The sequence below is a fragment of the Xanthomonas sp. WHRI 7945 genome (assembly GCF_035026585.1).
This window is the reverse complement of record NZ_JAYIQP010000008.1, coordinates 1-190,805: the sequence shown is the minus strand read 5'-3', so window position 1 is coordinate 190,805 and position 190,805 is coordinate 1. Positions and strand designations below refer to the sequence as shown.

Genomic DNA, 190,805 nt, shown 5'->3' with positions numbered 1-190,805 from the left:
AGGGGCTAAGCGGCTGTTCCCTTCTCCCACCGGGAGAAGGTGCCCCGCAGGGGCGGATGAGGGTACGGGCGTAGCCTTGTGCACCCAAACACCACGAGCCGCTTCGCGCCGGACCCTCACCCCAACCCCTCTCCCGGCGGGAGAGGGGCTAAGCGGCTGTTCCCTTCTCCCACCGGGAGAAGGTGCCCCGCAGGGGCGGATGAGGGTACGGGCGTAGCCTCGTGCACCCAAACACCACGAGCCGCTTCGCGCCGTACCCTCACCCCAACCCCCTCCCGACGGGAGAGGGGCTAAGCGGCTGTTCCCTTCTCCCGCCGGGAGAAGGTGGCCCGCAGGGGCGGATGAGGGTACGGGCGTAGCCCCGTGCACCCAAACACCACGAGCCGCTTCGCGCCGTACCCTCACCCCAACCCCTCTCCCGACGGGAGAGGGGCTAGGCTGTGCTCCATTCGTGGTGCGGTTGTTGGTCAAACCCTTGTATCTATAGCCGGTCTTGTGCGGGGCGTTTTGTTTTGGGGAGGGCCCGGATGGGGCGCTTGCCGGCGTGGCGTATCGCGCGTTCTGCGGGTAGGGTGCCGGATGTCGCCATTGCCGTTGGACGGATGCCGTGGAGCTTTCTCCCAGTCTTGAATTGAAGGTGTTCGTGCCGGCGCGGGACTTTGCGCTGTCCATGGAGTTCTATCGCGAGGTGGGATTCGTGGCCGAGCCGCTTGGCGACGGGCTCGTCTGTTTCCGTCACGGCGAGCGCTGTGCGTTCCTGCTGCAGGATTTCTACGAGCAGGCGCTGGCGCACAACCTGATGCTGCACCTGTGGGTGGAGGATGCCGATGCCTGGTGGCGGCGGCTGGATGCCGCCGATCTGGCCGGCCGCTACGGCGCGCGCGTCGGCGTGCCGGAGGATCGGCCCTGGGGCATGCGCGATTTCACCCTGCACGATCCGGGCGGGGTGCTGTGGCGGATCGGTCACGATCTGCCGGGCTGATCGCGCTGCGCATCGCCTTCGCTGCGCCGTCCATGCCAGGCCGTCGGGGCTGCCCCGCCGTTGCGGCGGTTCGCATGGTGTCGGGGCTCACATGGCCGCATGCGGTCGGGTTCGCCGTTGAGTCGTGCCTGTACCGTGCCCGGCGGGTTCGGGTCGAAACGTAAGAATCATTGCGCTGACGCGCGGATCGCCGACGATGTGAGCCGGTTCATTGCGTTGGCACCGCCGAAGACGGCAAGCTTGCGTCATGTCCGAACCGCTCAGATCCATTCATGTCGTCGCCGGGGTGATCACCGATGCCCGTGGCCGTATCCTGCTGGCCCGGCGTACCGAGGGGCGCGATCTTGCCGGGCTGTGGGAATTCCCTGGTGGCAAGCGCGAGCCGGGCGAGACCTCCGAGCAGGCGCTGGTGCGCGAGCTGCAGGAGGAGCTGGGCATCGAGGCGACGGTCGGCGCGCCGCTGATGGAAGTGCCGCAGCGCTACCCGGACAAGCGGCTGCGCCTGGAGATGCGCCAGGTGCTGTCGTGGAAGGGCAGCGCGCGCGGCCGCGAGGGTCAGGCGCTGACCTGGGTGACGCCCGACAAGCTGTGCCGCTACGCGATGCCGCCGGCCGATCAGCCGGTGGTGGCGATGCTGCGCCAGCCCGATCGCTATCTGGTGACGCCGGAGCCGGTCGAGCCCGAGCGCTGGCTGGCGGCGCTGGAGCGCGCGCTGGACGGCGGCGTGCAACGTGTGCAACTGCGCGCGCGCAGCCTGCCGGCGGAGCGCTGGCAGCCGCTGGCGCGGGCCGCAGCGGCGCTGTGCGCGGCGCGCGGCGTGCAGGTGCTGGTCAATCGCGATCTGCTCCTGGCGCAGGAGCTGGGCGTCGGGGTGCATCTGGGGTCGGAACAACTGTCGCAGTTCGATGCCCGTCCGCTGCCGCCGGGGCACTGCGTCGCCGCGTCCTGCCATACCGTGGAAGCGTTGCAGGCGGCGCAGCGGCTCGGCTGCGATTTCGCGGTGGTCGGCCCGCTGGCGGCCACCGCCAGTCATCCCGGCGCCGCGGCACTGGGCTGGGACGCCTTCGAACGGCTGCGCGAGGAAGTGGCGCTGCCGCTGTATCCGATCGGCGGCCTGCTGCCGACCCAGATTGCCGAAGCGCGCCGCCATGGCGGCCAAGGCATCGCCGCGATCCGCGGGCTGTGGCCGGTGGACGTGGACGTGGACGCCGCTTGATCGGGTGGCGCTGGCGCCGCAGCGCGCGCGATGCGAGGTGAGGCGGTCGCGGCTTGTTGCGTGGTGCAAGGTTGGGCGACGCAGTGCGCGCCGATCGCGGCCGTTGCTTGTGCGTGCGCGGCGTGTAGCGCCCCGGTCAAGCTACTGCCGCCACTTGTGGAGCGGCTGCAGTCGCGACGGGGCCTTCTCGGTAACGCCCGTCGCGACTGAAGTCGCTCCCACATCAGGGCGTGGATTGCGGAACCCAAGTCGGGAATGCGCTAGAAGCTGATCCAGAAGCAGTTGTACTGCCGGCGCAGGCTGAGCACCGTCGAGGTCGGCGTCGCGCTGCCGCCGAGGGTCTGCTCCAGGCGCAACGCGGTCGCGCGTGCGCGCGGCGGCGTGGCGGCAGCGTCAGGCACAGCATCGGTGGCGGTGGGCGCTGCTGCAGGTGTGGCGCCGGCTGCGGGTTGCGGTTCGGCGCCGGGCGCGGTGTCGGCCGTTGCCGGGATGGTGGACAGCGGCGCCTGCGCTGACGGCAGCACCGGCACGATCGCGACCAGCGGGCGCTGGACGATCGCGTCGAGGCGATCGAGGATGCGTCGCGCCGCCTCGTCCGAGACGCCGTTCCACCAATACAGCGTGGACAGGCGATTGATGTCGCGTGCGTCCACCGCAGTGCGGATCTGCTGCGCCAGTTCGCTGAGTCGGCGCACGCACTGCGGCCGGTACAGGCCGCTGGCGCCTTCGCTGGCGGCACTGGGCGCGGCCCGCGGCGGCAGCCGGTCGATCGCGCCGAGGTCCTCGCAGCGGCGATCGCTGAACACCGTGGCGCCGTCGGCGCCGGTGCAGCGATTGACCTGCTGCGCGGCGGCAGGCGCGGTGCACAGGCAGAGCAACAGGAGGATCGACGAGGGCGCGCGCATCGCGTCAGCCTAGCCGTACGCCTGGTGTCTGGGAAGCTGCCGCAGGGGGGCGCAAGCGCGGCAACGTGGGGCGAGGCACGGTGCTGTGGGATGTGCATCGTCCCGACCTTTCGCGAGGCGGGGGTCTGGCCGTTTCTCTCGTCGCGACTGAAGTCGCTCCCACAGTGCGTTCGGCACGGCGGAGCAACACGGCTGTTGTAGGAGGGGCTTCAGCGCCGACCGGTTGCGAAGTCGGCCAGGTTTCCGACTCCGTTTGTCGCGGCTGAAGCCGCTCCTACACGGAATTCGGCGAGGTGAAGCAGCACGGCTGTTGTAGGAGGGGCTTCAGCCCCGACCGGTTCCGAAGCCGGCCAGGTTTCCGACTCCGTTTGTCGCGGCTGAAGCCGCTCCTACAGGTAACTCGGTGAGGTGAAGCAGCATGGCTTTGTAGGAGGGGCTTCAGCGCCGACCGGTTGCGAAGTCGGCCAGGTTGCCGACTTTGTTTGTCGCGGCTGAAGCCGCTCCTACAGGGAAGCGGCCAGGTGCCGCAGCGAGGCGTCTTGTGGGAAGGACTTCAGTCCCGACGCTGTCCGCCATCGGGATGCCTGCCGCCTCGCCGATGGCCATGAACGTCGCAGCGCAGATGCGCGTGCCAGCGGCGGACGGCGCTTACGCCAATCGCGACAGCACGCCGACGGTGGGCTTGGCCAGGTTGAGCGTGTAGAAGTGCAGCGACGGCGCGCCGCCAGCGAGCAGGCGTTCGCATAGCGAGGCGACCAGGTCGGCGCCGAACTCGCGGATCGCGTCGGCATCGTCGCCGTAGGCCTGCATGCGCTTGCCGATCCAGCGCGGGATCTCGGCGCCGCACTGCTCGGAGAAACGCCGCAGCTGGCTGAAGTTGGAGATCGGCATGATTCCCGGCACGATCGGGATCTGCACGCCGAGCTTGCGCACCGCATCCACGAAAGCGAAATAGGCGTCGGCGTTGTAGAAATACTGGGTGATCGCGGCATCGGCGCCGGCATCGACCTTGGCCTTGAAGTGGCGCAGGTCGCTCAACGCGTCGCTGGCCTGCGGATGCGTCTCCGGATAGGCGCCGACCTCCAGGTGGAAGGCATCGCCGTGCTCGGCGCGGATGAAGGCGATCAGGTCGGCGGCGTAGCGCAGGTCGCCGGGATGGCCCATGCCCGAGGGCAGGTCGCCGCGCAGCGCGACCAGGCGCCGGCAGCCGATCGCGCGGTACAGCTTGAGCAGTTCGCGGATCTCTTCGCGGCTGCCGCCCACGCACGACAGGTGCGGCGCCGCCTCGAAGCCATGATGCTGCTTCAGGTGGCGCACCGTTTCGGAGGTGTAGCTCAGCGTCGAGCCGCCGGCGCCGAAGGTGCACGACACGTACTCCGGCGCGTAGGCCTTCAGGCGCGCGGCGGTGCGGTCCAGCTGCGCGCGCTGTTCGTCGGTCTTGGGCGGGTAGAACTCGAAACTGATGGCGGTCATGGGCGCGGCGCGTCAGGTGATGCGTGGAGTATATCTCTTCATCCGGATGGATGTTCACGGGCGTGGCCTGTGTGCCTCGGCGACGCGTCGGGGCCTGCACGGCTGGAGCGATCCGGCGGCCGCGCAATCGGCGTGCCGGTCGATTGGCTGCCGCGTCCGCGGGCGGCGCTTGCTTGCAGGACCCAGCGACCCAGCCGCGCAGGCGCGCCATCCGGTCGCGCCTGCGCCGCTTCCACGTTCCGGGCGTTTGCCGTCCAATGACGGATCGATCGTCGGCTCGCCCACCGCCGTCACGCGCCCGCCGACGTCAACGCTTCCACATCCGTGCCTGCCGCGGCGGCAGGCTGAAGGTGTAGCTGCTGCTGGAAATGCGCACCACGTTGCCCGAGCCGAGCGCGTCGCTGTAGTCCACGTTCCAGCGCAGCACGCTGCCGTTCATCGCCACGGCGGTAGTGACGGTGGTGCCGCACTTGTTGATGCCGACGATGCCCAGGTCGCCGCGGCGGAACAGCAGATGGCAGGCGTCGTGCGACAGCACCTGCATGTCGCTGCCCTGGGCGGCGTTGTGGAAGCCGATCATGCGCTTGAGGTCGTCGCGCTGGTAGGCGTTCACCCAGCGGTTGTCGCCGCTCTCGTTGTTGTCCGAGTACACCATCGGCACGCCGCCGTCGCGGCCGAGCAGATACGCGTAGGCCAGGGTTTCGTCGACCGGATCGAGGATCGCGTAGCGGAAGCCGGCGTTGTTGGGAATGTCGTGGGTGACCGCGAAAGTCACCGCGCGGCTGCCGGGCAGCGCCTGGCCGTAGGCGCCGGGATCGACCAGGCCATCCATGCTGCCGCCGAACGCAAAGGCGTTGCGGATCGAATTGAACAGCGGGAAATCGTAGGCCGCGTGCGGCGTCGCCTGCAGGTAGGGCGCGAGAAATTGGTCGTAGTCGGCCGTGCCGGCGCCGCCGGTGGTGATGACCTCGCCGAACACGTGCACGCCGGAGCGGATGCCGGCGTCGAGTACCGCGTTGAGATGGTCGAAGGGCATGTGCTTGGCCGCGTCGATGCGGAAACCGGTCACGCCCAGCGTCTTCAACGCCTGCAGATAGCTGCGCTGCTGCTGTACCACCCAGGCGTTGCCGACCAGGTCGGGCAGGCCCGGATCGCTGCCGCCGCCGCAGATGCGGTAGGTGCGGACCTGGTAGGCATTGCCGTAGTCGGCGATGCACTGCGCCGGGCCGAAATCGCCGGCGCCGAGGACGTTCGCCGACAGGTCGCCGAACAGCCGCAGCGATGCGTAGTGCGATGGGTTCGCCGCGTACTGCGACAGCACCGCGCTGCCCGGGTAATTCAGGTCCGGGCGCGTCGCCGCTTCGTTGGCCATGTGGTTGAGCACCACGTCGGCATAGGTTTCCACGCCGACGTCGGCCAGCGCTTGCACCATGCTGGCGAAGTCCTCGGTGTCGCCGAGCGGGTTGTCGATCACGCGCATGTCCTGCGGCTGGTAGCGCGCCCACCACTCGCTGCCCTGCGAGCGATAGGCCGGCGCCACCATCACCTTGTGGTAGCCGGCGGCAGCGATCTGCGCCGCGCGCGCTTCCACGGTGGCGTAGGGCCAGTTGAAGGCGTGCAGGATGGCGTCGGCCTGGGCGCTGGCGGTGGCCAGGGTCAACAACAGGCCGACAAGCAACATGCGCCAGCGTGGCGGGCGCGGCGGGACGATCGGAGCGGCGGGCAGGTCGCGCATCACACGGGTCTCCTTGGTGGAAGTGCGCAGGCGACGTGCCTGCGCGTCGGCCCTGCTTCCCATCGCGGCGGCAGCGGCGCTGGGAATGCAGCGGTGAGCGATGCTAAGCGCGCATCGCGGCGCAACATGGATGCGCTACATACGTATTCATTGCAGTGCCGGTCGAAAGCGGGATCGGTATCCGGTTCTGTCGGTTCGGCTGCGCGTCATGGCGCGGTGTTCCTGCGCGGGCCCATGGGCAGGCGGATACGTTTGCGTGCTGTCCGGCGAGTGCGTTGCGCTGTTCCCCGATGGGCCGCGCTGCATATTGCGGCAAGGTTGGAGATGCGATTGGCTGCATGCATTCGGTCGCACGCGTGGTCTTGGCCGTCGCGCGACATGTTGCGGTCGATACGGCGCCGGCGGCCACGGCACCTCAACGCAGACATGCGTTGTCTCGCGCGCCGATCCACCTTGCGCTGCGCAAGACGGCCAGGTTTTTCCGATGCTAAAGTCACTCGCATCACCTGCACACGTGGACCGCACCATGACATTCGATGCCTTCTATCCCATCGGTACGCCTGGCACGCCGTGGGGGCCGGCGGAAAAAGCGGCCTGGCTTTCGCGGCAGCGCCGGCAACGCAGCTACCAGGCGGACGTCGTGGCGGCGATCGAGCGCCTGCGCGAGCTTTGGGATGTCGTCGAATACGGCGTGCTGGCGTATGCCGAAGAGCGTCATCCGCTGCTGGCGCTGCGCAGCCGCGGATGGGACGACGCGCTGCCGTGCATGCTTGTGACCGGTGGCGTGCACGGCTACGAGACCAGCGGCGTGCACGGCGCGCTGCAGTTCGCGCAACGCCACGCGGACGATTACGCCGGCCGCGCCAACCTGCTGGTGGCGCCGTGCGTGAGCCCGTGGGCCTACGAGCGGATCCACCGCTGGAACGCGGACGCGATCGATCCGAACCGGTCGTTCCGCGAAGACAGCCCGGCGCAGGAGTCGGCCGCGCTGCTGCGGTTGGTCGCGCCGCTGCGTGGGCGGATCGCGATGCACATCGACCTGCACGAGACCACCGACAGCGACGAGTCCGAATTCCGGCCGGCGCTGGCCGCGCGCGATGGTGTCGCCTACGAGCCCGATGGCATTCCCGACGGTTTCTACCTGGTCGACGACAGCGAGAATCCACAACCGGCGTTCCAGCAGGCGGTGATCGCGGCAGTGGAGCAGGTGACGCATATCGCGCCGGCCGATGCCGAGGGCAAGATCATCGGCTCGCCGGTGGTGGCGCATGGCGTCATCCGCTACCCGATGAAGAAGCTGGGGTTGTGTGCGGGCATCAGCGACGCGCGCTACACCACGACCACCGAGGTCTATCCCGACAGTCCGAGCGCCACGCCCGAGCAGTGCAATGCCGCACAGGTGGCGGCGGTTCGTGCGGCGATCGACTATGCGTTGGCGCATCCAGCGGAGTCGCGTCGCGACTGAAGTCGCTCCCACAAGGGGGCTGCAATAGACGAGGCATGTGGCGGATGAGTACGTTGCTTGCCTGCGCGATGGCGGACGTCGCAGCGCCACGCCGGCTTTTGGGTGGAACGGATTCAAGCGCAATGCCTTGCCGGCAGCGCGTCGGAATTGGCATTCCTCCTGCAGAAACAGCGTGAACGGTCGGCGTTGCGCAATGCCATGCTCTTCGGCTGCACAGCCGAAGTCGTCCGCAGTGTCCATCGCCTGCCGGGCGCGCTACGCTTGCCCGCTCCTCGCGTCCGTCACCGCCATGTCCATCGTCCTCACGCCCTTCGCCCGCACCCGTCTGTTCCCGCGCGATCGCCGCCGCAACGCGATCCAGGATTGCGCGCCCGAGCAGTTCGAGCGTCACCTCAACGACAGCGCGCCGCTGCAGGTGCTGGACGGCTACGCGCCGTTCTGCAAGTTGCACGTGCATCCCAACTGGACGTCCACCCGCTGCCTGACCGTGCCGATCACCGAGGCCAATCGCCACCTGCTGCGTTCCGGCTACGAAGCGCGCAGCAGGGAGGAGTTGCCGGTGTTGGTGCGCTGGTTCGAAGGCGTCGAGCCGCCGGTCGCCACGTACCTGCTGCCGATCCTCTACAGCCGCGAGCAATTGGCGCGCGAAGGCGCACCGATCGAGGCCGAGTGGGGCGTGGTCGGCTGCCTCTATACGGCCGAGCCGCAGGAGATCCCGATGGCGCCGATCACCATGCTGCGCAACGCGCTGGGCGTGGAGGAGGGCGGCTCGGGCGTGGCGCTGGACCGCGAGGCCTATCGGCGCAGCGTGGCGTTCTGGGAGCGCAACGCGAACTGGCGGCCGTAGCCACGCGCCGGCGTCGCAGTAGCGAGCGGGTGTGTGATTGCCAGCGGCCCGCCGTCGACAGGCGCAAGCTCGCCGCATGCGCGCTCAGCGCAGCACGGGATTCGCCCAGACCACCAGCGGCGGCAACTCGCCGGCCGGCACTGCGTCGGCAGCGGCGACCAACTCGAGCACGCTGACGTTGCCGAGCGGCAGTTCGACGGCGACTGCCGCATCGCCACTGCGCATCGGCGCGCTTTCGTACAGGAGCCTGGCGTCGCCGTAGATGCGGAACACGGTGGTACCGGTACCGCGCGCGGCGCTGTCCTGCAGCCCGAGCGAGGTGTTGAACTTGGAGAACTCGCCCCGGGTGAGGATTTCCAGCCGCGAATCGGCATGGGCGCCGATGCCATACGCGTATGCGCTGCCGCCGATCTTCAGCGGCTGGCCATACGGCGTGACGTCGGCGCGCGGCGTGCCGGAGGCGGCGTTCAGCACGGTGGCGTAGCTCGGCAGACCGTCGGCGGCGACATGGATGCGCGCGGTCATTTCGCTCAGCAGGGTCGCGTCCGCTTCGACCGGCGTGCCCTTGACCTTGAGCATCACCGCGGCATGCGGCGCCAGCGAATAGCGCAGCGGGCCCTGGTGTGACGGCAAGTCGCGGCGGCGCCACAGATCGCGTACCGCCAGAGGCGTGCTGGCGGCCAGCTTCATCTGCCGCGCATCGACCTGCGCCACGGCCGCGGTGTCGCCGCGATTGAACAGCAGCACCGCGCGTTCGCCGCGTGCGGTCAACGGCTTGACCAGCACCTGCACCGGCGCAGCGTCGACCACCAGCGTGGCCTGGTTGCCGGCCGCATCCTGGTTGACCGCGATCACCTCGGGATTGCGCAGCAGCTCGATCAGCGGATCCGGCGCTCGGGTCAGGTCGAACCCCAGCAGCAGCGGCGCGGACAGCATCGCCCACAGCGAGAAATGGGTGCGCGCTTCGGTGAGGTGCGCGGCGTCGAACGCGCCCAGGCCGACCGCCAGCATGTCCGGATCGTTCCAGCGGCCCGGGCCGGCGTACAGCTCGCGCCGCGAGGCCGAATCGAAGTTGTGCAGCATGCTATCCCACGTCGGCTCGATGTCCGGACTGGTGCGCCACAGGTGGCCGTGGCTGCCGCCCCAGTCGCGCACGCCGGCCTCGCCCCATGGGCAGATCGACAGCACGTAGTCGTTGTCGGGATTCAACGCGGCCAGCAGCCGGCCGATGCGCGCGTAGTGCGTCTCCACCGCATCGCGGTCGCTGCGCACGGCGTCGCCGCGCACGATCAGCGGGCGCAACGCGCGCTGGCCGGAATCGCGCACCGGCACGCTGTCGGCAGCGAAGTCGGCCAGGCCGCAGGCGTCCACCTTCAGGTAGTCGAAGCCCCAGTCCTGGAACATGGTCTTCAGGTCGGAGGATTCGAAGCCCTGCAGGCCGATCTCGCGTTCGGCCACGCTGCCCACCGGCAGGTTGGGACTGGTGCGGTCGAACGCCTGCGAGCAGGCGTTGCGTCCGGCGTCGGTGTACAGGCCGGCCTTGAAGCCGCGGGCATGCAATCCATCGGTCCAGGCGCGGAAGCTGGTGCCGCCGTCGCCGGTCCTGGCGATGGGGAACATCGAGGTGCGGATCGCGATCTCGCCGCTGGCGCGCCGCTGCAACCACCAGCCGTCGTCGATGTTGATGTAGCGGTAGCCGGCCTGCTGCAGGCCGCGGCGCTGGATGGCGTCGACCACCGACAGGATCCGCGCCTGGTCGACGTCGGTGCGAAAGGCATTCCACGGATTCCAGCCCATCGGCGGGGTGACGGCCGCGCCGTGGCCGTACACGCTGAAACGGCCGCTGGGTTGCAGGGCGTCGGGGCGCTGCGCCGCGCCCGCGGCGGCGGCGAGGGTGCAGAGCAGGGCGGCCAGCAGCGGGCGTTTCATCGGCGTGTCCTTGGCGGACGCGGTCGGCGTCCGCAGCGGTGCTTCAGCGGGATGGAATGGCGGCCAGTTGCCGCGCGTAGAGCGCGGCCCCGTAGTGCGGTGCGTGCAAGGGCGCGCGCAGTTCGAAGCCGCGAGCGGCCGCGCCCAGCGCCAGCCGGAACGGGCGCATCAACAGATCGCCGGCGCTGAACGCGCCGCCGGAATACGACACCGGCACCGGCTCGCCTGCGTCGAATCCGAGCGCGCCGTGCAACGCCACCGCGATCGCCGCCAGCTCGCGGCCGGCGCGTTCGAAGATCGCCGCGGCCACCGCGTCGCCCGCCTGCGCGGCGCGCGAGACCAGCGGCGACAGCCTGGCCAGGTCGCCGCGGGTGCCGACGCCTTCGCCATAGACGTGCGCGCAGATGTCCAGGTCGTGCCCGCCCAGTTGGAAATGCTCGCGCAGCAGCGCATGCAGCGGACCGCGCGGCAGACGCCCGTCGCTCATGCGCGAGAACGCGTTCAGGCCCTGGATCGCGATCCAGTAGGCCGAGCCTTCGTCGGAGAATGCCTCGCCCCAGCCGCCGCAGCGCGCGGCGGCGGCGCCGCGCCGGCCGTAGCCCATCGAGCCGGTGCCGGCGATGATGTTGATGCCGTCGGCGCAGGCCAGCGAGCCGGCCCAGCCGCAGACCATGTCGTTGTCGCAGGCGTAGCGGTCGTGGCCCAGCACCTGCGCCGGGATGCCCTGCAGCGCGGCGGTGGCGCGGCTGTCCTCGCCGTAGGCGGGCAGCCCGAAGAAGGCCTGCGCGATATCGGCCGGGCTGCGCTGCAATTGGCCGAGCACCTGGCCGATGCCGTCGGCCAGGGTGGCGCGGACGCCGTCCAGGCCCACCTGCGGGTGATAGGTGGTGCCCAGCTGCGCCTCGGCCAGCAAGACGCCGTTGGCGTTGATCGCGGCGAAGCGGGTCTTGCTGCCGCCGCCGTCGACGCCGAGGTAGAGCGCTGCGCTCATGCGTCCAACGCGTACAGACGCACGCCCTGCACGACGCGGTTGACCACCCCGGATGGATTCGGGTTGTCCGGGGTCACGCCCATCGCGCGCGAGGTCAGGAACGCGAACAGCTGCGCGGCGGCGATGTACGGCCACAGCAGGTCCGCGTCCGCGGCTGCGTGCATGCCGGCAACTGCGAGCGTGTCCGCGTCCAGGCCCGGGCGCGGCTGCGCGGTGATCTCCACGACGCGGGCGGCGCAGCCGTCGCGGCGCAGTTCGTCGAGCAGGTCGTGATCGTAGCGGCGCGTGTAGGGGTCGTTGGACACGAATACCACCACCAGCGTGCGCGCGTTGACGAAGGTCTTCGGACCATGGCGAAACCCCAGCGGCGAGTCGTAGCAGGTAGCGACCGCGCCGTTGGTGAGCTCGCCGAGCTTGAGCGTGGCCTCGCGCGCCAGGCCCTGCAGCAGGCCGCTGCCCAGGTACACCACGCGCTCGAAGCCGCCGCGCGAGAGCGTTTCCAGCAACGGCCGCGCATGCAACAGCACCGCGTCGACGGCGCGGCCGATCGGGCCGATGCGGGCATCGAGCGCGCCGGCCGGCAGCAGCGCCGCCAGGGTGGCGTACATCATGCAGCTGAAGCTGGAGGTCATCGCGAAGCTGACGTCATGGGTTTCCTGCGGCAGCAACAGGGTCATGGCCTTGGCCACCGGCGCGCGCGCCAGCGCGCCGTCGCGGTTGCAGGTCACCACCAGGTGGCGCACGTCGGCGACCAGCGCTTCGGCCAGGTCCACCGCGGCCAGGCTCTCGGGGCTGTTGCCGGAGCGGCCGAAGGAGATCAGCAGCAGCGGCTGCGCCGGATCCAGGTACAGCTGCGGTGCGCAGACGATGTCGGTGGTGGGCACCGCGTCCACGCGCGCGGCCAGCACGCGGTCCAGCAGCGGGGCCAAGCACTGGCCGATGTAGGCGGAGGTGCCGGCGCCGGTGAGGATCACCCGTGCGCGCGGGTCGTCGGCGATCGGTGCGGCGAAGGCCTGCAGCTGCGCGTGCAGTTCGGCGACCAGCGCGTGGGTGCGTTCGAGCATGCGCGGCTGCTGCGCGATCTCGCGCGCGGTCCACAGGGCGCCGCTGGCGTCCAGTTCGGATTCGGCAATGCCGAGGGCATCAGGAGGGGTCATGGGCATGGCATGCATGGTGATAGTCGTCGAGAACGGCACTGACGTGGGCCATGACCAGGGACTGCGGATCGCGCGTCGCGGTCCCGGTACGGATGGCGTGCAATGCGTGGGGGAGATACTGGCCGAGGAGCGGCAGTGGCGGCGGATCGGCGCGCAGGTTGTCGAACAGGCGCACGCGCGCCTGCTCGATCTCCGCATCCGGCCAGTAGTAGCGGATGCGGTCGCTGAGGCTGTACTGCAGGTCGATGGCCAGGCCGCGGCCCTGCCCGTGGTAGTAGCGCTGCCAGTAGCCGGGTGCGGCCTGCATGCGGCGCACGGTCACCTCGCGCAGGTTGGCGCGCTGGCTGGCGTCGATCCATTCGCGTTCGATCGCGTCCAGCGCCCACAACGCTTCGCGCAAGGCGAAGGTCAGCCCGGGGCCGACCTTGAGGATGGCGAAGTGGTCGCGCACCAGCGCGTCCAGCGCCGCGCGCGTCTGGTAGTCGGTGGAGTGCGCCTCGAACACCATGCCCGGCACGGCGGTCACCGCCTGGCTCAGGTCGCGCGCCTTGCCGCTGTCGTAGTCGATGACCGCGTGATGGTCGAATTCCACGCCCGGTTGCACCACCGAGGCGATGACGCGGGTCCAGGCGTCGTCCAGCCCGGCCTGCGCGAACGCGCTGCGGTGCGCTTCGATGGTGGCCAGCGCCGCGTCCGGCGTGGTCAGTGCCAGGCCGTCGATCGCTTCGGTGGCGCCGCCGGGCACCGGCACCTCGGTGCCGATCACGTACACCGGTGCTTCGCCGCCCGCCTGCGCCCACGCGTCTTCGGCGGCGCGGCACAGGCGCACCGCGCGGCGCACGATCTCCGCTTCGGGCAGCGGCTCGGGGTCGCCGCTGCAGGCCATCGAGCAGTCCAGGTGGATCTTGCGGAAGCCGGCGGCGACGTACGCGGCGACCATGACCTCGGCCTTGTCCATCGCCGCGGCCGCGTCCAGCGCCGTCCACGGGTTGGGGCCGAGATGGTCGCCGCCCAGCGCGATGCGGCCGCGTTCGAAGCCGACCCGGTCGGCGATGGCGTACACGAACGCGACGAAGTCGGCCGGGCGCATGCCGGTGTAGCCGCCGTCCTGGTTGACCTGGTTGCAGGTCGCCTCGAACAGCACCAGCGCCTGACCGCTGCGCTGCGCGTGGCGCAGTCCGGCTTCGACGACGAGGGGATGGGCCGAGCAGATCGAGGTCACGCCGATGGCGTGGCCTTGCCGATGCCGCGCGATCAGGTCGAGCAGAGCGTGCATGGAAAATCCAGTCAGGGGGGAGAGGGCGGTTGCGGCGTGCGCTCGGGTTCGAGCACCAGCAGCAGCGAGGCGACCAGCGCCAGCACCAGGCCGACCGCCTTCAGCGGACCGGGCACGACGCCGGCGAACAGCAGCGCCAGCGTCGCGGTGACCAGCGGTGCGCCGGCATTGCTCAGCGGCGCCACGACGATGGCCTTGCCGTAGCGGAAGGCGTAGACCAGGGTCACCGCGCCCACCGCGTTGAGCAGCTGGATGGCGGCGGTCATCCACGGCCCGTCCAGCCCGGTGTTGATCGGCTGCCGCCAGTCGGTCATCGCCAGCGCCACCGGCGCCAGCAGCAGGGCGCCGAGCGTCATGTAGGCGAAGATGCTGTCCGCGCGCACGCTGTCGTTGGCCAGCTTCATGAAGAAGGCCTGCACGCCCCACGCCAGCATGATCAGCAGCGACTGCAGGAACCAGCCCAGCCCGGCGCCGCTGCCGCGGCCGAACGACAGGTCCAGCAGCGGCAGGGCGAGCAGCGCCAGCACGATGCCCAGCGTGCCCTGCCAGCCGGTGCGCTCGCGCAGCAGCAGGAACGACAGCGCGATGGTCACCACCGGCGACAGCGAGATGATCGGGAACACGAAGTACGCCGGGCCGATGGTCAGCGTGTGGAACAGCAGCATCTGCCCGCCGGCGCCGAGCAGGCCGATGGTCAGGCCGTAGCCGATCGCCCTGGGCGAGCGCTCCAGCTGCCAGCCGTTGCGCCACAGCAGGTACAGCGCCGGCGGCAGCATGGTCAGCGCCCACACGCAGTACACCAGCGTGTCGGGGAAGCCGTGCGCCGCCGACAGCGGCGACAGCGCGCCCCAAAACCCCCACAGCACCACCGTGGTCAGGGCGAAGACCAGCCAGGGGCGGCGCCGCGCGGTCGGCGTCGGTTCCGCGCTCATGCCGGATCCCTGGCCGGCGTGGCCTGCAGCAACAGGAAACGCTCGAAGCGAGCGGGCAGGAACGCATGCGCGGCATCGACCACGCCGAGGTCGCGTTCGTTGAACAGATCGCGTACCTGCCAGCGGCCCGGCGCCAGGCCGCGCAACTCGACCTTGCCGTCCCACTGTGGCGCATAGAACGTGTAGTACTGCGCGCCGTCCTTGCGGATCGCATGCGCTTCGGGCTTGTCGAAGCCGATGTCGTACAGCGTGCCCAGATACTCGCCCTTGGGCAGCATGTGGGTCTTGTACAGCTCCACCCACTTGCGCCACAGCGCTTCGCGCTCGGGCGTCAGCACGAAACCGCCCGGCGGCAGCGGCACCGACGGATGCTCGGTGTCCTTGGGCCAGGTGAACTTGCTGGAGATCACCGCGCCGATGCCGACGCTGGAGGCGAAATCGTCGCGGTTGTCCGACAGTTCCACATGATCGCCGGCGTAGCTGCTGCGCGCGCCGATCAGCGCCTTGATCGACTTGCCCTTGCTGCGCACCTGCCACGACGACAGCGGGTCCGAGGACGGGTACTGGTCGGTGGCCGGCAGGTTGTGGAACGCGAAGGCGGTGCCGCACGGGCACAGTTCCACCACCGCCTGCGGATTGGCCTGGTGCGCGGCGCGATAGATCGCATCCCAGAACTTGGCCAGGCCTTCGACCGAGTCATTCGGGCTGGCGTGGTGGTGCGCGGGGTTGTAGCAGGGCGCGACCGCGTTGAGATGCTGGCCGTCGAGCTTGATGCCTTCGAAGCCCCAGTCGCCGATGGCCTTCTTCACCAGCGCCACGTAGAAGTCGATGGTCGGCTGGTAGGCCGGGCACTGGGTCAACGCGTTCCACCAGGTCACGGTCTGGAAGGCGCCTTCCTTGTCCAGCAGCAGCATGTCCACGTGGTCGTGCAGCACATCGCTGCCGGGATCGGCGGCCAGCGGCGCCAGCCACAGGCGCGGGCGCATGCCGTGCTTGCGCACTTCGGCGGTGAACGCGCGCATGTCGGCATCGCCGCGCGGGAACTTGCGCCGGTCGATCTTCCAGTCGCCTTCGTTGGTCTGCCAGCCGTCGTCCAGCACCGCCCATTCGAAGCCGAGTTCGCGCGCCTTGGGCAGGGTGGCGAAGATCTGCTGCACATTGAAGTCGCGCTCGTAGCCCCAGGCGCACCAGATCGGCGCGAACGCCGAATCCGGCGGGCGCGGGCCCTCGATGCCCTCGGCGCGCATGAACGCCTGGTACTGCTGCAGCGGGGCAAAGAAATCGCCGCTGTGCACCGCCAGCAGGGTGCGCTCGGTGACCAGTTCCTGGCCGGGCGCCAGCGTCGTCGCCTGCGCCGATTCGATGGCGATCGCCGCGCCCGCGGCGGTACGGCGCACCGGCATGTCCAGCGGCCGCGGCACCAGCTCGACGTGGCCCACGGCGATGCCGACGTCGCGGCGCCAGAGATTGGCCACAGGCGTGCCGCCGCCGTAGTCGGAGGACTCCATCGCCAGCGTGTTGCGTTGCGCGAAGCCGTCGCCGAGCGGTTGCACCCAATCGCGGCGGTCGGTGTGGGTGGCGCCGGAGAAACTCCAGAAGCCGCCGGCGACGGCCGGCAGTTCGTGCGCGCCGTTGCGCCAGCCGGCCACCTGCAACGCGGTGGTGCCCAGGTTGCGATAGCGCACCTGCAGCAGCGCCAGGCCGGGCAGCGCGTCGAACAGGCTCACCGCCACCTGCTTCTCCACGCCGGCCTTGGCCGCGCGGCCGGTGAACACGGTCTGCCGGCCGCGGCCATGGCGCGGATCGTCCAGCGCATGCGTTTGCTGGCCGGTCAGCGCGAAGTCGGTGAGTTCGCTGCCATCGGCCAGCAGCAGCGCTTCGCTGGGCTGGTAGGCGGTCAGCGGCTTGCCGCGCGAGGACAGCCGCGTGTGCATGCGCCGATCGAAGGCGAGGGACAGCACCGCATCGGCGATCGCCGGCTTGCCGTCGGCGGCGGTCGCGCCAATCGGCTCGGCCGAGCGCGCCCAGGGCGCCACACTCCATGCGGCAGCGCCGGCCACGCTGCCGACGACGTACTTCAAGACACTGCGGCGTCCAATCGGGGACATGGGCAACGGGTCCGGTGGCGTTGCCGGCATTCTGCGCGCGCCCTGACGATTGATGCAAGCGTTTTGTTTCGTTATGTTGCTACTTGTTTCGATAACACGAGGTGGAGTGATGAAGACCGTCCTGATCCTGTTCGGCGTTCCGCTGGCCATCGCCCTGCTGGGCGGCGTGCCGGCGGCGCATGCGCAATCCGACGCGAAGCGCGCCAACGCGGCCGACGTGCCCTATGCGATGGAAGATTTCGCCAAGGTCCGCAAGTACGACGCGCATGTCCATGCCAACCGCGCCGACCACGCCTTCCTCGAGCAGGCGCGCGCCGATAACTTCGAACTGCTCTCGATCAACGTCGACTATCCGGATTTCCCCAGCATCGAGCGGCAGCACCGCGATGCGCTGATCCTGGCCAAGGCCGATCCGGCGCGCTTCCACTGGGCGACGACGTTCTCGATGCGCGGTTACGCCACGCCCGGATGGCGCGAACGCGTCGATGCCGGCATCGACCAGGCGGTGCGCGAAGGCGCGCGCGCGGTGAAGGTGTGGAAGAACATCGGGATGGTGGAGAAGGATGCGCAGGGCAAGCTGATCATGCTCGACGATCCCGGCCTGGCGCCGGTCGCCGAGCACATCCGCGCACTGGGCGTGCCGCTGATCGCGCACCAGGGCGAGCCCTACAACTGCTGGCTGCCGCTGGAGCAGATGACCACCAACAACGACCGCGAGTATTTCGCCAAGCATCCGCAGTACCACATGTACCTGCATCCGGAGATGCCCTCGCATGCCGCGCTGATGGCCGCGCGCGACCGCTTCGTCGGCGCGCATCCGCAGCTGCGGGTGGTCGGTGCGCACATGGCCAGCCTCGAATACGACGTCGACCGGCTGGCGGACTTCCTGGACCGCTTTCCCAACGCCACGGTCGACCTGGCCGCGCGCATGAGCCAGGTGCAGTACCAGTCCAGCCGCGACCGGGCAAAGGTGCGCGACTTCTTTATCCGCTACCAGGACCGCCTGCTGTACGGCACCGACCTGACCTACGCGCCGGACGCGGACCCGGCGCAGTTCCGCGCCGAAGCGCACGGCGTGTGGCAATCGGACTGGCGCTATCTGGCTACCGACGAGAGCCAGCGCATCGCCGTGCTGGAGGCCGACGTGCCTGGCCTGGCGCTGCCGCGCACGGTGATCGACAAGATCTACTACCGCAATGCGCTGCGCGAATTTGCCGCGGCCAAGACCGCTGCGCAGTAGGCCGGAATCAGGCGCGCACCAGGTCCACGCCCAGCGCCTGGCAGGCCTGGGCAACGTCCTCCGGCGCGCCGGTATCGGTGATCAGCGCGTCCAGCTCGGAGACCGGGATGATCCGGTGCAGGCAGATCTTGCCGAACTTGGAGCTGTCGGTGATGGCGATGACCGCGCGCGCCGCTTCCACCATCTTGCGGTTGAGCATCGCCTCGGGCTCGTAGTGGGTGGTGATGCCGCGCTCCAGGTCGAAACCGTCCACGCCCAGGAACAGCAGGTCCACGTGCAGTGCGTCCAGCGCTTCCACCGTCAGCCCGCCATAGAAGGCCATGTTCTTGCGCCGCAGTTCGCCGCCCAGCATCACCAGGTTGATGTGCGTCTTGGGGCTGAGCGCGGTCAGTACGCCGAAGTCGTTGGTGACCACGGTCACGTCGATGTCCGGCAACGCTTCGGCCAGCTGGATCGCGGTGGTGCCCGAATCGATCGCGATGGTGTTGCCCGGCTGCACCATCGCCGCCGCGCGCCGGCCGATGCGGCGCTTTTCCTCCAGGTGCACGGTGCGCTTGGCGTCGTAATGCGGTTCGGCCGGCACGGCGTTGACCGCGCTGCTGTCGATGCCGCCGCCGTAGGCGCGCGCCATGACCCCGCGTTCGGCCAGGTAGCGCAGATCCTTGCGCACGGTCTGCAGGCTCACCCCGAATTGCTGCGCCAGGGCGGAGACCTGCACGCTGCCGTGCTGGCGGACCAATTCGCTGATCTGGAGACGGCGCTGGCTGGTGTCGCGGGTGACGGACATGGGGGCTCCTTGCAAACGGTCCAGAGTATGCGACAGTTCGTTACATTTCGCTATTGATACAAAACGAAACCTGCTATAGGCTCGGTTTCGTTGCTTTTCATCTGGCCCCCGCACCGCCGTCCTACGCTCGCCAGCCCCAGGAGACCGCCCGTGAACGCCGTTCGTCCGCATCGCCACAGCCTGTTCCATGCCATCGCCCTTGCCCTGCTGATGCCGGCCACGGCCTGGTCCCAGGACGCCGCTCCGTCGTCGTCGCAACTGCAGCCGGCACCGGGCAGCGCCACCAGCAACGCCGAGACCAGCCAGAATCCGGTCGACCTGGAGACGATCCAGGTCACCGGCGTGCGCGCCGCCCTGGCGCGTTCCACCGAACTCAAGCGCGACGCGGCGACGGTGCAGGATTCGATCAGCGCGCTGGAGCTGGGCCGCTTCCCCGACGACAACGTGGCCGATTCGCTCAGCCACATCACCGGCGTGTCGATCAGCCGCACCGCCGGCGGCGAAGGGCAGAAGGTCAGCGTGCGCGGGCTCGGCCCGGAGTACACGCTCACCACCTTCAACGGCCGCATCCTGGCCACCGACGGCGCCGGGCGCGATTTCGCCTACGACGTGCTGCCGGCCGACGTGATCAGCGGCGCCGACGTGGTCAAGGGCGCGCAATCGGTGCTGACCGAAGGCGCGATCGGCGGCTTGATCAACCTGCGCTCGGCCAGCCCGTTCGACCAGAAGGGCCAGCATGCGATCGTCCGCGCCGAAGGCGACCGCAACCAGATGTCCGAACTCAACGGTCGCAAGCTTTCGGCGGCCTACAGCAACACCTTCCTCGACGACACGTTCGGTGTGCTGCTGGGCGTGGTCTACGCCGAGCGCAAGGACCGCACCGACATCGCCGGCAACGACGGCGGCTGGACCCGCAACCCCGACCCGAGCGACCCGACCTGGGGCGGCAACGCCTGGGGCGGCAATATCGATCCCAACGGCAACGGCGAGCTGGATCCGGACGAATACGGGCTGATCGCACCTGGCCAGTTCCGCGTCGGCTCGATCCTGGAGGACAAGAAGCGCCGCGCCTTCTCCGGCAAGTTCGAGTGGCGGCCGAACGACGACGTACGCATCGTCGTCGACGGGCTCAAGACCCGCCTCGATTCGCCGCAGGTGTCCTACCAGCAGTCGTACTACCCGTTGTTCGCGCCGGGTCGCTGGTCGGACATCACCGTGCAGAACGGCATCGTCACCGGCCTCACCCTGGACAACCCGGATCCGGAGCTGCGCATGAATCCGGAGATCCTCAACCAGACCGAACACCGGGTGGTCGACACCGACCTGTACGGCATCAACGGGCAATGGAAGGCCAGCGACAGCCTGACCCTGACCGGCGACCTGTACCGCTCCACCTCCAAGCGCTATTCCGGCGGCCAGGACACCTACGTGGTGCTGCGCATGAACCAGCCCAACACCACCCGCATCACCCTGGGCCGCAACGCCGTGCCGAATGTCACCGCCAGCTTCGACGACGGCCGCGACCTCGCCACCGGCCTGGCCAACGGCCAGTTCACCGACACCGACTTCAACACGCACTACATGGAGCTGCGCGGCGACAACATCGCCGACGAGATCACCGGCGGCACCCTCGGCGGCAAGCTGTACGTCGGCCAGTGGGGCGTGGACAACCTGCACTTCGGGATGACCCGCACCGAACGCAGCAAGCGCCGCGACCTGATCAACAACACCCTCAACGGCGGCGCCGACTACTATTCCGGCGACAACGCGATCAATGTCGGCGCGCTGGGCGGCAACGTGCTCGATCACACCTTCGCCCTGCCGCATTTCATGGACAAGGTGGGCTCCACGTTCCCGCGCACGTTCCTGGCCTTCGACGTGCCCAACTACCTGGCCCAGTTGCAGGCCTACGACGGCAACCCGCGCCAGGACGGCAGCACCTACGACTACGCGCTGGCCGCGCCGCAGTGGAACCCGCTGGAAAGCTACCGGGTCGAGGAGAAGACCAACGCCTTCTATGTGCAGGCCGACCTGTCCGGCGAGCGCTGGAACGCCGATGTCGGCGTGCGCCTGGTCAAGACCCGCACCCGCGCCCAGGCCTGGGACGCGAAGATCCTCAGCATCACCGAGAACGGTGCGTTCAACTACACCGCCGAATACGCCGAGCCGACCCCGATCGTGCAGGACGGCGACTACACCTTCGTGCTGCCGTCAGGCAACTTCACCTGGCGCTTCAGCGACGACCTGCTGCTGCGCGCGGGCGCGGCCAAGACCATGGCGCGCCCCTCGGTGGACAAGCTGGCGCCGACCAACACCACCGCCAGCGTGTCCTGGGGCGAGTTCACCCAGATCTACGGCGGCAACGTCAACCTCAAGCCCTACAGCGCCAAGCAGGGCGACCTGTCGCTGGAGTGGTATTTCGCCGAACAGTCGATCGCCAACGTGGCGGTGTTCTACAAGCGCATCGAAAACCAGATCACCACCAGTTGGGAGCCGAACCAGGACATCGGCGTGCCGGGCCACCTGTTCAACGTGATGCGGCCGATCAACGGCGACTACGCCAAGGTCCGCGGCATCGAAGCCGGCCTGCAGCACTTCTGGGACAACGGCCTGGGCTTCCGCGCGCAGTACACCCGCAACTGGTCGCGCAGCTGGGTCAACGGCGAGGAGCGCCCGCTGGAAGGCATCGCGCCGGCGGTGTATTCGCTCGGGCTGATGTACGAGAAGGGGCCGTGGTCGATCGGCGCCACCGCCGATCACACCGACGGCTTCGTCACCGCGGTCAACGTCCTGGGCGCCGGCTACAACGAACAAGCCGACAAGATCACCTGGCTGACCGCGCACGTGTCCTACGAAGTCAACGACATGCTGAGCCTCAGCCTGGAGGGCCAGAACCTGCTGGACGACGAGCAGACCTACAGCATCAACGGCAACCCGCTGCTGTCGCAGGGCTACAACCGCTACGGCCGCGCCTTCACCCTGGGCCTGAGCCTGCGGTTCTGATCCGCCTGCGGTTTACGAGCATCCGCAGAGAGGACCATGCCTTAGCCCCTCTCCCACCGGGAGAGGGGTTGGGGTGAGGGTCCGGCCCCAAGCGCATTGCTGATCTGGCTCAGGGAGTCACCTCGCCGCACCCGAAGCAAGGGCACCTCGGAGACCATCGGCGCTTCAATGCTGCACGTGATAAGCCCGCACCACCTTGCCATCGGCGTACTCCACATACAGCGAATCGAAATCGATCCTGAGTCCGCTGCACATGCCAAGCTCGTAATCCGCAATCTCGCCGCGCATGCCCTGAGGAGCGCCGAGCACAGCCTCCACGGCAGACCTCGGCCGACCCGGGCGCGCGACCTCGTCAATAATGTCGTTCGCCATGCGGCCACGCACGCATTCGCCTTCCTCCGACGCCTGCAGGCCGGCACGCCAACGCGAAGCGTCGAACGCTTCAGCGGAGAACGGGTGCGTGTGCATCAACCAGATCACCAGTGGCTTGTGGCCTGCGATGACAGCGATCGTCATGGCGGCGATACAGCCCAGGCCAACGAGTAGCCGGCGAGGCTTCAACATGAGTCCTTTCCGCTCGGTGTTAGGTGGACAGAGTTGCCAACCCAGTTATGGTGGCGTCAATTCGACGGCGCATCCACCAGTTTCCAGAAATCTCTTTCCGAGACAGGAGCGGGTGCACCCGCGGAGCAGGTCATGCCGTGTGACGAGCGTATCGTCAACGTGCAGCCTGTGCTCTTGCCATCAAGAGGTCCCGTCGGCGATCCAGCCGCGACCTGTCGCTAAGGTAGAGACCCGGCGACCAGAGAATCGCAACGACCGTGGCCGCTTCGGGCTCGGACAGCGCACTCAACGGTTTCGCGTACAGCCGCTGCGACAGCTGGCTGAGGCCATAGCCAGAGCCGTTGTAGGACAAGGTGGTATACAGCGCCATGATCTCGTCCTGCGACAGGTGCAGCCAGACCAGTCGATCCCAGAGCACCGTGCGCGCATGCCAGGCGAGCATGCCTCCATCGCGCGATACATCCAGGCGCGCCAGCAGCATGCGGGCGACTGCCGCGGTAGGCGGATAATCGGCTTGGTGCGACGCAAGGATGTAGCGGCGAATCAATGCCGGCGGGTCACGATCCTGCGCTGGAGCGCGCTGCAGCAGCGCCTGAATCTCCGCTCGGCGCGGCTGGAACGCCACCATGTCGTAGCAGGCGAATGCGGCGATCGCCACCAGCAAGAGCGCCGCGACCGCAGTCAATGCCGATGCTGCGATGCGTTTCATGGGATGTCACTCATCGGACCCGTACCGGGTTGAGGGCGCCTGGCTTGCATGGGGCGGTTTGGGCCGCAGAGCAGGGTGCCACGCTGTCTGCTCAATCCGCGCAGAGCATGCGCACCCGTCCATCTTCGATGTATTTGTAGCAGCTGAAGTTTGCTACCCATTCCGAGCAACTGCCGATCGCTTTGGCACCCAATGGCAGGTCTTTCGCGACCAGGCAGCTTCCCTGGCATTGCAGGCTGTCGGTGCATATCTTGAATGCATCGGTCGTCTTCACCGCGCAGGATTTCGGACCACCGGGCAAGCCCTGTTGCGACCAGAACTGACCGGCTGCCTTGCACGCGGACTCGGTGGACGGAATGGCGGGTTTCTCGGCCAATGGAATATCCGTCAGTTGCCTATGCTGCAGGTTCCGGGCGCAACCTAGGGAAAGCAGAGGCATGATGACGCATGGCAATGACCAGGCCACAACCGACGACTGTCGATTGCTATTGGGGAAGCGCAGGATTAGTGGCGGCTTGAGTAGGCCTTTAAGCCATCGCGATGTCCTGCCTACATCGCTTCCGCGTCTGATCATGAGGTCCGATCCATGGATGCATGCGGTGCGACGCTATCACTCGCCTCCGTGATGCACAAGCGACCACTAGTCGATTAAGTCCGGTCGTCTGCGTCATGGCCAGATGTGTCTCTAGGGTGCCTTGGCCACAAACAAAAAACGGGCGCCTTTCGGCGCCCGTTCTACCTGCTCTTCGCGTCCGGCGGCAAACCCGCCGACCACTCAGTACCGGTAATGCTCCGGCTTGTACGGACCGTCGACCGACACGCCCAGGTAGGCGGCCTGGTCGTCGCTGAGCTTGGTCAGCTTCACGCCGATCTTTTCCAGGTGCAGGCGCGCCACTTCCTCGTCCAGCTTCTTCGGCAGGCGGTAGACCTGCTTCTCGTAGCTGTCCTTGTTCTGCCACAGGTCGATCTGCGCCAGGGTCTGGTTGGCGAAGCTGTTGGACATCACGAAGCTCGGGTGGCCGGTGGCGCAGCCCAAGTTGACCAGGCGGCCTTCGGCCAGCAGGAAGATCGCGTTGCCGTTCGGGAACACGAACTTGTCCACCTGCGGCTTGATGTTGATCTTCTGCACGCCGGGGTACTTGTACAGCGCCTCGACCTGGATCTCGTTGTCGAAATGGCCGATGTTGCAGACGATGGCCTGGTCCTTCATCTGCGTCAGGTGTTCGATGCGGATGATGTCCTTGTTGCCGGTGGTGGTGACGTAGATGTCGGCCTGGCCCAGGCTGTCTTCGACGGTGTTGACTTCGAAGCCTTCCATCGCCGCCTGCAACGCGCAGATCGGGTCGATCTCGGTGACGATGACGCGGGCGCCGTAGGCGCGCAGGCTGTGCGCCGAGCCCTTGCCGACGTCGCCGTAGCCGCAGACCACGGCGACCTTGCCGGCCAGCATCACGTCCATCGCGCGCTTGAGGCCGTCGGCCAGCGACTCGCGGCAGCCGTACAGGTTGTCGAACTTGCTCTTGGTCACCGAGTCGTTGACGTTGATCGACGGCACCAGCAGGGTGCCGGCCTCGGCCAGCTGGTACAGGCGGTGCACGCCGGTGGTGGTTTCCTCGGACACGCCCTTCCAGTCCTTGACCACGCGGGTCCAGTAGCCGGGGCGCTCGACGGCCACGCGCTTGAGCAGATCCTTGATCACCTGCTCCTCGTGCGAGGAAGCCGGTTCGTCCACCCACTTGGAGCCGTTCTCCAGCTCGTAGCCCTTGTGGATCAGCAGGGTGACGTCGCCGCCGTCGTCCACCACCAGCTCCGGACCGGTCTGGGTGCCGTCGGCCAGGGTGAAGGTCAGCGCGTCGAGGGTGCAGTCCCAGTATTCCTCAAGGCTCTCGCCCTTCCAGGCGAACACGGGGGTGCCGGTGACCGCGATCGCGGCGGCGGCGTGGTCCTGGGTGGAGAAGATGTTGCACGAGGCCCAGCGCACGTCGGCGCCGATGTCCTTCAGCGTCTCGATCAGCACCGCGGTCTGGATGGTCATGTGCAGCGAGCCGGTCACGCGCACGCCGGCCAGCGGCTTGGCGGTGGCGTACTGGCGGCGGATCGACATCAGGCCCGGCATCTCGTGCTCGGCGATGTCCAGCTCCTTGCGGCCCCAATCGGCCAGGGAGATGTCGGCGACCTTGTAGTCGCCCTCGGTGGAAAAGCTCTTGCGTACAGCGTTCATCGGTAGTGCTCCGGTCAATGGCGAGAAAACTCGCGAAGGTCCGGGCGCCGTTGTCGCTCAAGCCTGCCGCCGAGCCTGGCCGGGTCTGGAGGCGGGAAGCCCCGCATCGACACGGTCGCAGCGCCCCTCGGCGGAGGGACAGCCGATTATAGCGGCTGCGGCGTGCGCTGCTTGAATGGGCGGCGCTCGTCCTGGGATGCAGCGCGCGTTGGCGCCGCTCCCGCGGCGGCGCTGCGACCGGGCCTGCCGGGGGCCACTCGTCCCGGACCGGTGGCTCCCCGGCGGCGTCGCCGAGTGCGGCCGGCTCTTGTGCCGAGCGGCTTTGGTCGCGACGCGTCAGGCGTGGCGTCGTCGCGACTGAAGTCGCTCCCACAGGAGTGCCCGTGTCGCGGCACCGGCGATGGTTCGCTTTGAAACCGTTATCAGGACCGGGCGGGGGACTAATACTTTTGGGTTAGTCTTGCGGCGCCCCCACAGCCGAGCCATGCGTTTCCGATGAACGAGTACCGCAGCAGCATCGTGTTTGCCACGCCCGATATCCCCTTGCGCGACGACGTACGCCGATTGGGGGCGCTGGTCGGCGACCTGCTCGCCGAGCAGGTGTCTGCGGAGTTCCTGGACGAGATCGAGACCATCCGTACCACCGCGATCGCGCGCCGCGAGAGCGATGCGCCGCCGTCCTCGCTGAGCGAGCAGCTTTCCGGCCGCGCGCCGCGCGATGCCGAGGCGCTGGTGCGCGCCTTCAGCACCTACTTCCAGGTGGTCAACATCGCCGAGCGCGTGCACCGCATCCGCCGCCGCCGCGACTACCAGCGCAACAGCGCCGACACGCCGCAGCCGGACGGCCTGCACGATGCGCTGCAGCGGCTCAAGGCGCAGGGCGTGAGCGCGCAGGAGCTGGGCGAATGGCTGCCGCGGATCGACGTGGAGCCGGTGTTCACCGCGCACCCGACCGAGGCGGTGCGCCGCGCGCTGCTGGAAAAAGAACAACTGATGGTGGCCAGCCTGGTCGACAACCTCGACGGCATGCGCACGCCCGGCGAGCGCGCCACCGACGCGGCGCGCTTCCGCATGGCGCTGACCGCCTCGTGGCAGACCGCCGATTCCTCGCCGGTGCGGCCGACCGTGGAAGACGAGCGCGAGCATGTCGGCTTCTACCTGACCCAGGTGCTGTACCGGGTGATCCCGGTGATGTACGAAACCCTGGAGCATGCGATCGAGGAAACCTACGGCGTGCCGGTGCCGTTGCCGCGGCTGCTGCGCTTCGGCACCTGGGTCGGCGGCGACATGGACGGCAATCCGAACGTGGATGCCGGCACCATCACCGCCACGCTCGACGCGCAGCGCCGCGCGGTGCTGGACCGCTACCTGAAGGAACTGTGGCAGCTGGCCAGCCTGCTCAGCCAGTCGACCACGCTGGTGGCGGTCAGCGCGCCGCTGCTGGCGCAACTGGAACGCTATCGGCAGCTGCTGCCCGAGGCCGCGGCGCACTCGCGCCCGCGCCACGGCGACATGCCCTACCGGCTGTTCAACGACCTGATGCGCGCGCGCCTGCAGGCGACGCTGGACGACGCGCCCGGCGGCGCCTACACCACGCCGACCGAGCTGGAGCAGGACCTGCAACTGATCCTGGACAGCCTGCAGGCCAACAAGGGCCTGCACGCCGGCTGGTTCGCGGTGCGGCGCCTGCTGTGGCGGGTGCGCAGCTTCGGTTTCCACCTGGCGCGGCTGGACGTGCGCCAGGAGTCCAGCGTGCATGCGCGCGCGGTCGCCACGGCGCTGGGCGACGACGGCTGGGATGCGCGGTCGGCGCAGGAGCGCGCGGCCGTGCTCGGCGTCTACGCCGGCGGCGAGCGGGCCTTGCCGGCGGCGCCCGACGATGCCGGCAACGCACGCCTGGACGCGGTGTTCGCCGCGCTCGCCGATGCGCGCGCGCGCCACGGCGCCGATGCGCTGGGCAGCTACATCATCAGCATGGCGCACAACCGCGCCGACGTGCTGACCGTGCTTGCCCTGGCGCGGCGCGGCGGCCTGGTCGACGCGGGCGGCGCGGTACCGCTGGACATCGTGCCGCTGTTCGAGACCGTGGACGACCTGCGCGGCGGCACCGACACCTTGCGCGACCTGCTCGCCGATCCGGTCTACCGTCGCCACCTGGCCGCGCGCGACGACGTGCAGATGGTGATGCTCGGCTATTCGGACAGCGGCAAGGACGGCGGCATCGCCGCCTCGCGCTGGGGTCTGCAGCGTGCGCAGGTGGAACTGCTCGACGCCGCTGCCGAGCTCGGCATCCGGCTGACCTTCTTCCATGGCCGCGGCGGTTCGATCGTGCGCGGCGGCGGCAAGACCACGCGAGCGCTGGAAGCGGCGCCGCGCGGCAGCGTCGACGGCCGGCTGCGGGTGACCGAGCAGGGCGAGGTGATCCATCGCAAGTACGGTATCCGTGCGTTGGCGCTGCGTTCGCTGGAGCAGATGACCGGCGCGGTGCTGCTGTCGAGCCTGCGCCCGCGCGCCCCTGACGCGCGCGAGGAAGCATGGCGGCCGGTGATGGACATCGTCGCCGAGCACAGCACCCGCGCCTACCGCGATTTCGTCGGCGACGCCGAGTTCATGCGCTATTTCCGCCTGGCCACGCCGATCGACGTGATCGAGCGGATGACCCTGGGCTCGCGGCCATCGCGGCGGCTGGGCCAGGACGCGGCGCTGGACAACCTGCGCGCGATCCCCTGGGTGTTCGCATGGAGCCAGGCGCGCGCGGTGATCCCGGGCTGGTACGGCGTCGGCAGCGGCCTGCGCGCGGCCATCGACGCCGGCCACGAAGACACGCTGCGCGAGATGGCCGCCGACTGGCCGTTCTTCCGCACCTTCCTCGACGACATCGCGATGGTGCTGTCCAAGGGCGACCTCAACATCGCCGAGATGTTCTCGCGCCTGGCCGGGCCGCTGCACGAGCGCTTCTTCCCGCGCATCCGCGACGAGCTGGCGCTGACCAAGGGCTGGGTGAAGGCGCTGACCGGGCAAGCATCGCTGCTGCAGCACGACCCGCGGCTGGCGTTGTCGATCCGCCTGCGCAATCCCTACATCGACCCGATCAGCGTGCTGCAGGTGGACCTGCTGCAGCGCTGGCGGGCGACCGATGGCGAGGACGAAGAGCTGCTGCGCGCGCTGGTGGCCTGCGTCAACGGCGTCTCGCAGGGCGTGCAGAACACCGGCTGACGGCGGCGTAGCGTCCGGCAGCCGTGCTGCCGGACGGGCTCCGAACCCGGCCGCAGCGGCGGCACTATCGCAAGCGGACAGAATTGTCCGATAATCCCCGCCATGGACCTCCGCGCCGATGCCGCCCACCGCCGCCGCCTGCTGCTCGACGCGGCCGACGAAGTGTTCTGCGAGCACGGGGTGCTGGCGCCGCTGGAGTTGGTGGTCGAGCGCTCCGGCGTCGGCCGGGCCACGCTGTACCGCAATTTCGCCGATCGCACCGACCTGATGATCGCGCTCCTGCAGCGCGCCCTGGATGGCTTGGAACACTGCGCGCGCGACATCGGCGAGCGTCCCGATGGCCTGTTCCTGCTGCTGCGCGATGTCGCCGAGCACATCGCGATGTCCGCGCCGCTGGCCGACTATTGGCGCTCGATGCCGCGCGACCATCCGCAGATCGAAGTGGCGCATGCGCGGCTGATGGCGATCCTGCTGCCGTTCCTGCAGCGCGCCACCGATGCCGGCCTGTGCCGCCCAGGTCTGGATGAAGACGACCTCGCTTTGTTGATGGACATGCTCGGCGCCTGCCAGCGCGGCGGCGACGAAGCCGAACGCAAGGCCTTGGCGCTGCGCGGTTGTCGGCTGCTGAGCCATGCGCTGGCCACGCCGGCGGCGGTGGCAACGCTATGAGCACGCGGCGCGGGCGAGGGCAGGGCGGCAGCGGCACTGGCGTAGCCGCGCGCGACCGCGCGCCGCGGCGCTGGCCGGCACGCCTGGCGCGCGCCGCGGCGGCGCTGGCGATCGTGCTGGCCGGCGTCTGCGGCGCGCTGTTCCTGGCCTACCTGCCGCATACCGGGGCGCTGGTGCGCTACGCCTCGGCGCTGCTATGGGCGGCCATGGGCGGCGCCGCGCTGTGGGGTCTGCGCCACCCCCGCGACTACCGCGTGCTGCCGCTGATCTTCGCCATCGGCTGCGCCGGCATGGTGTTCGGCTGGTCGCAGCTGCGGCCAGAGCAGGACCGCGACTGGGCCGACGACGTGGCGCAACCGCTGCAGCCGCAGGTCGACGGCCACATCGTCACCCTGCACAACGTGCGCAACTTCGCCTGGCGCAGCGACAGCGACTACACGCCGCGCTGGGAGACCCGCCAGTACGACCTGGACCGGCTGGTCTCGGCGGACCTGGCGCTGTCCTACTGGATGGGGCCGGCGATCGCCCACACCCTGGTCTCGTTCGGTTTCGACGATGGCCGCCGGGTGGTGTTCTCGCTGGAGATCCGCCGGGAGCGCGGCGAGTCGTTTTCGGCGCTGGCCGGGTTCTTCCGCAATTTCGAGCAGGTGATGATCGCCGCCGACGAGCGCGACATCCTCGCGGTGCGCAGCAACGTGCGCGGCGAGGACGTCTACCTGTACCGGCTGAACATCCCGCGCGCGCAGCTGCGCCAGCTGTTCCTGGGCTACGTGGCGAACGCGCAGCAGCTGCTGCATCGGCCGAAGTTCTACAACACCGCCACCAGCAACTGCACCACCATCGTGTTCGAACTGGTGCGCAAGCTCGATCCGCAGCTGCCGCTGGACTACCGGCTGCTGCTGTCCGGCTACCTGCCGTCCTACGTGTACGCGCAACACGGTTTCATGCCCGGCTATGCGCTGGCCACGCTGCAGGCGCGCGGCCGCATCGGCGAACGCGCGCGCCAGGCCGGCAGCGGCGCCGATTTCTCGCAGCGCATCCGCGAAGGCATTCCCGGCGAAGCGCTTCCCGGAGCGCTGCGCTGATGCGCGCCGCGCAGGCCGCGCGGCAGCTGGCGGCGCGTGCGCTGCTGGCGGTGGGCCTGCTCGCCGGTTCCGGCTGCGCGATGGTCACCGTGCAGTCGCGCGCGGCCGGCGACTACATCGCGACCAAGCGCGGCGACGTGCTCAGCACCGGCGAACTCAGCGACGCCAGCCAGGAAACGCTGCGCGTGGTGGCGATCGAGCGCAAGCCCTGCGAAGCCGACATCCCCGCCTGCGCCGCGCAGCTGCGCACGGTGCAGGGACTGGACGAGGAACGGCGCCTGGCGACGCTGTCGGAGCTGTGGTTGCGCGCGGCCACGACGCGGACGCCCAAGGCGACCATCGCGCTCGACGATGCGGCCTTGCAGGCATGGCTGGAAACGGCGCGCTACGCCTATGCCTACCTGTTCTATACCGAGCGCCCGGCCAGTGCACGCGCCTTCGAGGACCGGCAGACCCAGGTGCGCGACTACTACAACTACGCGGTGCAGCACGTGGTCGGCGCCATGTTCGAGCGTTGGCGCGCGCGCAGCCCCAGCGGCGAATTGCGCGACGACGACACGCAGGCCGCTGCCGGCTGGCAGGTGCGCGCGGAGTTGGACAGTTTCCGCCTGCCGGGCGGAGTGGCGCGGCCGAATGCGATGGTGCCTGCCGCTTCGCTGCGCTTCGATGGCCTGCGCAGCACCTATCGCCGCGACGGGTTCGGCGCCGAGCTGGTGGCGGAAGTGTCGCCGGCGCAGGTCGGCGATCCGACCGCGATCGTGGCTGGTGCGAAGCCAGGGCAAGCAGCCACCGACACCGCCGGCTACAGCGAACTGTCGTACGCGCCGACCACGGTGCTGCTGCGCTTCGACGGCGACAGCCTGGCGCAGGTGCTGGAAACGCGCAGCGTGGTGATCGCGCCCTACGATCCGTATCGCGACAACGAGGTCGTCGTGCACGGCCAGCGGCTGCCGCTGGCGGCCAATTTCACCGCCGCCTACGGCCTGTGGCTGGCGCGTTCGGGTTTCGCCGAGCAGTCGTTGCGCTCGATGCTCGGGCGCGAACACGGCATCGAGCAACCGCACCTGTACCTGATGCAGCCCTACGACCCGAACCGGCGCATCGTGCTGATGCTGCACGGCCTGGCCAGCAGTCCCGAAGCCTGGGTCAACGTCGCCAACGAGATCATGGGCGACGAGCAACTGCGCCGCCGCTACCAGATCTGGCAGGTCTACTACCCGACCAACATGCCGATCGCCTGGAACCGCGCGCAGATCGAGACCCTGCTGCAGCGGACCCTGCACGATTTCGATCCGCAGGGGCAGGCGCCGGCATCGCGGCACATGGTGCTGGTCGGGCACAGCATGGGCGGAGTGATCGCGCGGCTGCTGGTCAGCAGCTCCGGCGATCGGATCTGGAACGACTTGCTCGCCGGCCGCGACTTGAGCGGCGAGCGCGGCGTGCGGATACGCGAGCGCCTGCAGCCGTTGTTGCGCTTCGCGCCGCTGCCGCAGGTGGACCGCGCCATCTTCATCGCCGCGCCGCACCGTGGGACCGCGTTCGCCGAGGGCCGCATCGGCCGCCTGGTCGGTGGGCTGATCCGCTTGCCGGTGACCTTGCTCGCGCGTTTCACCGAGGTGATGCGCGATATCGGCGACGACGACCGCGTGCCGCAACGCCTGCCCAACGGCATCGACAACCTGCGCGACACCGATCCGTTCGTGCGTGCGGCCGCCGAGCTGCCGATTTCGCCAGCCGTGCGCTACAACTCGATCATCGCCCGGCGCAATGCGGCGGTGCCGTTGGCCGACGCCGACGACGGGCTGGTGCCGTACCGCAGCGCGCACCTGGAGGGCGCCGAATCCGAGCTGGTGGTCACCTCCGGACACAGCGTGCAGGAGACGCCGCAGGCGATCCTGGAGATCCGCCGCATCCTGCACGCGGAGATCGCGGCGGAGTGAGGCGCGGTCCGGCGACGGGCCGACTGGGTGCACTGTAGGAGGGGCTTCAGCCCCGACCGGATCCGAAGCCGGTAGCTCCGCCGCTTCGCTCGTCGCGACTGAAGTCGCTCCCACAGGGACTTGTGGCGAGCCGGCTGGTGCACTTGTAGGAGGGGCTTCAGCCCCGACCGAATCCGAAGCCGGTAGCTCCGCCGCTTCGCTGGTCGCGACTGAAGTCGCTCCCACAGGGACTTGTGGCAAGCCGGCTGGATGCACTTGTAGGAGGGGCTTCAGCCCCGACCGTATCCGAAGCCGGTAGCTCCGCCGCTTCGCTCGTCGCGACTGAAGTCGCTACCACAGGGACTTGTGGCAAGCCGGCTGGGTGCACTTGTAGGAGGGGCTTCAGCCCCGACCGGATCCGAAGCCGCTAGATCCACCGCTTCGCTCGTCGCGACTGGAGTCTCCCACAGGACCGTGCGGCACGTCGGCTGGGTGCACTGTGGGAGGGGCTTCAGCCCCGACGCGACCCCGCTGGTTTTACCGTTCCGCTCGTCTGCGGTCGCGATGCCACCACGCACGCATCGCCAAGCAGTGCGCGTGTGTTCATCTATAAACTCCGTCACGCACCTGCAAACATCGGCGCACACAATGCGCCGCAGTTGTTAACGGCCCGTCAGTCGCACGGTCCGGCTCCGACACGGAACCTCCCCCAGATATTCGCCCAGTTGCCGGCTCGAATCCGGCGATACGGGCGCTGCTTTGCCTTCCCCGGCCGCAATGCCGTTGCACGCCGGGTCACACCCCCACGTCCTGATGGAATTCCCATGAACCACGCATCGCACCGCGCCAGGCCGCACCGGCTTGCCGGTTCCATCGCCCTGGCGCTGAGCCTGGCCGTCGCCGCCACCGCCCACGCCGAAGATGCCGCGCAGGCACAGGCGCAGGCGCAGTCCAGCGACGACACCGCGCCGGCCGCGGCCAGGAACGCCACGACGCTGTCGGCGGTGACCGTCGCGGCCAACCGCTACAACGCCGCCGACATGCAGATGGCGGCCAGCAACACCGCCAATGTGCTGTCGGCCGACGATCTGAAGTACACCGCCGTGCACAACATCGCCGAGGCGCTGGGCCTGCTGCCGGGCGTCAACGTGGTCAACACCGGGCAGTCGTATTTCGGCGGCGTCGACGGCGCCGCGCGCGGCGAGGGCATGTTCGCTTCGGTGCGCGGACTCAATGCCGAATACAACGTCAACCTGATCAACGGCGTCAACGTCGCCCAGGGCATGCCGTACAGCCGCAGCGTGCAGCTGAGCCTGCTGCCGCCCTCGGGCCTGCAGACCATCGTGTTGAACAAGACCTCCACCGCGGCGATGGACGGCGACGCGATCGGCGGCACCATCGACTACCGCACGCCCAGCGGCTTCGACTACAGCGACGCGATCGGCGGCAGCGTCACCGCCAGCGGGCGCATGGAAAGCCGCGCCCGCGACTACGACGAGAGCGGCCTGGGCAAGGGCGCGGCCGGCGAATTCCACGCCAAGTTCGGCAGCGAACGCCAGTTCGGCATCTACGCCAGCGCCTACTACGACGAGCGCCACTACGTGAACAGCGAAGTGGCCAGCGCCTCCGCCGCGCGCAACGACGGTTCGTGGGAGTTCTCCCGCACCACCGCCGCCGGCAAGCTGGCCGCCGGTGTCGACCCGGAAGACGCACTGCAGTCCACCGGCACCAACATCGGCTATTCCGGCGGCGACACCAAGCGCTACGGCGGCAACGTCTCCTTCGATTGGCATGTGGATCCGAGCCTGCAGTTGTACGCGCGGATGACCTACGCCTACGCCAAGACCGAGCAGAACACCGGCTATACGCAGTTCGTGCCGGCCAGCGTCAGCTACACGCAGATCGGCAGCAGCGGCGTGTACCAGCCGCAGATCGACCGCGTCGCGCTGCGCTACTGGTACGAGACCAACCCGGAAGTGGCCGACATCGCCACGTTCCAGTTCGGCGCCGACAAGCAGCTCGGCAACTGGACGCTGTCGCCGAACCTGTTCTACGGCTATGGCGACAACGATCGCCCGGACCACATCGAAGTCTCCGCGCGCGTGGACCAGTACACCTCCACCCAGTTCCCGTACGGCGCCAACAGCTTCATCGGCTACGACAGCGAAGGTTTCCCGGTGCCGCAGCTGACCGCGGCGATGCAGAACCAGGCCAACGACATCGGCAGCCTGTACGCGCGCCGCCATGGCCAGTTGACCAAGTCCTACAGCGGGCAGAAGAAGGGCGGCGCCAAGTTCGACGCGCGCTACGACTTCGACGACGGTGCGCTGAGCAGCCTGCAGTTCGGCGTGAAGTACGTGGACAGCTCGCGCGAGTTCACCTCGCGCGACTGGACCACCGCCAAGTTCACCGACGGCACCCTGCTGGCCGACACCGGCCTGGTCAACGGCGCATACGATGCGGTGTATCCGGGCAAGTACGACTACCCGACGGTCAAGCTGAGCAATGCGGCGTTGAAGGCTTCGATCGCCCAGTACATGACCCCGGAGGCCTTCGACACCTGCGGCAGCCTGGCGATCAACAACCAGAACTGCGCGACGATGCGCGGCACCGAGGCGGTGGCCGCGGCGTATGCGATGGCGACGTTCAAGACCGGCGACCTGGAGATCATCCCCGGTCTGCGCTTCGAGCAGACCCGCATCCGCAACACGTTCTGGACGATGCCCAAGGACAGCGGCGGCAACGAGCTGGCCGGCTACTTCCAGAACAACCACACCACCTACGACGAACCGCTGCCCAGCGTGTTCCTGAACTACCGCCCCGGCGACGGCCGTGCCGTGTACCGCGCCTCGGTCTGGACCAGCTACACGCGTCCGGCGTTCGTGCAGCTCGGCGGCGGCTCCAACTACGACGTGTCCAGCGACGGCGTCACCACCATCACCGAAGGCAACCCCGACCTGAAGCCGATCAAAGCGCTCAACGTCGACCTGTCCGGCGAATGGGACAACGGCGCCGGCGGCCACGCGATGCTGGCCGGCTACTACAAGCGCCTGTCCGACTACATCTACGAGAACGGATCGGACGCGGCCAATGCCGGCGCGAGCGGCAGCGGCAACGTGCGCTACGTGCGCCCGCAGAACGGCGGCGACGGCAAGGTGCTGGGCGTGGAAGCGGCGGTGCGGCAGACCCTGCAGGGCATGCCGGCGCCGCTGGACGGCTTCGGCATCGGCGCCAACGTCACCCGCCAGTCCACCCGCGTCGACCTGGGCATGGCCGGCTTCCGCGACGAGCGCATCCAGAACGCGCCGGACCTGATGGCCAATGCCGAGCTGTTCTACGAGAAGGGGCCGCTGTCGGTGAACCTGAGCTACCACTACTCGGGCGAATACGTGTCGGTCTACGACTACTTGGAGCAGGGCGCCAGCTGGGACGACCTGTGGGTGAAGCCGATCACCCGCGTCGACCTGCACGTGGGCTATGCGGTGAGCGACCACCTGCGCGCCGACCTGTCGGTGGCCAACCTGACCAACCGCCTGAGCTACTGGGCGCACGTCGGCCGCAACAGCACCGCGATCTCGGACATCGTCGATGCCGGGCGCACCAGCCTGCTGACCGTGAAGTACACGTTCTGAACCGGCGGCCTTCGCACGGGCCCGCTTCCCTCGCGCGTCGCGGCATGCTGCCGCGGCGCGTGCGGCGGCTCGCATGGATCGGCGCGCTGCTGGCGATGCCGGCCATGCACGGCGGTGCCCAGGAACGTCCGGCGCCGCTCGAATCGCTGCGGCTCGACCAGTTGCAACTGCTCGGTTCGCACAACAGTTACCGCCCCTATCCAACGCCGCAGGTGCAGCGCCGGCTGCAGGCGCATGCGCCATCCGAATGGCCCGCGCTGGCCTACGGCCATCCGCCGCTGCAGGCGCAACTGGCGCTGGGTCTGCTGCAGTTCGAACTCGATGTCGCCGCCGATCCGCACGGCGGCCTGTACGCGGCGCCGTATGCGCGTGGCCGCGCCGCGGCGGCGACGCTGGCGAAGATGCGCATGCCGGGCGCCAAGGTGCTGCACCAGCCGGGCCTGGACTACGCCAGTCATTGCCTGCGGTTCCGCGACTGCCTGGCGATCTTCGCGCGCTGGTCGCAGGCGCATCCGCGGCATGCGCCGCTGGTGGTGCTGGTCAATGCGGTGGACTTCGACCCGTCGCCGGGCGTGTGGCCGCACCGCGCCGCGTTCGATGCGGCCGGCCTGGACGCGCTCGACCGCGACATCGCCGAGGTCCTCGGCCGCGCGCGGCTGATCGTGCCCGACGACGTGCGCGGCACTGCGCCGAGTCTGCGCGCGGCGGTGCTGGACAGGCGCTGGCCGACCCTGGCGCAGGCGCGCGGGCGGCTGCTGTTCGTGCTCGACGGCAATCCGCGGCACGAGGCGCTGTACCGGCAGGGTCATCCCTCGCTGGCCGGACGCATGATGTTCGGCTGGTATGCGGCCGACGCCGCGGAGGCCGCGGTGCTGTCGATCGAGGATCCGCAGGCCGATGCGGCGCTGATCCGCACGCGGGTCGCGCAGGGCTACATCGTGCGCACCCGCGCCGACGCGGACGGCGTGCAGGCGCGCGCCCGCGATCGGCGGCGCGCGCAGGCGGCGCTGGACGCCGGCGCGCAATGGATCAGCACCGACTACTACGCCGGCGCGCCCGACCCGCTGCGGCTGGGCTATCAGTTGGGCATCGCCGCGGGCCTGCGCTGCGACCGGGTCAGCGCGCGCTGCGATGGCGGCGGACCGTGAGCGGTTTCCTTTTCTCTTTTCCTGGAACGACGATGAGCAAGCGCATGCGCTGGATGCTGTGGGCGGTACTGGCGACGACGACGGGCGCACAGGCGCGGCAACCGCAGCAGGCGGCAACGGCGCCGCAACTGCAAGTCGAGCAGGTGCTGATGCTGTTCCGCCACGGCGTGCGCGCGCCGCTGCAAGGCGAGGCCGCGGCCGCGGCGCTGGCCGATCGGCCCTGGCCGGTGTGGAACACGCCGGCGAGCCTGCTCACCGAGCACGGCCGCGCCGCCGTGCAACTGAGCGGCGACTACACGCGGCAATGGCTGGTTCGCGACGGCGTGCTGCCGGCCAGCGGTTGTCCCGCTGCCGGCGCGGTCAGCGTCTACGCCAATACCGACCAGCGCACCATCGCCAGTGCGCAGGTCCTGGCCGAGACGCTAGCGCCCGGTTGCGGGCTGCAGGCCGGGCATCGCGCGCAAGGCAGCGACGATCCGCTGTTCCGTCCGGTCGAGGCCGGCGCGGTGGACTTCGATGCCGCCGCCGCGGTGGCTTCGATTCAGCGCCAGACCGGCGGTCCCGGCGCGGTGCTGGCGCCCTATGCGAAGGAGCTGCGCACGATGCGCAAGATCCTCGGCTGCAGCGCCAGGGACTGCGATTTCGCGCGCATGCCGTCGTCGCTGAGCGCTGGCGCCGACGGCCGTGGCATCGCCCTGCATGGTCCGCTGGACCTGACCTCCGGCACCGCCGAGGTGTTCATTCTGCAATACGCCGAAGGTCTGCCGCTGGACCAGGTCGGCTGGGGCCGCGCCACCCGCGCGCGCATCGGCGCGGTGTCGCGGCTGCATGCGCTGCTGTTCGAGATCTACGCGCGACCGCAGTACATGGCCGCGCGCGCCGGCGCGCCGCTGGCGCAGCGGGTGCTGGACACGCTGGGCGTGGCGGACGCGCCGCGACTGACGGTGCTGGTCGCCAGCGACACCCATATCGCCGCGCTCAGCGGATTGCTCGACCTGCACTTCCATCTGCCCGGCTTCGGCCTGGACGATTCGCCGCCGGGCGGCGCGCTGGTGCTGGAACAGGTGCGCGACGTGCGCAGCGGCCAGCGCTACGTGCGCCTGCGCTACCAGGCGCAATCGCTGGACCAGCTGCGCGAACTGACCCCGCTGAGCCTGCACACGCAGCCGCTGCTGCAGACCTTGCGCGTGCCCGGCTGCAGCGATGCCAAGACCGGATTGTGCACGCTGCAGCAGTTCCAGCAGGTGTTGCAGGAGTCGTTGCAGCGGCGCGGCTGAGTCGGTTGGTGGGGCAACCCGAGGCCTATGCCTGCGTTCCGCGCAGGGGACATTGTGGGAGCGACTTCAGTCGCGACGGGACTTACCGATAAAGCCCGTCGCGACTGAAGTCGCTCCCACAGTGGGAATCCGCATACAGTCGCGATAGTGCCTTCCGGCCGCGACGCATGCGTCATCGCCGCCGGGACGAACCAAAAAAAACGGGCCGCGATGCGGCCCGTTTTCGTGCAAGCGCGGGCGAGCCGGGCTTACTTCAGCTTCGCGTCCGCGCGCAGCGCATCGGCGCGGTCGGTCTTTTCCCACGAGAACGCGGTGGCGTTGTGCTGCGCGCCGGTGCCGTCGGTGTAGGTGAACGCTTTCGGGGTGCGGCCGAAGTGGCCGTACGAGGCGGTCTGCTGGTACATCGGGTGGATCAGGTCGAGCATCTGGATGATGCCGAACGGACGCAGGTCGAAATGCTTGCGGATCAGCTTCTCGATCTTGTCGTCGGCGATCTTGCCGGTGCCGAAGGTGGTGACCGAGATCGAGGTCGGCTCGGCCACGCCGATGGCGTAGGAGACCTGCACTTCGCAACGGTCGGCCAGGCCCGCGGCGACCACGTTCTTGGCCACGTAGCGCGCCGCGTAGGCGGCGGAACGGTCGACCTTGGACGGATCCTTGCCGGAGAACGCGCCGCCGCCGTGGCGCGCCCAGCCGCCGTAGGTGTCGACGATGATCTTGCGCCCGGTCAGGCCGCAGTCGCCCACCGGCCCGCCGATCACGAACTTGCCGGTCGGGTTGATGTGGAACTTGGTGCCCTTGTGCAGCCACTTGGCCGGCAGCACCGGCTTGAGGATTTCCTCGCGCACGGCCTCGATCAGGTGCTTCTGCTTGATGTCCGGGTCGTGCTGGGTGGACAGCACCACCGCGTCGATCGCGGTCGCCACGCCGTCTTCGTAGCGCAGGGTGACCTGGCTCTTGGCGTCCGGGCGCAGCCACGCCAGCGGCGAGTTCTTCTTCTTGCGGATCTTGGCCTGCTGCTCGACCAGACGGTGCGACAGGTGGATCGCCGCCGGCATGAAGCTGTCGGTCTCGCGGGTGGCGTAGCCGAACATCAGGCCCTGGTCGCCGGCGCCCTGTTCCTCGGGCTTCTTGCGGTCCACGCCCTGGTTGATGTCCGGCGACTGCTTGCCGATCAGGTTGAGCACGCCGCAGGTCTCGCCGTCGAAGCCGACGTCGGAGCTGTTGTAGCCGATGTCCAGGATCACCTTGCGGGTCACCGCTTCCAGGTCGATCCAGGCACTGGTGGTGATCTCGCCGGCGACGATCGCCACGCCGGTCTTGACCAGCGTCTCGCAGGCCACGCGCGCGCGCTTGTCCTGGGTCAGGATGGCGTCGAGCACCGCGTCGGAGATCTGATCGGCGATCTTGTCCGGGTGGCCTTCGGAGACCGACTCGGAGGTGAAGAGATAGCTGGACATCGCGGCTATATCCTTGTATTCGGATGAAAAGATGGACGCGCATGATACACGGGCGCGCGGTGCTGTGCATTGTGCCCCTGGCGGCGTTGGGCGAGGTTAACCGGTCAGCCGGCAGAGCCGCCGCCGTCACCTTGCCGTAGTCATATTGCAAGATCGGTGTCGCCGCGGGGGCCGAAGCTGTGCGCAGTCAGCAAGGGGGCTTGCCGTGCTCGCACTCGAACGTCGTCTGCAGGATCGCTACCCGCACTGGTTCGCCGGCCGCCGCTCGCGGCTGGTGCGGCCGCTGCTGCGCGGCCTGCAGAAGTGGTCGGGCCTGGACGCGCTGGACGCGTTCCTGGACGCCAGCCATGAACTGCGCGGCTTCGCCCTGGTCCAGGCCGGGATGGATTTCCTGCAGGCGCGCTACGTGGTCGCGCCGACTCCCGCCGAGTGCATTCCGGCGCGTGGGCGCCTGCTGATCGTCGCCAACCATCCGTCCGGCGCGCTGGATGCGCTGGCGCTGCTGGATTGCGTGGGCCAGGTGCGGCGCGACGTGAAGATCGTCGCGAACGATTTCCTGTGGGCGCTGGAAGGCCTGCGCGAGCTGCTGCTGCCGGTGCGCATCCTCGGCGGCGCGCCGTCGCCGGCCAGCGTGCGCGCGATCGAGCAGGCGTTGGAGCAGGAGCAGTGCGTGATCGTGTTCCCGGCCGGCGAAGTGTCGCGGCTGGGCTGGGGCGGGGTAGCCGACGGGCGCTGGCGCCGCGGCTTCACCCGCTTCGCGCTGCGCACCGCCACGCCGGTGCTGCCGGTGCGCATCCATGCGCGCAACTCGGCGCTGTTCTACGGCGCCTCCGCGCTGTTCAAGCCGGCCGGCACCGCATTGCTGGCGCGGGAGATGTTCGCCCGCCGCGAGCGCCGCATCGCCCTGAGCCTGGGCCATGCGCGCACGCTGCCGCCGGATCAGTCCGACGCCGACCTGATGCGCGGCCTGCGCCGCGAGCTGTATGCGCTGGGCCGTGCCGGCGCCAGCGCGCCCGCGCCGAGCGAGGAGCCGCTGGTCGAGGCCGAGGACCCGGCCGCGGTGGCGGCGGAACTGGCCACGCTGCGCAGCCTGGGCCAGACCGTGGACGGCAAGCAGATCCGGGTCGGCCGGCTGCGCGCCGGCTCGGCCTTGCTGCGCGAGATCGGGCGCCTGCGCGAGCTGACCTTCCGTGCGGTCGGCGAGGGCACCGGCCGGCGCCTGGACCTGGACGACTACGACACCTGGTACGAGCACATCGTGCTGTGGGACGGCGCCGCCGCGCGCGTGGTCGGCGCCTACCGCGTCGCCCGCGGCGCGCCGGTGCTGGCCGAGCGCGGCCTGGCCGGTTTCTATACCGCCGGGCTGTTCCGCTACGGCGAAGCGCTGCTGCCGCGCATCGCCGCGGGCATGGAGCTGGGCCGCAGCTTCGTGGTGCCCGATTACTGGGGCAGCCGCAGCATCGACTATCTGTGGCAGGGCATCGGCGCCTACCTGCGCGACTACCCGCAGGTGCGCTACCTGTACGGCGCGGTCTCGATCAGCGCGGCGCTGCCGCGGCAGGCGCGCGAGCAGATCGTGGCCTACTACGCGCACTACTACGGCGATGCGCTGGGCGAAGCGGCCTCGGCGCGGCCGTTCGACTATTCGCAGGCGCCGCCGGCGTTCGACGCGCTGGACGCGGACACCGCGTTCAAGGTGCTCAAGGGCAACCTGGACGCGCTCGGCGCGGCGGTGCCGATGCTCTACAAGCAATACACCGAACTGTGCGAGCCAGGCGGCGCGCGCTTCCTCGCCTTCGGCGTGGACCCGGCGTTCAACGACGCGGTCGACGGCCTGATCGAACTGGATCTGCAGCGCATCCGCAGCAAGAAGCGCATGCGCTACCTGGAACGGCCCCGCAGCGAAGCAGAGGTGATGGCATGAACAAGGTGAGCAGCTTGTCCCCGCCGCGCCGCGCGGTGTTCGTGTCCGACGTGCACCTGGGCGCGCCGCACTGCCATGCGCGCGAACTGGCCGATTTCCTCGGCGGCCTGCACTGCAAGCAGCTGTACCTGGTCGGCGACATCGTCGACTTCTGGTGGATGGCGCAACGCCGCGCGGTCTGGGGCGCGGCGCACCAGCGCGTGATCGATGCGCTGCATGCGCTGGCGCGCGGCGGCACCGAACTGATCTACGTGCCCGGCAACCACGACCGCCCGATCCGCCGCTTCTGCGGCCTGGCGCTGCCGGCGATGCAGGTGCGCCGGCGCGCGGTGCACGTGACCGCCGATGGGCGCCGGCTGCTGGTGGTGCACGGCGACGACTACGACGCGGTCACCCAGTTCGGCGGCCTGCAGGAGAAGTTCGGCGACTGGCTGTACTACCGCATCCTCACCGGCAACCAACTGACCAACCGCGTGCGCCGCCGCTTCGGCATGCGCTACTGGTCGCTGGCCGACTACCTGAAGCGGCAGAGCAGCGCCGCCGAGCGCTACATCGAACGCTTCGTCGACGCCGGCCTGGACGACGCACGCCGCCGCGGCCTGGACGGCGTGGTCTGCGGCCACGTGCACCGCGCCGGCCTGTTCGAGCGCGACGGCCTGGTCTACGCCAACGACGGCGACTGGGTCGAGAGCCTGACCGCGCTGAGCGAAGACCATCAGGGACGGCTGCAGCTGCTGTCGCATACCGGACAGGTTCTCGAGACCTTGGCGCCACGCGTATTGCGCCTGCCGCAGGCGGCGTGATCGCGCGCGAATTGCGACGGCGACGTTCTCACCCGCTCGCGCCAGGCTTCACCTGCAGGAGCGGCTTCAGCCGCGAAGAACGAAGCGGCAATGCTTGCCAGCCTGCATGCAGTCGGGACTGAAGTCCCTCCCACAGTGCACCCAGTCGTCTCGCAATCCCTGTAGGAGCGGCTTCAGCCGCGACGAACGAAGCGGCAATGCATGCCAGCCTGCATGCAGCCGGCACTGAAGTCCCTGCCACAGTGCAGCCAGCCGTCTTCGCAAGCCCTGCAGGAGCGGCTTCAGCCGCGACGAACGAAGCGGCAATGCATGCCAGCATGCATGCAGTCGGGACTGAAGTTCCTCCCACAGTGCACCCAGCCGTCTTCGCAATCCCTGCAGGAGCGGCTTCAGCCGCGACGAACGAAGCGGCAATGCTTGCCAGCCTGCATGCAGTCGGGACTGAAGTCCCTCCCACAATGCACCCAGCCGTCTTCGCAATCCCTGTAGGAGCGGCTTCAGCCGCGACGAACGAAGCGGCAATGCTTGCCAGCCTGGATGCAGTCGGGACTGAAGTCCCTCCCACAGTGCACCCAGCCGTCTTCGCAATCCCTGCAGGAGCGACTTCAGCCGCGACGAACGGAGCGGTAGGCCTTGCGGTGTCGTATGCCGTTCGGGCCGAAGCCTCTTCCACAGTGCAGCGGTCCCGCCGCAAGCCCTGTTAGGAGCGTTTTCAACCGCGACAAGCGAAGCCAGCAAGCAGGCTCGTCCTGGAAGCGCTCCGGGCCGATGGCCCGAGGCCAAGCGGAGTGCACCACACTGATCGGCCGCTGTCCTTTGGCAGCGGTGGTCTCGCGGTTGCTTCAGATCGCGGATGCCCCATCGCCTGCTAGCATCGCCCGATGGACTCCCTCTCCCAGATCGTGCTCGGCGCCGCCGTCGCCGCCGTCATCACTCCCGCGGCGCATCGCCGCGCCGCGCTGCTCGCCGGCGCCGCGCTCGGTACCATGCCGGACCTGGATTCGCTGCTCCTGCTGCCGCTGACCCGCGATCCGGTCACGCTGATGACGGTGCACCGCAGCTTCAGCCATTCGCTGTTCGTGCTGCCGTTGCTCGGCTGGCTGATCTGGTGGCTGTACCGGCGCTTCGGCCATGGCCGCGTGGCCGCAGCGCCGCAACGCTGGTTCTGGGCGATCCAGTTGGCGCTGATCACCCATCCGCTGCTCGATGCGTTCACCGTCTACGGCACCCAGCTGTGGTGGCCGCTGCGGCCGCCGCCGGCGATGTGGTCCAGCGTCTTCATCATCGATCCGGGCTACACGCTGTGGCTGATCCTGGCCTGCGCCATCGCCTGGTGGGGGCACACGCGGCGCGTCGCGCAGCAGGCGCTGTTGGCCGGGCTGATCCTGAGCAGCGCCTACCTGGGCTGGTCGTTGCTGGCCAAGCACCTGGTCGATCGCCAGGCCGACCGCGCGCTGGCGGCGATGGGCCTGCAGCACGCGCCGCGCTTCTCGGTGCCGATGCCGTTCAACACGCTGCTGTGGCGGGTGGTGGCGATGACCCCGGGCGGCTACGTGATCGGCGAACGCTCGCTGGTCGCCGACAACGGACCGATGCGTTTCCAGGGCTTTCCGTCCAACACCCAGGCGCTGGGCGAAGTGCGCGCGCTGCCGGCGGTGCAGCGGCTGAGCTGGTTCAACCGCGGCTTCATGCGCGCCCAGGTCAAGGACGGCGAGCTGGTCCTCAGCGACCTGCGCATGGGCCTGGAGCCGGACTACAACTTCAACTTCGCGGTGGCCCGGCAGCAGGGCGGCGGCTGGCAGGCGATCGAACCGCGCCAGCTGCAGGCCGCGTACCGCGCGCCGGTGGCGCGCGGGCAGATCCGCGCCGCGCTGGCGAAGATGTGGCGGCGGATCTGGACCGAACCGGCAGCGGCCACGCCGGTCGGCGCGGCGGCGCCTGCCGCGCACTGAGCGCGCCGGGCGTGCACCTGGTCCCGCGGGCGCACCGCGGCGGCGGTCAGTAGACCGTCGCGCGCGCCTGCACGAACGAATAGAAGAACACCGCGTCCGGATCGCTCTGCACCTGCGCCATCTCCCGGCGCATGCCGGCCACGGTGTCCTCGCCGACCGCGCCGGCCTGCAGCAGCCGCTCGGCGGCGGACAGCAGCACTTCTTCCCAGAAGGCGATCATGGTCTTGCGCCGGGCCGGCTCGCGGTTGTCCAGGTGCAGCGTCTTGATCTCGGTGCTGACGTCGCGGTAACCGCCGGCCAACAGCAGGTTGCCCAGCTTGGCGCCGACGAACGGATCGCCGCCGTGGTCGTACTGGAAGTCGTTGAACGCCATCCAGTAGCGCCACACGTTTGGCGAATACGGATGCAGCAGGAACGAGGCGTTCATCACCTCGGTCACGTATACCGGCGACCCCGGCGCCAGCACGCGCCGCACTTCGCTCAGTACCCGCGCCGGCGACGGCACGTGTTCCAGTACCCAGCACAGGAATCCGGCATCGAAGCTGCGCGGCTCGAACGGCAGGTCGCCGGCATCGGCCTGCTGCAGGGTGTAGCGTTCGCGACACCACGGCATGCGCTGCAGGTTGTCGCGCGCGGCCTGCAGTTGCACCTCGCTGAGGTCCACGCCGGTCACGTGCAGGTCGGGAAAGCGGCGCAGCAGGACCTCGGTCTGCGCGCCGACGCCGCTGCCCACTTCCAGCAGGCGCCGCGCGCCGGTGTAGTCGATCTGGTTGAACAGCGTGGCTTCGAGCAGGCGCGCCTGTTTCAGCAGCCGCGCCTGCTCGGTGCCGGAAAAGCCATGCAGATAGGTGGGCGGCGTGGGCGTACTCATGGCGTGCTCCTGGCGGCGGCGCTCAGGCCGCCGCGGGCAAGGCGGGCGGCACGCCGGCGATCAGCGCGTCGAAATAGTCGGCGGTCAGCGCCAGCTGCGCCTGCGCGGTCTCGGCGCGGTTGACCACGGCGCGGAACGCCGCGTTTTCGGGGCGGTCCTTGGCGTACCAGCCCAGGTGCTTGCGCGCGATGCGCACGCCCTGAGCTTCGCCGTAGAAATCGTGCAGCGCCTGCAGGTGGCCGAGCAGGGTGTCGCGCACGAACTGCAGCGGCGGCGCCGGCAGCAGCTCGCCGCTCGCCAGGTAGTGCGCGATCTCGCCGAAGATCCACGGCCGGCCTTGCGCGGCGCGGCCGACCATCACCGCGTCGGCGCCGGTCGCGGCCAGCACTTGCGCGGCCTTGTGCGGCGAGTCGATGTCGCCGTTGGCGATCACCGGGATGCGCAGCGCGGCCTTGATCTGCGCGATCGTGGCGTATTCGGCCTGGCCGCTGTAGTGCTGGTCGCGGGTGCGGCCGTGCACGGCCAGCGCGGCGATGCCGCAATCCTCGGCGATGCGGGCGATGGCCGGGCCGTTGCGGTGGTCGCAATCCCAGCCGGTGCGGATCTTCAGCGTCACCGGCACCGGCGAGGCGTTCACCACCGCGCTGAGGATGCGCGCCACCAGCGCCTCGTCGCGCATCAGCGCCGAGCCGGCCCAGGCGTTGCACACCTTCTTCGCCGGACACCCCATGTTGATGTCGATCAGCTGCGCGCCGTGGTCGGCGTTGTAGCGCGCCGCCTCGGCCAGTCGCTGCGGCTCGGTGCCGGCGATCTGCACGCTGACCGGGTCCGGTTCGCCGGCGTGGTCCATGCGCTGCAGCGATTTGCGGGTCTGCCACAAGCGCGGATCGGAGATGGTCATTTCCGACACCGCCAGGCCGGCGCCCAGGCGCTTGCACAGCAGCCGGAACGGCTTGTCGGTGACCCCGGCCATCGGCGCCAGGATCACCTTCGGTTCGATCGTGTAGGGGCCGATGCGCATGCGGCCATTGTCGCCGCCGCCGCGGCCGCTGCCAACTGCGCGGCCGGCGCCGGCGCAATCGCTCAGCGGATCAGCTGGTACAGCTCGAAGCCGTCGGCGTTGCCGTCCAGGATCAGCAGCAGTTCGTCCGGCCCGAGCGCGACCAGGCGCCCGACGCTGTTGCCATGGGTGCCGTCGGAGACGTTGCCGGGCGCATAGCGACCTTGCGGCTCGTCGTTGACGGTGCTGGCGCCCAGGAACGCGAATGCGGGGCTGCCGCTGGCCAGCGGATACAGCGTGCCGCTCCTGCGCTGCGAGCCGCTGGTCTTGCTCAGGCGGTAGCCGCACGGATCGGCGCCGATCTCGGCCTTGAAGTACGGATAGGCATAGGCGAAACCGCGATCGACCTGGATCGAGCGCACCTTCCAGCGGCCTTCCAGCTTGCCCGGCGCCTGCGGTGACTGCGCGCGCTGCAGCAGGCCGCGTGCCAGTGCCGCCCCGGCCTCCAGATCGGCTTCCTCGTAGCGCGGCGCGATCGCCTGCTGCAGGGTGCGTACCGACGCGGTGACGGTGGCGCGGTCGGCGTCGGCGGCGATGCTGTTCCAGTCGCAGCGTGGCGCGGCGGCCGCGGACAGCGGTGCCAACAAGGCGCATAGCGCGACGAGCGAACTGACGGGAAAACGTGGCATCGGGAACTCCTTGTCGGATGCATGCCCGCCGCGGCGACGTGCACTTTGGCGGAGCTTGTGTGGATAGTGCCGGCGTGATCAGCCGACGTCGGGCACCAGCGCGGGCATCGACGCCGCAGCGCCTTCGGCCTCGGTCGAACGCGCCGCGTAATGGTTGGCGAAGCGCACGTGGGTGGCGAAGCTGGCGTTCGGCGACTGCGCCAGCGAGGCCACCAGCGCGCCGTTGAAGGCATCGCCGGCGCCGGTGGTGTCCACGGTCTGCGCGGACTCGGCGCCGATGCGGTAGTACGGCTGGGTGTCGCCGCGCATGCGCTCGTCGGGATGCGAGATGAACGCGCCCACCGCGCCCAGCGTCACCACCACGGTGCCGCCCGGCAGCAGCTTGCGGCACAGCGCGTGCAGGCTGCCGCCGTCGACCGCGGCGACGTCGTCGGCCTCCACGCGCTCGCCGACGTGGCGCGCCAGCAGCGCGGCGAACTCGGTCTCGTTCGGGGTCAGCACGTCGGCCAGCTTGAGCAGGCCGATGCTGGTCTGCGCATTGGCCGGCGCCGCGTTGAGCACCGTGGTCAGGCCGGTCTCGCGCGCCAGCGCCAAGGTGCCCTCGATGGTCTCGATCGGCGATTCCAGCTGCGCCAGCAACACCCGCGCCGAGCCCAGCAGCGCGCGTTGCGCCTGCACGAAGTCCAGGCTCAGCGCGGCGTTGGCGCCGGCGCCGATGACGATGGTGTTGCGGCCGTGGCCGTCGACGTAGATGCCGCCGGTGCCGGTCGGCTCGGTGCTGGCCTCGGCGGCCAGGTCGATCCCGTCCTGCGCCGCGAGCGCGCGCGCCATTGCGCCGCCGGCGTCGTCGCCGAGCGCGCAGACGAAGGTGGTGCGGGCGCCGGCACGCGCCGCCGCGACCGCCTGGTTGAAGCCCTTGCCGCCGGGGCCGGTGCTGTAGCGGCCGGCGATGGTGGCGCCGGCGGCGGGCAGGGTTTCGCAGCGCCAGACGTGGTCGACATTGAACGAACCGACGACGATGACCGAACTCATAGGCATGTGCTGCTTCTCAACGGGAACTGGGGAAAGAGGGACTGCATCAGCCGAAGTGCGACAGCACGCCGGCGATGGTGGCGGTCATGAAGGTGGCGATCGAACCGCCCAGCACCGCGCGCAGGCCGAACCGCGCCAGGTCCTGGCGGCGCTCCGGGGCCAGGCCGCCGATGCCGCCGATCTGGATCGCGATCGAACTGAAGTTGGCGAAGCCGCACAGCGCGTAGGTGGCGATCAGCCGGCCTTCGCTGCTCAGCTGCATGCCGGGGATCTCGCCCTTGACGATCTTCGACAGCTCGCTGTACGCCACGAATTCGTTGATCACCACCTTCTGCCCGATCAGCGAGCCGACCGTGGTCGCATCCGCCCACGGCGTGCCGATCACCCACGCGATCGGCGCCAGCAGATAGCCGAAGATGGTGGACAGGTTGGTCGGGCGGCCGATCGCCGCGGCCAGGCCGGTGGCGTCGCCGAGCCAGGTCAGCGGCGCGTTGACCAGCGCGATCAGCGCGATGAAGGCCAGCAGCATCGCGCCGATGTTCAACGCCAGGCGCAGGCCGTCGCCGGCGCCGGCGGCGGCCGCGTCGATGATGTTGCTGGTGGTCTTTTCCACTTCCATCTTGACCGTGCCGCGGGTCAGCGGGGTGCCGGTCTCCGGGATCAGCAGCTTGGCCACCACCAGCGTCGCCGGCGCTGCCATGATGCTCGCGGCCAGCAGGTGCTTGGCGTAGAACGCCTGCTGCGCCGGATCGCTGCCGCCGAGCATGCCCACGTAGGCGGCCAGCACGCCGCCGGCGATATGCGCCATGCCGCCGATCATCATCGTCAGCAGTTCGGACTCGGTCATCTTCGGGATGTAGGGCCGCACCGTCAGCGGCGCCTCGGTCTGGCCGATGAACACGCTGGCGCAGACGCTGGTGGTCTCCGCGCCGGACACGCGCATCACCTTGGTGATCGCCCAGGCCATCACCCGCACCACCGCCTGCATCACCCCGAGGTGATACAGCACGCCCATCAGCGCCGAGAAGAAGATGATCGTCGGCAGCACCTGGAAGGCGAAGATGAAGCCGTTGCTGGTGGTGTCCATCAGGCTGCCGAAGATGAAGTTGGAGCCTTCGTTGACGAAGCTCAGCACCTTCACGAACAGCTGTCCCAGCCAGTCGAACACCTCGCGTCCGCCCGGCACCAGCAGCACCAGCGAAGCGAAGGCGATCTGCAGGATCAGGCCGGTCGCGACCAGCTTCCAATCGACCGCGCGCTTGTTGTTCGAGAACAACCAGGTGATCCCGATCAACACCGCCAACCCGAACAGGCCGAAGCCGATCCTCCCCAAACCCTCGACCATCTGCTTCCCCTGGATCGCCGGACCAAAGAGAGGAAGCCTAGTGCAGGGGGTGACGGGCGGCAAGGTAAACCCCGTTCAGCGCCGGAAAACCTGGCGCTGGAGCATGTCGGCCATTCCAGATGCGGGTCGCGCCGGGCATCCGGGCGGGTGCCGTGGCCGTTCGGGCGAACCGACCGCGGGCGCGTTCTTGGGCCAGCGTTCCAGTTTGGGAGCGGTTTCCGCGCACCCGGCCCGGCCGCAGCGTGCCGCCACATGTCGGCCCCCTCGCTACACTGTGCGACCGTCCGCCGGCCACCTTCGCCGGCCCGTATCAGGAGGAGTCCGCATGCATTACCGTCGCCTCGGTGCCACCGGATTGCAGCTGTCGGCGCTGTCGTTCGGCGCCTGGATCAACTTCGGCGGGCAGATCGGCCGCGATGAAGCGCGCAACCTGATCGCCGCCGCCTGGGACCATGGCGTCAACTTCTTCGACAACGCCGAGGTCTACGCGCAGGGCCGCGCCGAGCAGGTGATGGGCGACGTGATCGCCGACCTGCGGTTGCCGCGCGATGGCTATTGCGTGTCCAGCAAGGTGTACTTCGGCGCGGTCGACGCGCCGCGCCCGACCCAGCGCGGGTTGTCGCGCAAGCACGTCACCGACGCCTGCCACGCCGCGTTGAAGCGGCTGCGGGTGGACTACCTGGACCTGTACTACTGCCACCGCCCCGATGCCGACACCCCGGTCGAGGAAACCGTGCGCGCGATGGACGCGCTGGTCCGGCAGGGCAAGGTGCTGTACTGGGGCACCTCCGAATGGCCGGCCGCGCGCATCCGCGAGGCCGCGCAGCTGGCGCAGGCGCTGGGCCTGCAGGGGCCGTCGATGGAGCAGCCGCAGTACAACCTGCTGCACCGCCAGCGCGTGGAGCAGGAATACGCGCCGCTGTACGCCGAATTGGGCCTGGGCACCACGATCTGGTCGCCGCTGGCCTCGGGCCTGCTGACCGGCAAGTACAACGACGGCATCGATCCAGCCTCGCGGCTGGGCCAGGCCGGCAACGCCTGGCTGCACGACGAGGTGATCGGCCCGCCGGAGCAGCGCCGCGTGGAGCGCGCGCGCGCCTTCACCGCGCTGGCGGCCGCGGAAGGCGTGGCGCCGGCGGCCTTGGCGATCGCGTGGTGCCTGCGCAATCCGCACGTGTCCACGGTGATCCTCGGCGCCAGCCGCGTCCCGCAGTTGCTGGAGAACTTCGACGCGCTGCCGCTGGCCGCGCGCGAGGACCCGGCGTGGTGGGCGCGAGTCGAGGCGGCGGTGGCCTGAGTCGGGAACCGGATCGAATGCCGGCGCGGCCTTCGGACACGCGCTGGCAGGCATTCTCAAGAGCTTTCAATATCCAAATTTCGATTCGCAGCTTGAATCTCCACAAACGAGAACGGCTCTTGCTTAATTATTGAGAATCATTATCATCCGTATCGACCCCTGTGTACGGAGCCCGACCATGACCGCTCAACCCGTCCTGTTGCGTCACCCCGAAACCCTGAGCCTGCGCGAGCGCTCGCTGCCGCGCGCGGTTCCGGCCGAAGAGACGATCAGCAGCGAGGCGCTGCTGAAAGGGCGCCGCGAGGTGCTGATCCAGCACGGCGACCGCGTCTATCGCCTGCGCCACACCAGCAACGACAAGCTGATCCTGACCAAGTGATCCCCGCCCGGTCGCGCGATGCGCGGCCGGGCCACCGCTCGACACTGCCGCCACCTGGCCGGACCCATGGTCCCGCCGCGGCCGCCCCGCAGTCGCGATCGTTTTCTCCCCCTCGGCCCGCGCGCCGGCCCCTGGGCCGGCTTGGCCGAGGTCTTTTCGCGACCCACCCGATGACTCCTATGCTCCGTACCGCTCCGCTCACCGGTGCGCTGTGGCTGGCCCTGGCCGCCTGCGCACATGCCGCCCCCGCCGCTTCAGCCGCTTCAGCCGATGCCGCCACCCCGCGCGATTTCGATCGCCTGCAGGTCACCGCCACCCGCACCCAGCGCGCGATCGTGGACGTGCCCAGCAGCGTCGACGTGATCGACCGCGAGCAGATGGACCAGGAACTGGTCTACGACCTGAAGGACCTGCTGCGCTACACGCCGGGCGTGTCGGTCACCGGCAACAGCGGCCGCTTCAGCGGCGTCGGCGGCATCCGCATCCGCGGCCTGGACGGCAACCGCGTGCTGATCCAGACCGACGGCATCCCGGTCTCGGACACCTTCAGCTTCGGCAGCTACCTCAACGCCAACCGCAACTTCGTCGACATGGAGACGCTCAAGCGGGTCGAGATCGTGCGCGGCCCGGCCAGCTCGCTGTACGGCTCGGACGCGCTTGGCGGCGTGGTCGCCTACGTCACCAAGGATCCGGCCGACTACCTGGCGCCGGGCAAGCACAGCTACGTGGGGCTGAAGTTCGGCTACGAGAGCGAGTGGGACGGCCTGTTCGGCGGCGCGCTGGTCGCCTTCGGCGGCGAGCGCTGGAGTGGCATGGCCGCGGTCAGCCACCGCCAGGGCCAGGAAAGCGAGACCCAGGGCGACAACCGCAGCACCGGCGCGGCGCGCACGACGCCCAATCCGCTCAGCAGCGACGGCCGCAGCCTGCTCAGCAAGCTGGTCTACGCGCCGAGCGCGAACCAGCGCTTCAAGCTCACCGTGGAAGGCAACGAGGACTACGGCCGCATCGACGCGCTGAGCAGCGTCACCTCCAGCATCCTGTCGCAGCGCGGCCGCGACCACCAGACCCGCGCCCGCGTGTCGCTGACCCACGAGGTGGACCAGCTCGACACGCTGCTCGCCGACGACCTGCAGTGGCAGCTGTACCGGCAGGACAGCGAGAGCCTGCAGCGCACCAACGAGCGCCGCAGCAACAACACCCTGCGCCACACCGAGCACAACTTCGACCAGCGCCTGTACGGGCTGCAGGCCAACCTGCACAAGCACGTCGACCAGGGCAGCGTGGTCCACGACATCAGCTACGGCATCGACCTGTCGTGGAACGATACCCACGAGAAGCGCGACGGCTACACGCAGAACCTGGGCAGCGGCGCGATCAGCAAGACGGTGGGTCTGGAGACGTTCCCGGTGCGCGACTTCCCGGTCACCGAGACCACCAAGGCCGGCGCCTACCTGCAGGACGAGATGCGCATGGCCGACGGCCGCTTCAGCCTGATCCCGGGCCTGCGCGTGGACTACTACCGGCTGTCGCCGCAGGTCGATGCGATCTTCGCCAACGACAACCCCGGCGTGGCGGCGAAGAAGGTCACCGACAGCAACGTCTCGCCCAAGCTCGGCGCGATCTGGCGCATCGACGATGCGTGGTCGCTGTACGCCAACTACGCGCACGGGTTCCGCGCGCCGCCGTACAACGACGTCAATATCGGCTTCACCAACCTGGTGGTCGGCTACACCGCGATCGCCAATCCCGACCTGAAGCCGGAAACCAGCAAGGGCGGCGAACTGGGCCTGCGCTACGCCAGCGCCGCCGGCTATTTCGGCCTGAGCGGCTACTACAACGACTACCGCGATTTCATCGAGTCCTACAGCTTCGTCGGCTTCAACGCCGACGGCCTGATGCTGTACCAGTCGCGCAACGTCGACCACGTGGTGATCAAGGGCGTGGAGGCCAAGGCCGGCGTCGATTTCGGCGCGCTGTCCGCGCGCTGGGCCGGCTGGTCGCTGCACTCCAGCGCCGCGTATGCGCGCGGCGACAACAAGACCGACGACGCGCCGCTGAACGCGATCGACCCGCTGCGCGGCGTGCTCGGCCTGGCCTACGACCGCGACACCTGGGGCGCGCAACTGGTCGGCACCGTCGTGGCGAAGAAGAAGCGCCCGGCGCTGGCCACGTACTACACGCCGTCCGGCTACGCGACGCTGGACCTGCTGGCGCACTGGAACTTCACCCCCGGCGCCAAGCTCAACGTCGGCGTGTTCAACCTGGCCGATCGCCGCTACATCGACTGGAACGCGCTGCCCGGCGCGACGCTGGCCAGCAGCACGGTGCTCGACCGCTATACCGGCGCCGGGCGCAACGTCTCGGTCAGCCTGGCGCTGGACTGGTAGCGGCGCATGGGCAAGGCGGCGCCAGCGACCACCGACGCGACCCGGATCGCCGCATCCGCGCCGCTGCCGCGCCCGGCGCAGCTGGCCGCACTGGGTACCGTGCTGTGCCTGTACCGCGCGCAGCTGGGCACGGAACTGATGGGCTGGAACCATGCGCTGCGCGTCGGCGCGCAGCTCGGCGTGGACAGCGACGGATTGCTCGAAAGCCTGTGCTTCTACGATCGCCAGGAACGCTGCTGCTGGCGCCTGTACCTGCTGCCGGACAGCGATTTCGTCGCCTGGGACGCATTGCTGTCGGCGCTGCCCGCGGTCCACAGCGGCGGCGCCGATGGCGGCGTTGCCGAACGCCTGTGGCGGCGCGTGGCCGGCCGCCTGAGCGGCGACAGCTGGCGTGCGCGGGCGCTGCGCCTGCATGCGAGCGACGGCGAACTGGCGGCCAGCGTCGCCAGCGTGTCGCCGCTGGGCGCCAGCATCGCCCGGCGCATCGCGCGGCTGGAAGCGGCCGAGGGCGAAGTGCTGGTCGACGACTGCTGCTGCGCCCGCGCCGGCCTGCCGACTACGCGTCACGATCCACAACGGCCTTGGCCAGTGCTGCGCCTGTAGGGCGCGTTTCCTCCTCTCTTTCTCAGCTACCGCGACCGACCACGACGATGAAATCACCGCTTCTGCTGCTCCTGCTCGCCGCTACCGGCCTGGCCCAAGCCCAGGACGCCGATCCGCAACGCGACCGCGTCAGCATCCTGGCGATGCAGGGCGAGTACCTGGTGGATTTCGCCTTCGACGAGACCGTGCTGCTCAAGCCCGGCTACGAGCGTGCGCCGGCGATGCGCAGCGGCGCCAACGAAGTGGTGATCGTGGTCGAGGACAGCCCGCGCAAGGTGGTGCTGCAGCATCTGCTGGTCGATACCAAGAGCGGCCACGTGACCAAGCACTGGCGCCAGGACTGGAGCTACGAAGCGCCGCAGCGTTTCGAGTTCAGCGCCGACCAGACCTGGCAGGTGCGCCCGCTCGCCGCCGCGGCCACCCGCGGCGCGTGGACCCAGTGCGTGTACGAGGTCAGCGACGCGCCGCGCTACTGCGGCACCGGCCGCTGGGACTACGCCGACGGCCATCCGACCTGGACCAGCGACCTGAGCTGGCGTCCGCTGCCGCGGCGCGAATACACCAAGCGCAGCGACTACAACGCGCTGGCGGTGATCAACCGGCATACGCTGACCCCGGCCGGCTGGACCCACGAGCAGTTCAATACCAAGGTGCTGCGCAAGCCCGACGGCAGCCAGCAGCCGATCGCACGCGAATTCGGCTTCAACGACTACGCCAAGACCGGCGAGGTCGACTTCAAGCCGGCCTACGATTACTGGAAGGCGACGCAGGGCTACTGGGCCAAGGTGCGCGCGCACTGGGACGCGTTCCTCGGCAAGCCGCCTGGCGTGCACCTGAAGACCAAGCTCGACGGCATGGCGATGATCATGCCGCTGTTCGAGCAGGCCGAGGCGGTGCAGCAGGGCAAGCCGGTGGCCGATGCCAAGATCGCCGCGGTGTTCGCGCAGTGGGTGGAGCCGGCGCCCGCCGAACGCTGAGCGCGCGCACCGATGAAGCCAGGGTGGGAAGGCGGCCGGCATTGGCGCCTTCCCTTTTCGCTGCCTGGCATAGGCAACCCGGCGCGGCTGTGCGCGGCGGCGACGGCTACAGGTCGGTCATCAAGTGATAGCCCAGGCCCTTGCGCTCGGGCAAGGTGACGATGAGCGGGAAGCCGATCGACATGCCGCTCAGGTCCAGCCATTGCGGATTGAACGAGTCGATCAGGCGGCGCTGCCGGCAATGGCTGAGCCGGGAGATCTCCGCGGCGCGCAGCAAGGCGGCGGCTTCGTTCTCGCATTCCTCGTACCACACCGCCAGAGTCGCGACCGGGGCTGCCATGTGTCCGCGCACGCCGTTGCGTTCGCGCAGGCGCCTGGCCGCTCCATCGAGCGCCTGCGGCGTCGGCGCGGTCGCGATGTAGTACGGCCGCTGCGGGTCTCGGCCAGGATGCAGCCAGGTACGGCACGCCGTTGCGCAGTGGGGTAGCGCTCATCGGCCAAGCGTGTCGTGCACGGGAGCGCCGCGTGTGCCGGCAAGTCGCCGGCGTTGCAGTGGCCGGCATGCCGTGGCGGGCCACGCGCGTCCTGGCGCGCGGCCCGCGGACACGGCGCGCTCAGTTCTCGCGCAGCGCCAGCGCCGGCGGCGTGCGCAGGATGCGGCGCGTGCCCGACCAACCGGCGAGCAGGCTCAGCAGCACGCCGCCGATCCCGCCCAGCAGCAGCGCCGGCCACGGTGGCGACAGCGTCAGTTCGAACGCCTGCCTGGCCACCACCACGCCGATGCCCGCCGCCGCGCCGACCGCCAGGATCGCCGCGAGCAGGCCGAGCGCGCCGAACTCCACCAGCACCGCGCCGCGCAACTGGCCGCGGCGCGCGCCCAGCGTGCGCAGCACCGCGCTGTCGTAGCGGCGCTCGCCGGCGGTGGCCTGCAGTGCCGCCAGCAACACCAGCGCGCCAGCCAGCAGGCTGAAGCCCATCACCAGCTGCACCGCCTGCGCCACGCGGTCGATTACTTCGCGCACCCGTCCCAGGATCGCGTCGATGTCCAGCAACGACACATTCGGGTAGGTGCGGCTGAGCCCGCTCAGCTGCGCGGCGGAACCGCGCGGCAGGTGGAACGCGGAGATCAGGTTGTACGGCGCGTCCTGCACCGCACCGGCGTTGAGCAACAGGAAGAAGTTGACCCGGAACGAATCCCAGTCGGCCTTGCGCATGCTGGTCACGGTGAAGCTGCGCTGCTGTTCGCCGAGCAGCAGGGTGATGCGGTCGCCGAGCTTCAGACCGTAGCGTTGCGCCCAGGCTTCCTCCACCGAGGCTTCCGCCGCGGTACTGTCGGCGGCCCAGAAACGCCCGGACAGCAAGCGGTTGGCGGCGGGGAATTCGTGCCGCCAGGAGAAGTTGATCGGCCGGTCGACGCCGTCGCCATCGCCGGCGTCGTCCGGTCCCTGGTCCTGGCGTTGCGGCGGCTTGCCGTTGATCGCCACCAGCTTGCCGGTGCTGAACGGCTCCACCGCCGCGTCGGCGACGCCCAGCCCGCGCAGCGTGGCGAGCACGTGCTCGGCCTGGTCGGGCTGGATGTTCATCAGGAAGTAGTTCGGCGTGTCCGCCGGCAGCCGGTCGCGCCACTGGCCAAGCAGACCCGGCCCGATCACCGCCAGCAGCAGCAACGCGCACAGCGACAGCGACAGCCCGACCAACTGCACCACGCTCAGCGCGCGGCGCCGGGTCAGCGCCGCCAGGCCCAGCTTCCACGGCCCGCGCAGGCGCGATTGCAGCCGCCGCAGCAGGGCCAGCAGCAGGCCGCCGACCGCCGCGGCGAGCGCGGCCAGCAGGGTCAGCCCGCCCAGCACCCAGGCCGCGAGCAGGCCATCGCCGGTGGCGTACACCGCCAGCACCACGGTGGCGACCAGCGCCGCGGCGTAGACCAGCAGCGAGGTCGGCGGCAGCGCGGCGAAGCTGCGGTTGAGCACGCGCATCGGCGGCACGTTGCGCAGCCGCAGCAGCGGCGGCAGGCCGAAGCCGAGCAGCAGCAACAGGCCGATGCCGGCGCCGGCCAGCGCCGGGGTCGCCTGCGGCAGCGGCAGCCGGTTCGGGATCAGGCTGCCCAGCGCCTCGACCAGGCCGATCTGCGCCAGCATGCCCAGGCCCACGCCGAGCGCGCAGGCCGGGATCGCCAGCAGCAGCAACTGCAGCGCCAGCGCGCCGAGGATGTCGCGCTGGCGCGCGCCCAGGCAGCGCAGCACGGCGACGTTGTCGATGCGGCGCAGCGCGAAGCGGTTGGCCGCCAGCGCGGTGGCGACGCCGGCCAGCAGCACCGCCAGCAATGCGGCCAGGGCCAGGAAGCGCCCGGCGCGGTCGAAGGCGCCGCGCACGCCGCGCTGGGTGTCCTCGATGCCGACCAGGCGGAACGCCTTGGCGCGCGGCGCCAGCCATTCGCGCAGCGCGGCGATCTCGCCCGGCGCGCCGGCGAACATCAACCGGTACGAGGCGCGGCTGCCGGGGCCGAGCAGGCCGGCGGCGTCGACGTCGGCGCGGTTGACCAACAGCGGCGGCGACAGTTGCATCAACTCGCCCGATGCGTCCGGCTCGGCGCGCAATACCCGGGTCACGCGCAAGCTGCCGGCGCCGAATTCCAGGTCGTCGCCGAGCTTCAGCCCCAGCGCCTCGAGCAGGCGCGGGTCGGCATAGGCCTGGCCGCGCGGCGGCGGGCCGGCGCGTTCGCTGCCGGCGCCGGCGGCGTCGCGCGCGACCAGCAGTTCGCCGCGCAACGGGTAGCCGGCCGCGACCGCCTTGATGTTGGCCATCTGGCTGGCGTCGCCATGGAACAGCACGCTGGGAAAGCTGACCAGGCGCGTATGGCGCACGCCGCGGCGCTGCGCTTCGGCGGCGAACGCGTCGGGGATGTCCTGGCGCCCGGTGACGCCGAGATCGCCGCCGATCACCTCGGCGGCGCTGCCGGTCAGCGCCAGGGTGACGCGATCGACCAGGGTGCCGACCGCGGTCATCACCGCCACGCCCAGCACCAGCGCGGCGAACACGGTCAGCAGGTCGCCGGCGAACAGTTCGCGGCGCAGCGCGCGCGCGGCGTGGCGCAGTACGTTCATGCCTCGGCCACCGCTTCGGCCACGCCCAGGCGCCCGCGGTCGAGCCGGTAGCGGTGCTCGCAGCGTTGCGCCAGGCGCAGGTCGTGGGTGACCAGCACCAGGGTGGTGTCGCTGCCGGCGTTGAGTGCGAACAGCAGGTCGCTGATCTGCTGGCCGGTGGCCTGGTCCAGGCTGCCGGTGGGTTCGTCGGCGAACAGGATCCGCGGCCGCGCCACGAACGCGCGCGCCAGCGCCACGCGCTGCTGCTCGCCGCCGGACAGCTGCCGTGGGTAGTGCCGCGCCCGCGCGGTCAGCCCGACCGCTTCCAGCACCTCGCGCACCCGCGCCGGATCCTCGCGCCCGGCCAGTTCCAGCGGTAGCGCGATGTTTTCCGCCGCGGTCAGCGACGGCAGCAGGTGGAAACTCTGGAACACGAAGCCGACTTCGCGCGCGCGCAAGGCCGCGCGCGCTTCCTCGTCCAGCGCGTTGAGCGACTGCCCGGCCAGGACGATCTCGCCCCGGGTCGGCAGGTCCAGCCCGGCGAGCAGGCCGAGCAGGGTGGTCTTGCCGGAACCGGAGGCGCCGACGATGGCGACGCTGTCGCCTTCACCGACGGTCAATCCGACCTTGTCGAGAATGTGGACCGTGCCCTCCGGTCCGCTGACGGATTTGCCGACATCGCGTACGTCGATCGCGATGCCGGTGCGGGGAGTGGGGGCCAGACTGTCGATGAGGAAATCTCCGGATGCGTGGCAACGATACGAAAGGAACGCCGGCCTGGGCGCGCAGCGCCTGGGTCCTGGCCTGCTTGGCATGGTGTCTGCTGTTGCCCGCCATCGCCTGTGCCAAAGGTGCGACGGGCCCGATCCTGGTGGTCGGCGACAGCCTCAGCGCTGCGCACAACATCCCGGTCCAGTCCGGCTGGGTGGCGCTGCTGGAGCGCCGCCTGCAACAACAGATGCAGGCGCCACCGGCCGTAGTCAATGCCAGCATCAGCGGCGAGACCTCTTCGGGCGCGCTGACCCGGCTGCCGGGGCTGCTGCAGAAGCACCGGCCGGCGGTGGTGGTGATCGAACTCGGCGGCAACGACGCGCTGCGCGGGCTGACCCCGGCCGAGCTGCGCGGCAACCTGGAAAAGATGATCGTGCTCAGCCGCGACGCCGGTGCCAAGGTGCTGCTGCTGGGCATCGACGTGCCGCCGAATTACGGGCCGGCCTACCGGCAGCGGCTGCGCGCGATCTACGCGGACCTGGCCAAGCAGTACCAGACCGGGCTGTTGCCGTTCCTGCTGGAAGGCGTGGCGCTGAACCCGGCGCTGATGCAGGACGACGGCCTGCATCCCACCGCCGCCGGCCAGCCGAAGGTGCTGGACAACGTGTGGCCCAAGCTCAAACCCTTGATCGGCGGGTGATTTTCGCGCCGGTCAGGCAGATGAAGCGCTCTTCACGCCATCACCACTTCGCTTCCGGCATGTTTCACAAAGCTGAAGACTGAGGAAGCTCTATGCGTCAGACCAAGGAAACCTCCGGACTCGTTCTGGTCGTCGAGGACAACCGCAATATCTCCGAGATGATCGGCGAGTACCTGGAAGGCCGCGGATTCGAAGTGGATTACGCCTGCGACGGCCTGGACGGGTATCGCCTGGCCGCGGAGAACAGCTACGACGTGGTGGTGCTGGACCTGATGCTGCCGCGTCTGGACGGCATCGAAGTGTGCCGCCGTCTGCGCAACGACGCGCGCAAGTCCACGCCGGTGCTGATGCTGACCGCGCGCGACACGCTCGACGACAAGCTCACCGGCCTGGGCTTCGGCGCCGACGACTACCTGACCAAGCCGTTCGCGATCCAGGAACTGGAAGCGCGCCTGCGTGCGCTGATCCGCCGCGAGCGCCGCCAGGTCGGTTCGGAAGTGCTGAAGGTGGCCGACCTGGTGCTGGATCCGGTGAGCATGCGTGCCACCCGCGCCGGCACCGAGCTGCAGCTGTCGCCGATCGGCCTGCGCCTGCTGACCATCCTGATGCGCGAATCGCCGCGCGTGGTCACCCGCCAGGAGATCGAGCGCGAGATCTGGGGCAACGGCCTGCCCGACTCGGACACGCTGCGCAGCCATCTGTACAACCTGCGCAAGATCATCGACAAGCCGTTCGACCGGCCGCTGCTGCACACCGTGCAGAGCGCCGGTTACCGCATCGCCGACATCGCCCAACCGATGAGTTGAGCGGTCCCTGGTTTGCCACGCGACAGGCCCCAGGAACGGGGCCTGCTTGCACGGCGGATTCACGATCCGCCCGCCTATAATCGCGGCGAAAGAACACGGAAGCTGTAATGCCGCACGGTTTGCCGCGCAAAATCCGCCTTGCCCTGATCGCCCGCATCCTGTTCGCCGGATGCATCGTCGCCTTGGGCAGCTATCTGGTGGTGGCGGTGGTGCAGCATTCGCTGGTGGGCTCGGTGATGCGCCAGGAAGCCGCGCACTACTGGCGCCTGCACGCGCAAACGCCGTCGCAGCCGCCGCCCAATAGCCATACCTTGCGCGGTTATCTGCTGTCGCCCGGGCAATCGGATGCCGCACTGCCGGCCAGCCTGCGCGGCCTCGCCCCGGGCATGCACGAGAACCGCCCCGGCGGCGAGATGGTGCTGGTCGAGGAGACCGAGCAGGGGCGTCTGTACCTGGTGTTCCTGCGGGCGCAGGCGCAGCGGCTGGCCTTCTGGTTCGGCATCGTGCCGGCGCTGCTGACCCTGATCGCGGTGGTGGTGGTCGGCTGGCTGACCCACCGCGCCTCGCGGCGCCTGCTGTCGCCGGTGAACTGGCTGGCGCGGCGCGTGTCGCAATGGGATCCGCGGCATCCGTCCACCGCCGACCTGGCGCCGGAAAACCTGCCGGCCGACGTGCAGGGCGAATCGCGGCAGTTGGCCGCCGCGCTGCATGCGCTGGCCCTGCGCGTCACCGACCACGTTTCGCGCGAGCGCAACTTCACCCGCGACGCCAGCCACGAACTGCGCACGCCGCTGACCGTGATCCGCGTCGCCAGCGACATCGCGATGACCGATCCGGACCTGCCGCCGCGGCTGGGCCGCAGCCTGCAGCGCATCCAGCGCGCCGGCCGCGACATGGAGGCGGTGATCGACGCGTTCCTGATCCTGGCGCGCGAAGCGGACGTGGTGCCGCAGAGCGAGACCTTCGAGGTCGCCGACGTGGTCGAGTACGAAGCCGAGAACGCACGCGAGCTGCTGACCGGCAAGCCGGTGACCTTGACCGTCAAGGTGCTCACCATTGCCCGCCTGCATGCGCCGCCGCGGGTGCTGCACGTGGTGGTCAGCAACCTGCTGCGCAACGCCTGCAGCTATACCGACGCCGGCAGCATCGAGGTCGAGATCGGCACCGACCGTATCAGCATCCGCGACACCGGCATCGGCATGTCCGCCGAAGCGCTGCAGCGCGCGTTCGAACCGTTCTTCCGCGCCGAACCGGACCGCCCGCAGGGCACCGGGCTGGGCCTGTCGATCGTGCGCCGGCTGTGCGAGCGCTTCGGCTGGCGGATCGGGCTGGAGAGCGCCGAGGGCGGCGGCACCACCGCCACGGTCAGGTTCGATCCGGTCAAGTGAGCGGCCGGATCGCCTGAATCGTCGGCGTCAGCGCGGCGCGCTCAGCGCTTGAGGTACGGCCGCACGATGTCGCGCCACAGCGCATAGCCGGCCGCGTTCATGTGCAACTGGTCCGGGCCGAACAGTTCGGCGCGCGGCTGCCCATCCTTGCCGAGCATCGGCGTGTACACGTCGATGAACTCCACCTGCTTCAGCCCTTTGGCCGCTTTGCGGATCAGCGCGTTGGCCTCGGTGACTTTCGGCAGCAGCGCGGCGCGCGCCGGGCTGGGCTTGATCGCGAGGTAGGCGATGCGCACGCCCGGCAGATCGCGGCGCACCCGCGTCACGAAGGCGAGGAAGTCCTCGTGCAGCTGCTGCGGGCTGCGTCCGCTGTTGAGGTCGTTGTCGCCGGCATAGAACACGATCAGACGCGGCTTGTACGGCACCACGACGCGGTCGGCATACCAGGTGCTGTCGCGGATCTCCGAGCCGCCGAAGCCGCGGTTGAGCGTGTCCACGCCGGGGAAATCGCTGGCCAGCGACTGCCAGAAGCGGATCGAGGAACTGCCGACGAACAGCACCCCGCCGGGCTTGGGCGGATGCGCGGCGTCGGCCTGGGCGAAGCGCTGCATGTCCTCTTCCCAGGCCGGGTTGGAGACCTGTTCGGGAATCTTCGGCGTGGCGGCCGGCGTGAGCGCCAGGGCCGAATGCAGGCCCAGCAGGAACAGGCAGGTGGCGAGCAGCGCAGCGCGCAGCGGCGAACGGGGCATGAGGGCGCCTCCAATTGCGACGGGAGCGGCGATGGTGCCGCAGGCGCCGCGCCGCAGGCAAATCCGGCGCCTGCCGCGGCCGCTCGCAGCGGCGGACGGGGGCTTGTGGCAAAATTGGCGCCTAGCCCGCTTCGCCATCGCCCATGACCGTTCCCTTCCGGCCGTCGCCGTCGCGTCTTCGTTCCCCAGGCCGGGCCTGACGCATGGCCGACCAATTCGGGCACCTGCCGCGCGGACCGCGCCGGATGCTGATGGCGCTGCGCTGGTCCTACCAGGGTCTGCGCGCGGCCTGGCTGCACGAGTCTTCGTTCCGGCTGGAGGTGTGCCTGTCCGTGTTGCTGGCGCCGCTGGCGCTGTGGCTGGGGCAGGGGCCGGTGCAGCAGGCGCTGATGATCGGTTCGCTGTTGCTGGTGCTGGCGGTGGAACTGCTCAATTCCGCGATCGAGGCGGTGATCGAGCGCTACGGGCCGGAGCACCACGAACTGGCCGGTCGCGCCAAGGACATGGGCTCGGCCGCGGTGCTGTTGATGCTGGCCAATGTCGTGCTGTGCTGGGGGTTGATCCTGCTGCCGCGCGTGCTGTGACCACCGCTTTCTTTTGACCGATTAAGGATTCGACTCCATGGCCCTTGAGTTTCTCGCCGATCCCAACACCTGGCTGACGCTGCTGACGCTGAGCGCGTTGGAAATCGTGCTGGGCATCGACAACCTGGTGTTCATCTCCATCGCGGTGGGCAAGCTGCCGGAAGCGCAACGCCCGGCGGCGCGCAAGTTCGGTATCGCGGTGGCGTGCCTGACCCGCATCGCGCTGCTGGTGTCGCTGGCGTTCCTGGCGCGGATGCAGGGCGAGCTGTTCAGCGTGGCCGGCATGGGCTTCTCGGTGCGCGACCTGGTGCTGATCGTCGGCGGCCTGTTCCTGCTGGTGAAGGGCGGGATGGAAATCCGCGAGATGATCACTGGCGGCGAAGACGCCGATCCCACCACCAGCAAGGCCTCGGGCGTGTTCTGGATGGTGATCGCGCAGATCGCGGTGATCGACATCGTGTTCTCGCTGGACTCGGTGATCACCGCTGTCGGTATGGCCCAGCACATCCCGGTGATGGTCGCGGCGGTGCTGCTGGCGGTGGCGGTGATGCTGCTGGCGGCGAACCCGCTGGGCCGCTTCATCGACGCCAACCCGACGGTGAAGATGCTGGCGCTGGCGTTCATCCTGATGATCGGCGTGGTGCTGATCCTGGACGGCTTCGAGGTGCACGTGCCCAAGCCCTACATCTATGCGGCGATGGGCTTCTCGGTGCTGGTGGAGTGGCTGAACCTGCTGATGCGCCGCCGCGCGGCGGCCCATCACGTGCCCGGCGCCGGCAAGTGGTGAGCGGCTGACGCGTCCGCAGACGCTGCGTTTTCACGGAGGGCGTGGCAAGCTGCGCCCTGTCTTTACGCCGGAGAGCGCCATGCGCCTGTTGTCCCGCTCGTTGTTCCTCGTCGCCGTGGCGGCACTGTTGTCCGGTTGCGGCTACAACGCGATCCAGCAGAAGGACGAGGCGGTCAAGGCCGGCTGGTCCGAGGTGCTGAACCAGTACAAGCGCCGCGCCGACCTGATCCCGAACCTGGTCAACACGGTCAAGGGCTACGCCGACCAGGAGCGCCAGGTGCTGACCGACGTGACCAATGCGCGTTCGCGGGTCGGCCAGGTCCAGGTCAATGCCGACGACGCGGCCTCGCTGCAGCAGTTCCAGCAGGCGCAGGGCGAGCTGTCCAGCGCGCTGTCGCGGCTGCTGGTGGTGACCGAGAACTATCCCAACCTCAAGTCCGACCAGTCGTTCCGCGATCTGCAGGCGCAGCTGGAAGGCACCGAGAACCGCATCACCGTGGCTCGCGGCCGCTACATCCAGGCGGTCCAGGACTACAACACCTTCATCCGCTCGTTCCCGCAGGTGATCACCTCGAAGATCTTCGGCTACAAGGAAAAGCCGAACTTCTCCGTGGCCAACGAGGCGCAGATCTCCGAGGCGCCGGCGGTGAATTTCGGTGGCCAGCCGGCGCCACCGCAGCAGCCGCAGCAGGCGCCGCAGCCGGCGCCGGCGCAGTAAGCGCAGCGCGCAGCGGCGCCGACCAGGCAGCGCTGCACGCCGGCCCGGGTCGCGGCCTGCGGCCAAGTGCTGCAGCGGGGCCGGCCGCACGCAGCGGCCGCCGGCTTTCCTGGTCGCGCCGCCGCTGCGGTTCCCTCCCTTCGATGCCGCCGCGCGATCGCGCCGGCAGGAGTCTGCAATGAGCGATGCGACGATCCGCCAGCGCCATGCGCGCCGCGGCCGGCCTGCCTGGATCGGGGTGCTGCTGTTGGCGCTGCTGCTGCCGCTGCTGGCCTGGGCGCAGGCGGCCGGCGAGGCGCCGATCCCGCCCCTGGACACGCCGGTGGTCGACACCACCGGTACCTTGCAGCCGACCCAGCGCCTGCAGCTGGAACAGCAGGCGGTGCAGCTGCAGCAGCGCAAGGGCAGCCAGCTGCAGGTGCTGGTGATCGCCAGCACCGCGCCGGAGACGATCGAGCAATACACCCAGCGCGTGTTTGACACGTGGAAGATCGGCCGCAAGGGCGTGGACGACGGCGTGCTGCTGGTGGTGGCCAAGGACGACCGGCGCGTGCGCATCCAGCCCGGCTATGGCCTGGAAGGCGCCATTCCCGATGCCACCGCCAACCGCATCATCCAGGAGTACCTGGCGCCGCGGTTCCGCGCCGGCGACTATGCCGGCGGCATCGCCGAAGCCACTGCGATGCTGGTCAAGCTGATCGATGGCGAACAGCTGCCGGCACCGGTGAGCACCCACGCGTCCGAATCGCGCTCCGGCGGCAGGCTGCCGCTGGGCTTCTTCGCCGGCCTGTTCGCCGCCATCGTCGCGCAGCTGCTGTTCGCGCGCGCGCCGCGGCCGCTGCGCGGCGTGCTGGCGGCGGTCGCCGGCGGTGGCGTGGGCCTGTTGCTGAGCCTGTCGCTGTTCGTCGGCGCGCTGACCGGCGCGATCGGGCTGGTGCTGGGGCTGTTGTCGGGCATCTCTCCCGGCCGCTCCGCCGGTGGCGGTGGCTGGGGTGGAGGCGGTTTCGGCGGCGGCTTCGGTGGTTTCGGTGGAGGCGGTTTCGGTGGTGGTGGTGGCTTCGGCGGTGGTGGCGGCGGCTGGGGCGGTGGCGGCGGCAGTTCGGGAGGCGGTGGCGCCTCGGGGAGTTGGTGATGCGATTGCTCCGTCATCTGTTCGCGCCGGCGGCGCGCAGCCTGTTCCCGGACGCCAGCCTGGAGCGCATCGGCGCGGCGATCGCCGATGGCGAGCGGCTGCACCGCGGGCAGGTGATGTTCGCGGTCGAATCGGCGCTGGCGCCGGCGGCGCTGCTGCGCGGCATGGCGCCGCGCACGCGCGCCGAGCAGGTCTTCGCGCAGTTGCGGACCTGGGACACCGAGGCCAACAACGGCGTGCTGATCTACCTGCTGCTGGCCGACCACCGCATCGAGATCGTGGCCGACCGCGGCCTGCACGCGCGCGTGGACGAGGCGCAATGGCGCGAGGTCTGCGCACTGATCGAACGCGACATGCGCGCCGGCCAGCCCGAGCAGGCGGTGATCGCCGGGGTGGCGGCGGTGTCGGCGCTGCTGGCCACGCATTTTCCGGCGCAGCCCGGCCAGGCCGGGCACGACGAACTGCCGAACCGGCCGCAGCGGCTGGATTGAGCGCCGGCGGGCACGATGTGCCGCGGTGCAGGGTGCGCCTGTCTGCAGATGAAGCGTGGCGCAGTCCAAGTCGACCCAGACCACGGTAGTGACCGGCGCCGATGGCAGACGCCTGCGCCCGCCGGCAGATGAAGCCTGGCGCAGTCCAAGTCGGCCCAGACCACGGTAGTGGCCGGCGCCGGTGGCAGACGCTTGCGCCTGCCGGCAGATGAAGCCTGGCGCAGTCCAAGTCGACCCAGACCACGGTAGTGACCGGCGCCGATGGCAGACGCGTGCGCCTGCCGGCAGATGAAGGGGAGCGCCGTCCAAGTCGACCTGGACCACAGTAGTAGCCGGCGCCGATGGCAGAATAGGCGACCTTCGCCCTCCGGCCGACGCCCCCCGCAATGACCTATCTCCACCAGATCGACCCCATCGCCTTCTCGCTCGGCCCGGTGAAGGTGCATTGGTATGGGCTGATGTACCTGGCCGCCTTTGCGTCGGCCTGGTGGCTGGGCCGCCGCCGCATCCGCGCCGGCCGCCTGCCCGGCGTGGACATGGACGGGTTCTCCGACCTGCTGTTCTACGCGATGCTCGGCGTGGTGCTCGGCGGCCGTATCGGCTACATGCTGTTCTACGCGCTGGGCGATTTCCTGGCCAACCCGCTGCTGATCTTCAAGGTCTGGGACGGCGGCATGAGCTTCCATGGCGGCCTGATCGGCGTGCTGGTGGCTGCGGCCTGGTGGTCGCGCAAGTCGCGCCTGCACTTCTTCGACACGATGGATTTCGTCGCGCCGCTGGTGCCGCTGGGCCTGGGCTTCGGCCGCGTCGGCAATTTCGTCGGCGGCGAGCTGTGGGGCAAGTTCACCGGCGCCGGCTGGGGCGTGATCTTTCCGCACACGCCGGAACTGCAGGACGTGCCGTTGGCGCAGATCCAGGCGCTGCACGCCAGCGGCGCGCTGGACAAGTTCGCGCGGCATCCGTCGCAGCTGTACGAGGCGGTGCTGGAAGGCCTGGTGCTGTTCGTGGTGCTGTGGGCGTTCTCGCTGAAGCCGCGCGCGCGCTATGCCGTGTCCGGCATGTTCGCGCTGCTGTACGGCGTGTTCCGCTTCGCGGTGGAGTTCGTGCGTGTGCCGGATGCGCCGATCGGCTACCTGGCGTTCCAGTGGCTGACCATGGGCCAGATCCTGAGCACGCCGCTGATCCTGCTCGGCCTGTTCCTGCTGTGGCGCTCGCGCCGTGCGCCGGTGCTGCAGCCGGTGCCGGTGGTGGCGGGCGCGACGCCATGAAGGCCTATCTGGACCTGTTGCGTCACGTCCTCGAGCACGGCGCGGAGAAATCCGACCGCACCGGCACCGGCACGCGCAGCGTGTTCGGCTGGCAGATGCGCTTCGACCTCAACGCCGGCTTCCCGCTGGTGACCACCAAGAAACTGCACCTGCGCTCGATCGTGCACGAGCTGCTGTGGTTCCTGAAGGGCGAGACCAACATCGCCTACCTCAAGGACAACAAGGTCAGCATCTGGGACGAGTGGGCCGACCCGCAGGGCGAGCTCGGCCCGGTGTACGGCAAGCAGTGGCGGCGCTGGACCGGCGCCGACGGCCGCGAGATCGACCAGATGCAATGGCTGGTGGACGAGATCAAGCGCAACCCCGATTCGCGGCGGCTGGTGATCAGCGCCTGGAACGTGGCGGAATTGCCGCAGATGGCGCTGATGCCGTGCCACAGCCTGTTCCAGTTCTACGTGGTCGACGGCAAGCTCAGCTGCCAGCTGTACCAGCGCAGCGGCGACATCTTCCTCGGCGTGCCGTTCAACATCGCCAGCTACGCGCTGCTGACCCACATGGTGGCGCAGGCCACCGGCCTGGGCGTGGGCGATTTCGTGCACACGCTGGGCGACGCGCACCTGTATTCGAACCACTACGACCAGGCGCGCGAACAGCTGTCGCGCACGCCACGGCCGTTGCCGACGCTGCGCCTGAATCCCGCGGTCACCGACCTGTTCGGCTTCACCTACGACGACATCGCGATCGAGGGCTACGATCCGCATCCGGCGATCAAGGCGCCGGTGGCGGTATGAATTGCCGGGATTCGGGACTCGGGACTGGGGACTCGGAAAAAGCCGTGGTATCGGCGGGGACGGATGTGGACGAGTCCCGGCTCAGAAGTCCCGAGCTCCGGCTCACTCTGGTCGCCGCGCTCGACCGCGCCAACGCCATCGGCCGCGATAACGACCTGCCGTGGCGCTTGCCGGACGATCTGAAGCGCTTCAAGGCGCTGACCCTGGGCAAGCCGGTGCTGATGGGGCGCAAGACCGCGCAGTCGCTGGGCCGCGCGCTGCCCGGGCGCTTGAACCTGGTGATGACGCGCTCGGGGCAGGTGCCGTTCGAGGGCATGCAGGCGGTCGATTCGCTGCAGGCGGCGATCGAGGTAGCCCGGGCGAGCGGGGCGGAAGAACTTTCGGTGATCGGCGGCGGCGACATCTTCGCGTTGGCCTTGCCGTACGCCGAGATGCTGTACCTGACCCATGTGGACACGCTGGTCGAGCGCGCCGATGCGCATTTCCCGGCGTTCGATCCTGCGCAGTGGGAGGTCGTGGCGCGGCAGGCGCACGCGACCGATGCCAAGCATGCGCTGGCGTTCGAGTTCGTGGATTATCGGCGCAGGCGTCGCGCGGCGTAGCGGATTGGGTTGGCGGCTGGACGATGCGTCGAGGCAGTGGATTGCCCGAGGCTTCAGGATCCTTCCCCACGGCAAGCGTTCAGCAGTGAAGTCTCGCTTAGAGCACTGGACTGGAAATTTGCAGACAGCGGAATGTTGTGGGAGCGACTTCAGTCGCGACGGGTTTTGCCGGTAATGCCCGTCGCGACTGAAGTCGCTCCCACAAAGAGCATCCGGCGCGACCGAATGCTCCAGGCAGTTCTCTGTCAGTCCTGAGCGGGCTGCGGCGGCGGTGTTGTAGTGGCGCCACCACCCGCACCGCGCCCACCACCGGACCTGCGCCGCGGCGGCCGTGCACGCGGCACCGGCGACGGTCCTTCGATCGGGCGGCCCGGTACCTGCACCACCTGCAGGTCCTCGCTGTCCAGGCGCAGCGCGGTCAGCTTGCCGCCCCACACCGCGCCGGTGTCGATCGCGTGCACGCCCTGGGTGATGGTCAGGCCCAGCGTCGACCAGTGGCCGCAGACGATTTTCAGGTCGCGCTCGGCGCGGCCCGGCACTTCGAACCATGGATACAGGCCTTGCGCCTGGGTGCCGGGCGTGCCTTTCTCCTCGATCGCGATGCGCCCGCGCGGGGTGCAATAGCGGGCGCGGGTGAACAGATTGATGATCGCGCGCGAGCGGTCGTAGCCGGTCAGTCCAGGCGACCACGCCGGGCGGTCGCCGTACATGTTGCGGAACAGCTTGCGGTAGCCGCTGCCGTGCAACTGCTGCTCGACCTCGCGCGCGTGCTTCTCGGCCAGGGTGGTGGTCCACTTCGGCGCCAGGCCGGCATGGATCATCATCCAGCCCAGTTCGCGGTCGGCGTGCAGCAGCTTCTGCATGCGCAGCCAGGTCAGCAACTCGTCGCGGTCCTCGGCCAGCACGATGCGCTGCAGGTCCGCGTTGACCTTGCGTTGTTCGTCCGGGCTGCGCTCGCCGATCGCCAGCAGCGACAGGTCGTGGTTGCCCAGCACCACCTCGCTGTGCGCGCGCAGCGAGTGCACCAGACGCAGGGTTTCCAGCGACTGCCCGCCACGGTTGACCAGGTCGCCGCAGAACCACAGCCGGTCCACCGCCGGATCGAAGCGGATCTTTTCCAGCAGCCGCTGGGTGATGTCGTAGCAACCCTGCAGGTCGCCGATGGCCCACACGCTCATGCCGACGCCATCAGTGCAGGGTCCGCGGCACGGTCAGCACGAACGGGGCGACCGGTGCGACGAAATGGGTGCCGTCGTCGGCTTCCATGTCGTAGTGGCCGCGCATCGTGCCGTGCTCGGTTTCCAGCATCAGCCCGGAGGTGTAGCGGAAGTCCTCGCCGGGGCGCAGCCGCGGCTGTTCGCCGACCACGCCGTCGCCGTCCACGCGTTCCACGCGGCCGTTGCCGTCGGTGATTTCCCAATGCCGGGCGATCAGCCGCGCGGCGACGCGGCCGCGGTTGTGGATGCGGATGGTGTAGGCGAACGCGTAGCGTCCGTCCTCCGGCGCCGATTGGTCGTCGAGGAATCGGGGCGACACTTCGACCTCGATCCGGTAGGGGGCGTCATCGTTCATGCCCACAGTGTAAGCAAAGCCGGTGCAGGAATGGTCCAGAAACCTTCGCGATCGCCGCATCGGGACGCGGCGCAGGTGCGGCGGCATGCATTGCATGCGATGGCAGGACGCTCGCGCCGCCATCGGTGCAATGCGCGCGCAGGACCCGGCCGCGACCACGACCCCTGTCCTGAGGCTGTGCGACAGGGAAATTGCCCGGACCTTGTCGCGAAAGCTGCGGCCGCAGACCATCCGGTGCATGGCTACGAGAGTGCGGTCTTGCCGGCGCCGTTTGCCGCTGGCGATCAGATCACCCCGAGCGCAGGCGACGTTGCGGGCGCGTCACGCCGTGACCCGGCCGAGGCCGGCACATCGGACGGCCCGCTGCCGTTGCCGCCGGCGTCCGCTCAGGCGCTTGCCGGCACGTTGGCCAGGCGCACGAAATCGGCAACCTCCAGCTGCTCGGCGCGCGCGTCCGGGCGCACCCCGGCGGCCTCGAACTGGGCGGCGTCGCAGACCCCGCCGAGCGCGTTGCGCAAGGTCTTGCGGCGCTGCCCGAAAGCCGCGCGGACCACGTCGGCGAAACGCCGCCGATCGGCGATGCCGATGTCCTGCGGCGCGTGCGGCACCAGCCGCACCACCGCCGAATCCACCTTCGGTGGCGGCCGGAACGCGCCCGGCGGCACCACGAACAGCGAGGTCACCTCGCAGTACGCCTGCAGCATCACGCTGAGCCGGCCGTAGACCTTGCTGCCCGGCGCGGCCGCCATGCGGTCGACCACTTCCTTCTGCAGCATGAAGTGCATGTCGGCGATCGCCGCGGCGTGGTCCAGCGCATGGAACAGGATCGGCGAGGAGATGTTGTAGGGCAGGTTGCCGACCAGGCGGATCTGCCCGGCGCTGCCAGCCAGTTCGGTGAAGTCCACCGACAGCACGTCGCGGTTGAGGATGGTCAGCTCGCCTACTCCTTCCGCCGCCGCGGTCAGCGGCGCGATCAGGTCGCGGTCGAACTCGATCACGGTCAGGCGGCCGTGGCGGCGCAGCAGCGGGAAGGTGATCGCGCCCTGGCCGGGGCCGATCTCGACCAGCAGATCGGCCGGTTTGGGATTCACCGCGCGGACGATGCTGTCGATGTAGTCGCGGTCGCTGAGGAAATGCTGGCCAAGCGATTTCTTGGCCGGGGCGCTGAAGCCGGAATAGGAAGTCATGCGGACATCTTATCGGGATGGGGCCGGGATGGCGCGCGCAGTCCCTGTAGGAGCGGCTCTGGGTGGCCTCGGGCCATCAGCCGCGACTGAGTGTTCGGTAAGTGCCTGTCGCGGCTGATGGCCCGAGGCCACCCAGAGCCGCTCCTACAGGAGCGGCTTGCGCGCGGCCAGTTGCGCGCACAGCGCGACCGCGGCGAACAGGCTGGACGGGTCGGCGACGCCGCGCCCGGCCAGTTCCAGCGCGGTGCCGTGGTCGACCGCCACGCGCGGGTAGGGCAGGCCCAGGGTCAGGTTCACCGCCTGCTCGAAGCCGCTGTACTTGAGCACCGGCAGGCCCTGGTCGTGGTACATCGCCAGCACCGTGTCAACGCCGGTCAGTTTCTGCGGCAGGAACGCGGTATCGGCCGGCAGCGGGCCGAGCAGGCGCATGCCTTCGCCGCGCAAGGCGGCGAGCACCGGCGCCATCACCTCGATCTCCTCGCGGCCCAGGTGGCCGTCTTCGCCGGCGTGCGGATTGAGCCCGAGCACTGCGATGACCGGCTCGGCGATGCCGAATTCGCTGCGCAGCGCGGCGTGGACGATGCGCAGGCAACGCTCCAGCAACGGGGGCGTCAGTGCATCGGCGACCGCGCGCAACGGCAGATGGGTGGTGGCCAGGGCCACGCGCACGATGTCGTTGGCGAGCATCATCACCACCTCGCGCCCGGCATGGCGGGCGAGCAGCTCGGTGGTGCCGGTGTAGGCGATGCCGCCGTCGTTGATCGCCGCCTTGTGCACCGGGCCGGTGACCAGGCCGGCCAGTTCGCCGCGCAGGCAGGCGTCGGCGGCCTGGGTCAGCGCGCCGATCACCGCGCCGGCATTGGCCGGCTCGGTTTGGCCGAACCGGCTGGGCACGGCGTTGACGACCGCGCGCAGGCGCAGGTCGCCGGGGGCGAGGGCAGGGACGGATTCGGGCAGCAGCTGCAGCGGCAGCGACAGCGCCGCAGCGGCGGCGCGCAAGGTGTCGGGATCGGCGAAGGCCAGCAGCTGGCAGTCGCGTCGCGGCTGTTGGGCCAGCCGCACGCACAGTTCCGGGCCGATCCCGGCCGGCTCGCCCGGCACCAGCGCGAGCGAGGGCAGCACGGCTTACGGCTTGGTGGCGGCCGGTGCCGGGGTCGCCGCCGGCGCGGTGGCGTCGGCAGCAGGCGCGGCGGAGGTTTCGGCGCCGCCGACGCGCAGGTTCACGTAGGCTTCGCCGCGCATTTCCTGCAGGAAGCGGTTGTACTCTTCTTCCAGCTTGCGGCGGCCGATGGTCTCGCGGACCTGGGCGCGCTGGGTGTCGCTGGTGACGTCGGTCTGGCGCGTGGCGACGCGCTGCACGATGTGCCAGCCGGCCTCGGTGCGGAACGGCGGCGAGATCTGGTCGTCGCTCAGGCCTTCGATCTGGCGACCGAAGTCCGGGCCGAACGCGTCGGCCGGGAACCAGCCCAGATCGCCGCCCTGGCCGCGGCTGTTGGCGTCGTCGGAGGACTCCTTGGCCACGGCCTGGAAGTCGGCGCCGCCGGCGATGCGCGCGCGCAGGGTGTCGATCTTGGCCTTGGCGGCCGCTTCCGGCTGCGCCTCGTTGATCCGGATCAGGATGTGCCGGGCGTGGTACTCGGTGACCGTCTTCTTTTCCGGGTTGGCCGAGGCATCGCGGATCTCGACCAGCTTCAGCAGCTGGAAGCCGCTGGGACCGCGCAACGGGCCGGCGACCTGGCCCGGCTTGAGGTCGCGGATCAGCTGCGCGAAGGCATTGGGGATCTCGTCCAGGCTGCGCCAGCCGAGGTCGCCGCCTTCCAGTGCGTTGGGGCTGTCGGAATAGCGCACCGCGGCCGCGCTGAAGTCGATCTCGCCCTTGTCGATCAGGCTCTTGACCCCGTCGATCTTGCTCTGGCCGGTCTTGATCTGCTCGGCGGTGGCGCCTTCCGGCAGGCCGACCAGGATGTGCGCCAGGTGGTACTGGGCGCCGGTGGTGGCCTGCTGCGCCAGCGCCGCGTCCACTTCGCTCTCGCTGACGTTGATGCGGCTCTGCGCGAAGCTCTGGCGCAGGCGCTGCACGGTGATCTCGTCGCGGACCGAGTTGCGGAAGTCGTCGAACGCCATGCCGTCGGCGGCGAGCTTCTTGCGCAGGCCGTCCACGTCGGTGCCGTTCTGCTGGGCGATGCTGCCGATGGCGCGGTTCAGTTCGTCGTCGCCGACGCGGATGCCGGTGCTGTTGGCACGGGCGACCTGCAACTTGACCAGCACCAGGCGCTCGAGCACCTGGCGTTGCAGCACGTTGTCCGGCGGCAGCTGCGCTTCGCGGCCGGAATACTGCGCCTTCACGTTGCGAACGGCACGATCCAGTTCACTCTGCAGTACGACATCCTCGTCGACGACCGCAGCGATGCGGTCCAGCGGTTGGGTTTGTTGCGCGGCAGCCGGAGCGGACACGCCGGCGATCGCCAGCAAGGTGGCGAGGAAAGCAGAGAGGGTATTGGTCATGGAATCAGGTTCGGATCGTAATCGTCCGGATCGGTCGTGGTGTTGCTGGGCGGGACCAAGTACAGGTCGTCGCGGTTATAGCCGAGAATAGCACGGCGCAGAACGCGGTCCGTGTCCTGGCCAAGCGAGGAGAGTCCCTTCAGTACGAACTCGACCTGCAGTGCGGTGTCCAGGTCGCCTTCGCGGTTGCGCACGTAGCGCCGCGCCAGCGCGCGCACGGCCAGGCAGCAACTGTCCCACTGCACGCCGGCGATGATTTCCAGCGGCTTCTTGTCTTCCAGCGAATAGTAATGGCGGCCGACCACGCTCCAGGTGGGGTTGATCGGGTACAGGAACGACACGTCGGTCTGTTCCAGCAGGTCGCGGCGGAAGCGGTAGCCCACGTTGATGATGCCGTCGCCCGGCAGCAGGTAGCGGGTGCGGAAGCTGGCCAGGTCCTTGCGCCGGTACTTGGGATCCCACTGGTAGGTGGCGCCCATCGTCCAGCGGTCGTTGATCATGTAGTTGGCGTCGGCGATCCACGCCGACTTGCCCTGCTCGATGGTGGTGTTGCTGCCCGGCAGGCTCACCCTGGAATCGTTGAAGTACAGGATCTGGCCGAAGCTGACCGACAGCTTCTCCTTGCCATCGCCCTGGCGCAGCAGGCGCGAGCTCAGCGCCATGGTCAGCTGGTTGGCGTCGTTCTGGCGGTCGGCGCCGGTGTAGCGCGAGTCGCGGAACAGCTGGCCCCAGCTGAAGGTGAATTCGCGCGTGTCGAAGATCGGCAGGTTGTCCTGGTTGCGGTACGGCGTGTACAGATAGAACAGCCGCGGCTCCAGGGTCTGCAAATAGCTGGTGCCGCCGAACTTGGCGTCGCGATCGAAGTACAGACCGGCGTCGACGGTGGTGATCGGCAGGCTGCGGGTGGGCGAAGTGTCGCCGCCCAGCGTCGCCGCCAGGTCCTTGTCCAACTGGTAGGCGGTGTAGCGCCAGGCCACGGTCGGTTTCAGGAACCACGCCGCGCCGGCCAGCGGCATCGAGATGTAAGGCTTGAGGTCCAGACGGGTGCCGCCGGGCATTTCGGTGGTCACGCCGGTCCGTTCGTACTCCGCGTCCTTGGTATGGATGTCGTCGTGCACGAAGCGCACCGCTTCGGAATAGACGCCGGCCTCGAACCAGTCGCCGAACGACTGGTCCCAGTTGAAGAAGGCGCGCGGCTGGCGGTTGTACGGCAGCGCGGCCTCGGTCAGGGTGTAGTCGGTCAGCTGCCAGCGATCGGCCATCAGCCCGGCGGTCCAGGTCTCGCCGGTGCCGTAGACGCCGACCGTGCTCTGCAGGTTGGAGATCGCGTTGCCGAGCAGGCGGTTGGAGAAGTCCTCGGTGTAGCGCTCGTCGCTGACCCAGGCGACGGACGCGCGCGCCTGCCAGTGCGAATCGATGTTGTGGTAGCCCTGGTATTCGAACTTGCCGCGGTCCTTGTCGCGCAGCTTGTCCGACGGCAGGTAGGCGGCCTCGAGCTCGCCCTTGCCGCCTTCGTACAGATAGCGGAACTCGCTGCCGAGCATGAAGCCGCGGTCGCTCATGTAGCGCGGATACAGGGTGGCGTCGTAGTTCGGCGCCAGGTTCAGGTAGTACGGCTGCATGTAGTCGAAGCCGTTGCGCCCGGAGAAGCCGACGGCCGGGAACAGGAAGCCGCTGCTGCGGCGATCGTCGATCGGAAACTTGAACCACGGCGCGTACAGCACCGGCACGTTGTAGATCTTCAGGATCGCGTTGCGCGCGGTGCCGAAGCCTTCGTCGTTGTCGACGTCGATCTCCGGCGCATGCAGTTCCCACACCTGCTGCGAGGGATCGCAGGTGGTGTAGGTGGAGCGGTGCATCTGCCCGAGCGCGCCCTGCAGGTCGACCGAGTCGGCCTTGCCGTTGCCGCGGCGTTCGATCAGCTGGTAGCGGATGTTGCTGATCTTGTGGGTGTCGGTGTCCTGGTTGCCTTCGGCGCGGTCGGCGACCATGCGGATCGACGAATCCTGATAGCGCACGTGGCCCTCGGCGATGTAGTTGCCGGTCTCGGTATCCACGCGCAGGCTGTCGGTGCCCATGAACTGGTCGCCGCGCTTGAGCGCCACGTTGCCGGTGTAGTTCGGCACGGTGGTGGTGCCCGAGAGCTGGTCGCCTTCGATATTGGTCGGCTGCTGGTTGCGGATCGCCGCCAGTTTCGGGTCGACCTTGGGCGCGTCATCGAACTTGGGCAGCACGTCCGGGGTCGGACACAGGCCCCAATTGGGTGGCTTCTCGGCCGCCATCGCCGGCAGGCAGAGGGCGATACTAAACGGAAGGGGTAGCAGGCGGAGGGCTCGGCGCACGCGCGTCAGGTATCGGGCTAAAACGACCGCTAGCTTGCCCCATCCCATGCATGGGGGCAATGAAGGCGTCCCCGGGGCGGGGGACGGGGTTCATCCGCCCGGAGGCGGTCAGCGCAGCGCGTCGACGTGGGCGACGCTGCATTCGCGCAGCGCCTGCAGGTCGTAGCCGCCTTCCAGCAGCGACACCACGCGGCCGCGCGCATGCCGTTCGGCCACCGCGCGCAGCTCGGCGGTGAGCCAGCCGAAGTCCTCGGTTTCCAGCATCAGGTCGGCCAGCGGGTCGCGCATGTGCGCGTCGAAGCCGGCCGAGATCAGCAGCAGCTGCGGCTTGAACGCGTCCAGCAGCGGCAGCATCTGGTCGGCCCAGGTGTTGCGGAAGCGGAAACCGCCGCTGCCCGGCGGCAGCAGCGCGTTGTGCAGGTTGCCGACGCCGCGGTCGTGGACCCCGCCGGAGTTGGGGAACAGCCCGGACTGGTGGGTGCTGAGGTACTGCACGTGCGGGTCGCGCTCGAAGATCGCCTGGGTGCCGTTGCCGTGATGCACATCGAAATCGACGATGGCGATGCGTTCCAGTCCGTGCGTGTCGCGGGCATGGGCGGCGGCCACGGCGACGTTGTTGAACAGGCAGAAGCCCATCGCGGTGGCGGCGGTGGCGTGGTGGCCGGGCGGACGCACGGCGCAGAACGCGGTGTCGGTCTCGCCGCGCATCACCGCGTCCACCGCGGCCAGCCCGGCGCCGGCGGCGCGCAGGGCCGCGGCGCGCGAGCCGGGCGAGATCACCGTGTCCACGTCGAGCATGCGCCTGCCGTCGATGTCGGCGAGCACCGTGTCGATCAGTTCGCGTTCGTGGACCCGCGCCAGGTCGCCGAGCTTGGCCAGCGGCGCCTCGCGCCATTCCAGGTCGGGAAAGGCCTCGCGCAGCGCCTCGGTGATGGACTGCAGGCGCTCCGGCCGTTCCGGATGCTCCGGGCCCGGCACATGGCCCAGGCAGGCGGGATGGGTGTAGATCAGCATGCTTGCCCCCCGCTGCGCGCGCCGGCGTTGCCGTTCAGGCCTGGCGGCGGTCGTGGCGCCACAGCACTTCGCCCTGGCCGTCGGCCCGGGCCAGCACCCGCGCCAGCACGAACAGCAGGTCGGACAGGCGGTTGAGGTAGCGCACCGCCTCCGGCCGCACCGCGTCCTGGCGCGACAGCGCCACCGTCTCGCGCTCGGCGCGGCGCACGATGGTGCGCGCCAGGTGGCAGCGCGCCGCGGCTTCGCCGCCGGCCGGCAGGATGAAGTCCTTCAGTGCCGGCAGGGTGTCGTTGTAGCGGTCCAGGTGCCGCTCGAGCGCGTCGATGTCGGCATCGTGGATCGCGGCGTGGCCGGGAATGCACAGCTCGCCGCCGAGGTCGAACAGCTGGTGCTGGATCGCGGTCAGCAGGGAGCGCACGTCCTCGGCCAGCGAACAGGCCAGGACCACGCCGATCGCCGAGTTGGCCTCGTCGACGGTGCCGTAGGCGGCCACCCGCGCCGAATCCTTGCCGACCCGGTTGCCGTCGCCCAGGCCGGTGCTGCCGTCGTCGCCGGTGCGGGTGTAGATCTTGGAAAGGCGGTTGCCCATCGCCGCGCGCTGCCTGCCCGGCTCAGGGATTGACGGACTGGCCGCGCCCGCCCAGCCGCGCCAACTGCTCGGCGCCGACCTGGATCGCCGCCGCCAGCCCGACGTACAGCGCCGCGCTGCCCATGTACGGCAGCAGCCAGTCGCCGTAGTTCTGCCACCAGCCGGCCACGGTCGGGTTCGCCACGCTGCGGCTGATCCAGTAGAAGCTGCCCTGCGCGATCAGGTGGCACAGCGCCACCGCGACGATGAAATTGGCCGCGGTGGTGCGCAGTGCGCGCCAGTCGGCGCCGCGGTAGCCCAGTGCCGCCAGGCTGCCGCCGGTCCACATCGCCAGGTAAGCCGGGATCAGGCACCAGTAGGCCGGCGACACGCAGTAGTGCTGCCAGAAGCTCAGGCCCTGGCTGCGGATCACCAGGTAGTCGATCAGCACCGCCAGCGCCATCAGCAGCGGGAACGCCCAGCGGGTCCAGCCGCGCAGGTAGAAGCCGCCGATGAAGAACACCGCCCAGGATGCGTCCGGAACCGCGCCGAAATGGTTGATGCGGGTCGCGGCCAGCAGCGACACCAGCAGGAGCAGGACGGGGAGGCGGTGGGTGGAAGGCGTCATGGCAGGCGGGCACCGGTACGAAGGACGTCGATTCTACTGGAAGCGGCGCGGCTGGGCGCGGTCCGGCCGCGTCGCCGGTCCCGGCGCTGCGGTCGGTGCGGAGCCGGGGCGTGCGCCCCGACCCTGGCGCGCTCCCGATCACCGCCGATTCTGGCGCCGGTCGTATCATGGCCGGATGAGCAAACGACATGACGTAGTGATCGTCGGCGGCGGCCTGGTCGGCGCCAGCCTGGCCATCGCGCTGGACCGGCTGGGCGTGGACGTGGGCCTGGTCGAGGCCGCGCCGCCGGGCGCGCTGCCGCCGGTGTTCGACCAGCGCAACCTGAGTTTCGCCGCGGCCACGGTCAACGCGCTGGGCGCGCTCGGGGTGATGCAGCGGCTGCGCACGCCGACCGGGCCGATCCGGCGCATCCACGTCAGCCGCGAAGGCGATTTCGGCCGGGTGCGGCTGGACGCGGCCGACTACGGGCGCGAGGCGTTCGGGCAGGTGGTGGTGGCGCGCGACTTCGGCGAAGCGCTGGAGGCGCGGCTGGCCGAGGCGTCCCACGTCAGCCGCTACCGGCCGGCGCGGTTCCTGGCGCTGGAGGCCGGCGAGGATGCGTCGCTGCGCGGCGTGCGCATTGTCCAGGACGGCGCCGAACAGGTGCTGCAGGCGCGCCTGCTGGTCGGCGCCGACGGCAGCGCCAGCGCGGTGCGCGGCGCGCTCGGCATCGACACCGCGCGCCACGACTTCCGCCAGACCCTGTTCGTGGCGCGGGTGCGCGGCAGCCTCCAGCCCGACGGCACCGCCTACGAGCGCTTCCGCGACGACGGCCCGACCGCGCTGCTGCCGCGCGGCGACCGCCACTACGGCGCGGTCCATGCGGTCGCCGCCGAGGACGCGGAAGCGGTGGCCGCGCTCGACGAGGCCGCCTGGCTGCAGCGCCTGCAGGATGCGCTGGGCTGGCGCGTCGGACGCCTGCTGGGCAGCGGCGAGCGCAGCGCCTATCCGATCGTGCAGGGGTTGGCCGAGCGGCTGACCGATGCGCGCGCGGTGCTGCTCGGCAACGCCGCGCAGACCCTGCACCCGCTCGGCGCGCAAGGCTTCAACCTGGGCCTGCGCGATGCGCTGACCCTGGCCGAACTGATCGAGCGCGACCGCGCCGACCCGGGCGCGCCGGCCTTGCTGCAGCAGTACGCGCAGCGCCGCGAGCAGGACCGGCAGCGCACCGTGACCTTCTCCGGCGGACTGGCGCGGTTGACCGCCAATCCCGCGCCGCTGCTGCGCCCGCTGCGCAGCCTGGGCCTGCTGGCGGCCGCGCAGGCCGCGCCGCTGCAGTCGTTCCTGGTCGGCGGCGCGATGGGCTTCCGCGGCGACGTGCCGCAGCTGTGCCGGGAGACGACGCCATGAGCCGGCGCGGGGTGCTGGACGTGGTGGTGGTCGGCGGCGGCGCGGTCGGCGCCGCCTGCGCGCTGGCGCTGGCCGCCGAGGGCCTGGCGGTGGCGCTGGTGGAAGGCCGCGAGCCGCCGCGCTGGTCGCCGGCCGAACCGGACCTGCGGGTCTACGCCTTCGCCCCGGACAACGCCGCGCTGCTGCAGGCGCTCGGGGTGTGGCCGCAGGTGCTGGCGCGCCGCGCCAGCGCGTACCGGCGCATGCGGGTGTGGGATGCCGGCGGCGGTGGCGAACTGGCGTTCGACGCCGATGCGCTGGGCCGCGACCAATTGGGCTGGATCGTCGAGCACGCCTTGCTGGTCGAGCAGCTGTGGGCGGCGCTGCCGGCGGCCGGGGTGCAACTGCACTGCCCGGCGCGGGTGGAGGCGGTGGAGACGTCGGACGAGCGCGTGCGCCTGCGCCTGGACGACGGCAGCCGGCTCGACGCGCGCCTGGCGATCGCCGCCGATGGCGCCGATTCCACGCTGCGCGGCCTGGCCGGGCTGGACGCGCCGGCGCACGACTACGGCCAGCGCGGCGTGGTCGCCTTCGTGCACACCGAGCTGCCGCACCAGGACACCGCCTGGCAGCGCTTCCTGCCCGGCGGGCCGCTGGCGTTCCTGCCGTTCGCCGACGGCCGCAGTTCCATCGTCTGGACGCTGCCGGAGGCCGAGGCGGTGCGGGTGCTGGCGCTGGACGATGCCGCGTTCGGCGCCGAGCTGACCCAGGCCTTCGGCGCGCGGCTGGGCGCGGTGCGCGCGCTGTCGCCGCGGGTCGGCTTCCCGTTGCGCCGGCAACTGGTGGAGGACTACCACCGCGGCCGCCTGCTGGTGCTGGGCGATGCCGCGCACGTGGTGCATCCGCTGGCCGGGCAGGGCGTCAACCTCGGCCTGCGCGACGTCGCCGCGCTGGCCGCGCAGGTGCGCCAGGCGCAGGCGCGGCGGGTCGACTGGTCGGCGCCGCACCGGTTGGCGCGCTGGGCGCGCGGCCGCCGCAGTGACAACACGGTGGCGGCCTACGGCTTCGACGCGATCAATCGGCTGTTCTCCAACGACGAGATGCACCTGACCTTGTTGCGCGGCCCGCTGCTGGGCCTGGCCGGCAAGCTGCCGGTGCTGATGCATGGGTTCTGGAAGCGTGCGTCGGGGACGTAACCTGGTCACGGTCGGACGGCACGAGGACGCAGGCATGCGCAACAACTGAGATGGACGTCTTCGATCTGCTCGCCTGCAAGCTCGAGAACGTCCTCGACATCCGGTCATGCCCGAGGGAGTCCGGCCCCCTGTTCTACAAGGAGGACGAGCCGTCGCTGTTTTGCGTGGCCGCGCGCAAGCGCGATGGGTCGGCCGTTCTGGCGAGCCGCTGGCACGACCTGTTCTCGATCGCGGCGTTCGAGAAGGCCATGGCGAAGACGGGGTTCACCGAGGCGGATTGCCATGCGCTGCTGCTGGTGCTGTCCCGCTTCGGCTACCTGCTCGAGATCGACAACCGCCGGCGCACCGACGACGGGCATGTCGTCTTCTTCTACCTGATCCAGTTGATCGGCTTGAAGAACGGCACGCTGGACACGCAGGCACGGCTGAGGAGCGCGTTGCTCAGGGCCCTGCTGTTCGAACTGAGCATCGACGACGAGACCTATCGCCGGTTCGGCATCGAGGGCGACCGGATGGTGATGGCCACCGATGCGCTGGGGGTAGTGCCGTTCCTGGAGGTGGTCGACCTGGCCTATGCGGCGATCCAGGCCGATGACCGGAAGGAGCAGGCCCTGTTCCGCACCCTGCAGGACTATCAGTCGGGCCTGATCAGGTTGCTGGCGGAGCCCGATGCCACAGTCCATCGCTTCGGGGTGGGCGAGGGTTCGGGCGAGCTCATGTATCCGGACGTGTTCCTGCGCGCGTACGCCCACCACGACCGGAGGCGGATCTTCGCCGCGCTGGTCGACGCGCTGCGTCCTTCGCAGTCGGCCGAGGCCCTGTTTGTTTCGGACATGCTCCTCATGAACTACTGCTTCCACGTGCTGCAGGACCGATCGGAGGAGATCGCGGAACTCCAGCGGCATGTCGATGACGCGGCCTTGTTCGTCAGGTTGCAGGATGCGCTGAGCGAACGCCGAATGGCGATCGGGAAGGCGCTGTTCGAAAGCGTTCCTGCAGGCCACGGCGTTCCGGCGAGCGAAGAAGGCCGGAGCCGGTTGGACACCCTCCTGTACGGACGCTAGCCGCATGCAAGATCGGCAGCTGGCCGCCGAAGCGAGGTGGCCGGGCTGATGGTGCGGCTGCGCGCGCTGTCGACCACGAAGGCGCCCGCCGGACACTGCGAAGGCCAGAACGGAAATGAGGTCGCCGATGAAGCGTCGCGTGCAAACGGTGGATCTGTTGCTCTCCCACAGCCAGATCCAGTTCCGCGCACGCGCGTTCGACGCCGCCGCGTGCCGCTGGTGCTTGCTCAATCGCAGGGCGCGATCTTCCACCACGATTGCGTCGTGTTCGACCGATGGCCGAAGACGCGTTCGGCGCGTAGGTGTATCTGAAGCTGGAAGACGGCTTCAGCCGCGATCCGCGCTCGCAGCGTCCTCAGAAAGGAGATATGGATCCACATGACGCAGGGCTCCTACGAAAGACCTCGTAACCGATGCCGAAGGCCATGCGCGTGCATCGCAGGTGCCATGGAGTACGGCCGTTAGGAATCCCCGACCCGCGATCCCAACCCTTCCCGCTACCGCTCCAGCCAACCGGCCAGCTGCTCGCGGCTCAGGCGCCCGCGGCGTTGCGGGTCCAGCGCGTCGAATTCGTCGGCCAGCGCCGGATTGGCCTGTGCCTCGGCGCGGCTGAGGTAGCCGTCGTGGTCGCTGTCCAGCGCGTCGAAGTCGATGCGGTAGTTGCCGACGACGCGGTCGGGCTGGATCGTGCGCACGGTGACCGGCGCTTCGCCCTGGGCGACGTCCAACCGCACCTGGTGGGTCACCTCGCCGCTGCTCAGCGGCTGCGACAGCACGCTCGCCGGGACCTCGCGCAGCGGCTCGGTGACCACGCTGGAGGTGGCTTTCAGGTTCTGCGCGGCGGCCGGGCCGATGGCGGCGGCGAGCAGGCCGGCGGCGAGGAGGGACAAACGGCAATGCATGGACACAACGGACTCCGATGGTTCGAATGATGGACGGTGCTGCAGGTTCAGCCGGGGATGAACGGGAACGCCAGTTTCAGCAATCCCTTCAGCCCGCCCTCGGCGGTGCTGGCGATGGCCTTGGCGCCGAGGCTGTTGAGCGCGCGGCGCACATCCTCCCAGCGTAGCTTGCCCACGTCCTTCTTCAACAGGTCGGCCACTTCCTCGGCGGTCGGGGTCAGCTTCTCCAGCTCGCGCACCACCTTCTCCGGCTCCGGCTGCAGGTAGCCCCAGCGCTCGGCGATCTTCAGCAAGGTGTCGAAGCGCACCGCGACCACGTCGCGGTTGCGCTCGTACACCGGCATCGCGCCGACGTCGACGATCGCCTGCTCGAAGCGCTGCTGGTCGTCCGGATGCTCGATGCGGATCGCCAGGAAGCCTTCCTTCTTGCTGCGTTCGCTGACGTGCTTGGCCCCCGCGCGCAGGTTGTCCTCGGTGAGCACGGTGGCCACGATGCGCTCCAGCGCCGCGTCGCCGTCTTCGGGCACCAGCGCGCGCCAGCGCGCGTAGCCGTCGCGGCGCAGCCCCTTCACCTTGGCCGGGGTCACCCGCAGGCGCAGCGCCACCGCGTTGTTGGAATCGCTGCGCGAGATCGCGCCGTCGCGTTCCAGCAATACGAAGATCAGCAACTCCAGGTCGCGCTTGGTCAGCGACTGGAAGCCTTGCAGCAGGGTCAGGCGCAGGAATTCGTCGGCAAAGCCGGCCGGGTCTTTCAGTTCGATCGGCTGCATGTGTGCGGCCCTCCAGTCAGTGCAGGCAGGATGCCCGACGGCGATTGCGCGGACTGAGACGGCGATGCGATGCGCATCCCATCGGCATTCTAGGGCCTTCGGGTTGCCGTGTCCGGCCCCTCCAGCGGCCCGTGCGAGCCGGCAACGACGCAGTGCCGGTGGCGGCGAAGACGGCCGCTTGGGTGGGGTGGCGCGAGCTGGTGCGACGCGGGCCGGTCGGGGGTGCCAGACGCGCCGGCGGCAACGAGATAGCGCTCACATCGCCGCGCGGTGGATGCGTTAAGGTTTCGGCACTTCGTATCCGGCCATCAAGGGAGATCCGCATGTCGCTGTCGTCGCCGAGTCGTCGCCGTCTCCTGCTCGCCGGGTTGTCCGGGGCGGGCGCAGGGCTGTTGGGATCGCCGCTGTGGGCGGCCACGCGCGGCAAGCGCAACAAGCCGCTGGGGGTGGCGCTGGTCGGCCTGGGCGACTACGCCAGCAACCGCCTGGCGCCCGGCCTGGCATTGACCCGGCACTGCCGGCTGGCCGGCATCGTCACCGGCTCGCCGCACAAGATTCCGCAGTGGCAGGCGCGGCATCGCATCCCCGATCGCAACGTCTACAGCTACGACGATCTGGAGCGCATCGCCGACAACCCGGACATCGACGTGGTCTACGTGGTCACGCCGACCCATCTGCACGCGCCGCTGACCCTGCGCGCGGCCGCCGCCGGCAAGCACGTGTGGTGCGAGAAGCCGATGGCGATGCACGCCGACGAGGCGCAATCGATGATCGCCGCCTGCGCGCGCAACAAGGTGCGGCTGAGCATCGGCTACCGCATGCAGCACGAGCCGAACACGCGGCGAATCATCGCGCTGGCCGGCGAGCGCCCGTTCGGCGCGATGCGTACGGTGCGCGCCGAGGCCGGCTACGACGGCTACCACGACACCGATCAGGCGCAGCGGCCGTGGCGGCTGCGCGCGCAATTCGGCGGCGGGGCGATGTACGACATGGGCGTGTACTCGCTCAACGCGGCGCGCTACACGGTCGGCGCCGAGCCGCTGGCGGTCAGCGCCACGCGCAGCACCGAGCGGCCGGCGCTGTTCGACGAAGTCGACGAGCACATGCAGTTCAAGCTGGAATTCCCGCACGAGGTGCTCGCCGACTGCGCCACCAGCTTCGGCCGCACCATGAACCGACTGCGCGCCGAGTGCGAGCGCGGCTGGTACGAGCTGGCGCCGTTCCAGAGCTACGACGGCATCCGCGGCAGCGCCAGCGACGGCCGCGTGTTCGACGCCAAGGTGCGCCACCAGCAGGCGCTGCAGATGGACGAGGACGCGCTGGCGATCCTCGAGGGCACGCCCATGCGCGCGCCGGGCGAGGAAGGCCTGCGCGACATGCGGGTGATCGATGCGATCCACCGCTCGGCACGCGAGGGCGGCAAGCGGATCGTGCTGTAGCTGGGGCGACGGCGGGCTCGCAGCCGGGCCGCCGCGTCCGCTTGCGGCATGCACGGAGGGTTTTTGTGGGAGCGGCTTCAGCCGCGACGGGCTTTACCGGTGAAGCCCGTCGCGACTGAAGTCGCTCCCACAACACCGCGCCAGCTGGAAGCATCCGAGCTGCGATGTTCATAGAAGCCTCGGTGGGCGCCTCGTATCGAGCTACCGCGCGACCTGCGCAGTGCCTCAGAGCGACATCGCCAGCACGGTGATCTCTTCGCGGTCGTGGTACAGCTGCTTGGCGCGGATCTGCAGCGGCCGATCGGCGCGCTCGGCGAACAGGTCCAGGCACAGCTGGGTCTCGTCCCAGCGCTTCTTCATCGGCAGCTTGAGGTTGAAGATCGCGTGCCGGCACCAGCCTTCGCGGAACCAGGTGCCCATGCGCTCGGCGACGCGGCGCGGCTGCTCGACCATGTCGCAGACCATCCAGTCCAGCGCCTGCGGCGGCTTCCAGTGGAAACCGTCGGCGCGCAGGTGATCGACCAGGCCGCTGTCGAGCACGTGCTGGCGCAGCGGGCCGTTGTCGACGCTGGTCACGTGCAGGTGCTGGCGGGTCAGCACCCAGGTCCAGCCGCCGGGTGCGGCGCCCAGGTCGGCCGCGCGCATGCCCGGCTTGAGCAGCGCCTCGCGCTCTTCCGGCGCCAGCAGCGCCAGCAGCGCTTCTTCCAGCTTCAGCGCCGAGCGCGACGGCGCCTCCGACAGCAGTTTCAGCCGCGGGATGCCCAGCGGCCACGGCGCGCTGTCGTCGCTGTCGGCGATGGCCAGCAAGGCGTGGGTGCCGGCGAGGAAGCACACGTGCAGGCGCGGCAGTTTCGGCTGCGGCTTGTCGCTGAGCAGGCCGGCCTTGCGCAGCGCCGGGCGCAAGGCGTTGCCGAAGCTGCGCGCCAGGCCCGACAGCTGCTTGCCTTCGTCCGAATCCGGATGCTCGACCCACAGGTCGCCGAAGCGGCCCTGTCCGGCCAGCGCCTGCAGCATCGGCGCGATCCGGTCGCTGGGATCCAGCTCGCGCAGTTCGGCCAGCAGGCGCAGTTTCTGCCGCGCGAAGATCAGCCCGCGCCACGGCAGCGCGCGCGGCGGCAGGGCCGTCTCGCAGACCAGCAGGGCGTAACCGCTGTTGCGTTCGGTGCGCGCGTAGGCCGGCAGGTCGGCACGCGCGGCGCGGTCGTTGAGTTCGGCCGCCAGTTCGGGCTCGAAGCCTTGCCGGCAGTAGCACAGCAGGCCGTTCAGGGAGGACATGGATGAAGCCTTCGCCGGGCGGCGTCAGTAGCGGGGGCTGTCGAGTTCGCCATAGCGGCGCAGCACGGCGCAGGCGGCATCGCGATGCAGGCCGCGCACCACGTCGATGCCGCGGCGTTCGAGTTCGCCGATCCAGTCCGCCGGCAGCGGGCCTTCGTCGAACGGGGTCAATGCCATCACGTCTTCGGCGCTGGCGCCGATCAGCAGCCGGTCGATGCCGGCCCAGATGGTCGCGCCATAGCACTGGCAGCACGGCTGCGCCGAGGTCGCCAGGGTCACCGGCGCCAGCGCCGCGTTCAGGCGCGGCGTCTGCAGGCGCTGCTGGGCGAGCATGTAGGCCATGTTCTCGGCATGCGCCAGCGAGGTGTTCTGCGGCACCACCCGGTTCACCCCGACCGAGATGATGCGATGGTCCGGGCCGAACACGGCGGCGCCGAACGGACCGCCGCTGCCGGCGTCCACGTTCAATCGCGACAGTTCCACCGCCAGCGCCACCTTGTCGGCATCGCCGGGATAGACAGCCTGCGGATCGACCGCGTCGTGGATCCAGGCGGGCAGGGTGAGGTGGACTTGCGCGTAGAGCATCAGCGGACGGGTTCGGCAGGCTGGGGGGCGCGCAGTGTATCGGCTTGCGCGCCCTGGGCGCTGCATTGCCCGGCCACGCACTGGCAGCCGGCGATCGCGCGCGAGCCGCACACGCTCATGCGGCCGCTGGCCTGGCACTGCGCCATCACGCCCTGCGGATCGGTCGGGCTGTCGCGGTTGACGCAGGCCGGCATCGCGCCGCAGCAGTTGCCGACGTTCTTGACCGTGCAGTCGGCGTCGCTGCGGCACGTGGTGTCGACCTTCACCGGCAGGCCGGGCGCGGCGGACTTGGCGCCTTCGCTGCGGGCGCATCCGCTGAACACGAGGGTGCCGGCGAACAGGCACAGGCAGCACAGCAACAGCGCGAGACGACTGGACATGGCGACCTTCCGTGCGAGAGACCGCGGTCATGGTAGCGCGCATGGCCGTGGCGCCGGCAACTCAGCGGCGGCCGACCGCAATCGTATCGGCGCTTTCCTGGGTGACCTGGAGCGCGCTGCCGTCGATCGCCTGGTGGATCGCCCGGCGGATGCTGATCCGGCCCTTCACCGCATTGACCTGCAGCGGCGACAGCGATGGATCGTCGTAGACGATGCCGCAGCCGGTGGCGTGGGCCAGTTGCTGCGCGGTTTCGTCGAAGCGCGCGGCGGGCAGGTCGTAGCCGTGGTCGGGCATTGCGTCGCACTTGCCGGGCGTCGCTGCCGGCGCAGGCGCGGCAGCGGCGGGATGCGAGGGGGCCGAAGGCGGCGCCATGTCGCAGCCGGCGAGCAGGACGATCAGGGCGAGGCCGCTGCAGGAAGCGCGGAAGGCGACGGACATGCGGAACATCCTGGTGCTGGGAAGCGAGCTCCGCAAGTCTAGGCGGCGCGCCTTAACCCAGTGTTGCATCGGCCTTGCGCACCTGCGGCGGCGCGTGCAGCCAGGCGCACCACAGCACGCCGGCCAGCAGGCAGGCGATCGCCAAGGCTTCCAGCGGCGTAGGCCAGCGCGCTTCCCACAGGAAACCGTAGAGCAGCGCGAACACGGTTTCGAACACGATCATCTGCCCGACCAGGGTCAGCGGCAGCAGCCGGCTGGCGCGATTCCAGCAGGCGTTGCCGATGACCGAGGCGAACACGCCCAGCACGATCGCCACGCCCCAGAACCGCACCCAGTCCGCCGTCGCGTGTCCGCGGTCGAACGCGAACGCGGGGATCGCCAGGGCCAGTGCCAATGCGCTGGTGACCACGCCGGTGAGCAGCGACCAGTCGCGCCCGGAGATGTCGGGGCGGCGCGAAAGCCAGCGCGCATTCTTGACCGAGTACGCCGCCCAGCACGCCAGCGCGCCCACCGCGCAGGCCAGTCCGGCCGCACGCGTGCCGATGCTGGTCTGCGCGGTGTGGGTGTCGCCCAGCGTCTGCGCCGCCACCAGCGCCACCCCGAGCACGCACAGCGCGCACGGCGCCGCCAGCCGGCGCAGCCGCATCGCTCCCGCCGCGCGCGAACCGAGCACCGTGACCACCGCCGGCAGCAGGCCGATGATCAACGCAGTGGCCGCGCCGCCGGCCCACTGCACCGCGCAGCCCAGCAGCACGTAGTAGATGATGTTGCCGAGCAGGCTCAGCCGCAGCAGCGCCCACCATTCCGCGGCGCCGAGCGCGCCTGTGGCGGCGCGCCAGCGCGGCGCGAGCACCAGCACGGCCACCGCGCCGTAGGCCAGGTAGCGCGACACCGACAGCTGCAGCGGCGAGAACCCGGCGAGCAGCTGCGGCGCCAGGAACACCAGTCCCCACAACGCGCCCGCGGCGATGCCGCTGCCCACTCCCGCCCACAAACGCTCGCGCATGCCCTGTCCCGTTCCGATTGGTGTTCAGCGCAGCACGCGCCGGTTCCGCCCGCTGGGGGCGGTTCATCGCCGCGATACTGCGAGGCGTTCGCTGCAATCCTGCCGCCGGTGCGGTGCCCGCTCGCCGCTCAATACCAGCCCAGGTAGAGGGTGGCCACGCCCCAGCTGTCGATCAGCCCGTGCGCCAGCATCATCGCCCACAGATGCCGGCCCGAGCGCAGGTAGGCGTAGCCGAACAGGCTGCCGACCACGCCGGTCAGGAGCATGCCGGACATGCCCTGGCTGGCGTGCATCCACCCGAACGCGACGCCGCCGAGCAGCGCGGCGACCGTGCGCGCGCCGCGGAACCCGCGGATCAGCGCGCTCAGCTGATGCATCAGGAAGCCGCGGAACACCAGTTCCTCGCCGATGGCCGCGCTGAGCCAGGCCAACGCGATCAGCTTCGCCGCCGCCGGCAGGTTGCCGTGCAGCGCGCCATAGCCGCTGTAGTCGGCCGCGGTGCCGGTGAGCCGGTCGATCAGCGGTTGCAGCCACGGATCGACTACGCCCACCACCAGCGCGAACAGCAGCAGCGTCCAGCCCAGCCACGCCCGCGGCGCGCGCCGCTGCAGACCGCATGCCTGCAGCGAGCGCGTCTCCAGCCAGACCAGGCCCAGGCCGAGCAGGCCGACCGCGGGCATCCGCCATGGAAACGGCAGCCAGCGGTAATGCGCCAGGGCCAGGACCGCGGCGATCAGAACCAGGCGCACGAGCGGATGGCGCAGCACCGAGAGCGGTGCCGCCGTCTGTGGCGCGGTTGCGCTCACCCCGCGCTTTGGCCGCCGGTCCAGGTGTCGCGCAGGGTCACGCTGCGGTTGAACACCGGCGCGGCGGCGCTGTGGTCGTAGCGGTCGGCGACGAAGTAGCCGCTGCGCTCGAACTGGAACGCCTGCTCCGGCGCGGCCTGCGCGGCGGCCGGCTCGACGTAGCCGCGCACGCTGCGCTTGGACTGCGGGTTGAGGTAGTCGCGGTAGGTCTTGCCTTCCGATTCGTCGTCGGGCTTCTCCACCGAGAACAGGCGGTCGTACAGGCGGATTTCCGCCTCCACCGCGTGCGCCGCGCTGACCCAGTGGATGGTGCCCTTGACCTTGCGGTTGGCGCCTTCCATGCCCGGACGCGATTCCGGATCCAGCCAGCCGCGCAGCTCGACGATCTCGCCGGCGTCGTTCTTGATCACCTCGTCGACGCGGGCGATGCCGGCGCCGCGCAGGCGCACTTCGCCGCCCGGCACCAGCCGCTTCCAGCCCTTGGGCGGCACTTCGGCGAAATCCTCGCGCTCGATCCACAGTTCGCGCGAGAACGGCACGTCGCGCTGGCCCAGGGACTCGTCCTTGGGATGGTTGGAGAAGGTCAGTGTTTCGCTGTGGCCGTCGGGCAGGTTGCTCAGCACCAGCTTGAGCGGGTCGATCACCGCCATGCGCCGCGGCGCGGCCGCGTCCAGGTCTTCGCGCAGGCAGCCTTCCAGCACCGAGAAGTCGATCACCGAGTTCTGCTTGCTGATGCCGACCCGGTCCACCAGCAGGCGCAGCGCCGCCGGCGTATAGCCGCGGCGGCGCAGGCCCTGCAGCGTGTACATGCGCGGGTCGTCCCAGCCGTCGACCAGCTGTTCGGCCACCAGCTGGGTCAGCTTGCGCTTGCTCATCACCGTGTAGTTGATGTTCAGGCGCGAGAACTCGATCTGCCGCGGCTTGGCCGCTTCGCGCGGCAGGCCCCTGTCCAGCAGTGGCTGCAGCAGCTGCGGGTGCGCGGCCAGGTCGACCTTGTCCACGCACCAGTCGTACAGCGGGCGGTGGTCCTCGAATTCCAGCGTGCACAGCGAATGGGTGATGCCCTCGATCGCGTCGCCCAGCGAGTGCGCGAAGTCGTACATCGGGTAGATCGGCCAGGCGTTGCCGGTGTTCTGGTGCTCGACGTGCTTGATCCGGTACAGCGCCGGGTCGCGCAGGTTGATGTTGCCGCTGGCCATGTCGATCTTGGCGCGCAGGGTGCGCGCGCCGTCCGGGAACTCGCCGGCGCGCATGCGCCGGAACAGGTCCAGGTTCTCTTCGACGCTGCGCTCGCGGTACGGCGAATTGCGGCCCGGCTCGGTCAGCGTGCCGCGGTATTCGCGCACCTGCTCGGCGCTCAGGTCGCAGACGAAGGCGTGGCCGTCGGCGATCAGCTTCTCGGCGGCCAGGTAGTACACCTCGAAATAGTCCGAGGCGTGGCGCAGTTCGGCCCAGTCGAAGCCGAGCCAGCGCACGTCGTCCTGGATCGCGGCGACGAACTCGGGGTCTTCCTTGGCCGGGTTGGTGTCGTCGAAGCGCAGGTTGCAGCGCCCGGCGAACTCGGCGGCGAGGCCGAAGTCCAGGCAGATCGCCTTGGCGTGGCCGATGTGCAGGTAGCCGTTGGGCTCGGGCGGGAAGCGGGTACGGATGGCCGCGTGCTTGCCGCTGGCCAGGTCCTCGCGGACGATCTGGCGGATGAAGTCTTTCTTCTCGGCCGGGGCGGTGGCGTCGGTGGCGGGGGTGTCGGACATGCGCGCTTCAGCAAATAAGTAGACAGCCAGTTTAGCCGAGCTGGCCGCTGGCCGCCCCGCCGCGTACGCTGCGGGTCCTTCCATGCGCGAGATCCCGTCATGCCGCTTCCCCGTCTGGTCATCGGCGACAAGAACCTGTCCTCGTGGTCGTTGCGGCCATGGCTGCTGCTGCGGCACTTCGCGGTGCCGTTCGAGGAAGTGCCGCTGCCGCTGGATACGCCCGAGTTCGCCGAGCGCATCGGCACCTATTCGCCGACCGGGCGGGTGCCGGCGCTGTGGGACGGCGAACTGCAGATCTGGGATTCGCTGGCGATCTGCGAATACGCCAACGAGCGCTGGCTGGGCGGCCGCGGCTGGCCGGCCGACCTGGCGGTGCGGGCGCAGGCGCGCGCGGCGGCGTGCGAGATGCACTCCGGCTTCCTGGCGCTGCGCCGGCAGCTGCCGATGCAGGCCTGCCGCCGGCCCGACGGTTGCCGCTGGGACGCCGAGGCGCAGGAGGACATCGAGCGCATCGTGCAGCTGTGGGACACGCTGCGCAGCGCGCATGGCGCCGGCGGCCCGTTCCTGTGCGGCGCGTTCGGCATCGTCGATGCGATGTTCGCGCCGGTGGCGGTGCGCTTCGCCGGCTACGGCGTGGAGGTGCCGGCGCAGGCCGCGGAGTACCTGGCCGCGCTGGAGGCCTTGCCGGCGCTGCGCGAATGGCGCGTCGGCGCGGCCGCCGAAGTCGCGCTGGCCGACGCCGCGGCGCGCGGCTGAGGGCGGCCCATGCAGATCGCCTATCGCGCCCAGCACCTGATCGATGCGCACCTGGCCAAGCATGCGCTGGAGGATGCCGGCATCACCGCGTTCGTATTCGGCGAGGCGCTGCTCGGCGGCGCTGGCGAACTGCCGTTCGGCGTGGTGCAGGTATGCGTGGCCGACGAACTGCTGGAGAAGGCGCAGGCCGTGCTGATGACGCTCGGTCTGGGCGGGCAGGTGACGCGGGCGATGTAGCGGTGGGGCCGGGAGTCGGGACTGGGGACTCGGGACTCGTAACGAACGGCGAGTGCGAGGCAGCGACGGTCTGCGGAAAGAGAGGGTGGATGGCGCTAGCCTTGCCATGAGCGAGGTCGCAGGTCAGCCTTTTCCGAGTCCCGAGTCCCGAGTCCCGAATCAGACGCCTCTCCAACCCGGCGGCGCCGCTTCTGGCGCGGCCAGCGCGCGCAGGCGCTTGAACAGCACCGTGGTCTCGGCCACGTTCCAGACCCGCAGCGCCACTTCGAAGGTGTCCAGCGGCTTGGTCAGGAAATCCTTGGCGCCCAGGCCGAGCGCGCGGTGGCGCGCGCTGCGGCTGGGGTCGGCGGTGAGCACGATCACCGGCAGGAAGCTGGACGGCCCGGCCAGCCGCGCCAACTGCTCCAGGATCGCGTAGCCGTCCAGCTCCGGCATCATCAGGTCGAGCAGGATCAGGTCCGGCGCGAACGCCGAGACCAGGCCGAGCACGCGCTGCGGGTCGGTGGTCGCCACCACCTGCTGGAAGCCTTCGCGCTGCAGCAGGTCCTCGAGCAGGCGGACGTTGGCCGGTTCGTCGTCGACGATCAGGATGCGCGAGGCCAGGACATCGTTGCGGGTCATGCGAGTTGCCGGTCGAGGATGATGAAGAATTCGGCCACGTCCAGCGGCTTGGTCAGGTAGGCGCGCACGTTCTCGCCCTGTACCCGCGCCAGTGTGGCTTCGGTCGCGTCGGCGCTGACCACCACCACCGGGATCGCCGCGGTGTGCGGCTGCTCGCGCAGTTGCCGCAGCAGCTCCTCGCCGTTGCCGTCGCTCAGGTGCAGGTCGAGCAGGATCAGGTCGGGGCGGGCCTGTTGCAACTGCGCGCGCGCCTGCGCCAGCGTCGCCGCCTCGTGCAGGCGCCAGTGCGGGCGGCGCTCGACCAGGGTGCGGATCAGCGCCTGGTTGGACGGGTTGTCCTCGATGCTCAGCACGCTGCGCTCGCCAACGCCGGCCTGCGTCGCGGCGATGGCCGCCAGCGGCGCCGGCGCCTCGGCCGGGCGGTCCAGCGGCAGCGCGACCCAGAACCGCGAGCCTTCGGGGCTGCTCTCCACCACGATGCGTCCGCCCATCGCCTCGGTCAGGCGCTTGCTCAGCGCCAGGCCCAGGCCGGTGCCTTCGATCGCCGAGCGTTCCGCGCCGAGCCGCTCGAACGGGGTGAACAGGCGCTGCACCTGCTCGGCCGACAGGCCATGGCCCTGGTCGTGCACCGCCACGCCCAGGAACTCGCCCTGCGCTTCGGCGGTCACCCGCACCTCGCCGCCGGGGCGGTTGAACTTGATCGCGTTGGACAGCAGGTTGATCAGCACCTGGCGCAGGCGCTGCGCGTCGGCGCGCACGGTCCACGCCGGCGGGATCTGCAGCGGCAGCAGGACGATGCCATGCGCCTTGGCATCGGGCGCGACCAGCCCCAGCGCCTCCTCGACCGCCGCGCGCACCGGCACCGGCCGCGGGCTCAGGTCGAGCTGGTCGGCCTCGATGCGGGCGATGTCCAGCAGCTCGGTGATCAGCCCGAGCAGGTGCCGCCCCGCGCCCAGGATGTGCTGCAGCTGGCCGCGCTGCGCCGGGTCGGGCAGGTCCATCTCCAGCACCTGCGCATAGCCGAGGATGGCGTTGAGCGGGGTGCGCAACTCGTGGCTGCTGCGCGACAGGAACTCGGTCTTGGCGCGGTTGGCGGTCTCGGCCTCGCGCCGCGCCGACTGCGCCTCGGCGGCGCGCGCGGCGAGCAGGGTGCTGGCCTCGTCCAGGCGCTGCGCGACCTGGCCCAGTTCGTCGCCGGTGCGCAGCTGCGGCGCCAGCGGCAGGCCTTCGCCCAGGCGGTCGGCGTTGGCCGACAGCACCCGCAGCCGCCGCGACAGCGACGAGGCGAACCAGGCCACGGCGAACACCGCGCCGAGCCCGCCCAGCATCGCTGCGCACAGCGTGATCATCAGGTTGCGCTGGCGCAGCGCCTGCGCCTTGGCGGTGCGGACCTGCAGCTGCGCGGTCTCGTAGTTGCGCAGTTCGCGCAACTCGGCGCGCAGGATGTCGAGCTTGACCTTGCCCTCGCTGAGCTGGCGGATCTCCTCCTCGCGGCTCAGGTCCGGCGCCAGCAGCCGCCGCCAGCCTTGCATCTTCTCCGCGAACAGCGGCCGGATGCGGGCGAAGCGCTGCGCCTGCAGCGGATCGGTGATGCGCTGCGCCAGGCGCTGCACCACCGTCTGCAGGCGCGGCTCGGCATCGCGGTACGGGGTCAGGAACGCGTCCTGCCGCACCAGCCGGTAGCCGCGCACGCCGGCGGCGGTCTCGGCCAGCAGCGCGTGCGCCTCGTACAGGTCGCTGAGCACTTCCAGGGTCTGGCGCACGTCGTTCTCGGCGGCGATGTTCTGCCGTTCCACGCTGTAGATCGCCACCAGCGCCGCCACCATCAGCAACAGCGGCAGGGTGACCACCGCCAGGCTCTTGCGGGTCAGCGGCCAATCGTTCCAGCGCAGCGCCAGCGCCCTCACAGCGCCACCCCGGCCTGCACCGCGTACACCGCGGCCTGGGTGCGATCGGCGACCTGCAGTTTCTGCAGGATGCGCTCCACGTGGACTTTGGCGGTACCGGCGGAGATGCCCAGTTCCGCGCCCAGACCGGCGTTGGTCAGGCCGCGCGGCAGCAGCGCCAGCACCTGCCGTTCGCGCGCGCTGAGCGCGCCGAGCCGGTCCGGTTGCGCGGGCTTCCGGCGCCGCGGCGCGCGCGCCGGTTCGGCCACCGCCGGCGCCAGCAGCGCGGCGATGGCGGCGATCGCCTGCACGTCGCCCGCGGCCGGTGCGGTACGCGCGTTCCAGCCCAGGCACAGCATGCCCAGCGGCGTGCCCAGCGCCGCGATCGGCACGCACAGTTCGCTCGCCTCGCCGGCGCGCGCGGCCAATCGCCAGGGCAGCGTCGCGCCGCCGATGGCCACGCTCGCGCCGGGCGGCAAGGCGTCGCCATGGCTGGCCAGCACCAGGCTGCGGGCACCGCGCAGCGCCAGCACCGCCGCGTGCGGCGCATCCACCAGCTGCCGCGCCACGCGCAGCGCGGCGATGCCGGCCTGCCCCGCATCGAGCGCCGCGGCGACCGCGCCGGCCGCTTCGGCCACCGCCTGCCAGCGCGCGCTGTCGGCCGCGTCGCGTTGCAGTGCCTGGCGCCAATCGCCTGCGTTGAGGGGGCTTTGCATGGGCTCTCCACTATGCCGAACGGCATATTCGAGGATATGCCGCCCGGCGGATTTTCCGCAAGCCGGCGCTGCCAATACTGGCCTCGCCCTGACACGGCACACCCATCACCCACAGCGGAGATCCACCATGCGTCGCATCCTGTTCACCCTGGCACTGAGCCTGACCACCACCACCGCGCTGGCGGCCCCGGCGATGAGCTACAGCGGCCAGCCGTCGCCGCCGGCGGCGGGCGAGGAGCGCGAGATCGCCGGCCTGTTCGACCGCTGGAACGCGGCGCTGGCCACCGGCAACGCCGAACGCGTCGCCGACCTGTATGCGCGCGACGGCGTGCTGCTGCCGACCGTGTCCAACCAGGTCCGCGCCAGCCGCGCCGAGATCGAGGACTACTTCAGCCATTTCCTGGCGGCTAAGCCGCGCGGCGTCATCAACTACCGCCAGGTGCGGCTGCTGGACGACGACAGTGCCGTCGACGCCGGCGTCTACACCTTCACCCTGACCAATCCCGACGGCAGCACCCGCAAGGTGCAGGCGCGCTACACCTTCGTGTACGAGAAGCGTGACGGCCAGTGGCTGATCATCAACCACCACAGCTCGGCGATGCCCGAAGCGGGCGGCAGCAAGACCGCGGCGCACTGACGGCCGCTGCGGCGCATGCGCGCGGTTTGGCCCGGCCCGCCGAGGCAGCGCGTGCCGCCGCCGCGGGCACACCGCGCCGCGCACCTTGAAAGCCGGCCCCGGCAGCGCCATCCACAAGGCATCCCTTTCGATGCCAGGAGTCCGCGCCATGTTGGGAATCGGTGCCTTCAAGCAGCGCCTGCCGCGCCCGGGCGAAAGCCTGCCCGGCCGCAATGAGCCGCTGCCGCTGCACAACCGCCATTTCGTCAATGGCCATCCGCTGCGCGACGCCTTCGCCGGCATGGAGCAGGCGCAGTTCGGCCTGGGCTGCTTCTGGGGCGCCGAGCGCAAGTTCTGGGCGCTGCCCGGCGTGTTCAGCACGGCGGTCGGCTATGCCGGCGGGCAGACGCCCAACGCCACCTACCGGGAAGTGTGCTCCGGCCAGACCGGCCACACAGAAGCGGTGCTGGTGGTGTACGACCCGCACGCGGTGACCTTCGAACAGTTGCTGCAGACCTTCTGGGAAAGCCACGACCCGACCCAGGGCATGCGCCAGGGCAACGACACCGGCACCCAGTACCGCTCGGCGATCTACTGCAGCACGCAGGCGCAGCACGACGCGGCGATCGCCAGCCGCGACGCCTACCAGCTGCGCCTGCGCGCGGCCGGCTATGGCGAGATCACCACCGAGATCCTGTACCCGGCGCCGCCGTTCTACTACGCCGAGGACGAGCACCAGCAGTACCTGGCCAAGAACCCGGGCGGCTACTGCGGCTTGGGCGGCACCGGGGTCAGCTGCCCGCTCGGCCTGGAGGCCTGAGCCGGCGCGGCCAATGCTGCGCGCGCCGGTTGCGGCCGGCGCGCGCGGTCACAGGAATTCGGCGGCGAACATCTGCCGCATCTGCGCGATCTGTTCCTCGCGTTCGGGATGCAGCACGCGCAGGCATTCCACCGCGAAGCCGACCGGGCTGGTGCCCGGCGCGGTGATCAGCCCGCCCGCGCTCACCACCTTCTGGTCCAGATAGTGCGCGGTACCGGCGTAGACGCCGACGTGCTCGCGCAGGAACGCTTCGGAATTGCTGGTGTGCGGCCGCGTGTCCAGCAGTCCGGCATAGGCCGCGGCCAGGGTCGCGCCGCAGATCGCCGCGACTGCGCGGCCGGCGTCGAGGCGTTGTTGCAGCAGTGCGCTGAGTCCGGGAATCTCGCCGGCCTGCCAGCGATCGCTGCCCGGCAGCAGCCACAGGTCCGCGTCCAGCGGCGCCAGGTCCGACAGCGCGTAGTCCGGATGCAGGCTCAGTCCGCCGATCGAGGCGACCGGCTTGCCGTCGATGCTGGCGACCTGGATCTCGTCGCCGAACCACGCTCGCGCCGCTGGCAGGATGGTGCCGATTTCCCAGTCCGCCACGCCGTCGACCATCACCACCGCGATCGTTGCCATTGCCGCCCCCTCTGTTGTCGAGCCGGCAGCATAGCCGGCCAAAAGTTGCGACGGCGCCAACGCCGAGCCGTGAATACCGTCGGCGATGCGTGGTCGCGTCCGCGGCGTTCGTCGTCGTGTGGAAGCTGCGTCCGGCGCGCAGTCGTTTCTTGCGGCGATGGCGCCGGATCTGATCGGGGAACCGCAACGGCGGCGGCGAAGCGACTATCCGCCTTGCCCATTCCCTATTCCTGGTTTCAGACGGCCGGGCAAAAAAAGAGCGGCGTCGCCGCCGCTCTGAGGTCGCATCGTTGCGGAACTGCCGGTCAGCCGACCAGCTTCTTCCGGATCGTGTCGCGCAGCGCCTGCAGGTCCTTGGCGAAGGTGTCGATGCCACTGGCCAGCTTCTCGGTCGCCATCGGATCGGCGGCCAGGTCGGCGGCGAACTGCTGTGCGTCGATCGCCGTGATCGCCGCGCCATCGGCCTGCTCGGGCGAGAGCTTGCGCGGCAGCTCGCCATGGTCGGCGTCGAGCTTTTCCAGCAACTCCGGGGAGATGGTCAGGCGGTCGCAGCCGGCCAGCGCTTCGATCTGCGCGGTGGAACGGAACGAGGCGCCCATCACCACCGTCTGCGAACCGCGGCGCTTGAACTCGGCATAGACGCCGCGCACGAACTGCACGCCCGGGTCTTCGTCGATGTTCGCCGGGGTCTGCCCGTTGGCCACGTACCAGTCCAGGATGCGGCCGACGAACGGGGAAATCAGGAACACGCCGGCCTCGGCGCAGGCCAGCGCCTGGGTGCGGTTGAAGATCAGCGTCAGGTTGCAGTCGATGCCGTCCTTCTGCAGCTGGCGCGCGGCCTCGATGCCTTCCCAGGTCGCGGCGACCTTGATCAGGATCTTGTCCTTGGACACGCCGCGCTCGGCGTACATGGCCACGAACTTGTGCGCCTTGGCGATGGTCGCGGCGGTGTCGTGGGCCAGGTCGGCGTCCACCTCGGTGGACACGCGCCCGGGCACCAGCGCGCTGAGCTTGCTGCCCACGCCGATGGTCAGGCGGTCGGCGATCTCGTCGACCAGCGCGGCGTGGTCGCCGTCCTGGCTGTGGGCCCAGGCCAGGGCCTCGTCGATCAGGTCGGCGTAGACCGGCAGATCCAGGGCTTTCTTCACCAGGGTCGGGTTGGTGGTGCAATCCACCGGCTTGAGCCGCTTGATCGCATCGTAGTCGCCGGTATCGGCCACGACCACGGACAACTCGCGCAGCTGGGCCAGCTTGGAGGGAGCGGAAGACGTCATCGGCAGTTCTCGTAACGGATGAAATGGAGGATAAGCCCGCGCACGTTAACCCGCCGCGTGCGTGAAGTCGCCCGCGGCTTCGGGCTGGTAGTGCAGCGCGGTCACGCGCAGGCGCAGCGCGCGGCCGCCCGGGCCCTGCCAGTCGATCGACTGGCCCACCGCCAGGCCGAGCAGGGCGCTGCCGACCGGCGCCAGCACCGAGACGCGGCCTTGCGCGGCGTCGGCCTCGTGCGGATAGACCAGGGTCAGCTGGTGGCGTTCGCCATGCAGTTCGTCCTCGCATTCCACGCGCGAGTGCATGGTGACGATGCCGGCGGGAATCTGTTCGGGCGCCATCACGGTGGCGCGGCCGAGTTCGGCGGCCAGCGCGAGCGCGGCCGGTTGCTGGCTCAGGGCCGGGGATTCGAGCAAGGCCTCAAGACGGGCCAGGTCGTGGCTGGAAACGATCAACGAGGGGGGCAGGCCGCTTTGCGGTTGCGAGGACATGACAGACTCCTTGGGTCACGAAAAAGGCGGCGCTGCGAGGCGCCGCCCGGATGGCGCTGGCTGTCGCGTGGCACTGGCCGCCTGGCCGGTGGCCGCGCTCAGACAGCGGTAGGGGTGTGCTGCGACGGCAGCAGCAGCTGCTCCAGCACCGCCAGCAACAGCGGGCCGTCAAACAGGGCGGTGTAGCTGACGCTGACCTTGCTGCCGCCACGCAGTTGGAACTGCAGGCGCGAGGTCCATGCCGACACGTCCATGCCGGCGATGTCGTCGATGCGGATCTCGTTGCCGGCGAAGGCGATGCGCTCGCGGCTCAGTTGCACGGTGTCGAGCGGGCCGCGGGTGAAGCCCTTCATGTTGACCGCAAATTCGCGGGCGATCGCACCGGCCGTGGTGACCATGCGGAAGCTCACGCTCTGCCCGGCATCGAGCTGGGCCATCAGCACCGGCACGCGCGCCTGCAGATAGCCGTGCATGAAGCGGTCGAGGAACTTGTGGTAGCCGCCGATGTTGCCGTTGGCGGCTTGCCACTGTTCCTGGCCTTCGCGGCGCCAGCCGAGGTTGACCGAGAGGCCGGCGCGATAGAACTGGCAGGTCTCGACGATGTCGCGGTAGAGGTAGGTGCCGTCGCTGCGCTCTGGGAATCGGCGCACGCCCAGTTCGCCCTGTTCCCAGCCGCCGCGGCGGATCGCCCAACCCAGCAGGATCGTCAGTACGCCGACCAATGCCAGGCCGAGCATGATCCATTGCAGCGTCTGCGCCGCTTCCGGCGCGACCTTGTCGCGCACCACGAACAGCAGCACGCCGCAGGCCAGCAACGCCAGGCCGAACAGCATGACCAGGATCGACAGCGTCGCATTGTTGCGATGGCGGCCGAGCACGGTTCCGATGGAGGTCATCGCAATCCTTTCCCAAGTAATAGGGCGGGATTGTCTCACTCCCGGCAGCAACCGGGCGTTAGCGCCGCCCAGGCACGTCGCGCCCGTGCCGCTGGATCGCTCAGGCCGCCGCGACCGGCGGCGGTGCGGTGGCGACCGCGGCGATCGCCGCGGGTACGGCCTTGGCCGACAGCAGCGCCTCGGGCAAGGCCTTGAACAGTTGCGCCAACTGCTGCAGGAAATCGCTCATCGCCGAGCTGCGGCGCCACAGCATCGCGATGCGCCGGCTCGGGCCGGCGGCGTCGTCGAAGCGCAGCAGATGGATATTGGAGGAGCTGGCCACCGGCGGCTGCACCGCCAGCAGTGGCAGCAGGGTGACGCCGACGTTGGCGGCGACCATCTGCCGCAGCGTCTCCAGGCTGGTGGCCTGGAATTCGGCCTTTTCCAGCGCGCCGGACAGGTGGCACACGTCCAGCGCCTGTTCGCGCAGGCAATGCCCGTCCTCGAGCAGCAGCAGCCGCTGCTGGTGCAGCTCGCTCAGGCTCAACGAGTCGCGCTTGGCCAGCGGATGGTTTTCCGGCACCGCCAGGACGAACGGTTCCTCGAACAGGAACTCGCTGTGCAGCTGGTCGTCGTGCAGCGGCAGCGCCAGCAGCGCCGCGTCGAGCCGGCCTTCGCGCAGGCGGCTCAGCAGGACGTCGCTCTTTTCCTCGATCAGCAGCAGTTCCAGCTGCGGGAAGCGCTCGCGGATGCTCGGGATCACGTGCGGCAGCAGGTACGGGCCCAGCGTCGGGAAGATGCCCAGGCGCACCGTACCCGCTTCCGGATCCTGGCTGCGCCGCGCCGCTTCCTTCATCTGCTCGACCTCGGCGACGATGCCGCGCGCGCGGCTGGCGGCCTCGCGCCCGGCCGGGGTCAGCATGACCTTGCGCGGCGCGCGCTCGACCAGGGGCACGCCCAGTTCGTCCTCGAGCTTCTTGATCTGCGTGGACAACGTCGGCTGGCTGACGAAGCACGCCGCCGCGGCGCGCCCGAAATGCTTGTGATCGGCCAGCGCCACCAGGTACTTCAGATCACGCAGGTTCATCGGCAGGTTCCTTGGCGGTGCGGTCGGCGCGGCGCGGGACTGTCCGCCCCGGAACAGCATAGGCCCCCGCGCCGGGTCGCGGCGCGGAGGCGATCGGATCAGGCCGCTTCGGCGACCGAGTTGCTGACCGGCGCACTGCTGCGGATCAGGTGGTCGAACGCGCTCAGCGCCGCCTTGGAGCCTTCGCCCATGGCGATGACGATCTGCTTGTACGGCACCGTGGTGGCGTCGCCGGCGGCGAACACGCCGGGCAGCGAGGTCTGGCCGCGGTCGTCGACGACGATCTCGCCGCGCGGCGACAGCGCCACCGTGCCCTGCAGCCACTCGGTGTTGGGCAGCAGGCCGATCTGCACGAAGATGCCTTCCAGCGCGATCCGGTGGATGTCGCCGCCGACGCGGTCCTTGTAGACCAGCCCGGTGACCTTCTGCCCGTCGCCGGTGACCTCGGTGCTCTGCGCGTTGACGATGATGTCCACGTTGCCCAGGCTGCGCAGCTTGCGCTGCAGGACCTCGTCGGCGCGCAGCTTGCCGTCGAACTCGACCAGGGTGACGTGGCTGACGATGCCGGCCAGGTCGATCGCCGCTTCCACGCCGGAGTTGCCGCCGCCGATCACCGCCACGCGCTTGCCCTTGAACAGCGGGCCGTCGCAGTGCGGGCAATAGGCCACGCCCTTGTTGCGGTACTGGTCCTCGCCGGGCACGTTCATCTGCCGCCAGCGCGCGCCGGTGGACAGGATCACCGTGCGGCTCTTCAGCGACGCGCCGTTGGCCAGCTTGATCTCGACCAGGCCGTCGGCGCCGGCCGGGATCAACTGCTCGGCGCGCTGCAGGTTCATGATGTCCACCTCGTACTGGCGCACGTGCTGCTCCAGCGCCGCGGCCATCTTCGGGCCTTCTGTCTCCTGCACCGAGATGAAGTTCTCGATCGCCATGGTGTCCAGCACCTGGCCGCCGAAGCGCTCGGCCGCCACGCCGGTGCGGATGCCCTTGCGCGCGGCATAGATCGCCGCCGCCGCGCCGGCCGGGCCGCCGCCGATCACCAGCACGTCGAACGGCGCCTTGGCCGCGATGGCAGCCGCGTCGCGCTTGGCCGCGCCGGTGTCGAGCTTGGCCACGATCTGCTCCAGGCTCATGCGGCCCTGGTCGAACACTTCGCCGTTGAGGTAGACGGTGGGTACCGACATGATCTGCCGCGCCTCGACCTCGTCCTGGAACAGCGCGCCGTCGATCGCCACGTGCTTGATGTTCGGGTTCAGCACCGCGGCCAGGTTCAGTGCCTGCACCACGTCCGGGCAGTTCTGGCAGGACAGCGAGAAATAGGTTTCGAACACGTACTCGCCGGGCAGGTTGCGCACCTGCTCGATGACCTCGGCGGTGGCCTTGGACGGGTGCCCGCCGACCTGCAGCAGCGCCAGCACCAGCGAGGTGAACTCGTGGCCCAGCGGCAGTCCGGCGAAGCGCAGGTGGATGTCGTGGCCGGGGCTGCCCAGCGCGAACGACGGGGTGCGCTCGCCGCTGTCGCGGTGCACGTCCAGGCTGATCTTGTCCGACAGCAGGACCAGGTCTTCGAGCAGATCGAGCATCTCGCGCGACTTGGGGCCGTCGTCGACCGACGCGGTGATGTGGATGGGCCGAACGACCCGCTCCAGGTAAGCCTTCAACTGGGTTTTCAGATCGGCATCCAACATGGCGGACTCCTGACGATGGGCAAAGCGTGGGGAAGGCGTTGCTGCCGCAGAGGGCAGACCGCCGTGAAGAATTGGGAGGAGGGGTGAACCGCAGCCGGCGCTGCCGGCGGCTGGCGAGCCGAGCGCAATGCCGGCTGCGGTTCACCCCCACCCCCGCCGGGACGGCGGAGATGGGAGCGTGGCGGCTTTAGATCTTGCCGACCAGGTCCAGCGACGGCTTCAGGGTCTTTTCGCCTTCCTTCCACTTGGCCGGGCACACTTCGCCCGGATGCGCGGCGACGAACTGCGCGGCCTTGAGCTTGCGCAGGGTCTCGGTGACGTCGCGGGCGATCGCGTTGTCGTGGATCTCGAGGGTCTTGATCACGCCTTCCGGGTTGATCACGAAGGTGCCGCGCAGGGCCAGGCCTTCTTCCTCGATGTGCACGCCGAACGCGCGGGTCAGCTGGTGGGTCGGATCGCCGACCAGCGCGAACTGCGCCTTGCCCACGGCCGGCGAGGTCTCGTGCCACACCTTGTGCGAGAAATGGGTGTCGGTGGTGACGATGTAGACCTCGGCGCCGATCTTCTGGAACTCGGCGTAGTTGTCGGCGGCGTCTTCCACTTCGGTGGGGCAGTTGAAGGTGAAGGCGGCCGGCATGAAGATCAGCACCGACCACTTGCCCTTCAGGTCCGCGTCGGTGACTTCGATGAATTCGCCGTTCTTGTAAGCGTTGGCCTTGAACGGCTGGACCGGGGTGTTGATCAGGGACATGGAGTTTCCTCGTGGTTGCGAAGGGGGCGGGTGGTTAGAACGAGGCTCATCATAGGAGCGGGCGATAGATATCTCAAATCGATTGATGGAATTGAATAGATAGGTTTGGTCTATCGCTATTCAAGCCTGGCTCTTTGCTGCGCTGCGGGGGACGCACGCAGTCCTGAAGTTCTACCACGTTGGCTTTTCCGGACCGCTGCGGCATCGTGACGTCGATGAACGCCTCCACCCCCGAGTCCCTGCTGCGCGCGGCGTGCACGCAGATCGAGCGCGCCGACGCCGAAGCCCTGTTGATCCACGCCCTGCAGCGCGACCGCGCCTGGCTGTTCGCGCACGCCCGCGACCCGCTGCCGGCCAGCGGCGTGCAAGGCTTCGGCGAACTGCTGGAGCGGCGCGCGCAGGGCGAGCCGGTGGCCTACCTGACCGGCCGGCGCGGCTTCTGGACCCTGGACCTGGCGGTCGGCCCGGCCACGCTGATCCCGCGCGCGGACACCGAGCGGCTGGTGGAACTGGCGCTGGAGCGGGTGGACGCGGCGCCGGGCCGGCGCATCGCCGACCTGGGTACCGGCAGCGGCGCGATCGCGCTGGCGCTGGCCAGCGAGCGGCCGCAGGCGCAGGTGCTGGCCACCGACCTGAGCGAAGCGGCGCTGGCGGTGGCGCAGGCCAATGCACGCGCGCATCGCCTGGACAACGTCGCGTTCGCCCACGGCGCCTGGCTGGCGCCGCTGGCCGGGCAGCGCTTCGACCTGATCGCCAGCAACCCGCCCTACATCGCCGCCGGCGACCCGCACCTGGCCCAGGGCGACCTGCGCTACGAACCGGCCAGCGCCCTGGCCTCCGGCGCCGATGGCTTGGACGACATCCGCCAGATCGTCGCCGCCGCGCCCGCGCACCTGCTGCCCGGCGGCTGGCTGCTGCTGGAACACGGCTGGGACCAGGGCGAAGCGGTACGCGCGCTGCTGACCGGCGCCGGTTTCGATGCGGTGGCGACCCACCAGGACCTGGAAGCGCGCGACCGGGTCAGCCTGGGGCGTCGGCCGGCTGGCTGAAGCGGATCGCAAGCGGCCGCGCCTGGCGGACGCCTCGCTGGTGCTCGGCCGGCGGATGCGATGCGACGGCGAACGCGGCAGGGCTGCGGCTTCCCCGCTAAAATCGCGTTTTTCCGCAGGAGCCGCCATGCGCACGCTATACCCCGAGATCGAACCGTTCGACAGCGGCACGCTGCCGGTGGACGCGCGGCATACGCTGCACTACGAGCAGTGCGGCAACCCGCAGGGCAAGCCGGTGGTGCTGCTGCACGGCGGGCCGGGCGGCGGCTACAACGCCAAGATGCGGCGCTTCCACGATCCGGCCAAGTACCGCATCGTGCTGTTCGACCAGCGCGGTTCCGGCCGCTCCACGCCGCATGCGGACCTGGTGGACAACACCACCTGGGACCTGGTGGCCGACATCGAGAAGCTGCGCGAGACGCTCGGCATCGAGCGCTGGCAGGTGTTCGGCGGCAGTTGGGGCTCGACCCTGGCGCTGGCCTACGCGCAGACCCATCCGCAGCGTGTCACCGAGCTGGTGCTGCGCGGCATCTTCATGCTGCGCCGCTGGGAGCTGGAGTGGTTCTACCAGGAAGGCGCCAGCCGGCTGTTCCCGGATGCATGGGAACACTACATCGCGGCGATCCCGCCGGTGGAGCGCGCCGACCTGATCTCCGCGTTCCACCGCCGCCTCACCAGCGATGACGAGGCCACGCGCTTGGCCGCCGCCCGCGCCTGGAGCGTGTGGGAAGGCGCCACCAGCTTCCTGCACGTGGATGCGGATTTCGTCAGCGGCCACGAGGACGCGCAGTTCGCGCTGGCGTTCGCGCGCATCGAGAACCACTACTTCGTCAACGGCGGCTTCTTCGAAGTGGAAGACCAGTTGCTGCGCGACGCCGGCAGGATCGCCGACATCCCCGGGGTGATCGTGCAGGGGCGCTACGACGTGGTCTGCCCGGTGCAGAGCGCCTGGGAGCTGCACAAGGCCTGGCCGAAGGCGACCCTGGAAATCACCCCGAGCGCCGGCCATTCGGCGTTCGAGGCGGAGAACATCGACGCCCTGGTGCGCGCCACCGACGGCTTCGCCTGACGCCGCGCCGCGTGCCGTCGCAACGCCGGCACGCGGCTTTCAGCGGGAGCGAAGGCGGCTAGAGATAGAGCCCTTCGGTACGCAGCGCGGCGGCGCCGGTGCCGGCGGCGCTGGCCGGGGCGGCGGGGCGCGGGTCCAGCCGCGCCTGGTCGGTCTCGTCGGTCCACACCACGAACGATTCCAGCGTGTTGTAGCCGAAGGTGTTGCTGATCGCCACGTCGGCGGCGTCGCGGCCACGCGCGATCAGCACCCGGCCGATGCGCGGCAGGTTGTGGCGCGCGTCGAAGGTGTACCACTGCCCGTCCAGGAACGCCTCGAACCAGCCGGAGAAATCCATCGGCGCGGTCGAGGCGGGCACGCCGATGTCGCCCAGGTAACCGGTGCAATAGCGCGCCGGGATGTTCATGCAGCGGCACAGCGCGATCGCCGAATGGGCGAAGTCGCGGCACACGCCGCGGCCTTCCTGCAACGCCTGCGCGGCGCTCTTGGTCGGCCGCGCGTGCTCGTAGCCGAATTCGATCTGCGCATGCACGTAGTCGCAGATCGCCTGCACCCGCGCCCAGCCGGTCGGCGCGCTGCCGAACAGGTCCCAGGCCATGCCGCTGAGCAGGTCGGTCTCGCAGTAGCGGCTGCCGAGCAGGTACATCAGGGTGTCGTCGGGCAACTGCTCCACCGGCGTCTGCGGCGCGTCGTAGCGGTACTGGTCGGGCAGGCCGCTGTCGCGCACCACCGCATCGGCGCGCAGGGTCAGCACGCCGGCCGGGGCCAGCATGCGCGTGCAGCTGTTGCCGAACTGGTCGCGATAGCCGCGCAGCGGGATCGCCGGTTCGGTCTGCAGCGCGGTGGCCACGACGATGTCGGTGCGGCGGCTGTCGTGGATGTCGAGCATGGCCAGCACCGGGGTCGGCTGCAGGAAGCGGTAGCGGATCTCGTAGCCGAGGCGGATGAGCATGGGGGCGTCCGGTGCGTGCAGCTGGGGGGCGTCCAGGCGGACGGCGAGTGCACCGAGAGTGCGCAGCGCGCGCTCAGCCCGGTGTGAAGGCAGCTTGCAACCGATTCAGCATGCTGAGCAAGCGCTGCGCCCATTGCCGCTGTCCGGCGGGGTCGGCGATCAGGTCCTGGCGGATCTCCAGTTCCACGTGGGCCAGGCCGCGCGCCTCGGCGTGCACCGGGATCGCGTAGTCGGTGGCGTCGCTGACCGAGTACGGCTGGTTGTCGCCGACCACCAGTCCCGGCTCGGCGCGCAGCTGCGCCAGCAGCGCCTGCGCGAAACGAGCATCGCGCTGGTACAGCACGCCGGCGTGCCAGGGCCGGGCCACGCCGGCCATCGACGGGGTGAAGCTGTGCATGGCGATCAGGATGGTGGGCAGGCCGGCGTCGCGGCGTCGGTCCAGTTCGGCGGCGATGCGCGCGTGGTAGGGCGCGAAGATCGCGCTGGCGCGCGCCGTGCGCGCGGCGGCGTCCAGGCCCTGGTTGCCCGGCACCACGGTGCCGTCGCTGGCCTCGGCGATCGAGCCTGGCGCCGCCAGCGGCCGGTTGCAGTCGATCACCAGCCGCGAATAGGTCTGGGTGATCGCGAACGCGTCCAGCGCCTGCGCCAGCTCGCGGGTGACGCCGTCGATGCCGATGTCCCAGCCGATGTGCCGGTCCAGTTCGGGTTGCGGCAGGCCCAGGCCGGCCAGCGCCTGCGGCACCTGCTGCCCGGCATGGTCGGCGATCAGCAGGTAGGGCGAACGGCCTTGCGCCTGGTAGACGCGGTAGGGCGGCGGATCGCCGGCGCCGAGCAGCGCCGATGCGCTGCCCGCGTGCGGGGCCGGGTCAGCCACGCGGTGTGCCGTCCAGCTGGTGCTCGATCATCCACAGCCCGGCCCACAGCTTGGCGTCCAACTCGTAGCCTTCGCCCATCTTCTGCACCAGCCAGGCCGCAGCGCGGGCGCGCGGCACGACGTGCACGGTGATGTCCTCGCTGGCGTCGCCGCCGCCGTCGCCGATCTTGCGCAGGCCGCTGGCGCGGACGAAGGCGACCTTCTCGCTGCTGGCGCCGGAGGAGGTCGGGCCGATCATCAGCAGCTCGGCGTGGTCGGCGGTCCAGCCGGTCTCTTCCTCCAGCTCGCGCACCGCCGACACCTCGATCGATTCGCCGGCGTCGATGTCGCCGACCAGCCCGGCCGGCATCTCGATGGTGCGCGCCTGCAGCGGCACGCGGAACTGTTCGACGAACAGCACTTCGTCGTCCGGCGTCACCGCGACGATGATCGCGGCCAGGCCGCCGGCATGCACGCGTTCGGAATATTCCCAGGTCCCGCGCACCACCATGCGCTGGTACTTGCCTTCGTAGACGATGCGGGGCGGGGAATCGTGGCGGGGCATGGGCGTTCGCTCGAATGAGGAGGAAGGAGGATCGGCGGCGCGGATCGCGATCGCCGGATGGCTGAAGTGTAGGGCCATCGACATCGCGACGATGCCAAGACGCCGCGCGACGTGCTGGCGTGGCGTGCGATACCGTGACATAGATCCAGGCGCGGCGAAGCGGGCACTACGGTCCCATCGGCGATGCCTCTGCAGTGTCCTGCTCGCGCAGCACCGCGATGAAAGCGCGCAGTGCGGCGGGATGTGGCGGTGGCCTGGGAGTGGAGGCATAACCCGGAATCGGGGGAGGACATCGCCGCTGGTGGCGGCGCGGCGGCAGGCCTCCGAGGAGCGTTACATGGTGCTCATGCGCACACAGTTCGATTCGGTAGATCGAGCGGACGCAGCGACGTCCCGGGCGGTGCCCGCAGGCCATCTACTCGCCGACCGTCGCCAGCCCCGCCGCCTGCAGCAATCTGCGCCGGGTCAGCGGGCCGAAGCGCAGCGCTTCGCACAGGCCGTGCAGCATGTCGGCGTCGGCCTGGCCGCGGGCGAAGCCGGGTGCGGCCGAGTGCAGCGGCGCGTCCAGCGCGATGGTGGCCAGTTGCCGCCACAGCAGCGCGTGCTCGCGCTGCTCGCGCAGGCGCACGGCCATCTGCGCCGCGCCGCGCAGGCGCAGGAACGCGACCTCGTCGATCCGCAGCAGCAGCGTGTCCAGGTTGCCGAAATGCGCCAGCAGGATCGCCGCCGACTTGGCGCCGATGCCGGTGACCCCGGGAATGTTGTCGATCGCATCGCCGGTCAGCGCCAGGTAGTCGGCGATCTGGTGCGCATGCACGCCGTGCCGCGCCTTGACCCCGGCCGCGCCCCAGCGCTGGCCGCGGGCGTAGTCCCATTGCTCGTCGAATTCGAGCAGCAGCAGTTGCGACAGGTCCTTGTCGGCGGACACGATCACGCCGTGGAAGCCGGCGCCGCGCACGCTGTGCAGCGCGCTGCCGATCAGGTCGTCGGCCTCGTAGTCGTGGTGCGCCAGCACGCCCAGGCCCAGCGCCGCGCACAGCGCCTTGCAGTGCGCGAACTGGCGCCGCAGCGCATCCGGCGCCGGTGCGCGGTTGGCCTTGTAGGCGGGATAGAGGCGATTGCGGAAACAGCTGTCCAGCGCTTCGTCGAAGGCGATCGCGATGTGCTGCGGGCGCTCGCGTTCGAGCAGGTCGAGCAGGAACCGGGCGAAGCCGTGCACCGCGTTGGTCGGCCAGCCCTGCGCGTCCTGGAACTCGTCCGGGATCGAATGCCAGGCGCGGAACACGTACAGGCTGGCGTCGACCAGGTACAGCGGCCGCGAGCTCGGCAGCGCTGCGTTCACGGCGTCCAGTCGCTGAGCAGGTGCTGCGGATCCGGGCGCTCGCGCTCGGGCACCTGCAGGCGCGGGGTGCCGATATGGATGAAGCCGGCGATGCGCTCGTTCTCGGCCAGGCCCAGCCGCGCGGCGACCGCGGCGTCGTAGGCCATCCAGGCGGTCAGCCACTGCGCGCCGAAGCCGTAGGCCTGCGCCGCCTGCAGCAGCGCGAAGCAGACCGAGCCGGCGGTCAGCCACTGCTCGATCTCCGGCACCTTCTCCTCGCGCTGCAGGCGCACGATCACCGCGACCGCCAGCGGCGCATGCGCGAAGCGCGCGCGGTCCTTCTCCACCGCGGCCGGCGGAGCGTCGGGGTCGCGCTGCAGCGTGCGCTCGGCCAGGAAGTCGCCCAGCGCCAGCCGCGCCGGGCCGGCGATGCGCAGGAACCGGAACGGCACCAGTTTGCCGTGGTCGGGCACGCGCACCGCCGAGCGCAGCATCGCCAGCAGGGTCGCCGCGTCGGGTCCGGGCTCGCCCAATTGCTTGGACGGCACCGAGCGGCGCTCATCCAGCGCTTGCAGCGAGTGAAGTGTGCGCATAGTCTCGATTCCGTGGGGCGGGCGCCGAATTATAGTCGGGCGCCCAACAGCGGCAGCGGATGCCGCGGTTACACGGAGAGTCAAGCTTCATCCTCGATCTGCCGCTAACTTCCGAATTGACGTCGGTCTCACTTGCGCTTGCGTATCACACTGCCATGACAATCGCCGAATATGCCGAGGAGTTGCTCCCAAGCCGCAACTCGGACCTGCTCGACCAGGTCCGGGACGTGGTGTCGGTGCCGCTCGCCGGTGCGTTCGGCGAGGTGCTGGACGTGCTCGCCGATGCGCTGTTCCGCATGGCCGAGCGCGCCGGGCCGACCCAGAACGACTATTTCGAGGCGATCCAGCTGCTGCGGCAGCAGCGCGAGCCGATCGCGGCGCGCTTCCGCGGCCATCTGGCGCAGGCCTGGCAGGCCCTGGAGGCCGGTCGCCCGCTGTCGGTGGAACGCACCCTGGCGCGCGAGCGCGGCGACCTGAGCCTGGTGTCCGAGCAGGAACTGGACGTGCGCCTGGCGGTGCGCAACCTGGCCGGCGCAATCCAGCACCGCTGGCGCCCGGAACTGATGCGGCTCAACCGCTTCCTCGGCTTCATCGCCGGCGGCCAGCGCATCGATGCCGACAACAATCCGTTCGGCCCCGAACACGTCGGCGCCGCGGTCTACGCGGCGCTGCACGGCCTGGTGCTGGCGCCGCAGGTGCAGCTGGCGATCGTCAAGATCTGCGAGCAGGAACTGCAGGAGCGGGTCGGCGAGCTGTATGGGCGGCTGGAGCAGCGCCTGGACCAGGTCGCGCGGGCGCGCTCGCTGCCGACGGGGCGCACGCGCCGCCGCGCGATCCCGCGCAACCGCGCCGACGCTGGCGGCGATGACGATGCGGCGCCGGACTGGATCAGCCGCTTCTTCGAGACCTGGAACGCCGCCGCGCCGCTGTCGGCCACGCAGCGCCGCGTCGCGCGCGCGCTGGACGCGCATGCGCGCGACGACCACGAGGTGCTGCCGCCGGCGTTGCGCGCCTTGCTGCACGAGGCGCAGCCGGCTGCGGCCGACACCGCCGACGACGCGCGCCGCAGCTTGTCGCCGCGCGAACTGTTGTCGATCCTGTCGCTGCTGCAGACCACGCCGCTGGCCGGCTTCGCCGCCATCGGCGAACACGGCGGACCGCTGGCGCAGGGGCTGCGCCAGCAGGTGGTGGCGGTCGGCGCGTCGCTGGGCCTGGATCCGGCCGGCACCCGGCTGGAGCCGGCCGATGCGGACACGCTGGAGCTGGTCGGGCTGCTGTTCGAAGTCATGCTCGACGAATGCGTGCTGCAGCCGGCGCAACGCGAACTGCTCGGGCAGATGCTGGTGCCGATGGCCAAGGTGGCGCTGATCGACGGCCGCCTGTTCGTGCGCGACGGGCATCCGGCGCGACGCCTGCTCAACCTGCTCGCCGATGCCTGCGACGGCAACGCCGGCGACACCGCCGCCGAGCAGGCGCTGCTGGCGCAGGCGCAGGCGGTGGTGGAGCGGGTGGTGCGCGATTTCGACGAGCACCTGGCGGTGTTCCTGAGCCTGGAAGCGGAATTCGGCGGCGCCTACGAGCAATACCGGCGCCGGGTGGAGATCGCCGAGCGCCGCGCGGCCGAAATGCAGCGCGCCGAGGAGCGCCGCGACCGGGCGCGGCGCCTGGCCGCGCAGGCCGTGGACGAACGCCTGCAGCGCGACGCGCATGGCACCGCGCTGCCGGCACCGATCGAAACCTTCCTGCGCCAGCCCTGGTGCCAGTACCTGCAGCAATCGGCGCTGCGCGACGACGGCCACGGCGCGGCGGTGACCGCGGCGCTGGCGCTCGGCGACGCGGTGCTGGCGCAATGCCGCCAGGCGCAGGCCGGGGGCGGTATGCCAGCCGCCGGCTGGCTGCAGCCACAGCGCGCCGAGCTGTTGCGGCTGTGGACCAGCGTCGGCCTGGACGCGGCCGCCGCCGAGGCCGCCTGGCTGGCCCTGCACGCGGCGCTGGACGACCTGGCGCATGCGCGCCCGCTGCAGACGCCGGCGCCGGCGGCCGTGGTCGCGCCCGAAGCGCCCACGGCGGAGACGGTACCGGCGCTGCCGGAGCCGGCGCAGGCCACCGATTTCGACCATGTCACCGCCGATTATTTCCGCACGCTGGCGATGGGCACCTGGCTGGACTTCGTCGATCGCGAGGGTCGCGTGCAACCGGGCAAGCTGTCCTGGGTGAGCCCGATCTCGGCGCGGCTGATGTTCGTGAACCGCCGCGGCGGCCGCCTGTGCGTGGCCTCGCCGGAGGCGCTGGCGATGATGGTACGGCTGGACCGGTTGCGCCTGCATCGCGACGACGATGCGTTCTATAGCGCGATGCAGGGTGCGGTGGACCGTCTGGAGCGGGTCGCGGCCGCCGCCTGACCCGCGTCGCCGCCCCGATTTCGCACGCCGCTGCAGGCGGGGTTACGCATGGACGGCCTACGATGAGGGGGCGAGTCACGTTCCGGAGCATGAAATGCGCTATGCATCACGGTTGTCGTTCAGGTACCTTGCCTACCATGCAGAGGCGGAAACAGGGGCCGCGTCCGTTCGACTTCCTTTTACTTCTTCCCTAGCGCCGCTCGCGGCGCGGAGCCTTCGCGCATGAGTTTCAGCCCCAGCTCGCCGCATGCACATCCCGCGCGCGCTCCGCACCTGCTGGTGCAGGCGCGCGACGGCATGCTGCCGGTGCTGGGGCAGGCGTTCGCCGCCGCGCTGGCGCATTTCGACGACGTGCTGTTCGACCGCGCCGAGAGCGCCGGCGCCTCGCAGCTGCTGTTCCTGGACGGCATGCGCGAGCTGCGCCGCCGCCGCGAGGAGATCGCCGCGCGCTTCCGCGCGCAGCTGGACCAGGCCTGGCAGGCGCTGGAAGCCGGCACGCCGCTGTCGGCGGAAGTGGCGCTGGCCGGCTACGGCCAGGGCCTGAGCCTGGTGTCGGAAAGCGAACTGGAATCGCGGCTGGCGGTGCGCAACCTGGCCAGCGTGCTGCTGCGCGAATGGAAGCCGGTGCTCAGCCGCATCGACCGCCGCCTGGGCTGGATCGCCGGCGGCCTGGAACTGGACGCCGACACCAATCCGGTCGGCCCCGAACACATCGGCGTCGCGGTGCATGCCGCGTTCTCCACCAGCGACCTGGCCCCGGAAGTGCGGCTGGTGCTGATCAAGCTGTGCGAGCGCGACCTCACCGCCGGCATCGGCAAGCTCTACCAGCAACTGGACGACAGCCTGGCGCAGGCCGGGGTCATGCCGGAGATCTCGCGGCCACGACCGCCACCGCCGCCGCGGCGCGCACCGGCGCCGGAAGAGCGCCAGGCGCGCAACGACAGTGCCGGCGCCGGCGAGGACGGCGGCGCCGGTGGCGAGGCGGGCGAGTACGACGAACACTACGCGCCGGCCTGGGCCAGCCGCTTCGTCAATCGCTGGGCCGAGAGCCGCGGCCGCCTGCAGGCCGGCGAAGGCTACGCCGAGGCGGGCGCCAACCTGCCCGGCGGCAGCCAGGGCGTGTTGCTGGAGGCCTTGCACGAATTGCTGCAGCAGACCCGCAGCGTGCGCGAGAGCGCCACCTCGGCGGCGACCGCCGCGGTCGGCCAGCAGCGGCCGCTGAGCCAGCGCGAGATGATTTCGGTGCTGTCGCTGCTGCAGGCCACGCCCAGCGCCACGCTGCGCGCGGCGATCGGCGACGACGGCGAATCGCTGGCGCAGCGGTTGAAGAGCGAAGTGCTGTCCAACGCCACCCAGTTCGGCGTGGATCCGGCGCATGCGCGGCTGGATCCGGTCGACGAGGATGCGATCGACCTGGTCGGCATGCTGTTCGACGTGATGCTCGACGAACGCGACCTGGAAGGCCGCTCGCGCGAGCTGATCGGGCGCCTGGTGGTGCCGTTCGTCAAGGTCGCGCTGCTGGACCGGCGCATGTTCGTGCAGAAGACCCATCCGGCGCGGCGCCTGCTCAATTCGCTGGCCGAGGCCTGCGAAGGCAATACCGGCGAGAGTCCGGCCGAACGCGTGCTGATGGGCAAGGTCGAGGAAATCGTCGAGCGGTTGGTCGCCGAGTTCAACGAGAACCTGGCGATCTTCCTGACCCTGGAAGAGGAATTTCGCGATTTCCTGGGCCAGCACCGGCGCCGCATCGAGATCGCCGAGCGCCGCGCCGCGGAGACCCAGCGCGGGCAGGAGAAGCTGGAACTGGCGCGGCAGCGCGCCGAGGCCGAACTGCAGGTGCGGCTGCAGGGCCTGCAATTGCCGCAGGCGCTGGAGGACTTCCTGCGCCAGCCGTGGCAGCACCACCTGACCATGGCCATGCTGCGCGAAGGCGAGGAAGGCGCGGGCGTGCGCGATGCGCTGGCGCTGGCCGACGGCGTGCTCGAGGAAGCGGCCGAGGCGCGCCGGCACATCGTCGGCAAGCCCTGGCTGCAGGCCTGGCAAGGGCCGCTGCAGAAGGTGTTCGCCAGCGTCGGCCTGCATGCCGAGGCTGCCGCCGCGGCGATCAACGTGCTGCACGACACGCTGCAGGGCGTGGCCGAAGTGCGTCCGGAACTGGAGCGGCCGCTGCCGGAACTGCCGCAGGTGGCCTTGCCGCAACCGCCGGTGCAGGAGGCGCAGTCGGTGGAGGTCGCTGCCGCGGAGAAGATCGAGGACTACGACAACGCCGACGCCGATCGTTTCCGCTCGATGCCGATCGGCACCTGGCTGGACTTCATCGACCGCGACGGCAAGGTGCAGACCGGCAAGCTGTCGTGGGTGAGCCCGATCTCGGCGCGGCTGCTGTTCGTCAACCGCCGCGGCGTGCGCTTCTGCGTGGCCTCGCCGGAGGAACTGGCGGTGATGGTGCGGCTGGGCCGGCTGCGCAGCCACGTCAACGACGGCGCCTTCGACAGCGCGATGCAGGGCGTCATCGACCGCCTCGATCCGCAGAACGCGACCTTGCACTGAGGGTCCGTCGCGACCCACGCATTGTGGGAGCGACGGGCGACTTGCTCACGCACAGCTGCGCGCGTGCGCGCTGGCCGCCGAACAGGCGCTCGATCAGGATCTTCGGTCGCGACAGGCTTTGCCGGGGAAGGCCCGTCGCGACCGAAGTCGCTCCCGCATGCGATTCGTGCGTCCTTGTGCATGCCCGCGCCCGGCGCGCGACCGGCCAGGACGCGCAACCGGCCGGCCTGGCGCTGCCATCGCCGCGCGGACCCTGTAGCATCGGCGCCGACTAAGGCGGGCAACCCACGGGGAATCGCATGGCAGTGCAGGTGCTGGTGGTGAAGGAGTCGGCGCACGGCGAACGCCGCGTGGCGGCGACGCCGGAGACGGTGAAGAAGCTCGGCGCGCTCGGCGCGCAGGTGCACGTCGAGCCCGGCGCCGGCGCGTCGGCCGGTTTCGTCGATGCGGCCTATCTGGCGGCCGGCGCGCAGCTCGCCGATGCCGCGACCCCGGCGCAGGCCGACCTGGTGCTGTGCGTGCAGCCGTTGCCGGTCGCGGCGCTGAACCAGCTCAAGCCCGCCGCGGGCGTGGTCGGGATCCTGCAGCCGCAGGCCGATCCGGCGCGCGCCGAGGCGATGCAGGCGCGCGAACTGGTCGCCTTCCCGCTGGAACGGCTGCCGCGCACCACGCGTGCCCAGGCGATGGACGTGCTCAGCTCGCAGGCCGGCATGGCCGGCTACAAGGCCACCCTGATCGCCGCGCAGCTGGCGCCGCGCTTCTTCCCGATGCTGACCACCGCCGCCGGCACCATCCGCCCGTCCAAGGTGCTGATCGTCGGCGCCGGCGTCGCCGGCCTGCAGGCCATCGCCACCGCCAAGCGCCTGGGCGCGCAGGTCGAGGGTTTCGACGTGCGCCCGGAGACGCGCGAGCAGATCGAGTCGCTGGGCGGCAAGTTCCTCGACCTGGGCGTCAGCGCCGCGGGCGAGGGCGGCTACGCGCGGCAACTAACCGAGGAGGAGCGCGCCGAGCAGCAGCGGCGCCTGGCCGATCACCTGAAGGGCATCGACGTGGTGGTGTGCACCGCCGCGGTGCCCGGGCGGCCGGCACCGAAGATCCTCAGCGCGGCGATGGTCGAGGGCATGAAGCCGGGCAGCGTGGTGGTGGACCTGGCCGCCGAGACCGGCGGCAACTGCGAACTGACCCGCCCCGGCGAAACCATCGAGCACGGCGGCGTGGTCGTCGCCGGCCCGCTCGACCTGGCCAGCATGGGCGCCGTGCACGCCAGCGAGATGTACGCGCGCAACGTCTACAACTTCGTCGCGCTGTTCCTGAAGGACGGCGCGATCGCCTACGACTGGGACGACGAGCTGCTGGCCAAGACGCGCTGGACCGGCTGATCGGGATGCGGCGGCCGCAGTCGGGCGTGGCAGGCGCTGCCGGAGTGTCTTCGTCAGCAACCTACTAGCCGACGGCAAATACCTGTGGGAGCGACTTCAGTCGCGACGGGCTCTACCGGTAACGCCCGTCGCGACTGAAGTCGCGACGGGCCTTCCCGGTAGAGCCCGTCGCGACTGAAGTCGCTCCCACATGGTTTGCGCCAGGCCAATCTGAGTGCACCGCAAGAAAGGCGGCAGCGGTGCTCATGCGGCCCACGCGTTGCGTTGGCGATCCAGCTGCGAGGTGCACGAGGCCGCTCCGCGGTCGCATCTGCCACACTGTGCCGCCCCCCGTTCAAGCAAGGACTCGCCTGATGCATCTTCGTGCCGTGCTCGCTGCCGTGCTCGCCGTGGCCAGTTCCATCGCCGCCGCGCAGGACCCGATTGCATCCGCGGTCGCGCCGCTGCTCACCCAGGTTGCGTTCGGCGCTGGCGACGTGCAGTTGGGCGAGCGCGGCGGCCACTGCGCACTGCTGCGCGGCGAGACCGAACTGCTGGCGCTGGCGATCCCGGCACCGTGCGGGTTCAGTCCGGACCGCCACGGCAAGGTGCGCATCGAGCCGTTCAATCGCGGCAGCCGCATCGTCCTGGTGGAGCACATACGCGCGGATCCGCGACCGCCGCTGCGCGGCAGCGCGGGGCCGGACTGCATCCGCGAAGCGCAGGCCGTGCGCGAGATCGGCGGCAAGCTGGAGGCCGGCCATGTGATCACCTCGGCCGGCTGCGCTCGCGGCGCGGCCGACCAGAAGATGTTCGTTGCCGGTTTCGATTGGTGACGTTCGCGCGCGCGGCGCGATCGCGCCGATGGGCATGTCACTCGTCTTCGTCGTCTTCGTCCTCATCCGCGCCCGCGTCGGCAGCATCGCCGAGCCGGGCGGCATCGGCATCCACCGGTTCCAGCAAGGTGTAGTCGTTGCGCTCGCGGCGCTGGTAGGCCGGCGACACCGGATAGGCCAGCAGCGCCGGTTGCGGCGCCCGCGCCAGGAACGCGGCAGGAAACAGCCGCGGTCCGCGCAGCCAGCTGCGCCAGCGGTCGCCGTCCAGGAAGATCGGCCCGTCCGCGGTCAGCGGCGCGGGAATGGCGGGATTGGCGTGGGTCAGCATGCTGAAGCTGAGCAGCGCCGGTTCGCCGCGTTCCCAGCGTTCCCACAGCCCCGCCGCCAGCAGCACCTCGCCGTCGGCGTGGTGGATGTAATAGGGCTGCGCGGGTTTGCGGCTGCGGTCCCACTTGTAATAGCCGGACAAGGGGATCACGCAATGCTGGCTCTTCCACGGCGCGGCGAAAATGCGGCTGCGTGCGGCGCGTTCCAGCCGCGCGGTGACGGTGGTGTAGGGCGTGTCCGGGGTCTTCGACCAGCGCGGCACGATGCCCCATTGCAGGCGCTCCACCTGCGGCGTGCCGTCGCGGCACAGGATCGCGGACGCGACGTCGCCCTTGCCCAGGTTGTAGTTGTCCGGATACGCCGCCAGCGCCTCGCGCAGCGACGGGTCCAGCCGCGCGGGCAGGTCGTCCTCGATGCCGAAGGCCTGGACGAAGCGTCTCATCGGTTCCTCGCATTGCGCATGCCAGCACCTTAGTGCGCGGGGTGGACAAGCGCAGGTGAAGAAGCGCCGGCGTGCGCCGCCGCCCGCGCAGCGCATCATCGCGGCATGGCGCCGGGTTGCCCGATGCCTGCGCCGCGCCAGCTTCTTCTTCATCCTGTCTTCCCGCAGCCGCGGGCATAGTCGCCGCCGACCCAGGCGACCGCCGCGGGTGCGGTGCAGGAGGAGACGTCCACGCATGTTCTTTAAACGCAATGGCCTGTCGCTGGTGTTGTTGGGCCTGACCCTGCTGTTCATCGGCGGCCAGGCGCTCAGCGGCCAGCACGCGTACAACGACGAACTGCGCCAGCAGGGCCTGGCGCCGCTGATGTTCTGGGAATACCTGCGCAGCGGCCATTTCGTCGGCGCGCTGTTCGAGAACTGGGAAAGCGAATTCCTGCAGATGGGCATGTACGTGCTGCTCACGGTGAAGCTGCGCCAGTGGGGCTCGGCGGAATCGCGGCCATTGCCGCCGGACGAGGAAGACGAAACCATCGCGCCCGGCACCACGCCATGGCCGGTACGCGCCGGCGGCATCTGGCTGAAGCTGTACGAGCACTCGCTGGCACTGGCGTTCGGCCTGCTGTTCCTGACCAGCTTCGTGCTGCACGCGCTGGGCAGTTGGCGGCACGAGTTGGCCGAGCGCGCGATGCAGCGGTTGCCGACGATTCCCTTCCTCGAGCATCTGGGCAGCGCGCAGTTCTGGTTCGAGTCGATGCAGAACTGGCAGAGCGAGTTCCTGGCGGTGTTCTCGCTGGTGGTGCTGACCATCTGGCTGCGGCAGAAGGACTCGCCGCAGTCCAAGCCGGTGCCTGCGCCGCACACGCAGACCGGGAGCTGACCGGGCCGCCATTCGGGAGGATGGTCCATGCAGACGATCGCGCCCTTCGCCTACATCGCGTACCTGCTGTGGCTGAGCGCCGGCCTGGGCGATTTCCTGCTGCACCGGCGCAGCGATCTGCCGCACACCTCCGGGCTGCGCGAGTCGCTGCTGCACCATCTGCAGTTGCTGTGCGTCGGCTTGGCTGTGCTCGCGTGGCTGAGTCTGCAGCCTGGCCTGGCGCAGCTGTCGGCGATGGCGCTGCTGGTGGTCGTGCATGCCCTGGTCGGCTACTGGGACACCCGCGTGGCCTACGGCGTGCGCGCCATCGGGCCGCTGGAGCAGCACGTGCACAGCGTGCTGGACATGGCGCCGTGGATCGGACTGGCATGGGTCGCCACGCACGAGGGGAGCGCGGCCCTGCAGGCCGGCTGGGGACTAGGGTGGCGCGCTCCGGCGTTGCCAGCGCCGCTGTGGATCGCGGTGCTGGTGCCGGCGTTGGCGATGACCGTGCTGCCGGCGCTGGCGGAAACGCTGTCGTGCCTGCGCGCGCGGGCGCGGCGCAATGGCCCGCGCCGCGCCTGAGGCAACGCAGCGTGCAGTGGCGAAACGCGTTCGCCGCTGCGGGTGCTGCGGTTACGGTTGCAGGGTGATGTTGCCCTTGGTGGAACCGGCGCCGGGGCCTGCACCGAGATCGGCGCCGGTGGTCGGGTCGCTGTCCGGCTGCGACATCGTGCGCGCCGCCAGCGCCTGCAGCGCGCTTTCCTCGGCGGGACTGAGGCCGACGCTGGGCACGCCGCTGCCGCCGTCCACCGCGGCCTGGCGATTGCGGTCGGAGACCTTTTCCCACTGGCTGCCGCTGTTCCACGGGCCGTTCATGTCGCCTTCGCCCTGCGACATGTCGTAGAACTTGTCGGTGAACGCCGGATCGCCCGGCAGCTTGCCCGGCGGGAAGTTCGGCTCGATCGCGTACAGCGCCTTCTCGAACGACTTCTGGTGCGCCACCTCGCGGGTCATCAGGAACTTCAGCGCATCGACGATGCCTGGATCGTCGGTGACGTTGATCAGCCGCTCGTAGACGATCTTGGCGCGCGCCTCGGCGGCGATGTTGGAGCGCAGGTCGGCGGTCGGTTCGCCGATCGAATCGACATAGGCCGATGTCCACGGCACGCCGCTGGAATTCACCAGCGCCGGCCCGCCGCCATACAGGATCTGCTGGGTCTGGCTGGTGCTGTTGTTCATGGTGAGATTGCGCATCTCCTCCGCTTCGGCCATGCCTTCGGACAGCACCGCCTTGGGCCCCTGGTTGAGCATGGCGATGATCGAGCCGATGATCTCCAGGTGGCTCAGTTCCTCGGTGGCGATGTCGTAGAGCAGGTCCTTGCGGCCCGGGTCGACCTCGCCGATGGCCTGGGTGAAATAGCGCATGGCGGCGGCCAGCTCGCCTTGCGGCCCGCCGAACTGCTCGAGCATCAGCGAGGCCAGCGCCGGATCCGGTTGTGCCACGCGCACCGTGTACATCAGTCGCTTGTTGTGCATGAACATGGGGAATCTCCTGGAGTGCCATCCACGGCAAAGCCACGACGACGTGGAGCGTCGTGGCCGGTGGGGCGTCTGGGATGAAGCCGCGGCGCCGAGGATCGGCGCCGCGGCGATGCGGTCAGGCCGCCTTGCGCTTCTGCGCGGCTGCCTCGTTGCCGCCCTGCTCGGCGAGCAGGGTCAGCTTCTCGTCGGTGGACTTCTCTTCTTCCAGCGTTTCCAGCAGCAGCTTCAGCGCATCGGTCTTGCCGAGTTGCTTGGCCATCGCCGCCAGCGTGCCGTAGGACGCGATCTCGTAATGCTCGACCTTCTGCGCGCCGCCGATCAGCGCGGCGTCGCGCACCGGGCCGGCTTCGATCGACTCGATCACTTCCTTGCCTTCCTCCACCAGGCCTTCCATCGCCGCGCACTTGATGCGCTTCAGGCGCAGGTCGAGAATCTCCACGATCTTGTCGAGGCGCTCGATCTGGCCCTGGGTTTCCTCCAGATGGGTCTCGAAGGCGGCGCGCAGGGCGGGATTGGTCGAGGCGCGGGCCAGTTTCGGCAACGCCTTGGTCAGCTGCTTTTCGGCGCTGTAGATGTCGGAAAGCTCGTGCAGGAACAGTTCGTCGATGGTCTTGATGGCCATGTCGATGGATCTCCGTGGTTGGTAGTGGTGGTGGTGCGGAAAGTGCGCGGACGCGTGTTCGGCAGGGGCTAGTGCTTGGCCGTCTGGCCTTCGGTCCGTTCGCGTTTCAGGAAGGCCAGGATCGTGGCCTCCTGGTGTTCGATCAGCCACTCGGCCATGGCGATTTCCTGGTCGAGGATGGCGGCGCAGACCTCGGCGATCTGCGGTTGGTCTGCCTCCTTGGCGGCAATGACCAGCGCGCGATAGCTGGCGACTTCCATGTGTTCGAAGGCGTAGCTGATGCCCAGGCTCTTGGCCACTTCGTCGCTCATCATCGAGTTGCCAGCGGCGTGCACGGTGGCCATCACGCTGGCGACCGCGCCCTTGATGGCGGGGATGGAGCCGCCGAGCAGTTCGATGCAGCGCTTCACCTGTTCGGACTGGTCGCGGGTTTCGGTGATGTGCTGCTCGATGCGTGCCTTGAGTTCGGGATAGTGCTCCAGGCGGCCGGCGGTGGCGGTCAGCATCGTGTTCGCCTCCTGCTCCATCGCATAGGCGTCCTGCAGCCATTTCAGCAGGCGCTCGGTATTGCTTCGCGTCATGAATGTTTCTCCAAAGGAAGTGCGGGTTCCAACTTCGGCGCTCCGCCATCGTGGCGTTGCGCACTCGCTGTCTTGTCCCCGTGGAAGCCAAGCTAGACCGCCTGGCGTTAGTGCGGATTCAATGAAGGGTGAACGCTTTGCGAGGAGCGCAGCGTTCTCCCACGCTGAATGCGCGCGTCATCGTCTGCGTGGCGACCGCGCGTTCACGGCCGCCACGCCAGGCTCGTGCGGCCCACCCTCACAGGAGACCCATGTGCCCAAACTCGATCACGCCGACTGGCCGCAGCGCCTGTGGCTGGTGCGGCACGGACAGAGCGCGGGCAACGTCGCCCGCGACCTGGCCGAGGAATCCGGACAGGACCTGATCGACATCGCCACCCGCGACGCCGACACGCCGTTGTCCGAACTGGGCCTGCAGCAATCGCAGCAACTGGGGCGCTGGTTCGCGGCGCTGCCGGCGCAACAGCGGCCCAGCATCCTGCTGACCTCGCCGTTCCTGCGTGCGCAACAGACCTGCGCGGCGATCGGCGAGGCGCTGCGGCTGCCGCCGGCGGCAGCGGCGCTGGACGAGCGCCTGCGCGAGAAGGAATTCGGCATCCTCGACCGCTACACCCGGCACGGCATCGCCAGCCGCTTTCCGGAACTGGCCGAACAGCGCGCCTCGGTCGGCAAGTTCTATTTCCGGCCGCCCGGCGGCGAGAGCTGGTGCGACGTGATCCTGCGCCTGCGCAGCGTGGTCGAGGAACTGCGCCGCGACCATGCCGGCGAGCGCGTGCTGATCGTGGCCCACCAGGTCATCGTCAACTGCATGCGCTACCTGCTCGAACGCCTGGACGAAGCGGCGATCCTGGACATCGACCGCGGTAACGACGTGCCCAACTGCAGCGTCACCGAATACGCCATCGGCGACAGCGAGGGCGCACCGCGCTTCGGCCTGGTCCAGGCCAATGCGGTGCCGTTCGAGGTGCCGGTGACCACTGCGTCCGACCAGCCGGGCGGACCGCGATGACCCGCGTGCGCGCGATCGCGGTGACGGCGGCGCTGCTGCGGCGCTGGCCGTTGCCGAGCGCCGCCGGCGTCACCGGCAAGGAACAGCGCGGGCGCGTGCTGGTGATCGGCGGCAGCTGCGAGATTCCCGGCGCGGCGTTGTTGGCGGCGGAGGCGGCACTGCGCGCCGGTGCCGGCAAGCTGCAGGTCGCCACTGCGCGGCCGGTGGCCACGGCGATGGCGATCGCCTTGCCCGAGGCGCGGGTGGTGGGACTGCCGGTCGCCGCCGACGGCGAACTGCGCCTGGAGGGCGCGGCGCTGCGGCGCGACGTCGCCCGCACCGATGCGCTGCTGATCGGCCCCGGCATGCGCGGCAAGCCGGCGCTGCGCGCGCGCATCGCGCAACTGCTCGCGACCACCGGCTGCGGCGTGGTGCTGGACGCCGGGGCGCTGGTGGAGACGCACGGCATGGCCGATCCCGGGCGCATCGTGCTGACCCCGCATCACGGTGAGATGGCCGCGTTGAGCGGCATCGCGATCGAGCGCATCGCCGCCGATCCCACCGCGGTCGCGCTGGAGTACGCGCGGCACAGCGGCGCGATCGTGGTGCTGAAGTCGGCCACCACGGTGATCGCCGCGCCGGGCGGGACGCACTGGGTGCATCGCGGCGGCAGCCCCTGCCTGGGCACCTCCGGCTCCGGCGACGTGCTGGCCGGCATCATCTGCGGCTTGCAGGCGCGCGGCGCCGACAGCACGCAGGCCGCGGTATGGGGCGTGCATCTGCATGCGCGCGCCGGTGCGCTGCTGGCACGCAGGATCGGCCCGCTGGGGCCGCTGGCGCGCGAGATCGCGGCGCAGGTTCCGGGGCTGCTTGGGGTGGGTTGAGGATCGGGGCTTTGAACTAGGGACCAGGGACCGGGGACCCGAAGAACGGAGGTCGGTAGAGCTTCGGGAGCCTGGAGAGGCGGAAAAATTCTATGCCGGCTGTTGTTTTGCGTGAGGACCGGGACTCGGGACCGGGAACCCGAAGAACGGGAGTCGGTAAAACCTCGGGAGCTCGCGGCGCCGAAAAATTCCGACGCCGCTGCCCGTGTGTCGTTTGTTCAATATCCCCGCGTTCTAGCCCCGGGTCCCGGGTCCCGAGTCCCGAGCTCTACAGCGTCGCCGCCCCGCCGGCGATGGTGATCAGCGCGCCGGAGGTGTAGCTGGATGTGTCGGACGCGAGCAGCACGTAGGTCGAGGCGAGTTCCGCCGGCTGCCCGGGCCGGCCGAACGCGGTCTGCGAGCCGAATTCCTTCACTTCTTCGGCCGCCATGCCGGCCGGGATGAACGGTGTCCAGATCGGCCCCGGCAGCACGGCGTTGACCCGGATCTTCTTGTCCGCGAGCAGCCCGGCCAGGCCGATGGTCATGTTCGCCACCGCGCCCTTGGTGGTGGAGTAGGGGAGGATGTTGGGCGTGGGCTTCTTGGAGTTGACCGAGGCGGTGTTGATGATCGAACCGCCCTCCGGCATGTGCGGCACCGCCAGACGCACCAGGTTGAAGGCCGCGTGCACATTGGTGGCGAAGGTCTTTTCCCATTCGTCCAGGGTGATCTCGTCGAAGCTCTGGAAATAGCGCTGGTAGGCGGCGTTGTTGACCAGCACGTCGAGCCCGCCGAAGGCGCCGGTCACGGTCTCGATCAGCGTCTGCGCCTGTGCGCGGTCGCTGATGTCGCAGGGCTGCAGCAGCACGCGCACCCCGGCGGTCTCGACCAGTTGGCCGATGCGCTCGGCGTCGTGCTGCTCGCTGGGCAGGTAGGCGATGGCGACGTCGGCGCCTTCGCGCGCGTAAGCGATCGCCACCGCGGCGCCGATGCCGCTGTCGCCGCCGGTGATCAGCGTGCGCTTGCCCTGCAGCAGGCCATGGCCGACGTAGCTGTCCTCGCCGTGATCGGGCTTGGGGTCCATCTTGTCGGTCAGGCCGGGAAACGACTGCTGCTGCGGCTTGAAGGGTGGGTAGGGATAGTTCGGAACCGGCATGGCGATGTCCTGCGTCGGGGGAGTGCGCAAGCTTGCACGTGGCCGGGTAAAGGATCGGCCAAGGCCATGTCGTCATCGCGTGTGCGGCGACGCCAAAAAGCGTGCCGCAGCGGGCTTCGCCAGGCGCGGTTACACCGGCAGCGACACGCTGAACGTGCTGCCGCCATCCACCCCTGCGCTGCTGGCGACCACGCTGCCGCCGTGCGCGGTCACGATTTCACGCACCACGGTCAGACCGATGCCCATGCCGCCGCTGTGGAAGCCGATCGCATGCGTGTCCTGCACGAACGGTTCGAACACCAATGGCAAGGCCTGCGCGGAGATGCCGATGCCGGTATCGGAGACGATCAACTGCGCCTGGCCCTCGATCTGCTGCAGCGTCAGCGTCAGTCGGCCGTGCTCGGGAGTGTATTTGCAGGCGTTGTCGAGCAGGTTGCGCGCCACCTGCGACAGGCGCACGCGGTCGCCGTGCATCCACAGCGCATGCTCGGGCATGGTCAACGCCAAGGTCTGCTGGCGCGCGTCGATCGCCGGGCGGCAGGCATTGACCGCCTCTAGGATGATCTCGCACAGATCCATCGCTTGCTTGATCAGGCGCAGCTTGCCGGTGCGGACCCGCGAAACGTCCAACAGGTCGCCGACTAGGCGGGCCATGTGCGAGACCTCGTGTTCGATGATCTGCTGCATGTGCAGCAGCTCGGCGGGCGCCAGGGAGGTCAGCATCGAGCCAGCGATGCGGATCGGCGTCAGCGGATTGCGCAGCTCGTGCGCCACGAAGGCCAGGAACTCGCCCTGCCGCTGGTAGGCCTTCTCGGCGCCGGCCTGCAATTCCTGCGCGCTCAGTGCCGCCAGCACCAGGTGTTGGTTGGCCTGGCGCAGCTGCGCCTGCTGTTCGCTCTCGCCCGCATCTGGTGCCGTCGTTGCGCCGATCGCGCGCGCTTTCGCGCCCAAGGCGTTGCGGTGCGCATGCAGTTCGGCGACGCGGCGCGGATCGTAGAATTCGAAGCGGGCCGTCGACAGGCGCTTGGCGCAATACATTGCGTCGTCCGAATGTGACAGCAGGGCCTCCGCGTTGTCGGCATCGTCCGGATATAGGCTGATGCCGATGCTCACCCCCAGCCGCAGCGCGTCCTCGTCGGCGACCGCCGGCCGTTCGAAGGCTTCGATCAGCGCCGTCGCTGTCGCGGCGGCGTAGGCGTTGGTGCTCAGTCCGGTCAATACCACGACGAACTCGTCGCCGCCATAGCGCGCCACCGTGACATGCGCGTCGACGATGCCGTCGATGCGCTCGGCGGCCAGGCGCAGGAACCTGTCGCCGGTCGCGTGGCCGAGCAGATCGTTGACCTGCTTGAATTCGTTCAGATCCAGGAACAGCACGGCGATCCGGCTGTGCTGCGCGTGCGCCGTGGTGATGGCCAGATTGAGCCGTTCGAACAGCAGTTCGCGGTTCGGCAAGCCGGTCAACGCGTCGCGCTTGGCATGGCGCGTGGCGTCCTGCAGCGCCGTTTCGTAGCTCGCCACCTGCGCCTGGGCGCGTAGCGTGGAGAACACCAGCCGTTCGTTGGCCGCCTGCAGATCGGTCGCAAGGCCAAGCGGCGCACGCTCTTTCAGCGTACTCAGGTCCGCTTGCAACCGGTCGAGCTCCAGCCGCGCCACCAGCGACTGGCGGCGCAGGTGCGAGAGCTCGAGCCGGGCCGCGTCGATCGCGTGCTGGTCGGAGGGCGTCTGCATGCGTGGTCAACTCGTGTCGAGGGTGTCGTGTGCGCCGGACTTGCGCATCGGCCGGCCGCCTAGCAGGCCTTCCTGCTGCGGCAACGCTGCGCCGATGCGAATGCCGCTGTCGTCGATATGGAATTCCCGCAGCGCGTCCGAGTGCGCGCTCGCGCGGACCTTGACCACGGCCATGACCCGGCGCAGCCGGCTGTCCACCTCGATGTAGCGCTGCACGATGATCGCATCGGTCATGAAGGCGGTGCCGTAGGGACTGAAGCGCAAGTCGGTGTAGCGGTCTTCCAGCTCGGAGGTCATCAGTACGGTGACGCCGGTCGCGGCCAAGGCCACCACCATGCGCGACAGCGATTCGCGAAAGTCTTCGCGAAACGTCGGCGCCAACGCCAGCTCGAATGCCGACAGCGAATCGATCACCACGCGGGTGGCGCCGAGCCGGTCGATTTCCGCGACCAACAACTGCAGGATCTCGTCGATCGACAGGTCCGGCGCACGGCTGTCCACCACGCCGACCTGGCCGCTGGCGATCAATGCCGCCAGCGCAGGCGTGCGCGAGCGCTGCGGCTGCTGCTCGAAGACGACCAGCACGCCGTTGTCGCCACAACGCGCGCCTTCGGCGAGGAACGCCGCGGCGAGCAAGGTCTTGCCGGAGCCGGAGGGGCCTGCGACCAGCAGCGAATAGCCTTGCGGCAGGCCGCCGCCGAGCATCGCATCCAGCTCCGGCACGCCCATCGGCAAGCGCGCGCCGGTGCGCGGCGATGGTGCGCCTAGTGGCAGCACCGGCACCGGCGCGAACACCCGCATGCCGGAATGGTCGATGCGGAACGTATGCAGCCCCGGCAGCGACGGGCTGCCGCGCATCTTCATGACCTCCATCTTGCGCACCATCGAGTTGCGCTGCACGCTCTGCCGCAACCAGATCAGCCCGTCGGCCACGGTGAACACCGGATTGGGATCGGATTCCAAGAAGTATTCGCCGATCAGAAACGTGGTCGCCTGCCAGCTGCTCATCAGCATGCCCAACTGCTGGATGAAGCGTTGCAGGTTGTTGTGCAGGTTGCCGTCGGCGGTGCTGGCCAGTGCCACCGAGCGGAACGAATCGACGAACACCAGCGCTGGGCCGTGCGCTTCCACTTCGGCGACCATGCGCGCCAGCACCCGGTCCAGATCGCCGGCCAGGGTTTCCTCGGAGAGGTTGACGAAGTGGATCGTGGCGTTGATCGCCGTCGCATCGAAGAAGTCGAACTGCTGCTGGTAGCGCAGCATCTTCAGTGGCGGCTCGCCGAGCACGGTGAAGTACAGCGCCGGACGCTCGGGCGTGGCCAGCGCGAACATCATCTGGTGCGCGAGCGTGGTCTTGCCGCAGCCGGGCGGCCCGGCGATCAGGTTGAACGAGAATTCGGGCAATCCTCCACCCAATACCTTGTCGAGTCCGGGGACGCCGGTCCGCAGGCAATGAATGGCGACTTTGCTGCTCATGGGGAGGTGCCCTGCGCGGGAGGTCCGCTGGAAGAGGTGACCCACACCGACTGCAACAGCCGTTCGGTGAGGGTTGCGCCGATCATGCTGACTAGCACGCCATGAAAGGTCGAAAGGAATGTGCCGCCGCCTGCGGCCGCGGTGGCGGCGCTTTGCTGGCCCAGCACCAGGCCGAAGCTGTCGAGCGCGCCGTGTTCGCTGGACGCCTCGGTCGCGATAAAGGCCTCTTCCAGCCACGGGAAGCGGTCCTTGGTCAGGAACAGGGCGCGTTTGAACAGCGCGGCCACGCCGCGCGCGCCGAGGATCGGTGTCAGTGCCTGTTCGATCTGCCGCCACGTCGAGGTGATGGACGCCGCGATCGTCGACGCCTCCGCGCCGTTCGCTGCCTGTCGTGCGAGCGCGGCGACCGTCGCAGATAGCGCGGGGTTCTCCATTGCCTTGCGCGTACCTGCGGATTATGTGTCCCCACTGTATACCTTCGGCCACGCAACGCGCGTGGCGTTGTCCTCACTCGTCCGGCAACCGCCCGTAAAAGCGGGGCGATGCTATTGGCGGTGGGCCCAGCAGGAACGCGTCGAGGCGTTCCGCCCAGTGCTACGCCTTGCCGATCGAGGCGGAAGGCGGGTTATGGACGGATATGTAGACAGCGAGTAAACAGTTCAGGGCGCGATGGCGTCGAGGCCATGCACCAGCGCGGGAAGCGATTACGCCGACGCGGCGATCGTGCGCGAGCCGAGGATGATCATGCGCAGCATCGCGCTGATCTGCCGCACCAGTTCCGGGTCCTTCTCCGGCGGCAGGTCCATCGCGGTGGCGCCCATCGCGAACACCAGCCGGGTGATCGCCTTGGACACCAGCGCCGGTTCGTGCAGCGGCGTGCCGTCGAGCGCGGCCAGGCGGATCAGGTCCACGCGCAGCTCTTCCTCGAAGTAGTTCAGCTCGCGATCCACCGCGCGCTTGAACGCATCCGAGCCGACCGTGCCTTCGCGCAGCAGCACGTGCAGCAGCTTGTCGTCGGCGCGCAGCTGCTCCATGAAGGTTTCCACCGAGCTGAGGATGACGCTGCGGTTGCTGCCGGCCGCGCGCTGCCGCGCCTGACCGATGATGGTGCGCAGCGAACTGCCGGCCAGGTCGATCAGCGCCACCGCCAGTTCGTCCATGTCGCGGAACTGGCGATAGAAGCTGTTCGGGGCGATGCCGGCTTCGCGGGTCACCTCGCGCAGGCTCAGCGTGGACACGCTGCGGTGCGGCCCGATCAGCTTCAATGCCGCCGCCAGCAGGTCTTCGCGCGAAATCGCGCTCTTGCGCGCGGGCAGCGCGTCCTCGGGCAGGGGCAGGGGCGTGGAAGTCATGGACGGGCTGGGCGAGACAAGAGAGGAATCATAGCGCCTTCCTGAATATACAACTGTATAGACATCTGTATCTGCGCCTGTATAGTGGACCCATGAACGCTGCCCGCCGTCCTGCCTCCGCCCGCTCCGCCACCCGCGCCCTGCGCGCCTGGGTGCAGCCGGAGGTGTTCGATTTCTGGTCCACGCGGATCCATCCGCTGTGGACTTGGCAGCGCCCGCGCGCGCGACTGCTGCAGCGCGAGCGCGCCAGCAGCGACGCGGTGACCCTGATCCTCAAGGCCAACCGCCACTGGCGCGGCCTGCGCGCCGGCCAGCACGTGCAGTTGGGCGTGGAGATCGACGGGCGCCGCCTGACCCGCAGCTACAGCCCCACGCCGTTGCCGGGCGGGCGCCTGGCGATCACGGTCAAGGCGATCGACGGCGGCCGCGTCAGCCAGTACCTGGCCGACGGCGCGCGGATCGGCGAGACGTTCGAACTGGGCCAGGCGTTCGGCGACATGGTGTTGCCCGCCGCGCCGCAGGGACGCTGGCTGATGCTGGCCGCCGGCAGCGGCATCACCCCGATGCGCGCGCTGCTGCGGCAGCTGGCCGACGCCGGCATGCCGGCCGACGTGGACCTGATCTACTGGGCGCGGCGCCGCGACCAGTTGTGCTTCGTCGACGAACTGCAGGAGCTGGCCGCCGCGCATCCGCGGTTCCGCCTGCAACTGGCGGTCACCGGCGAAGGCGCTGCGCCGGCGCCGCGCGTGGACACGCTGCCGCTGGCGCACCTGGCCGGGCTGGAGCAGGCGCAGGTGCTGGCCTGCGGTCCGGGCGGCTTCGTGCAGGCCGCACGTGCGCGCCTGGAAAGCGGCGTCGCGCGCTTCCAGGCCGAGGCGTTCAGTACGCCGCCGCTGGCCGATGCCGAACACGGCACGGTCGCGGTGACGCTGGCGCGCAGCGGCCGCGTGCTGCAGCTGCCGCGCGGGCAATCGCTGCTCAGCGCGCTGGAAGCCGAAGGCCTGCGCCCGAAGCACGGCTGCCGCATGGGTATCTGCAACAGCTGCGCCTGCGGCAAGCAGTCCGGCGCGACCCGCGACCTGCTCACCGGCGCACACGCCACCGAACCGGGTTCGATGCTGAAGCTGTGCATCAACAGCGCCAGCAGCGACCTGATCCTGGACCTTTGAAGGACTTCCCCATGGCTGCTCCCCGCAACCGCGCACTGACCCCGGCCGACCTGCAGGCCTTCGGCGACGAACTCGATGCGTTGCGCGTGCGCACCGTCGCCACCCTGGGCGAAGCCGACGCGCGCTACATCCGCCGCATCGTCGCCGCGGTGCGCTACACCGGCCTGGCCGGGCGCGCGCTGCTGTTCCTGGGCGCGTTCGTGCACAGCGTGTTGTGGCCGGCGTGGATCGCCGGCGTGGCGCTGCTGACCCTGTCCAAGATCCTGGAGAACATGGAGCTGGGCCACAACGTCATGCACGGCCAGTACGACTGGATGGGCGATGCGCAGCTCAACGGCAACACCTACGAGTGGGACATCGTCGCCACCGGCGACAACTGGCGCAAGACGCACAACTTCAAGCACCACACCTACACCAACGTGCGCGGCATGGACGACGACATCGGCTACGGCCTGCTGCGGATCTTCCCCGAGCAGCGCTGGCGCCCGTTCTACCTGGCGCAGCCGTTCATCGCGGTGGTGTTCGCGCTGCTGTTCGAATGGGGCGTGGCGATCCAGGACCTGCGCCTGGGCCGCTGGTTCGCCGGCAAGATGAAGCGCGGCGAGCTGCGCCGCACGTTCCTGCCGGTCGGGCGCAAGATGGGCCGGCAGATCCTGAAGGACTACGTGATCTTCCCGGCGCTGGCCGGCCCGTTCTTCCTGCCGGTGCTGCTGGGCAACCTGGCCGCCAACGTGCTGCGCAGCATCTGGACCTTCGTGATCATCTTCTGCGGCCACTTCACCGCCGATGCGGAAACGTTCCCGAAAGAGTCGATCAAGGGCGAGTCGCGCGGCCACTGGTACCTGCGCCAGCTGCGCGGCTCCTCCAACCTGGCCGGCGGCAAGCTGCTGAACGTGCTGTCGGGCAACCTGAGCCACCAGATCGAGCACCACTTCTACCCGGACATCCCGGCCAACCGCTACGCCGCGCTGGCGGTGGAAGTGAAGGCGATCTGCGCGCGCTACGGCCAGCACTACAACACCGGCTCGCTGCCGCGCCAGTTCGGCCAGGTGATGTGGCGGATCGTGCGCCACGCCTTCCCGAGCCGCCCGCGGCCGGTGCGTCAGGTGCGGCAGCAGGCGGCGCAACAAGCCGGTTGAGCGCAACGCAAGATGTGCAACGAAGGCGGGGACTCCCCGCCTTTTTCATGCGCCGCTGCCGGATTCAGGATCATTGACGCTTCATCCACGCGGCGCTGCGGATCATCCTGGCTGCCCGCGCATTCAAGCCTGGTGCGTCGGTCCCTTCGACTGCGCGAGGTCCGCGATGAAACCAGCCAACCTGTTCAACGTCGTCGCCAAGAAGGCGTCGTATGCGGCCGGCACGCCGTGGACGTTCTGCATCGCGCTCGGCATCGTGGTGCTGTGGGGCGCCAGCGGCCCCGTCTTCGGCTTCAACGACACCTGGCAGCTGGTGATCAACACCGGCACCACCATCATCACCTTCCTGATGGTGTTCCTGATCCAGCACACCCAGAACGCCGACACCGCGGCGATGCAGATCAAGCTCGACGAGCTGATCCGGGTGAGCGCGAAGGCGAACGACGAACTGCTCGACCTGGAAGAGCTGGACGAGAAGCGGCTGGAAGAGATCCGCAAGCAGTACGAGGCGTTGGCGCAAAAGGCGGGAGAAGCGTTGCGCTCGCGTGGCTCGAATCGTCGCGACCCTGTCGATGCGAAAGGCCCGGACGATCCTGACGGCGACTGACTGCGTCGTGGCGAACGCAAGGCATCTTGCGTGCCACAACGGCGAAGCGGGCACGTGGGCTCCGATTCCGCCAATCGGACGCGCACACATGCCCTGGATCCACGCGTTGAAGAGGCACCGCTCGCTCGATGGACGAACGTGTGCTGGCTCCTGCCTTACGTCAGCGCCGGTCCGGTATACAGGCCGGCCGCGTTCTCTCCGCCACGCTGCTCGTCGGTGGCGGAGACCACGTCGCCGTGCGGCGGCGTGAAACTGCCGTCGTCCGGCACGGCACGGTATGCGCCGTCTTGCGAAAACGCCGCGGGTTTCTGCGCGGTGCTGCGACGACGGTACGCCCTGGCCGCCGCGACGACGGTTCCGGCGACCGCCAGTTTCCAAAGTAGGCCACTCATGTTCGGCTCCTGCGGGATGACGAATCCGGATCGTCTGCGACCGCCGGTTAGCACGGCGTGGAAGGCATGCGACCGCGCCGTGCATGGGTCTTCTGCGTGCGTAGGCGTCCACGGATCGGGATGCACGATAGGGCATGCAAAGGTGCTGCCCACCGCGTCGGCGATGACGTCATGGAGCGTAACCCGCGCTCGCGCCGTCTTCATCGCGCCTTGCGCCGTCGCTAACGCGTGCATGCCTAGGCTTGGTCGCACGCCGCCTCCCCGCGGCACGGCATCCGATCATCGAGGAGACCTTCATGAGCGACCATGATTCCCGCCCGCTGGGCGATCACGACATCCGCCAGGCCGGCTACCGCGGCGGTACCGCGGACGTTGCGGCGGACAGTGGCGTGCCGCGCGGGCGCGGACGCGACGTGCCATCGCGCACCACGCCGCGGCAGGACGCGCAGGGCGTGCCGGACAACGACGCCGACGATCCGGGCGCCGACCGCAGCGGCCGCACCCAACCGAACTTCGGCCAGGCCGGCACCTATGCCGCCACCGGCGAGCATGCCGGCGGCGCGCTCGGCAAGCCGGCGACCGGCGGCTACCACCAGGACGCCAGCGGCGAGGACGGCGGCCGCGACGAGCGTGCAGAGGATCGCGACAAGGGCTGAGCGCGGCCGCGGCCGATCCGACGCCGGCCTGCACGCGCCGGCCGGGCGTTTCGGGAGCACGCGCGTGTAACGGATCGCGTGCCAGCATCTCCGCTTCTTTCGTGGAGATGATCATGTCCAAGCCGACCGTGGCCCGCCTGCTCGCCGAAACCCTGCACAGCGCGGGGGTCGAGCGCATCTGGGGGGTCACCGGCGACAGCCTCAACGGGCTCACCGACGCCTTGCGGCAGATGGACAGCATCGAGTGGATGCACGTGCGCCACGAGGAGGTGGCCGCCTTCGCCGCCGGCGCCGAGGCGGCGCTGAGCGGCAAGCTCGCGGTTTGTGCCGGCAGCTGCGGCCCGGGCAACCTGCACCTGATCAACGGCCTGTTCGACTGCCACCGCAGCCATCAGCCGGTGCTGGCGATCGCCGCGCATATCCCGTCCTCGGAGATCGGCCTGGGCTATTTCCAGGAGACCCATCCGCAGGAACTGTTCCGCGAATGCAGCCACTACGTCGAGTTGGTCACCAACCCGGCGCAGATGCCGGAGGTGCTGCACCGGGCGATGCGCACCGCGATCCTGAAACAGGGCGTGGCGGTGGTGGTGATTCCCGGCGACGTGGCGCTGCAGGAAGTGCCCAAGGGCACGCCGACCGCCTGGCCGGCGCTGGCGCCGCCGCGGATCCTGCCGGCCGACGCCGACGTGGAGCGCCTGGCCGAGCTGCTGCAGGCGAGCGAGGCGACCACGCTGCTGTGCGGCAGCGGCTGCGCCGGCGCGCACGACGAACTGGTGGCGCTGGCCGACCTGCTCGGCGCGCCGATCGTGCACGCGCTGCGCGGCAAGGAACACGTGGAATGGGACAACCCGTTCGACGTCGGCATGACCGGGCTGATCGGTTTCAGTTCCGGCTACCAGGCCATGCTCAACTGCGACACGCTGCTGATGCTCGGCACCGATTTCCCGTACCGCCAGTTCTATCCGAAGGACGCGGCCATCGTGCAGGTCGATCGCGACCCGTCCGCGCTGGGACGGCGCACGCCGCTGCAACTGGGCATCGCCGCCGACGTGCGCGAGACCATCGCCGCGTTGCTGCCGAAACTGCAGCGGCGCGAACAGCGCGGCTTCCTGGACAAGTCGCTGGCGCATTACCGCAAGGCGCGCGCAGGCCTCGACGACCTGGCCGTGGCCGCCGCGCCCGGCGAGCCGCTGCACCCGCAGTTCGTGACCCGGATGATCGATGCGCTGGCCGACGAGGATGCGATCTTCAGCTGCGATGTCGGCACGCCCACGGTGTGGGCGGCGCGCTACCTGACCATGAACGGCAAGCGCCGCCTGCTCGGCTCGTTCAACCACGGCTCGATGGCCAACGCGATGCCGCAGGCGCTGGGCGCGCAGGCGCAGTTCCCGCGGCGGCAAGTCATCTCGCTGTCCGGCGACGGCGGCTTCACCATGCTGATGGGCGACTTCATCACCCTGGCGCAGCTGGGCCTGCCGGTGAAGGTGGTGGTCTACAACAACGGCTCGCTCGGCTTCGTCGCGATGGAGATGAAGTCGGCCGGCTACCTGGACACCGGCACCGACCTGAGCAACCCGGACTTCGCGGCGATGAGCAACGCGATGGGCATCCTCGGCCTGCGCGTGGACGACTCGGCGCAGCTGGAGCCGGCGCTGCGCCAGGCCTTCGCGCATCCCGGGCCGGTGCTGGTCGACGTGCGCGTGGCCACCCAGGAACTGGTGATCCCGCCGGCGATCAAGCTCGAGCAGGCCAAGGGCATGGGCCTGTACCTGCTGCGCGCGGTGATGAGCGGGCGCGGCGACGAGGTCGTCGAACTGGTCAAGACCAACCTGCGCTGAGCGGCGAACGGCGGCAGCGCGCACGCGCAGCGCGGCGGCGTGGGGCGGGCTGCTATCTTTCCGACTTTCGCGCCCCCGGTGGACCATGCCCCGTTCGCTGCTGCGGCAACTGCTGCTGATCTGGATCGTCATCCTCGCCGCGTGCGTGGGCATGGCGGTGGTGCTGTTCGGCCTGTACCGGCACAGCGAGGGCGTGCGCGTGGGCGAGGCGCAGGCGCGGCTGCAGGGCGACTGCACGCGCATCGTGCAGCGCTACAACGGCGCCAGCGCGGCGGCGCGCGGCAGCGACGGCGCCGGCCTGGCTGCGGTGGTGCTGCAACTGGTGCTGGCCGACGCCGCGGGCGTGGAAGGCGGGGTCTGGGAGCGGCAGCGCGGCTTCCTCGCCTACGCCTATCCCACCTACGACGGCAGCGAACACAAGACCGACGTACCGACCGCCGAACAGAACGTCATCGTCGCCACCGCGCAACGCAGCGTGGCCGACCGCCAACCGGCGCACTACCGCCGCGACGGCCAGCGCGAGACGCTGCTGATCGCCGCCTGTCCGCTGGATCGCGACAGCGCGGCGTGGACCATGGCCCGGGTCGCCGCGACCGGCGAGGCCTCGGCCGGACGCCCGCTGGCGGTGGGCATGGCGCTGATCCTGGCGCTGGCGGTGGTCTCGGCGGTCGCGCTGGGCTGGGTGGTACGGCGCTGGAGCCAGCGCCTGCACCGCATCCAGCAGGCGCTGGCGACGCCGGCGGAGGTGCCGTCGATACCGGCCACCGGCGCGCCGGAGCTGGACCGCCTGGGCGCGGCGGTCACCGAGTACGCGCAACGCAGCGCGCAGGCCCTGGCCGAGGCGCGCCGGCTCGGCGAGGAACTGTCGCGGCACGAGCGGCTGGCCGCGCTCGGACGCATGACCGCGACCGTCGCCCACGAGATCCGCAACCCGATCGCGACCTTGCGCCTCGCGCTCGAAAACCAGATCGCCGCGGGCGAGGGCGGCTTCGACGAGGCGCAGGCGCAGCTGATGCTGGCGCAGATCCAGCGCCTGGACGGGGTGGTGGAAAGCCTGCTCGGCATGGTCCAGCCGATCCGCCTGCAACGCCAGACCGTGACCTTGCAGCCCTGGCTGCAGGACCTGCTCGACCCGGCCGAATGGGCGCCGCTGGCGGCGCCGATCGCGTTGCAACTGGCGGCGGCGCCGGCGCAGTGGACGCTGGATCCGCAGCAGGCCGCGCGCGCCTTGCACAACCTGCTGCGCAACGCGCTGCAGCACGCCACGCCCGGCACCGCGGTGACGCTGACGGTCGAGGCCGATGCCGACCTGCTGCGGCTGACGGTGGCCAATCGCGGCGAACCGGTGCCCACGCCGGTCGCCGCGCACCTGTTCGAACCCTTCGCCAGCGGCCGCAGCGACGGCAACGGCCTGGGCCTGGCGCTGGTGCGCGAGATCGCCCGCGCGCACGGCGGCCAGGCGCACTACGCGCACCACGACGGCATCACCTCCTTCATCCTGGAACTGCCATGGCGCGCATCCTGATCGTCGACGACGACACCGCCTTCCTGAGCACGCTGCAGGCCACGCTGCGCTCGTTCGGCCACGAGGTGCTCGCCGCTGCCGATGGCGAAGCGGGGCTGGCGCGATTGCGCGAAGGCGGCATCGACCTGGCCTTCGTCGATTTCCGCATGCCCGGCATGGACGGCATCGCGCTGATGCGCGCGCGCCAGGCGCATGCGCAGGCCGCCGCGGTGCCGCTGGTGATGCTCACCGCCTACGCGTCCAGCAGCAACACCATCGAGGCGATGAAACTCGGCGCGTTCGATCACCTGGTCAAGCCGGTGGGGCGCGCCGACATCGTCGCGGTGGTGGAACGCGCGCTGCAGGCGCACGCCGGCGGCGCCGGCGGCGCGGCGCCGCCGCAGGCGCCGGCCGAGGACGCCGGCGCGCTGCTCGGGCACAGCGCGGCGATGCGCACCGTGCACAAGCGCATCGGCCTGGCCGCGGCCTCGGACCTGCAGGTGCTGATCAGCGGCGAGACCGGCACCGGCAAGGAACTGGTGGCGCGTGCGCTGCATCGCGCCAGCGCGCGGGCGGGCTCCTTCGTCGCAGTCAACTGCGCGGCGATCCCGACCGAACTGATGGAGAGCGAACTGTTCGGCTACCGCAAGGGCGCGTTCTCCGGCGCTGTCGCCGATCGTCCCGGGCTGATCCGCGAGGCCGACGGCGGCACCCTGTTCCTGGACGAGATCGGCGACATGCCGCTGCCGATGCAGGCCAAGCTGCTGCGTTTCCTGCAGGAAGGCGAGGTGTCGCCATTGGGCGGGCGCGGCGCGCAGAAGGTGGACGTGCGCGTGGTCGCCGCGACCCATCGCGAACTGGCGCAGCTGGTCGCCGACGGCCGCTTCCGCAGCGACCTGCGCTACCGGCTCAACGTGGTGCCGATCGAACTGCCGCCGCTGCGCGAGCGCGGCGACGACATCGTGCTGCTGGCACAGCATTTCCTCGAGGACGGCGCCAGCGCGGCGCGCACGCTGTCGGCGGCGGCGCAGGCGCGGCTGCGCGCGTATCCATGGCCGGGCAACGTGCGCGAGCTGCGCAACGCGATGCAGCGCTGCCAGGTGCTGGTGCGCACGCCGACGATCGAGGCGCAGGACCTGGACGAGGTGCTGGCAGGCGATGGCGCCGGCGATGCGGTCGCCGCGGATGCGCCGGCGCTGACCCTGCCCGACGCGGTGGCGCAACTGGAGAAGCGGATGATCCAGGCGGCGCTGGCGCAGGCGCAGGGCAATCGCGCCGAAGCCGCGCGCCGGCTCGGCATCCACCGCCAACTGCTGTACCGCAAGCTCGACGACTATGGGCTGGGCTAGCCACGCTGCCGCTGCCGCTGCCGCGAGAGCGCAGCGCACTCGCGTCGCGATGAAGCGAACGCGCCTCCGTCTCCTGGCAACGACGCCGCACCACTTACGCCCAGGTACGCCCAAGCCCAACGCGGCCAGACGCCCGACCCAAGCCACAGCAGCCACACCCATGTAGGAGCGGCTTCAGCCGCGACAGACACCCTCCGCAAGCCTGCCAAGCCAAACGCCCAGTCACCAGGCGCACTCCCACCCTCCAGCACGCCGATCCTGACAACGACGTCGCACCGGTCATGCCCAGGTACGCGCAAGCCCAATGCGGCCAAACGCCCGGCCCAAGCCACAGCAGCCGCACCCCTGTAGGAGCGGCTTCAGCCGCGACAGACACCCTCCGCAAGCCTGTCAAACCAAGCGCCACTCACCAAGCGCAGTCCCACCAACAAGCGAACGAAACACCAACCCATAAGCGTCCCATTCCAGACACCACACCTGTCCGTAAAGCGGACGCCAGTGGATGAAGCGCAGACACCCAGCGTTCCCGTTCGCAAGCGCGATTCCTTGAGGATCAATTAGTTGGGACTTGGCACGGATGCTGCGTTGCTACCTCCACAGGCGGCCTCCCCTTGTCGCCCTGGAGACTTCCGATGATCCGTCGCAGCGCACTCGCTTTCTCGCTGGCCATTGCCGCCGCCACTGCCGTCGCGCAGGTGCCGGCACCCCCCGCGGCCGCCGCCGCTGCGCCGCCGCCGGTCCCGCCTGCGGCGCCCGCACCGCCACCGCCGCCTGCCGCGCCGGTCGCGGCCGCACCGGTGCGCGTCGAGGGCACGGTCGAGCGCTTCATGCTCAATCCCAACGGCGACGTCGACGGGCTGTGGCTGCGCGACGGCACCCAGGTCGGCTTTCCGCCGCACCTGTCGGCCGAGTTGCAGGCCGCGGTACGCCGCGGCGATGCGGTGACCGTGCAGGGCTATCGCCTGGGCACGCTGCCGTTGCTGCAGGCCAGTGCGATCGGCACGCGGCGCAGCGGCCAGCAGGTGGTGGACCGCCCGCCGAATCCGCTGGCCGGCCCGCCGGCGCCGCCGACCCCGCCTGCGTTGAATCCGATGCAGGCCGAAGGTCGCATCGAGCGCCTGGTCTACGGCCCGCGCGGCGAGACCGCCGGCGTGTTGCTCAGCGACGGCACCGTGGTGCGGATGCCACCGCACGTGGCCATGCAGAACGATGCGCTGCTGCGCGTTGGTGCGCCGCTGAGCGTCAGCGGCTTCGGCGTGGCCACCGCGGCGGGGCGCTCGCTGGAAGCGACCCAGCTCGGCCGCGATCGCGCCACGCAGCGCACCCTGTTCGCGCCGCCCGCACCGCCGGTGCCGCCGGCCGCGCCACCGCCGCCGGCCGCTCCCGCCGCGCCGGCAGTGCCGCCGGTGCCACTGCCGGCGCCGCGCTGATCGCCTGCGCTTTTTCGTGCGATGGCGGCGCCCTGCCTCGCGGCGGGCGCCGCCACCGGCGCGACGCCGGTCCCCACCTTCCTTCATTGGAGTAACGCCATGCATTGGGTCGATCCCGATTTCCTGCCGGAAACCCGCGGCACGCTCGCCCGCTTCCTGCTCAATCCCAAGGCCGAGGTCGATGGCCTGCTGCTCGACGACGGCACCGAGGTGCACACCGCGCCGCACCTGTCGGCGCAGCTGCTGAAGACGCTCAAGCCCGGCGCCGCGCTCGGCGTGCGCGGGCTCAAACCCTACGGCGCGGACATGCTGGTCGCGCTGGCGATCGATCCTGACGGCGGCAAGCGCATCGCCGACCGCGGGCCGCATGGGCCACATGCCGAGCACACGCCGGCCAGGAAACCGGAAAAGCCCGAGAAGCCGGCGAAGACTCGGCACAGCGGCGTCGTCGCGCGCCTGCTGCACGGCCCGCACGGACAGGTGCACGGCGCGCTGCTCGACGACGACTGCATCGTGCGGTTCCCCCCGCACGCCGCCGACGCGCTGGCGAACTGGCTGGCCGTGGGCCAGCCGCTGGCGGTGGAAGGTCACGCACTGGTGTTGCCGCATGGCACGGTGATCCACGCGCAGGCGGTCGGCGCCACGCCGGCGGCATTGCAGCCGATCGCGCCCAAGCCGCATCCGCCCAAGCCGCACGATGCCGACAAGCCCAAGCCCAAGCCCAAGCCAAAACCCAAATCCAAGCACTGAACCGCGCAGCGCAGCGGCGGTCGCGGCGACGCGACCGCCTGCATCGCGCAACGTTCTCAAATTCGTCGCGGCCGTCGCAGGCGCGTCAGAGCGCCATCGTGTGTTTCTCCAGCTCGAACCCTGGCGCTGAACCGGATAGCGCAAGCGCGGCCGCAGCAACGCGTTCGCCTGCGTCGCGCAAGTTTTAGAGTCCTCCTTGGCCCTCGCGGCGGCACTTCCAGGACATCGCATGCCACGTTTCCACTGCGCACATCGCTCGGCTTTGCCGCTCCTTTCCGCTCGCAGCGCGGTGCGGCGATGAGCGCGCTGCCGGCCGCAGTGCCCGGCGTCCGCCTGCGCGGCACGCGTGCGCTGGAAGCGCTGAATTTCACCCTGGCCGACGTGCAGGACGGGCTCGGCCCGTTCCTGAGCGTGTTCCTGCAATCCAAGGGCTGGTCGGTGGCGGCGATCGGCTCGGTGATGAGCGTGGGCGGCATCGCCGGCATGCTCGCGACCACGCCCGGCGGCGCGCTGGTCGATGCGACCCGGCGCAAGCGCAGCATCGTGGTGGTCGGTTGCACGCTGATCCTGCTGGCCTCGGCGCTGCTGTGGTGGGCGCCGAGCTTCGCCGGTGTGGTGGCCGCGCAGGTGATGACCGCGCTCGCCGCCGCGGCGCTGGGTCCGGCGCTGTCGGGCATCACCCTGGGCCTGGTGCGGCAGGCCGGGTTCGATCACCAGATCGCGCGCAACCAGGTCGGCAGCCATGCCGGCAACGTGGTTGCGGCGGCGCTGGCCGGCCTGCTCGGCTGGAAATTCGGCTTCGGCGCGGTGTTCGCGCTGACCGGTTGCTTCGGCGTGCTGGCGATCGCCTCGGTGCTGCTGATCCCGCGCGATGCGATCGACCATCGCGCCGCGCGCGGCCTGGCCGATGCCGGCACGCACGGCGCGGACCGCGCCAGCGGCTGGTCGGTGCTGCTGACCTGCAAGCCGCTGCTGGTGCTGGCGACGGCACTGGCGCTGTTCCATCTGGGCAATGCGGCGATGCTGCCGCTGTACGGCATGGCCGTGGTCGCCGCGCACCAGGGCGATCCCAGTGCGCTGACCGCGACCACGATCATCGTCGCGCAGGCGACGATGGTGGTGGTCTCGCTGCTGGCGATGCGCCTGATCCGCGTGCGCGGGCACTGGTGGGTGATGCTGCTGACCTTCCTGGCGCTGCCGCTGCGCGGCCTGATCGCGGCCAGCCTGATCCACAGCTGGGGCGTGTTCCCGGTGCAGATCCTCGACGGGATCGGCGCCGGCCTGCAGAGCGTGGTGGTGCCGGCGCTGGTGGCGCGGCTGCTGCAGGGCACCGGCCGGGTCAACGTCGGCCAGGGCGCGGTGATGACCGTGCAAGGCATCGGCGCGGCGCTGAGCCCGGCGCTGGGCGGCTGGATCGCGCAGGACTTCGGCTACCGCGCCGCGTTCCTGCTGCTCGGCGGCATCTCGCTGCTGTCGCTGGCGCTGTGGGTGGGCTTCCGCAAGCAGTTGCTGCAGGTGGCCGGGGTGCCGGCGGCGGACGTTGCGGCAGCGCCAGCGCCGGCATGACCCGCCGCCGCGATCGCACCGCGCCGCGCTGAATCAGTCCGCCGTCACGCCCGCCACCACGTCGCAGGCAATCCCGGCCGCGGCCAGTCGCGTGGCCAACTGCGCGTGCGGCGCCTGCCGGAACGCATCGCCCGGTTTCAGGCTGACCACGCGCTGCCCGGCCTGCACCTGCTCGACCAGCAACGCCAGGTGCGCGTCGGCGTCGGCCGGCAGCGGCTGCCGCGTCGCATCGCGTCGCGCCAGGCTCAGCACCGCGGCATCCACCGCGGGATCGCACAGCAACAGGTCGGCCTGGTTCAACGCGCGCAGCGCCTTCAGCGTCAGCGCACCGGGATCGCCGTTGCCGGTGCCGACCAGCCACACGCTGCCGCGGCGCGGCACGTCCTCCCCGCTGCGTTGCAAGGCATCGTGGAAGGCCTGCTCGGCGGCCTGGGTCTGCCCGCTCTGCAGCAGCACCTGCACCGGGCCTTCCAGCACCTGTTCGAACCAGCGCCGGCGCTGCGCCAGCTGCGGCAGGCGCGCGCGGATCGCCTCGCGGTGGCGCGCGAACAGCTGCGCCAGCTGCGCGTAGGAATGGTCCAGCTCGGTCTCCCAGCGCTCGCGCAGGCGCCGCGCCAGCATCGGCGCCGCACCGCTGGAGGAGATCGCCACCAGCAGCGGATCGCGGTCGATGATCGCCGGCACCTGGAACGTGGACAGCTCGGCGTCGTCGACCACGTTGACCAGCTTGCGGCGCTGCCCGGCCTGCGCGGCGAGTTCGCGGTTGAAGGCGTTGTCGTCTGTGGCCGCGACCACCAGCCAGGCGTCGTCCAGCCACTGCGCATCGAACGCGCCATCGACCCGCTGCAGGCGGCCCTGCGCCAGCCACTGCGCCACCGTGGCATTGAGCGCATGCGCGTACACCAGCACCTGCGCGCCGGCGTGCAGCAGCGCTTCGATCTTGCGCATCGCCACCTCGCCGCCGCCGACCACCAGCACGCGGCGCCCGGCCAGATCGGCGAACAAGGGATACAGCGGCATGCGGACTCCTGCGGGGTGGGGGACGGCTCGCTGCGGACGCGTGTTGCATGGCACCATGCGGGTCAGCCAACTTCCGTTAGCCAGGCCCGAATGCTGCGCGTCCTGCTGGTCAACGATACCGAAAAGCCGATCGGGCAGCTGCGCCAGGCGCTGCTCGACGCCGGCTACGAGGTGTTGGACGAGGTCGCCGCGGCGCCGGCGCTGCTCAAGGCGGTGTCCACCCAGCAGCCGGACGTGGTCATCATCGACGTCGATTCGCCCTCGCGCGACACCCTCGAGCAACTGGCGCTGATCCACCGCCAGGCGCCGCGCCCGGTGGTGATGTTCTCCGCCGACGGCGACGACCAGCTGATCCGCGCCGCGGTGAGCGCCGGCGTCACCACCTATGTGGTCGACGGCCTGGCGCCGGCGCGGCTGGCGCCGATCGTGCAGGTGGCGCTGGCGCGCTTCGAACAGGAAGCGGGCATGCGCCGGCAACTGGACGAAGTGCAGGGCAAGCTGCGCGACCGCGAACAGATCGACCGCGCCAAGCGCCTGCTGATGGACAAGCGTGGCATGAGCGAGAACGAGGCCTATGCCGCGCTGCGGCAGCAGGCGATGAAGCAGGGACTGAAGCTGGCCGACGTCGCCCAGCGCATCCTCGCGATGGCCGACCTGCTGGGATGAGGAAGCGATGAGCGCACCACTGCACCCCGAACCGCGCACCCTGCGCCTGGGCTACCTGCCGCTGATCGACTGCGCGCCGCTGATCGCCGCGGTGCGGCTGGGCCTGGACCGCCGCCACGGCCTGCGCCTGGAGCTGCAGCGGCAGGCCTCGTGGGCGGCGGTGCGCGACAAACTGCTGTCCGGCGAACTGGACGCGGCGCATGCGCTGGCCGGGCTGGTCTACGGCGTGGAATGCGGCATCGGCGGCCCGCAAGCGGACATGGCGATCCTGCTCACGCTCAACCAGAACGGCCAGGCCATCACCCTGGCGCCGGCGCTGGCCGACGCGCTCGCGCGCGGCACGCCGCTGCGCGAGGCCTTGGCCGCGCTGGGGCGCCCGCCGGTGTTCGCGCAGACCTTCCCCACCGGCACGCATGCGATGTGGCTGTACTACTGGCTGGCGGCGCAGGGCGTGGACCCGCTCGGTGACATCCAGGCGGTGACCCTGCCGCCGCCGCAGATGCCCGGCGCGCTGGCGCGTGGCGAACTGGACGGCTACTGCGCCGGCGAACCGTGGGCGGCGCAGGCCGAGGCGATGGGCGTGGGCCTGCGCGTGATCCGCAGCGGCCAGCTATGGCCCGGGCATCCGGAAAAAGTGTTGGCCTGCCGCCGCGCCTTCGCCGCGCTGCAGCCGGAACTGGCGACCGCATTGACCGCGACACTGTTGGAGGCCTGCCGCTGGCTCGATGATCCCGCGCACCGCCGCGACGCGGTGGCGTGGCTGGCGGAGCCGGAGGTGATCGGATTGCCGGCCGAGCGCATCGCCGCGTGCCTGTTGCCCGGTGGCGCCGCCGATGCGGGCGCCGACCCGCAGGGGCTGCGCTTCCATGCCGGTGGCTTGGCGAACATGCCGTGGCTGTCGGATGGACGCTGGTTCCTGCAGCAGTTCCGGCGTTGGGGGTGGTTGCCGGTGAGCGAAGCGGGGGCCGAGCAGGATGAGGTACACGATGCGGAGATCGTGGCGCGGGTGCATCGGCTGGAAACGTATCGCGCCGCCGCTACGCAGTTGGAGATCGCGGTCCCGGCGCGCGACGAGCGCGAGGACGGGTTGCCGGATTGGGGTGCTGGACGCGGGCCTGCCTAGCGCCGGCACAAACTGGAATGGCGGAGCTTCGGCATTCGCGGCGTCCATGCGTTCTCAGAGCGGTGGTGGCGTGAAAGATCTCAATAAAAATCAATGGATTATCGCGATAGGCGCGAACGTGGATGCCATGGGAATCGCCATGATGTGTGTACATTGTGCACACAGTGGGCTGCACAAGAACGCCGTTATCGGTACGTAGGGCAGATAGCAAGGGGAGCACTCGCGATGAGCGCCGTCACCAGCAAAGTCATCAATTTTCGGGCGCCTGCCGCCAAACAGGCGCTGATCGACCATGCCGTGGAAGTCAGCGGCATGAATCGCACCGAGTTCATCCTCGACGCCGTGTGCGAGAAGGCGCGCGAGGTGCTGGCCGACCAGACCCGGTTCGCCCTGAGCCGGCAACAACTGCAGCGCTTCAATGCGCTGCTCGATGCACCGCTGGAGGGCAATGCGGCGATCCGTCGTCTGCTGAGTACCCCGGCGCCCTGGGAGCGCTGAGGTTGCCGCTCACTGCGCCCGGCCCGCTCAACGATGGGCATCGGCTGGCCGACTTCCGGTGCAGTGCGCCGGAACTGACCAAGGGGTTGTTGGAGCGAGCGCGTCAGAATCAGCTGTCCGGTGCATCCAGGTGCTTCGTCGTCTGCGACGGGCAGCAGCACGTTGTGGGCTACTACGCATTGGCGGCCGGTGTGGTGGCGCATGAAGACGCGCCTGGCCGCATCCGCCGCAACATGCCCAACCCGGTCCGGTCATCGTCCTGGGGCGTCTGGCCGTGCACGTCGACTGGGTCGGCCAAGGAATCGGCAGGGGATTGCTCAAGGACGCCGTGCAACGAACCCTGCAGGTGTGCGAGCAGGTGGGCGCCCGAGCGTTGCTGTGTCACGCCATCGATGAAGCAGCGAAGGCGTTCTATCTCAAACACGGCTTCACCGCCTCGCCCATTCACGACATGACGGTGATGTTGCCGCTCAGGTGATACTGGATACTTCTGTCCACGTCGCATGGGAGAGGGGCTGCGCGGTACGCTCGCTGCAGTCGACCTCGCCCGCAACGCGGCTCTGCGCACACGCTCGCCAATGGATGACGAATGGCCAATGCACTCATTGCCCTGGTGCTGATCGAGGGCTTGCTGCTGGTTTTGTGGAACCGGGCCTATTGGTCGTGGGGGATTCCGGTGTTCAGTCGTCGCATCGCGGTGCCGACCGCGGCGTTGCTGCGCTTTCCTTTCGATCGGCTGGAAGGCGAAGTCGCGATGGAGAAGTGGCCCACACTGGCGTTCCGCCCGCTGTCCGCACGGAGCTGGGCGTTCCGCGAAAGCGTCGGTCTCCACTTCGGCTGGCGATACCCGCCGATCATGCGCGGGCTGATCGTGGTCGACCGGCGGCGCAGCGAGATCCGCGTGGTCGGCGTGTGCAATTGGTCGGCGCTGTTCGCCGCCGCGACGCTGGTCCCGGCCATTGCCGTGAAGCCCGCCGCGGTGTTGATCGTCGCAGTGCTGCTCGGCGGAAGCTATCTCATGCAGAGGCACAGGTTCATGGCCGTCGATGCGGCGGTGCGCAGGCTGATGCTGCACTGCGAGCCGGAGCGGCCGATCGTCCACGGCGACACCCGGGCCGAGCAACGCGGTTAGGCCTGGCGCATCGGGAAGTGGCGAATGGCCGCGTCTGGTCGGTGGCGGACAGAAGCGCACTGGCATCGCCCCGGTGGAAGGGGTAATTGCAGAATGCAGCTGAGATCCGCCCCGGGTCTTGTGAAAGATCATCGCGGGCTTGGATGCATGCTCGTTACGCTTCATGGGCGACAAAGGGATCCATCGCACCAAGTACGACGATCATCCGAGTGTCGCGCGGTTCTCGGCGCGATTACGAGCCAGGTGGGCAGTGCGCCAGGTAGCACGAAGCCCAACGTGACCAGCGGTCCGTGCAGATTGCAGGTCATGGACAGGGAGGGGCTACAACGCCTGGCTCGCGTCTGCGCACGCTAGAACTCACCTGAGCGTAGCCCACTTACCGTTCAAATGAAGATGCGAAGCCGTAGTCGGGCTGCAACCGTCATGCGCTCGTCATCTGGGATGCCTACCTTGCGGCGCACTTCAGGGGGAAAGGCGACACAGGTGGCCGAGCAGGCAAGACGGCGCCTGGCGCGCATGTTCGAGGACCACGCGCAGCTGCTGCGCGGCTTCTTCGTGCGGCGCGGCGCGCGGCAGGATGCCGAGGACCTGGTGCAGGAAACCTATCTACGCCTGCTGCGTGCGCATCAAGGCAACGGCGAGCCGATCGCCAATCCGGAAGCCTACCTGTTCACCGTCGCGCAGAACCTGGCGCGCGAGCAGGCCGCGCGCCGGCGCTGGTCGACGCTGCCCATCGAAGAGATCGAGGACCTGGGCCAGAGTCTGGCCAGCGGGGAATGCGTGGAAGATGCCGCCGAACGCGAACAGCGCCGCCAGCGCCTGCAGACGTTGCTAGCCACCCTTCCGGAGCACACGCGGGCCGTCCTGGTCATGCAGTACCGCGATGGATTGAGCTACAAGCAGATCGCCGAGCGCATGGGCGTGTCGCCGCACATGGTGAAAAAGCACGTGGTGCGCGGGCTTTCGGTGTGCCGCCGGGCGATGGCCGAACCGGCAGGGAGGCCCTGAGCATGGCCGTTGAACATCCGTCGGCGCTGACCCATGCCGCCGCGCACTGGCACGCCCTGCAGCGCGAGGGCGAACTGAGCCCTTCGCAGCAGCGCGCCTTCATGCAGTGGCTGCTGGTCTCGCCCGAACATCTGCGCGAGTACATGGCCATCAGCGAGGTGGCCGGTGCGCTCGGGGAAGCGCTCCGCGCCATGCCCGTCGACGTGGATACGCTGCTGCAGGCCCCCGCGCCCGCCGGCAACGACCATAACGTGGTGCGTCTTTCACCGCGTCCGGCCGCTGCGCCGACAGCGCGGACGGCCCGCCCTATGCGAGGACTGCCACGCATCGCGGCGGCGGCGGCGCTGCTGCTGCTGGGCGTGGGGGTGTTCACCACCGTGGCCTGGCCTCGCACCGCGCACTACGTGGCCGCGCATGGCGCACCGCGACAGATCACCCTGGCGGACAACACCGTGGTGCACCTGGATGCGGAAAGCGAGATATCGGTACGCATGACCCTGCTGGGGCGACGCGTCGAGCTCGAACGCGGCCAGGCCAGCTTCGTGGTGGGCAGGGACCGCCGCCCCTTCGCGGTACACGCCGCAGGCCTGCAGGTGACCGACATCGGCACCACGTTCGACGTCTCGCTGCTGCGTGAGCAGGCCCGCATCTGTGTGAGCGAGGGGCGCGTGCACGTGCGCGGCGATGGCGGACGCGGACGCATGCTGGCCAACCTGGGCGCGGGGCAGGCGGCGCAGGTCGACTACCGCGACCAGCAGGTGCGGGTGAGCGAGGAGGACGCCGCCAGCATGACCGCATGGTGGAAGGGCCGCGTGGTGTTCCGCGACGAGCCGCTGCGGGACGTGGCCGACCGCTTCAACCGACGCAACACGCTGCGCCTGCACGTGAGCGACGACGCCGGCGCGCTGCGCCTCACCGGCAACCTGCGTGCGGATGACGTGGCGTCGCTGCGCGCGTTCCTTGACCAGCAGCCGACGCTGGTCACGCAGCGCAGGGCGGACGGTATCCACGTGCGGATGCGCGCCGCGCCGCCGCCGCTGTAAGAAAAAATTCATCGAAAACGTGGTGCCCGATCAGTGCGCTGCGCCCTCGTAGTTGGGGAAAGCAGGAACAAACCCGTTCCGCGACCACCGCCATTTCCTCACTGGATCCCACGATGCGCCGCACACTGTTCCTTTCCATCGCCCTTGCACTGCAGGCCACCACCACGGCGGGTGCCAACGCCGCAGAACCGGCCCGCGTGGCCAGCGAGGCCATCGCCTCGCAGCCGCTGGACATGGCGCTCAATGCCTTGTCGCGCCAGACCGGCCTGCAGTTCGTCTACAACGCACAGAGTGCGGGCAACCCGCGCACGCCGGGCGTGCCCGCCGGGCTGAGCGCGGATGCCGCGCTCAGCCGCCTGCTGGCCGGCACCGGGCTGCGCTACCGCTATCTCAATGCCACCACGGTCACCATCGAAGCGCAGCACAATGCCTCGCCGGCCCCGACTTCCGCACTGGCAGCAGCGGGTACGGCGGTGGTGGCGGCCACGGCTTCGGCCCAGGACGGCGTGGATGCCCCCGCTGCGGAAGCCGCCAACCTGGAAACCATCCAGGTGACCGGCAGCTACAGCCGCAGCCTGGAACAGGCCGTGGACATCAAGCGAAACACCGTGGGCTTTTCCGACTCGATCGTCGCAACCGACGTGGCCGACTTTCCCGAGCAGAACCTCGCCGAAGCCCTGCAGCGTGTCCCGGGCGTGACCATCGAACGCAGCAAGGGCCTGGGCACCAAGGTCAATGTGCGTGGCTTGCCTTCGGAGTACACCCACGTTTCGATCAACGACCTGGCGACGGCCTCGGGCAGTGGCGGGCGTGACGTGGAGTTCGACATGTTCGCCTCGGAGATCATCCAGCAGGTCACCGTGCAGAAGTCACCCACGGCCGCGGACGAAGAGGGCGGCATTGCCGGCTCGGTGAAGATCTCCACCGCACGCCCGTTCGACTACAACGAACGCAAGCTGGTGTTCTCCGCCGAGGGCGCGCACAACAGCATCTCGGAGGAGGTGGACCCGCGCTTGGCCTTCCTCGCCGCCGATACCTGGGGCGACTGGGGTGCGCTTGTGTCGTACTCGCAGTCCAAGCGCACCAACCGCACCGACTCGACTTCGGGCATCAACTTCCGCCCGTCCTCGCGCTTCCTGACCGCCTCGGGCACCCGCGGCACCCAGGCACAGGCCGTGCTGCTGCGCGACGCGGGTGTCAACATCAGCAACCGCAATGACGCCGACCAGACCAACCTGGTGGTATTCCAGGACAAGGTTGGCGACCGCGTCTACCTCAACGAGCAGGACAAGTGGGGCGCGACCGGTTCGCTGCAGTACAAGCCGAGCAACAACTTCAGCCTGACCTTCGACGCGATGGTGGGTGGCTACGACAGCACCGAGGACGAGTACGACGCGGCGGCCTATTCGGCCTCCAGCCGCAGCACCTTCGACACCATCCACGAGTACGACGCCACCACGCTGTCCGAATACGGCATGGTGGTGTTGCGCGATGTGTCCTACACCGCGACCCAGCACGAGATGCTGAGCAAGGAACGGATCAACAAGACCGACTACAGCCAGTACAGCCTGGCGATGGACTGGAAGGGCGACAGTTGGTACGTGGATGCGCTGGTGGGCTATTCCGGTGCGGAGAAGACCTCGGATTTCTCCAACCTCAAGCACGTGGCCTATGCGCCCTCGCGCACCCGCTGGACCGGACGCAGCGGCGAAACGATCCCCACCGCCGCGGCGGGCAGCTTCGACATGTACAACGCCCCGGGCCGGTACCTGTTCGAAGCGTATGAGACCACGCTGGAGAAGGTGCAGGACGACAAGTACGCCGCCCAGGTCAATGTCACCCGTCTGCTGGATATGGCCTTCCTGCCGGCGCTGCACACGGTCAAGTTCGGCGCGCGTTACACCGATCGCTCCAAGCAGCGCCAGTACGGGGAGCTGAAAATCACCGGGCCGACCGCCGGCAGCGCCGCCTGGGTCAATACCCGCACGATGGCCGACAGTCCGCTGCAGTCCATCGACGACATCGTCCCGGGCGGCAGCTACTCCAACAAAGGGCTGAACTGGCAGCAGATTTCCAACGAGTACGCCCGCAGCGCGTTCCGCTACGATGGCTTCTACACCCCCTTCGACCCGGGCCAGTACTACCAGGTCGACGAGAAGGTGATGAGCCTCTACGCCATGACCGATTTCGCCTTCGACATCGGCAGCGTGCCGTTCAGCGTCAACGCCGGCGCGCGCTACGTGGATACGCAGGTCGATTCGTTCGGTTATCACCCGATCCAGCGTCCCAACGGCAGCACCGGCTACACCGATACCCCGGTGTCGAAGGACGGCAGCTACGACGACCTGCTGCCCAGCTTCAACATGACCGCCGAACTCTCGCCCGGCCTGCTGCTGCGTGCCGCCGCGTCCAAGGTGATGATGCGCCCGGCGCTGACCGACATCGCCTACAAGCGTACCGCCAGCTGGAGCTCCTACCGCTTCACCGACGGCAATCCGGCGCTCAAGCCGACCTACGCCAAGCAGTGGGAAATCGGCGTGGAAAAGTATCTGGACAACGGCGCCCTGTTCGCCGCCAGCTACTTCCGCAAGAACATCGACGGCGTGGTGATCAATTCGCTGACCGGCGTGGTCGAGGACGTGGCGGTGTACAACGCCAACGGCAGCCTCAACGGCATCTACGACTTCGACGTGTACCAGCCGGTCAATGCCAAAGGGGCCTACGAGGTCGACGGCATCGAGCTGGTGGCGCAGTTGCCGCTGAACATGGTCACGCCCTGGCTGGATGGCTTCGGCATCAATGCCAACTACACCATGCTGGACAGCTCGCTGGCCGGTGAGTCCGACCTGGGCATCCGCACGCCGATGCCGGGTCTGTCGGAGAAGACCTGGAACCTCACCGCGTACTACGAGAACGAGCGCTTCGACGCCCGCGTGTCCTACAACCACAAGGACGAGTACGTCGAATCGATCGGCTACAACCTGTACCCGATCTGGCGCGATGCCTATGGCCAGATGGATGTCTCGATCGGCTACCGCATCACCGACTACATCAAGATCAGCCTGAAGGGCATCAACCTCACCAACGAGCGGACCAGCGGCTACACCATGGATCCCTCCTTCCCGACCATGGACGAGACCTCGGGCCGTCGCATCAGCCTGGGCGTGCGCGCGGACTTCTAAGGGATGGTTCAGCTGCGGGCGGCGTGCGGATCGGAAAGGGTCCGTACGTCGTCCGTACGCTTTTCAGGGATCACGTCATGAAGAAATGCCTAATGCTGGCGCTGCTCGCAGCGTCGGCTCCGGCGGTGTCCGCTCCCGCCACGGCTCCAGCCGATGCCGGCCGTCAGTGGCTGGCTGGCGACCACCACGTGCACAGCGAATGGAGCGTGGACTGGGACAGCAGCACGACGCCGCCCACGCCGGTGCGCGGTGGAGATTCGCCCTACAGCCGCAGCCGCAACGCGGCGCAGGCCAAAGCCTTCGGCCTGCGCTGGATGGTGCACACCGATCATGGTGGCCCCGGCCACTCTGCGGTCATGCGCGATCACGCCTACCCGGCACTTGTGCAGGCACGAGCCGACGTACCGGAAGTGATCCAGTTCAATGGCATGGAATTCGATGTACCGGCGGGGGAGCACGCCTCGCTGATCATCGCGCCAGGCCCGGGGGAGCTGGACCAGTTGGTCACCGCAGAACGCGACTTCAGCCGCAGCGAGCCTCTGCAGGGCAGCCGCGATACCGAACAGCAGATGCAGGCGGCACTGGCCTATCTGCGGGATCTGCGTCCTGCGCCGCTGATGTTCATCAATCACCCGTCGCGCACGGCGACCGGCATGGGCGAATGGGGGGCGGTCACGCCCGAGGAGCTCCGGGGTTGGCATGCGGCCGCGCCGAACGTGCTGGTCGGCATGGAAGGCGCACCGGGGCATCAGGCCATCCGCACCGAGCGCGGCCTGTACCGCAACGCGGACGCTCCCACCTTGGGTGGCTACGATCAGATGACCGCGCAGGTGGGCGGCATCTGGGACCAGATGCTGGCGGACGGCATTCGATTCTGGATCACGGCCAACTCCGACTCGCATGTGAACCTGCGCGACGGTGGACGCGACTATGACCCCGGTGAGTACAGCAAGACCTATGCATGGGCACGGCCGGACGCCGGGGACATCCTGGATGCACTGCGGTACGGCCGCATCTTCACGGTGACGGGTGACTTGATCGACGCGCTGGAGCTTCGGGTGGCGGGTGGTGATGTCACCGGGACCCCGGGGGACACGGTAACGCTGTCCGTTACACAGACGATGCAGGTGGAAGTGCGGGTACGGCAGCCGACGCGTGCCAACGCGAAGGGGCTGCGCCCGGCGCTGAAGCACATCGAACTGATCGTGGGCGGGAGGGGGGAGGACGGCACCCTGCAGATGCAGCGGCGTGGCTTTGACGTGGCGACGTGGGTGCGTGAGGGCGACTGGATCGTGGCACGTTGGTCACTGCCGGTGCCTTCGCGCGGGGCATTCGTACGAGCGCGGGGCAACAGCACTGGCGCCGTCGAGGCGCTGGTGGACGAACGCGGCGAAGATCCCTGGGACGATCTATGGTTCTACTCCAACCCGGTGTTCGTCAACGTCGCGGACGCGGCGCGGAGGTAGATGGGCGAGTGTGAACGCGGGAAAGGAGGCTGACGGAGATCGCACCGACGAACAAGGAAGGCTTGCCATGCCCGCTCCTGGTCGAAAGCGGACATTCGCCAGGTTCGCAGGCGGCTACTCGCGTGGCGGCCGGTGATCGCTGGATGCCGCGGTCACTGTTTGCCGCGATGGTTGTCCAAGCCCGATGGCTCCCCTGCCGCGCGCCGGCCTTGCCTCCAGGGCATCCAAAGCCACCTGGACTGGCTTATGATCCGCCCTCTCAACTCTCCCGCACCGGCATCATGGACCGAGCCCGTACGCGCCTTCCCCGTCGCCAGCGCCTGTGCGCGTGGGTCGCCATGCTGGCGCTGCTGGTGTGGTGCGCCGCGCCTGCGCTGGCGCAGACCGCGCGCAAACCTTCGCCCTACGAATACCGCCAGGGCAGCAACGCCGCGGTGCAGCCGACGCAGGGACCGGACTATCTGTCGCGCATCGACAGCCGTGCGCAGTTCATGCAGCTCGCCCGGGTCTACAACGCCGGCACCGCGCTGGAGATGCCGCATCTGATCTTCGTGATCGACCGGCAGCATGCGGCGCGCATCTACTACATCAACACGCCCCGCCACGCGCTGCACGAGGAATTCGTGCAGCGCCAGCGGCTGGTGCGCGCCATGGACAAGGCGACGCTCAACGCGCAGTACCGCGACCCGCAGCGGCGGTTCCTGTTCGGCACGCTGAGCTGGCAGCGGGATCTGCCGGGCTACACCTACGAGTTCTGGGAAGGCGACAAGCTCACCGCTGCGTTGCTGCGGCAGACCGACGAGGTGGTGCGCGCCTCGTTCCGCGACCCGATCCGCTTCAAGACCAACTCCACCCAGCACGAGCAGCTGGCCAGTTCCATGGGGCTGGCCTACGTCAGCCAGGAGGCGCTGCTGCGCGAGCAGCGGTTCCTGCCGTTGAACACGGGCCGCGCCGAAGGACGGCTGCGCATCGTGCGCTCGGAGGAACAGCTGCGCACGCTGTCGCCGCGCGACATCCCGGTCCTGGACGAAGTGCCCATCGCCTTGGCGCCGGTCGCGGGCCTGGTGACGCAGCGCCCGTCCACCCTGCTGTCCCACGTCAACCTGCTGGCCAAGGGGTGGGGCATTCCCAATGTCTACGTGCGCGATGCCCAGAACGCCCTGCGCCAGTACGACGGACGCTGGGTGGCGCTGGAGGTCACCCACAACGACTACCGGGTGACGCCACTGGCGCGTCCACCACGGACGCCATCGACCACCGCCGCCCGCCCGGCGGCGCGCAACCTGCCGCGCCCGGACCTGACGGTGGTCGCGCTCAAGCCCCTGGCGGCCCTGCGTGCGCGCGACAGCAGCCACTGCGGGGTGAAGGCGGCCAACCTCGGCACGCTGAAGGCGGCACTGCCGCCTGCTGCGCGCGTGCCGGACGGCTTCTGCATTCCGTTCTCGCACTATCAGGCGATGATGCAACGGCTGCGGATTCCGCAGCGTCTGCAGGAACTGCAGCGCCGCCCAGGGTTCGGGACCGACTCCAACATCCGCCGCGACACGCTGGCAGCGCTGCGCGCCGAGATCGCCGACGCCGCGCCCGATCCCGCCTTCGTGCGCGCGCTGGATGCGCAATGGCGGAGCCAACTGCAGGGCAGTGCGGTGTTCGTGCGCAGCTCGTCCAACTCCGAGGATCTGCCGGGCTTCAGTGGTGCCGGCCTGTACACCACCGTCCCCAACGTGACCCGCGCCGATGCCCTGGCCAAGGCCGTGCAGACGGTGTGGGCGTCGGTCTACAACTTCGAGGCCTACGAAGCGCGCACGGCGGCGGGGCTGGGCCAGGACGCGGTGGCGATGGCGGTGCTGGTGCAGCTGGCCGCGCCGTCGGACAGCTCGGGGGTGATGATCACCCGCGACCCGTTCGACGCCGCCCGCCGCCACATCACCTACATCTCGGCCAAGCGCGGGCTCGGCATCCGCGTGGTGGAGGGCAAGCGCCAGGCCGAACAGGTGATGTATTCGACCTGGTCCAAGGCGGTGCAGGTGCTGAGCCGCTCGGCGGAAGACACCCAGCTCGTGGCCAACGCCGCTGGCGGCGTCCGCGAAGTGCCCATCACCGGCTCGCGCCAGGTGCTGACCGACGCGCTCATCGCGCGGCTGGCCAAGGTCGGCGCCTCCACCAAGCAGGCGCTGGGCGGCGCGGACCAGGACATCGAATGGGCCGTGGTCGGCGACGAGGTGGTGATTCTGCAGTCGCGGCCGTATGTGGATCGGAGCGCGCGGTAGCGGGCTGCTGCCGGATCGCCGTGTCATGCCGCTTGCGCGAGCCTGCGCCTACGTCGCATCGCGTCAGCGACGCTTTGGGGAGCACATATGCGTTCGTCTGCCGATGTCCGCTTTTGGCTGAACCACGGACGAGCAGGGCAGATAGCTTCGGATGTAATGGGGTAGGAAGGTCGGCTTTCGACCCAAAGTTGACGGGGTCATCAGCCGCTTTGAAATGGCTAGGCTCGACTGCCAGTACCCGACTCAGGACCTGCCGCGGAGCAAGTCGTTCACCGAGTTGCCGATGGTTAGTATCAAGCCCTCTTGTCGCTGGTACTCATCTATCAGAGTGGGGCGAACCCACTTGGCGGGATAGGCCATCCCGTTGTAGGTGAAAGGGCTGAATCGCAGGCCATGCGCGACCGTGTCCGACTCAAAGTTCACCGAGTAGGAAACGTCTATGATGGAACGGTGTTTAGAATGGTTGCTCAGCGCCGCAAGGTAGTCGAAGCCCGGATTGTCCAGTAGAGCTCTCAGCTCATCCTTGACGAGCCCCGCATCGAGTTTCTTGCTGACATTGGACCAAGTGATGTCACGTTCTTTTTCGATGCGGGTGGCCAGGTCCAAGTTGGCGCCCAAGACGTAGTAAACAAAGTGAACCATATTGTCGGCGATCGCGTGCATGCTTTGGACGCACGCGACTGTGTGCGCGTACGCCTGAAATCGCGCGGTGGAGAACTTGCGCTCTTCAGTATCGAACGCTCCCAGGATCGCGGCGGTTAACTCAAAGACTTCGCGGTCTTGGAGAACATCTTCCATCCGGTCTTTGGCTTCGTTGAAGTGGTAGCGGCTGAAATCACGTCGGTCGCCAATGGTCCGCACACACTGGTTGACGATACGTACCTGATCATCACCAAACAGCCGCTTCACGTGTCCGCGAAGTTCTTTCAAATCCCACTTCATCAGCGCTCCTCAAAAAGGCGAGCGTGCGAACAGACGATCGACTTCCGCGCGCTCCTCATCCGAGTATGGCTTGCCCAAGTATTTTCCCGAGTAGTTCATGGCGCCGGTCAAGAAATAATGTGCGACCTGGCTGCACGAGTCGATGGACGTATCCAGGTAGATACAAAACGCGAAGCCTGCTTGCGGGGCCAACATGCCCATTTCCTCCAGCACGGCACGCAGCGCCGTGAGGTCTGAGAACGGTCCTGTGTGAGCGTCCATGCCCTTTGGGTGCAGCATCGCAAACCCGTCGAGCGTCGGGTGCACTGCCAGTGTGCAGAACTTGATGTAGATAGCCTCGCGCTGGCTCTTGCCAAAACCCGCGTCCTCGTCGAGGATCTTGCGCACGGCCGCGGGCCCGAAATCCCGCTTGAGAGTGCGCCGGTCCGCTTTGCACCACTTCTCGATGAGCGAAGGGTCCACGTGGAAGGCGTTGACAAGATTGGTAGTCTCCACGATGTCGCGCAGGATGAGCGTGGCCGCCTGGTAGTAGCCCGAAGCCATGAGCTTCCACGCGGTCGCAAAGCTGTTGAACGTGCGGATGCTTAGGTGGCTGATAGCTCGTTCGTAATCGTCAGCATGGTAGCGCTGGCGCAACATGTCCATCACGTTCATGGCGCGCTCGGTGATGTCCAGGTGGTCCGCCAAGCCATGGTTGGCTTCGATCAAGCGCACTGCGCGCTGGCGCAACTCCTCTTCGCCTTGGTGAAGTAATAATAGGTTGGCGGGAACAGTGTTATTGGAGGCGGACATGGCTCGCATAATAGCCGAGCATTACACTGTCATTCCTGCCGGGCCAGCGCCAGTGGATGGCAGCCGATACTCGGGGACGTCTGGAGTCTTAGACTGCTATTGGCCGGAAGCGGAATTGATGCGCCAAGGACGGCAGCGACGCCAGCACGCATCGTCCCCCACCCAGCAGTGTTATCGCTGTGCGCGTTCCAGCGTCAGCCGTGCCCGCGATGGGTCGTCCCCCAGCGCGGCGGCGCGCTCCAGCAACGCCAGCGCTGCGGCGCGCTCGGCGTCGCCGCCGCGTTCCAGGCGCATGAGCGCGGCGTTGTAGGCGGCGATGGCGCTGCCCTTGGCGGCGGCGCGTTCGAAGCCGGCCAGGGCCTTGTCCGGGCACAGGAACATGACGTCCCAGCCGGCCGCGGCCTGCGTCAACAGCGTGAGATCGGTGCCGGCAATCTCGTCCTCCACATACGTGGGCCAGCCCGCGGCCAACGCAGCGAACACGTCGGCGCCTTCGGGCAGGTAGTAGGCGCCGGCACCTTCGCGCACGGTGTAGGCCTGGCGCGTGGTGCGGCGGGAGCCGTCCTTGGAAAGCCAAAGGAAGCCGGCTTCGCCCTGCACTGGAAAGCCGTCCAGCGCCTTGGACACGCGATCGGCCAACGATGACACGCCCGGCTCCGGCGAGACGCCGGTCCATGACCCCAGCAGTTCGACGCGCTTCACCTTGGCGTCGCGTTGCGCGCGCACGGACGCGGCGATGTCGTCGGGAGTGAGAATGCGCCACTCCGCGTCGTACATGCGCCACGGGCTCGCCTGCAGGCCGAGGATGAAATCCGCATCGGTGTCCGGCACGGCGTCCATGTAGTCGTGGAGCGCACGCCCGGAATAGACGCAGTCAACCGAATCCTCGCTCGGCGAACAGGTGGTCACGCTGACCACGTCCGCCAGCGGGAGGTGGTGGTCGCACGCCCAGGTAGCGGGGCTGAGCAAGCAGAGGCCGAGCAGGGCGCGTTTCATCTGATGGGCGAAGGTTCGCGACAGGAAGGCGGAAAGCGTGCCGCTTCCCATGCGGTCCGGCAAGCAGGAGTGAGATGCCTGCTTGCGGTGGTCCGGCGCCGTACAAGGTGCGCATCGGCCACGTCGCCCAGGCCGCGGCCGTGTGCGTGCCAATGAGGCACGCGGCCGGCGTCGCAGTTGCCGCGGCGCACAATAAAGGTGCGCCGCGCACCACTTGTGTTCGTTGAGGCTCGCCGCGGTGGCTGCGCAAGCGGGTTGCAGGTTGCCGATGGATCCGCCAGTGCCTTGAATTTTATGGCGATTCTTCCGCTGTACTGGCGCCGAGGCGACTTGGCACGCCGATTGCGATAGCTCCAGCGCGGACGCAACGGGGTGTCCGCACCAATTCGATTCGGCAGGCGGGCCAACGGCGGTCCGCCTGCCCAGACAACGGCGTCTTCCGGTGCGAACCGGACGGCGCCGTTTTTGTTTTTCCCTCCCCTCGACTACCGCGTGCTGCGGGTGGTGTGCAGCGCTGCGGTCCAACGTTTCTCGGAGATGGCGCGGATGAATCGATCGTTCTGGCAATCCGGGCATACGCCCACGCTGTTGTCGGCGTTCCTGTATTTCGACCTGAGCTTCATGGTCTGGTACCTGCTCGGGCCGTTGCAGGTGCAGATCGCCGCGGCGCTGTCGCTGGATACGCAGCAGCGGGCGTTGATGGTGGCGGTGCCGATCCTGTGCGGGGCGGTGCTGCGGCTGTTCCTGGGCATGCTTGCCGACGTGATCGGCGCCAAGCGCGCGGGCATGCTGGCGCAGGTGCTGGTGATCGTGGCGCTGATGGTGGCGTGGCAGCTGGGCGTGCACAGTTTCGCGCAGGTGCTGTTGTTGGGGCTGATGCTGGGCGTAGCCGGGGCCTCGTTTGCGGTGGCGCTGCCGCTGGCCTCGCGCTGGTATCCGCCGCAGCATCAGGGCACGGCGATGGGCATCGCCGGCGCCGGCAATTCCGGCACGGTGTTCGCGGCGCTGTTCGCGCCGGTGCTGGCCACGGCGTTCGGCTACCAGGCGGTGTTCGGGCTGGCCTGCATCCCGCTGCTGCTGACCTTGCTGGTGTTCGCGGCGTTCGCCAAGGATGCGCCGGTGGAGGTGCCGCGCAAGCATCTGGGCGACTACGCGCGGGTGCTGGTCGGCAACCGCGATTCGTGGTGGTTCATGCTGTTCTACGCGATCACCTTCGGCGGTTTCGCCGGGTTCGCCAGTGCCTTGCCCGGTTACTTCCACGACCAGTTCGACTTCTCTCCCAAGCTCGCCGGTTGGGCCACCGCGGCGTGCGTGCTGGCCGGTTCGGTGATGCGTCCGCTGGGCGGTGCGCTGGCCGACCGCATCGGCGGCACGCGCACGCTGCTGTCGATCTATCTGCTGGTGGCGTTGCTGGTGGCCGCCGCGGCGGTCGGGGTCGGCGGTCCGGCGGCGACGGTGGCGCTGTTCGTGCTGACCCTGCTGTGCCTGGGCACCGGCAACGGCGCGGTGTTCCAGTTGGTGCCGCAGCGGTTCGGCCGCGACATCGGGCTGATGACCGGGCTGATCGGCATGGCCGGCGGCATCGGCGGGTTCCTGCTCGCCGCGGGGCTGGGCATCGTCAAGCAGCACACCGGCAGCTATGCGTTGGGGCTGTGGCTGTTCGCCGGCTGCGCGCTGCTGGCCTGGGGCCTGCTGTCCAACGTCAAGCAGCACTGGCGCAGCCAGTGGGCCGCGGCCGGCGCGGCGCGGGTCTGATCCTCTCCACCGAAGCGAGACGCGAATGAACAAGCCAAGACTGGTGGTGGTGGGCAACGGCATGGCCGGCATCCGCACCGTGGAAGAACTGCTCAAGCTGATGCCGGGGATGTACGACATCACCGTGTTCGGCGCCGAGCCGCATCCGAACTACAACCGCATCCTGCTCTCGCCGGTGCTGGCCGGCGAACAACGGTTCGACGAGATCGTGCTCAATCCGCTGGCCTGGTATGCGGAGCACGGCATCCGCCTGCACGTGGGCAAGGAAGTGACCCGCATCGACCGGATCAAGCGCAAGGTGATCGCCGCCGATGGCACCGAGGCGCCGTACGATCGCCTGCTGCTGGCCACCGGCTCGCTGCCGATCGTGCTGCCGGTGCCGGGCAAGGAGCTGAAGGGCGTGATCGGCTACCGCGACATGCACGACACGCAGACCATGATCGATACCGCCACGCGCAAGCGCCACGCGGTGGTGATCGGCGGCGGCCTGCTCGGCCTGGAGGCGGCCAACGGGCTCAAGCAGCGCGGCATGCAGGTGACCGTGGTGCACCTGGCCGACTGGCTGCTGGAGCGCCAGCTCGACCCGGTCGCCGGGCAGCTGCTGCAGCGCTCGCTCAGCGAACGCGGCCTGGACTTCCGCCTCGGCACCTCCACCACCGAACTGGTCGGCAACGCTGACGGCGAAGTGGTGGCGGTGAAGTTCTCCGACGGCAGCGAGGTGCCGGCCGACCTGGTGGTGATGGCCGCCGGCATCCGCCCCAACATCGCGCTGGCGCAGGCCGCCGGCATCCACTGCACGCGCGGCATCGTGGTCAACGACACGCTGCAGACCTTCGACCCGCGCGTGTACGCGGTCGGCGAATGCGCCAGCCACCGCGGCATCGCCTACGGCCTGGTCGCGCCGCTGTTCGAGCAGGCCAAGATCTGCGCCAACCACCTGGCCGGGTTCGGCATCGGCATCTACCGCGGCTCGGTGGCCTCGACCAAGCTCAAGGTCACCGGCATCGACCTGTTCTCGGCCGGCGATTTCATGGGCGGGGACGGCAGCGAGGAGATCGTGCTGTCCGACCCGGCCGGCGGCGTCTACAAGAAGCTGGTGCTGAAGGACGACAAGCTGGTCGGCGCCTGCCTGTACGGCGACACCAACGACGGCGCCTGGTATTTCCAGCTGCTCAAGGACGCCAGCCCGATCGGAGAGCGCCGCGAGCGGCTGATGTTCGGCGAGAGCGCGCTCGGCGACGCCGGCACCGCCGGCCAGGACCGTGCCAGCGCGATGCGCGACAGCGACGAGGTGTGCGGCTGCAACGGCGTGTGCAAGGGCACCATCGTCAAGGCGATCAACGCGCAAGGCCTGTTCACCGTCGACGAGGTCAAGAAGCAGACCAAGGCGGCCAGTTCCTGCGGTTCGTGCACCGGCCTGGTCGAGCAGATCCTGATGAATTGCCTGGGCTCCAACTTCCAGCAGACGCCCAAGACCAAGGCGGTGTGCGGCTGCACCGACCTCAGCCACGGCGAGGTGCGCCAGGCGATCCGCGAGGGCAAGTTGCTCACGCATGGCGCGGTGTATGCGCAGCTGCAGTGGCGCAGTCCCAATGGCTGCGCGACGTGTCGTCCGGCGATCAACTACTACCTGCTGTCGACCTGGCCGCGCGAGGCGGTGGACGATCCGCAGTCGCGCTTCATCAACGAACGCGCCCACGCCAACATCCAGAAGGACGGCACCTTCTCGGTGATCCCGCAGATGAAGGGCGGGGTGACCAACGCCTCGGAGCTGCGCCGCATCGCCGACGTGGCCGACAAGTACGCGGTGCCGATGGTCAAGGTCACCGGCGGCCAGCGCATCGACCTGCTCGGCATCCGCAAGGAAGACCTGGTGGGCGTGTGGAAGGACCTGGGGATGAATTCCGGGCATGCCTACGGCAAGTCGATCCGCACGGTGAAGACCTGCGTGGGCAGCGAGTTCTGCCGCTTCGGCACGCAGAACAGCACGCAGATGGGCATCGACTTGGAGACCATGCTGGCCAACATGTGGAGCCCGCACAAGGTGAAGCTGGCGGTGTCCGGCTGCCCGCGCAACTGCGCCGAGTCCGGGATCAAGGACGTGGGCATCATCGCGGTGGAGTCGGGTTGGGAGCTGCACATCGGCGGCAACGGCGGCATGAAGACCGAGGTCGCCAAGTTCCTGGTCAAGGTCAAGACCGCCGAGGAGGTGAAGGAGTACACCGGCGCATTCCTGCAGCTGTACCGCGAAGAGGCCTACTACCTGGACCGCACCGTGCACTACATCGAGCGCGTGGGCATGGACTACATCCGCCAGCGCGTGATCGAGGACGCGGGCAACCGCCGCGCGCTGTACGAGCGCCTGCTGTACGCGCTGGAAGGCCTGCCCGATCCGTGGGCCGAACGCATCGCCGGGGCCAAGCAGCGCGAGTTCCAGCCGCTGCGCGTGGCCGCGCCGCTGGCGCTGGTGGAGGACTGAGCGATGCACGCAGCCGCTTCCGACCTCATCGCGTCCGACAGCAGTGCCGCGGACGCCAGCGCCCGCCACTGGATCCGGATCTGCCGCATCGACGACATCCCCGCGCTCGGCGCGCGCGTGCTGCAGATCGCCGGCACCGACCCGATCGCGCTGTTCCGCACCGCCGGCGACCGCGTGTTCGCGTTGGTCGACCGCTGCCCGCACAAGGGCGGGCCGCTGTCGCAGGGCATCGTCGCCGGCGACAGCGTCACCTGCCCGTTGCACAACTGGAATATCGCCCTGGACAGCGGCCAGGCCTGCGCGCCGGACGTGGGCTGCGCGCGCCGCTATCCGGTGCGGGTGGACGACGGCGAGGTGTGGCTGTCGTTGCAGGGCGCCGCGTGATGGACGGCGCGCACGTGCCGGCAGCGAGCGCGGTCGCGGACAACGCCGCGCGGCGCACGCTGACCCGTTCCACCTGCTGCTACTGCGGGGTCGGCTGCGGCGTGCTGATCGAGACCGAGCACGCCGCCGACGGCGCCGCGCGCATCGTCGGCATCGAGGGCGACCCGGAACACCCGGCCAACTACGGCCGGCTGTGCAGCAAGGGCCGCACGCTGCCGCAGACCGTGCGCAGCCTGCACGGCCGCGCGCTGCAGCCGGAACTGCGCACGCATCGCGACGCACCACGCCGTGCGGTGGACTGGGCGGTGGCGCTGGACAGCGTGGCCGAGCGTCTGGCCGGCATCGTCGAACGGCACGGGCCGGACGCGGTGGCGTTCTACCTGTCCGGGCAGTTGCTGACCGAGGACTACTACGTCTTCAACAAGCTGGCCAAGGGCCTGATCGGCACCAACAACATCGACACCAATTCGCGGCTGTGCATGTCCAGCGCGGTCACCGGCTACAAGCTGGCGCTGGGCGCGGACGGCCCGCCGACCTGCTACGAGGATCTGGAACTGGCCAGGACCGTGCTGCTGGCCGGCAGCAACATGGCCTATGCGCATCCGGTGCTGTTCCGCCGGCTCGAGGAGGCGCGCGCGCGCGATGCGGACGTGCGCTGGATCGTGGTCGACCCGCGCCGCACCGACACCGCGGCGATGGCCGACCTGCACCTGCCGATCCAGCCCGGCACCGACGTGGCGCTGTTCAACGGCATGCTGCATCACCTGATCTGGGAAGACCGCATCGATCGCGCGTTCATCGCCGCGCATACGCAGGGTTTCGCCGAACTGCGGCAGACATTGCGCGAGTACACCCCGGCGATGGCCGCCGACATCTGCGGCATCCCGGTCGCCGACCTGGTGCAGGCGGCGGAATGGTTCGGCCGCGACGCGCCGGCGCTGTCGCTGTATTGCATGGGCCTGAACCAGTCCGCGCACGGCACCGACAAGAACCTGGCGTTGATCCACCTGCACCTGGCCACCGCGCAGATCGGCAAGCCCGGCGCGGGCCCGTTCTCGCTGACCGGACAGCCGAACGCGATGGGCGGGCGCGAGGTCGGCGGCATGGCGACGATGCTGGCCGCGCACCGCGAGATCGCCAGCGCCACCGATCGCGCCGAACTGGAGCGGCTGTGGCAGCTGCCGGCCGAGCGGCTGTCGGCGCGTCCCGGCCTGCCGGCAGTGGCGCTGTTCGATGCGCTGCGCCGCGGCGAGGTCAAGGCGGTGTGGATCGCCTGCACCAATCCCGTGCACTCGATGCCGGACATCGCGCAGGTGCGCGATGCGTTGCGCCAGGCCGAACTGGTGATCGTGCAGGACGCCTTCGTGCAGACCGACACGGTGCCGTTCGCCGATGTGCTGCTGCCGGCGGCGAGCTGGGGCGAGAAGGACGGCACGGTGACCAATTCCGAGCGCCGCATCTCGCGCGTGCGCCAGGCGCTGCCGGCGCCGGGTGCGGCCAAACCGGACTGGTGGATCGCCAACGAGGTGGCGCGGCGGCTGGAAGCGCGGCTGGATGCGCCCGCCGCCGGCTCGCGCTTCGGCTTCGCCGATACCGCGGCGGTGTTCGACGAGCATCGCGCGCTGAGCGTCGGCCGCGACCTGGACATCGGCGGACTGGACTATGCGCGGCTGGAGACGCAAGGCCCGCAGCAATGGCCGCTGCCGGCCGGCGCCGCGCATGGCCAGGCGCGACGCTACGCCGACGGCGTGTTCGCCACCGCCGACGGCCGCGCGCGTTTCCATCCCACGCCGTACAAGCCGGTGGCCGAACCCACCTCCGCGCGCTTCCCGCTGCGCCTGCTGAGCGGGCGCCTGCGCGACCAGTGGCACGGCATGTCGCGCAGCGGCAGGGTGCCGGGGCTGTTCGCGCACAGTCCGCAGCCGGGCCTGCGCATGCATCCGCAGGACGCGGCGCGGCGCGGGCTGGCCGCCGGCGATCTGGTGCGTGTCGTGAGCAAGCGCGGCAGCGTAGTGCTGCCGCTGGAGCCGTGCGAGGAGATGCGTTCGGGCGACGTGTTCGCGGCGATGCACTGGAATGCGCAGTTCCTGGACAACGGCGGCATCAACGAGCTCAGCCTGGCGACGGTGGACGCGCGCTCGCAGCAGCCCGAGCTCAAGCATGCCGCGGTGCGCGTGGAGAAGGCCGAGTTCGGCTGGCACCTGCTGCTGGCGCGGCGCGGCGACGCGCTCGCGCTGCAGGCCGCCGCGCAACCGTGGCTGCGCGACTTCGGCTACGCCGCGCTGAGCCTGCAGGCCGAGAGCGGCGAACAGGAACAGGCCTGGTTGGTGTTGCGCGCCGCGGCCGAGCAGGCGCCGGCCGCCGCGCAACTGGAGGCGCTGGCCGCGGCGCTGGCCTTGGCCGGCGGCGACGCCGATACCCTCGAATACCGCGACGCGCGCCGTGGCCTGCTCAAGCGCGTGGCTTGGCGCGGCGCCGCGCCGGCCAGCCACCTCGACGGCCTGCTGTTGGCCGGCGCGCAGCGCGATGCCGGCGGCGAAGCGCTGCTGGAGCGCGCGCTGAGCGGCGAGGTCTGGTATGGCGCGCGGCTGGCGGCCTTCGCGCAGGCCGGCGGCGGCGCGCGCGATCCGGTGGTGTGCCAATGCACGCAGGTCCGCGAATCGGCGATCCGCAGCGAAGCCGCGCGCGGCGCGGCGCCGGCCGAGATCCGCGCGCGGCTGGGCTGCGGCAGCGTGTGCGGCTCGTGCATGCCGCAGGTGCTGCGGCTGTGCACGACGGCGGCAAGCGCATGAGCGGCTGCGGCTTGCAGGTTGCCATTGTGCCGGCCACGGAGTGCGCAGGAAACGCTGTAGGCATCCGCCTTGCGTTCTACTCGGCTGGCAAGGCGAAGCGACGCGCTGGTGACGAGCGCTCGTCGCAGGTGCAGCGGGCGGACGCCGCAGTGGTGCCGGCGCTCGCGAGATCACCCCGCTTCGCACACGCCGCCGCAGCTGCTGCGGTGCGCGACGACCCGTTGCGCATGAGTGGTCGGGGCTCACGCGCCGCCCTGGTGTCCGCTGGGGATGCAGCGACGAACGCCGCGTGCGCTCGCGGCCCACGCGGCGCCGCCGGTAGAGCGCGGCGACGGCGCGCGTGGCGGGCGCATGCGAAACGCGGTGCGGATGCGCGCAGCGGTGCGCAGGCGGGTGCGATGTCTTGGGTGTGGTTCCTTCTTCCTGGGTGGAGTCTGCGATGAACGATGCAAGCGTGTCCGGCGTGCGTGGTGGCGGTGAAGTGGTGTTGCTGTCGGCCGGTCCCGGCGATCTGGAGCTGCTGACGCTGAAGGCGGTCAAGGCGCTGGCCGCGGCGCAGGTGCTGCTGCTCGACGACCTGGTCAACCCGGACATCGTGCAGTTCGCGCCGCAGGCGCGGGTGATCCGAGTCGGCAAGCGCGGCGGCTGCCGCTCCACCCCGCAGGATTTCATCTGCCGGCTGATGCGGCGCTATGCGCTGCAGGGCGCCAACGTGGTGCGCGCCAAGGGTGGCGAGGCGCTGTTGTTCGGCCGCGCCGGCGAGGAGATCGCGTTCCTGCGCGCGTCGGGCGTGGCGGTGCGCATCGTCAACGGCGTCAGCGCCGGGTTCGCCGCGGCGGCGGGGCTGGGCATGTCGCTGACCCATCGCGACCACTGCCCCGGCATCACCTTCGTCACCGCGCACACCCAGGACCATGGCGAGCCGGACTGGGCCGCACTGTGCGCCACCCGCACCACGCTGGCGATCTACATGGGCATGGGCCGCATCGCCGCGCTCAGCGCCGCCTTGCTGCGTTACCTGCCCGGCGACACGCCGGCGGCGGTGGTGCAGTCGGCGAGCCTGCCGCAGCAGGCGCAACTGCTGACCACGCTCGGCCGCCTGGCCGTGGACGTCGAAGGCCTGGGCATCGGCGTCCCAGGCGTGATCCTGATCGGTGGCGCGGTGGGCGAGGCCCAGGTGCAGCAGTTCGCGCAGTCGCACGCACTGCAGGCGACCGCGTGATCCCTTGTGGGAGCGACTTCAGTCGCGACATGTCTTACCGGTAGAGCCCGTCGCGACTGAAGTCGCTCCCACACATTTCGCCATTCATACGGAATGGCCGTAGATGCGCGAATTCTTGTGGGAGTGTCATCAGTCGCGACGAGGGGAGTCGAATCCTCGTCATCGCATCACGCCTCGAAGTCGGCCCCGAACCATCGTGACATCCTGAATTCCGATGGCGCCGGCTGCGGATACATACGGTCGCGGCTGAAGCCGCTCCTACAGTGCATGCGTGCAGTGCGCCTCGATCCCCCTGTAGGAGCGGCTTCAGCCGCGACGAACGAAGCGAAAGGCGTTGCAGCGTCATGTAACGCGCCGGGCCGATGCTCCGAAGCCATCGCGATATCCGACATGGGTGAGCCGCTGACGCAAGGGCTAGGAACGCCTTGTTCGTCAATGTCGCCCGGGCCGTCGCGACCGCCGGAAACCTTGGGATGCCGCCAGGCCGTGCATCCTGCGCAGATGGCGCACCGCGATTTCCTGCGGCAACCATGCGACGATGCCGAAGGGGCGCTGCCGCTACCCGACTGCCCGCCCCTCCCGGGGTCGAAGGAGATGCAATGAAAAGCACGTCGGATGCCAGAATGCCCCGCCTTCTGGCACCTTGGGCAAGCCCGTCGCGCCGCCGTTGGCTGCTTGTCTTCGCACTCGCCGCCGCAGCCACCGCGCAAGCGCAGTCGGCACCCGCGCAGGATCCGCTCGCCGTGCTGGACCACGGGCTGCGCCCGAGCGTGCTCGCGCCCGGCCAGGCTTTGCCACGATGGTCGATCGACCAACGCATGCGCCACTACAAGGTGCCCGGCGTCGCCGTGGCGATACTGAAACATGGCGAAGTGGTAGCGGTGTCGGGCTACGGCGTGCGGCAAGCGCATGCGCAGGACAAGGTCGACGGCGACACGCTGTTTTCGGTCGGTTCGATCAGCAAGGTCGCCACCGCGACCACCGCCTTGCGCTTGATCGCGCACGGCGAACTCGATCTGGACCGGAACGTCGACGACTACCTCAAGCGCTGGAAGCTGCCGACCTCCGCGGACGTTCCCCGCCCGAACGTCAGCCTGCGAATGCTGATGTCGCATACCTCCGGCCTGGGCGTGCACGGTTTCGCGGACTATCGCCCCGAGGCTCCGCTGCCGACCCTCGTGCAGGTGCTCGAAGGGCAGACACCGGCCAACGGCGAAGCGGTCGCGTTCAAGCACCCGCCAGGACAGGTCAATGACTATTCCGGCGGCGGCGTCACCGTGGAACAGGCCGTCATCGAAGATGCGACCGGTCAACCGCTCCAGCAGGTGGCCCAGGACCTGGTGTTCGCGCCGCTGGGCATGCGCCGCAGCACCTTCGAAAGCCCGCTCTCGGCCGAACACGGCAACATCGCCAAGGCGCATGACGCGAGCGGCGCACCGACGGCCTTGCCGCGCGGCTGGGAAAGCTTCGCCGAGGCCGGAGCATCGGGCTTGTGGACGACGGCAAACGATCTCGGGCGGCTGGTCGGTGGATTGATCGACAGCTACCAGGGCCGAAGCGATTTTCTGCCGCAGCCGTTGGCGACGGCGATGATGACCGAGGTCTCGCCGGGACCTTTCGGGCTGGGGCCGCGTCTGGGTGGCGCCGGTCCGGGACGCCACTTCTTCCACATGGGCGCCAACGACAGTTATCGGGCGTTTTTCGAGGGGTATCCGGAAACCGGCGACGGCTTCGTGATCCTCACCAACGGAAGCAACGGCACCGAACTGTCCTTCGAGATCCGCAACGCGTTGGCCGATGCGATCGGCCTGGGCGCACATCCGCCGATCCGCAGCGTGGCGCCGCGGTTGCCGCCTCCGCCGGACTATGCCGGCCGTTACCGGCTGGACACCAGCGTGCCGATGGACCTGCGCCGTGCCTCGGCCGACAGCTTCGACCACGGCTCCCTGCAGGTGAAGGTCGCCGGCGACAAGGTAGAAGTGCTGTTGCCGGGTCAGGACGCGCCGCAGCCGTTGCACTCCCTTGGACCGGCACAATTCGTTCTGGCGGGGATGTACGCGTTCGTGTTCGAGTTCCGGCGCGATGCGTGGGGAAAGGTGCGAGGCATCTCGCTGTCGATCCCGGAGGCCAACTCCGTGACCTATTACGTACGCGAATGAAGGCCGCGGCGCAGGATCGAATATCCGACCGACGGGGCGCCGGATTCACCATGCCATCCACCTGTCGGACCCGGCGCTATTGCCGACCGCCGGTGAGGTCTTGAAATGAGCGATTCGCAGAAAGCTGTCCGCCGCCATTGGCGCCACCCGCGGCGTCGGTTATGAAACGGTCCGCCAGCTTGCCGAAGCCGCGTCGCCACCCTGCGTGCTGAGACCACAGGTGCCGGTAAGGTTGTCCAGCGGGCGCAAGTTCGCAGGCATAGTTTTCAACGCTTGCGATTGCACTGAGGCCAGCTCCTTTTTTCGAGCTTGAGCAGCTTGTGCTGGCCGCGATCTCGCTTGTACCTGAGCCGCCGCCGACAAACGAGCGCCGAAGGCTGGCCGGTCGAGCCGATGACGCAGGACATCAGCAACGCCGCCACGATTCACAAGGCCCTTGCCTATGAGGGGCGACCGTCTTCGTGACGCACGCAGCCTGAATTTTCGCGTCCCGTCACCCACCTGGGCCCGAAACCACCGGCATCGCTCCACACGCGCAGCCATCTGCCTGTGTGGAGCGACGCCCAGCCGCATTGCGCGATCGGCAAGGCCGCTCTAAACGGCCGCGCTTTCCTGCGCCTGCGCCGCGCTCAGGCCGCCGGCGTCGGCGACGGCGCCGCGTTCTGGTGCTGGGCCGCGGCGGCCTTGCTGTCGCGCTCGGCCGCCAGCAGGGTCAGCGAACGGCCGATGCCGTGCCATTGCGAGCCGCCCGGCAGGCCGTGCTCGTGCTCGCGCTCGGCGGTATCGATCAGGACGCGCCAATGCTCGCCCTCGACCAGCGGCAGGGTGAAGGTCACGTCCTCGACGGCACCGTTGACGATCATCAGCAAGGTCACGTTCGACGCCGCCTGGCGCAGGCCGCTGGACGGCGCCCGGCCGTCCAGGCGCATCATCATCGCCCGCGCATGCGGGTCGTGCCAGGACGCCTCGGTCATTTCCTCGCCGTCCGGCGCCAGCCAACTGACGTCCTTGATGCCCAGCTCTTCGTCGTACACGCCGTCGAAGAAGCGCGCACGATGCAACAGCGGGTAGTGCGCGCGCAGGTGGGTCAGGCGCGCCACGAACGCGGTCAGCCGCTGCGCGCGCTCGTCGCTGTCCCAGTTCAGCCAGGTCAGCTCGTTGTCCTGGCAGTAGGTGTTGTTGTTGCCGCCCTTGCTGCGCCCGAACTCGTCGCCGGCCAGCAGCATCGGCGTGCCCTGCGACAGCAGCAGCGTGGCCAGGATGTTGCGCATCTGCCGCTGGCGCAGCGCGTTGATCTGCTCGTCGTCGGTCTCGCCCTCCACGCCGTAGTTGGCGGAGATGTTGTTGTCCGAACCGTCGCGGTTTTCCTCGCCGTTGGCGTCGTTGTGCTTGTGCTCGTAGCTGACCAGGTCGTGCAGGGTGAAGCCGTCGTGGGCGGTGACGAAGTTGACCGAGGCAGTGGGGCGGCGGCCGCGGTGGTTGAACAGGTCGGCCGAGCCGGTCAGGCGCGTGGCCAGTTCGGCCAGCTGGCCTTCGTCGCCGCGCCAGAACGCGCGCACGTTGTCGCGGAACTTGTCGTTCCACTCCGACCAGCCCGGCGGGAAGCCGCCGACCTGGTAACCGCCGGGACCCACGTCCCACGGTTCGGCGATCAGCTTGACCTGGCTCAGCAGCGGATCCTGGCGGCAGGCGTCGAGGAAGCCGCCCTTGGGATCGAAGCCGTGGTGCTCGCGGCCGAGGATGGTGGCCAGGTCGAAGCGGAACCCGTCCACGTGCATCTCCGACACCCAGTAACGCAACGAGTCGTTGACCATGCGCAGCGCGCCGGCGTTGGTCAGGTCGAAGGTGTTGCCGGTGCCGGTGTCGTTGATGTAGAAGCGGCGGTCCTGCGCCAGGCGGTAGTAGCTGGCGTTGTCGATGCCCTTGAACGACAGCGTCGGTCCCAGCTCGTTGCCTTCTGCGGTGTGGTTGTAGACCACGTCCAGGATCACTTCCAACCCGGCGTGGTGCAGCCGCGCCACCATTTGCTTGAACTCGGCCACGGTGCGCGTGGCCATGTAGCGCGGCTGCGGCGCGAAGAAGCCGATGGTGTTGTAGCCCCAGTAGTTGCGCAGGCCCTGCTTGAGCAGGTATTCGTCGTCGACGAAGGCGTGCACCGGCAGCAGCTCCACCGCGGTCATGCCGAGCCGCTTGATGTGTTCCACCACCTCGTCGACCTTGAGCCCGGAGAAGGTGCCGCGCCAGGCCTCGGGTACCGACGGATGGCGCATGGTGGTGCCGCGCACATGGGTCTCGTAGATCACCGTGCGGTCCCACGGCGTCTGCAGGCGCTGGTCCTTGCCCCAGGTGAAGGCCGGATCGATCACCGCGCACTTGGGCACGTAGGCGGCGCTGTCGCGGCGGTCGAAGCTCAGGTCCGCGTCCTTGTGGCCGATGGTGTAGCCGAACAGGGCCGGGGCCCATTTCAGCTCGCCGACCAGCTGCTTGGCGTAGGGATCGAGCAGCAGTTTGTTGGGATTGAAGCGGTGTCCGGCGTCGGGCGCGTACGGGCCGTACACGCGGTAGCCGTACAGCTGGCCGGGCCGCGCATCGGGCAGGTAGCCGTGCCAGATCTCATCGGTGTACTCGGGCAGGACGATGCGCTCGACCTCGCGCCCGCGCTCGTCGAACAGGCACAGCTCGACCTTGGTGGCGTTGCTCGAATACAACGCGAAATTGACGCCCAGGCCGTCCCAGGTGGCGCCCAGCGGATACGAGCGGCCTTCGCGGATGCGAGAGCGGCGGGCGAGCTTGCGAAGCGGCATGCGGAATCCTTACGACGTGGCGGGGCCGTTGCCGGCCGGAGAAAGCGAGTGGTCTTGCGCAGGGGCGTGGGCTTCGGCGTCGACCAGGCGTTCGGCCATGGCCCAGTGGCGGGCGGCGCGGCCGTCTGGCCGGCCCTCGGCCTCCCAGATTTCGTGTGCGAGTTGTTCGATGCGGCGCTTGCGTGTGTCTGCGTCCATGGCGGTCTTGTCAGGGGAAGGTGGCCAGTACGGCGACCGGGAAGTCGGCGAGCAGCTCGGACACCGGCGTCGTGGCCGATGCCGCGAGCGTGCGCCCGCTCAACACATGCCGGTACTGTGCCGCGGGCAGTGTCAGAACGGTGTTATGCCAGTCCTGCGGCGCGCGCAGCGGCGCGGCCGGATCCAGCGCCTGCCGCGCCGCGGTCAGGCGCGGCACCAGCACCGCCAGGGTCTGGCCGGCGTGCTCGCGCAGGAAGCCGAGCACGTGGTCGGCGTGCGCGCCTTGCGCGTACAGCGGACGATAGTCGCCGTGCGCGAACAACGCCGGATGGGCGGCGCGCAGCTGCAGCAGCTGCGCGCTCAGCCAGGCCTTGATGTGGCCGCTGTGCCAGTCGCGCAGCAGGTCCGCCGGCGCGGTGGCGTCGCGCAGCCAGGCCTGGCGCAGCGCGTAGTCGACCGGGCGGCGGTTGTCCGGATCGACCAGCGACAGGTCCCAGCCTTCGCTGCCCTGGTACAGATCGGGCACGCCGGGCACGGTCAGGCGCAGCGTGGTCTGCACCAGGCTGTTGAGCGCGCCGGCCGGGGCCAGCGCCGCCGCGGCCTGCGCCAGCGCCTCGCGCAGCGGCGCGCCGGCCGGCGCCAGCAGCGCCGCGTCCAGGAACGCGCGCGCGCCGGTTTCGTAGGCCTCGTCCGGCCAGGTCCAGTAGGTGCGCAGCTTGGCCTCGCGTGCCGCCTTCAGCTGCCAGGCGGCGATGCGCTCGGCGTAGTCGCGCAGGCCGCCGGCATCGTCGGCGGCCAGTTCCAGCGGCCAGGCGGCGACCAGCATCTGCCACAGCATCAGCACGTCGCCGGGCAGCGGTGCGGCGCTGTCCGCCGGCAGCAGGTCGGCGGCCAGCGACTGGAAGCGCGCGACCTGTGCGTCCCACCACGGCGCCTGCGCACTGAGCGCGGCCAGGCGCATGCGCACATCTTCGCCGCGCTTGTGGTCGTGGGTGGCGGTGGCCAGCAGCGCGCGCGGATGCCGCTGCGCGCGCGCCGCGTTGGCGGCATGGAACGCGTCCGGCGCCAGCGCGAACACGTCCGGATCGCTGCCGACCTCGTTGCGCGACAGCAGCACACCATGGCGGTAGAACGCGGTGTCCTCGACCGACTTGGCGTTGAGCGGCGCCGACAGCTGTTCGATGCGCCGGCGCACGATGCGCCGCAGCGCGATCTGCGCCTTGCCGGTGCCGCGACCGTCGCGGCTCCAGCGTTCGATCGCGTCGATCGCCGCGACCACCCGCGGCTCGGCGCCGGCGCGCGCGCGCTGCGCGGCATGCGCCAGGCGCGCCGCATCGGCTTCGTCCAGGCCGTCGGGGCCGGCGTAGGTGCGGTACACCTCGAACTGCCGCAGCAGCGCCATCAGGCCCTGCGCCAGCATCTGCGGGCTGAACTCGCGGGTGACCGGTTCCAGGTGCGCTGCGGCCGACAGCGCCTGCACGGTGCGCACGAACTCGGTCTGCAGCGACCCCTGCAGGATCTCGTCGCGCGCGGCACGCTGTTCCTGGCCGAAATCGCCGCTGCGGCCGCTGTAGCGGCGCCACAGTGCGGTCAGCGGCGCGGCGCCGGCCGGGTCGTGCAGCACCCCGGCGACCTGATCCATGAAGTCGTAGCCGGTGCTGCCGTCGCACGGCCAGTCGGCGCGCAGGGTTTCCTGCGGCGCCAGGATCTTCTCGATGTACAGCGCGATGCCGCCGGCGCCGATGCCGCGACGGCGCCCGGCGCGGTCCAGTTGCGCACGCAGCCGCTGCACGTAGCCGGTGGGATCGGCCAGGCCGTCGACATGGTCCACGCGCACGCCGTCCAGGTGGCCGTCGGCGACCAGCCGCAGCGGCAGCTCGTGCACCGCGGCGAACACCTCGCTCTGCTCCACGCGCAACGCGGTCAGCGAAGTGATGTCGAAGAAGCGGCGGTAGTTGAGCATGTCGTTGCCGACCCGCCACCACGCCAGGCGGTAGCACTGGCGCTCGATCAAGCGATGCAGGGTGTCGTCGCCGAGCCGCGCGGCATCGTTGAGCCGGGCCGCCCAGGCCTGGCGCGTGGCCGGCGGATCCTGCGCGACCGGGCCTTCCAGGCGGATCGGGAAGCGCTGGTCGTGGTGCTCCAGTCGCGCCTCGCCGTCTTCGTCGACCCGCAGCTGCAACACGCCTTCGCTCAGCGCCTGCGCGTACGGCCGGTCCAGCACCGGCAGCCACAGCTTGCCGTCGCGCCCGGGCGCGCGCCAGTCGATGTCGAACCAGCCGGCGTGGCGGCTCTGCCGGCCGTGCTTGAGCACGTCCCACCACCACGGGTTGGCCGCGTGCGCGGCCATGTGGTTGGGCACGATGTCCAGGATCAGGCCCATGCCGTGCGCGCGCACGCGCTCGGACAGCTGCAGCAGCGCCGGCTCGCCGCCGAGTTCGGGGTTGACCTGGCGCGGATCGGTGACGTCGTAGCCGTGGGTGGAGCCGGGCACCGCGGTGCCGATCGGCGACAGGTACAGGTGGCTGATGCCCAGGCCGGCGTAGTACGGCACCTGCGCGGCGGCGTCGAGCAGGGTGAACCCCGCATGCAATTGCAGGCGGGCGGTGGCGCGCAGCGGGATCAGGCTCATCGGTCGGTTCCTTGCGCGGCGGAGGCGCTGCGGCGGGCTTGCGCGAACGCGTCCAGGCGGGTGTCGAGCAGCGCGCTGGCATCCATCGCGTCCGGCCGCGGCAGGCGCCGGCGCCAGTTCGGATGGCCGTCGACGGTGCCCGGCAGATTGGGTTGCTGGTCCAGGCCCAGCGCGTCCTCGGCCGGCAGCAGCGCCAGCGGCGAGGGCGTGGCGGCGACGAAGCGCAGCGCATCCAGTTCGGGGTCGCGCGCCTGCGCCTGCGGCAGCGCCGCAGCGACCGCGCCGTCCATGCTGGCCACGTCGGCGGCGCGGGTCAGGTGGTCGGCGCGTTGCTGCGTGGCATCGGATAGCTGCAGGCGCCGGCGCCAGTCGATGTCCTCGCCGCGGCGCCAACCGCGCAGGGTCGGCAGGTCGTGGGTGGTGGTGGTGGCGATCGCATCGCCGCGCCAGCGCGCCGGCGGCAGGAAGGCGCCCTTGGCGTCGCGGGTGAACAGCAGCACGTCGATGCCCATCACCCCGCGCTGCGACAGCTCGGCGCGGATGCCGTCCGGCACCACGCCCAGGTCTTCGCCGATCACGATCGCGCGGTGCCGCCACGATTCCAGCGCCAGCAGGCGCAGCAGGTCGTGCAGCGGATAACGCAGGTACACCCCGTCGGCGGAACTGGCGCCGCGCGGGATCGTCCACAGCCGCAGCAGGCCGAGGATGTGGTCGATGCGCACGCCGCCGCGATCGCGCAGCACCGCGCGCAGCAGTTCGAGGAACGGCGCATAGCCGGTGGCGCGCAGCCCGGTCGGCGAGTAGCCGCCGATGCCCCAGGCCTGGCCGTCGCCGTTGAACGCGTCCGGCGGCGCGCCCAGTTCCAGCCCGGCCAACACCGCCTGCGGCCAGGCCGCGGCTTCGGCGCCGCCGGGATCGAAGCCCACCGCCAGGTCGGCGATCAGGCCGATGCCCATGCCGGCTTCGCGCGCCTGTCGCTGCACGCCGGCCCAGCTGCGCGCGGCCAGCCATTGCGCGAAGCGGTGCAGGGCCGGATCGGCATCGCCGAAATCGCGTGCGGCGAACGCGGCGTAGTCGCGCAAGGCGGCGCCGCGTTCTTGCTCGAATGCGGCGAAATCCGCATGCAGGGCGGCGTCGGCCTGGGCGAAGTCGGCATGCAGCTGGCGCAGCCACTGCCACTTCGCCGCGGCCGAGGCCGGCCAGTCGATCAGCTCGCGCGCCTGCGCCTCGGCGAAGGCCTGCTCCAGCCCGGCCGCCTGCAGGGCGCGTTGCGCCGCGGCGGCGCCGAGCACGCGCGCCGGGGCGGCCTGCAACGGGTCGAGGAAGCGGCGGTCGCCGGGCGAATACGGGCTGTAGTGGCTGCCGACCGGCCGCGCCGCGTGCACCGGGCTCAGCGCGATCGCATCGCCACCGGCCGCGGCGATGCGATCGGCCCAGGCGGCGACGCCGTACGCGTCGCCGATGCCGGCGTCGCGCGGGCCTTGTGCCGAATACACCTGCAGCGACAGGCCCCAGCGCCGCGGCGCGTCCTCGCCGACCGCCTCGGCGACGCCGTAGCAGCGCGTCGGCGCCAGCGCCAGCGTGGTGTGCTGGTCGCCGTGCTGCAGGGTCCAGTAGCCGTGCGTGTCCAGCGCCGCGACGCGGCCCTGCGCATCGAAGCGGCCGTCGCGTTGGCTGCCGTCTTCGTGTTCGAGCCGGTACGCCGCGCCGGGCATGCCGCCGGCATCGATCGGCGTGCCGACGTCGGCGGTCAGCAACGGTGCGGCGGTGGCGCTGGCCTGCAGTCGGCGCAGGCTGTCGCGGCAGGCGGCATCGTCGCGCGCGTCCAGGTCGAGCGCGCCGAGCACGCTGCGCAGCGTGTCCGGGCCGACGCTGCGCGGCGTGTCGGACGCGTCGATCCAGTCGACCAGCAGGCCGGCGGCGGAGGCCAGGGTGTGCAGGGGGGTGTCGGTCATGGGCAAGTCGGAGCCGCGGCAGTGATGGAGGGAGGACGTGCACCCGCCGTCGCCGGTGCCGCGCACGGCAAGGCCTGCGCGTCGGTCGGCGACCAACGGAACGGCCAGCTTGCCGGGGACGCTGTCGCGATGGCGTCGCGACAGCGTGCGGTCACGGTGTGGAACCGGGACGGTAGCGCGCGACGAAGGCGTTGGGCGGCAGTTGCGCCGGATCGTCGCCGGCGTTTTCGGCATGCACGGTGGCGCCGGGCAGGTCCAGCGCCACCGGCGCCTGTCCGAAGTTCGCGGCCACGTGCCACTCGCCGTCGCCCAGCCCCCAGCCTGCAGCCACCGCCTTCGGCCCCAGCGTGCGTGCGCCCAGCGCGCGTGCCTGCGCCAGCGCCGGCACCAGCTGCTGGCGGCGCAGGGCCATCAGCGCCACGAACCAGTCGCGCCAGCGCGCGCCGTCGCCGTGGGTGGCATCGCTGATGTCGGGAATGGACGCCTGGAACGTGCTCGGCGCGTTCGGGTCGGGAATGGTCGCGCGCTGCTGCGGATCGGCGAACGCGGCGAAATGCGCGAACTCGCGGCGCCGGCCTTCGCGCACCGCTTCGTCCAGCGGCGGCGCGAAATCGGTGAAGAACAGGAACGGGGTGCGGCTGCCCCACGGTTCGCCCATGAAGAACAGCGGGATCATCGGGGTCAGTGCGGTCAGCGCCAGCGCCGCGCGCAGCGCCGGCTCGGCGACCTGGGTGATCAGCCGGTCGCCGCGCGCGCGGTTGCCGATCTGGTCGTGGTTCTGCGCGAAGATCACGAACTTGTGCGGCGGCAGCTGCGCGCTCGGTTCGCCGCGCGCATGCCCGCGGTGGTCGGCCTGGCCCTGGTAGGCGAAGCCTTCGCCGAGCACCCGCGCCAGGTGCTGCGCCGGCGCATCGGCGAAGCCGGCGTAGTAGCCCTCGTCCTCGCCGGTCAGCAGCACGTGCAGGCTGTTGTGGAAATCGTCGTCCCATTGCGCGCTGTAGCCGCGCTCCAGCACGCCGGCCTGGTTGGCCTCGTTCTCCAGCACCAGGTGCACGTGGCGCCCGGCCGGCACGCTGGCCATGATCGCCTCGCGCAAGGTGTCCAGGAACGTGTTGGGCACGATCGCGTGCACCGCGTCCAGGCGCAGGCCGTCGAAGCGGTACTCGTGCAGCCACATCAGCGCGTTGTCGATGAAGTAGCGCTGCACCGGCGCCAGCCGGAAGTCGATCGCCGCGCCCCACGGGGTCGGCGCGTCTTCGCGGAAGAACGGCGAGGCGTACTGGCCCAGGTAATTGCCGTCCGGGCCGAAGTGGTTGTAGACCACGTCCAGGAACACGCTCAGGCCCAGCCCGTGGGCCTCGTCGATCAGCGCCTTGAGTTCGTCCGGATGGCCGTAGGCGGCCGCCGGCGCATACGGCAGCACGCCGTCGTAGCCCCAGTTGTGGCGGCCGGGGAACGCGGCCAGCGGCATCAGCTCGATCGCGGTGACGCCCAGCGCCGCCAGCGTCTGCAATTGCGCGCGCAGCCCGGCGTAGCCGCCGCAGGCGCCGACGTGCAACTCGTAGAACACCGTTTCCGCCCACGGCCGGCCGCGCCAAGCGTCGTGCTTCCAGCGGTAGCCGTCGCTGGCCAGCACCGCGCTGGCGCCATGCACGCCGTCGGGCTGCCAGCGCGAGGCCGGATCCGGCACCGGTTCGCCGCCGTCGATCGCGTAGCGGTAGCGGGTGCCGGCGGGGCAGGCGAGGGTGGCGCTGAAGTAGCCGTCCGCGGCGGCGGCCAGCGGGTGTCGGCTGCCGTCGTCGAACACCAGCTCCACGGCGGTGGCGTCCGGCGCCCACAGCGCGAACGCGACTTCGCCGGTCGCGGTCGGCCAGGCGCCCTGGCGCAGCGCGGCGGGCGGCGCCGCTGCAGCGGAGCCGGTCGATGATGCGTTCGTTGCGATGTTCACGTCAGTGCTCCGCTTGCAACCAGAGGGTGGACAGCGGCGGCAGGGTCAGCGCCAGCGATTGCGCATGCCCATGCATCGGCTGCGCCACGGTGCGCAGGACGCCGCCGTTACCCTGGTTGGAACCGCCGTAGTAGCCGCTGTCGCTGTTGAGGATTTCGCGCCACTGCCCGCTGCGCGGCACGCCGAGGCAGTAGCCGTGGTGCACGCTCGGGGTGAAGTTGCTCACCGCCAGCAGCGGCGGCGCGCCGCCGTCGCGATCGTGGCGCACGAAGGCGAACACGCTGTTGCGGTGATCGTCGGCCACGCTCCACTCGAAGCCGTCGGCGCTGCGGTCGCTGCGGTACAGCGCCGGCAGCGCGCGCAGCTGCCGGTTGAGGTCGGCGACCAGCCGCGCCACGCCGCGATGCTCGGGGCGCTGCGCCTGCGCCCAGTCCAGCGCGCGGTCGTGGTCCCATTCCTGCCATTGCCCGAACTCGCCACCCATGAACAGCAGCTTGCGCCCCGGGTGCGCCCACATGAAGGCCAGGTAGGCGCGCAGGTTGGCGAAGCGCTGCCAGTTGTCGCCGGGCATCTTGGCCAGCAGCGAACCCTTGCCGGGCGCCACTTCGTCGTGCGACAGCGGCAGCACGAAGTGCTCGGAGAACGCGTACACCAGGCCGAAGGTCATCTCGCTGTGGTGGTGCGGGCGGTGGATCGGGTCGCGCCGCATGTAGCTCAGCGTGTCGTGCATCCAGCCCATGTTCCACTTGTGGCTGAAACCCAACCCGCCCTGCTGCAGCGGCGCGGTCACGCCCGGCCAGGCGGTGGATTCCTCGGCCATCACCCGCACCCCCGGGAAGCGCTGCGCGATCTCGGCGTTGAGCTGGCGCAGGAACGCGATCGCCTCCAGGTTCTCGCGCCCACCTTCGGCGTTGGGCACCCACTCGCCTTCATTGCGGCCGTAGTCGCGGTACAGCATCGCCGCCACCGCATCCACGCGCAGGCCGTCGACGTGGAAGCGCTCGATCCACTCCAGCGCGCTGCCGATCAGGTAGGCGACGACTTCGGCGCGGCCGTAGTTGTAGATCAGGGTGTTCCACTCGCGGTGCACGCCTTCGCGCGGATCGGCGTGCTCGTACAGCGCGGTGCCGTCGAAGCGCTGCAGGCCGTGCGCGTCGTCGGGGAAATGCGCGCTGACCCAGTCCAGGATCACGCCGATCCCGGCCTGGTGGCAGGCATCGACGAAGCGCGCGAAGCCGTCGGCGTCGCCGTGCCGCGCGGTTGGCGCGTACAGGCCCAGCGGCTGGTAGCCCCAGGAGCCGCCGAACGGATATTCGGTGATCGGCAGCAGTTCGATATGGGTGAAGCCCAGCTCCTGCACGTACGGGATCAGTTGCGCGGCCAGCGCATCCCACTGCAGCGGCTGGCCCTGCGCGTCGTGGCGCCAGGAGCCGGCGTGCAGTTCGTAGATGCTCATCGGCTGTGCGGCGCCGGCGCGCGCCTGGCGCTGCGCCAGCCATTCCGTGTCGTGCCAGGCGAAGCCGGCGGAACTCGGCACCACCGAAGCGGTGTCCGGCGCGCGCGTGCTGTGCCGCGCGACCGGATCGGCCTTGCGCGGCAGCGGCGTGCCGTCGGCGGCCAGAATCTCGTACTGGTAGTGCTCGCCGCCGCGCAGCCCGGGCACGAACAGCTCCCAGACCCCGGCCTCGCGGCGCAGCCGCATCGGGTGGCGGCGCCCGTCCCAGCCGTTGAAGTCGCCGACCAGCGCGACCCGGCGCGCCTGCGGCGCCCACACCGCGAAGCGCACCCCGTCCACCGTGCCGACGCGGGTATGGTGCGCGCCCAGCGCGGTGCGCAGTGCGGCGCCGTCGCCGGCGGCCATGCCCTGCAGCCACGCCGCGTCCAGCACCGGACCGAACGCGTACGGGTCGTCGCTTTCCTGTACCGCGTCCGGCCACACGATGCGCAGCCGGTACGGCATCGCCGTCTTCAGTTCGCCTTCGAACAGGCCCTCGGCCTGCGGATGCGCGCGCATCCGCGCCACCAGCTTGCCGGAACCGTCGAGTAGGCCCAGCGCGTCGGCGCCCGGCACCAGCGCGCGCACCCGCACCGTGCCATCGGCGGCCGCGTGCGGACCCAGCCAGGCGAACGCGTCCACCGCCTCGCCGCGCGCCAGCGCCTGCAGCGCCAGCCGTTCCTGCTCGTCGTCCGCCGCTTCCAGCGGCGCGTCCCACACCGGCGTCGTGTCCGCCGACCGTTCCCGCTCGCTCATGCCACCGCCGTCGCCGACGTCGGAGCCGCAGTGCGGTCGTACAGGGCCATGTACTTGCGTCCGGCCAGGTCCCAGCCGCTGGGTCGCAGCATCGCCGCGCGGCGCATCGCCTGCAGCAGGCGCGGCAGGCGGAAGGTGCGGAACGCGCGCTGCAGGCAGCGGCGCAGGCCGTCGGCGGACGGGTCCTCGAACAGGAAGCCGGTCACCCCGTCGTCCACGGTATCGATCAGGCCGCCGGTGGCGTGCGCGATCGGCAGGCTGCCGAAGCGCTGCGCGTACATCTGGCTCAGCCCGCACGGCTCGAAGCGCGACGGCATCAGCAGGAAGTCCGAGCCGGCGAACATGCGCCGCGCCAGGCGTTCCTCGAAGCCGATGTGGGCGCCGACCTGGCCGGGGAAGCGCCGCGCCAGTGCCGCCACCGCCTGCTCGATCTGCGGCTCGCCGCCGCCGATCACCACGATCTGGCCGCCGGCGGCGACGATCTGCGGCGCCACCTCGCAGATCAGGTCCAGGCCCTTCTGGTGCACAAGCCGCGACACCACCGCGAACAGCGGCCCGTCGCTGTCGATCAGGCCGAACGCGCGGCGCACATGGGCGGCGTTCTCGCGCTTGCCCTGGAACTGGTCGATGCCGAAATGGGCATGCAGGTGGTCGTCGGTGCGCGGGTCCCAGCTGGCGTCGATGCCGTTGACGATGCCGCTGAGGCGGCCGCTGGCGGCACGCCGGGCCAGCAGCGAGTCCAGGCCGCAGCCCTGCGCCGGGCCGGTGATCTGCGCGGCGTAGCTGACGCTGACCGTGTTGACGTGCTCGGCGTGGACGATGCCGGCGCGCAGGAACGACATCTGCCCGTAGAACTCCAGGTCCTGCAGGCCCTCGTTCGGAATGCCCAGGGCCGCGGCCATCGAATATGGGAACAGGCCCTGGTAGGCCAGGTTGTGGATGGTCAGCAGGCACGGTGTGCGGCCGCCGGACCAGCGCACGTAGGCGGCGGCCAGCGCGCACGGCCAGTCGTTGAGGTGCAGCAGGTCCGGGCTCCAGTCCAGCCCGGCGCGGCCGCCGGCGATCTGCGCGGCGGCGTGCGACAGCGTGGCGAAGCGCAGCGCGTTGTCTTCCCAGTCGCGGCCCTCGCTGGACACGTACGGCGAACCCTGGCGCTCGAACAGCTGCGGGCACAGCAGCACGTACACGCACAGGCCGTCGGGGCGGTCCGCGCGGCCCAGCGCGCAGGCCGGCAGGCCAGCATGGGCGGCGATCTGGCCGACGATCTGCAGCGGGCCGGTCTTGCGCAGCACCGCCGGATAGCCCGGAATCAACACGCGGATGTCGCAGCTGCCGCGCAGCGCGCGCGGCAACGCCGCGGCCACGTCGCCGAGCCCGCCGGCCTTGATGAAGTCGGCCATCTCCGAGGTCACGAACAGGCTGGCGCGGCGCGCGGCCGGCTGCAGCTTGACGGTGACCTCGGCGGCGCGGATGAAGCGGCCGCGCGCGTCGCGATGGCGGCGCCGGGGGGCGCGCAGGACCGGATGGGTATCGCGTTGTCTATCGGGCAGATCGGCGAGCGTAGGGGGCGACATGGCAGTTCCGTCGAAGAGGGGGAGACGGGGGACACGGAAAGCAACTGCCGCCGCATGCCCGGACAGGCGCGCGGCGTAAAACCAAAGATGGAATGAGGTACAGCGGACAAGCGGGTCAGCGCTTCTTCAGCAATGTACGAATGCGGCGATAAAAGGGGTGTGAAGTGCGCGTGTTGTCTACGCTACAGCCGGCCTGCTACCGCATAGTGAAGCGGCCGCAATGCAGGCGGCAGTACGGGCAGACAGCCATGAATCGTTTAGCTTCGTTTTCCGCGCCGCCACGGCTGGCGCCGGCCGGCGTGAATGCGCGGGTAGCGGGGGCTTCATCCGGCCTGTGCTGCAATGCCGGCATGAACCTACCTGATCAACGCATGCGTCGCGAACTCGATGGCTTCGTGCTGGACGCCGTCCTCGCCGCGGGGCCGGATGGGGTGCTGCTGCCGCAGATCCAGATCTCGTCCGACGACGGCGCGGTCCTCGGCCGGCATGCATTCGACGGCGTCTACTTCGGCGATGTCCGTGCCGGCGAGCACTTCGTCGCCGAACGGTTGGCGGCGATCCGTTCGGCGCAGTACGGCAAGCTGGTGTTCGGCTGAACGAGCCGCGCGCCGGCTAGTGGGCGGGCTGCAGGCGCTGCAGCGCCGCCAGCAGCCCGGAATGGCTGTACGGCTTGGACAGGAAGCCGGTATGCGCGGGCAGCGTCGCGGTCTCGGGGTTCTTCATGCCGGAGGTGAGCAGGGCGGGGATGGTGACCGCGCGCCGGCGCAGTTCGCGCACCATGGTCACGCCGTCGCAGCCGGGCATCTGCACGTCGCTGAAGATCAGGTCCACGTCCGGATGCTGCTCCAGCAGCTGGAGCGCCTCGTTCGCGGTGCCGGCGCTCAGCACGCGATAGCCATCGGCGTCGAGCATCATCGCAGCCAATTCCCGGATCGTCTGGTCGTCCTCCACCAAAAGAATTGTGGTGAGGGCGCAAGTCCCGCGCATAATGCTGATGCCATCGGCTTCGTTGTCCGCAGCTTCACCACTGAGGGGTGAAGCGCTGGTGACGCCACGATGATGCCGATATCCTCGACCTCCCAATCGCGAGACGTCGCTTGCCCACTCACGCCCGCTATCGACAGATCGTCGAACTCTCGCACGACTGCATCAAGGAGATCGGCCGCGACGGCGTCGTGCGCTCGATCAACACGCATGGCCTGGGCCTGCTGGGCGCGGCGGAGCCCAAGCGCATCGTCGGCCACGAATGGGTGGGGCTGTGGCCGGAGGAGATGCGGCCGCTCGCGGAAACCGCGCTCGCCACGGCGTTGCGCAACGAGCAGTACGAATTCTGGGCGCAGCGCCCGACCCTGGATGGCCGCCCGCGCTGGTGGCACGTGCTGGCCAGCCCGCTGACCAACGCGCAGGCCGAGGTGGAAAGCGTGCTGGTGATCAGCCGCGACATCACCGAGCACCGCCAGATCGAGCAGGCCCTGCGCACCCTCGGCGACTTGCCGCAGGCCGGCGCCGCGCCGCCGCCGGCGGTCAGCGAGGCGCTGGGGCGGCAGCAACTGCAGGCCGAACACACCCAACTGCGCGGGCAACTGGACATCGCCCTGGCCGCGCAGCGCGTCGCCGAGCGGGCGATGACCCAGGCGCAGAAGGGCGAGGCGATCGGGCAGATGCTTGCCGGCATCGTCCACGACTTCAACAACATGCTGCAGACCGCGATGACCTCGGTGAGCATGGTCGCCGAACATCCGCAGCGGTTGCAGCCGGACCAGCGCAAGCTGCTCGGCATCGCCGGCGAGGCACTGCAGCATGGCGCGCGGATGACCCGGCGCCTGCTCGGCTTCGCCCGCGCGCACCCGGTCAAGCCGGAGTGGCTGGACCTGTGCGAGGTGGTCGTGCAGATGCAGCCGCTGCTGGCGCAGGCGCTGGGCGGGGAAATGCAGCTGCAGCTGGCGACCGCCGACGGCGCCGCGACGACCTATGCCGACCGCGGCTCGGTCGAGCAGGCGGTGATGAACCTGGCCCTGAACGCGCGCGACGCCTGCCAGCCGGGCGACGTGGTGTCGATCCGCTGCGGCACCCTGCACGTGCCGGCCACGCACGAGGCGGCGGCGCTGCGCCAGCCCGGCCGCTACGTGACCCTGGCGGTCAGCGACCAGGGCGAGGGCATGTCCGAGGAGACCAAGTCGCGGCTGTTCGAGGCGTACTTCACCACCAAGCCCGAGGGCAAGGGCACCGGCCTGGGCCTGGCCCAGGTCTACGGCCTGGTGCGCCAGGCCGGCGGCTTCGTCGACGTGGATTCCGAACTGGGCCGCGGCACCATCATCACCCTGGCGTTCCCGTATGTCGCCGCCGCGCCGCCGGGCGAGCGCGACGACGGCGCGACGCTGCCGGCACTGGCCTGAGCTGACCGACTTGAGCCACCGGCTCAGCGTGCCGGCAGCCGCTCGCTCACGCTGACCGCGAACGCGTCGTGCAGCAGCCGCAACGCGCGCTGTTGGCGCGCCGCGCCGAACGTGGCGCAGCACGACGGCGGCACCTGCACCTGGAAATCGCGCATCCGCGCATCGATCGCGGTGGCCAGCACGCAGGCGTCGGTGGCCACGCCGGTGACCAGCAGGCGCGTGGCCTGCAACCGCGACAACAGGATCTGCAGCGCCGAATCCAGGAACGCCGAATGCTTCGGCTTGAGCACGTAGTAGTCCTGCGGCTGCGGCGCCAGCAGCTTGGCGATCTGCGCGCCGCGCTGCGCGGGGTCGGCGCACAGCGTCCACAGGCCTTCGAAATCGGTCTGCCAGTCGGCGAAGTTGTCGTTGGCGAACACCACCGGCCAGTCGCGGCGGTGGAAGCGTGCCCTCAGCTGCGCGATGCGTTCGGCCACCGGCAGCGCCGCCTTGGCCAGGCGCGCGCCGTCGGGGAAATCGAAGCGGCTGACCATGTCCACGATCAGCAGCGCCGGCCGGCTCATGACGTCCGCTCACGGTGTTCGCGCAGGCGCCGCCGTTTCAGCGTCTGCAGCAGTTGCCCGGCCACGGCGGTCAGCAGCACCAGCGTGTTGGTCGCCACGAACACGTAGTTGCGCAGGGCCGCGCTGTACACGATGAACAGCAGCGAGGCACTGATCTGGCCGACGAACAGCCAGGCCGACACCGCCTGCACGTCGGGCGCGCGCCACTGCTTGTGGATCTGCCGCAGCAGCGTCGCCACCAGGATCAGCGTCGCCGCCCAGCCGACGAGATCCAGCGGCTTCATCGGATCCTCCTTCGCGGCCGCGTAGCGTTGCCGCGCGGCACGCAGCGCGGCTGCGCCGGCGGAACGATGTTGTTGCCGATGCGATCGATGCGTGGCGCGGCGGCCGGATGGACGCCCGGCGCCGCTGCCTGGGACGGTTGGCGCATCTGCGCTGCCTCCTGTGCGGACCGCTTGCCATGTTCTCCGCGCGCGGTGAAACGCGAGTGAGCGCGGCGGATGGCTGAACGGACCGCAGGCGCCGCCACGGTCGCGTTCTCGGCGATCTTCGCGAAAGCTTACTATTTAAGGTTTACAGTGGCGGCCGTATTTTGCCCGCCCGACAGGAGAGAACGTGGGTACGAGTGGCAATCACAGCAACACGGCGCCGTTCGCGGTGCCAGGGCACGCTGCGGCCAGATCCGGATCGCGGCGCTGCGCTGCCCGACGAGGCTGGCGGAACGCATGAGCATGGTCGTCCCCCCACCGACCCTGCCCGACGCCGTTTCCCTCGATGCCGGCCACGCGGTGCTGCCGCCCGAGGCGCCATTGCCGATGCCGGTGCAGACCCTGCGCGAGGGCAAGCTGCGCAACAAGCGCCTGCCCACCACGCCGGTCGGCATGTTCTGGCGGCGGCTGTACGTGTTCGGCAGCACCGCCTTGATGACCGCCTACGCCAGCGTGCTGATCGCCAAGGTGCTGCTGATCGGCGGCGTCAGCGTGCTCGAAGCCTGCCTGATGGCGCTGTTCATTCCGCTGTTCGCGTGGATCGCGTTTTCGTTCGTCAGCGCGCTGGCCGGGTTCGTGACCCTGGTGTTCGGCGGCGGGCGCAAGCTCGGCATCGATCCGGACGCACCGCTGCCGAGCGTGCGCAGCCGCACCGCGTTGCTGATGCCGACCTACAACGAGGATCCGCACCGGCTGATGGCCGGGTTGCAGGCGATCTACGAATCGGTCGAGGCCACCGGCCAGATCGCGCACTTCGATTTCTTCATCCTCAGCGACACCACCCGCGCCGCGGTCGGGACCGAGGAAGAAGAGGTCTATGCCGACCTGGTCGCGCGCACCGGCGGCCACGGCCGCATCTACTACCGGCGCCGCGCCGACAACGCCGAGCGCAAGGCCGGCAACATCGCCGACTGGGTGCGCCGTTTCGGCGGCGCCTACCCGCAGATGCTGATCCTGGACGCCGACAGCCTGATGACCGGCGAGACCATCGTGCGCCTGGTCGCGGGCATGGAAGACCATCCCGATGTCGGCCTGATCCAGACCCTGCCGGAAGTGGTCAACGGCAACAGCCTGTTCGCGCGCATGCAGCAGTTCGGCGGCCGCGTCTACGGCCCGGTGATCGCCTACGGCGTGGCCTGGTGGCACGGCGCGGAGAGCAACTACTGGGGTCACAACGCGGTGATCCGCACCCAGGCCTTCGCCGAACAGGCCGGCCTGCCGGCGCTGCCCGGGCGCAAGCCGTTCGGCGGCCACGTGCTCAGCCACGATTTCGTCGAGGCCGCGCTGATGCGCCGCGGCGGCTGGGCCACGCACATGGTGCCGTACCTGCAGGGCAGCTACGAGGAAGGCCCGCCGACGCTGACCGACCTGCTGGTGCGCGACCGCCGCTGGTGCCAGGGCAACCTGCAGCATTCCAAGGTGGTCTTCGCGCGCGGCCTGCACTGGATCAGCCGCATGCACATGATGATCGGCATCGGCCATTACTTCACCGCGCCGATGTGGGGCCTGCTGATGCTGATCGGCATCGCCATCCCGCTGCAGAGCGACGGCTTCGACCTGGTCGCCACGGTGGTGTCCCCGTTCTCGCCGGCGCGCTACTGGCACCAGCAGGATTCGACCCGGGTGTTCTGGGTGTTCGCGGTGACCATGTTCGTGCTGCTGGCGCCGAAGGTGCTGGGCTACTTCGCCATGCTGCTCAAACCCGAGGAGCGCCGCGGCTGCGGCGGGGCGCTGCGCGCGCTGCTGAGCATGCTGCTGGAGACCGTGCTGGCGGCGCTGATGGCGCCGGTGGTGATGTACGTGCAGTCGCGCGGCGTGGCCGAAGTGCTGGCCGGCAAGGATTCGGGCTGGGACGCGCAGCAGCGCGACGACGGCCGCCTGTCGTGGCTGGCGCTGGCGCGCAGCTATGGCGGCCTCAGCGCGTTCGGGCTGCTGATGGGTGGGATGGCCTACGTCGTGTCGCCGTCGCTGGCGATGTGGATGGCGCCGGTGGTGATCGGCATGGCGCTGGCGATCCCGGTGGTCGCGGTGAGCTCCTCGCGCGCGGCCGGATTGTGGCTGCGCCAGCTGCGCATCCTGGCCATTCCCGAAGAGCGGCAGCCGCCGGCGGTGCTGCTGCGCGCCGGCGAATTGCGCCGCGCCGCGGCCGCGCGGCGCATCGCCGGCTGACCCGGGCGGCCGATGCGGCAGGCATAATGCGCCGCATCTCGATGGGGACGCCGCGCATGCTGGAAACGCTGGAACACGAAACCGCCGCCTCGCCGGCCTGGACCGTCCTGTGGCTGCATGGGCTCGGTGCCGACGGCAACGACTTCGCGCCGCTGGTGCCGGAACTGCTGCGGCCGGGCTGGCCGGCGCTGCGCTTCGTGTTCCCGCACGCGCCGGTGCGCGCGGTGACGATCAACAACGGCGTGCGCATGCGCGCCTGGTACGACATCGTCAGTCCGGATTTCGCCAATCGCGCCGACAGCGCCGGCGTGGCCGCCTCGGTCGCGCAGGTCGAGGAACTGATCGCGCGCGAGCACGAACGCGGTGTGCCCGCCGAGCGCCTGCTGCTGGCCGGTTTCTCGCAGGGCGGCGCGATCACGCTGGCGACGGGGCTGCGCCGCGAACGGCCGCTGGCCGGCTTGATCGCCCTGTCCACCTACCTGCCGGAGGTGGCCGACGTGGCCCGCTGGCATGCGCCGGCGGCGCTGTCGCAGCCGCTGTTCATGGCCCACGGCCAGGGCGATCCGGTGATCCCGCAACCCTATGCCGAGCAGACCGCGCAGGCGCTGCAGGCGCTGGGCATGCCGGTGCAGTGGCAGCGCTATCCGATGGCGCACCAGGTCTGCGCCGAGGAGATCGCCGATCTGCAAGACTGGATGAGCGCGCGCTTCGCCGCCGGCTGAGGCGCGGCCACGGCGCGCGGCGCGCGGCGCGCGCCGGCGGGGCGAGCCCCTGCCGCCCCGAGGCGCGGATGACGGCCCGGCGGCGGCGGGGCTACTATGCGGCGAGACCGCGCTCCAGCCCACTGAGGTGACGTACGTGAAGGTGGTGATCGCCGACGACGAACCCCTGGCGCGCGAGCGCTTGCGCGCGCTGCTGGCCGAGCATGCCGGCATCGAGGTGGTGGCCGAGGCCGGCAATGGCCTGGAAGCGCTGCACGCCTGCGCCGAATTGCGCCCGGATCTGGTGCTGCTGGATATCGCCATGCCCGGCGTCGACGGGCTGGAGACCGCGCGCCACCTGGCCAGCTTCGAGCCGCGTCCGGCGGTGGTGTTCTGCACCGCCTACGATGCGCACGCGCTGTCCGCGTTCGAGGCCGCGGCCATCGACTACCTGATGAAACCGGTGCGCGCCGAGCGGCTGGCGGCGGCGTTGGAGCGCGCACGCACGTTCATGGCCGGTCGTCGCGGCAGCGTCGGCGCCACGCCGCTGGAACAGCGCCGCACCCACCTGTGCGCGCGGCTGCGCGGCAGCCTGCGCTTGATCCCGGTCGACGACATCCACTACCTGCAGGCCGAGGAAAAGTACGTGGTGGTGCACCATGCGCGCGGCGAGGACCTGATCGAGGAATCGCTGAAGTCGCTGGAAGAGGAATTCGCCGAGCGCTTCGTGCGCATCCACCGCAACTGCCTGGTCGCGCGCCACGAACTGGTCGAGCTGCGGCGCCTGGGCGAGGGCCAGGTGCATGCGGTGCTGCGCCATGGCAAGCAGCCGCTCGAAGTGAGCCGGCGCTGTGTGGCGCAGTTGCGGCAGGAGATCCGTTATCTGTGAGGGGGGCCGGAAGTGGGGATTCGGGATGGGCAGTGGAGTGGTTGCGGCAAGCGGGGTTCGGAATCTGGAGCGGATGAGCGGGCATTCGGCTGCGAAGGCCGGGATGGATGGCGGCGCTTTCCGCGATAATGGGCCGATGAAGATCCTGCGCATCGCCACCCGCAAAAGCCCGCTCGCCCTGTGGCAGAGCGAACACGTCGCCGCCTGCCTGCGCCAGGCGCATCCGCAGCTGGAGGTGGTGCTGGTGCCGATGAGCACGCGCGGCGACGAGGTGCTGGACCGCTCGCTGGCGGCGATCGGCGGCAAGGGCCTGTTCCTGAAGGAACTGGAGCTGGCGATGCTGCGCGGCGAAGCCGATTGCGCGGTGCATTCGCTCAAGGACGTGCCGATGGAACTGGATCCGCCGTTCGTGCTGCCGGCGATCCTGGCGCGCGCCGACCCGGCCGATGCGCTGATTTCCAACCTGTACGCGTCGCTGGACGCACTGCCGCTGGGCGCGCGGGTGGGCACCTCCTCGCTGCGCCGCCAGGCGCAGCTGCGCGCGCGGCGCCCGGACCTGCAGCTGCAGGACCTGCGCGGCAACGTCAACACGCGCCTGGCCAAGCTCGACAACGGCGGCTACGACGGGATCGTGCTGGCCTGCGCCGGCCTGCAGCGGCTCGGCCTGGAGGCGCGCATCACCCAACGCCTGCAGGCGCCGGACTGGCTGCCGGCGCCGGCGCAGGGCGCCATCGCGGTGGAATGCCGCGGCGACGCCACGCTCGCGCTGGACCTGTTCGCCGCACTGGACGATGCGCCCACCCGCACCTGCGTGGAGGCCGAGCGGGCGATGAACCGCGCGCTGCACGGCAGCTGCCATGTGCCGGTGGCCGCCTTCGCACAATGGCGCGGCGAGGACCTGCTGCTGCAGGGCCTGGTCGGCGGCGTCGCCGACGGACGCCTGGTACGCGCCGAACTGCAGCGCACCGCGCAGGACCCGGAGGCGCTGGGCGAAGCGGTGGCCGAGGCGCTGCTGGGCGCCGGCGCGCGCGAGCTGCTGGATGCCGCGCTACCGGGCTGAGAGGTCCGGCCCAGGCGCCCGTTGCATCCAGAAAAACCGGGTCTGTGCAGGCAGCGAGCCTGTAGGGCGGCTTCAGCCGCGACAGGCGTTACCGGTAACGCCTGTCGCGGCTGAAGC

Annotated in this window: 163 protein-coding genes and 1 riboswitch; of the genes, 82 read left to right on the top strand and 81 right to left on the bottom strand. The window is 69.8% G+C overall.

Features of this window, described 5'->3' with window-relative positions; all coding sequences use genetic code 11:
- The first annotated feature begins 607 nt into the window (after positions 1-607).
- On the top strand, positions 608-982 hold the full coding sequence (locus VDQ83_RS09135; RefSeq protein WP_455434665.1) for a VOC family protein: 375 nt from the start codon (positions 608-610) through the stop codon (positions 980-982).
- A gap of 247 nt (positions 983-1,229) precedes the next feature.
- On the top strand, positions 1,230-2,198 hold the full coding sequence (locus VDQ83_RS09130; RefSeq protein WP_455434664.1) for a Nudix family hydrolase: 969 nt from the start codon (positions 1,230-1,232) through the stop codon (positions 2,196-2,198).
- Positions 2,199-2,458: 260 nt separating this feature from the next.
- On the opposite strand, the gene VDQ83_RS09125 is transcribed toward VDQ83_RS09130, so the two are convergent.
- The 3 genes from VDQ83_RS09125 to VDQ83_RS09115 form a co-directional block, all read right to left on the bottom strand.
- Positions 2,459-3,103, bottom strand: coding sequence for a DUF4124 domain-containing protein (locus tag VDQ83_RS09125; protein ID WP_455434663.1), 645 nt, complete (start codon positions 3,101-3,103; stop codon positions 2,459-2,461).
- 648 nt (positions 3,104-3,751) lie between these two features.
- A complete protein-coding gene (gene metF / locus VDQ83_RS09120) occupies positions 3,752-4,576 on the bottom strand; it encodes a methylenetetrahydrofolate reductase [NAD(P)H] (RefSeq protein ID WP_455434662.1) in 825 nt (274 codons plus the stop codon).
- 307 nt (positions 4,577-4,883) lie between these two features.
- Positions 4,884-6,257 carry an alpha-amylase family protein gene (locus tag VDQ83_RS09115; protein WP_455434678.1) on the bottom strand — a complete coding sequence of 458 codons (1,374 nt, stop codon included), beginning with the start codon at positions 6,255-6,257 and terminating at the stop codon, positions 4,884-4,886.
- 580 nt (positions 6,258-6,837) lie between these two features.
- On the opposite strand from VDQ83_RS09115, the gene VDQ83_RS09110 reads away from it, so the two are divergent.
- Together VDQ83_RS09110 and VDQ83_RS09105 are read left to right on the top strand one after the other, a co-directional pair.
- Entirely contained in the window at positions 6,838-7,776 is a 939-nt protein-coding gene (locus VDQ83_RS09110) for a M14 family metallopeptidase (protein ID WP_309916912.1), read from the top strand.
- A 289-nt stretch (positions 7,777-8,065) separates the two neighbouring features.
- Positions 8,066-8,623, top strand: a complete 558-nt coding sequence (locus tag VDQ83_RS09105; RefSeq protein WP_309916915.1) for a DUF3228 family protein — start codon at positions 8,066-8,068, stop codon at positions 8,621-8,623.
- A gap of 84 nt (positions 8,624-8,707) precedes the next feature.
- On the opposite strand, the gene VDQ83_RS09100 is transcribed toward VDQ83_RS09105, so the two are convergent.
- From VDQ83_RS09100 to VDQ83_RS09075, 6 genes are read right to left on the bottom strand one after another with little or no spacing between them, the layout of a single operon-like run.
- On the bottom strand, positions 8,708-10,552 hold the full coding sequence (locus VDQ83_RS09100) for an NPCBM/NEW2 domain-containing protein (protein ID WP_455434661.1): 1,845 nt from the start codon (positions 10,550-10,552) through the stop codon (positions 8,708-8,710).
- 43 nt (positions 10,553-10,595) lie between these two features.
- On the bottom strand, positions 10,596-11,543 hold the full coding sequence (locus VDQ83_RS09095; RefSeq protein ID WP_309916921.1) for an N-acetylglucosamine kinase: 948 nt from the start codon (positions 11,541-11,543) through the stop codon (positions 10,596-10,598).
- On the bottom strand, positions 11,540-12,700 hold the full coding sequence (locus VDQ83_RS09090) for an SIS domain-containing protein (protein ID WP_455434660.1): 1,161 nt from the start codon (positions 12,698-12,700) through the stop codon (positions 11,540-11,542). Before VDQ83_RS09090 ends, VDQ83_RS09095 begins: the two co-directional genes overlap by 4 nt.
- Positions 12,687-13,976: a D-tagatose-bisphosphate aldolase, class II, non-catalytic subunit gene (locus VDQ83_RS09085; RefSeq protein WP_455434659.1), complete on the bottom strand. Its 1,290-nt coding sequence runs from the start codon at positions 13,974-13,976 to the stop codon at positions 12,687-12,689. Before VDQ83_RS09085 ends, VDQ83_RS09090 begins: the two co-directional genes overlap by 14 nt.
- Before the next feature lie 11 nt (positions 13,977-13,987).
- Positions 13,988-14,908, bottom strand: a complete 921-nt coding sequence (locus VDQ83_RS09080; RefSeq protein ID WP_455434658.1) for an EamA family transporter — start codon at positions 14,906-14,908, stop codon at positions 13,988-13,990.
- Positions 14,905-17,016 carry a glycoside hydrolase family 36 protein gene (locus VDQ83_RS09075; RefSeq protein WP_455434657.1) on the bottom strand — a complete coding sequence of 704 codons (2,112 nt, stop codon included), beginning with the start codon at positions 17,014-17,016 and terminating at the stop codon, positions 14,905-14,907. Before VDQ83_RS09075 ends, VDQ83_RS09080 begins: the two co-directional genes overlap by 4 nt.
- A 109-nt stretch (positions 17,017-17,125) precedes the next feature.
- Here VDQ83_RS09075 and VDQ83_RS09070 point away from each other — a divergent pair, with 109 nt between their 5' ends.
- On the top strand, positions 17,126-18,256 hold the full coding sequence (locus tag VDQ83_RS09070) for an amidohydrolase family protein (RefSeq protein ID WP_455434656.1): 1,131 nt from the start codon (positions 17,126-17,128) through the stop codon (positions 18,254-18,256).
- Between the two features lie 7 nt (positions 18,257-18,263).
- Here the strand turns inward: VDQ83_RS09070 and VDQ83_RS09065 are convergent, their stop codons facing one another.
- On the bottom strand, positions 18,264-19,043 hold the full coding sequence (locus VDQ83_RS09065; protein ID WP_185815237.1) for a DeoR/GlpR family DNA-binding transcription regulator: 780 nt from the start codon (positions 19,041-19,043) through the stop codon (positions 18,264-18,266).
- 150 nt (positions 19,044-19,193) lie between these two features.
- On the opposite strand from VDQ83_RS09065, the gene VDQ83_RS09060 reads away from it, so the two are divergent.
- Positions 19,194-22,046, top strand: coding sequence for a TonB-dependent receptor (locus tag VDQ83_RS09060; protein WP_455434655.1), 2,853 nt, complete (start codon positions 19,194-19,196; stop codon positions 22,044-22,046).
- Between the two features lie 165 nt (positions 22,047-22,211).
- Here the strand turns inward: VDQ83_RS09060 and VDQ83_RS09055 are convergent, their stop codons facing one another.
- The 4 genes from VDQ83_RS09055 to ahcY all read right to left on the bottom strand — a co-directional run bounded on the left by VDQ83_RS09055 (position 22,212) and on the right by ahcY (position 25,540).
- Positions 22,212-22,562, bottom strand: coding sequence for a hypothetical protein (locus VDQ83_RS09055; RefSeq protein WP_455434654.1), 351 nt, complete (start codon positions 22,560-22,562; stop codon positions 22,212-22,214).
- A 202-nt stretch (positions 22,563-22,764) separates the two neighbouring features.
- On the bottom strand, positions 22,765-23,319 hold the full coding sequence (locus tag VDQ83_RS09050) for a transglycosylase domain-containing protein (protein ID WP_455434653.1): 555 nt from the start codon (positions 23,317-23,319) through the stop codon (positions 22,765-22,767).
- A gap of 91 nt (positions 23,320-23,410) precedes the next feature.
- Positions 23,411-23,695 (bottom strand): hypothetical protein, encoded by a 285-nt coding sequence (locus tag VDQ83_RS09045; protein ID WP_455434652.1) that lies wholly within the window; start codon positions 23,693-23,695, stop codon positions 23,411-23,413.
- Positions 23,696-24,094: 399 nt separating this feature from the next.
- Entirely contained in the window at positions 24,095-25,540 is a 1,446-nt protein-coding gene (ahcY, locus tag VDQ83_RS09040) for an adenosylhomocysteinase (RefSeq protein WP_309916949.1), read from the bottom strand.
- Between the two features lie 35 nt (positions 25,541-25,575).
- A riboswitch (S-adenosyl-L-homocysteine riboswitch) is annotated at positions 25,576-25,675 on the bottom strand.
- Positions 25,676-26,035: 360 nt separating this feature from the next.
- Between ahcY and ppc the strand changes: the two genes are divergently transcribed.
- The 7 genes from ppc (at position 26,036) to VDQ83_RS09005 (ending at position 38,486) form a co-directional block, all read left to right on the top strand.
- Positions 26,036-28,756, top strand: coding sequence for a phosphoenolpyruvate carboxylase (gene ppc, locus VDQ83_RS09035; RefSeq protein ID WP_455434651.1), 2,721 nt, complete (start codon positions 26,036-26,038; stop codon positions 28,754-28,756).
- Between the two features lie 102 nt (positions 28,757-28,858).
- Positions 28,859-29,425, top strand: coding sequence for a TetR/AcrR family transcriptional regulator (locus tag VDQ83_RS09030; protein ID WP_455434650.1), 567 nt, complete (start codon positions 28,859-28,861; stop codon positions 29,423-29,425).
- Positions 29,422-30,510, top strand: coding sequence for an Lnb N-terminal periplasmic domain-containing protein (locus VDQ83_RS09025; protein ID WP_455434649.1), 1,089 nt, complete (start codon positions 29,422-29,424; stop codon positions 30,508-30,510). Before VDQ83_RS09030 ends, VDQ83_RS09025 begins: the two co-directional genes overlap by 4 nt.
- Positions 30,510-32,450, top strand: coding sequence for an esterase/lipase family protein (locus VDQ83_RS09020; RefSeq protein ID WP_455434648.1), 1,941 nt, complete (start codon positions 30,510-30,512; stop codon positions 32,448-32,450). Before VDQ83_RS09025 ends, VDQ83_RS09020 begins: the two co-directional genes overlap by 1 nt.
- 803 nt (positions 32,451-33,253) lie before the next feature.
- A complete protein-coding gene (locus tag VDQ83_RS09015; RefSeq protein WP_455434647.1) occupies positions 33,254-36,061 on the top strand; it encodes a TonB-dependent receptor in 2,808 nt (935 codons plus the stop codon).
- Between the two features lie 44 nt (positions 36,062-36,105).
- Positions 36,106-37,209, top strand: coding sequence for a Ca2+-dependent phosphoinositide-specific phospholipase C (locus tag VDQ83_RS09010; RefSeq protein WP_455434646.1), 1,104 nt, complete (start codon positions 36,106-36,108; stop codon positions 37,207-37,209).
- A gap of 32 nt (positions 37,210-37,241) precedes the next feature.
- A complete protein-coding gene (locus VDQ83_RS09005) occupies positions 37,242-38,486 on the top strand; it encodes a histidine-type phosphatase (RefSeq protein WP_455434645.1) in 1,245 nt (414 codons plus the stop codon).
- A gap of 248 nt (positions 38,487-38,734) precedes the next feature.
- Here the strand turns inward: VDQ83_RS09005 and metK are convergent, their stop codons facing one another.
- On the bottom strand, positions 38,735-39,946 hold the full coding sequence (metK, locus tag VDQ83_RS09000) for a methionine adenosyltransferase (RefSeq protein ID WP_263397312.1): 1,212 nt from the start codon (positions 39,944-39,946) through the stop codon (positions 38,735-38,737).
- Between the two features lie 205 nt (positions 39,947-40,151).
- Between metK and VDQ83_RS08995 the strand changes: the two genes are divergently transcribed.
- The 3 genes from VDQ83_RS08995 (at position 40,152) to VDQ83_RS08985 (ending at position 44,625) form a co-directional block, all read left to right on the top strand.
- Positions 40,152-41,870, top strand: a complete 1,719-nt coding sequence (locus VDQ83_RS08995) for a lysophospholipid acyltransferase family protein (RefSeq protein ID WP_455434644.1) — start codon at positions 40,152-40,154, stop codon at positions 41,868-41,870.
- Positions 41,867-42,673 (top strand): UDP-2,3-diacylglucosamine diphosphatase, encoded by an 807-nt coding sequence (locus VDQ83_RS08990; protein WP_263397314.1) that lies wholly within the window; start codon positions 41,867-41,869, stop codon positions 42,671-42,673. Before VDQ83_RS08995 ends, VDQ83_RS08990 begins: the two co-directional genes overlap by 4 nt.
- Before the next feature lie 881 nt (positions 42,674-43,554).
- Complete coding sequence (locus tag VDQ83_RS08985; RefSeq protein WP_455434643.1) at positions 43,555-44,625, top strand: metal-dependent hydrolase; 1,071 nt, start codon at positions 43,555-43,557, stop codon at positions 44,623-44,625.
- A gap of 46 nt (positions 44,626-44,671) precedes the next feature.
- Here the strand turns inward: VDQ83_RS08985 and VDQ83_RS08980 are convergent, their stop codons facing one another.
- From VDQ83_RS08980 to VDQ83_RS08960, 5 genes are all read right to left on the bottom strand, one after another.
- Entirely contained in the window at positions 44,672-45,496 is an 825-nt protein-coding gene (locus tag VDQ83_RS08980; protein WP_309916984.1) for a methyltransferase domain-containing protein, read from the bottom strand.
- A 22-nt stretch (positions 45,497-45,518) separates the two neighbouring features.
- Positions 45,519-46,517 carry a tRNA dihydrouridine synthase DusB gene (gene dusB, locus VDQ83_RS08975; RefSeq protein WP_263397317.1) on the bottom strand — a complete coding sequence of 333 codons (999 nt, stop codon included), beginning with the start codon at positions 46,515-46,517 and terminating at the stop codon, positions 45,519-45,521.
- A 62-nt stretch (positions 46,518-46,579) separates the two neighbouring features.
- Entirely contained in the window at positions 46,580-47,185 is a 606-nt protein-coding gene (locus VDQ83_RS08970) for a DUF4893 domain-containing protein (RefSeq protein WP_455434642.1), read from the bottom strand.
- 78 nt (positions 47,186-47,263) lie between these two features.
- On the bottom strand, positions 47,264-48,217 hold the full coding sequence (locus VDQ83_RS08965) for a ribokinase (protein WP_455434677.1): 954 nt from the start codon (positions 48,215-48,217) through the stop codon (positions 47,264-47,266).
- A gap of 46 nt (positions 48,218-48,263) precedes the next feature.
- Positions 48,264-49,562: a NupC/NupG family nucleoside CNT transporter gene (locus VDQ83_RS08960; protein ID WP_263397319.1), complete on the bottom strand. Its 1,299-nt coding sequence runs from the start codon at positions 49,560-49,562 to the stop codon at positions 48,264-48,266.
- Positions 49,563-49,887: 325 nt separating this feature from the next.
- On the opposite strand from VDQ83_RS08960, the gene VDQ83_RS08955 reads away from it, so the two are divergent.
- The 5 genes from VDQ83_RS08955 (at position 49,888) to VDQ83_RS08935 (ending at position 55,205) form a co-directional block, all read left to right on the top strand.
- Positions 49,888-50,859 carry an aldo/keto reductase gene (locus VDQ83_RS08955; protein WP_455434641.1) on the top strand — a complete coding sequence of 324 codons (972 nt, stop codon included), beginning with the start codon at positions 49,888-49,890 and terminating at the stop codon, positions 50,857-50,859.
- Between the two features lie 178 nt (positions 50,860-51,037).
- Entirely contained in the window at positions 51,038-51,238 is a 201-nt protein-coding gene (hemP, locus tag VDQ83_RS08950; protein ID WP_263397321.1) for a hemin uptake protein HemP, read from the top strand.
- 179 nt (positions 51,239-51,417) lie between these two features.
- Positions 51,418-53,625: a TonB-dependent hemoglobin/transferrin/lactoferrin family receptor gene (locus tag VDQ83_RS08945; protein WP_455434640.1), complete on the top strand. Its 2,208-nt coding sequence runs from the start codon at positions 51,418-51,420 to the stop codon at positions 53,623-53,625.
- A gap of 6 nt (positions 53,626-53,631) precedes the next feature.
- Complete coding sequence (locus VDQ83_RS08940) at positions 53,632-54,228, top strand: Hemin transport protein (protein WP_455434639.1); 597 nt, start codon at positions 53,632-53,634, stop codon at positions 54,226-54,228.
- 47 nt (positions 54,229-54,275) lie between these two features.
- Entirely contained in the window at positions 54,276-55,205 is a 930-nt protein-coding gene (locus VDQ83_RS08935) for a DUF6607 family protein (RefSeq protein ID WP_455434638.1), read from the top strand.
- 106 nt (positions 55,206-55,311) lie between these two features.
- Here VDQ83_RS08935 and VDQ83_RS08930 read toward each other — a convergent pair whose 3' ends face one another.
- The 3 genes from VDQ83_RS08930 to VDQ83_RS08920 all read right to left on the bottom strand — a co-directional run bounded on the left by VDQ83_RS08930 (position 55,312) and on the right by VDQ83_RS08920 (position 58,908).
- Positions 55,312-55,545, bottom strand: a complete 234-nt coding sequence (locus tag VDQ83_RS08930; protein WP_455434637.1) for a hypothetical protein — start codon at positions 55,543-55,545, stop codon at positions 55,312-55,314.
- A gap of 274 nt (positions 55,546-55,819) precedes the next feature.
- Positions 55,820-58,309, bottom strand: a complete 2,490-nt coding sequence (locus VDQ83_RS08925; protein WP_455434636.1) for an ABC transporter permease — start codon at positions 58,307-58,309, stop codon at positions 55,820-55,822.
- On the bottom strand, positions 58,306-58,908 hold the full coding sequence (locus VDQ83_RS08920) for an ABC transporter ATP-binding protein (RefSeq protein ID WP_455434635.1): 603 nt from the start codon (positions 58,906-58,908) through the stop codon (positions 58,306-58,308). Before VDQ83_RS08920 ends, VDQ83_RS08925 begins: the two co-directional genes overlap by 4 nt.
- 125 nt (positions 58,909-59,033) lie before the next feature.
- Between VDQ83_RS08920 and VDQ83_RS08915 the strand changes: the two genes are divergently transcribed.
- The 3 genes from VDQ83_RS08915 (at position 59,034) to VDQ83_RS08905 (ending at position 61,893) form a co-directional block, all read left to right on the top strand.
- Positions 59,034-59,699: an arylesterase gene (locus VDQ83_RS08915; RefSeq protein WP_309917021.1), complete on the top strand. Its 666-nt coding sequence runs from the start codon at positions 59,034-59,036 to the stop codon at positions 59,697-59,699.
- A 92-nt stretch (positions 59,700-59,791) separates the two neighbouring features.
- Positions 59,792-60,505 carry a response regulator transcription factor gene (locus VDQ83_RS08910; RefSeq protein ID WP_003481607.1) on the top strand — a complete coding sequence of 238 codons (714 nt, stop codon included), beginning with the start codon at positions 59,792-59,794 and terminating at the stop codon, positions 60,503-60,505.
- Positions 60,506-60,612: 107 nt separating this feature from the next.
- Positions 60,613-61,893, top strand: a complete 1,281-nt coding sequence (locus VDQ83_RS08905; RefSeq protein WP_455434634.1) for a sensor histidine kinase — start codon at positions 60,613-60,615, stop codon at positions 61,891-61,893.
- A gap of 41 nt (positions 61,894-61,934) precedes the next feature.
- Here the strand turns inward: VDQ83_RS08905 and VDQ83_RS08900 are convergent, their stop codons facing one another.
- Positions 61,935-62,642: an SGNH/GDSL hydrolase family protein gene (locus tag VDQ83_RS08900; protein ID WP_455434633.1), complete on the bottom strand. Its 708-nt coding sequence runs from the start codon at positions 62,640-62,642 to the stop codon at positions 61,935-61,937.
- Between the two features lie 203 nt (positions 62,643-62,845).
- Between VDQ83_RS08900 and VDQ83_RS08895 the strand changes: the two genes are divergently transcribed.
- The 8 genes from VDQ83_RS08895 (at position 62,846) to VDQ83_RS08860 (ending at position 69,015) form a co-directional block, all read left to right on the top strand.
- Positions 62,846-63,226 (top strand): diacylglycerol kinase, encoded by a 381-nt coding sequence (locus VDQ83_RS08895; protein ID WP_455434632.1) that lies wholly within the window; start codon positions 62,846-62,848, stop codon positions 63,224-63,226.
- 37 nt (positions 63,227-63,263) lie between these two features.
- A complete protein-coding gene (locus tag VDQ83_RS08890) occupies positions 63,264-64,013 on the top strand; it encodes a TerC family protein (protein ID WP_263397332.1) in 750 nt (249 codons plus the stop codon).
- A 79-nt stretch (positions 64,014-64,092) separates the two neighbouring features.
- The gene (locus VDQ83_RS08885; protein WP_455434631.1) at positions 64,093-64,731 is read left to right on the top strand and encodes a LemA family protein; all 639 of its coding nucleotides are present in this window, start codon (positions 64,093-64,095) and stop codon (positions 64,729-64,731) included.
- Between the two features lie 178 nt (positions 64,732-64,909).
- Positions 64,910-65,863: a TPM domain-containing protein gene (locus VDQ83_RS08880; RefSeq protein WP_455434630.1), complete on the top strand. Its 954-nt coding sequence runs from the start codon at positions 64,910-64,912 to the stop codon at positions 65,861-65,863.
- Entirely contained in the window at positions 65,863-66,354 is a 492-nt protein-coding gene (locus tag VDQ83_RS08875; RefSeq protein WP_455434629.1) for a TPM domain-containing protein, read from the top strand. Before VDQ83_RS08880 ends, VDQ83_RS08875 begins: the two co-directional genes overlap by 1 nt.
- A gap of 386 nt (positions 66,355-66,740) precedes the next feature.
- On the top strand, positions 66,741-67,622 hold the full coding sequence (lgt, locus tag VDQ83_RS08870) for a prolipoprotein diacylglyceryl transferase (RefSeq protein ID WP_455434628.1): 882 nt from the start codon (positions 66,741-66,743) through the stop codon (positions 67,620-67,622).
- Positions 67,619-68,413 (top strand): thymidylate synthase, encoded by a 795-nt coding sequence (locus tag VDQ83_RS08865; protein ID WP_455434627.1) that lies wholly within the window; start codon positions 67,619-67,621, stop codon positions 68,411-68,413. Before lgt ends, VDQ83_RS08865 begins: the two co-directional genes overlap by 4 nt.
- Positions 68,410-69,015, top strand: a complete 606-nt coding sequence (locus tag VDQ83_RS08860; RefSeq protein WP_455434626.1) for a dihydrofolate reductase — start codon at positions 68,410-68,412, stop codon at positions 69,013-69,015. Before VDQ83_RS08865 ends, VDQ83_RS08860 begins: the two co-directional genes overlap by 4 nt.
- 245 nt (positions 69,016-69,260) lie before the next feature.
- On the opposite strand, the gene VDQ83_RS08855 is transcribed toward VDQ83_RS08860, so the two are convergent.
- The 9 genes from VDQ83_RS08855 to VDQ83_RS08815 form a co-directional block, all read right to left on the bottom strand.
- Positions 69,261-70,193 carry a symmetrical bis(5'-nucleosyl)-tetraphosphatase gene (locus VDQ83_RS08855; protein ID WP_455434625.1) on the bottom strand — a complete coding sequence of 311 codons (933 nt, stop codon included), beginning with the start codon at positions 70,191-70,193 and terminating at the stop codon, positions 69,261-69,263.
- Between the two features lie 10 nt (positions 70,194-70,203).
- Complete coding sequence (apaG, locus tag VDQ83_RS08850; protein ID WP_145705570.1) at positions 70,204-70,587, bottom strand: Co2+/Mg2+ efflux protein ApaG; 384 nt, start codon at positions 70,585-70,587, stop codon at positions 70,204-70,206.
- A gap of 386 nt (positions 70,588-70,973) precedes the next feature.
- Complete coding sequence (gene rsmA, locus VDQ83_RS08845) at positions 70,974-71,774, bottom strand: 16S rRNA (adenine(1518)-N(6)/adenine(1519)-N(6))-dimethyltransferase RsmA (RefSeq protein WP_455434624.1); 801 nt, start codon at positions 71,772-71,774, stop codon at positions 70,974-70,976.
- Positions 71,775-71,918: 144 nt separating this feature from the next.
- Complete coding sequence (gene pdxA / locus VDQ83_RS08840; protein ID WP_455434623.1) at positions 71,919-72,896, bottom strand: 4-hydroxythreonine-4-phosphate dehydrogenase PdxA; 978 nt, start codon at positions 72,894-72,896, stop codon at positions 71,919-71,921.
- A 3-nt stretch (positions 72,897-72,899) separates the two neighbouring features.
- Positions 72,900-74,279, bottom strand: a complete 1,380-nt coding sequence (locus VDQ83_RS08835) for a peptidylprolyl isomerase (protein WP_263397342.1) — start codon at positions 74,277-74,279, stop codon at positions 72,900-72,902.
- A complete protein-coding gene (gene lptD / locus VDQ83_RS08830) occupies positions 74,276-76,621 on the bottom strand; it encodes an LPS-assembly protein LptD (RefSeq protein ID WP_369011119.1) in 2,346 nt (781 codons plus the stop codon). Before lptD ends, VDQ83_RS08835 begins: the two co-directional genes overlap by 4 nt.
- Before the next feature lie 108 nt (positions 76,622-76,729).
- On the bottom strand, positions 76,730-77,635 hold the full coding sequence (locus tag VDQ83_RS08825; protein WP_263397344.1) for a histone deacetylase family protein: 906 nt from the start codon (positions 77,633-77,635) through the stop codon (positions 76,730-76,732).
- 34 nt (positions 77,636-77,669) lie between these two features.
- Positions 77,670-78,224: a cob(I)yrinic acid a,c-diamide adenosyltransferase gene (locus VDQ83_RS08820; RefSeq protein WP_455434622.1), complete on the bottom strand. Its 555-nt coding sequence runs from the start codon at positions 78,222-78,224 to the stop codon at positions 77,670-77,672.
- 22 nt (positions 78,225-78,246) lie between these two features.
- On the bottom strand, positions 78,247-78,831 hold the full coding sequence (locus tag VDQ83_RS08815; RefSeq protein WP_263397346.1) for a hypothetical protein: 585 nt from the start codon (positions 78,829-78,831) through the stop codon (positions 78,247-78,249).
- A 175-nt stretch (positions 78,832-79,006) separates the two neighbouring features.
- Between VDQ83_RS08815 and ubiH the strand changes: the two genes are divergently transcribed.
- From ubiH to VDQ83_RS08800, 3 genes are read left to right on the top strand one after another with little or no spacing between them, the layout of a single operon-like run.
- The gene (gene ubiH, locus VDQ83_RS08810) at positions 79,007-80,221 is read left to right on the top strand and encodes a 2-octaprenyl-6-methoxyphenyl hydroxylase (protein ID WP_455434621.1); all 1,215 of its coding nucleotides are present in this window, start codon (positions 79,007-79,009) and stop codon (positions 80,219-80,221) included.
- Complete coding sequence (locus VDQ83_RS08805; protein WP_455434620.1) at positions 80,218-81,396, top strand: UbiH/UbiF family hydroxylase; 1,179 nt, start codon at positions 80,218-80,220, stop codon at positions 81,394-81,396. Before ubiH ends, VDQ83_RS08805 begins: the two co-directional genes overlap by 4 nt.
- A 50-nt stretch (positions 81,397-81,446) precedes the next feature.
- The gene (locus tag VDQ83_RS08800) at positions 81,447-82,460 is read left to right on the top strand and encodes a hypothetical protein (protein WP_455434619.1); all 1,014 of its coding nucleotides are present in this window, start codon (positions 81,447-81,449) and stop codon (positions 82,458-82,460) included.
- Between the two features lie 497 nt (positions 82,461-82,957).
- On the opposite strand, the gene VDQ83_RS08795 is transcribed toward VDQ83_RS08800, so the two are convergent.
- The gene (locus VDQ83_RS08795; protein ID WP_455434618.1) at positions 82,958-83,362 is read right to left on the bottom strand and encodes an EF-hand domain-containing protein; all 405 of its coding nucleotides are present in this window, start codon (positions 83,360-83,362) and stop codon (positions 82,958-82,960) included.
- A 47-nt stretch (positions 83,363-83,409) separates the two neighbouring features.
- Positions 83,410-84,132: a hypothetical protein gene (locus tag VDQ83_RS08790; RefSeq protein WP_179568235.1), complete on the bottom strand. Its 723-nt coding sequence runs from the start codon at positions 84,130-84,132 to the stop codon at positions 83,410-83,412.
- A 323-nt stretch (positions 84,133-84,455) separates the two neighbouring features.
- Between VDQ83_RS08790 and VDQ83_RS08785 the strand changes: the two genes are divergently transcribed.
- Entirely contained in the window at positions 84,456-85,571 is a 1,116-nt protein-coding gene (locus VDQ83_RS08785) for a Gfo/Idh/MocA family protein (protein WP_455434617.1), read from the top strand.
- Positions 85,572-85,796: 225 nt separating this feature from the next.
- On the opposite strand, the gene rlmM is transcribed toward VDQ83_RS08785, so the two are convergent.
- The 7 genes from rlmM to VDQ83_RS08750 all read right to left on the bottom strand — a co-directional run bounded on the left by rlmM (position 85,797) and on the right by VDQ83_RS08750 (position 91,813).
- Positions 85,797-86,837 carry a 23S rRNA (cytidine(2498)-2'-O)-methyltransferase RlmM gene (gene rlmM, locus VDQ83_RS08780; RefSeq protein WP_455434676.1) on the bottom strand — a complete coding sequence of 347 codons (1,041 nt, stop codon included), beginning with the start codon at positions 86,835-86,837 and terminating at the stop codon, positions 85,797-85,799.
- 33 nt (positions 86,838-86,870) lie between these two features.
- A complete protein-coding gene (locus VDQ83_RS08775; RefSeq protein WP_455434616.1) occupies positions 86,871-87,431 on the bottom strand; it encodes a nucleoside deaminase in 561 nt (186 codons plus the stop codon).
- Positions 87,431-87,811, bottom strand: coding sequence for a hypothetical protein (locus VDQ83_RS08770; protein WP_455434615.1), 381 nt, complete (start codon positions 87,809-87,811; stop codon positions 87,431-87,433). Before VDQ83_RS08770 ends, VDQ83_RS08775 begins: the two co-directional genes overlap by 1 nt.
- Positions 87,812-87,872: 61 nt before the next feature.
- Positions 87,873-88,250, bottom strand: coding sequence for an STN domain-containing protein (locus VDQ83_RS08765; protein WP_455434614.1), 378 nt, complete (start codon positions 88,248-88,250; stop codon positions 87,873-87,875).
- Positions 88,251-88,302: 52 nt separating this feature from the next.
- Positions 88,303-89,256 (bottom strand): DMT family transporter, encoded by a 954-nt coding sequence (locus VDQ83_RS08760; protein ID WP_455434613.1) that lies wholly within the window; start codon positions 89,254-89,256, stop codon positions 88,303-88,305.
- A gap of 128 nt (positions 89,257-89,384) precedes the next feature.
- Positions 89,385-89,936, bottom strand: a complete 552-nt coding sequence (locus VDQ83_RS08755; RefSeq protein ID WP_455434675.1) for a CPBP family intramembrane glutamic endopeptidase — start codon at positions 89,934-89,936, stop codon at positions 89,385-89,387.
- Between the two features lie 122 nt (positions 89,937-90,058).
- Positions 90,059-91,813, bottom strand: coding sequence for a glutamine--tRNA ligase/YqeY domain fusion protein (locus VDQ83_RS08750; protein WP_455434612.1), 1,755 nt, complete (start codon positions 91,811-91,813; stop codon positions 90,059-90,061).
- Positions 91,814-91,912: 99 nt separating this feature from the next.
- Between VDQ83_RS08750 and VDQ83_RS08745 the strand changes: the two genes are divergently transcribed.
- The gene (locus VDQ83_RS08745) at positions 91,913-92,569 is read left to right on the top strand and encodes a glutathione S-transferase (protein ID WP_455434611.1); all 657 of its coding nucleotides are present in this window, start codon (positions 91,913-91,915) and stop codon (positions 92,567-92,569) included.
- A gap of 9 nt (positions 92,570-92,578) precedes the next feature.
- Positions 92,579-92,806: a putative signal transducing protein gene (locus VDQ83_RS08740; protein ID WP_263397357.1), complete on the top strand. Its 228-nt coding sequence runs from the start codon at positions 92,579-92,581 to the stop codon at positions 92,804-92,806.
- 159 nt (positions 92,807-92,965) lie between these two features.
- On the opposite strand, the gene VDQ83_RS08735 is transcribed toward VDQ83_RS08740, so the two are convergent.
- The 3 genes from VDQ83_RS08735 to VDQ83_RS08725 are packed head-to-tail and all read right to left on the bottom strand — an operon-like array spanning position 92,966 to position 96,029.
- Complete coding sequence (locus VDQ83_RS08735; protein ID WP_309921967.1) at positions 92,966-93,427, bottom strand: response regulator; 462 nt, start codon at positions 93,425-93,427, stop codon at positions 92,966-92,968.
- A complete protein-coding gene (locus tag VDQ83_RS08730) occupies positions 93,424-95,334 on the bottom strand; it encodes an ATP-binding protein (protein WP_455434610.1) in 1,911 nt (636 codons plus the stop codon). Before VDQ83_RS08730 ends, VDQ83_RS08735 begins: the two co-directional genes overlap by 4 nt.
- A complete protein-coding gene (locus tag VDQ83_RS08725; protein WP_455434609.1) occupies positions 95,331-96,029 on the bottom strand; it encodes a response regulator transcription factor in 699 nt (232 codons plus the stop codon). Before VDQ83_RS08725 ends, VDQ83_RS08730 begins: the two co-directional genes overlap by 4 nt.
- Positions 96,030-96,156: 127 nt before the next feature.
- On the opposite strand from VDQ83_RS08725, the gene VDQ83_RS08720 reads away from it, so the two are divergent.
- Both VDQ83_RS08720 and msrA read left to right on the top strand, forming a co-directional pair.
- On the top strand, positions 96,157-96,666 hold the full coding sequence (locus VDQ83_RS08720) for an SgcJ/EcaC family oxidoreductase (protein ID WP_455434608.1): 510 nt from the start codon (positions 96,157-96,159) through the stop codon (positions 96,664-96,666).
- 148 nt (positions 96,667-96,814) lie between these two features.
- Positions 96,815-97,465, top strand: a complete 651-nt coding sequence (msrA, locus tag VDQ83_RS08715) for a peptide-methionine (S)-S-oxide reductase MsrA (RefSeq protein ID WP_455434607.1) — start codon at positions 96,815-96,817, stop codon at positions 97,463-97,465.
- Between the two features lie 48 nt (positions 97,466-97,513).
- On the opposite strand, the gene VDQ83_RS08710 is transcribed toward msrA, so the two are convergent.
- The 7 genes from VDQ83_RS08710 to ahpC form a co-directional block, all read right to left on the bottom strand.
- Positions 97,514-98,083 carry a type 1 glutamine amidotransferase family protein gene (locus VDQ83_RS08710; protein WP_455434606.1) on the bottom strand — a complete coding sequence of 190 codons (570 nt, stop codon included), beginning with the start codon at positions 98,081-98,083 and terminating at the stop codon, positions 97,514-97,516.
- Positions 98,084-98,388: 305 nt separating this feature from the next.
- On the bottom strand, positions 98,389-99,357 hold the full coding sequence (gene tal / locus VDQ83_RS08705) for a transaldolase (protein ID WP_263397364.1): 969 nt from the start codon (positions 99,355-99,357) through the stop codon (positions 98,389-98,391).
- A gap of 45 nt (positions 99,358-99,402) precedes the next feature.
- Entirely contained in the window at positions 99,403-99,843 is a 441-nt protein-coding gene (rnk, locus tag VDQ83_RS08700; protein ID WP_263397365.1) for a nucleoside diphosphate kinase regulator, read from the bottom strand.
- Positions 99,844-99,941: 98 nt separating this feature from the next.
- Positions 99,942-100,739 carry a hypothetical protein gene (locus VDQ83_RS08695; RefSeq protein WP_455434605.1) on the bottom strand — a complete coding sequence of 266 codons (798 nt, stop codon included), beginning with the start codon at positions 100,737-100,739 and terminating at the stop codon, positions 99,942-99,944.
- 100 nt (positions 100,740-100,839) lie between these two features.
- On the bottom strand, positions 100,840-101,805 hold the full coding sequence (locus VDQ83_RS08690) for a LysR substrate-binding domain-containing protein (RefSeq protein ID WP_455434604.1): 966 nt from the start codon (positions 101,803-101,805) through the stop codon (positions 100,840-100,842).
- Between the two features lie 98 nt (positions 101,806-101,903).
- Positions 101,904-103,493 carry an alkyl hydroperoxide reductase subunit F gene (gene ahpF, locus VDQ83_RS08685; protein WP_455434603.1) on the bottom strand — a complete coding sequence of 530 codons (1,590 nt, stop codon included), beginning with the start codon at positions 103,491-103,493 and terminating at the stop codon, positions 101,904-101,906.
- A 187-nt stretch (positions 103,494-103,680) separates the two neighbouring features.
- Complete coding sequence (gene ahpC, locus VDQ83_RS08680) at positions 103,681-104,244, bottom strand: alkyl hydroperoxide reductase subunit C (protein ID WP_263397369.1); 564 nt, start codon at positions 104,242-104,244, stop codon at positions 103,681-103,683.
- A gap of 215 nt (positions 104,245-104,459) precedes the next feature.
- On the opposite strand from ahpC, the gene prmC reads away from it, so the two are divergent.
- Together prmC and pip are read left to right on the top strand one after the other, a co-directional pair.
- Positions 104,460-105,293 (top strand): peptide chain release factor N(5)-glutamine methyltransferase, encoded by an 834-nt coding sequence (gene prmC, locus VDQ83_RS08675; protein ID WP_455434602.1) that lies wholly within the window; start codon positions 104,460-104,462, stop codon positions 105,291-105,293.
- 127 nt (positions 105,294-105,420) lie between these two features.
- The gene (pip, locus tag VDQ83_RS08670; RefSeq protein WP_455434601.1) at positions 105,421-106,362 is read left to right on the top strand and encodes a prolyl aminopeptidase; all 942 of its coding nucleotides are present in this window, start codon (positions 105,421-105,423) and stop codon (positions 106,360-106,362) included.
- Positions 106,363-106,420: 58 nt separating this feature from the next.
- On the opposite strand, the gene VDQ83_RS08665 is transcribed toward pip, so the two are convergent.
- The 5 genes from VDQ83_RS08665 to VDQ83_RS08645 form a co-directional block, all read right to left on the bottom strand.
- Complete coding sequence (locus VDQ83_RS08665; protein ID WP_263397372.1) at positions 106,421-107,314, bottom strand: transglutaminase-like domain-containing protein; 894 nt, start codon at positions 107,312-107,314, stop codon at positions 106,421-106,423.
- Between the two features lie 73 nt (positions 107,315-107,387).
- Positions 107,388-108,188, bottom strand: coding sequence for an N-formylglutamate amidohydrolase (locus VDQ83_RS08660; protein ID WP_455434600.1), 801 nt, complete (start codon positions 108,186-108,188; stop codon positions 107,388-107,390).
- Positions 108,181-108,732, bottom strand: a complete 552-nt coding sequence (locus VDQ83_RS08655) for an NUDIX hydrolase (RefSeq protein WP_455434599.1) — start codon at positions 108,730-108,732, stop codon at positions 108,181-108,183. The genes VDQ83_RS08660 and VDQ83_RS08655 overlap by 8 nt, the downstream gene beginning before the upstream one ends.
- A gap of 415 nt (positions 108,733-109,147) precedes the next feature.
- Positions 109,148-110,074 carry a 5'-3' exonuclease gene (locus tag VDQ83_RS08650; RefSeq protein ID WP_455434598.1) on the bottom strand — a complete coding sequence of 309 codons (927 nt, stop codon included), beginning with the start codon at positions 110,072-110,074 and terminating at the stop codon, positions 109,148-109,150.
- Positions 110,071-110,646: a nitroreductase family protein gene (locus VDQ83_RS08645; protein WP_263397376.1), complete on the bottom strand. Its 576-nt coding sequence runs from the start codon at positions 110,644-110,646 to the stop codon at positions 110,071-110,073. Before VDQ83_RS08645 ends, VDQ83_RS08650 begins: the two co-directional genes overlap by 4 nt.
- 155 nt (positions 110,647-110,801) lie before the next feature.
- On the opposite strand from VDQ83_RS08645, the gene VDQ83_RS08640 reads away from it, so the two are divergent.
- The 4 genes from VDQ83_RS08640 to VDQ83_RS08625 all read left to right on the top strand — a co-directional run bounded on the left by VDQ83_RS08640 (position 110,802) and on the right by VDQ83_RS08625 (position 117,792).
- Positions 110,802-113,048, top strand: coding sequence for a DUF1631 family protein (locus VDQ83_RS08640; protein ID WP_455434597.1), 2,247 nt, complete (start codon positions 110,802-110,804; stop codon positions 113,046-113,048).
- A gap of 222 nt (positions 113,049-113,270) precedes the next feature.
- A complete protein-coding gene (locus VDQ83_RS08635) occupies positions 113,271-115,598 on the top strand; it encodes a DUF1631 domain-containing protein (protein ID WP_455434596.1) in 2,328 nt (775 codons plus the stop codon).
- Positions 115,599-115,897: 299 nt separating this feature from the next.
- On the top strand, positions 115,898-116,977 hold the full coding sequence (locus VDQ83_RS08630) for an NAD(P) transhydrogenase subunit alpha (protein ID WP_263397379.1): 1,080 nt from the start codon (positions 115,898-115,900) through the stop codon (positions 116,975-116,977).
- A 353-nt stretch (positions 116,978-117,330) separates the two neighbouring features.
- Entirely contained in the window at positions 117,331-117,792 is a 462-nt protein-coding gene (locus tag VDQ83_RS08625; protein ID WP_455434595.1) for a hypothetical protein, read from the top strand.
- 37 nt (positions 117,793-117,829) lie between these two features.
- On the opposite strand, the gene VDQ83_RS08620 is transcribed toward VDQ83_RS08625, so the two are convergent.
- Positions 117,830-118,561: an SOS response-associated peptidase gene (locus VDQ83_RS08620; RefSeq protein ID WP_455434594.1), complete on the bottom strand. Its 732-nt coding sequence runs from the start codon at positions 118,559-118,561 to the stop codon at positions 117,830-117,832.
- 235 nt (positions 118,562-118,796) lie between these two features.
- Between VDQ83_RS08620 and VDQ83_RS08615 the strand changes: the two genes are divergently transcribed.
- Together VDQ83_RS08615 and VDQ83_RS08610 are read left to right on the top strand one after the other, a co-directional pair.
- Positions 118,797-119,438 (top strand): DUF6766 family protein, encoded by a 642-nt coding sequence (locus VDQ83_RS08615; protein ID WP_455434593.1) that lies wholly within the window; start codon positions 118,797-118,799, stop codon positions 119,436-119,438.
- 27 nt (positions 119,439-119,465) lie between these two features.
- Positions 119,466-120,002 (top strand): hypothetical protein, encoded by a 537-nt coding sequence (locus VDQ83_RS08610; protein WP_455434592.1) that lies wholly within the window; start codon positions 119,466-119,468, stop codon positions 120,000-120,002.
- A 51-nt stretch (positions 120,003-120,053) separates the two neighbouring features.
- Here VDQ83_RS08610 and VDQ83_RS08605 read toward each other — a convergent pair whose 3' ends face one another.
- The 3 genes from VDQ83_RS08605 to VDQ83_RS08595 form a co-directional block, all read right to left on the bottom strand.
- Positions 120,054-120,962 carry a manganese catalase family protein gene (locus tag VDQ83_RS08605; protein WP_455434591.1) on the bottom strand — a complete coding sequence of 303 codons (909 nt, stop codon included), beginning with the start codon at positions 120,960-120,962 and terminating at the stop codon, positions 120,054-120,056.
- Between the two features lie 115 nt (positions 120,963-121,077).
- Positions 121,078-121,584: a YciE/YciF ferroxidase family protein gene (locus VDQ83_RS08600; protein WP_309913726.1), complete on the bottom strand. Its 507-nt coding sequence runs from the start codon at positions 121,582-121,584 to the stop codon at positions 121,078-121,080.
- A gap of 68 nt (positions 121,585-121,652) precedes the next feature.
- On the bottom strand, positions 121,653-122,165 hold the full coding sequence (locus VDQ83_RS08595; protein ID WP_455434590.1) for a ferritin-like domain-containing protein: 513 nt from the start codon (positions 122,163-122,165) through the stop codon (positions 121,653-121,655).
- A 253-nt stretch (positions 122,166-122,418) separates the two neighbouring features.
- Here VDQ83_RS08595 and VDQ83_RS08590 point away from each other — a divergent pair, with 253 nt between their 5' ends.
- Complete coding sequence (locus VDQ83_RS08590; protein WP_455434589.1) at positions 122,419-123,174, top strand: histidine phosphatase family protein; 756 nt, start codon at positions 122,419-122,421, stop codon at positions 123,172-123,174.
- Positions 123,171-124,037 carry an NAD(P)H-hydrate dehydratase gene (locus tag VDQ83_RS08585; RefSeq protein ID WP_455434588.1) on the top strand — a complete coding sequence of 289 codons (867 nt, stop codon included), beginning with the start codon at positions 123,171-123,173 and terminating at the stop codon, positions 124,035-124,037. The genes VDQ83_RS08590 and VDQ83_RS08585 overlap by 4 nt, the downstream gene beginning before the upstream one ends.
- Before the next feature lie 268 nt (positions 124,038-124,305).
- Here VDQ83_RS08585 and VDQ83_RS08580 read toward each other — a convergent pair whose 3' ends face one another.
- The 5 genes from VDQ83_RS08580 to fabR all read right to left on the bottom strand — a co-directional run bounded on the left by VDQ83_RS08580 (position 124,306) and on the right by fabR (position 129,731).
- On the bottom strand, positions 124,306-125,172 hold the full coding sequence (locus tag VDQ83_RS08580; protein WP_455434587.1) for an SDR family oxidoreductase: 867 nt from the start codon (positions 125,170-125,172) through the stop codon (positions 124,306-124,308).
- 129 nt (positions 125,173-125,301) lie between these two features.
- Positions 125,302-126,903, bottom strand: a complete 1,602-nt coding sequence (locus VDQ83_RS08575) for a diguanylate cyclase domain-containing protein (protein ID WP_455434586.1) — start codon at positions 126,901-126,903, stop codon at positions 125,302-125,304.
- A 6-nt stretch (positions 126,904-126,909) separates the two neighbouring features.
- Positions 126,910-128,379, bottom strand: coding sequence for an ATPase domain-containing protein (locus VDQ83_RS08570; RefSeq protein WP_309913744.1), 1,470 nt, complete (start codon positions 128,377-128,379; stop codon positions 126,910-126,912).
- Positions 128,376-128,813: a hypothetical protein gene (locus VDQ83_RS08565; protein WP_309913746.1), complete on the bottom strand. Its 438-nt coding sequence runs from the start codon at positions 128,811-128,813 to the stop codon at positions 128,376-128,378. The genes VDQ83_RS08570 and VDQ83_RS08565 overlap by 4 nt, the downstream gene beginning before the upstream one ends.
- A 270-nt stretch (positions 128,814-129,083) precedes the next feature.
- The gene (fabR, locus tag VDQ83_RS08560; protein ID WP_263395842.1) at positions 129,084-129,731 is read right to left on the bottom strand and encodes an HTH-type transcriptional repressor FabR; all 648 of its coding nucleotides are present in this window, start codon (positions 129,729-129,731) and stop codon (positions 129,084-129,086) included.
- A 92-nt stretch (positions 129,732-129,823) separates the two neighbouring features.
- On the opposite strand from fabR, the gene VDQ83_RS08555 reads away from it, so the two are divergent.
- The 3 genes from VDQ83_RS08555 to VDQ83_RS08545 all read left to right on the top strand — a co-directional run bounded on the left by VDQ83_RS08555 (position 129,824) and on the right by VDQ83_RS08545 (position 132,646).
- The gene (locus VDQ83_RS08555) at positions 129,824-130,900 is read left to right on the top strand and encodes a ferredoxin reductase (protein ID WP_455434585.1); all 1,077 of its coding nucleotides are present in this window, start codon (positions 129,824-129,826) and stop codon (positions 130,898-130,900) included.
- Positions 130,901-130,911: 11 nt separating this feature from the next.
- Positions 130,912-132,039 carry a fatty acid desaturase family protein gene (locus VDQ83_RS08550; protein ID WP_455434584.1) on the top strand — a complete coding sequence of 376 codons (1,128 nt, stop codon included), beginning with the start codon at positions 130,912-130,914 and terminating at the stop codon, positions 132,037-132,039.
- Positions 132,040-132,205: 166 nt separating this feature from the next.
- A complete protein-coding gene (locus VDQ83_RS08545; protein ID WP_263398534.1) occupies positions 132,206-132,646 on the top strand; it encodes a low affinity iron permease family protein in 441 nt (146 codons plus the stop codon).
- Between the two features lie 155 nt (positions 132,647-132,801).
- Here VDQ83_RS08545 and VDQ83_RS08540 read toward each other — a convergent pair whose 3' ends face one another.
- A complete protein-coding gene (locus VDQ83_RS08540; RefSeq protein ID WP_455434583.1) occupies positions 132,802-133,272 on the bottom strand; it encodes a hypothetical protein in 471 nt (156 codons plus the stop codon).
- Positions 133,273-133,334: 62 nt separating this feature from the next.
- Between VDQ83_RS08540 and VDQ83_RS08535 the strand changes: the two genes are divergently transcribed.
- The 7 genes from VDQ83_RS08535 to VDQ83_RS08505 all read left to right on the top strand — a co-directional run bounded on the left by VDQ83_RS08535 (position 133,335) and on the right by VDQ83_RS08505 (position 142,131).
- A complete protein-coding gene (locus VDQ83_RS08535; protein ID WP_455434582.1) occupies positions 133,335-133,694 on the top strand; it encodes a hypothetical protein in 360 nt (119 codons plus the stop codon).
- A gap of 128 nt (positions 133,695-133,822) precedes the next feature.
- A complete protein-coding gene (poxB, locus tag VDQ83_RS08530; RefSeq protein WP_455434674.1) occupies positions 133,823-135,532 on the top strand; it encodes a ubiquinone-dependent pyruvate dehydrogenase in 1,710 nt (569 codons plus the stop codon).
- A gap of 85 nt (positions 135,533-135,617) precedes the next feature.
- Entirely contained in the window at positions 135,618-137,057 is a 1,440-nt protein-coding gene (locus VDQ83_RS08525; protein WP_455434581.1) for a sensor histidine kinase, read from the top strand.
- The gene (locus VDQ83_RS08520; RefSeq protein WP_455434580.1) at positions 137,042-138,385 is read left to right on the top strand and encodes a sigma-54-dependent transcriptional regulator; all 1,344 of its coding nucleotides are present in this window, start codon (positions 137,042-137,044) and stop codon (positions 138,383-138,385) included. The genes VDQ83_RS08525 and VDQ83_RS08520 overlap by 16 nt, the downstream gene beginning before the upstream one ends.
- A gap of 632 nt (positions 138,386-139,017) precedes the next feature.
- Positions 139,018-139,815, top strand: coding sequence for a hypothetical protein (locus VDQ83_RS08515; RefSeq protein WP_455434579.1), 798 nt, complete (start codon positions 139,018-139,020; stop codon positions 139,813-139,815).
- Positions 139,816-139,914: 99 nt separating this feature from the next.
- Positions 139,915-140,565, top strand: a complete 651-nt coding sequence (locus VDQ83_RS08510) for a hypothetical protein (RefSeq protein WP_455434578.1) — start codon at positions 139,915-139,917, stop codon at positions 140,563-140,565.
- A gap of 297 nt (positions 140,566-140,862) precedes the next feature.
- Complete coding sequence (locus tag VDQ83_RS08505) at positions 140,863-142,131, top strand: MFS transporter (RefSeq protein WP_455434577.1); 1,269 nt, start codon at positions 140,863-140,865, stop codon at positions 142,129-142,131.
- A gap of 33 nt (positions 142,132-142,164) precedes the next feature.
- On the opposite strand, the gene VDQ83_RS08500 is transcribed toward VDQ83_RS08505, so the two are convergent.
- The gene (locus VDQ83_RS08500; protein WP_455434576.1) at positions 142,165-143,151 is read right to left on the bottom strand and encodes an NAD(P)-dependent oxidoreductase; all 987 of its coding nucleotides are present in this window, start codon (positions 143,149-143,151) and stop codon (positions 142,165-142,167) included.
- A gap of 93 nt (positions 143,152-143,244) precedes the next feature.
- Between VDQ83_RS08500 and VDQ83_RS08495 the strand changes: the two genes are divergently transcribed.
- The 10 genes from VDQ83_RS08495 to VDQ83_RS08450 all read left to right on the top strand — a co-directional run bounded on the left by VDQ83_RS08495 (position 143,245) and on the right by VDQ83_RS08450 (position 155,539).
- Positions 143,245-143,817 carry an ANTAR domain-containing response regulator gene (locus VDQ83_RS08495; RefSeq protein WP_263398532.1) on the top strand — a complete coding sequence of 191 codons (573 nt, stop codon included), beginning with the start codon at positions 143,245-143,247 and terminating at the stop codon, positions 143,815-143,817.
- Between the two features lie 7 nt (positions 143,818-143,824).
- Positions 143,825-144,940 carry a CmpA/NrtA family ABC transporter substrate-binding protein gene (locus VDQ83_RS08490; protein ID WP_455434575.1) on the top strand — a complete coding sequence of 372 codons (1,116 nt, stop codon included), beginning with the start codon at positions 143,825-143,827 and terminating at the stop codon, positions 144,938-144,940.
- A gap of 225 nt (positions 144,941-145,165) precedes the next feature.
- Positions 145,166-145,438 (top strand): type II toxin-antitoxin system TacA family antitoxin, encoded by a 273-nt coding sequence (locus VDQ83_RS08485; protein WP_455434574.1) that lies wholly within the window; start codon positions 145,166-145,168, stop codon positions 145,436-145,438.
- Positions 145,439-145,712: 274 nt separating this feature from the next.
- The gene (locus VDQ83_RS08480; RefSeq protein WP_455434573.1) at positions 145,713-145,916 is read left to right on the top strand and encodes a GNAT family N-acetyltransferase; all 204 of its coding nucleotides are present in this window, start codon (positions 145,713-145,715) and stop codon (positions 145,914-145,916) included.
- Between the two features lie 111 nt (positions 145,917-146,027).
- The gene (locus tag VDQ83_RS08475; protein WP_455434572.1) at positions 146,028-146,570 is read left to right on the top strand and encodes a hypothetical protein; all 543 of its coding nucleotides are present in this window, start codon (positions 146,028-146,030) and stop codon (positions 146,568-146,570) included.
- Positions 146,571-147,053: 483 nt separating this feature from the next.
- Entirely contained in the window at positions 147,054-147,578 is a 525-nt protein-coding gene (locus tag VDQ83_RS08470; RefSeq protein WP_455434571.1) for an RNA polymerase sigma factor, read from the top strand.
- A 2-nt stretch (positions 147,579-147,580) separates the two neighbouring features.
- Positions 147,581-148,621 (top strand): FecR family protein, encoded by a 1,041-nt coding sequence (locus VDQ83_RS08465; protein ID WP_455434673.1) that lies wholly within the window; start codon positions 147,581-147,583, stop codon positions 148,619-148,621.
- 113 nt (positions 148,622-148,734) lie between these two features.
- A complete protein-coding gene (locus tag VDQ83_RS08460; RefSeq protein ID WP_455434570.1) occupies positions 148,735-151,803 on the top strand; it encodes a TonB-dependent receptor in 3,069 nt (1,022 codons plus the stop codon).
- 92 nt (positions 151,804-151,895) lie between these two features.
- On the top strand, positions 151,896-153,269 hold the full coding sequence (locus tag VDQ83_RS08455; RefSeq protein ID WP_455434569.1) for a hypothetical protein: 1,374 nt from the start codon (positions 151,896-151,898) through the stop codon (positions 153,267-153,269).
- 281 nt (positions 153,270-153,550) lie between these two features.
- Positions 153,551-155,539 (top strand): PEP/pyruvate-binding domain-containing protein, encoded by a 1,989-nt coding sequence (locus tag VDQ83_RS08450; protein ID WP_455434568.1) that lies wholly within the window; start codon positions 153,551-153,553, stop codon positions 155,537-155,539.
- A gap of 243 nt (positions 155,540-155,782) precedes the next feature.
- Here the strand turns inward: VDQ83_RS08450 and VDQ83_RS08445 are convergent, their stop codons facing one another.
- The 3 genes from VDQ83_RS08445 to VDQ83_RS08435 all read right to left on the bottom strand — a co-directional run bounded on the left by VDQ83_RS08445 (position 155,783) and on the right by VDQ83_RS08435 (position 158,320).
- On the bottom strand, positions 155,783-156,481 hold the full coding sequence (locus VDQ83_RS08445; protein WP_455434567.1) for a hypothetical protein: 699 nt from the start codon (positions 156,479-156,481) through the stop codon (positions 155,783-155,785).
- Between the two features lie 9 nt (positions 156,482-156,490).
- On the bottom strand, positions 156,491-157,273 hold the full coding sequence (locus VDQ83_RS08440; RefSeq protein ID WP_455434566.1) for a hypothetical protein: 783 nt from the start codon (positions 157,271-157,273) through the stop codon (positions 156,491-156,493).
- 171 nt (positions 157,274-157,444) lie between these two features.
- Positions 157,445-158,320 (bottom strand): hypothetical protein, encoded by an 876-nt coding sequence (locus tag VDQ83_RS08435; RefSeq protein WP_455434565.1) that lies wholly within the window; start codon positions 158,318-158,320, stop codon positions 157,445-157,447.
- 534 nt (positions 158,321-158,854) lie between these two features.
- Between VDQ83_RS08435 and VDQ83_RS08430 the strand changes: the two genes are divergently transcribed.
- The 6 genes from VDQ83_RS08430 to VDQ83_RS08405 all read left to right on the top strand — a co-directional run bounded on the left by VDQ83_RS08430 (position 158,855) and on the right by VDQ83_RS08405 (position 169,060).
- The gene (locus VDQ83_RS08430) at positions 158,855-160,024 is read left to right on the top strand and encodes a nitrate/nitrite transporter (RefSeq protein WP_455434672.1); all 1,170 of its coding nucleotides are present in this window, start codon (positions 158,855-158,857) and stop codon (positions 160,022-160,024) included.
- 61 nt (positions 160,025-160,085) lie between these two features.
- Positions 160,086-162,503: a nitrite reductase large subunit NirB gene (gene nirB / locus VDQ83_RS08425; RefSeq protein WP_455434671.1), complete on the top strand. Its 2,418-nt coding sequence runs from the start codon at positions 160,086-160,088 to the stop codon at positions 162,501-162,503.
- 3 nt (positions 162,504-162,506) lie between these two features.
- Positions 162,507-162,887, top strand: coding sequence for a nitrite reductase small subunit NirD (nirD, locus tag VDQ83_RS08420; protein ID WP_455434564.1), 381 nt, complete (start codon positions 162,507-162,509; stop codon positions 162,885-162,887).
- The gene (locus tag VDQ83_RS08415) at positions 162,887-165,679 is read left to right on the top strand and encodes a nitrate reductase (RefSeq protein ID WP_455434563.1); all 2,793 of its coding nucleotides are present in this window, start codon (positions 162,887-162,889) and stop codon (positions 165,677-165,679) included. The genes nirD and VDQ83_RS08415 overlap by 1 nt, the downstream gene beginning before the upstream one ends.
- Before the next feature lie 481 nt (positions 165,680-166,160).
- The gene (gene cobA, locus VDQ83_RS08410) at positions 166,161-166,901 is read left to right on the top strand and encodes a uroporphyrinogen-III C-methyltransferase (RefSeq protein WP_455434670.1); all 741 of its coding nucleotides are present in this window, start codon (positions 166,161-166,163) and stop codon (positions 166,899-166,901) included.
- 599 nt (positions 166,902-167,500) lie between these two features.
- Positions 167,501-169,060, top strand: coding sequence for a serine hydrolase domain-containing protein (locus tag VDQ83_RS08405; protein ID WP_455434562.1), 1,560 nt, complete (start codon positions 167,501-167,503; stop codon positions 169,058-169,060).
- A 629-nt stretch (positions 169,061-169,689) separates the two neighbouring features.
- On the opposite strand, the gene glgX is transcribed toward VDQ83_RS08405, so the two are convergent.
- The 7 genes from glgX to glgA form a co-directional block, all read right to left on the bottom strand.
- Positions 169,690-171,864, bottom strand: coding sequence for a glycogen debranching protein GlgX (gene glgX / locus VDQ83_RS08400; protein WP_263395820.1), 2,175 nt, complete (start codon positions 171,862-171,864; stop codon positions 169,690-169,692).
- A gap of 9 nt (positions 171,865-171,873) precedes the next feature.
- The gene (locus VDQ83_RS08395; protein WP_263395819.1) at positions 171,874-172,062 is read right to left on the bottom strand and encodes a DUF2934 domain-containing protein; all 189 of its coding nucleotides are present in this window, start codon (positions 172,060-172,062) and stop codon (positions 171,874-171,876) included.
- Between the two features lie 10 nt (positions 172,063-172,072).
- Entirely contained in the window at positions 172,073-174,688 is a 2,616-nt protein-coding gene (treY, locus tag VDQ83_RS08390; protein ID WP_455434669.1) for a malto-oligosyltrehalose synthase, read from the bottom strand.
- Between the two features lie 2 nt (positions 174,689-174,690).
- On the bottom strand, positions 174,691-176,649 hold the full coding sequence (gene malQ / locus VDQ83_RS08385; protein WP_455434561.1) for a 4-alpha-glucanotransferase: 1,959 nt from the start codon (positions 176,647-176,649) through the stop codon (positions 174,691-174,693).
- A gap of 151 nt (positions 176,650-176,800) precedes the next feature.
- On the bottom strand, positions 176,801-178,537 hold the full coding sequence (gene treZ / locus VDQ83_RS08380; RefSeq protein WP_455434668.1) for a malto-oligosyltrehalose trehalohydrolase: 1,737 nt from the start codon (positions 178,535-178,537) through the stop codon (positions 176,801-176,803).
- A gap of 61 nt (positions 178,538-178,598) precedes the next feature.
- Positions 178,599-180,848, bottom strand: a complete 2,250-nt coding sequence (locus tag VDQ83_RS08375) for a 1,4-alpha-glucan branching enzyme (RefSeq protein ID WP_455434560.1) — start codon at positions 180,846-180,848, stop codon at positions 178,599-178,601.
- Positions 180,845-182,422, bottom strand: coding sequence for a glycogen synthase GlgA (glgA, locus tag VDQ83_RS08370; RefSeq protein ID WP_263395816.1), 1,578 nt, complete (start codon positions 182,420-182,422; stop codon positions 180,845-180,847). Before glgA ends, VDQ83_RS08375 begins: the two co-directional genes overlap by 4 nt.
- 350 nt (positions 182,423-182,772) lie before the next feature.
- On the opposite strand from glgA, the gene VDQ83_RS08365 reads away from it, so the two are divergent.
- Positions 182,773-183,018, top strand: a complete 246-nt coding sequence (locus VDQ83_RS08365; RefSeq protein WP_455434559.1) for a hypothetical protein — start codon at positions 182,773-182,775, stop codon at positions 183,016-183,018.
- A 16-nt stretch (positions 183,019-183,034) separates the two neighbouring features.
- Here the strand turns inward: VDQ83_RS08365 and VDQ83_RS08360 are convergent, their stop codons facing one another.
- Positions 183,035-183,409 carry a response regulator gene (locus VDQ83_RS08360; protein WP_286038041.1) on the bottom strand — a complete coding sequence of 125 codons (375 nt, stop codon included), beginning with the start codon at positions 183,407-183,409 and terminating at the stop codon, positions 183,035-183,037.
- A 110-nt stretch (positions 183,410-183,519) separates the two neighbouring features.
- Here VDQ83_RS08360 and VDQ83_RS08355 point away from each other — a divergent pair, with 110 nt between their 5' ends.
- Positions 183,520-184,818: a two-component system sensor histidine kinase NtrB gene (locus tag VDQ83_RS08355; RefSeq protein ID WP_263395813.1), complete on the top strand. Its 1,299-nt coding sequence runs from the start codon at positions 183,520-183,522 to the stop codon at positions 184,816-184,818.
- A 23-nt stretch (positions 184,819-184,841) separates the two neighbouring features.
- Here the strand turns inward: VDQ83_RS08355 and VDQ83_RS08350 are convergent, their stop codons facing one another.
- The gene (locus VDQ83_RS08350; protein WP_263395812.1) at positions 184,842-185,381 is read right to left on the bottom strand and encodes a cysteine hydrolase family protein; all 540 of its coding nucleotides are present in this window, start codon (positions 185,379-185,381) and stop codon (positions 184,842-184,844) included.
- Positions 185,378-185,665: a hypothetical protein gene (locus VDQ83_RS08345; RefSeq protein ID WP_263395811.1), complete on the bottom strand. Its 288-nt coding sequence runs from the start codon at positions 185,663-185,665 to the stop codon at positions 185,378-185,380. Before VDQ83_RS08345 ends, VDQ83_RS08350 begins: the two co-directional genes overlap by 4 nt.
- A 441-nt stretch (positions 185,666-186,106) precedes the next feature.
- On the opposite strand from VDQ83_RS08345, the gene mdoH reads away from it, so the two are divergent.
- The 4 genes from mdoH (at position 186,107) to hemC (ending at position 190,688) form a co-directional block, all read left to right on the top strand.
- A complete protein-coding gene (gene mdoH / locus VDQ83_RS08340) occupies positions 186,107-188,038 on the top strand; it encodes a glucans biosynthesis glucosyltransferase MdoH (protein ID WP_455434558.1) in 1,932 nt (643 codons plus the stop codon).
- 56 nt (positions 188,039-188,094) lie between these two features.
- Complete coding sequence (locus VDQ83_RS08335) at positions 188,095-188,760, top strand: alpha/beta hydrolase (protein ID WP_455434667.1); 666 nt, start codon at positions 188,095-188,097, stop codon at positions 188,758-188,760.
- 136 nt (positions 188,761-188,896) lie between these two features.
- A complete protein-coding gene (locus VDQ83_RS08330) occupies positions 188,897-189,628 on the top strand; it encodes a LytR/AlgR family response regulator transcription factor (protein WP_455434666.1) in 732 nt (243 codons plus the stop codon).
- A 136-nt stretch (positions 189,629-189,764) separates the two neighbouring features.
- Complete coding sequence (gene hemC / locus VDQ83_RS08325; RefSeq protein ID WP_455434557.1) at positions 189,765-190,688, top strand: hydroxymethylbilane synthase; 924 nt, start codon at positions 189,765-189,767, stop codon at positions 190,686-190,688.
- Positions 190,689-190,805 lie beyond the last annotated feature (117 nt).

Excerpts from the sequence above, each read along its gene's own strand:
- VDQ83_RS09115 (WP_455434678.1), bottom strand. The coding sequence starts at position 6,257 with ATGTTGCTTGTCGGCCTGTTGTTGACCCTGGCCACCGCCAGCGCCCAG.
- VDQ83_RS08505 (WP_455434577.1), top strand. The coding sequence starts at position 140,863 with ATGAGCGCGCTGCCGGCCGCAGTGCCCGGCGTCCGCCTGCGCGGCACG.
- VDQ83_RS08980 (WP_309916984.1), bottom strand. The coding sequence starts at position 45,496 with ATGAGTACGCCCACGCCGCCCACCTATCTGCATGGCTTTTCCGGCACC.
- VDQ83_RS08535 (WP_455434582.1), top strand. The coding sequence starts at position 133,335 with ATGAGCGACCATGATTCCCGCCCGCTGGGCGATCACGACATCCGCCAG.
- VDQ83_RS08615 (WP_455434593.1), top strand. The coding sequence starts at position 118,797 with ATGTTCTTTAAACGCAATGGCCTGTCGCTGGTGTTGTTGGGCCTGACC.
- VDQ83_RS08765 (WP_455434614.1), bottom strand. The coding sequence starts at position 88,250 with ATGTCCGTCGCCTTCCGCGCTTCCTGCAGCGGCCTCGCCCTGATCGTC.
- VDQ83_RS09075 (WP_455434657.1), bottom strand. The coding sequence starts at position 17,016 with ATGTCCCCGATTGGACGCCGCAGTGTCTTGAAGTACGTCGTCGGCAGC.
- VDQ83_RS08520 (WP_455434580.1), top strand. The coding sequence starts at position 137,042 with ATGGCGCGCATCCTGATCGTCGACGACGACACCGCCTTCCTGAGCACG.
- VDQ83_RS09065 (WP_185815237.1), bottom strand. The coding sequence starts at position 19,043 with ATGTCCGTCACCCGCGACACCAGCCAGCGCCGTCTCCAGATCAGCGAA.
- VDQ83_RS08785 (WP_455434617.1), top strand. The coding sequence starts at position 84,456 with ATGTCGCTGTCGTCGCCGAGTCGTCGCCGTCTCCTGCTCGCCGGGTTG.
- VDQ83_RS08635 (WP_455434596.1), top strand. The coding sequence starts at position 113,271 with ATGAGTTTCAGCCCCAGCTCGCCGCATGCACATCCCGCGCGCGCTCCG.
- VDQ83_RS08815 (WP_263397346.1), bottom strand. The coding sequence starts at position 78,831 with ATGACGCCTTCCACCCACCGCCTCCCCGTCCTGCTCCTGCTGGTGTCG.
- VDQ83_RS09015 (WP_455434647.1), top strand. The coding sequence starts at position 33,254 with ATGAACCACGCATCGCACCGCGCCAGGCCGCACCGGCTTGCCGGTTCC.
- VDQ83_RS08710 (WP_455434606.1), bottom strand. The coding sequence starts at position 98,083 with ATGGCAACGATCGCGGTGGTGATGGTCGACGGCGTGGCGGACTGGGAA.
- hemC (WP_455434557.1), top strand. The coding sequence starts at position 189,765 with ATGAAGATCCTGCGCATCGCCACCCGCAAAAGCCCGCTCGCCCTGTGG.
- VDQ83_RS08985 (WP_455434643.1), top strand. The coding sequence starts at position 43,555 with ATGGACTCCCTCTCCCAGATCGTGCTCGGCGCCGCCGTCGCCGCCGTC.
- ubiH (WP_455434621.1), top strand. The coding sequence starts at position 79,007 with ATGAGCAAACGACATGACGTAGTGATCGTCGGCGGCGGCCTGGTCGGC.
- fabR (WP_263395842.1), bottom strand. The coding sequence starts at position 129,731 with ATGACTTCCACGCCCCTGCCCCTGCCCGAGGACGCGCTGCCCGCGCGC.
- VDQ83_RS08790 (WP_179568235.1), bottom strand. The coding sequence starts at position 84,132 with ATGCAGCCGATCGAACTGAAAGACCCGGCCGGCTTTGCCGACGAATTC.
- apaG (WP_145705570.1), bottom strand. The coding sequence starts at position 70,587 with ATGAACGATGACGCCCCCTACCGGATCGAGGTCGAAGTGTCGCCCCGA.
- VDQ83_RS08575 (WP_455434586.1), bottom strand. The coding sequence starts at position 126,903 with ATGCAGACGCCCTCCGACCAGCACGCGATCGACGCGGCCCGGCTCGAG.
- VDQ83_RS08885 (WP_455434631.1), top strand. The coding sequence starts at position 64,093 with ATGCGCCTGTTGTCCCGCTCGTTGTTCCTCGTCGCCGTGGCGGCACTG.
- VDQ83_RS09095 (WP_309916921.1), bottom strand. The coding sequence starts at position 11,543 with ATGAGCGCAGCGCTCTACCTCGGCGTCGACGGCGGCGGCAGCAAGACC.
- mdoH (WP_455434558.1), top strand. The coding sequence starts at position 186,107 with ATGAGCATGGTCGTCCCCCCACCGACCCTGCCCGACGCCGTTTCCCTC.
- VDQ83_RS08645 (WP_263397376.1), bottom strand. The coding sequence starts at position 110,646 with ATGCGCACACTTCACTCGCTGCAAGCGCTGGATGAGCGCCGCTCGGTG.
- VDQ83_RS08960 (WP_263397319.1), bottom strand. The coding sequence starts at position 49,562 with ATGGTCGAGGGTTTGGGGAGGATCGGCTTCGGCCTGTTCGGGTTGGCG.
- VDQ83_RS08605 (WP_455434591.1), bottom strand. The coding sequence starts at position 120,962 with ATGTTCATGCACAACAAGCGACTGATGTACACGGTGCGCGTGGCACAA.
- rsmA (WP_455434624.1), bottom strand. The coding sequence starts at position 71,774 with ATGACTTCCTATTCCGGCTTCAGCGCCCCGGCCAAGAAATCGCTTGGC.
- nirB (WP_455434671.1), top strand. The coding sequence starts at position 160,086 with ATGGCCGGCATCCGCACCGTGGAAGAACTGCTCAAGCTGATGCCGGGG.
- VDQ83_RS08555 (WP_455434585.1), top strand. The coding sequence starts at position 129,824 with ATGAACGCTGCCCGCCGTCCTGCCTCCGCCCGCTCCGCCACCCGCGCC.
- VDQ83_RS08895 (WP_455434632.1), top strand. The coding sequence starts at position 62,846 with ATGGCCGACCAATTCGGGCACCTGCCGCGCGGACCGCGCCGGATGCTG.
- VDQ83_RS08720 (WP_455434608.1), top strand. The coding sequence starts at position 96,157 with ATGCGTCGCATCCTGTTCACCCTGGCACTGAGCCTGACCACCACCACC.
- VDQ83_RS08970 (WP_455434642.1), bottom strand. The coding sequence starts at position 47,185 with ATGCCACGTTTTCCCGTCAGTTCGCTCGTCGCGCTATGCGCCTTGTTG.
- VDQ83_RS08935 (WP_455434638.1), top strand. The coding sequence starts at position 54,276 with ATGAAATCACCGCTTCTGCTGCTCCTGCTCGCCGCTACCGGCCTGGCC.
- metF (WP_455434662.1), bottom strand. The coding sequence starts at position 4,576 with ATGACCGCCATCAGTTTCGAGTTCTACCCGCCCAAGACCGACGAACAG.
- VDQ83_RS08500 (WP_455434576.1), bottom strand. The coding sequence starts at position 143,151 with ATGCCGCTGTATCCCTTGTTCGCCGATCTGGCCGGGCGCCGCGTGCTG.
- VDQ83_RS08890 (WP_263397332.1), top strand. The coding sequence starts at position 63,264 with ATGGCCCTTGAGTTTCTCGCCGATCCCAACACCTGGCTGACGCTGCTG.
- glgX (WP_263395820.1), bottom strand. The coding sequence starts at position 171,864 with ATGCCGCTTCGCAAGCTCGCCCGCCGCTCTCGCATCCGCGAAGGCCGC.
- VDQ83_RS08795 (WP_455434618.1), bottom strand. The coding sequence starts at position 83,362 with ATGCATTGCCGTTTGTCCCTCCTCGCCGCCGGCCTGCTCGCCGCCGCC.
- glgA (WP_263395816.1), bottom strand. The coding sequence starts at position 182,422 with ATGTCGCCCCCTACGCTCGCCGATCTGCCCGATAGACAACGCGATACC.
- VDQ83_RS08725 (WP_455434609.1), bottom strand. The coding sequence starts at position 96,029 with ATGCAAAGCCCCCTCAACGCAGGCGATTGGCGCCAGGCACTGCAACGC.
- VDQ83_RS08570 (WP_309913744.1), bottom strand. The coding sequence starts at position 128,379 with ATGAGCAGCAAAGTCGCCATTCATTGCCTGCGGACCGGCGTCCCCGGA.
- VDQ83_RS08455 (WP_455434569.1), top strand. The coding sequence starts at position 151,896 with ATGCTGGCGCTGCTCGCAGCGTCGGCTCCGGCGGTGTCCGCTCCCGCC.
- VDQ83_RS08345 (WP_263395811.1), bottom strand. The coding sequence starts at position 185,665 with ATGAAGCCGCTGGATCTCGTCGGCTGGGCGGCGACGCTGATCCTGGTG.
- VDQ83_RS09020 (WP_455434648.1), top strand. The coding sequence starts at position 30,510 with ATGCGCGCCGCGCAGGCCGCGCGGCAGCTGGCGGCGCGTGCGCTGCTG.
- VDQ83_RS08905 (WP_455434634.1), top strand. The coding sequence starts at position 60,613 with ATGCCGCACGGTTTGCCGCGCAAAATCCGCCTTGCCCTGATCGCCCGC.
- msrA (WP_455434607.1), top strand. The coding sequence starts at position 96,815 with ATGTTGGGAATCGGTGCCTTCAAGCAGCGCCTGCCGCGCCCGGGCGAA.
- VDQ83_RS09105 (WP_309916915.1), top strand. The coding sequence starts at position 8,066 with ATGTCCATCGTCCTCACGCCCTTCGCCCGCACCCGTCTGTTCCCGCGC.
- VDQ83_RS09090 (WP_455434660.1), bottom strand. The coding sequence starts at position 12,700 with ATGACCCCTCCTGATGCCCTCGGCATTGCCGAATCCGAACTGGACGCC.
- VDQ83_RS08460 (WP_455434570.1), top strand. The coding sequence starts at position 148,735 with ATGCGCCGCACACTGTTCCTTTCCATCGCCCTTGCACTGCAGGCCACC.
- VDQ83_RS08490 (WP_455434575.1), top strand. The coding sequence starts at position 143,825 with ATGAGCGCACCACTGCACCCCGAACCGCGCACCCTGCGCCTGGGCTAC.
- VDQ83_RS08805 (WP_455434620.1), top strand. The coding sequence starts at position 80,218 with ATGAGCCGGCGCGGGGTGCTGGACGTGGTGGTGGTCGGCGGCGGCGCG.
- tal (WP_263397364.1), bottom strand. The coding sequence starts at position 99,357 with ATGACGTCTTCCGCTCCCTCCAAGCTGGCCCAGCTGCGCGAGTTGTCC.
- VDQ83_RS09025 (WP_455434649.1), top strand. The coding sequence starts at position 29,422 with ATGAGCACGCGGCGCGGGCGAGGGCAGGGCGGCAGCGGCACTGGCGTA.
- metK (WP_263397312.1), bottom strand. The coding sequence starts at position 39,946 with ATGTCCAGCTATCTCTTCACCTCCGAGTCGGTCTCCGAAGGCCACCCG.
- lgt (WP_455434628.1), top strand. The coding sequence starts at position 66,741 with ATGACCTATCTCCACCAGATCGACCCCATCGCCTTCTCGCTCGGCCCG.
- VDQ83_RS08915 (WP_309917021.1), top strand. The coding sequence starts at position 59,034 with ATGCGTGGCAACGATACGAAAGGAACGCCGGCCTGGGCGCGCAGCGCC.
- rnk (WP_263397365.1), bottom strand. The coding sequence starts at position 99,843 with ATGTCCTCGCAACCGCAAAGCGGCCTGCCCCCCTCGTTGATCGTTTCC.
- VDQ83_RS09125 (WP_455434663.1), bottom strand. The coding sequence starts at position 3,103 with ATGCGCGCGCCCTCGTCGATCCTCCTGTTGCTCTGCCTGTGCACCGCG.
- VDQ83_RS09080 (WP_455434658.1), bottom strand. The coding sequence starts at position 14,908 with ATGAGCGCGGAACCGACGCCGACCGCGCGGCGCCGCCCCTGGCTGGTC.
- VDQ83_RS08445 (WP_455434567.1), bottom strand. The coding sequence starts at position 156,481 with ATGAAGTGGGATTTGAAAGAACTTCGCGGACACGTGAAGCGGCTGTTT.
- VDQ83_RS08475 (WP_455434572.1), top strand. The coding sequence starts at position 146,028 with ATGGCCAATGCACTCATTGCCCTGGTGCTGATCGAGGGCTTGCTGCTG.
- VDQ83_RS08545 (WP_263398534.1), top strand. The coding sequence starts at position 132,206 with ATGAAACCAGCCAACCTGTTCAACGTCGTCGCCAAGAAGGCGTCGTAT.
- VDQ83_RS09110 (WP_309916912.1), top strand. The coding sequence starts at position 6,838 with ATGACATTCGATGCCTTCTATCCCATCGGTACGCCTGGCACGCCGTGG.
- VDQ83_RS08540 (WP_455434583.1), bottom strand. The coding sequence starts at position 133,272 with ATGCACGCGTTAGCGACGGCGCAAGGCGCGATGAAGACGGCGCGAGCG.
- VDQ83_RS08940 (WP_455434639.1), top strand. The coding sequence starts at position 53,632 with ATGGGCAAGGCGGCGCCAGCGACCACCGACGCGACCCGGATCGCCGCA.
- VDQ83_RS08965 (WP_455434677.1), bottom strand. The coding sequence starts at position 48,217 with ATGAGTTCGGTCATCGTCGTCGGTTCGTTCAATGTCGACCACGTCTGG.
- VDQ83_RS08440 (WP_455434566.1), bottom strand. The coding sequence starts at position 157,273 with ATGTCCGCCTCCAATAACACTGTTCCCGCCAACCTATTATTACTTCAC.
- VDQ83_RS08775 (WP_455434616.1), bottom strand. The coding sequence starts at position 87,431 with ATGCTCTACGCGCAAGTCCACCTCACCCTGCCCGCCTGGATCCACGAC.
- VDQ83_RS08625 (WP_455434595.1), top strand. The coding sequence starts at position 117,331 with ATGCATCTTCGTGCCGTGCTCGCTGCCGTGCTCGCCGTGGCCAGTTCC.
- VDQ83_RS08365 (WP_455434559.1), top strand. The coding sequence starts at position 182,773 with ATGAACCTACCTGATCAACGCATGCGTCGCGAACTCGATGGCTTCGTG.
- prmC (WP_455434602.1), top strand. The coding sequence starts at position 104,460 with ATGAACGCCTCCACCCCCGAGTCCCTGCTGCGCGCGGCGTGCACGCAG.
- VDQ83_RS08510 (WP_455434578.1), top strand. The coding sequence starts at position 139,915 with ATGCATTGGGTCGATCCCGATTTCCTGCCGGAAACCCGCGGCACGCTC.
- VDQ83_RS08865 (WP_455434627.1), top strand. The coding sequence starts at position 67,619 with ATGAAGGCCTATCTGGACCTGTTGCGTCACGTCCTCGAGCACGGCGCG.
- VDQ83_RS08665 (WP_263397372.1), bottom strand. The coding sequence starts at position 107,314 with ATGCTCATCCGCCTCGGCTACGAGATCCGCTACCGCTTCCTGCAGCCG.
- VDQ83_RS08525 (WP_455434581.1), top strand. The coding sequence starts at position 135,618 with ATGCCCCGTTCGCTGCTGCGGCAACTGCTGCTGATCTGGATCGTCATC.
- VDQ83_RS08740 (WP_263397357.1), top strand. The coding sequence starts at position 92,579 with ATGCAGATCGCCTATCGCGCCCAGCACCTGATCGATGCGCACCTGGCC.
- VDQ83_RS08405 (WP_455434562.1), top strand. The coding sequence starts at position 167,501 with ATGAAAAGCACGTCGGATGCCAGAATGCCCCGCCTTCTGGCACCTTGG.
- VDQ83_RS08855 (WP_455434625.1), bottom strand. The coding sequence starts at position 70,193 with ATGAGCGTGTGGGCCATCGGCGACCTGCAGGGTTGCTACGACATCACC.
- malQ (WP_455434561.1), bottom strand. The coding sequence starts at position 176,649 with ATGACCGACACCCCCCTGCACACCCTGGCCTCCGCCGCCGGCCTGCTG.
- VDQ83_RS08565 (WP_309913746.1), bottom strand. The coding sequence starts at position 128,813 with ATGGAGAACCCCGCGCTATCTGCGACGGTCGCCGCGCTCGCACGACAG.
- VDQ83_RS08585 (WP_455434588.1), top strand. The coding sequence starts at position 123,171 with ATGACCCGCGTGCGCGCGATCGCGGTGACGGCGGCGCTGCTGCGGCGC.
- VDQ83_RS08925 (WP_455434636.1), bottom strand. The coding sequence starts at position 58,309 with ATGAACGTACTGCGCCACGCCGCGCGCGCGCTGCGCCGCGAACTGTTC.
- VDQ83_RS08695 (WP_455434605.1), bottom strand. The coding sequence starts at position 100,739 with ATGACCTCCATCGGAACCGTGCTCGGCCGCCATCGCAACAATGCGACG.
- VDQ83_RS08550 (WP_455434584.1), top strand. The coding sequence starts at position 130,912 with ATGGCTGCTCCCCGCAACCGCGCACTGACCCCGGCCGACCTGCAGGCC.
- VDQ83_RS08600 (WP_309913726.1), bottom strand. The coding sequence starts at position 121,584 with ATGGCCATCAAGACCATCGACGAACTGTTCCTGCACGAGCTTTCCGAC.
- VDQ83_RS08880 (WP_455434630.1), top strand. The coding sequence starts at position 64,910 with ATGAGCGATGCGACGATCCGCCAGCGCCATGCGCGCCGCGGCCGGCCT.
- VDQ83_RS08900 (WP_455434633.1), bottom strand. The coding sequence starts at position 62,642 with ATGCCCCGTTCGCCGCTGCGCGCTGCGCTGCTCGCCACCTGCCTGTTC.
- VDQ83_RS08875 (WP_455434629.1), top strand. The coding sequence starts at position 65,863 with ATGCGATTGCTCCGTCATCTGTTCGCGCCGGCGGCGCGCAGCCTGTTC.
- VDQ83_RS08770 (WP_455434615.1), bottom strand. The coding sequence starts at position 87,811 with ATGTCCAGTCGTCTCGCGCTGTTGCTGTGCTGCCTGTGCCTGTTCGCC.
- ahcY (WP_309916949.1), bottom strand. The coding sequence starts at position 25,540 with ATGAACGCTGTACGCAAGAGCTTTTCCACCGAGGGCGACTACAAGGTC.
- VDQ83_RS08360 (WP_286038041.1), bottom strand. The coding sequence starts at position 183,409 with ATGCGCGGGACTTGCGCCCTCACCACAATTCTTTTGGTGGAGGACGAC.
- ppc (WP_455434651.1), top strand. The coding sequence starts at position 26,036 with ATGAACGAGTACCGCAGCAGCATCGTGTTTGCCACGCCCGATATCCCC.
- VDQ83_RS09130 (WP_455434664.1), top strand. The coding sequence starts at position 1,230 with ATGTCCGAACCGCTCAGATCCATTCATGTCGTCGCCGGGGTGATCACC.
- VDQ83_RS08515 (WP_455434579.1), top strand. The coding sequence starts at position 139,018 with ATGATCCGTCGCAGCGCACTCGCTTTCTCGCTGGCCATTGCCGCCGCC.
- VDQ83_RS08610 (WP_455434592.1), top strand. The coding sequence starts at position 119,466 with ATGCAGACGATCGCGCCCTTCGCCTACATCGCGTACCTGCTGTGGCTG.
- ahpC (WP_263397369.1), bottom strand. The coding sequence starts at position 104,244 with ATGTCCCTGATCAACACCCCGGTCCAGCCGTTCAAGGCCAACGCTTAC.
- VDQ83_RS08485 (WP_455434574.1), top strand. The coding sequence starts at position 145,166 with ATGAGCGCCGTCACCAGCAAAGTCATCAATTTTCGGGCGCCTGCCGCC.
- VDQ83_RS08820 (WP_455434622.1), bottom strand. The coding sequence starts at position 78,224 with ATGGGCAACCGCCTTTCCAAGATCTACACCCGCACCGGCGACGACGGC.
- VDQ83_RS08335 (WP_455434667.1), top strand. The coding sequence starts at position 188,095 with ATGCTGGAAACGCTGGAACACGAAACCGCCGCCTCGCCGGCCTGGACC.
- nirD (WP_455434564.1), top strand. The coding sequence starts at position 162,507 with ATGCACGCAGCCGCTTCCGACCTCATCGCGTCCGACAGCAGTGCCGCG.
- VDQ83_RS08465 (WP_455434673.1), top strand. The coding sequence starts at position 147,581 with ATGGCCGTTGAACATCCGTCGGCGCTGACCCATGCCGCCGCGCACTGG.
- VDQ83_RS09070 (WP_455434656.1), top strand. The coding sequence starts at position 17,126 with ATGAAGACCGTCCTGATCCTGTTCGGCGTTCCGCTGGCCATCGCCCTG.
- VDQ83_RS08755 (WP_455434675.1), bottom strand. The coding sequence starts at position 89,936 with ATGCCCGCGGTCGGCCTGCTCGGCCTGGGCCTGGTCTGGCTGGAGACG.
- VDQ83_RS09100 (WP_455434661.1), bottom strand. The coding sequence starts at position 10,552 with ATGAAACGCCCGCTGCTGGCCGCCCTGCTCTGCACCCTCGCCGCCGCC.
- VDQ83_RS08655 (WP_455434599.1), bottom strand. The coding sequence starts at position 108,732 with ATGCCCCGCCACGATTCCCCGCCCCGCATCGTCTACGAAGGCAAGTAC.
- VDQ83_RS08945 (WP_455434640.1), top strand. The coding sequence starts at position 51,418 with ATGCTCCGTACCGCTCCGCTCACCGGTGCGCTGTGGCTGGCCCTGGCC.
- VDQ83_RS09005 (WP_455434645.1), top strand. The coding sequence starts at position 37,242 with ATGAGCAAGCGCATGCGCTGGATGCTGTGGGCGGTACTGGCGACGACG.
- VDQ83_RS09010 (WP_455434646.1), top strand. The coding sequence starts at position 36,106 with ATGCTGCCGCGGCGCGTGCGGCGGCTCGCATGGATCGGCGCGCTGCTG.
- VDQ83_RS08435 (WP_455434565.1), bottom strand. The coding sequence starts at position 158,320 with ATGGGAAGCGGCACGCTTTCCGCCTTCCTGTCGCGAACCTTCGCCCAT.
- VDQ83_RS08735 (WP_309921967.1), bottom strand. The coding sequence starts at position 93,427 with ATGACCCGCAACGATGTCCTGGCCTCGCGCATCCTGATCGTCGACGAC.
- VDQ83_RS09085 (WP_455434659.1), bottom strand. The coding sequence starts at position 13,976 with ATGCACGCTCTGCTCGACCTGATCGCGCGGCATCGGCAAGGCCACGCC.
- VDQ83_RS08395 (WP_263395819.1), bottom strand. The coding sequence starts at position 172,062 with ATGGACGCAGACACACGCAAGCGCCGCATCGAACAACTCGCACACGAA.
- VDQ83_RS08930 (WP_455434637.1), bottom strand. The coding sequence starts at position 55,545 with ATGGCAGCCCCGGTCGCGACTCTGGCGGTGTGGTACGAGGAATGCGAG.
- VDQ83_RS08750 (WP_455434612.1), bottom strand. The coding sequence starts at position 91,813 with ATGTCCGACACCCCCGCCACCGACGCCACCGCCCCGGCCGAGAAGAAA.
- VDQ83_RS08800 (WP_455434619.1), top strand. The coding sequence starts at position 81,447 with ATGGACGTCTTCGATCTGCTCGCCTGCAAGCTCGAGAACGTCCTCGAC.
- VDQ83_RS08745 (WP_455434611.1), top strand. The coding sequence starts at position 91,913 with ATGCCGCTTCCCCGTCTGGTCATCGGCGACAAGAACCTGTCCTCGTGG.
- VDQ83_RS08595 (WP_455434590.1), bottom strand. The coding sequence starts at position 122,165 with ATGACGCGAAGCAATACCGAGCGCCTGCTGAAATGGCTGCAGGACGCC.
- VDQ83_RS08955 (WP_455434641.1), top strand. The coding sequence starts at position 49,888 with ATGCATTACCGTCGCCTCGGTGCCACCGGATTGCAGCTGTCGGCGCTG.
- VDQ83_RS09030 (WP_455434650.1), top strand. The coding sequence starts at position 28,859 with ATGGACCTCCGCGCCGATGCCGCCCACCGCCGCCGCCTGCTGCTCGAC.
- VDQ83_RS08350 (WP_263395812.1), bottom strand. The coding sequence starts at position 185,381 with ATGAGCCGGCCGGCGCTGCTGATCGTGGACATGGTCAGCCGCTTCGAT.
- VDQ83_RS08990 (WP_263397314.1), top strand. The coding sequence starts at position 41,867 with ATGAACAAGGTGAGCAGCTTGTCCCCGCCGCGCCGCGCGGTGTTCGTG.
- VDQ83_RS08375 (WP_455434560.1), bottom strand. The coding sequence starts at position 180,848 with ATGAGCGAGCGGGAACGGTCGGCGGACACGACGCCGGTGTGGGACGCG.
- ahpF (WP_455434603.1), bottom strand. The coding sequence starts at position 103,493 with ATGTTGGATGCCGATCTGAAAACCCAGTTGAAGGCTTACCTGGAGCGG.
- VDQ83_RS08640 (WP_455434597.1), top strand. The coding sequence starts at position 110,802 with ATGACAATCGCCGAATATGCCGAGGAGTTGCTCCCAAGCCGCAACTCG.
- VDQ83_RS08835 (WP_263397342.1), bottom strand. The coding sequence starts at position 74,279 with ATGACCAATACCCTCTCTGCTTTCCTCGCCACCTTGCTGGCGATCGCC.
- VDQ83_RS09050 (WP_455434653.1), bottom strand. The coding sequence starts at position 23,319 with ATGAAACGCATCGCAGCATCGGCATTGACTGCGGTCGCGGCGCTCTTG.
- VDQ83_RS08825 (WP_263397344.1), bottom strand. The coding sequence starts at position 77,635 with ATGCTGATCTACACCCATCCCGCCTGCCTGGGCCATGTGCCGGGCCCG.
- VDQ83_RS08450 (WP_455434568.1), top strand. The coding sequence starts at position 153,551 with ATGGACCGAGCCCGTACGCGCCTTCCCCGTCGCCAGCGCCTGTGCGCG.
- hemP (WP_263397321.1), top strand. The coding sequence starts at position 51,038 with ATGACCGCTCAACCCGTCCTGTTGCGTCACCCCGAAACCCTGAGCCTG.
- VDQ83_RS08760 (WP_455434613.1), bottom strand. The coding sequence starts at position 89,256 with ATGCGCGAGCGTTTGTGGGCGGGAGTGGGCAGCGGCATCGCCGCGGGC.
- pip (WP_455434601.1), top strand. The coding sequence starts at position 105,421 with ATGCGCACGCTATACCCCGAGATCGAACCGTTCGACAGCGGCACGCTG.
- VDQ83_RS08910 (WP_003481607.1), top strand. The coding sequence starts at position 59,792 with ATGCGTCAGACCAAGGAAACCTCCGGACTCGTTCTGGTCGTCGAGGAC.
- VDQ83_RS08620 (WP_455434594.1), bottom strand. The coding sequence starts at position 118,561 with ATGAGACGCTTCGTCCAGGCCTTCGGCATCGAGGACGACCTGCCCGCG.
- VDQ83_RS08415 (WP_455434563.1), top strand. The coding sequence starts at position 162,887 with ATGGACGGCGCGCACGTGCCGGCAGCGAGCGCGGTCGCGGACAACGCC.
- VDQ83_RS08860 (WP_455434626.1), top strand. The coding sequence starts at position 68,410 with ATGAATTGCCGGGATTCGGGACTCGGGACTGGGGACTCGGAAAAAGCC.
- VDQ83_RS09055 (WP_455434654.1), bottom strand. The coding sequence starts at position 22,562 with ATGACGATCGCTGTCATCGCAGGCCACAAGCCACTGGTGATCTGGTTG.
- dusB (WP_263397317.1), bottom strand. The coding sequence starts at position 46,517 with ATGCGCATCGGCCCCTACACGATCGAACCGAAGGTGATCCTGGCGCCG.
- VDQ83_RS08580 (WP_455434587.1), bottom strand. The coding sequence starts at position 125,172 with ATGCCGGTTCCGAACTATCCCTACCCACCCTTCAAGCCGCAGCAGCAG.
- VDQ83_RS08690 (WP_455434604.1), bottom strand. The coding sequence starts at position 101,805 with ATGAACCTGCGTGATCTGAAGTACCTGGTGGCGCTGGCCGATCACAAG.
- VDQ83_RS08630 (WP_263397379.1), top strand. The coding sequence starts at position 115,898 with ATGGCAGTGCAGGTGCTGGTGGTGAAGGAGTCGGCGCACGGCGAACGC.